Below are 230,686 nucleotides of genomic sequence, written 5' to 3' on the forward strand. Positions count from 1 at the left end.
GCGCCACACAATCCGCCGCCGCCGCCCCCACACACCCAATCTCCACCTGCCGCCGCGGCCCCTCGCTCAATTCCACCGCCGCCGACGCCAGGGCAAACACCGTGTCCCCATCAAACGGCAAGTGCGCCGGCCGTACCGCCCGCGCAATGCCGTCCTGGGCCATGATCGCCACCCGCTTGCACTCCGCCACACTTAAGCGCGCGGTACAGGCCACCACCACCAACGTAGTATTCGCCCCCGCCTGCAAACGCCCCATGGAATCCAGCCGCGACAACTCCGGCATCGGGTCGCTGCAATCCATCGGCGCCCCAGGCCGATGCCCGCCAAACTCCCCCGCCACCTCCCAGGGCCACGCCCAGAAGGTCTTGCCATCGGGCATATACACCGAGCCAATCGGGTTGGCCACCACCAGCGCCGCCACGATCAACCCATCCCCCAGGTCCAGCGAGGCCGTGCCCAGCCCGCCCTTCAACACCCCGGCCATGGCGCCACGCCCGGCGCCCACCGATCCCAGCTCAAACTCCACACCGGCATTGGCCAACGCCTCAAAGCCCAAACGCCGATACGGCGGGTCCAACCCCCAGGCCTTGTCGCCACCGTTGCCCAGGTCATGCAACACCGCCGCCGGCACGATCGGAATCGCCGGCGCGCCCGGCTTCAAGTGCAAGCCCACCTGGTCCTGAGACAGCTGCGCCGCCACCGCATCCGCCGCCCCTAGGCCAAACACCGAGCCGCCGGCAAACACCAGCGCGTGCAGTTGGCCGACCATGTTTTCCGGCTCCAGCGCCGCGCTTTCACGGCCGCCGGGGCCGCCGCCACGGATGTCGATGCTGGCGGTCCAGAAGCCATCGGGGCGGATCACCGTGACGCCGGTGTCGACGTGCAGGTCCGTGGCGTGGCCCACCGTAAGGCCTGGGATATCAGTGAGGGCGTTGCGCGGGCCGGGTCTGGGCATACAGAAAAAACTTCCTTGGGTTGAGGTATGGCCTGGGGTGAGCAAGCCGTGTGCCAAACACCGAGACCCCAGCCTTGCGGCGCGCACTCCGATGGTCGCCAAACCGCGCTGCACAAAAACCAACAGCCTGCCCTCACGCCTGTTAGAAAAACACCAACCGCCCCCGCAACCATCGAGCAAGCCGCTGTTTTACAACATTTTTTCCAGATGGCACAGGCCTTGCTCTCTTGCCTCCCACCAGAGCTTGAACCCAACAAGCCGACCTCGATCAAGGCCAACGCCTTAACCAACTGGAGTGTTTCCCATCATGAATGCAATCCGCGCCGCAGGCCGCCGCCAACCCGGCAAGGCTTTCGCCCACACCCTGTTATTCCTCGCCCTGTGCGAGGCGGCCAGCTACAGCAGCCTGACCCTCGCCGCCGACGCCCCGGCCAGCGACAACCCCCTCGACACCGTGGTGGTGATCGGCAACCGTGGCCAGGCGCGCACCCTGGCCGAAAGCCCGGCGCCGGTGGATGTGATCTCGTCCAAGCAATTGCTCGCCACCGGCCAGGGCGACCTCACCCGCGCCCTGAGCAAGGTGCTGCCGTCACTCAACCAGCCGGCGTCATCGGGTTTTGGCTCCACCTCGGTGGTGCGCCCGATCAGCCTGCGCGGCCTCAATGGCGACCAGGTACTCGTGCTGGTCAACGGCAAGCGTCGCCACAACAGCGCGCTGCTCAACAACGGCACCTACCTCAACTCCGGCTCGCAACCGGTCGACCTCGACATGATCCCCACTGCCCTGGTGGACCACGTGGAAGTGCTGCGTGACGGCGCCTCGGCCCAGTACGGCTCGGACGCCATAGGCGGCGTGGTCAACATCGTGCTCAAGCAGACCGACCACGGCGGCAGCCTGTCCACCAGCTACGGCCAGAACTATGAAAACGGCGATGGCGAAACCGCCCGGCAAACCGGCAATATCGGCCTGGCCCTGCCCAACGACGGTTTTATCAACCTCGCCCTGGACGTGAAGAAACAGAAGATCTCCGACCGCTCCGACAACGCGCCGTACACCGACAGCGCGGGCAACACCAGCCTGCAGCACACCTATTACGGCACTGGCCTGCCCGAGGCGCGCAACTTCAGCCTGGGCTACAACGCCGAGCTGCCGGTGGATGACGCCCTCACCCTGTACTCGTTCTCCACCTACACCCGGCGCAACTCGGAAAAACCCCTGGCCTTCCACCAGCCCGGCAGTTTCAACGGCATCGCCACGCCGTTCCCCGAAGGCGTCGAAGACACCCTGCGCTTTATCGAAAACGACTTCCAGGTCGCGTTCGGCGGCAAGGGCGAGCTGGCCGGCTGGAACTACGACCTCTCCAGCACCTACGGCCAGGACCACGCCGAAGCCACCCTGCGCCACACCTACAACCTGAGCTATGGCCTGGACTCGCCGACCTCGGTGGACACCGGCGTGAAGACCTTCAGCCAGTGGACCAACAACCTCGACCTGACCCGAGCCTTTGACCTCGGCCTGCACAAGCCCACGCAAATTTCCTGGGGCCTGGAGCAACGCTACGAGAACTACAAGATCGGCAAGGGCGACTACGCCTCCTATGCCAGCGGCCCGTTCACCACGGGTGCCAACGGTGGCTTGATCGCGCCGGGCACCATCTCCGGTGCCGGCACCACGCCCGAAGATGCCGCGCAAAAAGGCCGCACCAGCCTGGCCGGCTATGGCGAGATCGGCCAGGACTTCACCGATAAATGGCACGTCGACCTGGCCGGTCGCTACGAGCATTACAACGACGGTTCGGGCACCACCACCAACGGCAAATTCGCCACGCGCTACCAACTGACCCCGATCCTCGCCGTGCGCGGCAGCTTCAGCACCGGCTTCCGTGCGCCGTCCCTGGCCCAGCAGATCTACAGCTCCACCTCGCAAACCAGCGTCAACGGCCAGCTGTTCGACTACCGCAACGTGGCGGTCAATTCCGACGTAGCCAAGGCCCTCGGCGCCAGCACCTTGAAGCCGGAGAAATCCACCAACTTCGGGCTCGGCCTCACCCTGCAACCTACCGATGCCACCAGCATCACCCTCGATGCCTACCAGATCAAAATCAAGGACCGTATCGCCCAGACCGGCTACCTCGGCGGCACCCCTGAGATCAGCGCAATCCTCACCGCCGCCGGGCTCAACCCGAACCAGGCCGTCACCTACTTCACCAACGCACTCGACACCACCACCCGTGGCATCGACCTGGTGGGCGACTACCGCCAGAGCATCGGCGCCTACGGCAACCTGCGCTACACCCTGGGCTTCAACTGGAACACCACCGAAATCGACGATATCCACGCCTCCAGCGTCGCGCGCCAGGCCCTCGGCCCAACCGGTGGCTATGACCGCCAGCGCCAGGGCAACCTCAAGTACGGCCTGCCGCAATCCAAACTGCTGCTGGGCACCACCTGGACCGTCGACAAGTTCGAGATCGGCCTCAACCTGACCCGCTACGGCGAATACACCCAGTACGGCACCGCCGAGGCGTTCGACCGCACCTTTTCGCCGGCGTGGATCACCGACCTCAACATCGACTATCACCTGACCCCGGCGATCACCCTCAATGCCGGCGCCAACAACCTGTTCAACAAGTACCCGGAACGCACCGACCTGGCGAGCAGTTCGGGAGGCTTCCCCTACGGCAACTTCTCGCCCTACGGCACCACCGGCGGCTACTGGTACACCGGCGTGACCTACAACTTCTGACCCAGACGATCGGGCCGCTGCGCCGGCCCGATACCTGCCCCCCAATGCCTTGTCCAACGGAGGCCTGCTCATGACCCGCCGCACCGACCAACTCAAACTCGGCGCCTTCCTCGCCAACAGCGGCCACCACGTCGCGGCCTGGCGCCACCCGCTGGCCCAGGCCGACGCCAGCCTGGATTTCGAACACTTCAAGCACATCGCCCAGACCGCCGAGCGCGGCAAGTTCGACGCGCTGTTCATCGCCGATGTCGTCGCGCTGTGGGGCCATCACCACGACGCCCTGAGCCGCACCGCACGCGCCGAACACTTCGAACCGCTCACCCTGATGTCGGCCCTGGCCGCCGTCACACACAACATCGGCCTGATCGCCACCGCGACCACCACCTACAACGAGCCGTACCATATCGCGCGCAAGTTCGCGTCCCTCGACCACCTGTCCAAGGGCCGCGCGGCCTGGAACCTGGTGACTTCGGTGGTCTCGGATGAAGCCTGGAATTTCGGCCGCGAACACCACGTCGACCACGGCGACCGCTACCAGCGCGCCGAGGAATTCCACGATGTGGTCAAGGCCCTGTGGGACAGCTGGGACGACGACGCCTTCACCCGTGACAAAGCCAGCGGCGAGTACTTCGACCCGGCCAAACTGCACACCCTCAACCACCGTGGCCAACACTTTGCCGTGCGCGGCCCGCTCAACGTGGCGCGCCCGCCCCAGGGCCATCCGGTGCTGGTGCAGGCCGGTGCCTCGGAGCCGGGCAAGCAGCTTGCCGCGCGCGTGGCCGAACTGATCTTCGCCCACTCCCACAGCCTTGACGGCGCCCAGGCGTTCTACCAGGACATCAAGCAACGCGCCGCCGCCCTCGGCCGCGACCCGGACCACATCAAAATCCTGCCCGGCGTCACGCCCTTTATCGCCGACAGCCGTGAACAGGCCCAGGCGCTGTTCGAGGAATTCCAGGCCTTGATCGACCCGGTGCTGGGCCTGCGCCTGTTGGCCGATACCTTGGGCGATGACATCGACCTGTCCGGCCATGACCTCGACGGCCCATTGCCGGACACCCCGGCAGGCCAGCGCGGCAGCCGGCGCGACAAGGTGCTGGAACTGGCGCGCGGCGAAAACCTGAGCATCCGCCAGCTGTACCTGCGCCTGGCCGGCGGCAACCCGGTGATCGGCACCGCCGCGGACGTGGCCGATTACTTCGAGGCGTGGTTCCAGGCCCGCGCCTGCGATGGTTTCAATGTGTTCTTCCCGTATTTCCCGGGGGCCATCGACCTGTTTGTCGAACAGGTGATTCCGCTGCTGCAGGCACGCGGGCTGTTCCGCCTTGAATACGAAGGCGCCACCTTGCGCGAAAACCTCGGCCTGCCGCGCCCGGCCAACCGCTTTACCGCCGGGGCCAACGCATGAAGCGCAGCGCCTGGATGCTCGCCCTGCTGGTGAAGGCCCTCGACCAGCATCGCCAACCCGACGGCGCGCTGTTGCCGCCGGGCCTGGGCCTGAATATCAACCTGCCCAAGGACGCGCAGATCAAGGGCGTGAAACTCACCCGCATCGGCAACTACGTGGGCTTCGAGGCGCTATACACCGACGACCTCAAGCAGTTCAACCTGCCGGGCAAGCCGGGTATCGGCTTCCAATACAGCCCCGCCGCCAACGCTGCGCAACAGCACGACGAGGCGGTGTGGCTGAACCAGGGTTACCTGACCATCAGCCCGTTCAGTGGCCTGCCGGAATCCATCAACGCCGGGCACGCGCTGCAACAGCAACTGGCCCATGAGGTGCACCCCTGAATAACCAACAGCGCAAAACGCTCGCGCCCCGGCAAGGCGTATCATCACGGCAAAACCCCAGGAGCTTACCCATGCCCCTTGAATTCAGCTGGCTGCTGCCCCTCTGTACTCCCGACTGGGCAGCGCGCCCGGGCCAGTGGATTCAGTTGGCCCAGGCCGTGGAATACGCCGGCCTCGATGGCCTGTGGATCCCCGGCGGAGCCTTGTGCGCCGATAGCCTGGGCGTGGCGGCGGCATTGTGTGCGCATACGCGGCGGGTGCAGTTGTCGGTCAGCGTGCCGCCCGAAGTCATGCTGCCGGCGGCGCTGGCCACCACCCTGCAAAGCCTGCAGTCCATCAGCAACCATCGGCTGCAGCTGCACCTGCCCAACAGCGAACGCAGCGCGTTTGGTGAATGGCTCAACCGTGACCAGCGCAGCGAACGCATTGGCGAATATCTGGAAATTCTTCAGCAATTGCTGGCGCCCAATGACAGCGGCCTCGACTACCAGGGCCGGTATTTCCAACTGGAAAACGCCGGCGTCGCCCGCCGCGAACTGCCCGCCCCCAGCCTGGTGCTGGACGACAGCCAGAGCCACACGCTGCTGGCCGCCCATGCCCACACCTGCCTGCTGACGCCGGGCCATCCACAGACACTGGCCAAGGAGATACACCGCTGGCGCGCGATTCAACCGTCGCTCGCCTTCGCCTGCACCTTCGGCCTGATCCTCGGCGACAGCGAAGACCGCGCCTGGGAACACGCCGCGACACTGTTGCCGATACCACCACTGCCCAGCGAGCCCCTCGCCACCCTGCCCCGCGCCCGCCACCCGCTGCGCCAATGGGAAGTGCACCCGAACCTGTTGCAACTGGCGCCCGGACAGCCGCTGATCCTGGTGGGCAGCGCGCCACAGATCGCCACGCGCCTGCAAGAACTGCACGGGCTGGGCCTGAACCAGGTGATTCTGGAGGGCGGCCCGGCGGTGCGCGAGGTGCTGCGTTTTGGCGAACAGGTCCTCCCCCTCTTGCGCAAGGAGCGCTTGCACCATGAAAGCTGATGCACGCCCACCGATCCAGCTCGACTGGTTTTTGCCCACCAACGGCGACGGCCGCCACCTCACCAGCAGCGGGCTGCCCAAGGTCGGGCTGTTCCAGCAAGGCGAGCGCGCGCCGACCCTGGACTACCTGCGCCAGATCGTGCGCGCCACCGAACAGGCCGGTTTCGACGGCATCATGGTGCCCACCGCCAGCGGCTTTGAAGACCCCTGGCTGATCACCGCCGTACTCGCCCAGGAAGTGCGCCGCCTGAAATTCCTGCTCACCCTGCGCCCTGGCACCGAGCTGCCCGCCTACACCGCCCACCGTGCCGCCACCTTGCAACTGCTGAGCGAAAACCGCCTGGCGCTGCATGTGGTGACCGGTTCCAGCCGTTTCGAACAGCGCTCCCTGGGCGACTTCCTCGAACACGACGAACGCTACGCGCGCACCGCCGAATTCCTGCAAGTGTTCCAGGCCGTCTGGGCCGGGCAACCACCGACGCACCCGGGGCGTTACTACCGCAGCGGCCTCCACACGCCGATTGCGCCCGGCGCGCAGGTGCCTTCGATCTACTTCGGCGGCGCCTCCGAAGCCGCCGAACGCGTCGGCGCAGCCCATGGGCAAACCTACCTGATGTGGTGCGAGCCGCCCGCGATGATCGCCGAACGCATCCAACGCATGCGCGACCTCGCCGCCGCCCAGGGCCGCACCCTGCGCTTCGGCCTGCGCTTGCACGTCTTCGCCGCCACCACCGACGACGCGGCCTGGGCCCACGTGGAACGCCTGCTGGAAGAAATCCCCAAGGACGCCATCGACCAGGCACAACGCCAGATGGCCACCTACGAATCCGTCGGCCAGAGTCGCCAGACCCAACTGATGCAAGGCCGCGGCCGCGGCGCGCGGGAACTGGAAGTGTCCGCCAACCTCTGGGCCGGTGTAGGCCTGGTACGCGGCGGCGCAGGCACCGCATTGGTCGGCAGCTATGCCCGCGTGGCGGAACGGATCGAGGAGTACCACCAACTGGGCGTGGACAGTTTTATCCTGTCGGGTTTTCCACATCTGGAAGAAGCGATTCACATCGGCGCGCAAGTGTTGCCGTTGCTGCGGGCGATCAATTGAACCCCCCAGCGTCTTGCGCTTGCCTGAACCTGTGGGAGGGGGCTTGCTCCCGATGAGGGTGTGTCAGTGAATGCATCTGTAACTGACCCACCGCTATCGGGGGCAAGCCCCCTCCCACATTGACTGCATTACCAACCCTAGATCCTGCGGCGGCGATTAAGTTGGGGAATCGCGGCCAACGGCACATCAACCCGCTCAACCTGGGCCCTGCAACCGGCCGCCAGCTGCACCAACGTCGGCTGACTGAACACCCTCCGCGCATCCACCTCCAACCCCACCTTGCGCAACCGCGCCACCAAATTCACCGCCAACAACGAATGCCCCCCCAACTCAAAAAAGTGGTCATGACGCCCCACCCGGTCCACCTTCAACACCTGCGCCCAAACCTCGGCCATCACACACTCCACCTCACCCACCGGCGCCTCATACGCACGGCTCACCAGCGCGTCCACCCCAGGCTCCGGCAACGCCTTGCGATCCAGCTTGCCCGCCGGGTTCAGCGGCAACATCTCCAACCGCACAAACGCCGCCGGCACCATGTACTCGGGCAACTGCGCCAGCACATGCGCCCGCAACGCTTCCAGGCTCGGCGCCTCGGACCGCACAGTGAAATACGCGACCAGACGCTCATCGCGTATCACCACCGCCACCTCACGCAACGCCGGGTGTGCCAACAGCCGCGACTCGATTTCCCCGAGCTCCAGGCGCACTCCGCGCAGCTTGACCTGAAAATCATTGCGCCCAAGAAACTCGAGGTTGCCATCCGGCAAGTAACGCACCAGGTCGCCGGTGCGATACAGACGATCACCGGCCACAAACGGGCTGTCGATAAACCGCTCGGCGCTCAATTGCTCCAGGCCCAGGTAACCACGCGCCACGCCAACCCCGCCGATATGCAACTGGCCGCTGACACCCAGCGGCACCGGTGCGTCGTGTTCATCCAGCACATACAGCCGCGTGTTGCTGATCGCGCGGCCGATCGGCAATTGCCGCGCGGGCACCGGCGCACCGGGTTCCAGGGTCCAGGCGCTGCTGTCCACCGTGGCTTCGGTAGGCCCGTAGACGTTATGCAAACGCACCTTCGGCAGGCGCGCTTGTACGCCACGGGCCAGGGCTTCGGTGAGTTCGCCGCCGCCACACAGCAGGTCGGTGAGGCTGGTGCACAGCGCAGACTCTTCCAGCTCCAGGAACTGCTGCAACATCGCCGGCACGAACTTGATCACGGTGATCTGCTGCTCGCGAATCACCTGCGCCAGGTACGCCGGTTCACGATGCCCGTCGGGCCGTGCGAGCACCAGGCGCATGCCATTGGTGAGCGGCCAGAACAGCTCCCACACCGAGCCGTCGAAACTGAACGGCGCGCGCTGCAGCAACGCGCCGCCTTCGGCATTCGGGCACAGTTGGGAGCCCCAGTGCATCAGGTTGCCCAGGCCGCGATGCTCGATCATCACGCCCTTGGGCGTGCCGGTGGAGCCCGAGGTGTACATCACGTAGGCCAGGTTGGACACGCTCAGGCCCGGCACCAAGGGGTTGCCCTCCGGGGCCTGGCTCCAGGCACAGTGGTCGAAGTCGATCACCGGGATCGACACGTTCCCCGGCAAATCGCGGGTGGCGGCGTGCACCAGCAGCGCCACCGGCTGGCTGTCGTGCAGCATGTAGGCCAGGCGCTCGCGCGGGTAGTCCGGGTCCAGCGGCACGTAGGCGCCGCCGGCCTTGAGAATCGCCAGCAAGCCCACCACCAGCTCCAGCCCGCGCTCCACGCACAGCGCCACCCGCGCATCCGGCTGCACGCCGCGCTCGCGCAGGTGGTAGGCGAGCTGGTTGGCCCGTTCGTTGAGCTGGCGGTAGGTCAGCTGCTGCTCGCCGGCCTGCACCGCGATAGCGTGGGGACTGAGCCGCGCATGGGCTTCGAACAACGCGTGCAGGGTCAGGGCATCGGGGTAGTCGGTGGCGGTGGCGTTGAAGTCGACCAGCAGGCTGTGCAGCTCGCTGGCCGGCAGTACCTGCACGTCGCGCAATGGCATTGTCGGCGTGTTTTCCAACGCGTTCACCAGGCCATCGAGCACCGTATCGAGGTAGCCGAGCAAGCGTGCGGCGCCCACCTCTCGCGGGGCCTTGGCCTTGAGCTGAAAGCCGCTGCCGGTGTCGTCCACGGTGAGCATCAGCGGGTAGCTGAGGATGTCTTCACTGCTGAGCAAGGCGATGCCGGGGACCAGCTTCGGCTTGGGGTCGGCCGAGGTGTGACGGTAATTGAGCAGGCTGTTGAACAGCGGCGCCGCGCTGCTGCAGCGCTGGGCCAGGGCGAGCGAGGCTTGCTCATGGGCGAGCAAGGCACTGAGCTGGCGATGGGTGTCGTGCAGCGCCTCCACCACGCTTTGCCCGGCCAGGCGCAGGCGCAATGGCAGGGTGTTGATGAACATGCCCAGGGCCCGGTCGGCGCCCTCGCCCGCTTGCAGGCGGCCGAGCAGCACGGTGCCGAACACCACGTCATCGCGGCCGGCCACGCGACTGAGCACTTGGGCCCAGGCCAGGTGGAACAGGCTGGCGGCGCTGACGCCCAGGCCACGCGCCTGAGTGCGCAGGCGTTGGTTGAGGGCAGCCGCGACAGGCTGTTCGAAGGCCTCAATGCTCGCGCGATCGGCCTGGCGCTCCTGTAAGCCAAAGGCCAGGGTCGGCTCCTCGACATCGGCCAGGCGCTCGCGAAAGAACGCCTCGTGAGCGGCCAACTGCGCCGGCAAGCGGGCTTGCGCGACTACGTTGCGGTACGGCACCGGCGCCGGCAGTTGCGCGTCCTCACCGAGCAGATGGGCGCGGATTTCGTCCACCAACGCAGTGGTCGAAGTGGCGTCGTTGACCAGGTGATGGAAACGCAGGCGCGCCACCCAGCGCTCGGGCTCTTCGGCGTAATCCAGGGCCATCAGCGGCGCCTGGCGCAGGTCCAGCGCGGCGCAGTCCTGACCCATGGGTTCGACGCGCAAGCGCGCGCGGCGCCACACCACTTGCATCGGTTGGTCCAGGGCGTCCCACGCCAGGCTGGTGCGCAGGATGTCGTGACGGTCGATCACCTGTTGCAGGGCCTCGGCGAAAGCGTCCAGCTGTTCGCGGCGCGAGAAGCTGAACAGCGCGTGTTGCTGGTACGGATCACGCGCGTCGGTGAGGTGGTGGTAGAGCAAGCCTTCCTGCAACGGCGCCAGCGGGTAGATCTCCTGCACATTGGCGGCTCCACCGGGAATGCCGGCGACGATGCGGTCCAGGCTCGGTTGGTCGAGGTCGGCCAGTGCCAATAAATCCGCGGTGATGTAAGTGCAATCCGCCGGGACCCGATTGGCCGGTATCGCCACCTCGGCGCCCTCACTCACCGCCGCCAGCGCGGCCAGGGTCGGTTGGCCGAACAGCACCTGCACATCGGCGCGCAGGCCCGCCTGGCGCATGCGTTGCACCAGTTGCACGGCCAGTAACGAATGCCCGCCCAGCTCAAAAAAGTGGTCATGTCGGCCAACCTGCTGCACTTGCAGCAGCTCACTCCAGATCTGCGCCAGCAGCGTTTCCACGCCGTCGCGCGGCGCCTCGAACCGGCGCGTTACAAAGGCCTCCTGGGTGGGCGCTGGCAACGCCTTGCGGTCGAGTTTGCCGTTGGCGGTCAAGGGCAGCGCATCGAGCTGCACATACGCCACGGGCAGCATGTAGTCCGCCAATGCGCCTTGCAGATGGCTGCGCAGGGCTTCGACAGCCACCGCATGGCGCGGGATATAACAGGCCTGCAATTGCCCGTCGCGGTACTGAACCACGGCTTCCTTGACCGCCGGGTGGGTGGCCAGTGCCACTTCGATTTCCCCCAGTTCGATGCGCATGCCACGGATTTTCACCTGCTCGTCATTACGGCCCAGGTATTCCAGCTGGCCATCCGGCAGCCAGCGTGCGAGGTCGCCGCTGCGGTACATTCGACCGGGGTTGAGCGGGTCATCGAGGAACCGTTCGGCGCTAAGTTCCGGGCGGTTCAGGTAACCACGCGCCACGCCTTTGCCGCCGATATACAGCTCCCCCGGCATGCCAATCGGCACCGGGCGCTGCTGGGCATCCAGCAGGTACACCGTGGCATTGGCGATGGGCGCGCCGATGTGCAGCGGCTCGCCCACCTCGACGCGGCCGGAGGTGGCGACGACCGTGGCTTCGGTGGGGCCGTAGTTGTTGATCACGTCAAATGTCTGCGCCCGCGTGAACCCACGCAAGCGGTCGCCGCCGATCAGCAAGGTGCGCAGGGTCGGGTGTTCCAGGCGCTGGCTGAAGGCGTATTCGGCCACCGGCGTCGGCAAAAAGCACACGTCCAACGGCTGCGCGCGCCACCAGTCGAGCAGCGCGTCGATATCTTCCGCGCCGTCGTGGGCCGGCGGCAGGTGCAGGGTCGCGCCCACGCACAGCGCCGGCCAGATTTCCCAGGCCATTGCATCAAAGCCGAACCCGGCGACGCTGGCGGTGTGGCTGCCGGCGTGCAGGTCGAAGGCCCGGCAGTGCCAGTCCACAAGATTGGCCACCGTGTGATGCTCGACCATCACCCCCTTGGGCAGGCCGGTGGAGCCGGAGGTGTAGATCACGTAGGCGAGGTTCGAGGGTTTGGCGGCTGCGCGGGGGTTGCTGCCGAGGTGGAAGGTCGGGCGGTCCAGCGCGATCACCGGCACGCCCAGCGCGGGCAGGCGCGCCAGCAGCGCCTGTTGGGTCAGCACCGCCACCGGCGCGCTGTCCTCCAGCAGGTAAGCCAGGCGCTCGGCGGGGTGGGCCGGGTCGACGGGCACATAACAGGCACCGGACTTGAGCACCGCCAACAGCCCCACCAGCGTGTCCAGCCCGCGCCGCGCCAGCACCGCCACGCGATCATCCGGCTGTACGCCGCGTTCGAGCAGGTGATGGGCCAGGGCGTTGGCCTGTTGGTTGAGCTGCGCATAGGTCAATTGCCGGCCCTGCTGCACGGCGGCCACGGCGCCCGGCGTGCGGGCGGCCTGGGCTTCGATGCGCGCGTGCAGGGTGTGCGGCGCGGGGCTGAGCTGGGCGGTAGCATTCCAATGCTGCAACCGGGCCTGCTCGGCGGGGGGAACCAGGGAAAACTCGCCGATCTTAAGGTCGGTGTCAGCCAGGCCCTGTTCCAACAACCACGTGAAACGCCGCGCCAGCGCCTGCACTTCGTCGTGCTGGAAGTACGCCTGGTTGTAGACGCAATGCAGGCACGCGGTCGCCTGGTAGCGGTTGCTGCGCAGGTGGATGGCCAGGGGCAACGGCTCATGGTGGTTGGACACCTTGACCGCCTGCGCCTGCACGGCGCCGAAGCGCAGGTCATGGTCGTCCTGCTCGAACGACACCGACAGGTCAAACAGCTGGCCACGATCACTGCGGCGCAGGCCCAGCTCGCGGTTCATCTCGCTCAACGGGAAACGCTGGTGGCGAAAGTCCTGCTTGAGCTGATCACGCACGCCGCGCACCAATGCGCCGAAAGGCAACTGCTCGCTGAACTGAAAACGCACCGCACTGACCTGGGCAAACAAGCCGACGGTGCCACGAAAAACGGCGTTGGAACGGTTGAGAATCGGCAGGCCAACCACCCACTCATCGCGCTGGTGAGCACGGGTGAAATACACATACAGCGCCGCCAGCCACACATGAAACGCCGACGCCTGGTAACGGTTGGCCACCTGTTCCATGCGTTCGAGCAGCGCGACCGTAAAGGGTTCGACCAAGGTGTTGCTCGGCGCCTGCGCGGTGTGCCGGGGTACCAGCAACGGCTCGGGCAGCGCCTGGTATTTACCGAGCCAATAAGCCCGGTCGCGAGGGTAGCGCGCGGATTGCTGGTAGTGCTGGTCGGCGTGGATAAAGTCGATATAGGACGCTGCCGCCGCGTCCACTTGCCGGCCTTGCTCCAGGGCGCTGTACAGCTGCGCCAGGGCTTGCAGCATCTGGCCAAACCCCCAGCCGTCGAGGATCAGGTGGTGGGCCTGGGTGCCGAGGCGGTAGTGATTGGCGTCGAGCTTGACCAGGAAAAACCGGAACAGCGGCGCGCCTTCCAGCGCATACGGCCGGGCCATGTGTGCCTGCATCAAGGCCTGGGTTGCGGCCTGTGGGTCGGGCAGCGCCGAGAAGTCATGCACCGGCACCTCCACCGTCATGGCCGGGGCAAAGGTCTGGCGGGGCAAGCCGTCGGCATCGCTGTGCAGTTGCGTGCGCAACGCATCGTGGCGGGCCACCAGTTGCTCGACGGCGTGCTGGATCAGCTCGGGCATCACGGCGCCGGCGAAGTCCACGTAGCCGCCGATGTTGTACAGCGGTGAATCGCCCGCGCGCAGTTGGTCGAGCCACACATCCTGCTGGGCGGCGGTAAGGGGGAAGCTTGGGGAATGCTTCATAAGATCCTTCTCATGGTCAGGCACTGGCCGCACGGGGACGGCGAAATAGCCGGATTTGAGCATGGGGGTCGCAGGCGCTCTGACACCCGAAACCCGGACATCCAAAGGGAGGGTAACGGGCTTGTCTGATGGTGCACTGCTGAAACGATTAAAGAGCTGTAGGACATTGGCTATAAGTTGCCGATGTCGGATTTTTAAGAGTGTTTTTAAATAAAAATATTTCCATTATTTATCAACACGTTAAGTAAATATAAAGCGCCTTTGTAGATTTTCACCGCCGGAATTGCACGTCAGAAACGTCGAATTAATGACGATGTTTTTATGGCACGTTGTGTCCCTCGTTTCTGCTACATACGTAGGACAAATCCACGGGCTCAATACACTCTCGGATGCCGACTCTGCTTCATGAGGAACGGATCGCCCCGCAGAGGCCCAGGGATTTTGTGACGGTTTTCGACATCAAGGATGAAAGGGCTATGAGTTTGACGAGCAGTATTGCCAACACGCAAAGCGCGCATTTTTATGCCGAGATGGGTGAATTGATTTCCAGCAGCGGCCAGGGCGATTTTGCCGCTTACATGCTGAACCTGGTGGACAAATGGGTGCCGATCCACTTGGTGGATCTCAGTGAATGGACCCTCGACGAGGTGCGCGACAGCGTGCTCGATATCAAGTTGCTTGGCAGCGCCGGCCAGCAGCAGGACCTGCCGCCGCCCCTGCCCCTGCACTCGATCAATGACCACCCGCTGCTGCGCGACATGCTCGGCATGCAGGACCCGTTGCTGATCCAGCTCAAGGCCAAGGTCGACAGTGCCCACCCCCGGGGCACCTCGCACCAGTGCAACCTGGTGTCGCGCCAGGGCAACCGGCGCTGTGTGATTTCGTTTTACCGGCCACCGGCCCAGCGCGGTTTTTCCCTGGCCGAACTGTCGTTTCTCAAGTGCCTGTCGGACACCCTGCTGCCGCTGATCGAGTGCCACGCCCAGAGCCTGCGCCAGGTGCCACAGGCCCAGGTCGAACCGGCCCACACCCTGCTGGAGCAGTCACAGTTGCAGCGCGAGTTCTACAAGCGCTTGTCCCTGGGTGACATCACCCTCTCGGCGCGCGAGCAGGAGGTGTGCCTGGGTCTGTTGACCGGCGGCACCGTGCCGCAGATGGCGGAAAAACTCAGCGTGAAAAACAGCTCCATCGAGACCTACCTCAAGCGTGCCGCCGCCAAGCTCGGCGTCAGTGGCCGGCACGGCCTGGCCAAATGGATGGTGGGCGCCTGATGAACACGCGCATGTTCACCAGCGTCGGCGTGGCCTGCATGCTCGGCGGTTGCTCGCTGATCCCCGAGTACCAGCGGCCCGAAGCGCCTGTGCCGGCGCAGTATCCCCAAGGCGGGGTGTACCGGACGGCGCCCACCTCGGACTGGCAAGGCGTGTTCCACGACCCGGCGCTGCACCAGCTGATCGATGCGGCGCTCCTCAATAACCGTGACCTGCGGGTGGCGGCGCTGAATGTCGAGGCGTTCCAGGCGCAGTACCGCATCCAGCGTGCCGACCTGTTCCCGGCGGTGTCTGCCACGGGTGCCGGCAAACGCCAGCGGCTGCCAGGGGATGTGACCGGTACCGGCAAGCCGGCGATCACGTCCAGCTATTCCGCCACCCTGGGGCTCAGTGCCTATGAACTGGATTTGTTCGGCCGCGTGCGCAGCCTCAGCGAGCAGGCGATGCTCACCTACCTGGGCACCGAACAGGCACGGCGCAGTGCGCAATTGAGCCTGGTTGCCAACGTCGCCAACGCCTACCTGACGTGGCGCGCCGACCAGGAACTGCTGGCCCTGGCCCAACAGACCCTGGCCGCCGACGAACACAGCTGGCAGTTGACCGCGCGCAGCAAAACCGCCGGCAAGGCCTCGGCGCTGGAGGTGGTGCAGGCGCGCACCAGCGTCGAAAGCACCCGCGCCAGCGTGGCCCGCTATGCGCGCCAGGTGGCCCAGGACCTCAACAACCTCACCCTGTTGGTGGGCGGCGCGGTGGATGAACACCTGCCGGCGCGCGCCCTGGCCGATGAGCTGGTGGCGCGGGTGCCCGCGGGCGTGCCGTCCGATCTGCTGCAACGGCGCCCGGATATCCTCCAGGCCGAATACCAACTACAAGCCGCCAACGCCAATATCGGCGCGGCCCGCGCAGCGTTTTTTCCGTCGGTGACCCTCACCGCCAACGCCGGCAGCGCCAGCACCGAGCTGTCGGGGTTGTTCAAGGGCGGCTCGGGCACCTGGACCTTCCAGCCGCAGATCAACCTGCCGATCTTCAACGCCGGCAGCCTGCGCGCCAGCCTCGACTACGCCAAGCTGCAAAAGGACATCAGCGTGGCGCAGTACGAAAAGTCCATCCAGACCGCCTTCCAGGAAGTCGCCGACGGCCTCGCCGCGCGGCAGACCTTCACCGACCAACTCGACGCACAACGGGATTTCGTCGCCGCCAACCAGGCCTATTACGACCTGGCCCAGCACCGCTACCGCAGCGGCGTGGACAGCAACCTCACGTTCCTCGACGCCCAGCGCGCACTGTTCAGTTCGCAGCAGGCACTGATTGTCGACCGCCTGGCGCAGCTGGTGGCCGAGGTGAATGTGTACACCGCACTGGGCGGCGCCTGGGAGCAAGCGCCGGCGCTGTCGGCCAAGGCTTACTGATAGGGAATCAGGCGGTCGTGGTCGAGGTCGCGCATCAGCTCGCCAAGCATTTCACTCTCGCTGCGCGGCTCGGTCATGGGGATGTACCAGGTGGTGGCGGTCCAGCCGCCGCGCTTGTAGGCATAGGCTTTGAGCAATTCGCCGTCCTTGTACAGGGTGCCGTGCAGCTGACGCTCGTAGGTGTAGGGAATCGGCACGGTCAGCAACGTCAGCGCGCCGAGCACCGCCGGCAACACCCCGGCGCCTTTGCCGCCGCTCTGGTCGAGGCGCAGGCTGTAGCCGGTCTTGCTGAATCCGCCGTCGAGGAAACTGAAGGCGCCGGTGCCACGCAGCACCTGGATGACTTCGCGCTGCTTTTGCTCATCGAAGCGTGACGCGGGCGGCGGCAGGCTCACGCTCATCGGCACATAGGCGCGCTCGGCCTTGTAGTCCAGGGGTTTGAGGGCGGTGCTGCAACCGCTGAGCAACAGCACGCCGGCCAACAGGCTGATTCTGATCATTGCGCGCTCTCCACCGGCAGCACGCCGTCGCGTTGTACATCCTGGGCAAACGCACGGGCAATGCGCGTCGTATTTTCCTGCTGCATGCCGCCGATGCCATCGAGCAACCAGCTGTATTTGTGGGTAACGTTGCGGTAGCTGTATTGCTTCAACGACTTGCCATCCTGCTGCAGGGAAAATTCGGTGGTGGTGTCGATGCTAACCGACAACGGCAACAGAAACAGAGTCGCCGCGCTCAGCAGCACCACGGGGAACGGCGGCATGTCGCGCTGCACGTTGGAGCGGATCAGCACCGAGTAATCGCCAGGCTTGCCCATGCCGCTTTCGACGCTGCGAAACACCCCGGTTTCGCGCAATTGGTTGCGAATCTGCGCGGCGTTTTCCGGGTCATCGACCATCACATGGATGGGCTTGAGGTAGTCCTTGCCATCGGGCAGCGTGCGCTCGGGCAAGGTGTTGGTGCTCGCGCAACCGGCCAGCAGCGCCACGGCGCCAAGGGTCATACAGCGGTTCATGGGCGACTCTCTAGAAGGGTGTTCTGGCTCGCACCGGCGGGCAGCGGCGCGATGATGTAAGGGGCGGCGCTGCGATAATCCAGCGGCAGCAGCTGCAGGGCCGGCATGCCCGGTGCGGACTGGCGCGCGATGGGCTCGTCGCGACCCAGTTGGTCACGCCAACGGAAGGCACACAGGGAAGCGCCGAGGCACAGCGAGCGGAATTCGCCGAGGTAGTAGGCCTTGCCGGCTTGCAGGCGCAGCGGCAGGTTGAATTTCTCCCGCGCCTGCACCGAGGTGAAGGTGGTGCCGAGGGTTGGCGAGTAGTTGCTGGAGAAGAACTGGAAATCGTAGAACTCATAATCCCCAGGCTTGAGCGCCAGCACGAACACACTGGCGGCGCCGTCCTTGTCTTTCACATCCTGCGGGGTTTCGCGCCCGACGCCGACCCACACACCGGCCGCGCCATAGGCGGAACCGCGTTTGCGAAACAGCAGGCGCTGGTTGGGTGCGGGTGAGGCAATGAGGCTCTGCGGGCCGATGGAGCCCACCAGGTAAGCCACCGGTTCGGTGGGGCCGGGTTGCAGCGGCTGGCTGACCAGCGAGGCGGGCTGTGTGCCGCAACCGGTCAAGGCGACGGCCATAAAAAACACGGCCAAAGGCCTGGAAAAACGCAACATGTCGAATCCTGAACGCGGGCAGAAAAGGAGCTGCAAGCGCTACAGGACACACATGCGATGCCATCCTGGCGCTGCGCTTCACGTCACTGTGAGGCGCGCGCATGGTACGGCAGGGTGAAGGCTTTTGCCAGGCGACCTAAGGTTTGCGCTGCGCCACCCGCCAGACGGTGTTGCCGACATCATCGGCCACCAGCAAGGCGCCCTGCCCGTCCAGGGTCACCCCCACCGGCCGGCCCTGGGCTTCGCCTGCGGCGTTGAGGAAGCCGGTGAGAAAGTCCACCGGGGCACCTGCGGGCTGGCCGTCCTTGAAGGCGATAAACACCACCTTGTAGCCAGCCTGCGGGTTGCGGTTCCACGAGCCGTGCTCGCCGATGAACACGCCATTGGCAAAGGCCGCCGGCATGCCGCGCGCAGCGGAAAACGTCAGGCCCAAGGGCGCAACGTGAGTGCCCAATGCGTAATCAGGCGCGATGGCCTCGGCGACTTTATCCGGGCGCGGCGGTTGCACACGCACGTCGACATGGCCGCCGTAGTAGCTCCACGGCCAGCCATAAAAGGCGCCGTCCTGCACCGAGGTGAGGTAGTCGGGCACCAGGTCGCTGCCGATTTCATCGCGCTCGTTGACCACCGTCCACAGCTGCGTGGAGCCGGGCTTCCAGGCCAGGCCATTGGGGTTGCGCAGGCCGCTGGCGAACAGGCGTTTTGCGCCGCTGGCGAGGTTCAGTTCCCAGATGGCGGCGCGGCCTTCTTCGGCGTCGAGGCCGTTTTCGCCGACATTGCTGTTGGAGCCCACGGTGATGTACAGCCGCGTGCCTTCCGGGTTGGCCAGCAGGTTTTTGGTCCAGTGGTGGTTGATGCCGGCGGGCAGGTCGGTGACTTTCACCGGGGTGGCGTCGATGTGGGTCTGGCCCTGGGTGTAGGGCACTTTGACCACCGCGTCGGCGTTGCCGATGTACAGCTCATTGCCCACCAGCGCCATGCCGAACGGCGACGTCAGGCCACTGAGAAATTCGCTGCGCACTTCGGCGTGCCCATCGTGGTCGGCATCGCGCAGCAAGGTGATGCGGTTGGGACTCGGGGCGTCGGCGCCGATGCGGCTCATCACAATGCCCATCGCCGTGCTGCGCGCCCAGGCAAGCACACCGCTGCCGCCGTCGGTGGCGCCTGCGGGCATCGGCGGGTGGTTGCTTTCGGCGACCAGCACATCGCCATTGGGCAAGGTGTAGACCCAACGCGGGTGGTCAAGGTTGTCGGCCAGGGCCGTGACGGTGAAGCCGTCCGGCGCAGTCGGTTGCACCTGCGCGGGCCAGCCGACCGCCTTGGACACCTTGAGCGTGGGGATCAGCGAGGTGCTGGGTTCCGGCAGTTGGGGCGTTGGCCCAACACCGGCCTGAAACGGCAGATTGGCGGATTCACCGCAGGCGGTGAGAACAGCAGAAGCGGTGATCAAGAGCGCAAGGCGGCTCGGGAACGTCATGGTTGAAACCTCGAAAAAAAATCCCGGAGGAGTATTGCGCGATGGGGGTTGGGTAAACACAGGGGGAGACGCAATTGAGTGTTGACCGGGGGGCACGAATGGTAAGCGTAGTGGGTTTTCGCCAGAGCGCTCTTGCGGATAAGGCTGACGCTTAATCCCTGGTCCCAAGACTGACGCTTAACCCCTGTGGGAGCTGGCTTGCCTGCGATGCGGGTAACTCGGTTGATCAGATAAACCGAGGTGATGCCATCGCGGGCAAGCCCACTCCCACATTTGATCGCCTGCACCTTGGAGATCGTGCCCGGCGTGAGGGCGCGCCTGCTATCATCACGCCACTACTCACGACATGGAGGTCGCTATGCGCCCACTGCTAGTTCCAGCTTTTATGCTGACCGCCCTCGCCCTCGCCGGCTGCAGCATCAAGCAAACCGTCACTCCCGTTGCCTTGTCCCCCGCCCAATCCCCCGAAATTTGCATGATCCCCGCCGAAGGCCTGCGGGCCGGTTTCAATACCACTTATACCGCGCAGCTGCGCAGCAAGGGCTTCCAGACCCGCCAGTTGCCGCCGGGCAGCCCGCCGGCGAGTTGTGCATTGTCGACCACCTACATCGGCCAATGGAGCTGGGACCTGGCGCTGTACATGAGCTATGCCGATATCCAGGTGTTTGAAAATGGTCGCCAAGTCGGCCAGGCGCACTATGACTCGACCTCGGGGGGCGCGCGGATGGGCAAGTTCATTAATGCCGAGAACAAGATCATCGAGATGACTAACCAGTTGTTCCCCGCTGCGTCCTATGGTTCTACCCAAGCTTCCCAATAAGACCGGCAGCCCTGCCCCCCAAAAAGCAGTGAGCAGGCTTTGGTCACCAGCTTCCCATCGCCAAGCTGTACGGCGAAAACTCTGCGAACTGCCATCTCAACGCCAGGGCTGCCGGGCGGCGTACCACCTGTTCGACGGTGACCGTCCATAACCGCTGTGCGCCCTCGAACTGCGCCACCTCAGGCCCGTCGAGAATCAGCGAAGTGCGCCCGGCAATCTGCAACACATCCCCCGAGGCAAAGTCGATAAACAGCAGGCCTGCCACCGGGTTCAGTTGCAGGTTACCCAGGGTGTTGAAGAACAGGTTGCCGGCAAAGTCGGGGATGGTCAGCACATTGCCTTCGACGCGTACGAAGCCGGTATTGCCGCCACGATGGGAAACGTCCACCGAGCGTTCGCCGTCGACGTCCACGTAGCTGGCGACGAAGAAGGTGTCGGCGTTGCGGATCAGCGCTTGCGCGGCGGCGTCGAGGCCGGTGCTGCGTTCAGCCAGGGTGCCGGGTTTGCGTGCGATGGCATCCACCGGCCGCAGCTGGATGTACTTGGGGCAATTGCCGTAGGTGTGCACCACGGCCACGGCAAAACCGTCGTGGCCAAGGCTTGCGATGCGGCCGTTCATGCGGTTGCGGCGGCGGGTGTTGAGGTCGATGCCGAGCACGCCCACGCTGGCGCCGCGACGCAGGCCGGAACGTGCCGGGTCGCTGTTGGACGGCAGGCTGTCGACCTGCAAGGCCAGCGGGTCGGGCGAATGGGCAAAGCCCGGCGCGCCTTCGAGCATGGTCGCCCAGGGAATCCCGTGCTCATCCACCACGCCGAGCATCAGGTAGGGCAACAAAGGATAGAAATCGCGGTGCTGCTCGGGCAGGTGATCACGAATCACCTTGGGCCCGATCACGGCCATGCGCTCGGCGGCGCCGGCGCTTGCCTGCAGTTGGCGTTCGCCGCGGTGCCACGGGGAGTGTTCGATGGGATTCATGCTGCTCACCTCCGATTGGATGAACCGATGCTGCGCCCGACCCGCCAACGACGGAATAGCCACGCCAGGCAATCCACTGTTACGCCAACTGAAATGCCGGGTGCTCGCGCAACGCCGCGACGCAGTGGTCGACAAAGCTGCGCACGCGCATCGGCGCGTTACGGCCCTCGCGGTACACCACGTGCAGGGGCAAGGGCGGCGGTTCAAAATCCGCCAGCACGCGGCGCAACTGGCCGCTGAGCAGGTATTCATGCAGCGGGTAGTTGAGGCAGCGAATCAACCCGGCGCCCTGCACCGCCGCATTGATTGCGCCTTGCACCGTGGCGCAACCCAGGCGCGCACGGGCCTTGAGCGGGCCGCCGTGAAAATCCCAGTGCACCTGGCCGGCACTGGCGATCAGGTGATGGTGCTGGAGGTCGCTGGGGTGCTGCGGTTCGCCATGGGCCGCGAGGTACTCGGGGCTGGCACACAGGATCGGCCGCACCTGCGCTACTCGACGCGCGATCAGCGCCGAGCTGGGCAGCTCGCCCACCAGGACCGCCACATCCAGCCCCTCTTCGTGCAGGTTGGGGTAGTAGTCGTGGTAGCGCGCCTCCATGTGCACCTCGGGATAACGGTCCATATAGCCGGCCAATACCGGCGCCATCACGTAGCGGCTGAACAGCAACGGCAAGAATACCCGCAGGTTGCCCTGGGCCTCATGGTGCAGGCCCTTGGCCGAGGCTTCGGCGGCGGCCACGGCGGCGAGCAGCCGCAGGCAGTCGGCCAGGTAGGCGTGGCCGGCGTCGGTGAGGCTGACACCCTGGGTGCTGCGCGCCAGCAATGGCGCGCGCAGGCGGGCTTCGAGGCGCGCCACCGCGCGCATCAGGGTCGGGCCCGACACCTGCGCACTGCGCGCCGCCGAGGCCAGGCTGGGGTGCCCGGCCAGCGCGGCGAACAGCTGCATATCGCGATAACGTTCCATCAACCGCGCCGCTTCATCGCCGGGTTGAGGGCGGCGTCCTGGCCCAGGCGATGGCTGAGAAAATCCACAAAGGTGTTGATCTTGGCCGGCACCCGCGGGCTCTTCTGGAACACCACCTGGATCGGCAGCGGCGGCGGCTCGAATTCCTCCAGCACAATCTCCAGCTCACCGGCCGCCACCGCCGCCGCCACTTGGTAGGACAGCACGCGCGTCATGCCCCAGCCCAACCGTGCCAGGTTGATCGCGGCGTTGTTAGCCGTGACCACCAGGCGCGGCTCGATGGCTACCGTCAACGGCTGGCCCTCCTCGACAAAGCTCCATTCACTCACCAACTGGCTGGAGGATGAGGTGGCGATCCTGGCGTCACGCAATTGCGCCGGGTGCCGGGGCCGGCCGTGCTGGTCGAGATACGCCGGCGCGGCACACACCACCCGGCGCACCTCGCCGACCTTGATCGCCTGCTGCCCCGGCTCATGCAAATGGCCAATGCGCACGGCCACGTCGACGCCCTCATCGGTCATGTTGACCACGCGGTCGACCAGCAGCGCATTGATATTCACCAGCGGGAAGCGGTCGAGATAATCGCCCAACGCGGGCGCCACATACAGCTCGCCAAACAGCACCGGCGCGGTCACTGTCAGGTGGCCGCAGGGGATGGAGTAACTGCCCGCCGCCGCTTCCTCGGCTTCATCGAGGTCGGCGAGGATGCGCCGGCAGTCCTCCAGGTAACGCTGGCCGGCTTCGGTCAGGTGCAGGCTGCGGGTGGTGCGCGCCAGCAGTTGGGTGCCGATGCGGTGTTCCATGGCGGCGATGGCGCGGGTCACGCTGGGCGGCGAGGTTTTCAGACGGCGCGCGGCGGCGGCAAAGCCCTCTTCCTCGGCCACGGCCAGGAACACCTGCATTTCATGGAATCGGTCCATCGGCAGCCCTCTTGATGATTAGTTGGTTTGTAAGCCCACCGCCGTGCGCGGCATGCCCACAAACCCCGGCAGGGCTTCGATGCTGGCCAGCCAGGCACGCACGTGAGGGTAGTCGGCCAGCGACACGTTGCCTTCCGGCGCGTGGGCCACGTAGGTGTAGAACGCAACGTCGGCGATGCTCGGCTGCTCGCTCGCCAGAAAGCGGCTGTGGCTCAGTTGCTGCTCCACGATCGCCAATAGCGCATGGGAACGGCTGATGGCAGAGTCGGTGTCGACCTGGGCACCAAACACCAAAGCCAGGCGTGCGGTAGCGGGGCCGGCGTGCAATTGCCCGGCGGCGGCCGACAGCCAGCGTTGTACGCGGGCCTGCCCCACGGGGTCAGTCGGCAGCCATTGGCCCTTGCCGTACTGGCTGGCCAGGTACACCAGGATCGCGTTGGAATCCGCCAGCACAACACCGTTGTCATCAATCGCCGGCACCTGGCCGAAGCTGTTGACGGTGGCGATAAAGTCCGGCGCTTTCTGCGCGCCTTGCTTGAGGTCCACCAGGATAAATTCGCGGGGCAACTCCAACAGCGAGAGCATCAGCTCAACCCGATGGGAGTGACCGGACAGTGGGAAACCATAGTGTTTGATCGCAGGCTGAGACATGAGAGGCTCCAATGGGTGGGGGTTCGACGCTTCACATGTTCCGCCGCTGCGCTGAGCGAAGGAATCACCAGGATTTACAATCCAGCATTTCAACCACTGAAACAATCACTCGCCAAACAATTCCACGATCAGGTTGAACAGCGTGGTCTTCACCGCGCTGTCCAGCTCGGTCCAGGCCAAGCCTGTGCTGGCTTCGAACCCACCCAAGTCCAGGTGCCGCGACACGCAATTGGCCGGCAACGCCCGCGCTGCCTGCAACGGCAGAACCCCCACGCCCAGCCCGGCGGACACCAGCGCGAGCATGGTGGTGAATTCGCCCAGCTCCGAGGCAATCTCCAGGGTGATGCCCAGCGCCTGGATAAAGTCATCATGGAAGCCCGGCGCATAACGCCGCGCCAGGATGTACACCGGCACTTCAAGCAGGTCGGCGGGTTGAATGGTTTGCAGGGCCGCCAGCGGATGGTCCATCGGCAACGCCACGCAGAAACTCTCGCGCAGCACCGCCCGGGTCTGCACGCCGGGGTGGGCGGCGGGCAGGCGCATCAGGCCGAAATCCAGCAGGCCGTTCTTCAACGCCGCGGCTTGGTCAGGGCCGGGCATGTCCTTGAGTTCCAGTTCGATACGCGGGTAACGCTGGTGCACCGCGCGGATCAATTGCGGCAACAAGTGCGGCAGTACCGAGGACACAAACCCCAGGCGTACCCGGCCAATTTCGCCACGGCTGGAGGCCCGCGCCGCATCCGCCGCCCGCGCCGCCTGATGCAAGGTGGCCTGGGCTTCGGGCAGAAATACGCGGCCGGCTTCGGTGAGTGTGACCGAGTGGCGATTGCGGTCCAGCAGGCGCACGCCCAGGCCGCTTTCGAGCAACTTGATCTGCATGCTCAACGCCGGTTGCACAATCGACAGCTGCGCCGCCGCCCGGCCGAAATGCAGCTCCTGGGCCAATACTACAAAGGCGCGCAAGTGCTTGAGTTCCATCAAGCCTCCCTGGTTATCACAGATATTGATCACTGGATCATAAATGAACATTGGACCCATACCCTACACTGCGCTGAAGTACAGCCCATGCAACAGAACCTGAAAGTGTATTTCTGATCACCGGTGCGCCAGGAGACTCATCCCCATGCACAGCGTTTTAGACACCTTCCGCCTCGATGGCCGGCTCGCGCTGGTCACCGGTTCCAGCGCCGGGATCGGCCTGGCCATTGCGCGCGGCCTGGCCCAGGCCGGGGCGCGGGTGGTGCTCAACGGGCGCAACCGCAGCACCTTGCGCGATGCCGCTGCGCTGCTGACTTTGGAAGGCCTGGAGGTGCACACCCAGGCGTTCGATGTCACCGACAGCGCGGCGATCCAGGCCGCCGTGGCCAACATCGAAGAGCGCTTCGGCGCGCTGGAGATCCTGGTCAACAACGCCGGCATGCAGCGGCGCGGGCCGCTGGAAGACTACAGCGAGCAACACTGGCGCGAACTGATCAGCACCAACCTCGACAGCGCGTTCCTGGTGGGCCAGGCCGTGGCGCGGGCGATGATCCCGCGCAAGCGTGGGCGCATCATCAATATCTGCTCGGTGCAGAGTGAACTGGGCCGCCCGGGCATCGCCCCGTATGCGGCGAGCAAGGGCGCGCTGAAAATGCTCACCAAGGGCATGGCGATTGATTGGGGCCCCCATGGGCTGACCGTCAACGGCATCGGCCCGGGCTATTTCAAGACCGAGCTGAACGCCAACCTGGTGGCCAACCCCGAGTTCAGCGACTGGCTGGTGCAACGCACGCCGAGCCGGCGCTGGGGCGATGTGGCCGAGCTGGCCGGCGCCGCCGTGTTCCTTGCCAGCGACGCCGCGAGCTTCGTCAACGGCCATATCCTCTACGTCGACGGTGGCATCACCGCGTCGCTGTAACTCCGGAGAACCTTATGCAAGCGATTGTCTGCCATGCCTCGAAAGACCTGCGGGTCAGCCCCCAGGACGAACCGCAAACCCTCGCCCCCGGGCAGTTGCGCGTGCGCATCGCCCGAGGTGGTATTTGCGGATCGGACCTGCATTACTACCAGCACGGCGGCTTCGGCAGCGTGCGCCTGCGCGAGCCAATGGTGCTGGGCCATGAAGTGTCGGCGGTGATCGATGCGGTGGGTTCCGACGCCGGGCGGTTCAAGGTCGGCCAGCGCATTGCGGTGTCGCCGTCACGCCCCTGTGGCGGCTGCCGGTATTGCCATCAAGGCCTGCCGAACCATTGCCTGAACATGCGCTTCTACGGCAGCGCGATGCCCTTTCCGCATATCCAGGGCGCGTTTCGCCAGAGCCTGGTGATCGACACGCACCAGGCCCATGTGCTGGCCGATCATGTCAGCCTCGCCGAAGGCGCATTGGCCGAGCCGTTGTCGGTGGGTTTGCATGCTATCCAGCGTGCCGGGGCGGTATTCGGCAAGCGTGTGCTGGTGACCGGCTGCGGCCCCATCGGCAACCTGCTGATCGGCAGTTTGCGCGCAGCCGGCGCCGCCGAAATCGTCGCCGTGGACCTCTGCGCCAGTGCCCTCGCCTGCGCCGAAAAAATGGGTGCCACGCGCACCCACAACATCGCCGACGGGCCTGACGCACTCAAGCGCTACACCGCAGAAAAGGGCTATTTCGAGGTGATGTTCGAAGTCTCCGGCAGCGCCCAGGCCTTGCGTAACGGCCTGGAATGCATGGCGCCGCGCGGCGTGCTGGTCACCGTCGGGTTGGGCGGGGATGTGTCGCTGCCACTGAACCTGCTGGTCAGCCGCGAGATCGATTTGCGCGGCACCTTCCGCTTCCACAGCGAATTTGCCCAGGCGGTGGACCTGCTCAATCGCCAGATCGTCGACGTGCGCCCGGTGATCTCGCACACCGTGCCATTTGAACAGGCGGTGCAGGCCTTTGAACTGGCAGCGGACAAGACCCAGGCGATGAAGGTGGTGCTGGATTTCGGGGTGCCGGACTTGGGCTGAGGATCAGCGCTCTTCGAGCCGATCACGCAAAAACCGATGGCTCGCGGAAAACAACCGCCGGTAGGTGAGCAACACCGCGCCTACCGTGCCCAGCGCCGACGACGCAGCGATCAGAAACATGATCACGATCTGATAACGCACCGCGTCCACCGGGCTCTCTCCCGCCAGCACCTGCCCGGTCATCATGCCGGGCAGGCTGACGATGCCGACCACGGTCATCTGGTTCAGCGTCGGGATCATCCCCGCGCGCACGGCCTGGCGGATCGCTTCCTGCGCCGCTTCCCAGCGTGAGCCGCCGAGGGCCAGGATCATCTCGATGGTATTGCGGCCCGAGGTCAGTTCCTGGGTCATGCGCTCAATCCCCAGGGACACCCCCGTGAGGGTATTGCCGAGGATCATCCCCAGGATCGGAATCGCATATTGCGGCTCATACCACGGGTGGATGCGAATCACCGCAAACAGCCCCACCGCCGTCACCAGCCACGAACTGCCCCACACCGACAGAATGCTGTCGACCCGCTGCCCCCGGTACGTGCGCCGCCCGCGCCCCGCTGCGGACAGGCCGGCGATCAGGGTCATTGCACACATCAAGGGAAGCACCACATACCAGTAGGCAAACTCGAACACCCAGCCCAGCAGGTAACCGATGGCCAACAGTTGCACCACGGTGCGCACCGCCGCCCACAGCAACTGGCGACCAAGCCCCAGGCGCAACAGCAACGACAGCGCGCCGTTGATCAGGATCAGCGAGGCAGCGATGCCCATGTCCAAGGCCGTGAGATTCTGATAGTTCATGGCTGGGATGCCTCGCCCAACACGCCGGCGCTCATCTGCAGGTGGATGGCGCTCATGCGGCGGGCCTGGTCGAGGTCATGGGATACCCAGATATAGGCGCGGCTGTTATCACCGGCGAACCAAGCGTCGATCAGCGCTTCGACATCGCGAGAGGACGCCGGGTCGAGGGCCGCCGTGGGTTCGTCCAGCAACAGCACTTCCGGGTTGAGCTGCAGGGTGCGGATCAGCGACACCACCTGGGACTCCCCGCCCGACAGGTCACTGGCATTCTTGGCCAGAAAGTCCGGCGCCTTGCCCGCATGCTCCAGCAGTGCGGTGACCGCCGCCAGATCAAAACGGCGCTGGCGCAGGGTCTTGAGGCTGAAGGGGAAACGCAGGTTGTCTTCCACCGTGCCCTCAAGCAGCGCCGGGCGCTGGGACAGGTAGCTGATATGGCTGCGGTAATGCGGGATTTGTGCGTTGGCGATGGGCTGGTTATTCCACAGGATCTGCCCTGAGGAAGGCACGTCCAACAGAGCCAATGCCCGCAGGAACACGCTCTTACCTGAGCCCGAAGAACCGGTGATGGACACCCGGTCGGCGCGGTTCAAGGTGAAATTCGTGGGTTGCAGCAAGGGCAACTGGCGGCGTTCATCCATGCGCGTAAGGGCGCGGGTTTCGATCAGTGCGCTCATGGACGCGGCCTTCCTGTTCATACGATTGGGCGCAATGGTGCCGCATGGGGAGGACCGGGTCAAAAAGTGGAAGGGGGCTTAGGGGCAAGCTCAAAAACTTGTCAGACGTTTCTGTTTCTACCCGTTCCTAGCCGAATGGTCAGTTGTTTGGGTATGCATCATTCATCAGCATCTTCCTGGCGCTATCGCGGCGCGATTCCCTCGCATGACTCCACACCAGAACGGTGCTTGAGTCTCTCTGCACGCTTAAAAAGGAAGTGATATGGAAGCCACCCACCTATGAGGCGCTACAACATCACCCACGACGCAAAGACAACGGCCTGACAGCGGTGCGGATCGCGTGCCCGTTACTCGGGCCCGATGGAATGCAGACAAGAGCGCGATGGTGGCGGTGCTGGACGGCATCAGCATTACCTGGACGCCGAACAATGGGCCGGTGGTCAGCGCGCCAAGCCCTTATCCAGGCACGCCGGAGCGGTTGGATAACCTGCTGGTGCACCCGATTGCGCCGGGGCAGGATACGGGGATTACGCACTACCCGGGGCGGAATGCCGAGGATATTACCTGGCAGGATACGATCATTACGTTTCCTGCTGACTAGGGTGTGGCGCCGTTGTATTTGGTGTTTGCCAAGCCGATGGTTTATCCGTTGGAGGTGGGGCAGGCATTAGATTTGATGAGCCGTAGTCGTAAAGACGGCTTGGACATCGATCATATTCCAGCGCAGAAAGCGCTGGAGTTGGCATTGAAGCGTCGTATCGCGGATTTAGGAGACGAAGAAATTCAGCATTTTTTACGCCGAGCGGCCAGCATTGCAATTCCTACGAGGGCAGAGACCTCCTGCGTACTAACGATCAACCGGTCGACGGTTGATTTAAACACCTGCGCCGAACTCGCTAGACTCGCGCGCTCACTTAAAAAGGATGCCTCATGGACGACCAGAAACCTACCGATGTGCCCGCTGCACGCTTTAGCGTCGCAGGGTTATGGAATGTGATAAAGCGTCAAAGCCTGCCGATCGTGCTGCTGCTATTTGCGCTGTTTTATTCAAATGGGTACGCGTATCTGGAGACTTACAACAATAAGCTCGGAGTGCCCGTTAACCGGTTGGGCTACGACACGTATCAGTACGTGGTGTATGGCGGTAACGACATTCTGGTCAAGCTGGCTGCGTTGTTGATTGCCAGCGCCGCAGTGCTGATTTTTGCCTGCCTGATGTACTTCACAGAGAACCCTGAGCGTGTTGTTCCCAGCAGAGCATTGGCGCCCCACACACGTCGCTACAAGCTTTTGCGAAGACTGGAGAAGAGTTACAGCAAAGCAACGACGCAGATCCTCGGCGCCTTGCTGGTCAGCGTGTTGGCGTTTTTCGCCTGGCTCGTGTGGACGCTGGCCTATGCTCAATCAATAGCGCATGGAAAGTTGAGAGCGTATGAAACAATCCGTGATTGCGAGCCCTCCGCCGTCCAACTCAAAAACCTCGACGTGATCACCGCCTGCATCGTCAGTGAGAGCGACGACATGCTGTACCTCATCGACAAATACGCTCAAGGCAACGAAATCCTGTTTCAGGAGCTCAGCATACCCAAAGAAAGCATTCGCTCGACCACAGGCACCAAGACCCCACTGAAAAAGCCCGATTGAACCTGCAGCCGGATAATGTGGGAGGGGGCTTGCTCCCGATGAGGGCGTATCAGTTGATGAATCTGTCACTGATATTCCGCTATCGGGAGCAAGCCCCCTCCCACAGTTTGACCCAGTACGTCAGCTAAACCGGCGGGCTATGTGCAGTTACGGCAACGGCTCGAACTTCAACGCGCTCAAGCTCTGCACCTTGTCTTCACGCACCATTTTGTACTCGGTGTTCGGGCCGATCCAACGCTCCCAGATCGCGTCGATTTCCCCGGCCTTTTCCATTGCCATCAGCGACTCGTTGACCTTGGCCAGAAACGCCGGCTCATCGCGGCGCATGCCTGCGCCGATGGGTTCCAGGGCCATCGGTTCCTTGGCAATCGCCAACTCGACACCGCCGGCCTTGGCCTGGTTGACCAGCTTGAGGGCGGTCATGGTGTTGGTCACCAGGCCCACCACTTTGTTCTGCTGCAGGGCCATATACGCCGAGCCGGTGTCCTGGAAGGTCACCGGGGTGGCGCCGGCGAGGCGGATCGATTGCTCGGAGGTGGAGCCCTTGGTGGAGCTGATGCGCTTGTCCTTGAAGAAGCTTTTCGGCTGGTCGGCATTCGCCGCGCGCACCACCAGGGTTTCCTTGGCGACGTAGTAAGGGTCGCTGAACTGGATCTGTTCGGCGCGGGTCTTGGTGTAGGCCAGGTTGGCGAAGATCACGTCGACACGGCCCATCTTCACTTCCGGAATACGTGCTTCAACCGACAGCGGCTTGAGTTCCAGGGCCACGCCGAGGGTCTTGGCCAGGGCCTTGCACAGGTCGACGTCCATGCCCACCAGCTCGCGGGTTTTCGGGTCGGGCGCGGAGAATGGCGGCACGTCGGCGTACACGCCGCAGCTCAGGGATTGCTTGGCCATGATGTCGCTCAATTGGTCGGCGTGTGCCACGGCCATGGCCAACGGCCCCAATGCCAGCGCAGTAAACAGATGCTTCATACCCATGGGAAATCTCCGGAAAGTTGGACAAGCAAAATGGCAGAGGGAGCAAAGCCGTCGCGGCTCAATGAGCCCGCAGGTCGGCGATAAAGCGTTGCGCTCGCGGGTGCGAAGGCTGGGTGAAGAAGGCGTCGGGGCTGCTCTTTTCCAGAATCTGCCCCGCGTCCATAAACCAGATGGTGTCGGCCACTTCACGGGCGAAATTCATCTCGTGGGTCACGCACATCATGGTCATGCCGTCCTTGGCCAAGCCCTTCATCACGCTCAGCACTTCACCGACCATTTCCGGGTCGAGGGCGCTGGTGGGCTCATCGAACAGCATCACCGGCGGCTCCATCGCCAACGCGCGGGCAATCGCCACGCGTTGCTGCTGACCACCGGAGAGCTGTGCCGGGTAGGCGCCGGCCTTGTGGGCCAGGCCGACGCGGTCGAGCAGTTCCATGGCTTTTTGCTTGGCCGCCGCGCCCTTGAGGTTGCGCAGTTTGTTCGGCGCCAGGGTGATGTTTTCCAGCACCGACAAGTGCGGGAACAGGTTGAAGCTCTGGAACACAAACCCCACGCGGCTACGCAGGCGGTTGATCTGCGCGTCAGTGCCGTGCACGTCCTGGCCGTCAAACAGGATCTGGCCGTTCTGGATGTCTTCCAGGCGGTTGACCGTGCGAATCAAGGTCGATTTACCCGAGCCCGACGGGCCGCACAGCACCACTACTTCACCAGGTTGTACCTCGGCGGTGATGTCGGTGAGCGCCTGGTATTCGCCGTACCATTTATTGATTTTCGAAAACATGATCATTGGATGCATGAGCGCAGCCCTCTTCAATTATCGGTGGCCAGCAACGGTGCGCCAGGCAGGGTTTGCCCGCCGTCGCCCAGGCGCTTGCGCGCAATGCGTTGCTCTACCCAGCCGGCCAGGCACGTCAGGCCGAAGCACAGCAGGTAGTAGATGATCGCCAGGATGAAAAACACCTGGAACGGCTTGGTCAGCAACTGGTTGTTGACCTGATTGGCGGCAAAGGTCACTTCCTGCACGTTGATCACGTAGCCCAGGGAGGTTTCCTTGATGATCGAAATAAACTGGCTGATCAGGCTCGGCAGCGCGTTGTAGAGCGCCTGGGGCAAAATCACCCAGAGCGTGGTGCGCACGTAGCCCAGGCCCAGGGCGCGGGACGCTTCGTACTGGCCGCTGGGCAACGCCTGGATACCGCCGCGGATGATTTCGCACAGGTAGGCACTCTGGTAGATCACCAGGGTGCAGAGCATGGTCATGAAGCCGGTGATGTTATGGCCGATCAGCAACGGCACCAGGAAGTAGGTCCAGAAGATCACCATCAGCAACGGAATGCCGCGCAGCACGTAGACCCACACCGTGGCGACCCAGTACAGGCCCTTCCACGGCGACACCCGCGCCATTGCCAGCAACAAGCCGAACGGGAACGCCAGCAGCAACGCCAGCGCGGCCAGGATCAAGGTGCTCGCCAGGCCACCCAAGGGGCCGTGGGGGTATTGGCCGATGAGGAACAGCGTCCAGTTGTTCTGCAGGATTTGCACGATATCGAACATCGCCATCTACCTCGCCAGGGCTTTGCTGTAGTGCCGCGCGAGCAACGCGCCGGCGCCCATCAGCAGCAGGGAAAACGCCAGGTAGAACACCGTGGCCACCAGGTACGACTCAAAGGTGCGGAACGTATAGTTCTCCACTTCACGGCTGGCGTAAGTCAGTTCCATCACGCCAATCGCCATCGCCAGGCTTGTGTTCTTGAACAGCAGCACGGTGTGGTTGATCAGCGACGGCAGGCAGTTGCGCACGCCCTGGGGCAGGATCACGTAGCGCATCGAACGCACATACCCCAGGCCCAGGGCCCGCGACGCTTCAGTCTGCCCGGCGGGAATGGCGCGCAGGCCGCTGCGCATGTCTTCACAGAAATACGCGGCCTGGCACAACCCCAGGGCGATCACCGAGAACAGGTATTCGGTGTTGTGGCTGGCCAGCCACAGCTGCGCATGTTCGCTGAGCAGCGTCGGCACGCCGAAGTACCACAGCATCAGTTGCACCAGCGTCGGCACATTGCGGTGGTAGGACACGTACCCCGCCACCAGGCGGTCGGCCAGCGTGTTGCCGGTCAGGCGCACCGTGACCAGCGTCAGCGCCAGCACCATCGCCAGCAGCCAGGCGAACAACGCCAGCTGCAAGGTCATTTCGATGCCCTTGACGATCAGCTCGGCGTACTCGCCTTGCAGAATCGCGGCCAAATCGAAGTCTTGCTTCATGGTCAATCCCTATCGGCATTGGGCTAGGGCAGAAATCAAAATCACCCGGCGTGGCCGTGGCGGGATACAGCGATGACGGATCGATCCGTTCTGTTTTAAGGGGCTGTTTTCAGCCCTGGTAGTCCTGCGGCCGTGCGGTGGAGAGCCCGCCCGGCACCTGCAAGGTCGGGGTGATTTCCATGTGCCCGATGTTCACCGCAATCGGCGCGGCAATCGCAAAGGCGATGGCGTTGGCGATGTCTTCGGCCTGGGGCAACTCAAAGCCTTCGACGAAGCGCTTGTAGGTTTCTTCGGAATCACCGTGCACGTGGGCGAAGATATCCGTGGCCACGCGCCCCGGGCAGATCTCGGTAACACGCACGCGCTTGCCGAACGCATCGATGCGCAGCTGGCGCGAGAGCATGCTCACGGCCGCCTTGGTCGCGTGGTACGTGGAGTTACCGCCAAAGTTGTAGGCCGCGGCAATCGAGCTGATATTGATGATGTGCCCGCAATCGCGTTCGACCATGCCCGGCAGCGCCAGGCGCGCCAGGTGCAGCACGGCGCGCAGATTGACGTCGATCAGCAGGTCGATGCCGTCGGCGTCGGCCTTGAGCAAGGATCCGGGTTTGTCGACGCCGGCGTTGTTGACCAGGATGTCGAAGGTGTTTGCGGCGAACAACCGGGTCAGCCCGGCGAGGTCGGTGACGTCGATGGCGTGGGCGATGCAACCGGTCCTGGCCGCCAGTTCCTGCAACTTGTCGGCACTGCGGGCCAGGGCATGCACCTGCACGCCTTCCTGGCACAGGCGCTCGACAACGGCGGCGCCGATGCCGGAGGAAGCCCCGGTGACCAGCGCGGTTTTGTAGTCGGAAAATGGCATGGGGAAATCCTTGTGCTCCGGGTTATGGTTCGACTCTATCCAGCCTTCAGGCGCTGGACCAAGACGCAATGGTTGTGTGGCGATAAGGCCTGCTTATGACGCGGCCAGCAGTTGGGAAATCGGGATTATGCAGCCGCCCATGCGCTCTATTTCCTGGCGAATGGTGCGCGCCAGTTCCACCGCACCAGGGGTGTCGCCGTGCAGCAGGATCGAATGGGCCGGCACCCGCAGCACCTTGCCGCTCATCGCCGTTACGGTGCCCTCCTCCAGCAACTGCCGCACCCTGTGCAGCACGGCCGCCGGCTGCTTGATCACCGAGCCTTCGACCTTGCGCGGAACCAGCAGGCAGTCGTCGTCATAGGCGCGGTCGGCGAGGAAGGTGGTGGCCACGCGCAGGCCACATTTTTCCGCCGCACCTTCAATGGCGCGGCTGCTGGACGAGCTGATGATCAGCGTGGGGTCGAAGGCCGCCACCGCCCGCACCAACGGCTCGGCCAGCGCGGCGTCGGCGGCGGCCATGTTGCCCATGGCGCCGTGAAAGCTCATGTGGGTCAGGCGGTGACCATTGACCGCCGCAATCCCGGCCAGGGCGCCGAGCTGGTAGATCACATAGGTGGCCAGTTCCTTGATCTCGATATTCATCTGGCGCCGACCAAAACCCATCAGGTCAGGAAAGCCCACATGCGCCCCCAAGTCGATGCCACCGGCCTTGGCCCGGCGCACGGTGGTGTCCATGATCAGCGGATCACCGGCGTGGTAACCGCAAGCGACATTCGCCGAGGAAATCAGGCTCATCAGCGCTTCATCCTCGCCCATCCGCCACGGGCCAAAGCCTTCGCCGAGATCAGCGTTCAAATCGATCTTCATGCCTGATGCTCCAAGCCAAGGAAAGCTTCGCCATAACCGACGGTGGTACCGCACGGCACGCGTATATCGATGACACGTGCGGCCGTCGGGCTGCGCTGGGGCAACAGCAGTTCACCCACTTGCAGCACCGCCACCAGTTGCCCGGCGCAGAGCTGATCACCCACGGCCACGAACGGCTCGCGCAGTTCGGGATGGGTCAGCAGCAAGCGCCCCAGGCCGGTGGTACGTAGCACCGGGCCGTCCACCGCAACGGCGGCAGGCGCAGCAACGCTGACGGGCTCGCCACCGCGCCTGAGGGTCAGCTGTACACCCGGCCGACTGAATTCGGCGCCGGCCAGGTGGTGTTCCTTGAGCCACTGTGCCAATTGGCGAATTTCCGAAAGGGTCATGCTTTTACTCCTTCACGGTGCAGATCCACCAGGCGGCCGACCTCGCGCAAGTAACGTCGATTGCTTTCCAGCGCCTCGACGGCCTGGTCATAACTGCACTCGATAAAGCGCACCTTGCTGCCAATCGGCGCCTGGCCGAGGCGCCACAAATCCGCCTCGATGACGCTGCCGAACTTGGGATAGCCGCCGCTGGGTTGGGCGTCGCGCATTTGGATAATCGGCTGGCCGCCATGGGGCACCTGGATCACGCCGGGCACGATGCCGTGGGAGCGGATTTCCATCGGTGCGACAGGCAGCAGTGGTTCGCCTTCCATGCGGTAGCCGTAGCGGTTGCTCTGGGTGGTGATCTTCCACTCGCCAGCCCAGAACGCCGCACGGGAGGCTTGCTGAAAACGTTCATACTCGGCGGCGGGCAGCACACGCATGGCGGGCACGCCGTCGACGTGCAACGCCAGCGCCAAGCTGGGGGCCAACACACCAAAGTCCAACGGCAACGGGCTGATGCCAGGGCGCAGCGCCCCCAGCCGATCACCCTGTTGCAGTGCGCGGCCGTCGAGGCCGCCGAACTCGCCGCGCAATTGAGTGCTGCGCGAACCCAGCACCGCCGGCACATCCACACCACCGGCCAAACACAGGTAGGCGCGGCTGCCGGACGTTGGGTAACCCAGGTTCAACACCTGGCCCTCGCGGCCTTGGCACACCCAGTTCGGCGGCAGCGGCTGGCCGTCGAGGGTGGCATCGCAGGCGGCACCGGTCACGGCAAAGGCGCAGTCCTGCAGCAGGCGCACTTCGAACGGAAACAGCGGTATTTCAATCGCAGCGGCGTCTTCAGGATTGCCCAGCAGCAGGTTGCCCAGGGCCAGGGCCAGGTGGTCCATGGCGCCCGAGGTGCCCACGCCGTAACCGAGGCTGCCGAAGCGGCCGAAGTCCTGCACGGTGGCCAGGGCGGTGGCCGATAGAATCTCGATCATCGAATGATCCTCTCGATGCGCAAGCGCAGGAAATCACCCGGCCGCAGGATCGCCGGCGGGGTTTGGGCAGGGTCGAAAAACGCCATTTCAGTGCGGCCGATGGTGTTCCAGCCGCTCGGGCCGGCCGAGGCCGAGACGCCAGTTTGTACGCCGCCGATGGACACCGAGCCCGCACCGATATTCAGCACCGGCACCTGGCGCCGTGGCGTGGCCAGGCGCGGGTCCATGCCACCGAGGTAGCAGTAACCGGGGTGGCTGCCCAGGGCGTACACCGGGTACAACGGTTCGCAATGCAGGTTGGCGATGGTTTCGATGTCCAGCCCGGTGTGGGCAATCACATCGCCCATATGCGGGCCAAACTCACCGCCGTACACCACCGGCAACTCGACGATGCGCCCTTCCAGGGGCAACGGTTCGCTGTGCGCCCAGGCGTGCAGCAGGCGCTCGCACAGTGCCTTCAATTCGCGCGGCGGCTTGAGGAACGTGAGCATCAGGTTGTTCATGCCTGGCACGGCTTCGTGGATTTCCGGCCACTCACCGGCTTGCAGGGCCAGGCTCCAGATACGCTGCTGCGGGGCCAGGTCCAGCTCGCCCGGCGCTTCGAAGAGCAAGGCACTGGAACCCAACAGGCTAATGGAAGGTGCGGTGCTCATGCGGGGCTCCTTTGCTGCAACCAGCGCTCCAGGTGATGAATATCGACACCGCCGACACAGAAAGCCGGGTCGTCAAGAATGTCGCGGTGCAAGGGGATATTGGTGCTGATGCCGTCCACGATCATTTCGCTCAGCGCCAAACGCATACGTGCCAGGGCTTCTTCGCGAGTGGCGCCGTGGGTGATGACCTTGGCCACCATCGAGTCGTAATACGGCGGCACGCGATAGCCGGTGGTGACATGGGAATCGACCCGCACGCCAAAGCCGCCGGGCACTTCCCAGCGCTGGATCAACCCCGGCGTGGGCATGAAGGTCAGCGGGTCTTCGGCATTGATGCGGCACTCCAGGGAGTGGCCGTTGAGCTGCACATCCTCTTGGCGCAGGCTCAGCACTTCGCCGCGCGCCATGCGCAGTTGCTGCTGGACGATGTCGATGCCGGTGGTCATCTCGGTGACCGGGTGTTCGACCTGCAGGCGCGTGTTCATCTCGATGAAAAAGAACTCGCCGTCCTCATACAGGAACTCGAAGGTACCGACGCCGCGATAGCCGATCTGCCGACAGGCCTCGGCGCAGCGTTCACCGACTAGGGCGATCAGTGCCGAATCAATCCCCGGTGCAGGGGCTTCTTCCAGTACTTTCTGGTGGCGGCGTTGCAGGGAGCAGTCGCGGCAACCGAGCCAGATCGCGTGGCCATGGGCATCGCACAGCACCTGGATTTCCACGTGTCGGGGGTGGCCGAGGAATTTCTCGATATACAGCTCCGGGTTGCCGAAGGCCAGCCGCGCTTCTTCACGGGTGAGGCCAATGGCGGCGAGCAGCTCGGCCTCGGCCTGTACCACGCGCATCCCACGCCCGCCCCCGCCACCGGCGGCCTTGACGATCACCGGGTAGCCGATCTCGGCAGCGATGGCGAGGATGCTCGCGTCGTCGCTGGGCATCGTCGAATCCGGTCCCGGCACGCAGGGCACACCAGCTTCGCGCATGGCGTGCTTGGCCGCCACCTTGTCACCCATGGTGCGGATGCATGCCGCGCTCGGGCCGATAAAGGTCAGGCCGGCGGCTTCGATGCGCTCGGCAAACCCGGCGTTTTCCGAAAGGAAGCCATAGCCGGGGTGAATCGCCTGGGCCCCGGTGACCTTGGCGGCAAACAGCAATGCCGTCTGGTTGAGGTAGCTCAAGCCGGGCGTGGCCGGGCCGATGCACAGCGACTCGTCGGCGTGGTGTACGTATTGCGCGTGGCGGTCCGCCTCGGAGTGCACCGCCACGGTCTTGATGCCCAGGCCATGGCAGGCACGCTGAATGCGCAGGGCGATTTCGCCACGGTTGGCGATCAGCACTTTGTCGAACATTGAATTCACCTGAATAACAACTATGCGTGGGGGTCAACCGAGCCGGAACAAGGCCTGGCCGGCTTCGACTTCAACCCCGGCCTGGGCCAGGATCTCGACGAGCTGGCCGGCGACCTTGGCCTTGACCGGATGGAACATCTTCATCGCCTCGATCACCGCCACGGTCTGGCCGGGTTCGATGGCCTGGCCCACGGTCACGAACGGCGCTTCACCGACGGCGGGCGTCAGGTGCAGCACGCCGTAGAGGCTGGCCTTGATTTCAACGGCGGTGGCAACCGGTGCGCTTGCTTTGGCCGCTGCGACCACGCTGGGCGCGACGCTGATAACCGTCTGCCCCGGCTGTTTGAACAGCCGCAATGTGCTGTCGCCTTCGGTGAGGCTCAGCTCCAGCAGATCGGATTCGGCCAGCAAATCCATCAACCCCTTGATACGTGCTGAATCCATGTATGGCCCCTGCCTGTCGAGCGTGTCTTGAGTGGATGGGTCCAATCTACCGAGCCCCTCGAACAGCGGCCAAGACGCTTTGGCTTTGGGGTGATAAGCCGCCCTTATGACCCTTCAAGCCGCGCTGCCACGCATCTGCGCCACCAGCTCCAGCAGGATCGCCTTGACTGCCTGGGCCGGTACCGACAACGGCAGATGCCCGGACAGGCACAACGCCAACGGCGCCTCGACTTCGGGCTCGACGATGCGGCACAGATGCACCGCAGGGTCCGCCGCCATCACCCGCGCGGACGATTCCGGCAGGATGGTCGAGCCGAAGTGATCGGCCACGGCGGCGGTGAGGGTGGTGGAAGATTCAATCTCGGCCACCACCCGCGCGCCGAGGCCGATACGCAGGAACGCTTCGTCCACCAAACGGCGCATGACGTTGTAGGGGCGTGGCAGCAGCATGTCCATGTCGGCCAGTTCGGCCAGGGGAATGTCCTCACGGTTGGCGATGGCCGGGTCGGCACTCACCAGGTACAGCGGCTCGCGCAGCAACGAGACAAAACTCAGGCCGTGCACCTCGCGCCCGCCGTAGAGCACGGCCATGTCCATGCGGCCGTTCATGATCAGCTCGCTCAAGGTGGTGCCGAAGTTTTCATTCAGGTACAGCAGGATGCCGGGGTGGCGCTCACGCACCGTGCGCAACAGCGGCAGCGACAAGGTCGACGCCGCCGTCCCAGGCGCCAGGCCTACCGACACCTGCCCGGACAAGGCATGGCCGGTGGCATTGATATCACTCTGCGCCTGCTCGCACTGGCGCAGGATGATCTGCGCATGGCCATACAGCACCTTACCCGCTTCGGTGGGCGTGACGCCGCGCTTGGTGCGGATCAATAACTGTTGCTGCAACTCCGCTTCCAGGGTTGCCAGTTGTTGGCTCAACGCCGGCTGCGCTACATGCAGGACGTCGGCGGCCTGGGTCATGCTGCCGATGTCGACCAGTTTCACGAAATACTTCAATCGGCGCAGGTTCAAATGGGCGGTGCTCGTGTGAGGGGGGATTGCGGCCTTAACACTTTAAATGTGGGAGGGGGCTTGCCCCCGATAGCGGTGTGTCAGTCAGCACATCTGTCACTGGCGCACCGCCATCGGGAGCAAGCCCCCTCCCACAGGGATCGATGGTGATCTGCAAAAGGTAGGCCAGCCCGGCATCAGCCATAAGGCTTTGCTATGGCTGCCCTCAATCCCCCATCCAAAGCACCCGCCCGGAGCAACCAGGGCTGGGCGCACCATTTCAGCGCAACCCCAGCCATAAGCACTGCCTATCAAACCAGAACAAACTCGTCTTATGGCCGCCTCCCCCGCCCCTCGTACTGTGACTCCCGTCAACGCCATCAACGAGGAACGCCCGTGACTGCCTCCCGCATCGCCGCCCGTGTGCAACGCATCAAACCATCGCCCAGCAGCGCCGCGTCCGACCGCGCCAACGAGCTGCGTCGCCAGGGCCAGTCCATCATCAACCTGGTGGTGGGCGAGCCGGATTTCGATACGCCGCCCAACATCCGCCTAGCGGCCAGCGCCGCCATCGAACGCGGTGAGACCCGCTACACCCAGAACGCCGGCACTCCCGAACTGCGCCAGGCCATCGTCGACAAGCTGGCGCGGGAAAACCACCTGACCTACACCGCCGCGCAAGTGCTGGTGACCAGCGGCGCCAAGAGCGCGATCTTCAACGCCTTCGCCGCCACCCTCGGCGCGGGTGATGAAGTGCTGATCCCGGCGCCCTACTGGGTGTCGTACCCGGACATGGTGCTGGCCTGCGAAGGCGAGCCGGTGACCCTGGCCTGCCCCGAGCACAACGGCTTCAAGCTCACCCCGGAACAACTGCGCGCGGCGATCACCCCGCGCACCCGCTGGCTGCTGCTCAATTCACCGAGCAACCCCACCGGCGCCAGCTACAGCCACGCAGAGTTGCGCGCCCTGGCCGATGTGCTGCTGGACGCTCCCCACGTGCTGCTGATGACCGATGACATCTACGAGCACATCCGCTTCGACGGCCTGGACAACCCGCATATCCTGGCGATCGAACCGGCCTTGAAGGACCGCACCCTGGTAGTCAACGGCGTGTCCAAGACCTACGCCATGACCGGCTGGCGCATCGGTTACGCCGCCGGCCCCGCCGACCTGATCGGCGCCATGGCCACCCTGCAATCGCAGTCCACCAGCAACGCCTGCTCGGTCAGCCAGGCGGCTGCCGTCGAAGCACTCAACGGTGATCAGACCTTCGTCAAACACAGCGTGTTGGTCTACCAGCAACGCCGCGACCGCTGCCTGGAACTGCTCAACGCGATCCCCGGCCTGAACTGCCGCAAGCCCGATGGCGCGTTCTACCTGTATGTGAATTGCGCCGGCCTGCTGGGTAAAACCACGCCCGACGGCAGAATGCTGCACACCGACAGCGAGGTGGTGATGTACCTGCTGGAAAGCCAGGGCGTGGCCGTGGTGGCCGGCACGGCTTATGGCCTGGCGCCGTTTTTCCGCATGTCGATTGCCACCGATATCAGCACCCTCGACCAGGGCTGCGCGCGCATTGCCGCCGCCGTCGCCACCTTGCGCTGAGGACCGACGATGACCGTGGCGGCCCACCCTCCCCTGAGTTTCAAGCAGGCCTTGCTGGCCATGCTCGGCATCTCCCTGGTGCTGATGCTCTCGGCCCTGGACCAGACCGTGATCGGCAATGCCTTGCCGAGCATCGTCGCCGAGCTGAACGGCTTTGAACTCTATGCGTGGGTCGCCACCGGTTACCTGCTGGCGTCCATTGTCACCATCCCGATTTTCGGACGGCTGGGGGACTACTACGGGCGCAAGCCATTCGTGCTGGCCGCCACGTTGATTTTCACCCTGGCGTCCCTGGCCTGTGCCCTGGCCAATGACATGCTGGTGCTGGTGATCGGCCGCGCGTTGCAGGGCGTCGGCGGTGGCATGTTGATCGGCACCGCATTCGCCTGCATTCCCGAACTGTTCCCCGATACCCGCCAACGCCTGCGCTGGCAGATGCTGCTGAGCGCGCTGTTCAGCGTGGTCAATGCCATCGGCCCGGGCTTGGGCGGGTACCTGACCGGCGCGTTCGGCTGGCGTTCGGTGTTCTATATCAACCTGCCATTGGGTTGCTTGGCGCTGTTGATCGCCTGGCGTTTCCTGCCCTGGTATCGCCCGCAGCAACGCGCCGGCATTCGCCTGGATTGGCCTGGCGCGCTGTTGATCGCCCTGGCGCTGGGCAGCCTGCAACTGTTTGTGGAGTGGCTGGGGCATTCGAGCCTGGCCCTGAGTGCGGCGCTGGGACTGGGTTGCATCAGCGCGGTCATCGCGTTGTGGCACTGGGAACGCCGTTGCCCCCATGCGCTGTTGCCTAAGGCGTTGCTCGGTCTGCCGAGCCTGCGACTGTTGTTCATCCTGTCGGTGGCCGCCGGCGCGATCATGTTTTCGCTGTTGTTCTACTTGCCGTTGCTGTTGCAAGGCGCCTACGGCTACTCGCCCCAGGACGCCGGTTTGTTGATCACGCCGCTGGCGCTGAGCATCACCTTGGGGGCCATCGTCAACAGTCGCATCGTTACCCGGCTGCGCAACCCCAATGTGTTGCCGTTGGCCGGGTTTGTCGCGCTGCTGCTGGCCTGCGTGGGCCTGGCGGTGGTTGGGCGTGGAGGCTCGTTCAATGGGCTGCTCGGCTTGATTCTGCTGGCGGGGTTGGGGCTGGGATTCATCCTGCTCAACCTCACGGTGTTTACCCAGACCCTGGCCGAACGGCAGTTTCTCGGTATCGCCACCGCGCTCACCCAATCGTTGCGCCTGGTCGGTGGGTTGCTGGGCACGGCGGGCATGGGTGTGCTGGTCAACCTGCTTTACGGTGCCCAGTTGCAGCGGGTGTTTCTCGCCGCCAACCACGCCGAGGGAATTGCCCTGTATGCCGACCCGCAGGCGCTGCTGCATACCCCTCTTGAAGCCTCGCCCTGGCTGGACCTGGCCCGTGACGCACTGGCCCAGTCCGTGGGCGTGGGCCTGTTGTTGTGCGCCGGCATCGGCGTGCTCGCCCTGTTGATTCTGTACCGCTTGCCGCCGGTGCGACTGCACGTCGTGTCGGCCACCGTTGCTCCTGAAAAATAAAAACTTCACTGCCGCCTTTGACTGCCCTCAAAAAAACCAACCACACATGGGGATGACACCGATGGAGCTTTTCAATCGCGCACCAACCGTACTCGCCGGCCTCTGCGGCCTGATGATCGCCCAGCAGGGCTACGCCGCAGGCCTGGTGGAAGACAGCAAGCTCAACATACTGGCGCGTAACTTCTTCAGTAACGCCGACAATCGCAGCGGCGCGGCCGACCCCAATTACACCCAGGAATGGGGCCAGGGTTTCATCGCCAACTTCGAGTCGGGTTTCACCCAGGGCACCGTGGGCTTCGGCGTGGATGCCATCGGCATGTTCGGCGTGCGCCTGGACTCCGGCAAGGGTCGCCACTACAACCCCGAAAGCAGCGCATTCAACGGCAACGTGTTCCCCACAGACCATGACGGCCGCGCGGTGGACGAGTTCGGCAGCCTGGGCCTGACGGCCAAGGCGCGCTTTGCCAAGACCGAGCTGAAATACGGCACCCTGGTGCCGATGCTGCCGGTGGTGATGTCCACCGACCGCATGCTGCAACAAACCTTTAACGGCGGCCAGGTGCAGTCCAAGGACCTGGAGAACTTCACCTTCACCCTCGGCCAGTTGGAGCATGTAAAAGGCCGTGGCTCGAGCGACCAGATGGGCATGTCGATCCCCGGCGCCAACAATGCGCGCACCGGCACCTTCGTCAACAAGTTCTATTACGGCGGCGTGGACTACAAACCCACCAAAGACCTGACCCTGCAGTACTACTACGGCAACCTGCAGGACTTCTACAAACAGAACTTCCTGGGCCTCAAATACGACTGGCAGATCGGCCCCGGCACCCTGCGCACCGACCTGCGCCACTTCGACAACCACTCCGACGGCGCCAACGGCAACGATCCGGCCTACTACACCTTCGGTTATTACGGCGACGGCGTTACCAAGGGCAAGGTCGACAGCCGCTTGAACAGCGCCCTGTTCACTTACCTGGTCGACGGCCACACGATTGCCGCCGGCCTGCAACAGGTGAGCGGCGACAGCGATGCGGTGTGGTTGAACCAGGGTGATGGTTCCACAGCGTATTTCATGACCGAGTCGATGATCGGCAAATTCCAGCGCGCCGGGGAAACCACCTGGCAGGTGCGTTACGGTTACGACTTTGCCAGTGTCGGCGTGCCGGGCCTGAGCTTTATGGGCATGTACGAAAGCGGCTCGAATATCCGCACGCCAACGGGTGACAAAAGCGAGTGGGAACGCAACTTGACGGTGAGCTATGTGATCCAGCAAGGGCCGCTGAAGAATTTGAGCATCGCGTTGCGCCATGCTTCGCTGCGCACCGAGGTGACCACCCAGCGTGACAGTGATGAGCATCGGGTGATTGTCAGCTACCCGTTGAACATCCTCTAACCAGAAACCATGGAGATTAAATGTGGGAGGGGGCTTGCCCCTCCCACATTTGGATAGAGGCAATCAGCTAAATGCCGGTAGGCTATAACACCGTCACGCCAACAAGCGCCCTTCTTCGAGACCTCGCCATGCGTAACCTGATGTTCGCCAGCCTCTGCCTGGCCCTGGCAGGCTGCCAGCATACCCCACCCGCCAATGACCAACTCGACGCCGTGCTCTGGACCCAAACCTCCATCGAACACGAAATGATCTACCGCCAGCTCTTCGCCAACGCCACGCGCCAACTTGACGTGGCCCTCGCCGACCCGAGCTGGGACGCCCTGCCCTTTCCCCCGCGCAACCTGCAAGGCCTGCCGCCCGCGGTGGTGGTGGACATCGACGAAACCCTGCTGGACAACGTGCCGCTCAACGCCCGCGACATCATCAACAACCAGGTCTACTCCTACGAGCGCTGGAACACCTGGGTCGACCAGGCCAAGGCCGAGGCACTCCCTGGGTCGGTGGCGTTCCTGCAAGCCGCCGAGCAAAAAGGCATCAAGGTTTATTACCTGACCAACCGCGAACACAGCCAGGTCGCCGCCACGGTCAAGAACCTGCGCCTGCGCGGTTTTCCGGTTGAGAGCGGCGAACAGGTCCTGGCCGCCAGCACCCCCACCGGCCATTGCGAAAGCGCGGGCTATGGCAAGAATTGCCGTCGCCAATGGGTGGCCAGCCACGCCCGGGTACTGCTGATGGCCGGCGACTCCATGGGGGATTTCGTCCAGGCCGAACACAACACCCTGCAGGCCCAGCGCCAAGCCGTGGCGCCGTATGCGGGCTGGCTGGGGCAACGCTGGTTCTTGCTACCCAACCCGACCTACGGCAACTGGTACAGCGCGCCGTATGGGGATGATGAAAAGTTGCCGTTTGCACGCAAACGCCAGCTCAAGCAGCAGGCTTTGCAGTTGCAGGAATAAGGGGTCTCAGTGCCGCAGCAGCTTGCGCAGCGGCACGCCGTCCTTGAGCACCGGCGACTTGATGACGATGTAGCTGAAGTACTTGGAGATACCTATGTTCTTGTCCAGCAGGCTCTCGACCACTTCCTGGTAGTGCTGGATGCTGCGGGTCATGAAGCGCACCAGGTAGTCGTAGCCGCCGCTGATCAGATGGCATTCGAGCACTTCGTCGACCAGGCGGATGTTCGATTCGAACTTGGCAAAGTCTTCGCGCTTGTGGTCGCTGAGGGTGATCTCGGTGAATACCGTGACCGAGTCGGTGATCTTGGCCAGGTTCAAGTGCGCCTTGTAGCTGGAAATATACCCCGCCGACTCGAGCCGCTTGACCCGCTGCAAACACGGGCTGGCAGACAAGCCCACGGCGTCGGCGAGGCTGACGTTGGTCATCCGGCCGTCCTTCTGCAGTTCAACCAGAATACTGATGTCGATCCGGTCCAGCTTGACTTGCCCTTCCATTGCCTACCTCTTGACTGCCGTTTGTAAGACAATCTTCTAGCAAAATCAGCGCCGTAAAGACAGCTGATGCTGCGCGACCAGATCCGCCATGCTGTTGATGCAGTAATCCGCGGCGCACGGCAAAGGCTGCCGGGCCCGGTGGCGGCCGATCAAACAGCGGTCCAGTACGCCCTCAGCGCCGACGCTTGGGCCGGTCACATGCAGCACCGGTTGTGCCTCCTCGGCTTGCGCGCTGAGCCATTGCGGGTCATCGGCCAGGGAAATGAAATCTTCCGGTGCAATGCCCAGCCGCTCGCACAACAGGCTGCGATCCTCGGCGTCGCGATCGCCGCGCACCCGCAAGCGATAAAACTTGCGCAAGTAGAGCATAGCCCCCGGCGCGTCCTCGAACAGTGACCAATTGCCCGCCGAACGCGCAAAACTCATGCCCTCCTCCCAACTGGCGTGCAGCCCCCAGCTTTCTGCCAGTTGGCGATGGGCGAAACACAACACGCCACTGAAACCCAGCTCCGCGAAACGCGGGTACAGCGCCGCGACCACCTGGTTGTACTCGGCCAGCACCTGTTCCCTGTTCGGCTGCCCGCCACGGCTCTCGAGCAACGGTTGCAACGCGGCCCAGACCCCCGAGTCACGGTCCACCAGCACTTCATCGCAGTCGATCAACAGCGTTCGATAATCTGTCAGCCCCATGGTGGGTCAAGCCTCCTTGATGCGTTTCGCCCCTGGCGGGCACAGGCTCAGTTCAAGACCCGTGCCAAGGCCGCGTCGAGAATCTGCACGGCTTCGTCGACCTGGGCCTCGGTGGCCACCAGCGGTGCGAGGAAGCGCAGCACGTTGCGGTGCACGCCACATTTGATCACCAGCAAACCACCGGCGCGGGCGGCGTCGATCACCTGTTGGTTGAGGTCGGCATCCGGGCTGCGGGCCGAGTCGTCCTTGATCAGCTCGATCGCCAGCATAAAGCCGGTGCCGCGTACGTCGCCGATACGTGGGTAGCGAGCCTGCAAACCGAGCAGGCCCTGACGCAGGCGTTCGCCCAGCAGTTGGCTGCGCGCCAGCAACTCTTCCTGTTCAAAGGCGTCGATCACCGCCAGCGCTGCCGCACACGCCAGGGCATTGCCGCCATAGGTGCCGCCGAGGCCACCGGGCAGCGGTGCATCCATGATGTGCGCCTTGCCGACCACACCCGACAACGGCAGGCCGCCGGCCAGGCTCTTGGCTACGGTGACCAGGTCGGGCTGGATGCCGGCGTGCTGGAAACCGAACCAGGTGCCGGTGCGGCCGAAACCGGTCTGGATCTCGTCGAGAATCAACACAATGCCATGCTTGTCGGCCAACGCGCGCAGCGCCTGGAGAAACTCCGGCGGCGCAGTGAGAAAACCGCCGTCGCCCTGCACCGGCTCGATGATGATTGCCGCCACGCGTTCCGGCGCGACCTGGGTCGCAAACAGTTCATCCAGCGCCTTGAGCGCCAGCTCGCTGGTCACACCGCGATAGGCATTTGGGTACGGCGTGTGGAACACCTCCGGCGCGAACGGCCCGAAGTTCTGTTTGTAGGGCTGGCTCATGCCGGTAAGCGTGGTGCCGAGCAAGGTGCGACCATGGAAGCCGCCGCGAAAGGCGATGACTGCCGAGCGATTGGTGTGGGCGCGGGCGATCTTCACCGCATTTTCCACCGCTTCGGCGCCGGAGGTGAAAAACGCCGCTTTGTAAGCCTCTTGCCCGCCGATCATTTCACACAGGCGCTGCGCCAGGTCGAGGTAAGGCTGGTAGGCCACCACCTGGAAACACGCATGGGAGACCTTCTGCAACTGGGCCTGCACCGCTGCCACCACCTTGGGGTGGTTGTGGCCGATATTGAGCACGCCGATGCCGCCGACAAAATCCAGGTAACGCTTGCCATCCACGTCCCACAACTCGGCGCCCTGGGCGCGGTCGATCACCAGTGGGTGCGCGGTCACCAGGCCACGGGGCACGAATTGCTCGCGCTGACGGAGCAAATGAGGGGTTTCGTCGACTTTGCTATTCATGGCTGTTCCCATCGTGAATGCGGCAACCGGAAGGTGGTTGCGATGCTGTTCAGAGTACGGCGTGCCGGCAACCAAACACGCCGAACTTGGCCCGTGAGAAATTCGGATCAACTGTTTTGCCCCCGCCTTTCAACAGATCCTGCGCCGGCCTTGGGGGATGATGAGCGCTACCTAAACCCTGCAGGAAAAGCCCATGGCCTTGCTCTATAAAGCTGACCCGGTGCGCGGCCAACATTGGCAGGCGCTGTTCGCCGAACACGCGCCGGATATCGAGTGGCGCGCCTGGCCGGATATCGGCAACCCCGAGGACATCGAGTACCTGGCCGCCTGGCAGGCACCGGAGGATCTTGAGCAGGTACTGCCCAACCTGAAAGTGTTGTTTGCCTTGTCGGCAGGTGTGGATCAGCTCGACCTGTCGCGCTTGCCGCCCGAACTGCCGGTGGTACGCCTGCTCGACCCGGGCATCACCCGTGGCATGTGCGAATACGCCAGCTGGGCGGTGCTCAGCCTGCACCGCGACATGCTGCGCTACCGTCAGCAGCAGAGTGCGCGCTGCTGGCAGGCGCACCTGTTGCAGCCTGCGGGAAACCGGCGCGTGGGGCTGATGGGGTTGGGCACGCAGGCGCAGCAGATCCTGGCGACCTTGGCCCCGCTGGGCTTTGCCTTATCCGGTTGGGCCCGCAGTACCCATCAGATAGCGGGTGTGGATTGCTACGCCGGGCAATCACAACTGCCGGCGTTTCTCAGCCAGTGCGACATTCTGTTGTGTGTGCTGCCACTGACCGAGCAGACCCAGGGCATTCTCGACCGCCAGCTGTTTGCGCAACTGCCAAGGGGCGCAGCGCTGATCAACATGGGACGTGGCGCGCACCTGGTGGAGGAGGACTTGCTGGAAGCACTCGACAGCGGGCAACTGAGTGGCGCAGTGCTGGACGTGCTGCACGAGGAACCGGCACCGGCGGACCATCCGTTCTGGGATCACCCGCAGGTTGTGCTGACGCCGCATATTGCCGCCATGACCCAGCCGGCGAGTGCGTTTGGGGTGTTGTTGGAGAATATTCGGCGGCATCAAGGCGGTGAACCCATGCTGGGTGAGATCGATCGGCAGTTGGGTTACTGACACACCGCAATCCAAATGTGGGAGGGGGCTTGCCCCCGATGGCGGAGGGTCAGTTAAAAACTTATCAACTGACACACCCTCATCGGGGGCAAGCCCCCTCCCACATTTTTAACTGTGCTCACTTTAGAGATGGAGCCTTTCGGTAATGGCCAAGCCGACATCCTGGGTTGAACCTTGCCCGCCCAAATCCGGGGTAATCGGCCCCTCGGCAATCACCGCCTCAATCGCCCGCAAAATCCCATCATGGGCCGCGCGGTAGCGTGCATCGCCATTGCCGAGGAACTCCAGCATCAACGCCCCCGACCAGATCATCGCAATCGGGTTGGCAATATTCTGCCCATAAATATCCGGCGCAGAGCCATGCACCGGCTCAAACAACGACGGAAAGCGCCGCTCCGGATCCAGGTTCGCCGACGGCGCAATGCCAATCGTCCCGGCGCACGCCGGGCCCAGGTCGGAGAGGATATCGCCGAACAGATTCGACGCCACCACCACATCAAACCGATCCGGTTGCAGCACAAACCGCGCGCACAGAATATCGATGTGCTGCTTGTCCCAGCTCACCTCTGGATAATTCGCCGCCATCAACGCCGTGCGTTCATCCCAATACGGCATGCTGATGGAAATCCCGTTGGACTTGGTCGCCGCCGTGAGCTTTTTACGCGGCCGGGTCTGGGCCAGGTCAAAGGCAAACTTGAGGATGCGGTCAACCCCGCGCCGGGTGAACACCGACTCCTGAAGCACGAACTCATGCGCGGTGCCTTCGAACATCTTGCCGCCCACCGATGAATATTCACCCTCGGTGTTTTCGCGGATCACCACAAAGTCGATATCCCCCGGTTCACGCCCGGCCAGCGGGCACGGCACGCCGGGGAACAGGCGCACCGGGCGGATGTTCACATACTGGTCAAAGTCACGACGGAACTTGAGCAACGAGCCCCACAGGGAAATGTGGTCCGGCACTTTGTCGGGCCAGCCCACCGCGCCGAAGTAGATCGCGTCGAAGCCCTTGAGCTGCTCGAACCAGTCATCGGGCATCATCTGCCCGTGTTCCAGGTAGTAATCGCAGTGGGCCCAGTCGAGCACCTCGATGCTCAGGTTCAAGTCCCACACCTTGGCGGCCTGTTCCAATACCCGCAGCCCTTCGGGAAGGACTTCCTTGCCAATGCCATCGCCGGCAATCGCGGCGATTCTGAATGCCTTGCTCATCGATCCTGCCTCGCTAGTTCAACCCGCCAATGTGGAAAGCCTTGACCTCAAGGTACTCATCCAACCCGTACTTGCTGCCTTCACGCCCCAGGCCCGACTGTTTGATGCCGCCAAACGGCGCGACCTCCATGGAGATAATCCCGGTGTTGAGCCCCACCATGCCGAACTCCAGGGCCTCGCCAAAGCGCCACGAACGCTGCAAGTCCTGGGTGAAATAGTAGGCGCCCAGGCCATAAGGCGTGGCATTCGCCAAGGCCAATGCCTCGGCCTCGTCGGTAAAGCGCATCAGCGGTGCCACCGGGCCGAAGGTTTCTTCGTTGGCCAGCAGCATGCCGGCGTGGCAGTCGCCAAGCACCGTGGGTTGCACAAACTGGCTGTCGCCCGTGGGGATCGCGCCGCACAACAACCTTGCACCCTGACCCAGGGCATCGTCGATATGCCGCGCCACCTTGCTGACCGCCGCCGGGTTGATCAGCGGGCCGATGCTCACGCCCTCCTCCAGGCCATTGCCGACTTTGAGCTTGCCCACCTCTTCCACCAGGCGCGCAGCGAAACGCGCGTAGATACCGGCCTGCACCAGTATGCGGTTGGCGCAGACGCAGGTTTGCCCGGCATTGCGAAACTTGCTCAGCATCACCCCAGCCACCGCCTGTTCGAGGTCGGCATCGTCAAACACGATAAACGGCGCATTGCCGCCCAGTTCCAGGCTCAGGCGCTTGATGTGTTCGGCGCTCTGGCGCATCAACAGGCGGCCGACAGCGGTGGAGCCGGTGAAGGAAATCTTGCGCACCAGCGGGCTACCGGTCAGTGCTTCGCCAATGCCGGCGGGCAAGCCGGTGATCACGTTGAACACCCCGGCCGGAATGCCGACGCGCTCGGCGAGCACCGCCAGGGCCAAGGCCGACAGCGGCGTGAGGTCCGACGGTTTGACGATGATCGGGCACCCGGCGGCCAGCGCCGGCGCGCATTTGCGCGTGATCATGGCGTTGGGGAAATTCCATGGGGTAATGGCGGCGCACACGCCCACGGGTTGCTTGAGGGTCAACAGGCGACGGTCGCCGCTGGGCGCCGGCATGGTTTCGCCATAGACCCGGCGTGCCTCCTCAGCGAACCATTTGACGAAACCGGCACCGTAGCGCACTTCGCCCTTGGCTTCATTGAGCGGTTTACCCTGTTCCCAGGTCATGATCAGCGCCAAGTCGTCGAGGTTGTCGAGCATGGCCTGGAACCAGCGCTCCAGCAGCGCCGCACGCTCCGCCGCCGGGCGTGCACGCCAGGCCGGCCAGGCGCGCTCCGCTGCGGCGATGGCGCGGTGGGTGTCCGCCGCGTCCATGGCCGGCACACGTGCCAGCAACTGCCCGGTGGCGGGGTCGTGGATGGCCAGCGTGGCGCCGCTGTCGGCAGCGATCCACTGGCCGTCGACGTAGGCGAGTTCAGCCAGGAGGCTGGGGTCTTGCAAGCGAGTAGTGAGCATGGTCGAGTCCTGATCCGAGACACGCTCCAGTCTAGGGAGACGCCACGGACGAGGATGCCGAAAGCACGGTTGCAGCAGCGTGCCGTGCTGAAATTCAGCCCAGGACGGCAGGCTCTGCTAGGCCGTCAGCGAACCGAGCAAACCCTGCAGAAAGCGCTCACCCGCTTCCATCTGGCTGATCTCGATAAACTCGTCGGGCTTGTGCGCCTGCTCAATGGAGCCCGGCCCGCAGACCACCACCGGTACGTCCAGACGCTGTTTGAACAAGCCGCCTTCGGTGCCGAACGAGACCTTGGACGTGCCGGTATCCGGCGCGGCAAATTGCTGGATAAAACGCACTGCCTCGACGCTGGGGTGAGTGTCCAGTCCGGGGTAGACATTGAGGGTTTCGATCTCGATGGCGGCCACGCTGGACAGCTTCTTCGCCTCATGCACGATCACTTCGGCGCGTTCGCGCATTTGCTCGAGGAACTGGTCCAGGTCGTCGGCGGGCAGGTTGCGAACTTCAAAATCCAGGGTGCACAGGTTCGGCACGATATTCAGTGCCTTGCCACCGGCAATCTGGCCCACATGCACGGTGCTGTAAGGCACGTCGTAGTCGTGGTCCTGGGCGCCGTGTTGCTGCAACTGCTGCTGGCTGTCGCGCAGGGCGGCGATAAAGTCGCAGGCCACGTGGATGGCGTTGACCGACCGTGGCGACAGCGACGAATGCGCTTCCTGGCCACGACAATAGGTGCGATAGGAGCCCTTGCCCTTGTGGCCGAGCACAAACTGCATGTTGGTCGGTTCGCCGATCACACACAGAAACGGCCGCATCGGCGCCAGGTGCAGTACGTCCAGCAGGCGGCGCACGCCGACGCAGCCGATCTCCTCGTCATGGGACAGGGCCAGTTGCAACGGCCGCGCCAACGGCAGGTCGGCAGCAACAAGCATGGCGTCGATAGCCAGGGCGATAAAACCTTTCATGTCACAACTGCCGCGCCCGTAGATGCGCCCGTCCTGCACAGTGGCGGCAAATGCCGGAAAGGTCCACGCCTGCCCCGCCGCCGGCACCACGTCGGTGTGCCCGGACAGCAACACGCCGGGCTGATCCTTGGGGCCGGTGCTGGCGAACAGGTTGGCTTTCTTGCCACTCTCGTCCTTGACGATCAGCGACTCGATGCCCTTGGTCAGCAGCAGGTCGCGCACATAATCGATCAAGGCCATGTTCGACTCGGAGGACACCGTATCGAAAGCCATCAGCTGTTTGAGAATATCCAGTACGCGCGGTTTCATGAAACGTAACTCCATTGCACGGCGCAAGGCGTGAACCCGGTCAGCCTCAACCCGGTTCAGCGCCTTTTGCCTTGAAGAATGTCTTGAGACTATAGACCGACCAGCCCAGGCAACCCACCGATATCCGGAATCTGGTGATAGCCAAAGGAGGCATGTGCCGGCTGCTCATGACCCCGGGCAACAAAAGCCTTGTGCTTGATCTTCATGTCGTGGGCCGACATCAAGTCATAACGGAAGCTTGAAGACACATGCAGCACATCCTCCGGCCCGCAGTTGAGACTGTCGAGCATGAACTCGAACGCAGCCAGGCGCGGCTTGTAGGCTTGGGCCTGCTGGGCGGTGAAGACTTTGTGAAACGGTGCGCCGAGCTTGTCGACATTCGACATGATTTGCTCGTCCATGGCGTTGGAGAAAATCACCAGTGGAATCTTGTCGGCGATTTTTGCCAGCCCCGCCGGCACATCCGGATGCGGGCCCCACGTCGGCACGGCGTCATAATACAGCTGGCCTTCTTCGCGGTATTCGATCCCCCAGCGCTGGCAAGTACGCGCCAGGGCGGTCTTGAGGATCTCGTCATACGGCCGCCAATCGCCCATCACCTGATCCAGGCGATAAGCGGCGTAGTCCTTGACGAACTGATCCATGCGCTCAACCGGAACGCGGTCGGCGAATAGCTCGCGTGTCATGGCGGCTGTCTTGAAATTGGTCAAGGTGCCGTAGCAGTCGAAAGTAATGTATTTGGGGCGAAGAAAGCTCATGAATGCGGTCCTTAATGAGGGTTGAGGTCATAGCGGGGCAGGCAGTTTTTCGACGCCTGGGGCATCGGGCTTCATGGAGTTATGATGCCACCATGAGGCCATGCATAAACGGTTAAAAGCATGCGCTGCCTGGTACAAACTACCGTTTACCCGGCCTGCCCCGGCAGACTTTGCCAACGCGGCAGGCCGGGGGTTCACAACGCGGCAAATGCGTTTTCCAGGGCGTCCAGCAGCCGGCCGGCTTCCCTTTCTGTCCATATCAGTGGCGGGCGAATTTTCAGGATGCTCGCGTCAGGTCCGGTGGCGGAAATGAGCACCCGTTGTTCACGCAGATGGTTGACCAGGCGCAAAGCGGTTTTCATGTCGGGTGTTTTCGAGCCCCGGTCTTTGACCAGTTCGACGCCGAAGTACAAACCCGTGCCACGGACATCGCCGATCTGCTCATACCGCAGGGCGAGGTCGTTGAGACCCGCCATGATCAGGCCTCCTACGCGGTTGGCGTTGGCCATGAGTTGCTCGTCTCGAATGATGTCGAGCGTTGCCTGGGCAGCAGCAATGGCGACGCTGTTGCCGCCGAAGGTGTTGAAGTAGCGCATGTCGCGGCCAAAACTTGCAACGATTTCGGGGCGCACCATCAGGCCCGCCACGGGGTAGCCGTTGCCCATGGGTTTGCCCATGGTGATGATGTCCGCAACGATACCGTGACGCTGATGCCCCCAGAAATGCGTGCCGCTGCGACCAAAACCGGACTGAACCTCATCGGCAATGAACAAACCACCGGCTTTGCGCACTACCTCGGCAATCGGCGCAAACACATCGACCGGGTCACAGAACACGCCATCGGAGGAAAACAGGCAATCGGCAATGAATGCTGCAACGCCACCGCCATGGCGCTGAATGTCCTGAATTTGTGCGCTGACCTGGTCTGCCATATAACGCCCCAGCGCTTCACGCGGGATACGGTAGGAGTCCGGCGCGGGCACCCGCCGAACGAATGGGTCAAGTTTGGCGTTCGCCCCCAGCGAGGGTGAAAACGCCGCCACGGTTGCAGAGTTTCCGTGATAGGCCTCGGCAGTAACGATGACACCCGTGTTGCCGGTGTGGTGGCGTGCAATACGGATAGCCAGGTCGTTAGCCTCCGAACCACTGCAAGTGAACATCATTTGCCCGTCAGCGCCCATCTCGCCGTCGGCGGTCGCGCGCAGTTGCTCGGCATAATCGAGAATGCCGTCCTGCATGTACCGGGTGTGGCTGCACAGGGTGCTCAACTGCTCAGTGATCGCCGCGACGACACGAGGGTGGCAGTGCCCCACTGACACGACATTGTTGTAGGCATCCAGATACTCGTTGCCGTCCTTGTCGTACAGGTAGGCACCTTTCGCGCGGGCCACGCCCACGGGCTCGTTATAGAACAAACGGTAGGCAGGGCCCAACAGGTTGACACGGCGCTGAATGTGCTCACGCGTCGTCGCGTCCAGACGCTCGGTGTTGGCCGGATTGAACCCGTTGGGCATATCACCCCGGGTCGCCTCGATTTTTGAGTTGTTCATTTGAATCCCCATTAACAAGCAAGCATTAATCGGCGAAGGACATCAGCAGTGCTGACATTTGCGAGGGTGATCGGTTAAGCATCCAGTCAAGCTGGCTCCAGCCGGGCGCGGCATTCCTCAAGATGTACGCGCTGTTTTGCGGGAACATTTGCGATCGCCAAGTGGTTATCAAGGCCCGGGCGGCCAAGCGCGCCATGACGAGGTGCGGGATAAGGGAGAGTTCTTCAGGTGTGAGGTCGGCAACGCGCAGATACCCCCTTAGGAGATCCTTTGCCGAGGCAAAAATATCCACGTCGCCAATGGCTTCAGCCCTGCCCAACTGATTCATCATTGCCGTGGCTACATCAATGGCAATAGCCGTCTTGACCGTATCGCCGAAATCGATGATGCCGCTGACAAACTGCGGGCTGTGCGCATCAACGACAATATTCGAAGTGTTGAAGTCATTATGCAGCACCTGCTTGCGGCAACCGGCGATCAAGCCCTCGACCGGAGAAAATCGTTCGAGGGCCGCTTCCAACTGCTGGCGGCGCTGCGGCTCGGCGACAAACCCCAACAATGGCTCAAGTGTCCCCAGGTTTTGAACATCCCAGCACACCTTGCGTGACTCTGCCGGATGGGAAAAGTCGGCGGTGGCCAGCCTGAGGCGGGCAAGCAATTGGCCGATATGCTCGCGCCCTTGTGCTTTTACCGTGGTTTTATCCAGCGGCGTGCCGGGCAGGAAGCTCATGAGGCGTACTTGCCTTGAATCGCCATCGCGGGTTGCGATTCGCGTCAGGTACTCACCGTCCAGGGATGGATACACCCTGGGGATCGGAAGCTGCGGCGCCTTGCGTTCAATATGGCGCATCACCTCAACCTGCAGCGAAAGCTCCAGTGGGACTTCCTGAGGGTTGGCGATTTTAAGCACGTAGGACTTGCCGCCTGGACAGTCGCACCGAAACGTATCGTCCTTTTCGGTCGCGAACCGGGTCAAATCCGCATTCACCCCAAACTGCTCGCGCAGGACCTGCGCACCCTCCTCCTGGGAAACCGGGGTGAACGGTGCCGCCAAATCTCCTTGCAGTGCAGCAAGGTCCTCACTCAACGGATCTTTCCGAATCACTCGCATCGTAGCACTCCCAGCCTCTGACAAGCCGTGCGCCGCACGTCTTTGATGCGCAGATATTGTGCTACAATTTTTTATATTAAAAGGCCAACTCGTAAAAATCTTTATGAAAAAACCCTTAAAATCTCTTAAAATATATATAATTAATTGATTTTAAAGCACAAAAATATCTATGAATTTTTTCACTCAATAATTTATTGTTGAACAACTTATTGAGGTGTTGGGTTCATTGCTGGTACACCGCCGTCGAAGCGTATTAGAATCAGCCCTCTGCCGAGCCCCTACCCTGGTCCTGTATAAAATGATTTTTCCCAGCGCGAACATTGACACGCACTCAACCAAGCTTTCGGCGGTCGAGGTGCTGGCCGCCAAGCTCAAAAGCCGAATCCTGAACGGCGACTTTGAGCCCGGTGAGTTCCTGCGGGACGTGAAAATGGCGGATGAGTACGAGGTGGCACGCAATACGTTCCGCAGTGCGGCGCAGTTGCTGGTTGCATTCGGCTTATTGCTGAAGGTGCCCAATCGCGGGTTTTGCATACCCGAATTCGGGCCGAACGACATCGTGGATATCGCCAGATTAAGAGGGGTTCTGGAAACCGAGGCGGTGCGCATGATCATTCTCAATGGCGTCATCCCACCTGACGCACTGAGCGCCGTGGAAACACTGCGTCAAGCACCCGCCGATGCTCCACGCTCAGAAATCGTCACGGCCGATGGCGACTTTCACCGAGCAATCATCCGCGCCAGTGGCAGCCCGCGACTGCAGCGAAGCTATGCCATGCTCGAAAGCGAGATTGAACTGCTGCTGGTGCTGCAACAGCCCTGCTATGAAGACCCCAAGGAGATCGTCTCCGATCACGAGCGCTTGATAGAGTGCCTGCGCAGCAGGGATTTCGAGACGGCGCGCGACGCGTTTGTCGAGCATTGGGAAGACCTGAGTACAAAGCTGTTGCGAGCGCAGTTCGAGCACCGCCAAGCCTGAAGCGCAACGCGCTGCGCTTCAGGCGGTTTCCTGGTCATGAGGCCTGGCTGCGTTGCTCCGCTGGAGCGGCGAACCGGGTAATCGAAAACGCGTCGATCGGCGTGCTGGTAGCGCCGGTGCTGAGCAGTTCAGCCATCACATCGCCAACACCCGGGCCGAGCTGAAAGCCATGGCCGCAGAAACCGAAGGCGTAGAACAGGCCATCGACCGTGCCGCTGCGCCCCATCACCGGCAGCGAGTCCGGCAGGTAGCCTTCGATGCCACTCCACACCCGGATGATATTCAGGTTACCCACGCCGGGCAGCAGGCGGCGCATCTGGTTGATTTGGTTGATGATGCTGCGCGGTTCCACATAGGCGCGACGGTTGAGCATGTCCGGCTTGCTGCGGTAACCACCACCGATCACGATATTGCCCCGGGGGATCTGGCGGAAGTAAATCACTTCCTCGGGAATCCTGGTGTACACGCCGATCACCGTAGGCAACGCATAGGGCACCGGCTCGGTCACTGCCATTTGTGGGCCGTGGGTGTCCAGGGGCACCGGCTCGCCGAACTGCGCCGAGAGCTTCTGGCCCCAGGCGCCGGCAGTGATCAGCAGCTGCGCCGCCTGGAACTGACGGCCATCGGTGGTGGTGATGTGAAAATCAGCGCCGACCTTCTGCACCTCGGCCACTTCCGTACGCTCTTCGATCTGCGCGCCAAGCCGCCTGGCCGCGCGGGAAAAAGCCGGTGCCGCCAGGCGTGGGTTGGCGTGGCCGTCATGGGGCGCGTAGGAGCCGCCTTTGACGTCCGGGCCAAGGAAGCTGAAGCGTTGACGCAACTCCGCGCCGCGATAGATTTTCAGGTCCAACTGTTCAGCTTCCGGCGCGGCGGCATAAGCCTCCAGCTCGGCGATTTGATCTTCGCGATAACACACCCGCATATGCCCGCTGGGGATGAATTCCAGATCGTCATCGATCAGTTCCGGCAGGCGTTTCCACAACGCCCAGGAGCGATTGGCCAACGCCAGTTGCCCAAGGAACCGTCCCTGCCGACGCACGTTACCGAAGTTCACGCCGCTGGCGTACTGGCCGATCTGGTCGCGCTCCAGCAGGATGACCGACTGGCCGCGCCGACGCAGGAAAAACGCAGTGGCCGACCCCATCAGGCCGCCGCCGACAATCACCACATCTGCTTTTTGCACGCTCATGACGAAACCTCCTCGGTCAGCATCGACAACGGTTTGACTGGGGCCTGGCCGCGCTGGCGACCAACCTCCTGCACCTGCACGCCCGCCTCTGCAGCAATCACTTCTGCCCCGGCCTGGGAGCAATAACGCCCTTGGCAACGCCCCATGCCGACCCGGCTGAAGGCCTTGGCACGGTTAACTTCGCAAGCGCCCTTCTCATTCACTGTGCGGCGCAATTCACCGGCGCTGATCATCTCGCAGCGGCACACAATGGCACTGTCCGGCAGCGCCTTGGCCTGTTCGCTGGGCCAGGGAAATGCCTGGGCCAGGCCGAGGCGAAATTGGTCCATCACCGCCAAGGCTTGCCGTTGTTCGTCACGCAGCCCGGCGTCCACCGGTTGCTGCAGGTCTTCAAGGAGCGCCAACGCCGCCAGGCGCCCGGCGTGCTCGGCGGCATCGGCGCCGCGAATTTTCGCGCCGTCACCCGCCGCATACACCCCCTTGACCGACGTGCGCCCGGCATCATCCGTGGCCAGCCACCATTGGCTGGAGGCGTGATCGAACGCCATCGCGCAACCGGCCAGGTCACCCAATTGGGTTTCCGGCCGCAGGTGGTAGCCGAGCGCGACGGCGTCAGCCTGCACGGTCACTGTTCGTCCATTACCGGTAGTAAAACGTACGCCCCCCACGCCATTGGCGGCATCGCCCATCACTTGCAGCGGCTTGATACCCAAGTGCACCGCCACCTTGGCCCGGTACAATTGCGCCAACAGCTTGATCCCGGTAAACAGCAAGCCGGGGCGCGCCAACAGCTTGGGCAAGGCCTTGATCCGCAGGCTCAGGGGCGAGGTATCCAGCACCGCCGCCACCTCGGCCCCGGCCTTGATGTATTGACTGGCCACCAGGTACAACAACGGCCCGCTGCCCATGAACACCACGCGATGGCCGATGGACACTGCCTGGTTTTTCAAGGCGATTTGCGCCCCGCCCAGGCTGTAGGTGCCTGCCAGTTGCCAGCCCTCGATGGGCATCAGGCGGTCGGTGGCGCCGGTGCAGAGGATCAGCGCGTCGTAATCCACCATGCTGTGGCGGCCTTGGCTGACGCAACACAGTTGCCCCGGCGTGAGGTTCCACACCAGGGTGTCGGGGCGATAGTCGATGGCGTTGCGCAGGCGGTCGAAACTCTGGTGCAGGTCCTGGGCCTTGGCGGCCTCGCTGCCATACAGGGTGGTGTAGTCACGGGTAAAACCCTGGGGCTGGCGACGGTAGATCTGCCCGCCGTCGCGGCGGTTTTCGTCAATCAGGATCGGCTTGATGCCGGCCGCCAGCAAGGTTTCGGCGCAACGAACGCCGGCCGGCCCGGCCCCCACGATGACTACCCGTGCAATGGCCATGTCGCCTCCGGTTGTGTGGTGACAATATCCAGCCCGTCACGGACTTCATTGGAGCAGGCGCGCAGGCGTTCGCCGCTGCGGGTCCATACCCAGCAGTCCTGGCACGCGCCCATCAGGCAGAAACCGGCGCGGCGCCCGCTGTCGAATTCGGATTGGCGCAACGCGTTGCCCTGGGTCAGCAACGCAACCATCAGGGTATCGCCCTGCAGGGCTTCGATGGCCGCGCCATCCACGGTCAAGCTGACCCTCGGCCGACCCTGTTCGGCCAGCCTCACAAAACGCCCGTTCATGCATACGCTCCCAAGGTGAGGGTGGTAGCGCCCTGCTGGATGTTCAGCAACTGGGCGCCGTCGTGGTGGCAGAGGATTTCACTGCCATTGTCCAGGCTGCGGCGCGACGGCGCGGTGCGGTTGCACAGGCCGTCGACGCGCACCGGGCAGCGGTTGAGGAAGGTGCACAGTTCCGGCACGTTGGCCCGCTCGCCAACCGGTGGCAGTTCGCTGCAGACGGTGCCGCAGCTTTCCAGCCAGCCTTGGCGCAGTTCGGGCACCGAGTGAATCAACAGGTCGGTGTAGGGATGAAACGGTGCCTCGGCAAACGACTGGCGACTGCCGGCCTGCACCTTGTGGCCGCTGTACATCACCACAATGTCATCGCACAGCGCGCGCACGGTGGAGATATCGTGGCTGATAAACAGATACGACACGCCCAGTTGCTGACGCAGGTCGCGCAGCAGTTCGAGGATCGCCGCACCCACCACGGTGTCGAGGGCCGAGGTGACTTCATCGCAGAGGATCAGGTCGGGCTTGGCCGCCAACGCACGGGCCAGGTTAACCCGTTGCTTCTGCCCACCGGACAGTTCGTTCGGGCGCCGTTCGGCCAGGTCACGCGGCAGGCGCACCAGGTCCAGCAGTTCGCCGATACGCACCTGCAAAGCGGCGCCCCTTAGGCCGAAATACATCTTCAGCGGACGGCTGAGGATGGTCGCCACGCTGTGCATCGGGTTAAGCGCAGTGTCGGCGTTCTGAAACACCATCTGGATGCGCCGAAACTGCTCGGGGGTGCGTTCGGACAGGCTGCCGCCCAACGGTTGCCCATCAAAGGTCAAGCCGCCCAGGGCCGGAGTCAGCAACCCTGCCACCACCCGCGCCAGGGTGGACTTGCCCGAGCCGGACTCGCCGATCACGCCAATCGCCTGGCCACGGCGCACCGTGAGGTCGATGTCTTCGAGTACGCGGATCGACGGCATGCCTTGCACGTTCTTGTTGCCGTAGCCGGCGGTGAGGCCGCTGATGGTCAACAGCGGCGCGTCCTCGGCGATGCCGCAGGGCGGGCGAATCGTGGTGTCGGGCCGCGCGGCGGCCAACAGGCTGCGTGTGTATTCATGGGCCGGGGCCTTGAGCAGCGGCGCGGTGGCACTCTGTTCAAGGATCTGCCCGCCATTGAGCACCACGATCTGGTCGGCCATCTGCGCCACTACCGCCAAGTCGTGGGACACGTACACCGCCGTGGCACCGCGCTCGCGCACCACGCGCTTGAAGGCGCGCAGCACATCGATCTGGGTGGTCACGTCCAGCGCCGTGGTGGGTTCGTCGAGTACCACCAATAACGGGTCGCTGATCAGCGCCATGGCCGCCATCACCCGTTGCAGTTGGCCCCCGGACACCTGGTGCGGGTAGCGTTGGCCGATACGTTCCGGGCCCGGCAACGCCAAGTCACGGAACAGGCCAATGGCTTTGGCCTGCAGTTCAGCCCGGGTGCCCAGGCCATGGATCAACGCGCCCTCCACCACTTGGTCGATGAGTCTTTTGGCCGGGTTGAACGCTGCCGCCGCGCTTTGCGCGATGTAGGACACCCGGTTGCCGCGCAAGCCTTGCAGTTGGTTTTCGCTCAAGGCGAGCATGTCGTGCTCGCCAATCTGCACCACCCCACCGGACAAACGACAGCCGCGCCGGGCGTAACCCAGCAATGCCAGGGCAATGGTAGTCTTGCCCGAGCCGGACTCGCCGATCAATGCCAGCACTTCGCCTTTTTCCAGGGAAAAGCTCACCCCTTTGACGATTTCTACCTCGCCGCGCTCGCCACAGGCGACCACGCGCAGGTCTTCGACACGAATCAATTCGGTCATGTTAATGGCCTCCCGTGCGTCGACTACGTCGGGACGATAAATAGTCGATCAGCAGATTCACACCGATGGTCAGCGTACCAATGGCCAACGCCGGAATGATGATCGCCAGCGCGCCCTGATTGAGGCCGCCGATGTTTTCCCGTACCAGCGAACCCAGGTCGGCGTCTGGCGGTTGCACGCCAAGGCCGAGAAAACTCATGCCGCTGAGCAACAGCACGATGTAGCCGAAACGCAGGCCCAGGTCGGTCAATACCGGGTTGAGCATATTCGGCAGGATTTCCATACACGCCACGTACAACCGCCGCTCTCCGCGCGTGCGGGCGACCTGCACGTATTCCAGCGCTTCGATGTTGACCGCCATGCTGCGTGCAACGCGGAACGAGCCCGGGATATAACTGATCACGGCGGTGCAAATCAGCAGGGTCACCGATGAGCCAAAGGCCGAAACCATGATCAGCGCGAGCATTTTGCTCGGGATCGAGATGAAGGCGTCCATGATGCGGCTGATGATTTCGTCCAACCACTTGGGCGAAACCACCGACAACAACGCACAACCGGTGCCGAAGGCACTCGCCAGTAACGCCGCCACCAGCGCCAGCCCGACGGTGAACCGTGCGCCGACCAGCACCCGGCTGAGCATGTCGCGGCCCAGGTAATCGGTGCCGAACGGATGCGCGAGGCTGAAGCCTTCGAAGATGTTATCGGACACCACCTCACCCACCGGGTGGGGGGCCAGCCACGGGCCTAACAACGCCACCAGCAACCAGGCGACGCATACCACGCCACCCACCAGCCCCAGCCATGACGGGCCACTGGACGCCTTGGCGAGTGCCAGGGCTGAGGAGACAGGCTTGGATTTCGCAATGAGGTTGTTCATTGGTTTCTCAGCCTCGGGTTGGACAGGATCGCGCACAGGTCGGCGAGCAGCACCAGACCCAGGTAGGCCGCGCAAAACAACATGGTGCAGGCCTGCACCAACGCCATGTCGCGGTTGGTCACGGCATCCACCATCAAACTGGCAATCCCGGGATAGTTGAAGATGGTTTCGACGATCACCACCCCGCCCAACAGGTACGACAGGCTCAGGGCGATTGCGTTGGCGATCGGCCCGATGGCGTTGGGCAAAGCATGGCGCAGCACGATGCGTATCGGGCTGACACCTTTAAGGCGCGCCATTTCCACGTAGGGGCTGTCGAGCTGATCGATCACCGCGGCGCGGGTCATGCGCGCCATTTGTGCGACGATCACGCAGCACAGCGTCATCACCGGCAAGGCATAGGTACGCATGAATTGCAGCGGTGAGCTGATGTCGCTGGCGTAAGAGAGTGCCGACAACCAACCGAGGTTGACCGCAAAAATCAGCACCGCCAGGGTCGCCACCAAAAACTCCGGCACCGCGACCATCGCCAGGGTGAGGAAGCTCAGGCAGCTGTCGATACGCCCACCCCGCCCCATCGCCGAGCCGATACCCAGTATCAGCGCCACCGGCACCGAGACCAGTGCCGTGGCGCCCGCCAACATCAGAGTGTTGGGCACCCGGCCCGCCATCAATTCACCCACCGGCATGGCGTTGGACACCGAAACGCCCATGTCGCCACTGAGCAAGCTCATCAACCAGTGCAGATAACGCAACACACCGGGCTGGTCCAACCCCAGTTTCAGGCGCAGCGCCGCCACCTGTTCCGGGGTGGCGAACTGGCCAAGGGATTGTTGCGCCGCGTCCCCCGGCAGTACCGCCGTGATCGCAAACACGACCATGGACACGATCAACAAGGTCACGACCCCGGCGCCGAAGCGCCGGCCGATCAACCACAGTGTCTTGCTATTCATCGCGCGGTCCTCCTCAAGCGTCCAGCCACACCTGCTCGGCAAACATGTAGCCCATGAAGCCGCCCAGCGGGTTGCTGTCGTAGCCCTTGATGCGCTGGTCGACGCCATCGATGTTGCTGATGAACACCGGTACGCCGATACCGCAGTGGTCATGCACCAGGGTCTGCATGTCGGCATACATTTTGGCGCGCTTGGCGTCATCGGTTTCGCCACGTGCGAGCATCAGCAACTGATCAAACTGGTCGTTCTGCCAGCCGGACTCGTTCCACGGCGCCTTGGACTGGAAGAACTGCGAGAACATCACGTCGGCATTCGGCCGTGGGTTGATGTTGCCGAAGCTCAACGGGTGCTTCATCCAGTGGTTGGACCAGTAGCCATCGCTCGGCAGGCGGTTCACGTCGAGCTTGAGGCCGGCCTGTTTGGCCGATTGCTGCAACAGCACGGCGATGTCCACCGAACCGGTCGCGGCCGGCGAGGCCATGACGGGCATGGTGATGCTTTCCATGCCGGCTTTTTTCAGCAGGAACTTGGCCTTTTCCGGGTCGTAGACCGTCTGTGGTAAGTCGGTATTGAAGTAGCGCGAACCCGGCGCAATCGGGTGGTCGTTGCCGACCACGGCAAAGCCACGGAACACCGCGGACTTGACCTGCTCACGGTCCAGCAGCAACTTCATGGCCTGGGTGAATTCCGGGCTTTTGCCGGGCAACTGGTCCTGGCGAATGATCAAGTCAGTGTAGTTGCCGGAAGGCGCATCCACGACCCGATGTTTGGCACTCGCGGCAATGCGGGTGGTGGAACGCGGGTTGACCTCGTTGATCATGTGCACGTCGCCCGACAGCAACGCGTTGACCCGCGATGGCTCGTCGGCGATGGCGATGAATTCGATTTCGTCGAGGTACGGCAGGCCGGGTTTCCAGTAGCTCTTGTTGCGCACCGCGATCGAACGCACGCCGGGCTTGAACTCGCCGACGGTAAACGGGCCGGTGCCGATGCCTTTACTGAAGTCGCTGGTGCCCTCGGGGACGATCAACAGGTGCGATACCGCCAGGATCGACGGCAGCTCGGCGTTGGGCGCGCTGAGGCGGATCTGCACTTCGTTGGGCCCGCTGGCCTTGATCTCGCTGAACTGCTCCATCAGCGGCATGACCTTGGAGCCGGTCAGCGGATCTTTGTGGCGGCTCAGGGAGAACACCACGTCGGCGGCGGTGAGGCTCTTGCCGTTGTGGAAGGCTACGTCCTTGCGCAGGGTGATGGTCCACAGGGTAGCGTCGGTGTTGTCGATGCGCTCGGCCAGTTCCAGTTGCGGCACCAGGTGCTTATCGAAGCGGGTCAGGCCGTTGTAGAACATGAAGTGGCGCACGTAGTCGGTGGACAGCGCGCCCTTGGCCGGGTCGAGGGTGTCGGCGGTGGAGCTGGACATGCCGGCCACGCGGATCTTGCCGCCCGGCTTGCCTTTGCCTGCCACCGCAGCCTCATCGGCGAACAGCTTGCCGGCGGCGCCGAACAGGCTGCCTGCCCCGGCCGCCGCAACACCGGCCACACCGAGCATCTGCAAGGCGTTGCGGCGCGACATGCCACGGTTGAGGCCTTCGAAAATCCGCAGGCTGTCTTGGCCGGAGATAAGGTCCGGGGTGTTCTTGTTGTCAGTCATAGCAAGGCTACCTGTCGATAATCGGAAGAATCGAGTGCTCACGGATGTCCGGAGCGTCCTGGAAACGCAAACGACGGTGACGCAACAACGGCAACTCAGTGCAAATAATCCTGGAAGCGGTAATAGGCGCCCACGAACGGCAGGAACCAGGGTTTGCCGAAATGCCCGGGGATCGCCGGCCATTCCAGTTCACGCCACGGGTTGGCCGCTGCATTGCCGGCCATGACCTCGGCCATCACCTGGCCCATGTGCACCGACATCTGCACGCCATGGCCGCTGTAGCCCATGGAGTGGAATACGCCGCCATGCTGGCCGGCGCGGGGCAGGCGGTCGGACGTCATGTCCACCAGGCCACCCCAGCAGTAGTCGATCTTCACGTGCGCCAACTGCGGGAACATGTTGAGCATCGCGGCTTGCAGCACCTTGCCGCTCTTGGCGTCGGAGACGCTGTCGGACATCGCGAACCGCGCACGCCCGCCAAACAGCAGGCGGTTGTCCGGGGTCAGGCGAAAATAGTTGCCGATCATGCGGCTGGTCACATAGGCGCGGTGCTTGGGCAGCAACTGGTCGATCAGGGTTTGCGGCAAGACTTCGGTGGCGATCACAAAACTGCCCACCGGCACGATGCGCCGGCGGTACCAGCCCAGGTCGCCATGCTGGCAGGCGCCGGTGGCCAGCAACACTTGCCCGGCGTGCAGCGAACCCTTGGCGGTGTTGACCTGGTAACCGCCGGCCTGGGCCTGCCAGTCCTTGACCTCGGTGTGCTCGTAGATCATCGCGCCCTGCCGCGCCGCCGCTTCGGCCAGTCCCACACCGAAGCGGCCGACGTGCATCTGCACGCCGTTGCGTTGCAGCAAGCCGCCATGGAACTGCGCCGAATTGACTTCAGCACGGGTCTGCACGGCGCTGAGCAGTTCGACATCGGCATCCACTTCCTTGCGGATCAGCTCACAGGTGCGGGCCAGGCCTTCATAGTGCAGCGGCTTGGCCGCCAACTTGAGCTTGCCGTTGCGCACCAGGTCGCAGGCGATCCCTTCTTGCTCCACCAGCGAAACCACCGTCTGCACCGCGCTTTCATAGGCCTGGTAATAAGCCCGCGCCTTGGCTGCACCGAGGCTGGCGTGCAGCCCGGCATAGTCCTGGGCCACCCCGGTGTTGCACTGCCCACCGTTGCGCCCCGAGGCTTCGCCGATCACGCGCCCGGCGTCCAGCACCACCACGCTGGCGCCCTTGAGCGCCAATGCGCGCGCCGCCGCCAGGCCGGTGAAGCCGCCACCGACCACAGCCACGTCAACCTGCCGGGGCAAGCCGCCCAGCTGGGCGCCGGTAAACGCCGGTGCGGTGTCGAGCCAATAGGATTCGCTGCCCATGTCTTGCCCCTTGTGTGCGTTACAGACCGACCAGTGCCGGCAACCCGCCGATATCGGTGATCTGCTGGTAGCCGTAGAACGCGTTGCCTGGCACTTCATGGCCCCGGGCAACAAACGCCTTGTGCTTGATCTTCATGTCATGGGCCGGCATCAGGTCATAACGGAAGCTGGAAGAAACATGCAAGATGTCTTCCGGGCCGCAGCCGAGGTTGTCGAGCATGAACTCGAAAGCGGCCAGGCGCGGCTTGTAGGCCTGCGCCTGTTCGGCGGTGAAGACCTTGTGGAACGGCGCGCCGAGCTTGTCGACGTTGGACATGATCTGACTGTCGCTGGCATTCGAGAAGATCACCAGGGGAATCTTGTCGGCAATCTTCGACAGGCCGGCCGGCACGTCGGCGTGAGGGCCCCAGGTTGGCACGGCGTCGTAATACAGCTGGCCTTCCTCGCGGTAGGCGATGCCCCAGCGCTTGCAGGTACGGGCCAGGGCGGTCTTGAGGATTTCGTCGTAAGGCATCCAGTCGCCCATGACCTGGTCGAGGCGGTAGGCGGAGAAGTCCTTGACGAACTGGTCCATCTCTTCGGGCTTGATGCGATCGGCGAAGAGCTCGCGGGTCATGGTGCCCATATGAAAGTTGGTCAGCGTACCGTAGCAGTCGAACGTAATGAATTTGGGACGAAGAAAGCTCATTGGGTGCGGTCCTGAAGTTCGTTGAGTGTGACAAGCGTTCACTGCCCTGGCGGCGCGTCGGCCTCGTTGCAGCACAGGTTCATTACACCACTGTGAAATCAGCATATGCCGTCTAAAACGACCTGTGCTCAATACAAACCACCGTTTTGGTGGCTGGGCGCAGCAGAGTTTGCGGTGTGTGCCAGGCTTGGGCAGGGCTAGTGTTTGTGCGCTTTTAAGGGGCTTTTGGGGGTGAAGACGCTTAAGGACGGGGGTGGAGGCGGCAGAAAGTGTGGCTGGGTGTGCTTAAGATCAAAAGCCAAGGCAGCAGCGTTATAGCCAACCAATTTCTGCGGCCACACTCGGTTAAAAATGTGCGAGGTGGCTTGCCCCCGATAAGGGAGTGTTAGCCATATATAGGCTGACTGATACTCTGCAATCGGGGGCAAGTCGAATCGTCGCACCGCCCCTCCCACATTTTCAATTGAGTTCAAACTTGAAATACCAGTCGGCATTTACTGCCGCCGCCCCACAACAATTAAGTACGACCTGTGGCCCCACAACCCACCGCCCGAGGAATCTACCGAATATCCCCGGCCCCCTTGCCAGCCCTTTAAGCAGGTGGGATACAGGCAGCCTCACCGCGCAAAAAAACCTGCTCTATGGAGGCTCGCCATGTCCGCCCTGCCACACCCTGCTTATATCTACCGGCCCATGACCGTGGCCGACCTCCCGGCTGCCCACGCCTTGTCCGTGCAACTCAAATGGCCTCACCGCCTGGACGACTGGGCCATGTTGCAACGGGTCAGCGACGGCTTTGTGGTAATGGACGGCGAGCGGCTGATCGGCAGCGCCTTCACCTGCCCCCAGGGCGACTACGCCACCATCGGCCTGGTGATCGTCAGCAATGATTACCAGGGCCAGGGCATCGGCCGCCGCTTGATGGAAAAGGCCCTCGCTGCCTGCGGTACACGCACGCCACTGCTGAATGCCACCCTCGCCGGTGCACCGCTGTATACCAGCCAGGGGTTTGTCGAGTTCGGCCGGGTACAACAACATCAGGGCCAGGTGCAGGTGCCTGCCCTGCCGGAGCTTGCCAGCGGTGAAACCTGCCGTGCGCTCACGGCCGATGATCACACCACCCTGCTCGCCCTCGCCAAAGCCGCCAGCGGCCTGGACCGCCGCGATGTACTGCGCGACTTGCAGGTGGAACATGCCGTCGGCATCGAGCGAGATGGCAAGTTACGCGGCTTCGCCCTGCTGCGGCCGTTCGGGCGCGGGCGCTGCATCGGCCCGGTGGTGGCGCAAAACAGCGAGCAGGCCAAGCACCTGATCACCAACTTGCTCGCCCAGGTGCCGGATGCCTTTGTACGCATCGACATCCCCGTCGCCTGCGGCCTCAGCGACTGGCTCGAACAGGCCGGCCTGAAGAACATCGACACCGTCGCGCAGATGGCCTTGGGCACCCCTCCCCAAGCCAGCCAAGGTGTCCACCCGTTTGCGTTGATCACCCAGGCGATCAGCTGACTTTCCTCCCGGAGCGCTTCCCATGTCATCTCCCAAAACACTGCTGTTGGCGCGTGCCGACGGCAGCCGCGTGGCCACGTCCTTCAACAATGCCGCCCTCAGCCCACTGGACCCGTTCGGCGCCAACCGCCACCTTGCCTGGCTGGGCGACGACGGCGTATCGGCAGGTGTGGTGCGCTTCACCGGCAACGCCGTGATCGAAGACTTCCCCCACAGTGAAACCCTGGTGGTACACGGCGGCCACGTGATGCTCAGCAGCGCAGGCCAAACACTCGAACTCGGTGTCGGTGCCAGCGCCGTGATCGGCCGTGGCACACGCCTCACCGTGCAGGCCAGTGCCGACAGCGAGTGGGCGTTCTGCGCCCTCGACCTGCCCGACGCCCCCGCCCGCCCGGGCCTGACCTTCCTCGCCCCCTACACCCTGCTGAACCCCTCGGCAGCGCCGGAGCCGGCGATCCTGATCGGCCCACCGCCGCAGTGCCGTGCACTCAACCTGTTCGATGACCCGAGCACCGAGTTGCGTATCGGCATCTGGGACTCGACCCCCTACGCTCGCCACGGCCGCCCGCACAAACTGCATGAATTGATGCACCTGCTGGAGGGCAGCGTCACCTTACAAGACGACGCCGGGCACGCCATCACGGTCAACCCTGGCGACAGCGTTTTTGTACCCAAAGGCGCCCCTTGCGCCTGGACCAGCACGGTGTATGTGCGCAAGGTCTACGCGGTGAAATAACGCGCCGATCAGGCTTTCAGCGCCTCCTCCAGAAACGCCACCAACGCCTGTACGCGCGGGCTACGCAGCTTGCGCGACGGCACCAGCAGGTTGACAGGGGCGCTGTCGAAGCTCCAGTCGGCCAACACCCGTACCAGGTTGCCGCTGGCGATGGCGTCACTCACATCCCACTGTGAACGCAATACCAACCCCAGCCCCTGCTCGGCCCAGCGCCGGGCGACGCTGCCGTCGTTGCTCAACAGCGCCGGCTCGATGCGCAGCGTCTTGCGGCCCTGCCCCTTGCGCAGGTGCCAGAGCGTCACATCCTCATCGTTTTCACGGATGCAAATGCAGCGATGCGCCGTCAGTTCATCCGGCGACGCGGGTATGCCGTGCGCGTGCAGATAGGCCGGGCTGGCACATAACCAGCGCTCGTTTGGCGTGAGTTGCCGCGCGATCCACAGGCTGTCATTGAGATGCCCGATGTGAATCACCGCGTCGCTGTCATGCCGATCCGGCCACGGCGTTTCGCGCAGATCCAAGTGCAGGCAAAGCTGTGGATGCAGGCGGATAAACCGCGCCAGCAGCGGCGCCAGGCGCTGGCGTCCGTAGCCAAACGGCGCCGCCAGCCGCAAGGTGCCCACCAGCCGCTCGTCCTTTTGCCTGAAAGATTCCGGCAGCGCCTCCAGTTGCTCCAGCAGCACTGCGCTTTCCCGCGAGAACCGCTCACCATCGGCGGTCAGGCTCAGGCGCCGGGCATCGCGATTGGCCAGGGTCAGCCCCAGCAGCGCCTCCAGCTTACGCAAACGCATGGAAAGCGCCGGCGGCGACACGTTCAGCGCCCGGGCGGCCGCGCTCAGGGACTCCGAGCGTGCAAGGGTGACGGCCAGGCGCAGGTCTTCGATGGAGATCATTCAATTTTACTTAATGATTGATGAGCATTGATTGAACCACACCTTAATGACGGCTGAGTAGAGTGGCGCCTGTACCCAGCCACTCGAGTCCCGTCATGCCCACCCCGACTGCCTCCCTCGACACGCCCGTTGCGCTCATCGATATCCCGCGCATGCAGCACAATATCCTGCGCATGCAGCAGCGCATGAACAGCCTCGGTGTGCGTTTGCGCCCGCACATCAAGACCAGCAAGTGCTTGCCCGTGGTGAACGCGCAGATCGCCGCCGGGGCCAGCGGCGTGACGGTGTCCACCCTCAAGGAAGCCGAGCATTGCTTCACCCACGGCATCAGCGACGTGTTCTACGCCGTCGCCATCGCCCCGGGCAAACTGCCCCAGGCCCTGGCCTTGCGCCGCAAGGGCTGCAACCTCAGCCTGCTCATCGACAGCGTGCAAGGTGCCCAAGCCATCGTCGCGTTTGCACAGCAACACGATGAACGCTTCGACGTATGGATTGAAATCGACTGCGATGGCCATCGCTCGGGCCTGGCCCCCGAAGACGCGGCGCTGATCGACGTCGCGCGCGTGCTCAGCGAGGGCGGGATGCGCCTGCGCGGGGTGATGACCCACGCCGGCTCCAGTTATGAACTGGACACCCCCCAAGCCTTGCAAGTGCTGGCCGAACAGGAGCGCGCGCTGTGCGTACGCGCAGCAGAACGCATCCGTGCCACCGGCCTGGCGTGCCCCGAGGTCAGCATCGGCTCAACCCCCACGGCGCTCTCGGCACTCAACCTGGAGGGCGTCACCGAAGTACGCGCAGGGGTCTATGTGTTCTTCGACCTGGTCATGCACAACATCGGCGTGTGCCAGGCGCACGAGCTGGCGCTGAGCGTGCTGACCAGCGTGATCGGCCATCAGCAGGATAAGGGCTGGATCATCACGGATGCCGGCTGGATGGCCATGAGCCGCGACCGTGGCACCCAGCGTCAGCAGCAGGACTTTGGTTATGGCCAAGTGTGCACAGAAGCCGGCGACTGGATCGACGGTGCGCAGGTCACGGGCGCCAATCAGGAGCACGGCATCATCACCTTGGGCAGCGCCAACCGTGACGACCTTGCCACGCGCTTCCCCATCGGCAGCCGCCTGCGCATCCTGCCCAACCATGCCTGCGCCACTGGCGCGCAGTTCCCGGACTATCACGCCCTCGACGCCGACGGCGCGGTGCACACATGGAGTCGCCTGCATGGCTGGTAAGCTCGAGGTTATTCATACCGCCCAGGCGGCAGCGCCTGGCGGGCATTACTCCCAGGCGATCGCCCACGCTGGCGTGGTGTATGTGTCCGGGCAACTGCCGGTACGCGCCAATGGCGAACACAGCGCCGATCAACCGTTTGAGGTGCAGGCGGCGATTGCCCTCGACAACCTGGTGGCGATCCTCAAGCAAGCAGGCCTGAGCCCCCATGACCTGCTCAGCGTGACGGTCTACGTGGTGGGCATAGACCATTGGCCGGCGTTTGACCGGCTGTATGCAACCTGCCTGGGCGACCACCGACCGGCCCGCGCCGTGGTATCGGTGCCGGTCTTGCACCATGGTTACCTGATCGAAATCGCAGCCGTGGCGCGCGGCGCACAGGAGCAACCGGCATGACCGCGCAAAAAAGCGCTGTGCTGATTATTGGCGGCGGCATCATGGGTGCGTCGTCGGCGTTTTTCCTGGCCCGGCGAGGCCATTCGGTGACGCTGCTGGAGCGCGACCAGATCGGTCAGTACGCCAGCGGCGTGAATTTCGGCAACGTCCGCCGCCAGGGCCGCTACCTGGGCCAGCTGGAGTTGGCCAACCGTTCGTGGGCGCTGTGGAAGCGCCTGCCGGAGCTGATCGACGACGACCTCGAATTCATTCCCAGCGGGCATATGCGCGTGTGTTACCGCGAGGATGAAATCGCCGAGCTGGAGGCCTACGCCGCCGCGCCGGAAGCGGCGCAACTGGACTTGAAAATCTATCGCGGCGCCGAACTGCACCGGCGTTTCGGCTTTCTCGGGCCCGACGTCAAGGGCGGCTCCTACGCGCCCCACGACGGCCACGCCAACCCACGCCTGGCGGCACCGGCGTTTGCCCGCGCGGCCAGGCGCCTGGGCGCACGCATTGAGGAGCGCACCGAAGTGGCCGACGTGCAAAAGGTCAATGGCCTGTTTCACGTCACCACCACCGACGGGCAGCTGTTCGCCGCCGAGCAACTGCTGATTACAGCCGGTGCGTGGGCGGCCAGGTTGTCCGAACGCTTTGGCGAGCCGGTGCCGCTGGAACCCAACGGCCCGCAGATGTCAGTCACCGAACCGGTGCCCTACGCCTTGCCCACCGTGATCGGCGTGTTCACCAAAATCAAGGAAGAGGTGATCTACTTCCGCCAGATTCCACGCGGCAACATCATCATCGGTGGCGGCAACCGCTGCACGCCGGACATGCTCAACCGACGCGCGTTTTTCAAGCCCGAAAGCCTGCTCAACCAGATGCGCCAGATGAAACGGCTGCTGCCCGGTGCCGAGAAGCTCAACATCATCCGCGTGTGGAGCGGCATCGAAAGCTACACCCCCGACTCCCTGCCGGTGATGGGCCCAAGCGTTGCCGTGGACGGGCTGTTTTATGCCTTCGGCTTCTGCGGCCATGGCTTCCAGCTCGGTCCTGGCGTGGGCGATGTGATGGCCGAATTGATCAGCACCGGCAGCACCAGCACCTTGATCAGCCCGTTCGATATCCGGCGTTTCACCCAACCGTCAATGGTGCCCGCAAACACTCTCACGACAGGAAAACTGATATGAGCCACGCCTACGCTTATCGCACCGCCATCGCTGCCGACATGCCCGCCGCCCATGCGCTTTCCGTGCACTTGAAGTGGCCGCACCGCGAGGAGGATTGGGCGATGGTGCAGCGCACGTCCCAGGGTTTCGTCGCCGAACAGGACGGTGCGCTGGTGGGCGTGGCGTTCGCCTGCCATCAGGGTGCCTATTCCTCGATCGGTCTGGTGATTGTGAGCGATGAACACCAGGGCAAAGGGATCGGCCGCCAACTGATGAACCTGTGCCTGGACGCGGTGGCCCCGCGCACGGCGATCCTCAATGCCACCGAGTCGGGCGCGCCGTTGTATGCCAGCATGGGCTTCGTCGACTTTGCCCGCATCCAGCAGCATCAAGGCGTACCGCAGACGCCAGCGCCGCTGCCTTTGGTCGAGCATTCGCAGTGTCGGGTGCTGAGCCTGGCCGAATACCCGCAGGTGATTGCGCTGGCCAACGCGGGCAGTGGCCTGGACCGCACGGTGGTGCTCAACGACCTGCTGCCGACGGCAGAGCATGTGGTGGGCATCGAGGTAGACGGGCAACTCACTGGGTGCGCCCTGCTCCGCCGCTTTGGTCGTGGCCACATCATTGGCCCGGTGGTTGCGCAACACCAGGAACAGGCCCGACAGCTGATCACCCACCTGCTGCGGTTGATCCCGGGGGCCTTCGTACGTTTCGACATTCCAACCGCGTGCGGGTTGGCTGACTGGCTGGAGAGCCTGGGGCTGCCCTGCGTGGATAAAGCCCCACGCATGGTACTGGGCGTACCCCCGCAATCAAGTGGCGGCATCACCCAGTTTACGCTGGTAACACAAGCCATCGGTTAGGTCGCGAAGCCTGGGTGCCGGATTCAGCAGATTATCCCTTGCAGCGTTGAATAACGGCATCTTCGCGCGCGAGGCTTTTGCTAGCTTATCAAGACACAGGGCCGTGCTCTTCGCGGCGCCGATTACCGCTCCAGGGAGCCCGTTGGATGACCACACACGCCTCGAACAGCTACAGCATCGACCCGCATACGGCTCGGCAGTTTTACCTCGACGGAGGCTGGGTTTCGCCGACGGTTGCGGGGAGCTTGCCGGTGGTCAACCCGGCCACTGAACAGGTGGTCGCCGAGGTGGCACGCGGCTCTGCGGCGGACGTTGATCGCGCCGTCGCGGCAGCACGTGCAGCGTTTGCGGGTTGGTCTGCGACATCGCCCGAATCGCGCGCACGGCTGCTGGGCAACCTCTACGAGCTGATCCTTGAGCGCAAAGAGCAGCTGGCGCAGGCGATCTCACTGGAAATGGGCGCTGCCATCAGTTTTGCGCGAGCGATGCAGGTGCCGCTGGCGGCCGAACATGTGCGGGTCGCATGTGACCTGCTGTCCAGCTATCGCTTCCAGACGGTGGAAGGCGGCACCGCGATTGAACGCGAGCCCATCGGTGTGTGCGGGCTGATCACGCCGTGGAACTGGCCGCTGTATCAAATCACCGCGAAGGTCGCCCCGGCCATCGCCGCCGGCTGCACCGTGGTGTTGAAGCCCAGCGAACTGTCGCCGCTCAGCGCCCTGCTGTTTGCACAACTGGTGCATGACGCCGGCCTGCCACCCGGCGTATTCAACCTGGTGAACGGCAGCGGTGCCGAGGTCGGCGCAGCCATGGCGGCGCATGCGGATATCGATATGATCTCCATCACCGGCTCCAACCGCGCCGGCGCCCTGGTGGCACAGGCGGCAGCGCCTACGGTGAAACGAGTCACTCAGGAACTGGGCGGCAAGTCGCCGAACGTGCTGCTGCCCGACGCCGACTTCGCCAAAGCGGTGCCGCTGGGAGTGATGTCGGCGTTTCGCAACGTCGGCCAATCGTGCAGCGCGCCGACCCGCATGATCGTGCCGAGAAACCGCCTGGCCGAAGTCGAAGCGCTGGCAGCAGAAACCGCCAATGCCCTGGTCGTCGGTGACCCACAATCGGAAGCGACGCAACTGGGCCCGATTGCCAACGAAGCGCAGTTCCACCGCGTGCAAAGCATGATCCAGGCAGGCCTCGACGAAGGCGCCAGACTGGTGTGCGGTGGGCCGGGACGGGTGGCGGGTTTCGACCAGGGTTTTTATACCCGCCCCACGGTTTTCTCCGACGTGAACAGCAACATGCGCATTGCCCAGGAGGAAATATTCGGCCCGGTGCTGTGCCTCATTGCGTATGACTCAATCGATGAAGCCGTTGCCATTGCCAACGACACGGTCTACGGGCTGGGCGCCCATGTTCAGGCCCAGGACCTGACACTGGCCCGTGCCGTGGCATCGCGCATCCGCGCCGGGCAGGTGCACCTGAACTACCCCGCCTGGAACCCGATGGCGCCCTTTGGCGGCTATAAACGCTCCGGCAATGGCCGCGAGTACGGGGTGATGGGCTTTGAGGAGTACCTGGAAACCAAGGCGATTGTCGGGTTTGGTGAGTGATTCAAGGGGCTGACAAACACCTATGTGGCGAGCGAAATAATCAGATAAATGCATCCCTAAACATCCACGCAATCCAAATGTGGGAGCGCCTGTGCGACGATTCGACTTGCTCCCGATACCGGACTGTCAGTCAGCACATGCATAACTGACCCACCGCTATCGGGGGCAAGTCCCCTCCCACATTTTTTTCAACCGCGCTCAGGCGGCGCGTGCAGCGGTGTGGCGGTTTACTGGCACCGGTAAACCGAGATGCCCGCGCAAGGTGCTATGGCTGTACTCACTACGAAACAACCCCCGCTCCCTCAACAACGGCAACACCTGATCAGTAAACCGCGCAAAGTCCTCCGGCGCGCCCACATGGATATTGAACCCATCCACCGCTCCCTCGACAAACCAGCGTTCAATCTCGTCCGCCACGGTCTTGGGCGAGCCGACAAAACTGGAGAACGGCTTGGCAAACCGCAACGCCGCCTGGCGCAGGGTCAGGCCCTGGTCACGCGCCACCTGCTTGATGTTTTCGGCATGCCCGCGATAGCCATTGCTGCCCAGGTCGCCCAGCTCCGGGAAGGGTTCGTCCAGCGGATACTGGCTGAAGTCGTGGTAGTTGAACGGGCGCCCGAGTTGCACCAGGGCTTTGTCCAGGTCCAGCTCGCCATTGCGCTCGCGGTCGAGGGCCTGGGCCTGTTCGTCGGTGTCAGCAATGATCGGCGAAATGCCCGGCAGGATGGTCACGTGGTCGGGGTTGCGCCCGGCGGCGGCGGTGCGTTGCTTGATGTCGCTGTAGTAGGCCTGGGCGTCCTCGAAATTGCCCACGCCGGCAAAAATTCCCTCGGCGTAATTGGCCGCCAGGCTGCGCCCGGATTCGGAAATGCCGGCCTGGAAAATCACCGGCTGGCCCTGGGCCGAACGCGCGATGTTCAAGGGCCCGGTCACCGAGAAAAACTCGCCGTGGTGGTCGAGACGATGCTGGCGTTGCGGGTCGAGGAACACCTTGCTCGCCTTGTCGCGCACAAAGGCGTCGTCCTCGTAGGAATCCCACAGCCCTTGCACCACGTCGAGGTGCTCGGCGGCGCGGCGGTAGCGCTCGGTATGGTCGATGTGTTGCTCAAGGCCGAAGTTGCCCGCCGCGCCTTCCAGGCCGGTGGTCACCACGTTCCAGCCGGCGCGACCGCCGCTGATATGGTCGAGGGAGGCGAACTGGCGTGCGACGTTGAAGGGCTCGGTATAGGAGGTGGTCAGCGTCGCCACCAGGCCGATTTTCGAGGTAGCCCCGGCGAGGGCCGACAGCAGGGTCAGAGGCTCCAGGCGATTGAGAAAGTGCGGCGCTGAGTCCGGAGTTATGTAGGGGCTGTCGACGATGAACACCAGGTCGAACTTGGCCGCCTCGGCCTGCTGGGCCTGGGCGCGGTACCAGTCGATATCCACGCTGGCGTCGCCCGGGATTTGCGGGTGCAGCCATTCGTTTTGCGCAGTGCCGACGCCGGTGAGGATGGCGCCGAATTTGAGTTGGCGGGGAGCTGTGGACATGAGGATCTCTCCTTAATGAACATGAAGATCAAACTGTGGGAGGGGCGGTTCGGGCGGCGATGGCTTCGACTTCTACCAAGGCACCTGGCAAAGGCAGGGCGACCACTTGCAGTGCGGTGCGCGCCGGTTTGTTCGGCTGCTCGGGCGTGCCAAAAAACTGCGTATAACCGCGCTGCAACCCGGCGAAATCCAGCTTGCCCTCCGTCTCTTCGGCGCCGACCAGAAACACGCGCAACTGCACGATATCGCCGAGGTCGAGGTCTTGCTGGCGCAGGATCTGGCGGAGTTTGTTGAACACCGAAACCGTCTGCACTTCGGTATCACCGAAAACCCCTGGCACGCTCGGGTCTGCCAGGTCCGGCAAGGTCCCGCTGACGAAAATCAGACTGGCCGACGCCGGCACTGTCACGGTTTGCGAAATCGGAAAATCGCCGACGCTGGTGCGTTGAATGCTGTCGCTCATGATCAATCTCCTTAAGACGCGGCCACGGCCGCAAGATAGCTTTGCTGGGTAACGCGCTCAGCCAATTGCGCCACCACATGCCGCGCCGAGTTGGCTGCCGATTCCTGCCAGATGCCCACACCGCTTTGCACCAGGCCATCGCCGGCGAAGTACACGCGACCGTGGCCGGCTTCGAGCAGGCTGCTGGCGTCGGCCGGGAAATGTTCGCGTTGCAACCACGGGCCCTCGCTGTAGGGGATCTGTTCCCAGGCCACGGCCAGCGGGTTGCGCAGGTGTTTGGAGTAACCCGGATGCAACAGCTCCACAGCCTCTTTGGACGTGGCGTATTGCTCGGCAAAAGGTTTGGCGCCAAACCGGTCGGCGCCCTCCCCGGTCACGTAGCCCGCCACCAGCAGGCCCTCGCGGGTGTTGAGGTCGTTGCTCGGGTACCAGAGCAGGCGCGCCGGGTGCTCTATCCAGGACAGGCCGCCATAGGTGCGGTAATCGGTTTCCCAGAAGCGCGGAGACTGCCACGCCACCTTGGTTGCCTGGTCGCTGCGGGTGCTGCGCAAGGCCGCTTTGATTGGGTCGCTGAAATCGGTGTCGAGCTTGGCCAGCAAGGGCAGCGGCAAGGTCGAAACCAGGTAGTCGGCGCGCACCACCTGCTCGCGGCCGCTGCGTTGGTCGTGATAGGTCACCGCCACGCCGTCTTCCAATTGGCGAATCTGCCGCACTTGGGCACCCAGTTGCACGTGGTCACGCACGCGCTGGTAGAAGGCGTCGGTGATGCGGTCCATGCCGCCGACCGGCTGGAACATGGTCGCCGAGAATTCCGGGAATTCGGTGTGCAGCAACGCGCCCCACAGCTCCGGATGCAGCAATTGGTCCAGCGCCATCGGACTGCGCGCGGCAGGCAAGGCGCCCGGGTGCGCGGCGGATTCCAGGTGCCCGGAGCGAATCGTGCCTTCAAAGGCCAGCTCCTGGGACAGGTCGCCGTACACCTGCAAAAACGCCAGCAAGCGCGTGCGCTCCTCAGCACTCAACACATCGTCGAGGGCATCGCGTTGCACGGCTTTGGCCAGCAACCCGGACAAATGCCCGCGCGCATCGTTGATCGCCTGGCCGACGCTGAACGCCGGCAGGTTCACATCCGGGCGCACCTGGGCGCCATGGCTGCTGTTGACCAGCACTTCCAGGGGCACCCCAAGCTCACTGCAATAGTCGAGAATCGTGCGGTGCTGGCTGGGAATCCGCGCTGGGCCGGCGTTGAAATACAGGCCCGGGTCGAAGGCCACGGTTTGCGAGCGGCCGTCCTTGTAGTCCACGCGGTCGCCGTTGCGCAGGGTCCAGGTGCGGCCGCCCACGCGCTCGCGGGCTTCCAGTACTTGCACGCTGAAGCCGGCGCGGGTCAGTTCCAGGGCGGTGACCAGCCCGGCGATCCCGGCGCCGAGCACCAGCACGCGGGTGCCCTGCCCCAGGCCATCCTTGAGTTTGAGCGGTTGCGGGCGTCGGTGTGACGACGGCCCCAACCCCAATACCGCCAGCGCGTCCTTCACCGCTTTTTCGCCGCCCACCGCAGCGATGCTGGACAGCGCTTCACGTCGTGTCAGTGCCATGTGAAGTACTCCTTAATCCGGCAGGCCCGGTGGGTTGATCAGCGACTTGTCGACGCGCTCCACGTCCAGGCCCCAGCGTTGCAGCACCTGCTCGTATTGACCGCCGGCAATCGCGCCTTCCAGAGCGGTGTGGATCGGCTTGACCAGGCCGTTGTCCTTGCGCGTGGTCACGGCGATATCCGCCTGCAACGGCCAGCCGCCGTTGACGGTGCCGACACGCTTGATGCCGCCGGTGATCGCGGCGGAATAGGCGTACACCGAGTTGGGCCCGAACAGCGCATCGCTGCGCCCCGACTGCACCGCCAGTTGCGCGGCGGCCTGGTCGTCGAAGTACTGCAACAGTGCCGGTTTGAGGCCGGCCTTTTCATTCGCCTCGTTCCAGGCCAGCAGGACTTTTTCCTGGTTGGTGCCGGAGCCGACAATGATCTTCAGCCCGGCGATGTCGGGTGCCTGTTTGAGCTCGGTAATCTTGCTGGTGCTCTTGACGTAAAAGCCGAGCACATCCTGGCGATAAGTGGCGAAGTCAAAGCGCTTCTTGCGCGCCTCGGTCACGGTGACGTTGCTGATCACCGCGTCGTACTTGCCCGAGCTGACGCCCAGGGGCCAATCCTCCCAGCTGGTCTGCACCACGTTGAGCTGCAGGCCGAGGCTGTCGGCCACCAGCTGCGCGGTGTCGGCTTCGCTGCCGATGGTGGTCTTGTCGTCATTGGCCAGCAGCGCCAGCGGCGGCCCGGCCACGCCGGACACGGCCACGGTGAACTTGCCCGGCTGGGCGAACTTGAAGCCCGGCGGGATCTGCGCGATGGCCGCCTCGTTGCGCGGCACATGGATGCGCACGCGGTCGGGGCTGAGGTCGACCTGTTGCACGGCGAACGCCTGTTGCGCGGTGCTGACGGCAAGTGCCAGCAGGGCGATGCGAGCGGTAGAGATAAACATGGGCAGTCACTCCGTTAACTAAAGCACCTTGCCGAGAAAGGCCACGGTGCGGGGATGTCGGGGTTGGCGGAAAATCTGTTCGGGCGGGCCCTCTTCGATCAGTTGGCCGTCGCAGAGGAACACCACGTGGTCGGCGACCTCGCGGGCAAAACCGATCTCGTGGGTGACGATCACCAAGGTCACACCCAGCTGGGTCAGGCCCTTGATCACGTCGAGGACTTCGCCCACCAGCTCCGGGTCGAGGGCCGAGGTAGGCTCATCGAACAGCAACACTTTCGGGTCCAGCGCCAGGGCGCGGGCGATGGCGACGCGTTGCTGCTGGCCGCCGGAGAGCTGGCGCGGGTAGGCGTCGACTTTGTCTGCCAGGCCGACCTTGGCCAGCAGCTCGCCGGCCTTGGCTTGGGCCTCGGCCTTGCTCCAGCGCTTGTGCGCCAGCGGCGCTTCGGCGACGTTTTCCCAGGCGGTGAGATGCGGGAACAGGTTGAAGTTCTGGAACACGAAACCCACGTCGATACGGCGCTTGAGAATCTCGCGTTCCTTGAGTTCGTACAGCAGGTCACCCTTGCGTCGATAGCCGACGTATTCACCGTCGATGGTGATGTGGCCGCTGTCGATTTTTTCCAGGTGATTGATGGTGCGCAGCAAGGTGGATTTGCCCGAGCCGGACGGCCCGAGAATCACCGTAACCTTGCCCGGGTCGATGGTCAGGTCGATGTCTTTGAGCACCTGCTGGTTGCCAAAGCGCTTGCCCACGCCCTGGATTTGAATGCGCCCGGCGCGTGCTTCACCCATGGGTTTTCTCCTTGAGCCAGCCGCGCAGACGTTGCAACGGTGTGGGTGGCAGCACCCGCGCCGTGCCCCGCGCAAAATAGCGCTCGACGTAGTACTGCGCGCTGGTCAGCACCGTGGTGATGATCAGGTACCACACGGTGGCCACGATCAGCAGCGGGATCACCGCCTGGGTGCGGTTGTAGATGACCTGCACGGTGTAGAACAGCTCCGGCAGCGCCAGCACGTAGACGATTGAGGTGCCCTTGACCAGGCCGATGATCTCGTTGAACCCCGACGGCAGGATCGAGCGCAGCGCCTGGGGCAGGATGATCCGGAAGATGCGGCGCGAGGCCGGCAAACCGAGGGCCGCCGCCGCTTCGTGCTGGCCGGCGTCCACGCCGATCAGGCCGCCGCGAATGATCTCTGCCGCGTAGGCTGCCTGCATGAGGCTCAAGCCCAGCACGGCCACGGTGAATTGGCTGAGCACATCCACCGTCGACCACTCGGCGAACACCAGGCTGGTGAACGGCACACCGACCACGATGTGGTCGTACAGGTAGGCGAAGTTGTAGAGGATGATCAGCACCAGCAGCGCCGGCATCGAGCGGAAAAACCAGATATAACCCCAGGCCAGGGCCGCCAGCAGCGGCGAGCCCGACAGCCGCGCTAACGCCAGCGCGGTGCCGAGGATGATGCTGAACACCGTACTCAGCAGGGTCAGCAACAACGTCTGGCCAAGGCCGCACAGCACCGACGGCGAGAAGAACCACTGGCCGAACACGCCCCATTCCCAACGCGGGTTGGTGGCCAGGGAGTGCACGATGGTCAGCAGCACCAGCGCGGCGAAGATCGACCCGGCCCAGCGCCAGGGGTGCCGGGCGGGCACCACTTGCAGGGCCGTGATCGGTGTGGAGACACGGGCCTGGCGAACCGCGCTGGGCGGGTCGATCAGGTCATAGGATTTGGCGACGATGGGCATGTTTTAGTCCTCTTAAAAGGCGTAAGTCAGCCGGGTGTAGTAGTACCCGCCGGTAAAACCGTAGGGCGAATAGGTGCCGTAGCTGCTGACCATGGTGCTGCTGGGCACGCCTTGTTTTTTCGGGTAGACGTCGAACAGGTTCTTGGCGCCGATGGCCACGTTGAGGTCTTTGGTGAGGTTGTAGCCAAGGTCGAGGTCGGTGATCCATTTGGCGCTGTAGACCCGGTCGAGGCTGCGGTCGTCGGAGACGTTGACCTCTTTGTAGGAGCCGTAGCGGGTCAGGGCCAGGTTGAGATTGAAGCGATCAATGCTCCAGTCGCCACCGAGGATCAGCTTGGTGCTGGGCTGCACGCCGGTGATCAGGTTGCGCGCCTGGCGGTCCATCAGGTCGTAGGCGGTGCCAAGGATCGTGGTGGATTCCTTGTAGTTGAGGATTTTGGTCTGGTTCCAGTTGAACGCCGCCGTCCACTTCAGCGCGCCATATTGGCCCAGGTCCTGGTTGTAGTTGCCGACCAAGTCGAGGCCCTTGGTGCGGGTGTCGGCACCGTTGATGAAGTACTGCCCGCCGGAGGTGGAAGTGATGCCATTGCCTTGCAGCACCTGGGTGATTTCCGGGCCGAGCAAGGTGCCGGTCAGGGTGATGCGGTCACGCAGGTTGATCACGTAGGCGTCGGCGGTGAAGTTCAGGCGATCAGTAGGCGTGAGGGTGAAACCGAGGCTGAAGTTGGTCGAGCGCTCGGGCTTGAGTTCCTGGGCGCCGAGGGCTTGGGCGGCGCCCGACCCCACCGGCAGCACGCCGTAGTTGATCGACTGATACACCCCATTCACCACGCCATAAGTGGTCGAGCGCGCACTGAACAGGCTGTTGGCCAGGGACGGCGCACGGAAGCCATTGCTGACGGTGGCGCGCACGGCGAATTGCGGGTTGAAGTCGTAGCGAGTGGTCAGCTTGCCGCTGCGGGTAGCGCCCACGCCCTCGTTGTAATGCTCGTAGCGAAACGCGGTGCCCACGTACCAGTCGGGCACCGGGTTGAACCCGACGTCCACGTAACTGGCCAGGCTGTTGCGCGAGGCGCTGCTTTCTTCATCCGGCGAAATGCCGTTGGTGACCTGCGCGCCGCTGGATGCGCAGTTGCCCGGCGCCACGCAGTAGCCGCCGTTGGCATAGGACTCATAGTCACCGGCCTGCACCTCATAGGTGTCGCGCCGATGCTCGAAGCCGTAGCTGAGGTCTAACGGCTTTTGCAGGCCGATGTCGAAGCCGCGCTTGAAGTCGAGGTTGGTGGTCAGCTCGGTGGAAATCCACGTGCCGGAAGTGAAGTGATTCGGCGTGGCCTCGCCCAGCGACGGGTTCTGGTTATGGGTGGTGCCTTGCTCCGCGTCGTTGCGCCCGTAGGTGGTGGACAAGTCCCAGTCCCACTCGCCGAGCGTGCCTTTGCCGCCGAACGCGGCCTGGAAATCGTCCTCGTCGATAAACCAGGTCGGCGTATAGCCACCGGGGTAACCGTTGGGCCCGGTGGTGATGGTGTTGGTGATGGTCGGCAGGCGGAAATTCTGGCCCTGCTCGGCCTTGCGCCGCGAATAGGTGGTGAAGGAATACAGGCTGAAACTGTCGTCGATCGGCAGCTCGGCGTTGTAGCCCAGGGTCAGCAGGTTGGTCTTGGGCGTGCCGTAGCCGCCGTAGGTGGAGCGCCCGGCCTGCTCGTAGGCCTGGGCGTAGGTGTAGCCGTTGGCGCTGGCCTTGTTGTCATCGTTCTGGCTACGCGCATCCAGCGCCAACTGCACGATGCCGCCGTTGCCGATTTCGAAGCCCTTGTTGAGGCTTTGCTGCACAGTCTGTTTCTTGCCGTCATAGCCGATGCCGGCGTTGGTTACCGAGGTGCCGCTGGTGTCGGCCTTGAGGATCACGTTGATCACCCCGGCGATGGCATCCGAGCCGTACTGGGCCGCGGCGCCATCGCGCAGGACTTCCACATGGTCGATGGCGCTGATGGGGATCAAATCGAGGTCGGCCGGCGCGGCGCCGGTGTTGATGCCGTTGATGTTCAAGGTCGCGGCGGTGTGACGGCGCTTGCCATTGACCAGCACCAGCACTTCGGCGGCGCTCATGCCGCGCAGGTTGGGGGCGCGGGCGATGCCGCTGGCGTCCCAACCGGTTTTTTCCGGCAGGGTCAGCGACGGGATCACCGCGCTCAGGGCTTCCATCAAACCGGGCTTGCCGGTGCTTTGCAGTTGCTTGGCGCTGACCACATCGATCGGCACCGGGCTGCTGGTGACGGTGCGCTGCTCGGCGCCACGGTTGCCGGTGACCACCACGGTGGACAGGGTGCTGTCGTCCTGGGCCTGGGCGGCGTTGGCCAGCAGGGCCAGGGTTAGTGCGGCGATGGGTTTCAAGACGTGTTTCATAGGCGTTCCCAGCTTTTCCAAATCGCGAAGTCGGGCAGGCACGCGGTCGTGCGCGGTGCTCCGGGGGGGTTAGTGGGTGTTGCGGCGATTTGGAGCTAGGTGTGGCGCGGGGTTTGAATTGGCAACATACGTTGAACTCCCTTCCAACGATTCTGCTGCGGGGTTGGCAGCGCAGAATCCGAATCTAGATTGGTACCATCCGAGGTCAGGGGTAGGCTGTTGCGATCAAACATAACGGAATGGGTTTGGGAAATATAATGCTATTTGGGCATAAGCTAATATTCCTGAATTTCATTATTTATTTGAGTTGTTATTCATATGTTTGATTTTTTATGGGTGCATATCCGTTACCTAAACAACGGATATGTACACCAAAAGACCACTATCGGGAGCAAGCCCCCTCCCACATTTTTAACCACGCTCCTTCAGTTAGCCGGCTTCAACAGCTGCATCTGCTGGCGATAATCATCCGTCACCTGCCGCGCCTGGCTGCTACTGGTAATCACCCTCGGCGTAATAAGCACAATCAACTCGGTCCGGTCCTTGGACTTACTGGTATTCCCAAACAGCCACCGCAACCCCGGAATCTTCCCCAGATACGGCACCGCACTCACCGACTCCGCGTTGTCCTGCTTGATCAACCCCCCCAGCAACACCGTCTGCCCACTCTGCACCGCCACCTGCGTCGACACCGAGCGCGTAGAAATACGCGGATTATTCTGTGTGTCATTACTCGACGACGCCTGATCCTGCGCATCACTGACCTGTTGCTGAATATCCATATACACCAACCCACCCGGATTGATCCGCGGCACCACATCCAGAATCACCCCGGTCTGCACATACTCAACACTGCTCAACGTGGTGTCGGAGGTGCCGGTATTCACCGTGGTCTGGCTGATGGGAATGTTGTCCCCCACCTGAATCTGCGCCGGTTGGTTGTTCATCACCACCAGCGACGGCGCCGACAGCACCTGGGTGCGGCCGTTGGTTTCCAGCGCGTGCAAGGCCACTTGCAGGTTGGAGCTGACAAACGAATAGAACAACGAATCCGCGCCCAGCCCTGCCCCGCCGCCGCCCAACGCGCCTTGGCTGCCGGAGGCGTTGGCCACGGTGGTGCTGGTGGAATTACCCGCCAGGCGGCCCAGGTACCATTGCACGCCAAGGTCCAGTTCACCGGTGAGTTTGACTTCGAGGATGCGTGTTTCGATCTGCACTTGCAGAGGCGGATTATCGAGGCGTTTGATCGCCGATTCGATTTCCTTCCACTGCACCGGGCGCGTGCGCACCAGCAGTTGGTTACTGCTTTTTTGCGCGGTGATGCGGGTGCCGGCGTCGAGGCTTTTGGCCGGGGCGCCTTCGGTGGCGTCTTGCTCGGCGCTGTCCTCGGCTTGCGGTTCCTGCTCCTCATCCTCGGCGGCAGGCTGGTTGTTATTGAGGTTATTGCTCAAGCCGCCCGGCGTGCTGCCGGAGGTGCTGTTGGTGCCGGGCGACGACAGGGTGGCGGTGCGCAAACCGGGGGCGACCTTGGCCGGGGTGTCGTCCTTGATCGCGCCGGTGCCGTAGATCTGCCGCAGGTACTTGGCGAGGTCAGTGGCCTTCATGTTGCGCACGTCGTACACATACATCTGCGGCTCGTTGCCGCCGCCTTCGTCGATGGTGTGGATCCAGTCACCGACTTCACTCAGGTACTGCGGCTGCGACGAGATCGCCACCACCGAGTTGGTCCGCTCGATCGGCAGAAAACGCACCATGCCCGCCAGGGGCATGCCGCTGTCGGGGCCGAACATCTTTTGCAGCTCGGGCATCAGCTCGGCGACCGAGGCGCGTTGCAGGCCGAACACCCCGACAGACATGCCTTTGAGCCAGTCCACATCGAAGGTGTCGATGGTGTCCTGATAGTTGGCCAGCTCCTCCGGCGTACCGGCCAGGCTCAGCACATTGCGCGCCGGGTCCACCAGCAAAAACGCGTTTTCGCGGGCGAACGGTTTGAGCAGTTTCTGCATCTCGGTGGCCGAGATATAGCGCAGCGGAAAAAGCCGCGCCGACAAGCCGCTGGACGGCTGCGACACACGCATCTCCGGCACCAGCTTGCCCGCCACCGCCTGGCCGGCCGGCAGGATCACATAGCGGTTGCCCTGCTTGATCATGGCGTTGTCGGTCCAGGACAGCAGGGTCTCCAGAATCGACAGGGCCTGCTGCTTGTTCACCGGTTTGGAGGTGGAGAAGCTGACGTTGCCTTTCACGCCCTGGGCGATGCTGTAGTTCTCGTGCAGCAGGTCGCCCATCACACTGTTGATCACCGCTTCGATCGGCTGGTCGGCGAAGTTGAACACGATGTCGCCACCGCCCTCCTCCCTGGCGGCAGGCGCCGCTGCCGGTGGGCGCACGAACTGCTGGTTGCCGCGAATCAATTGGCGTTGCGGCGGTGTCTTCGCCTGGGGTTGGGCAGTGTCGAGCGGCGCCTGCTCGCTGGCCGGGTCCACCGGCGGGCGTTGTGAGCCGGTGCCTTGCATCGCCTCGTGCAACAGGGCTTCGTCCGGGTCGAGGTGGTCGGGGAATGTCCCGCAGCCGCCGAGGGAAACAGCGGTAGCCAGGCACAGCACGGTGGTGCGCAAAGCGCCGGGGAATGTATCGATCAAGGGACGGACTCGTGAGGAAGGGTAATCGGGGGTGCAGTGGACGGCGCCGGTAAACGCAGGCCGCGCAGGCTGAGGGTTTGCGTGCGGCCGTCGAGGACAAAGCGGGCATCGCGGGGTGTGAGGTGTTCCAGGCGCCAGCCATTGGGCAGGGTCTGGTCCTGGTGGACTTTCAGCGGTGGGCCATCCGCGCGTTTGAGCAGTGCGACGCGCAGGTCACCGTCGAGGACGATGCCGGTCAGCGTCAGGCTCGACAGTGCCGAGACGGCCGCTTGGCCGACCGCACGATCAGGGCTGCGGTCGGGGCTGAACAGCGGCGCCTGCCAGGTGCCGGCCAAACTTTCCAGGGTCGCGGTTGGTGCCGACAACACCTTGGCGGTCGTGTTGGCGCGCGCATCGGGAGCCGGCGCGGGCAGCCACTGCGGCGCATCGCCGATGCTGCTCAAAATGCCCAGCATCAATACCCCCAACGCGGCGGATAAGCCGAGCAATCCCCATTCCAGGGGGCGCAATGCATTGATCATCGGGCCACCTGCTTCGCGCCGGCCGGTTGCAAGTAACCGCGCACCAGCAGGTGCACCACAAGTTTGCCGGCACCGCCACTGGCGGGGGCGTCTGGCGGGCGACGAATGCTCATCTCATCCACAAACAAAAACGGCCGCTGGTACTCCAGTTCATGCAGGATCGCGGTCAAGGGTTCGATGGCGCAGTTGAGCGTGAGGCTGACCTTGACCTGGCGATACGGCTCGGCGTCGTCCTGCTCCGGGGTGATGGGCATGCGCTGGGTCAGGCTGCAACCGCCACCGAGGCCGGCGCGGCTGTTGATCAGGTCGGCGATGCGTTGCATCAGGTCGGCCGCCACCGCGCTGGGATCATCGCCGGGCAACAGGCTGGTGCTGCTGGCCGGGTCCTGGCGGGCTTGCTCGAGTTGTTCGCGCAGGCTGTCGCCCTGGCGCAACACGCCGGCGTAGCGTTGCTGTTGTTCGCGCAACTGCTCGGCCTGCTCGCCCATGGCGCGCAGGGGGCCGGCGAACCAGCTGTCGATCAACAGCCAGTAACCGGCGCCAAGCACCAGCGCCAGGATGATCAAGGCGGCGCCACGGCGTTCACGGGGTGTCAGTGGTCGGCGCATCGGCGGCCTCCTGGTGCAGGTGGGCGCGCAAGGAAAACTGATCCTTGCCGGTTTGCGCGTCGGGTTGAATCACCCCTTCGAACTGGGCGTTTTCCAGGCTGTGGCAGCCTTTGATGCGGGTAATCAGCGCACTGGCCTTGGCGCTTTGCCCGGAGAAGGACACGTCGGCGCCGTCGTTGACTTCCAACTGGTCGATCCAGGTGTCGGGCGGCAGGCAGGCGGTCAGTTCGTTGAGCAGCGCCGCCAACGGCGGTTGAGCGGCTTTGCGGCGGATCAAGTACTGCGCGGCGCCACGGGTGTTGAGCAGTTGCTGGCGCAAGGCCTGGACCTCGGCGACCTGCGCCCGTTGCGCCTGAACGCTGTGCTGCATGGCGTCGAGCACGCGCTGGCGGTCGTTGAGCCACAGCAGCATGGCGGCGATCAGCAAGGCGCCGCAGAGCCACGGCAGGCTGCGTTGCAAGCCCTTGCCCGGCGGGCGCTGGCGTGGCCGCAGCGGTGCGGGCAGCAAGTCGATGCCCATGGGCTGGCCCCCACCGCCGTCCACATCCACAGCATGGGGCTGCAGGCCGAGGGCGGCGCAGTCGGTGAGGATCTGGTCGAGGCGTTCGCGCAGGATCGCCACCAGTGTCACCTGCAAGTGCGCAGGCGTGCGGCGCTCCTGGCGCGCGACGAAGTACAGTTGGGCGGCGTCGAAAGGGGTGAAACGATCGAGTTCGTAACCCACCACTGCCGACAGGTTGCGCGCGGCGGCCGGGGGCAGTTGCAGGGTTTGTACCAGCACCGCATCGGGCGCGAGCAGCAACACCTGGCGCACTTCGCCGGCGAGTTTTTCCACCGGCGCAGTCAACGGCCAGGCATAGACATGCTCGGGGATATCAGCGAACGACAACCATGCCGGCAAGCAGCCGCGCAACTCCTTGAGCCACAGCCGCCAGCCCTGTTGCAGCAGGCTGCCGTGCCAGCGCTGCAACGCGGGCTGCAGGTATTTATTCATTCTTGCCAACGTAAGACTCGATAAGGTTGTGCGCTGCCTTGCGCGGGGCTCAATAAAACCGTGGTTTGCAGCTCGGCGTGGTAACCACCGGGGCGTTGCGCGCGGCTGTTGACCACCAGCACTTCGCCGGGGTCTGCGCCGACCGCGCTTTGGTGCGGCAGGTTGAGTGCACGGCGCATCAACGGGCTGGCGAAGGCCGGATCGGGGCGGTCCAGGCCGCTCCACAGGCTGATTTCCGCTACCAACGCGCTGTACAGCGCCTGGGTCATGCCCGGCAGTTGCCGCACTTCTTCCACCACCCGAAACGGTGCCAGGCCCTGGTTGCGACGTACTTCCAGGTCCCTGGCGAGTTGGTTGGCCTGGGCCTGGCTGGCGCCACAGGCCAGGGCCAGGCGCGCGAAGTCGGCGACCTCGGCGCTGTTCAAATACAACTTGCCGCGCTCGCTGCGCAGGCTGACGTGCAACTGCGCGTCGTCGAACTGCAGCGCGATTTCACGCCCGTCCGCAACCCACTGTTTACGCTGCAACGGGTCCGCCAGCGCCTGCATGGCCAGCGCCACGCCTGCCTCGGCCGCCAGCACGGCCTGGGTGTGCTGACGATGCCAGGCGGCCTGGCGGGTTTCCAGTTGCACCCAGCCGGCCAGGCCACCGAGCAGCAGGCTGAGCAAGGCCAGCACCCACAGCACCAGCAACAGCGCCACACCGCGTTGATGCTTGATCATTCGGGCGCCCCGCCGGACAGGTTCAGGCGCAGGGCAACCACTTGCGTGACCCAGGGCACCGGCCCATTCACACGGGCGGCGATCCGCACCGCGTAGGGCAAGCGCTTGGTCCACGGCCACACGCTGATCCAGCCGGTGGCCTGGCCCTTGGGCGACACGCCGCGATAGCTCAATTGCAGGTCTTCGACGCCCTTGAGCAACACCTGCGGCTCACTGCGTGACGCCGGCACGCTGACCTGCGCCGAAGACTCAAACCGCGCGAACGCCACCTGCAAGTCGCGCGACGCCTCAGGCCCGGTCAGTTGCAAGGTGAAGCGCTGAATCCCGCCGCCGAGTACACCGGGCAAGGTCGCAACGAATTGCATGCGCTGCGGGCCACCGGCGAAAAAGCCATCGACCTGGCTGTCGTCCTCGGTCACATCCAGGGGCAACGCCTCACTGATCGAGGTGCGCAAAAACTGCTGCGCGGCGCGCATTTCATCCAGGCTGACCGTGTAACGCTGGGCCTTGAGCACCGCACGATTGGCCCCCAGCAGCGCGCCGCCGACCAGCACCAGCAACACGCCCAGCAGGCTCAGCACGATCATGATTTCGAGCAAGGTAAACCCCTGCTGACGCCGCTTCACAAACCGGCCCCGGCGGCACGCAGTTTCAAGGTGCTGAACTGCGCCTGGCGCGGGCCGTCGCGCACGGTGAGGTCGAGGCGAAACAGGTGCGCCTGGCCGACCCGGCTGGGTTGTTGAGCAATGCGCAATTGCCAGGCAATGCCGTCGATCTCGCCCTGGCGCGTGCTGCTCTGCAACGGCCCCGCGCCCTCCTGATCCATTACGCTCAACGCGGCATGGGTGAGCCGGTCGCTGTGGGCCACCTGCAGGAGCGAGCGCGCGCTCTGGCCGAAGGCGACCAGCAACACGGTGCTGCAAATCGCCATCAGCACCAGCGCGGCGAGCATTTCCAACAGGGTGAAACCGCCTTGTGGATGTTTCATGGCAAGGCCTTGGACTGCACGCTGCCGGTCAGCCAGCCAATATCGATGCGCCAGCGCCGGCTGCCGTTGGCCAACAACAGGTTGCCGCCGGTGGAGCTGCCGTCGGGATAGAACGCCACGCTGGAGCCCGCCTGTTCGGCGGTGTGCAAGGTCACCTGCAAGCCGGCCGGCCAGTGTCTTTTCGGCCGCCCGGGGGCCTGGACGCTCAAGTTGCGCAGGTCAAATACCGTGCTTTCGGTGGTGCCACTGACAATCGCCCGCGCCCGCGTGCTGCGCAGCGCCTCGACGATCTGCCCGACCGCCTGGCGCTCTTTGGCGGCGCGCAGGCCTTGTTGCAGGCCAAAGCCGACCAACCCGGCCGCGATGCTGATCAATACGATCACCACCAGCATCTCCAGCAGGGTAAAGCCGTGTTGAGCCTTGGCCATGGTCGCGGGTTATTCCCAGTTGCCCAGGTCGGCGCTGTAGCCTTCGCCGCCCGGCTGGCCGTCCTGGCCGTAAAAGATCAAATCGAAGGCGCCATGTTCACCCGGGAAGCGATAGCCGAAGGCATGCCCGAACGGGTCCTTGAGGTCCGACGGTTTGGCATACGGCCCGGCCCAGCCCGCGCTGTTGGCCGGTTTGTCGACCAGTTGCTGGAGAGACTTGGGCGGCGAGCCGACATCCAGGCCGTAGCTTTCGATTTTCATGCTCAGGCTGGCCAGTTGCGCCTTGCCCGCGCCGTATTTGCCCTTGTCGACATTGCCGCCGACCTGGCGCACCACGATGGTCGCGACGATGCCCAGCAGCACGATCACGGCGAGCATTTCCAGCAGGGTAAACCCGCCCTGGCGGCGGGCGGGCTTGAATCGGGTATGGCGCATCGGTGGGTTTCCTTAAGGGTTCATATATTGCTGGTGAGGCTCATCAGCGGCAGCATGATCGCCAGCATGATCACCGCCACCAGCACCGCCATGACCACGGTCAGGGACGGCACCAATGCGGCGAGCAGGCGGTCGATGCCGCGCTTGGCTTCGACGTCGAACACTTCGGCGACCTTGAGCAGCATGCTGTCGAGTTCACCGGCCTGTTCGCCGACTTCAATCATTTGCAGGGCCAGGTCCGGCAGCAGCGGCTCGCTGCCAAAGGCGCTGGCCAGGGTGCCGCCGCCCTTGACCGATTCGGCGGCCTGGGCGACTTGCGCTTGCAGCGCACGGTTGGTGCAGACCTGCCGGGCGATGACCAGCGCTTGCAGGAGCGCCACGCCGTTGCTCAGCAAGGTGCCGAGGGTGCGGGCCAGGCGCGCGGCTTCGACCCGTTGCAGCAGCGGGCCGATCACGCGGATGCGCAACACGCGGCGGTCATAACGTTCGCGGCGCTGGGGGTCGCGCAAGCGTGCGGCCAGGGTCCACACCGTCACGATCAACCCGGCCAGCACCGCCAGGCCATAGGCTCCGAGGAACTGACCGAGGCCCAGGATCACTTCGGTAATCAACGGGATCGGCACGCCCAGGTCCTTGAAGATCGGCACGAACTGCGGCACCACGTACGCCAGCAACAGCGCCAGCGAACCGAGCACGCCGACCACCAGAAACGCCGGATAGATCAGCGCGTTGATCACTTCCCCCCTCAATAGCTGGCTGCGTTCGAGGTAGTCACTGAGCTGGCGCAGGGTGTTTTCCAGGGCACCGCCCGCCTCGCCGGCACGCACCATGCTCAAGTACAGCGGCGAGAACTGGCTGCCCTCTTCTTCCAGCGCCTTGGACAGGGGCTGCCCGGCCTTGACGTGTTCACGAATGCGCTCGATCAGCGCGCGGGTCTGCGGTTGGCCGGGTTGCTTGAGCAGGATGCCCAGCGAGCGTTCCAGTGGCTGGCCGGCGCCCAACAGGGTGGCCAGTTGCTGGGTGAAGCTGACCAGCGCGGCGCCGTTCAACTGACCGCGCCCAAACGCCTTGCGCAGCCCTTGGGCACCGGCCACCTCAATGTGCAATAACAACAAACCGCGCTTGTGCAGCGCGGCGACGGCGGCGTCCTGGTCCTTGGCTTCCAGGGTGCCGTTGTGTGGCTGGCCCTGGCTGTCGAGGGCGCGGTATTTGAACAGGCTCACGCGCCGTCTCCACGGGTGACGCGCAGCACTTCTTCCAGCGATGTGACCCCGGCCACCGCCTGGCGCAGGCCCTCTTCATGCAGGGTGCGCAGGCCGCCACGGCGGGCCGCCTGCTCCAGTGTCGCGGCGTCGGCCTGGCGCATCAGCAGGCTGCGCAGTTCGTCGTTCATCACCAGCAGTTCAGTGATTGCGCTGCGGCCGTGGTAACCGCCGCCCGGCGCATCGGCGCGGGGGCGGTAAAGCATGATCGGGCGCTCGTCGGTAAAACGGTCCAGGCCGTGTTCGGCGATCAATTCGGCGGGGGCTTCGAAGGCTTCGCGGGTAGCCGGGTCCAGGCGTCGCACCAGGCGCTGGGCGAGGATGCCGTTGACCGTCGAGGCGATCAGGTAGCTTTCCACGCCCATGTCCAGCAAGCGCGTGATACTCGCCGCCGCGCTGTTGGTGTGCAGTGTGGAGAGCACCAGGTGGCCGGTGAGGGAGGACTGGATGGCGATGCGGCAGGTTTCCAGGTCGCGGATTTCACCGATCATGATCACGTCCGGGTCCTGGCGCACGATCGAGCGCAACGCACCGGCAAAGTCCAGGCCGATGGCGGGCTTGACCTGGATCTGGTTGATGCCCTCCAGCTGGTATTCCACCGGGTCTTCGACGGTGATGATCTTGCGCTCGGCGGTATTGAGCCGCGACAGCGCGGTGTACAAGGTGGTGGTCTTGCCCGAGCCGGTCGGCCCGGTGACCAGCAGGATGCCGTGGGGCCGTTCGAGCACTTCCAGGAAAGTTTCCAGGCGCTGGCCATCAAAGCCCAGGCTCTGGAAATCGAACTGCACGGTCTGCCGGTCGAGCAGGCGCATCACCACCGACTCGCCGAAACTGGTGGGCACCGTGGACACCCGCAAGTCCAACTCCTTGCCCTGGATGCGCAGCATGATGCGCCCGTCCTGGGGCAACCGGCGTTCAGCGATGTCCAGGCGCGCCATGATCTTCACCCGCGAAATCACCGCCGCCGACGAGCTGGACGGCGGCGCTTCGGCCTCGTGCAGCACGCCGTCGATGCGGTAGCGCACCTTGAGCTGGTTTTCGAACGGTTCGATATGGATGTCCGAGGCGCGATGTTCCACCGCGCGCTGCAGGATCAGGTTGACCAGGCGAATCACCGGCGCTTCGGAGGCCATGTCCTTCAGGTGTTCGATGTCTTCCAGGGCGCCGCCCTGCTCGTCGAGGTTTTCGATCAGGGTGCCCATGGCCGAGCGGCCCTGGCCGTAGTAGCGCTCGATCAGGGTGTCGACCTCATTGCGCGGGCCCACGGCCAACCACACCGGCACGCCGCAGGCATAGGCCATGGCCTGGAACGGGTACACCAGCGCCGGGTTGGCCGCCAGCACCCGCAGACCGCCCTGGCTCCAGCCCACCGGCACTACCTGGTAGTGACGCATGAAGCGCTCGGTCAAGGCCGGTAACGGGTCCAGCAAGGGCGGTGCGGCATCCGCCAGCAACAGCGGTGCGCCCAGCAAGTCGGCCCAGGCGCGGGCCAGTTCGACTTCGGAAACCAACCCCAGGCGCGTGAGCAGCCCGAGTAATTCGCTGTCGCCGCCCTCCTGGGACAGGCGCCGGGCGCGCTCCAGGTCAACGGTTTTCAAGCCGGCGTGCTGCATCAGCCACGCGCAGACCTGTTCGGTGTGCGGGATATGCAGTTGGCAGGCGTCGATGGGGGTTGAGGGGCTTGGCATGAGCAGCTGTCTGAGGGGCAATGTTCTACAGGACTGTGGGAGGGGGCAAACCCCCTCCCACAGGGGACCGCGTTTCCAGGTTAGTTCGAGGTCTTCGGCGCGCTCTGGCTGCCATTCAACGGCCGGCCGCCCTTGGTGGTTTCCGCCTTCTGCTTTTTCGCGGCCTTGGGGTCGTGAGTCTGGGTCAGCACGGTGGAATCGGCGGCGCCGGACTTGGCATCGGCGTCGGTGGACTCGGCGGCCATGGCGGCACCACTCAATGCAACGCCCAGCGCAATGCCAGCACCCAACAGGGAAATCTTCATCAACTTTCTCCAGATAAAAAACAGCAGATAGCCCAAGTGGCGCCCTGAACTCGCTCAAGACCCTACACCAAAGCATTGTGTATTACAGCTTATGAAAACATGGCACTTTAGAACTACCGAGCAATGCCACTAGTTCGCCACGCCTGGTTGAAATTTCTTAAACCAATCGACTGGTAGGTTTAGCCTTAGTTCCAAAGCGTAAGAAAATATTTCTTATTTCACGCAAAAATTAGCTTTCGTTTGACTTATAACCGCAAGAATTGCCTTAATTATGCGGTTTTTGCGGTTCAAAATGCCATCTAGTGATATCACTTAGACACTACGCACAACAATAACTCATACAATTATTACACTTATAAAACTGCGAAATTCGCCAAATAGTTGCAATTAGCCATCGGTTAAAAATTGCGCTCAAGGGCAACTATTGCCCAGAAAAAAGTGACGAGCGTGCACTGCAAGACGCACTACTCGGCGCGCCATGTTTACTGAACAGTTGTCGGAGAGACCCATGAACAAACGCAAAATCATCGGTGCGCAGTCGGCTTTCGCCCTGCTGGCCCTGGCCGTATCCCAAGTGCATGCGGCCACCAGCCCAGCGCTGGACGAAGGCAGGGTGAGCCGCGCGGAAAAGGCCGCGGATAAAACCCTGGCGAAGATGACCATGGAAGAAAAACTCGCCTACATCGGCGGCACCGGTGGCTGGGACGTCAAGCCGCTGACCCAGTACGGCATCCCGCAGATCCACGGTGCCGACGGCGGTGTGGGCGTGCGCTACACCAGCGAAGGCAATGCCCAGGGCGTGGTCTACCCGTCCGGGCCGAACCTGGCCGCCAGCTGGAACCCGCGCCGCGCCATCGACCTGGGTCGCGCCCTGGGCTACGACACCGCCAGCGGCGGTTATCAGTTCGTCACCGGCCCTGGCGTGAACCTGTACCGCATGCCGTACAGCGGCCGCGCGTTCGAGTACCTGTCGGGTGAAGACCCGTTCCTCGGCGCCAGCCTCGGGCCCGCGGTGATCAACGGCATTCAGTCGCGCGGTGTATGGGCCAACGCCAAGCATTTCGCCGCCAACGACCAGGAAAGCAACCGCTTCCACCTCAATGAAATCATCAGCGAACGCGTGCTGCGCGAGATGACCTTGCCGCCGTTCGAGTCCGCCTCGAAAAACAGCAAGGTCGCGATGATGATGTGCGCATTCCAGAAGGTGAACGGCGAGTTCGCGTGCCAGAACAAGCACATCATGCGCGACATTCTGAAAACCGAATGGGGCTACCCGGGCTTCGTCCAGAGCGACTACAACGCCGTGGTCGACGGCTTGCCTGCGGCACAGGCCGGCACCGACCTGGACATGATGGGCTACCAGATGAACAGCACGGTGCTCAAGCCGTACCTGGACAGCGGCGAGTTGAGCAGCGCGACCATCGATGACAAGGTGCGGCGCATTCTCAAGCAGATCTACCTGTACAAGTTCGACAGCAAGGCGCCGTTGACCAGCCACAACATGAACAGCGCCACCAGCAACCGTGTGGCCCTGAATGCTGCGCGCGAAGGCATCGTGCTGCTGAAAAACCAGAACAACCTGCTGCCGCTGGACGCCAAGAAGGTCAAGCGCATCGCGGTGGTCGGCACCCTGGCCAAGTACGCGCCGCCTACCGGTTTCGGCAGCGCCAACGTCATGGCCGCCAACTACATCAGCGAGCTGAGCGGCCTGCAGCAACTGGCACCGGGCGCCAAGGTCGAGTTTATCGACGGGCTGTCCCTGGACCCTGCCACGTCGACCTGGACCCACGCCGACAGCAACGGCAACAGTGTCAAAGGCCTCAAGACCGAGTTCTTCAGCAACACCAACTGGTCCGGCGACCCGGCCGCCAGCCGCACCGATACCCACGTCGACCTCGACTGGTCCACCGACAGCCTGCCGGTGAATGGCGACACCGCCGCCACCTCGATCCGCTACAGCGGCCAGATCACCCCGACGGTCAGCGGCGAGCAGGTGTTCAAGGTTCGCGCCGATGGTGCCGTGCGCCTCTACGTCAACGGCAAGAAAGTCCTCGACAACGGCGACGGCAAACCGCTGCCGAACAACAGCATTCCGCCGACCATTCCGGTGTTTGCCAAGGTCAACCTTGAGGCCGGCAAGCCGGTCGACATCAAGCTCGAATACTCGCGCCGCAACGGCTACCTCTCGACCATGGGCGGCCTGGTGGGCGTGCAGATGAGCTGGGCGTCGCTGGTTGCCCCGCAAGACCTGGCCCAGTACGACGCAGTGCTGGTGGCCGCCGGTAACAGCAACGAATACGAAGGCGAAGGCTTCGACCACAGCTTCGACCTGCCCGAGTACCAGAACCTGCTGATCCAGAGCATTGCCAAGGTCAACCCGAATACCGTGGTAACCCTGCACGGCGGCACCGGCCTGAAGATGAGCGACTGGATCGACCAGGTACCGGCTGCGCTGCATGCGTTCTACCCTGGGCAGAACGGCGGCCAGGCGTTGGCGGAGATCCTGCTGGGCAAGGTCAACCCGTCGGCCAAGCTGCCGATCAGCATCGAGCGCAACATCGAAGACAACCCGATCTACGCGACTTTCCCCAAGTTCGACAATCAGGAAACCCTGAGCGAGATGAGCTACAAGGACGACCTGTTCCTGGGCTATCGCGGCTACGAGAAAAAAGGCATCAAGCCGCTCTACCCGTTCGGCTATGGCTTGTCGTACACCACCTTCGGCTACAGCAACATCAGCGTGACCCCTGGGGTCGCGGTGGCGGGCGCGCCGATCAAGGTGTCGTTCGACCTGGCCAACACCGGCAAGGTCGCGGGCGCCGAAGTCGCCGAGCTGTACGTGGGCCAGAACGCGCCGAAAGTCGAACGTGCGCTCAAGGAGCTCAAGGGCTACAAGAAAGTGTTCCTCAAGCCCGGCGAAACCAAGCGCGTAACCATCGAACTCAACGATCGCTCGCTGGCCTACTACGACGTGGCGAGCAAGCAATGGGTGGTGGATGCTGACAGCTTCAACCTGTCGGTGGGCGCCTCGTCCCAGGACATCCGCCTGAACGCCAAGCTGGTCAACCCGTTCCGCCAGGAACTGTCGACCACCACCAGCAACCCACTGCCGCGCTCGGCGCTGAACTCGACGCTGCGTGAACTGCCACAGGTGAAGACCGGTGGTGTTTTGCACCAGAATGAAGGCGACAGCGGCACCAGTGACGGGGATGGCTATGACATGAGCGATGACACCGTTCAAGGCAGCGCAACCGGGAATTGATCCCTGTGGGAGGGGCTTGCGCCCGATGGCGGTGGGTCAGCCGGGGCATTCTTGGCTGACACTCCCTCATCGGGAGCAAGCCCCCTCCCACATTTGGACTGTGCCCGGCACTGAACTCAACGCGGTCCAGTGTGGGAGGGGGCTTGCTCCCGATGGCGGTGGGTCAGCTGGAGCATTCTGGCTGACACACCCTCATCCGGGGCAAGCGCCCTCCCACATTTTACTGTGTTCGACTCAGGTTCTGATGGCCGCATCGACCCGTGCGATGTAGGTATCGAACCGCGCCACCAAATCCACCTGCTCCGGAAAGCGCAGCCACTGGATCTGCAGGCCATCCATCATGGCCAGGATTTCTTCCACCAGCCCGGCGATATCCACATCGCTGCGCACCTCCCCCGCCGCCACCAGGTCGGCAAACTGCCCCTGCATGCGCTGATGAATCACCGCATAGCGCGCCTGGAACCAGGCCCACGCCGGCTGGTTATCCAGCAGGCTTTCCGCATTCAGAATGGTAAACGCGCGCACCACACCGGGCGCGGTGGCATTCGAACGGTTGATTGCCCGCAGGCTGCCGAGCAACCCGGACAGCGATTTCTCGGCGCGCACTTCATCGGCAATCCGCTGGTTGACCTCGTCGCGCCGTTGCAGCACGGCCATCAATAATGAAATCTTGCTGGGAAAGTGATGCAGCACGCCCGCCACGGAAATACCGACGATGGCCGCCACCTTGGCCACCGAGGCGCCGCTGTAGCCCTCCAGGGAAAATACCTGCAAGGCCGCGTCCAGCAGCTCTTCGCGGCGCTTCTCACCTTTGGGTGCGCGGCGGGTCTTGGGGGCAGGTTCGGTCATGGGCAGGTCCTGGTAGGCAAAGAAGAAAGCTCAGGCGCTTTCCCGTTCGATCAAGCGGCAGTCCAACAGGTTCAAACGCTGTACGGCATCCGGCAACACGCCCAGGCTCTGCAGCACACGGGTCGCCGCCAGTATGCCGATCTCCAGCGCGGGCGGCTTGATCGTGCTCAGGCTCGGCAACAGCATTTCGGCGAAAGGGTAATCACCGAAGCCCAGCACCGCACAGGTTAACCCGCCACGCTGCGCGGCCAGCAGGCCACCGGCGGCCAGGTTGTCGTTGGCGAAGAAGATCGCGTCGGGCGGCGTGGCGTGGCCCATCAGCGCTTGCATGGCCTGCTTGCCGGCTTCGAACGGCGCGCTGCCAACCTGCGGGACAAACACCTGGGGCTGCACACCCAATTCGACCAGCGTGGCGGCAAACCCGTCACCGCGCTCCACGGCGCTGAAGTCGCCGGGGGCGCTGTTATGCACGAAGGCGATACGCCGATAGCCCTTGCCATGCAGGTAGCGTGCAGCCGTCACGCCAACTTCGTAGTGGGAAAAGCCGATCTGCAGGGGCGCACGTTCCGGCACGTAGTCCCAGGTTTCCACCACCGGGATATCGGCCTCGGCGATCATCTTTTCGGTGCCCGCGCTGTGGAAGCGGCTGGTCAGCACCAGCGCCGCCGGCGACCAGCCGAGAAACGCGCGCACCGCGCTTTCTTCCTGTTCGGCGCTGAAGTAACTCGACGCCAGCAACAGCTGATACCCGTGGCGGCTGAGGGTGTCGCTGAAGCCCTGGATGGTGTTGGCAAAAATCGGCCCGGAGATGTTCGGGATCACCATCGCCACGATCCGGCCGCGCGCCGAGGCAAGCCCGCCGGCCACCAGGTTGGGCACGTAACCCAGCTCGGCGACCACCTCGGCAATCCGCTCGCGACGCTCGGGCGAGACCTGCTCCGGCTGGTTGAAATAGCGCGACACGGTAATCGCCGAGACCCCGGCCTGGCGCGCCACGGTGTTCAAGGTGACACGCCCGGCGCCACGGCGTTTGCGCGGTTTGTCTTCGCTCACGGGAGGTTCCTGTTAAAAACCAAAAAGAATATAGGGCTAATTTTTTAGTATTTGACGCTCTAAACCAGACCTACCAATAATGCCGATGTTAGCGCTAACAAGGCGCGTTGTCTGCTACTCGCTCGAGCGAATGCCCAAGACAGTTTCACAGGCGCTGACGGTCGCAAGAACCGCAGCGGTTCAGGGCATTCTTTTCGAGCGGACACAGCATGCACAAACACACGCACTTATTCTTCCTCGCCGGTTTGACCGCGCTGCCGGTGGCCGGCACCTTCGCCGCCGACGAACCAGAGGCGACCACCCTCAAAGCGGTCACCGTGACCGCCACCCGCCGCGAAGAGTCGCTGCAAAAAGTGCCGGTGGCCGTCTCGGTACTCGATGGCGAACAACTGGAACGCGACAACCGCAACGGCGTGGCGAGCATCGCCCAACAGGTGCCGTCGCTGAACTTCCGCACCGGCGCGTCGAACAAGGACACCTCGCTGTTCGTGCGCGGCGTGGGCACCATTTCCACCTCCCCCGGCGTTGAGCCCACGGTGGCCACGGTGATCGACGGCGTGGTCTACGCCCGCCCCGGCCAGGCCACCCTCGACCTGCTGGACCTGGAGCGCATCGAAGTGCTGCGCGGCCCCCAAGGCACGCTGTTCGGCAAGAACGCCTCGGCCGGCGTGCTGAACATCACCAGCAAGGCGCCCACCGCCGAGACCCACGGTTATATCGACCAGTCCTACTACAGCGGCAACGAAAGCCGCACCCGCTTCGGCATCGGCGGCAGCCTGGTGCCGGATGTGCTCAAGGGCTCGGTGAGTACGCTGTTCGGCAGCTACGACGGCAATGTCGATAACCAGCACAATGGCCAGGAAGTGAACGGCTACAACCACAAGGGCATTCGCGGCAAGCTGGAATTCACCCCCAATGACGAGGTGAAACTGACCCTGATCGCCGACTACATGCAGTCCCACGACGACGCGCCGAACGGCGTGGTCAGCAAGTCCCTGACCCCGGCCTTTACCAACGCGCTGAGCCCGGTGCGCGCCTCCAACGACAACCGCGACATCAACACCGACACCCGCAGCCACGTCGAAGACACCAACAAGGGCCTGTCCGCCCAGCTGGACTGGAACCTCGGCGACTACACCCTGACCTCGATCACCGCCTGGCGCGGCTGGGACAACACCCAGTACCAGGACGGCGACCGCCTCGGCACCGTTACCGCCGCCTTCCCCGGCACCGCCGACAAGGGCGAACTGGCCTTCGACCAATACTCCCAGGAGCTGCGCCTGGCCTCGCCCAAGGGTGAATTCCTGGAGTACGTCGGCGGGCTGTTCTACATGCACGGCAAAGACACAGAGACCTACCAGCGCACGCTCACCACCCCCACGCGCACCGACCGTGGCATCGCCGACTACAGCACCACCAGCGACAGCTACGCGGTGTTCGGTGAAACCACGTTGAACTTCACCGCGCGCTTTCGCGGCATCGCCGGCCTGCGCTACACCCACGATGACCTTGAGTACGATCACCGCCGCGTGTCCACTTCGGCCACCACCGTCAGCGGCATTCAACCGGCCACCTCCAGTTCCGGCTCGATGGATGAGGACGGCTGGTCCGGTCGGCTCGGCGTGCAGTACGACCTGACCGACAGCATCACCAGCTACCTCACCTATTCCCGTGGCTACAAAGGCCCGGCCTACAACGTGTTCTTCAATATGCAGCCGCGCGACACCGACGCGCTCAAGCCGGAAACCTCCAACACCTGGGAAGCCGGGATCAAGGCCACGGCCTGGAACAACCGCCTGACCACCAACCTGGCGGTGTTCCACAGCGACTACGACAACTACCAGGCGAACTTTTTCGACAGCGTCGCCGGCCAAGTGGTGACCCGCCTGATCAACGCCGGCAGCGTCAGCACCGAAGGCGTCGAGCTGGATTACGCCTTGCAGGCCACCCAGCAACTCAAGCTCTCCGGCGCCCTGGCCTACACCCGTGCACGCATCGATGAGTTCGCCTGCCCCGCCGGCGCCGCCGCCACCTGCAACGTGAATGGCAAGCCCCTGCCCTACAGCCCGGACTGGAAAAGCTACGTGCGCGCCGACTACAGTATCCCGCTGGACAACGGCCTGGATATCGAACTGGGCACCGATTACAGCTGGCAGAGCGAGGTGCAGTACGACATCAGCCAGAACCTCGACACCAAGCAAGGCGCCTACGGCATCTGGAACGCCAGCGTGGCCCTGGCCGACTACAGCAACGGCTGGCGTGTGGCGTTGCTGGCCAAGAACCTCGCCGACAAGTCCTACTCGCCGCTGCTGGCCAGCGGTGGCAACTACATCTACCGCGCCGTGCCCCGTGACGATGAGCGTTACTTCGGCGTGCAACTGCGCAAGGATTTCTAGCATGAGCCGTCAACTCACACTCGGCGCCTTCCTGATGGCCACCGGGCACCACGTGGCCGCCTGGCGCCACCCGGACGTGCCAGCGAATGCCGGGCTGGATTTCGCCCAGTACAAACACCTGGCGCGGGTAGCCGAAGGCGCCAGGTTCGACGCGCTGTTCGTGGCCGACAGCATCGCCGCCGCCACGGGCGAGATCGCCAGCCATATGGCGCGCTCGGATTATTTCGAGCCACTCACCCTGCTCTCGGCGCTGAGTGCGGTTACGGACCATATCGGCCTGATCGCCACGGCCACCACCAGCTACAACGAGCCCTATCATGTGGCGCGTAAATTCGCCTCGCTGGATCACCTGTCCGGTGGCCGCGCGGGCTGGAACCTGGTGACTTCGGACGCGGCGGCCGAAGCACAGAACTTCGGCCGCGACGAACACCTGGGGCATGCCGAACGCTACAGCCGCGCCCGTGAATTTCATCAGGTGGTGACCGGCCTGTGGGACAGCTGGGACGATGACGCCTTCGTGCGCGACAAGGCCAGCGGCAGCTACTACGACCCGGCCAGGCTGCATGTGCTGGACCATGTGGGCGAACACTTCCAGGTCAAAGGCCCACTGAATGTGGCGCGCTCGCCCCAGGGCCAACCCGTGATCGTGCAGGCCGGTTCCTCCGAAGCCGGCCGCGAGCTGGCCGCGCAAACCGCCGAAGTGGTGTTTACCGCGCAGACTTCGTTGGCCACTGCCCAGGCGTTTTATGCCGACCTCAAGGGCCGTCTGGGTCGCTTTGGACGTGAGCCGGAGTCGCTGAAAATCATGCCCGGCGTGTTTGTGGTGGTCGGAGCCACCGAGGCCGAGGCGCAGGCCAAATTCGAAGCATTCCAGGACCTGGTCGAACCCGAGGTGGGTGTGGCCTTGCTGGGACGCATGCTGGGTAACTTCGACCTGTCCGGCTACCCGCTGGACGGGCCGCTGCCGCCGTTGCCCTTGACCGACAGCGGGCAGCGCAGCCGCCAGCAATTGCTCAGTGAACTGGCCGAACGCGAGCACCTGACTCTGGCACAATTGGGCCGCCGAATTGCCGGCGGGCGCGGGCATTACAGCCTGATTGGCACGCCCGCGCAGATCGCCGATGAGCTGCAACGCTGGTTCGAAAATGGCGCGGCCGACGGCTTCAATATCCTGGTGCCGCACCTGCCCGGCGGGCTGGAAGATTTCGCCGAATGGGTCGTGCCCGAACTGCAACGACGTGGCCTGTTCCGCACCGAATACAGCGGCAGCACCTTGCGTGAAAACCTCGGTTTGGCACGCCCCGCCAACCGCTTTAAAAAGGACGATGCATGAAGATTCGAGCCCTGCTGCTGGCACTGCTGGCCGTCACGCAAACCACCCTCGCCGCCGACCCCGCCACCCTGCGCATCGGCTACCAGAAAGGCTCCATCGCCCTGGTGCTGGCCAAGGAGCACGGCCTGCTGGAGCAACGTTTTGCAAAGACCGAGGTAAAGTGGATCGAATTCCCCGCCGGCCCACAGATGCTCGAAGCCCTTAACGTCGGCGCGCTGGACGTGGGTTCCACCGGCGATATCCCACCGCTGTTCGCCCAAGCGGCGGGCGCGGATCTGGTCTACATCGGCGCCGAACCGCCCAAGCCCAGCGCGGAAACCATCCTGGTGCGCAACGACAGCCCGCTGCATTCGGTGGCGGATCTGAAGGGCAAAAAAGTCGCCTTCCAGAAAGGCTCCAGCTCCCACAACCTGCTCCTGCGCGCCCTGAACAAAGCCGGCTTGAGCTACAAGGACATCCAGCCGGTGTACCTGCCACCCGCCGACGCACGCGCCGCGTTCGAGCAAGGCAGCGTGGATGCCTGGGCCATCTGGGAACCCTACTCTTCCCTGGCGCTGAGCCAGAGCCCCAGCCATGTGCTGGCCAATGGCGAAGGGTTGGGTTTGTCCGGGCCGGTGTACACCGCGCGGCGCGAGTATGCGCAGGCCAACGGGGCATTTATCCATGACCTGCTGGATGAACTGACCAAGGCCGAAGCACTGACCCGCAGCCAGCGTGAAGACAGCCTGCGCGTGCTGACCCGGTTCATGGGCCTGCCCAGCGAGGTGATTGCACGCTATATGGATAACCGCCCGCCTTCGCCGATCTTGCCGATTGATGAGCGCATCATTCAGGCGCAGCAGGCGACGGCGGATTTGTTTTATCAGAACCGGTTATTGCCCAAGCCCATCGAAGTAAAGAAGGCCGTGTGGAAATCCCAAGCCAACTGAGATCCAAATTTGGGAGGGGGCAAGCCCCCTCCCACATTTTGAATTGCGTCAGACGTGCCTGCGTGTGCTTTTTTCGACCACGCACATTGGCGTGCCCGACACCGGCTCACTGATGATCTGCACCTGCACCTCAAACACCTCACGCATCAACGCCACACCCATCACCGCCCCCGGCGCACCATCCGCCACCAGCCTGCCGCCGTGCATCACCGCCAGGTGGTCGGCATAACGGCAGGCCTGGTTGATATCGTGGAGCACAGTGATCACGGTCTTGCCTTCGGCGGCCAGTTCGCGCATCAGGTCGAGCAGTTCGACCTGGTGGCTGATGTCGAGGTAGGTGGTGGGTTCGTCCAACAGCACCACCGGTGCGTTCTGCGCCAACACCATGGCCAGCCAGGCGCGTTGGCGCTGGCCGCCGGATAAGTCCGCCAACGCGCGGTCGGCCAGGCTGTCCAGTTCCAGGCGCTGCATGGCCTGGGTGACGTGGGACTGGTCGTTGCCGCTCAAGCGCCCCCACAGCGAGTTATGCGGGCTGCGGCCGTAGGCGACCAGTTGGCGCACGCTGACGCCTTCCGGCACCGGCAGCACCTGGGGCAGAAACGCGATCTGCCTTGCCAGCTGACGCGCGGACAAGGCGCTGTACGCCTGGCCGTCGAGGGTCAGTTCGCCGCTCAAGGGCTTGAGGATGCGTGCAAACGCCTTGAGCAAGGTGGACTTGCCACAGCCGTTGGGCCCGATCAACGCAGTAACCTTGCCCGGCGGCGGCGCAAATGAAAGGCCCTGCACGATGCGTGTGCTGCCGTAGCCGATATCGACCTGGCTGGCCTTGAGAATAGTCATGTGATCAACCCTTGAACCGTGCCAGCAACCAAAGAAAATACGGCGCACCAATCACCGCCGTCAGCACCCCTGCGGGGATTTCACTGGGCGCGATCAGCGTGCGCCCGAGGGTGTCGGCCAGCACCAGCAGCAGCGCGCCAATCAGCATCGCCGCCGGCAGCAGGAACTGGTGATGCCCGCCCACCAGGCGCCGTGCCATGTGCGGCGCGACCAGGCCGATAAAGCCGATCGGCCCGATCACGCCCACGCCCAGGCTGGTGAGCAGCACCGCGCAGGCCATCGCCAGCCAGCGTGTGCGGTTGAGCGCCGTGCCAAGGCTGTGGGCCGCGTCATCGCCCAGGGCAATCAGGTTAAGCGGCTTGGCCAGGCACAACCCCAGCGGGATCAGCAGCAGAAACGGCAGCACCAGCACCACATGGTGCCAGTTGCGGCTCCACAAACTGCCGGTGAGCGCGAGTAAGGCGGTGTTGATATCCAATGGGTGCGACAGGATCAGAAACTCGGTGACGCTGGCCAGGGTCACCGCAATCGCCACCCCGGACAGCGCAAAGCGCACCCCGGAAAAACTCACGCCGGTGTTGTACAGCGCCAGCAGCAACGCGCCGCCGGCCCCGCCCAGGCACGCCACCAGCGGCAGCCAGGCCACTGGCAAGTGCGGCCAGCTGATGATCGCCACGGTCAGCGCCAGCCCGGCGCCCTGGGTCACGCCGAGAATCTCCGGCGAGGCCAGCGGGTTGCGGATCACGCCCTGCACAATCGCCCCGGCCAGGCCGAAGGCACACCCGGCAAGGATCGCGATCAGGCTGCGAGGCAGGCGGTGGTTCCACACTTCGAAATCAAGCGCGTCATGGGCCAGCAGGCGCTCGAGGACGGTGGCGGGCTTGAGCCACAAGGTACCGGCGCTGAGGCTGATAAACGTCGCCAGCAGCAACAGGCCGAGCAGCAGCCCCAGGCGAAAACGTGGGCGAATCATAGGGCGCGCCTGGCAAGAAAGAGGAAGAACGGTGCGCCGATCAAGGCGGTCACCACCCCCGCCGGGGTTTCCACCGGGAAGGCTACGGCGCGGCTGAGCAGGTCGGCGCCCAGCACGATCACCGCGCCGAGGGCCGCACTCAGCGGGATCAGCCAGCGGTAGTCGTTGCCGAGAAACTGACGCAGGATATTCGGCGCGATCAGCCCGACAAACCCGATTGGCCCCACCGCGCAAACGCTCGCGCCCACCAGCAACAGGCTGGCGACAAACACCTGCAGGCGCAGACTGGCGATGCCCACGCCCAGCGAGCGCGCGGCGTCTTCGCCGAGGTTGATCAGGTTCAAGCGCGGCGCACACCACAGCGCCCACAGGCCGCCGATCAGGGTGCACGGCCAGAGCAATTGCACCTGCGCCGCACCGACGTTGGCCAGGGAACCGGCCAGCCAGTTCAACACGCTTTGCGCCTGGGCCTCGACCAGGATCACCGTGAGCCGGGTCAGCGCGGCGCACAGCGCGGCCACGGCGACACCGGCCAGTACCAGGCGACCTTGGGCAGTGGTCGGCGACCACGCGCCGCCGAGGCTGAACACCGTGATCCAGGCCAGCGCGCCGCCCAGGCAGGTCATCAACAAAGCACCGCCGGCAAACGGTGGCGCCACCAACCCGGTGGAAAACAACGCGAGCCCCAGCGCCGCCCCCGCCGTGACGCCAAACAACGACGGCGAGGCCAGGCGGTTGCGCGTAATGCCCTGCATCAGCGCACCGGCCAGGCCGAGGCACGCGCCCACCAACGCGGCACACACGGCGCGAGGCACACGCAACTGGGCGACGATGTAGGCCATATTGCCGCCCACACTGCCCTGGTGCACCAGGCCATTCCACGCATCCGTGGCGGTGATGGTGAACGGCGACCAACTGTACAGCGACAGCCAGAACAGCCCGGCCCCCAGCAGCACAATGCCCGCCGCCGCGAGACTGCGCGCCACGCTTATTGGCTCAGTACGGCTTTGCCGCCCTTGAGAATCGCCAGGGCGTCCTCGGCGATCTGCTCCGAGGCCAGCACACCGCGGTTGCGCGCCCAGCTGTCGCCATCCACTTCAGCTACCTGTTTGTTGCGTACGGCGCCGAGCACTTGCCACAGCGGTTGCTTGCTCCAGGCGTCGACGATGCTCGGGCGGCGGTAATGGCCAACCAGCAACCAACCCGGGTCGAGGGCCAGCAGTTGCTCCAGGCTGACGAATTCGGTGGGCGCCGCATTGGCGCGCACCGCCGGGACTTTCAGGCCGATGGCTTGCAGCACGCTGCCGGCATAGGAATCCGGGCCGTGCACGGAGAAGCTGTCTTCACGGGCGACACCAAACAACACGCTGGCACCGGCGGGGATCTGCTGGGCAATGGCTTTGAGGTTTTCACGGTTCTTCTGAATGCGCGCGGCCATCTGCGGGCTTTTGCCCAGGGCCTTGCCGATCAGCTCGGCGGACTTGAGGCTGCCCTCGTAATCCTCACCGCGCGAAGGCAGCAACAGGGTTGGCGCAATGCTTGCCAGGTCGCTGTACAGCGCCTGGTGGCGGTTGAGGTCGGCGACGATCAGGTCCGGTTTGAGCCGGGCGATTTCCTCGATGCTCGGCTGCGAGCGCAGGCCCACCGACTTCCACTGGCCGATGGCTTGGCGCACGCGGGGCAACACGCGGTTGGCATCGCCATCATCGGCGGCGCCCACGGGAGTTACGTCGACGGCGGCGAGGCTGTCGAGGAACGAGAATTCCAGCACCACCACGCGCTTGGGTGCATCCGGCAGATGCACGGCGTGCTGGCCGTCATTCAGGTCGATGGGGGCAGCGCTTAGCACGCTTGAAGACAACGCCAGGAGGCAGGCGGCAAGGGTCGGGATGGAGCGCAGGATTTGCATGAAGGTACCTCGGCGTTAAAGCACCCCGGCTAGACGGGCTGGGGAAAACGGCGGGTACTATTCCATATCGGGGCGGTGTGATCAAAAAACATTCTCATTAAGATGGCCCAGACACCACAAATCAAATGTGGAAGGGGGCTTGCCCCCGATGGCGGTCTAGACTGACACACCGCCATCGGGGGCAAGCCCCCTCCCACATTTTTGATCGGCGTCTACTAGAAATCGACGGTGGCCGACAGCAAGTAGGTACGCGGCGTCGACAAGGTCAGCCCCGGCTCGCTGTCATCCGACGCACCGGCCGAACTCCAGTAGCGCTTGTCGGCGACGTTCTCCACGTTGGCGCGCAGGGTGATGTGCTTGTCATCGACCTTGAAGGCGTAGCGCGCGCCGACGTCGATGCGGTTCCAGGCATCGATTTCCTTGACGTTGGAGGTGTCCAGGTACTGCGAGCTGGAGTAGATGCCACGGCTGGTCAGGGTCAGGCCTTCCAGGGCCGGCACGTCCCACTCGGCGCCGAGGTTGACGTTGTACTTGGGCGTGGCCGGGGCGCGGTTGCCGTCGACGGTGCCGTTGGTGGTTTTCTGCAGTTCGCTGTCGATATACATCACCCCGCCGAGCAGGCGCACGCCCTTGAGCGGTTCGCCGAACACACTCAGCTCCGCACCGGTGTTCTGGCGCTTGCCGTTGGGGCCGAACAGGTTCGTGGTGCCATTGGTTTCATAGGCCGGTTGCTTGATGCGGAACACCGCAGCGGTGACGGCCAAGGCGCCGGCGTCGTATTTGGCGCCGACTTCCACCTGGCGGCTGATAAATGGCGGGAAGATTTCATCATCGTTGGCCGACGTGGACGGCGCGATCTTGCCCTGGCTCAGGCCTTCCATGTAGTTGGCATACAGCGACAGCTTGTCGGTGGCCTTGAACAGCAGGCCGCCGGACGGCGAAATCTTTTCTTCGTCGTAGCCAGTCTTGCCTTTGACCCCGTTATTCCAGTCATCCACCTTGACCCGCTGCCAGCGCGCGCCGAGGGTCAGCAACAGGCGGTCGTCGAAGAAGCCCAGGGTGTCGGACAGCGCCACGCCGCTGAATTTATTCTCGGTGTAGACCTTGGGATCGGGCCGCGTCTGCACCGTCGGCGTTATTGTCGGCACCGGGTTGTAGAGGTTGCTGAGCCCGTTTGCATAACGCGCGCCGCCGTTCTCAAAGTCCATGTAGAAATAGCTGGCGGCCAGGTTGACCTCATGGCTCACCGAGCCGGTATGGAACCAGTTGCGCACGCCGGCGTTGTAGGTGCGCACGTTTTCATCGCGGGTGAAATCCCGCGGCGACACGGTGAAGTCGCCGGCGGCGTTGCTGACCGACACCGCGTGACGCAGGAAGTCGTGGTTACTTTTACGTGCGCCGAAGCCACCGTAGAGCATCACCGAATCGCTGAGGTCATATTCGGCATTCAGGGTGCCAAAGGTGTCATTGGTGCTGGCCTTGCTCCAGGACTGCGCGTAGTTGTGGCGCACATCATTGGCGCTCGGTACCGGTGCGGCGGCGGCGACCTGCACGCGCTCCTGGGGCGCGTCGGTGTCGCGTTCGGTGTGGCCGATATCGCTGGAAAGGCGCAGACGCTCGCCGCGAAAATCCAGGCCCAGCACGGCCATTTCACGGTCGACGCTCTGGTGGTCCCACTCGGTGTCGCCGGACTGCTTCACGCCGTTGAAGCGGATGCCGAACTTGTTGTCCTCGCCAAAACGCCGGCCGATATCCACCGCGCCGCCGGCCTGGCTGTCGGAGGCCCAGTTGCCGGTGAACGAGTTGATGTCCTTGTCGGTGGCGCGCTTGGGCACCACGTTGATCCCGCCGCCCACGCTGCCGCGCGGCGAGATGCCGTTGATCAACTGGGTGGGACCTTTGAAGATGTCGACGCGGTCGGCCATTTCCATGTCGATGGTGTAGGTCGGCAGCACGCCATACAGGCCGTTGTAGGCCACATCACTGTTGAACAGGCTGAACCCGCGAATGGTGAACTGCTCATAACGCCCACCGGCGGGGTTGGTGGCGCGTACCGACGGGTCGCTGGCGATCAGGTCGCCGAGGGTGCGGGCCTGCTGGTTTTTCACCGCGTCCTGGGTGTAGGTGGTCATGCTGAACGGGGTTTCCATGAAGTCCCGCGTGCCCAGCAGGCCTTGCGAGCCACGGCGCGCCACCTGGCCACCGGCGTAGGTGTCGCCGTCGTACAGGCCGGTGGTGCCCAGGATCGAGGTCGGCGCCAGTTCCAGGCTGCTGCCATCCGGCACCGGCACCAGCATGTAGGCCTGCTCGCCCATCGGCTGCAGTTGCAGGCCGGAGCCTTGCAACAGACGCGCAAAGCCCTCCTCCACCCCGTACTCGCCGGACAAGCCACTGCTGCTGCGCCCGCTGACCAACGCCGGATCCACCGACAGGTTCACACCCGACAACCCGGCAAAACGGGTCAGCGCTGCACTCAAGCTGCCGGCCGGCACCTGGTAGCTGCGGCGCGCGGATGCGTCTTCGGCGTAGCTGACAGCGGCGAATAACGGGCTGGCGCTGAGACTCAGCATCAGGCTCAGTTTCAGCAACGGGCGCAAGCGCAAGGGTAGAACTGCGGACATGGGAGGAAGCTCTCGATTTTGTTCACTTGCCTGAAATGACAGGCGAGGTGAAAAAAAGGGACAGCGTTAATCAACTATTTCTTCAGGCCCGATGATCATCGCGCTCTGTTGCCCCGCTGGTGTTCAAGGTTCACCGCTGAGCGCACGCCTCAGCCGAATAGATAATGGTTTGCGCGCAGTCTTCAGCGACGGCCCGGCGAGTGAAGTAGGTATCGCCTTCGTCGGTCAGAATCTCGTAATCGACTTTACGGGTGGCGCTGGCGTGCTTGATGATCTTCAGCACGCGCTGGAATTTCACGCTTTGCGTGCCGTTCTGATTGGGCCCGGTGAGCACACTGACGCTTTGGAACCAACCGGCGTGTTGCTTGTTGCCGACCAAGGCGCTGGTCATCGCCTCGAAGCGCTCCAACCGGGTGAAGCCCCAGAGTGTCTGCTCCTCCACCGTTGCGCCGGGTGTTGCTGCGCCGGTGAATACAAACAGATTGATCGCCGGGCTGTCTTCGCAAAAGAAGTCATACGGGACCAGGCCGTCGACCATTTTCCTGCCGGGCACGAAGCCCTTTTTATGCACCTGAAACATCGCCACCTCCACTCAATCAATGGCGATAAGTCTAATGAGGGGCGACGTACAGGGCGGTCAAGCCAATGTAATGTCGTGTAAAGATCGCGCGCTGTGCAGGTTGACCTCCACGGTCAGCCCGGCGTCCGGCGTATTGCGCGCCATGATGCTGCCGCCGTGGATTTTCACGGCTCGCGCGGCGATGGCCAGGCCCAGTCCAAAGCCTACGCCGGCATCGCCCACGCCGCGTTCGAACGGTTGGAAGATGCTCTGCAGGCGGTCTGTGGCAACGCCCGGCCCCTGGTCGGTGATCTGTACGCGCAGGCGATTGGCGTCGGCGTTGATCCACGCCGTCACCTGCACGGTGCTACCCGCCGGGGTGTAGCGCACGGCGTTGCGGATCACGTTTTCGAAGCAACGGTAGAGCAACTCACCGCTGACACACGCGATAAACGGCGGGCACGCCAGCAATTGGACACGGCAGCCTTTGATCCCCGCTTCGAACTGCGCATCCTCGACAATCATCGCCAGCAACTCGATGATATCCACCGGCTCGCGTTCGATGCTGTCGGGCCGGCCTTGCAGGCGCGCCAGGGTCAGCAGCGCTTCGATAAGGGTGTCCATGCGCACGGATTCACGCTCGATGCGTTCGAGCATTTCCAGGCGCGTGGCATCCTGGCGCAACAGGCCGATGGCCGCCTGCAGGCGGGTCAGCGGTGAGCGCAGTTCGTGGGAGATGTCGTGCAGCAGCTGTTGCTGGGCTTGCACCAGCACCTTGAGCTGGTTGGCCATGCGGTCACAGTCTTCGGCCAGGTCGACGATTTCATCGCGGCGCTTGCCCATGGCGGGTTTGACCCGGGTTTCGAAGCGCCCCTGCGCCGCGTCGCTCATGGCCCGGCGCAGGTACGCCAAGGGCCACGCCAGGTAGTAGGCCATGTAGCCGCTGAACAGCGCGCTCATCAGCGTGCCGATGATCAGCGGGGTCTGCGGCCACGGGCGCCCCTGGTCATCCGGCGCATGGGTGGAGCGGATCGACAGCTCAAGGCCCTCCTTGCTGATGACCTTGCGCTCATAGGCTGGCTGCGCCACGGGCAAACCCGCGCGTAATTGGCCCGCGCTGTCGTAGATGCCGATGGCCTCATCCGCCGGGCGCTCCCAAACCGTAAGAAGCTGGCCGGCCGCCTCGATGCCGAATTGCTGCAGCAGCTGCTCCTCAGCCGCCAGGATGGTTTGCACATGCGGGTCGTTCGGACGGAAACGGCCCAGTTCAAGCACGCCCACCCCCACCAGAAACGTCAGGGTGGTGGCCAGCCAGAAGGCCAGGAACAGTTTCCAGAACAGCAGGCTGGGCTTGGTCATTCGGCAATCAACAGGTAGCCGAGGCCGCGCACGCTCTGGATCCAGGCCTTGGCATCCGGGCGCGGCCCGAGCTTTTGCCGGATGCTGCTGATGTGCACGTCGATACGTCGGTCGTAGCGGGTCAGCGGGCAGCCCAGCGCGTTGAGCGACAACTCCTTTTTACTCACCACCTGGCCGGCGCTGCGGGCCAGCTCTTCGAGCAGGCTGAATTCGGTGCTGGTCACGCCCAGCTCGACGCCTTTCCACAAGGCCTGACGCTTGCAGGGCCACAACACCAGCGAGCCGGTCTTGATCACTTCCGAGGTTGGCTGGCCCACCGGTTGCACCCGCCGCATGATCGCGCGCAAGCGGGCGACCAATTCGCCCGGGGAGCTGGGCTTGGGCACATAGTCATCGGCGCCGAGTTCCAGGCCGGTGATGCGGTCAATGTTGTCGCCGCGGGCGGTCAGCAGCACCACCGGCACCTGGCTGACCGCGCGAATGCGCCGCAGCACCTCGATACCCGAACGCTGAGGCAGCATCACGTCGAGCACCACGATGCTGTAGCGCCCCGACAGCGCCTGCACCTCGCCCTCCTCGCCGGTGTGCACGGCCGTGGCGTCAAAGCCTTCACTCGCCAAGTATTGGCTCAGCATTCCAGTCAATTCCTGGTCGTCGTCGACTAACAGTACGCGGATCATTTCGGGCTCGTCGGTGGGGGGTTGCGCATTATCGGCCTTGCAGTGGCATTGCAGGCCAACCTTTACCTAACTTGACATTCGGTTAACCGCACCAAACGCCGCGCGCTCTTATGCTGGACGTTCACCAGTCCGGCCGCGCCGGCGCTGCTTGTCGATGTGTTCTGGAAAAGATCTTGATGAATTTTTCGCGCCTGCTCTGCTCGGTTGCGCTGCTGCTCAATGCCTCGATGGCACTCGCCCAAGGCTTCAAAATCTCGGATATTCGAATCAACGGCTTGCAGCGGGTCTCCGCCGGCAGCGTGTTCGGCGCGTTGCCGTTGAACGTGGGCGACGAAGCGGACGACCGGCGCCTGGTGGAGTCGACCCGCACGCTGTTCAAGACCGGCTTCTTCCAGGACATCCACCTGAGCCGCGAAGGCGACGTGCTGATTATCAATGTAGTCGAGCGCCCTTCGGTTGCCAGTATCGAATTCGAAGGCAACAAAGCAATCGCCACCGATGATCTGATGAAGGGCATGAAGCAGTCCGGGCTGGCCGAGGGCGAGATTTTCCAGCGCGCGACCCTGGAAGGTATACGCAACGAATTGCAGCGCCAGTACGTGGCCCAGGGCCGTTACTCGGCATCGGTGGATGCCCAGGTGGTGCCCCAGCCGCGCAACCGGGTGGGGGTGAAGGTCAAGATCGATGAGGGCGAAGTGGCGTCGATCCAGCACATCAATGTTGTGGGCAATACGGTGTTCGCCGATGAGGCGCTGATCGACCAGTTCACCCTCAAGACCAGCAATTGGCTGTCGTTTTTCAAGAACGACGATAAGTATGCACGGGAAAAACTGTCCGGCGACCTGGAGCGGTTGCGCTCCTATTACCTGGACCGCGGCTATATCAATATGGATATAGCCTCGACCCAAGTGTCCATGACCCCGGACAAGAAACACGTGTACATCACCGTGAATATCCAGGAGGGCCAGAAATACACGGTGCGCGCGGTGAAACTCAGTGGCGAGCTCAAAGTCCCGCAGGACGAGGTGCAGGCATTACTGCTGGTGCAAAAGGGCCAGGTGTTTTCGCGCAAGCTGATGACCACCACCTCGGAACTGATCACCCGCAGGCTGGGCAACGAAGGTTATACCTTCGCCAACGTCAACGGCGTACCCCAGGCCCACGACGACGACCACACGGTGGATGTCACCTTCAACGTCGACCCGGGCAAGCGTGCCTACGTCAATCGCATCAATTTCCGTGGCAACACCAAGACTGATGACAAGGTACTGCGCCGCGAGATGCGTCAGATGGAAGGCGGCTGGGCGTCGACCTACCTGATCGACCAATCCAAGGTACGCCTTGATCGCTTGGGCTATTTCAAGGAGGTCAACGTCGAGACGCCCGCAGTGGCCGGGGTGGATGACCAGTTGGATGTGAACTACGCCGTGGAAGAGCAAGCCTCCGGGTCGATTACCGCCAGCGTCGGGTTTGCCCAGAGCGCGGGGCTGATCCTCGGGGGTTCGATTACCCAGAACAACTTTCTCGGCACCGGCAACTACGCCAGCCTGGGGCTGACCCGATCTTCCTACCAGAGCAAGTACAACATCGGTTTCACCGATCCCTATTTCACCCCGGACGGCGTGAGCCTGGGCTACAACGCCTTCTACAGCAAGACCGACTACAACAAGTACTACGATGACGGGGTGTCGTACTACGCCATCAACAGCTTTGGCCTTGGTGCCACGCTCGGCTACCCGATCAATGAAACCTCACGCCTGAGTTTCGGCCTGACGGCGCAACACGACAGCATCGAACCCGGCACCTACAGCGCCGACGAGATCTACGATTTTGTCGAGCGCGAAGGCAAGGAATTCACCAACTACAAGGCTAACCTCGGCTGGTCGGAATCGACCTTGAACAAAGGCGTATTGGCGACTCGCGGGCATTCGCAGAACCTTAACCTGATGGTAACGGTGCCCGGCAGCGACCTGAGTTTCTACAAAATCGATTACACCGGGCAAACCTACCTTCCCGTCACCAACAACACGACGCTGCGCTTTCATACCAAGCTCGGCTACGGCAGCGGTTATGGCTCGACCGACGGGTTGCCGTTCTACGAAACCTACACGGCAGGCGGCGAAGGCACGGTGCGCGGCTTTGAAAGCGGCACCCTTGGCCCACGCAACACCCCGGCCACCGGCACCTACTCGAGTGCCGGCCAGGCGTATTACTCGGATCGGGACACGGAGGCCCTGGGCGGCAATATCCTGATCACCGGTGGCGCGGAGTACCTGTTCCCCGTGCCGTTCATCAAGGACAACAAGTCAGTGCGCACCTCGGTGTTCTGGGACGTGGGGACGGTCTACTCGGACAAATGCTACCTCAGCACCACCCAAGGTTGCGGCAGCGTGGACTTGAGCCAAATGGCCAGTTCCGTGGGTGTGGGCGTGACGTGGTACAGCCCGCTGGGACCGCTTAGCGTGAATTTGGCTTACCCGATTCGCACACCTGAGAACGCGGATAAGCAGGTGTTTCAGTTCTCCTTTGGGCAGACGTTCTAGTTACGTAGCTATGTATCATTTTTTTCACATAGCAACTTTGCAACAAAAATCAGGTCGGCTGAAGTACGTCATTCACTTTAACTGCACGGTTGAATCTGATGAAACCTATGCTTCGACCCCCTGTTGAGCCGGTGCACGACCTGCACACGCAGCGTTTTGAATCCTGCCGGAATATCGAAACGGGCGCCGTATTCATCATTGCGTCCGGTGCATCAGCCAAGTCGTTTCCCCTTGCACAATTTGCCCACGTGCCGATGATTACGATGAACGGCGCGATCTCGATGTTTTTGAACAGCGACGTCAAACCGTATTTCTACGCCTGTACAGACAAGAGCTTTTCGCAGCAGCAACCGGATTTATTCAAACACGCGATGGCACTCAGCCAGAGCGTCGCCCTGTGGGAAGACCACGCGCGGTCAACGGCCATCGCCCCCGCCGGAGCGCTATACACCTTGACCAAGGCGAAAAAGCCGTCCTGGATCGACACTGCACTGGGAAGGCACAGCGCGCTGGTTACCAACCACTCTTTGCTGAGCTTTGGGGACAGGCCGATTGGCTTCAGTAAAGATATGAGCGAAGGTTTTTTTGATGCGCGGACGGTAGCGTATCTGGCGGTGCAACTGGCGTTCCACGTTGGCTTCAACCAGGTTTTTCTGGTGGGGGTTGATCTGGACGAGAATGCTGGAAGGTTTTATGAAACGCCTGGCTCCAACCACTCCCCCTGCGGGCTCGACCAGCACTTTCAGACGCGCATATTGCCTTCGTTCAGGCTGATGGCCGAGAAAGTCGTGGGGGATGATTTCAAGGTTTACAACTTGTCCGATGCTTCGCGGCTGCCGGAGGATGTAGTGCCGCATATAACGCTTGCGCAGGTTGAGGCGATGCTGGGGTAGGCCTGGGCCCACCGCAAAAGTCACAGGCATGAAAAAGCCCAATCTTTGCAGATTGGGCTTGGACATTGAAAAATATGGTCGGGACGGAGTGATTCGAACACTCGACCCCTAGCACCCCATCTCCTTTTTCATACTTCTGGAAAGACTCCGAAATTTCACTCTGGATTTTTATAAGCTAGTATTTACTTGAGCTCCAGCGGTGTTCTGCTCTACGAGAGTCCAGTAACGTCCATCAAGAGCCGACGTTTTTGTGGGGGTAAAAGTGGGGGAGTCCATTTTCATGGCCAAAATCACGATCAAAGAACTCGAGTCGCTGACCGCCAATGATGCCGGCCGGATCCTCCGGGAGGATGGCAATCTCGCGGGTCGAATTTCCCTGCGTAAGGACGGTGTGTCGGTCAGCTTTTTCTATCGCTATCGGTGGGGCGACCAGAACAAAGAATACGCCTGCGGAACCTGGCCGCGCAAATCCCTGACGGACATCCGTAAAGCACGCAACCAGGCACGTGCGCTCATCGATGAGCAGATCAGTCCCAACGAGCACAAGAAAACCGCCAAGGTGCAGGCATACGCCGCCGCTAATGTAGAGGCCGAACATGCAATAACGACAAAGGTGCAAACGCTGACCGTCCAGGATCTGGCCAGCGCCTGGCTGTTGGATGGCGTCGCGCGCAAAGACGGCAATGCCGAGTTGCAGCGCCGTTTTAACAAAGACCTATTCCCGGCACTTGGCAGGACCGCGGTTAACAATGTTTCCGAACACGATGTTCGGGCACTGATCCGAACTGTGGTCCACCGCGGCGCTCACCGTCAAGCCATCAGCTTCTTCGCCGACCTCACCCAGATGTTCAGCTGGGCTAGAAAGCGCCAACCTTGGCGGGCGTTACTGGTTGAGGGTGATCCGACTGAACTGGTCGACATCTCCCCCCTGATCCCTGCCGACTACGAAGCGGAACGAAGCCGGATCCTTTCTCCGGCTGAGCTGTTGGAACTGCACACCCGCTTCCAGCAAATGACTGCCGATTACGACGCCCTCCCCGCGGGCCAAAAATACGACGGCATTCGACCGCTAAAGAAGGAAACACAGCTTGCGCTCTGGATCAGCCTGGGCACGCTGTGCCGGATTGGCGAGTTGCTGCAGGCCGAATGGAAAAATGTCGATCTAGACCAGCAGACCTGGTTCCTCCCCAGCGAAAATGTCAAAGGCACCCGTGGCAAAAAACAAGACCACCATGTCTTCCTCTCCCCCTTCGCCCTGCATTTCTTTCAGGAACTCAAAATCCTGACGGGAGACTCGCAATGGTGCTTTCCGAACAAGCTGGATGATGGGCATGTGGACGTGAAAGTGGTGAGCAAACAGGTCGGCGATCGCCAGGCCCGATTCAAAAACCGCAAAGCCCTCTCCAGACGGTGCCATGACGATACCCTGGTCCTTGCCGACGGCCAAAACGGCGACTGGACGCCGCATGACCTGCGCCGTACAGGGGCGACTATGATGCAAGCCTTAGGCGTTAGCCTGGACGTCATTGATCGCTGCCAAAATCATGTACTGGCCGGCTCTCGGGTGAGACGCCACTACTTGCATCACGACTATGCCGACGAGAAGAAAAACGCCTGGAACCTGCTGGGCGATCGACTCAGTGCGGTGCTGTCCTCGACCTACGAGCACACGCCAAAGGAGTCGAAGTTGTCTTTTCCAGCGTACGCAGCGAAAGAGACACGAACATCCTCATAGGGCCGTTTTACCCTGCGTCACCGGAATTCAACGTCCCCGTGCTGTGATCCATAATTCGCGATGAGCAAAGGTGGCAGATTTCATGTACACATTCGTGAGCTTCACCGCCGCGGAACCGTTCAAAAAAATGTGGCAAACACCCATGGTCAAACTAGCGCACGACATTGGCGTTTCCGACGTCGCCGTCGCCAAAGCTTGTCGCAAAGCCGGCATCCCTCTGCCTGGGCGTGGCCACTGGGCCAAACCGGAGAAGCAGCGACAACGCAAACCCAAACCTCCCCAGGTCGATGGCAAGGTCCTATTCCAGGTGCTCGACCGTGACAACTAGCTCGCCACGACTGGCACTGATTTGAACTCACCTAAAGTCCGGCGGAAGATTGGAACCCCCGATCAATTAACCGAGCCTCACGTGCTAGTGAGTCAATGGCTAAAGAGCGCAAAAACGTCGAGGGTCAAGGACGGCTACCTCGATTACGCAGGCAAGAGTGTGTTGAATGTGATGGTTTCCTAGACGTTTGCTTCAATCACTCGGAGCCAGCCATTAACCTGCTGTAGATAGGCTTTTTGCTCGTCTGTGTCGAAGTCGGCTAGGATTCTTTTTTTTACAGGTTCAAACTCAGCGGGGATGATTTCGCATGCATCTTTCATCGCGTGCTGAAGCTGCAACATTTGCAGAACATATTCGCGCAGACGTTGGATTGAATCTGGTTTGAGCGTCGTTTTCCCTTGCCGAAAGCTGGTAACGTTTTCTCGCAAAACCCGCATAACAGGTTGTAGCTGCGACCTGATTTCACGAAGACCTGCAAACCGGGAGTCGGCATGAAATTCTTCAAAAAGAGTGCGGTTTGTTACTTCTTCAATTGCCATTAAATTTTTCCTAAGTTGAGGTCCGCTCCCAGCGTAGCGAACTTATTGCTTTGAATTGGCTGATACCAACTGACCCACGCTCGTTCCTAGCTTTTGATCCAGGCCTTGTCAGTAACGCCTCTACCGAAGGCCGGGCTGCTTCATAAATCTGAAAGGCATTGTAATCGGCATCGAGCAGCACCAGGAGAACCGTATCAAAAGACTGCTTTAGATCAATTGATCCCACTCGGCCGCCTCGCATTCGAGAATCGGAAAAATACCTACCCTTGATTTGGATCTTGAGAGTCAACCCGTTCCTCTTTTCCGTCGCGTCATAGCCCGCTTGCCTAGCTACCTCCAATTTAAGATTGAGGATTCGAGCGGCCTCATACTCCGCAACCTCACCCGTGACGCCAAGCGGCTTGCCTGTGAGGTGATAGAACCGCCGAGCAAGGACTTTCGCGTCGCTCAGGATCTGGTAAACCTCATCGGTTGCTTGCATGCTAAACCTTTCCTATTCAGCGATACGGTTAAGCTGCTTGAACTCAGCCCAATCAATACCAAGCGCGTCAGCGACTTTACGATGCTGATCCAAGCGCCATTCATTAGCTTGCTCAGGCGACTCGGCGACAAGGAGAATCACGAACTCATCGACTTCGAGTCCGCGGCTGCGAGCAGCTTCTGCGAATACCAAAATGCGCTGTTGTTCGCAGTATTCATCAACCGTTATCCCGCACGCCTCAATAACGGCTGGATTGACCGACTCGATGTGATTGAGCGCGTGAGGGTTTTCAGCGAAAAACCTATCACGGGCAGCCTGATACCGGTTTTCGATACGCATCGATCTTTTTCCTACCTATTCGGGTTTGATACCGACTCCTCACACCTCGAACAGCGCTGATTTCCTAAAACAGAATGCCGCAAGTTATAAAGGGGAGACTCATTATCAGAGCTGTTCAGGAGCTATGGTTGCAGACCGGATCATAACTGCGCCAGGCACTGCTCCTGTTAGTTTCACCTGCGCGGTGTTTGAAGCTGCGGGGTTGTCTCCAGAAATCATTTTACAGTTCAGATCAATGTTGGCAGCTGAACATGAATGAACGTTTCACCCCGAAGCCGAAATTCATAGGCGCGCCGCTGAATGACTGGCCCATCGATTTCCCTCTCTTTACGGTCTGAGGAATGCGCCCTAAGCATCCGGGTAGGTGACTTCGCCAGACGCTTACGTTAATACCGCCCCACCGGGAGTTAGAAGCATCTATTACTCGACAGCCTGGCCCGGTTTCACTCTGACGCCACTCCAGTGCAACGCATTGTTTGAGAGATGGATCATTGCCCGTCCCCCAGCCTCCTATGCTTACGGCCATATCAGCGCCGAACTCGGGATGAGACGCTGTGTAGGTGCATAGGTAAACTGCGTATGCACCTTCTTGGTCATTAACGAACCCGCGAAAGGTTCTAGTTTCGTGACCACATCCGTCGCAATGTCCGATGACTTTCTCATCGCCCAGTTCTATCTCTAAAGCATTATCCATATCCATAAGTATCCTTTCTTCTGAATCATCTTGAACGTACACGGCCCGCCGAAACTGAACGGGAATTTACCTTGCGCACATCAGGCACGCATCCACTGATGCGGCAGCAGTTGGTCAATCTCACTTGCACGCTGCGCCGGCAATGATGGAAGCTGATCTCTAGATGACGAAACTGAATTCTATTGCTCAATACATATTGAGCCGATTTTCGTTTATGTCTTCTATGGCTTTGGACAGAAGCTCCTCGGCCATCATTGCTTCTTCGTGACTACCGGGCAGGCAGTTGAAGTCGTGAGCCGGATCGTATATTGAGCCTTGGATTTCCGCCGAGTCCTTGAAAATCCAAACTCGCATCTGACCTTCATCAACGGTGAATTTGCACACATGCAGCTGAAAACTTAATCCTCTTGCATAGTGAGTTTTCGCACAAATGTGTCTCACCTCAAAGCCATCCTCGAACGCTTGTATCTCTAGTGTTACCGAATTCACGTGACCACCATAAAGATTTTAACATTGCCGTCTTTGATCGTTTCGATCAGTGTAAGCGCCTGCCAAAGTCACCTTGCGTGACTCAGGCAGATAAGGCCGGGGTTCGGAAGGTGTGTTTGCCGGCCCCTTACTATCGGCCTTCCAAGTTTTAGCGCTTGAAGTATCGCCTGCATGGCAAGGAAAACCGCTTCTCCATCGGAGCTTATCCCGACATTGGTCTGAGGGAAGCGCGCAACATTGCGCACGGTGCACGCCGCTCCGTGGCTAAGCCCAAAGCCCCGAGCTGCGCTGGGCTTTGCTGAGGGCAGCAGGTGGGTTTAACGCAACGTAGCGCTCAGCAAGATTGAAGGGTTGAAGATCGGATATGTCGTCACCAACAACCCAATGATCGAAAGGCCAGCCGATGTAGGCAGGTTTCTTCTACGTATTGAGGAGAGGCGAGAACGGGTCCATTGTCCAGCTTCTCACCAGGCATTGGAGCAGTTCAGCTGTTAACGGACACACCGAGAGATGTGTCCGTTGTTGATTACATCATTTTGAGAGTCTGGATGGGCCTACTTCAGTCGCTCGAACATCAAGCCCATATGCCTTAAAGGAGGCTTCGATGACCCCTTCCTCTTTCAACTTGGCAATATTTTCATTCAGAGCGGCGCCAAACTCAGTTTGGTTGATAGGGTAAAGGAAGACAATTTGCGGAGGCTCCATTGAAGAGTGAACGCGTGGATCTGGCTCGGCAGGATTTATCTTAACATTGACATAACCGCCTTTGCGCTGGGTGTACAACCCTGCGTTCAAATCACTGATCCCGGCGTCCAAACGGCCCGAGGCGAGGTCTTGCGCCATGGCCACAGGCGTGGGGTAAAGTTTTAAAGAGTCACCGTATAAGGTGTGGAGGTCGCTGACCGCACTGTACCCTTGGATGATGCCGACAGTTTTGCCAACCAACTGCGAAAACTGGGTATAGCCTGCCTTTGAGAGAATCGCCATCTGATCAAGGTACATCGGATCAGAGACACCCAGGAATTTGGCACGTGCAGCTGTCCCGTACCAGTTTCCTGCGGACAAATCGGCCTTGCCCGAAAGTACATATTGAATCTCTGCAGCCGCATCAACCTCCTTCGCATCGATTTTAAGGCATTCCATCGCAGCAATTCGATTTAAAATATCACCTTCCACGCCTGCAAAAGATCCATTCTCCCCTGGAATGTCATAAGGTGGAAACATATAGGTGGAAACGGTAAGGACGCCGGGTACTATTGTCTTGATTTGGTGTACAGGCTTGCACTCTCCGTGTGCAGAACCTACAAGACCAATCACACCGACCCACGCCGCCGCCTGTTTCCAAAATGATTTCTTTAATCGCAGTTTTTCAAACTTTATCATGATAAGTGCATATCCCAGTTATAATTACCATTAAGGTTTGGTTCTTGGCCCTGAGGGACAAGACACACTCATCCCAGCAGGAGTTTAATACCGCTCCCACTTCACTATCCATTTTAACTCTATTCACTGTGCTGAGTTCACGCAGAGCGTCGCGGCACGCCTTGATGCCGAGAGCCTTTCCTACACTTCATGGCGACTGAGCCTTTTTTCAAGTTTCGACACCACAAGTGTCGCCGGTATACAAATACTCGCATACAGTGCAGCCGCCAGTAAAAAAACCGACATGTATTGAAAAGTCAAAGAGCCCACTTGATTAGCTCGTGTCACCAGTTCGGGCAGCGCAACGGTGAAGCACAACGAAGTTGACAACAGCGTCAACAGCACGAATCCAAGCAGAGGGGGTATTGACACTCGCAAGCCTTGAGGCAATATGATTAACCGCAACGTATCGACGTGCGACAAACCTATTGCCTGCGCGGCATCCTGCTGTCCAGAAGAAACAGACAATAAACCCGATCGGATAATCTCGCTGGTGTAGGCAGCTGTACACCACGACATTGCTAACACAGAGGACACAAAAGAAGACAGTGTGAGGTTCACTGAGGGAAGGCCAAAATAGAAGAACTGTAATAAAAGCAGTAATGGCGCCCCCCTCCCCAGTTCAACCAACACAATCGTCAACCATCGGATTGATCTTAGATTCGCCCCAACACCCAGGGCAAAGGTTAACCCCAGCGGAATGCCAACGAGCGTGCACGCGACCGTTACTTCTACGCTGATCACTAATCCTGATAGCAAGGGTCGAACCCATTCGAGCCAGAAAACAAGGATATTCATCTGGCAATGCTCCTACGCAAATGCCTGTCCAGGCTGCGAGTCGTATAGGCTATGCCTATGCTGATCAAGAAGTACATGAGGCCAAATGCAGCGTAGACCTCAATCCCCTTGAAAGTGGCTTGGGTAATACGATGAGCGGACAATGCCATTTCATGAACACCGATGGTCGATGCCACGGCGGTGTCTTTTAGTAATCCAATCGCATAGGTTGCAAGTGAAGGAATTGATATGCGAAAAATTTGAGGAATCAAAACGTCAACGTACATCTGTAGCGCCGGCATGCCTAAAGCTCTCGCCGCCTCATACTGCCCGGAAGGAATAGCGCCGATAGCACCGCGATAAATTTCTGCGAGGTTCGCCGCCGCAATCAATCCGAGACCTATGCTCGCGGACGCAAAGGGGCTGATAGGTATCAGGTCACTCCCAACCCCAAAGAAAATGAAGAATAACCACACGATTGGGGGAACAGATCGAACGATAAGAATGATCGTAAGTGCAGTATGGCTAACGAAAGTATGGCCTGAACAGCGCGCCCAACAAAGAGGGACAGCAAAGACTGCTCCTATGGCGAACGATGTGACCGTCAAGGCGAGTGTCAAAGGCAATGCGCCGAGTATCTCGTACAGGAGCATGGTCAAAAGATCTACCATCATCGATCCCTCACTGCAGATAAGAATTGCTGAACCCGTTCAGTCTTGGGGTTTCTCATTATCTCTTTACTTTCCCCTTCTTCAAGTATGACGCCTTCCGCCATGACAATGACGCGATCTGACACACTTTCGGCGAATCTCATTTCGTGAGTAACAACGATCATCGTCATGCCCTCATTCGCCAGCTCACGCATCACCGCAAGAACTTCGAGCCCTACTTCCGGGTCGAGCGCAGACGTGGGCTCATCAAAGAGCATGATCTTCGGATCGAGTGCAAGTGCCCGTGAAATCGCGATTCTCTGTTGTTGACCGCCGGAACACCGTGCTGGGTATTGGTCAGCTTTGGCGGCGAGTCCGACCCGGGTCAACAAAGCGAGCGATCGTTCATTGGCCTCTTCCACCGTCCGACCCAACACTCGCCTTTGCGCTAAGCTTATATTTTCCATTACGGTGAGGTGGGGAAAAAGGTTGAAGGACTGGAAAACCATTCCTAGATGGCTTCGGAAAAATTTCAAATCCGCTTTTCTAACCCGCTCACCTGCGGTGATCTTTACACCACCGACAGTAACGGCCCCCGTGGTCGGCGGCTCCAATTGGTTGATGCAACGAAGTAGTGTGCTCTTACCGGAACCACTCGGCCCAATGATCGCAACGACCTCACCCAGTTGCACTTCTAGATTGACCTCATGCAATACTCTATGTACCCCGAACTCCTTACCCACACGTTCAAGTGTTAGCAACGGGCTAGCGTCTATGGGCATATCGTGCTCAGCTGCCATTACGGGCACCGACAAGTCCGTCATTGCCATTTCCTCCTCGCTTTTACGTTCTCTGCGGAGTTCCGCAACTCTTTAAAAGGCGTTGGCAGCGAACGAATTTTTGTTATTAGGTGCCGCTTCTTGAGGAGCAGCTATTCCACCTAAGGACGCATCGGATTTGTCTAACTCTCCGGCCTGCCTATTGTGTCAATCCGATGAAGACTGCCGGTGCTAAAGAAGAACGTCGAGTCATTTTTTTTTGCATCGCCATGAATATATTTGAACCCGCAAATCGGGTAATACCTCCTACGAGCGATGGCCACTTCCAGTCGATACTGTCCCGACCTGTACTCAAGCCTCTAGCGTGAAGAAGGGACCATCAGTTTATGAGCTATGGAGCGCGGCTTCCAATTGCGGAAGTGCTTCGAACAGATCAGCTACCAGGCCGTAATCGGCCACCTGAAAGATTGGCGCCTCCTCATCTTTGTTGATCGCGATGATCACTTTAGAGTCTTTCATCCCTGCCAAGTGCTGGATCGCACCGGAGATACCGACGGCGATGTACAGTTGAGGCGCGACGATTTTTCCGGTCTGCCCAACCTGCATATCATTGGGAACAAAACCTGCGTCTACTGCGGCGCGAGAAGCCCCCACTGCCGCACCCAGCTTATCAGCCAAAGAGTAGAGGTATTTAAAGTTTTCACCATTCTGCATGCCTCGGCCACCGGCAACCACGACACGGGCAGCGGTCAATTCCGGGCGATCGTGTTTCACCAGGTCTTCGCCCACGAACCTGGAAGTGCCGGCGTAGTGAGCGGCAGGAATCTGTTCAACGGGGGCTGCGCCCCCAACAGCGCCCACCGGGTCGAACCCTGTAGCACGCACGGTGATCACTTTCACTGAAGCACTCGACTGCACGGTAGCAATAGCGTTCCCGGCGTATACTGGGCGCTTGAAGGTATCAGCGCTTTCAACCGAGATAACTTCAGAGACTTGATCAACATTTAGGTGCGCCGCCACCCTCGGCAGAATATTTTTGCCACTGGAGCTGGCGGGAGCCAAAACATGAGTGTAAATCGTGCATCGCTCGAGCACTAGACTGACGATGAGAGGTGCAATATTTTCAGGTAATTGATGGGTGTAAGCGGCATTATCGGCCAGTAATACTTTGTCCACGCCGTGGATCTGTGCGGCAGATTCAGCCACCGAGTCGACACACGCACCAGCCACCAATACGTGAATCTCACCACCGATTTTGACGCCGGCTGCGACGGTATTTAGCATGGCCGGGGCCAGTACCTTGTTGCCATACGGGTCGGTTAAATAGTCAGCAATCACCAGAATGGTCATTCAGATCACCTTCGCTTCGTTCTTTAGTTTCTCGACCAACTCGGCCACCGTCCGGACCTTGATACCGGCAATACGGGACGCAGGCGCTTCCACTTTCAAGGTCTTGTAGGCAGGCGTGAGAGCTACACCTAAAGCGTGCGCAGTCACGACTTCAAGCGGCTTCTTCTTCGCTTTCATGATATTTGGTAGAGACGCGTATCGCGGCTCGTTTAATCGCAGGTCGGTGGTAATAATGGACGGCAGTTTTAAAGAAACAGTCTGCGCGCCGCCCTACTTCGCGCGTCAAGGCAACGTTGTCGCCACTGACTTCGACCTTCGAGGCGAAGGTGCCCTGACCGTAGCCGCTCAATGCAGCAAGCATCTGGCCAGTCTGGTTGTTGTCACTGTCAATGGCTTGTTTGCCGAGGAACACCAACGATGGCTGCTCCCTGTCGACCACCGACTTGAGCAACTTGGCAACCGCCAGGGAAGTGAGGTCTTCGGCAGCTTCGACAAGGATTGCACGGTCGGCACCCAAAGCCAGAGCGGTGCGCAGCTGTTCTTGAGCGGTGGCCGGGCCGGCGGAGACGACGACTATCTCAGTCGCAACACCTTTCTCTTTCAGGCGTACGGCTTCTTCCAATGCGATTTCGCAAAAAGGGTTAATCGACATCTTGACGTTAGCAAGGTCTACGCCGGAGTTGTCCGCTTTGACGCGAACCTTGACGTTATAGTCGACCACTCGTTTGACAGCTACCAAAACTTTCATCGTTGGCCTCGTGGGGCGGAAGGTAGGAGATCAGGACTAAAACGCCTGAACTATCGCGGATGTCGATATGTGTTCTAGAACGATGTTTAAGTGACGCTCCAGCGCCGGCTAAAAGCTACCGCTCACAACGTTGAATACGTGTTTGAGTCGTTGCCCTGAAGTTGTTCCTCCACAAGGAGGTATACCTCCGAAAACCGTGCAATTCCTGGCTCATCTGATTCAACAACAACACAATGCAGTGCGCTTACATTCGTGGGGCGCTTAAGCGGGAAAGTAAAATGAGCAACTATATTATTCATTTGCCAACAGGGTCCGAAAGCCCAACACACTCATTCACTTCCTCGATACTCGGTACTCGGTACTCGGTACTCGGTACTCGGTAAATTATTCTTTGATCAACTGAACGCAAATATCAGCTAACGTGTCTCCCACAGACTGCGGGCTCAGAGGGGAACCCGCCACGTAAAACCACGATAAAGCGGGCTCTGTCCTTCCAATGTTTCCCACTGCTACGAGAGCTTGCCTGTTTACCTGAAAGACGGAGAAACTATCAGCGGTTCCATAGCGTTTATTTTTTCGGAAAGAGCAAGGGGAGCTACCACTATTCCGTCGTCAATAATCAGCTGATCATCGACCCACAAGGTTTGCTGACTGAGCACCACATCCGGGTGATTTTCACCGCCCCCCGGCTCCCACCAAGGAATTCCCAAGCCCAAAGCATTTTGCCCGTGGGCTCGCATACTTTCGATAAAAGATCGGTCATTCGTTCTTGCGGCTGGGTGAATGCCATGGGTGTAGTGAATAATCATCCCCAGCTCGCCCTTGCTAGCGCGACGCATGGACCTCTTCAGTGCGCTCAACGAAGATCCACCCCCTGAAACGGAGATAATGTGGCCCTTATCAACGGTTAACTTGACAGGCTGCGGCAGGCTTTCAAAGTAATCATGAAAACCAGACCTTACAATTACGGTTCCGCTCGCAGTATCGATCTTCACCGGAATGGTACACGCCCCTGGTACAAGATAAAATCCTGGCTTGTCTGCGTAACGGGGTTTGACGAACGTCGATTTCGGACCTAACGTGAACGTGAAATCGGAACCGTCTGGCGTGGTAATGCGACATGATTTACCCTCCGATTGACCAAAGAACTCATCAAATAGATCCTGCGCTTCAAAATACGCATCGAAATCTACCAGTCCGAACATGCGTGAAAATGACTCTAACCTAAGGTCGCCCATCAAGAAATACCGAACCTTGTCGGCACTCATTGCTTCATCCCATGCCGTTGAACCTGCAAGATACGGAAAGGTCATATCAATCCAGAGGTCCGCCGCTTTCATAGCGCTTGCAACTAAAATCGATATATAGTTATCGGCAAGCTGGCCCTGGAAGGGCAGGCGCGGGATAATCAGGGTTGTCGCACGCGCGCCACGCCGGTTGATGACGCCTGCCAGCAGCTCGACCAATCTCATGTCCGTTCCACTGTCAGCCGTCAGAAGCACCTCCTCCCCCTTTTGTAGACAGAGGTGGTCCAGTGCGACATCAGAAGCTTGAAACATCAAACTAAGGTTATCCATGTAAGCATCTCATACGGTATTGATTAAAAGTATATAATAAGACTAAATAGGTAAAAACGACAGGGCAACGCATCATATTTTGTGTTGTTATTAATTATAATAATCCCTTATGACTTGAACAGTTTTTACACGCGAATTATCAGACGCTGGGTGATCAGCATGTTCCGCCACCCTCCATTTCAAGCCATTTATCAACCTATCTTCGGAGATAGCGACCTATTTACCAAAGTGTCGAGCAGTCGTAGGTCGACATCGACCACTTGATAGCCTGGACCGCTGACGATCGGGGTCTCAGAGTAAATATGCGCTATTGCAAGACGTCGTCCGAAGCACGTCAAGAATACCGGAAAGCGAAAATGATGAACTCAATTTGATGCGCTGGACCATACCGAAAATACGATGGAGCTCAGACCAACCCGGTGTTTTGTCAGGTCGTGATTGTCGGGAGATCTTCCTACTCCCGCCGCTAAAACATTATTTAGCAGATTCACTTACCCGTGGAGTGCTGCTGAAACAAAGGTCATTCCCGCAGCTTCTTGGTAGCTGTATCGTGGCCGAATTTTAAGTTAGGCAAGACGTGATGTGAAATTAAAATGCTGGGCATCACACCACACGGCGACGCCCAGAACATGTCAACTTAAAAAGTATTTAACTCATGGTGAGGCCACCGCTAACACTGAGAATTTGACCGGTTATATAACTGGCATCGTCCGATACTAGAAAAGAAACTGCAGCGGCCTGTTCTTCAGGTTCAGCCCAACGCCGGAACGGAATCATTTTTACACGCCGCGCAACAACTTCGGGATCAGCATCTTGTTCTAGAGGCGTATTGGTAGGTCCCGGGGCCGTGCAGTTCACATTGATGTTGTAACGGGCGAGTTCACGAGCAATACTTTTACTCCACGCGGCCAATGCTCCTTTTGTTCCCGCGTACACGGCTTCATAACCTGAACCAACACGTGCCGCGTCAGAAGTTACGCAAACGATTTTTCCGGATTTTCGTACGATCATGCCAGGAACAACCGAATGTGTTACATAAAGTGCAGACATGAAATTGACGTCTACCAATTGTTTCCAATAGGTACTATCCTCCTCCACCCAGCGACCCTCTTTTGTCCAGCCAACCATGTTGACTAGCGCATCAACTGGAGCGACCTCCCTCTCGGCCTGCGCAATCGTAGCTCGAGTTTCGCGTTCATTAGTTAGATCGACTTTGAACGCTTTGCCGTCGATGCTATTGTTTTCGATTAACGCACTCACAGGGCCGATATCACGGTCTAACGCGATCACACGAAAACCATCAGCGGCGAGACGTAACACGGTGGCTAGCCCCATCCCACCACTGGCACCCGTAATTAAAACCGTTTTTTTGTCACGCATAGTTAAACCTCGTCGATTACTGAATATGTTAATTAACACTAACAACTAAGCGACCACGCACATTGCCAGACAAAAGTTTGTCAGCGAGCGCAGGAAGCTCAGCCATCTTGACGACTTGTGTTACTTCCGCCATCTTGTCTTGCGGTAGTATTTTAGCAATGCGCTTCCACGCTTCAACTCGGGCTTCTGCGGGTTGCATTACACTGTCAATGCCAAGAACATTAACACCACGGAGCAGAAATGGGATAATCGATAGTTGTACATTAGGGCTCGCTGCAAGCCCACAACAGGCCACCGAACCGCCATATTTAATTTGTGCCAGCACTCTAGAAAGTTGATCCCCTGCCACGCTATCAACTGCACCGGCCCACGTCTCGCGTTCGAGTGGCTTATTGTTGAATTCCAATTCTGACCGATTCAATACCTGGCGAGCACCTAAATCTCGGAGGTAACCTGTCAAGTGTTCCCTTCCCGTAACCGCTGTAACGTCGTACCCCAGTGCAGACAGTAAAAGCACCGCGACCGATCCAACACCGCCGCCTGAGCCGGTGACAAGCACAGGACCTTGTTTAGGTGTCAACCCCTGACGCTCGAGTGCGTTTATGCACAACATTGCAGTGAGTCCTGCGGTACCCACTGCCATAGCGGTACGGAGATCCAAGCCGCTCGGCAGCGGTGTTAGCCATTCGCCAGGGACTCTCGCCTGTCGCGCGTAACCCCCGAAACGGTTTTCACCAACCCGCCAGCCCGTCAGAAGAACTTCTTCTCCGACCTTTCGATTGGGGTTTGTCGTTTCTATAACACGGCCAGCGAGATCAATTCCCGGCACATGGGGGTAGTGCTTAACCAATCCCCCAATCCCCTTCAAGACCATCGCGTCTTTGTAGTTCATACTGGACCAGTCGACCTCAACGATCGTATCGCCCTCAGGGAGGCTGTCCCTGGTTATAGATCCTATTTCTGCAGAGGCCACCTGCTCGTGTTTATTGACTAGCAATGCATTGATACGTGAATCAGGCATGTAAAATCCTCATAAACAGTTTTGTCATTATCAGAAAATCGGCTATTGAGAGAAGCTTCTCAGGGGATAACGTTACATAACTCAACTGAATTATAAATTGATATAATTTTCTCAACTATTACTTCAGCTAATCTACCGCGTTAGACGCCCAATTCAGACCCATTACTCACGAACCTATCAGACAAGCATGCATGACCTCAAACTTCTTGATTGCTACAGTCGGCGGGCAGCGAACGAATAGTGTCGATTCCAACTGTCGTGATTAGAAATACTTATCCATTCTGAATATCGCGCATACATTGGTCAGCGTAGCAAATGCTTTTGATTTTGGTGAAGAATGCCCCCACGCCAGCGCCCTCTCTCACCGCTCACCTATTTGCGATGTTATCCTGTCAACATTCAGGGGAACAGTTGACACTCCGGCATACCGACCTCTGCACAATTGAAGATGTAATACGCGCGGCGTACCTAGGGTGGCCTTGTCCCGCAAGTTCAATCGAAGCCCAAGCCCCCCCCCAAATACGGGTAATATAAGCGACTCCTATAGAGTGGCAAAGCGCGCTTCTCCCCAGCCCAACCATGCGCCAGGTTACGTATCGAGTTTACCAACAAAAGATTTAGAGATAATGTCCGCGACGTCTGAGTCACTGTAACCAAGACTCCTCAACACCTCAGCCGTATGCTGACTAAGGCGCGGTGGCTCTTTATAGCTGGATGCAGGAGATTTAGAGTAGTGCGTCGTATGTGCCATCGTGACCGTACTCCCCTCGGAGGGGTGCTGTTTTTTGATAAAAAAACCGCCGTCTCGAAGATAAGGGTCGTCAACTACATCCTCAAGTTTATTCATGGGGCCAGCAGGGATCTGCGCGGCTTCTAAGTCAACCAGCCACTCAGCAGTGGTTCGCTCCACTAATTTCGCAGCGACCCATGAATATAACTCTTCAAGCCGAGGTACCCTGTCATAGGCTTTAGCATACCTGGGGTCGCCCACTAATTCGGGACACCCTAGCAGCGTAAACATACGGGACCAATGCTGGTCAGTGCTTGCCATTACAGCAATGTGACCATCTTTTGTTTCATAAGGTCTGCGCAGGGGCGTCAGTGCCCTTGGATAACCTAATCCTTTTTCTGGCTCATCCAACACCCCATGCCAGAGGTGGTCTATCAAATTAAATGACACCATAGTGTCATACATGGGGACATGAATTTCTTGGGCTTGACCGGTTCGCTCACGATGGAAAAGAGCTGTAGATACAGCAATGGCAAGCGCATACCCGCAGACCTTGTCGGCGATCATTGTAGGGATGTACTCGAACTTTCCATTTCGACGCCGAAACAAATCTGCGATCCCACTCATGCCTTGGATCACGTCGTCATAGGCCGGCACCTCTCGACGATCGCTATCTTTACGAAACCCACTGGCCCACGCATACACAAGCCGCGGGTAACGATGCTTTATCGAGTTGTAATCAAGCCCTAGGCGCTCCATGGCGCCGGGACGCATATTGTGAATAAAAACGTCCGCATTGTCTAAAAGCTTGAACAGCGCCTCCTTGGACTTTCCGTCTTTTAGATCCAGAACAATACTTCTTTTATTCCGGTTCATATTCATAAAAAAAGCGCCCATACCTTCATGACGCCTTGGGCCTACGGAACGCATGAAATCCCCATCTGGAGACTCGACTTTGATAATATCCGCGCCCATATCGCCCATCATCTGGGTTGCAATAGGACCCAGAATGTTTACGCTCAAATCGACGACACGAATACCCTCCATGGGACCTGGCATACTTTCATCCTGTTTATTCAGATGTGCAGATTCAGCCGCAGGTGTCGACATCACAACTCTCCTGTCGTCCTGGCACTGATCATTCGCGTTGCCTGGTATGCCATGACAACCTCCCCGTTCTGATTAACCACGCTATTGATAGACTTAACAATGCCCACATGAGGCTTGCTCTTGCTTCTGCGCGATTCAATGATCTCTGTTTCAACGTGTATAGTGTCACCAATGTAGGTTGGCGCCTTAACGGAAAGCTCTAACCCCAGGAAAGCCTGACCCGTCATTTGGCTTGAATAGACCGCCAGCATTCCTTCTGCGAAGCTAAAGGTAAGAGCGCCCGGCGCAAAACGCTTACTGATTTCTGACTCGGTTTTGAGAAACTCGGTATTAACGAACAATAGCTCCGTCATTCCCGTCGTATTGACAAAATTCACCAAGTCAGCCTCTGTGACCGTACGGCCGAACGTTTTAAACTTTTCGCCCTTCGGCAAGTCCTCTAAGTAAAGCCCGACGCCTAATATTTTCATAAACTTACCCATCATTTAGATTCATCGCTGACCGTCATTCGATCACGGCCATGTCAATCAACATAGACACCCTGAGCGTAATGTCTATTTAGTTACTGTCCTTTTTATTCCCGAACCCACCCACAGCGTTTTTAAATGAATCCCGTTGTAAAAGGACGCTGTCCGCCATGTAGGCCATGGCTCTCCCGGTACTCCCGGGTGCTCCATATCCGCCGATCAGGATTTGCTTAAGCAGTGCCACAGACGAGGGATCGACGCGACTTGCATAATGTCTTGCTTTATCAAGTGCTGAGGTAAATGCGTTGCCAGACTCGACCACTGTGGTGACAAGCCCCCATTCTTGTGCGGTCTGCGCATCAATTTTTTCACCAAACACCAACATCTCTCGGGCTCTGGCAAAACCAATTGCTCTTGGAGCACTGACGGTTCCACCACCCGTAGGTAGGGCACCGACTGTGATCTCAGGGAAACCGAAAACCGCATCACCGCTGCAAATACGCGCGTCACACGCGAGCGCCAGCTCCAAGCCGCCACCCAAGCAGAATCCTTCGATGGCGGCTATGGTGGCGCAAGGCATTTCTTCCAGCATTTCAGTACATTGAAGAAATAGTTTGGTATGAATTTTCGCGGCTTCGTAAGTATAGTCAGCCAGGGCTTTCAAATCTGAGCCAGCACAAAATGCTTTCGTACCTTCACCCGTTAAGACTAACGCAGTGATTTTCTCAGCCTGCAAGACCGTGAGCGCGTCAAGCAACAACTGGAGTGCTTCATTGTCCACCGAGTTCCTTCGATGCTCTCGAGCAATGGTGATCGTAGCCACTGAGTTTTCAATTTCATAACAGACCGACTGACGCATAGCTTCTCCTACCATCGAAGTACTGGAATGATGAATCACTTATACCGATCGTAAGGGAATACTTTCAAAGCGTTTTCGTACAACAGTTTTTTCTTCGCACTTTCGCGCAAGTCCAACTCATCTATCTGTGCCAGCGACTCAGGGTGTTTAAGAACCGGAAAGTCCGACCCCCACAGGACCTTGTCCTGGCCCCAACTATTGATAAAATGTTTCATTTCCGGTTTCCAGTACTTCGGTGAATATGCCGAGGTACCGAGGTACATGTTCGGGTGTTTGGAAACCAGGGCGATTGCCTCTTCAATCCAAGGCCACCCGGTGTGTGTACACACAATTGTCAATTCCGGGAAATACAATGCGACGCGATCAAGGCGCGCCGGACGGCCAGGTTCAATAGGCATGTAATCCAGTGTGTGGCCCATCGAAACCACTGCCGGGATCCCCAACTCTACACATTTTGCATAGAAGGGGTAGTAATACGCATGGTCGGGACCCAGGTCAAAACCGTGAGGATGTATGTGAATACCAACAAACCCGTACTCTTTTACCGCTACCTCCAGCTGTTTACAACCTTCGAGTCCGGAATAAGGATTGACACCAAACAGGCCATAGGCTTGCCCAGGCAGTTGGCGTGTAACTTCATAAACTTCTTCCGGTGTTACTTGAAGATAAGGTTTTTGCTTACGGAAGCTCCATCCGAAAAAGGCTGCGATATGAACTTTTCCAATACCGGTTTCCGCCGCGTACTCTTTGAACTCAGGAACGGTATAGCCTCTAAGGGTATGCGCCCTTCCAATATTCTGGAAGACTTCATTTTCCTCCTCGTCCTCGACGAAATGCTTTTGGATCGACTCAGGGGTAAACAGGTGCCCTAAAATATCAATTGGCTTGCTCATTCTCTATCTCCGACTGCGAATTAAATATCAGGCTAAGACATTGCGCGTGTAAGCCTCACTACGAAGACTGCACTTTTCCGAGTATATTTCGCGAAATTATATTTCGCTGAATCTGACTGGTACCCTCAACAATTTGTAGGACTTTCGCATCGCGAAAATATCGATTTATCGGATACTCGTTTGAGATCCCATAGGCGCCAAATAGTTGGACTGCTTCGGTCGCTACCTTCATCGCGGTTTCGGTGGCGTGCAATTTAGCAATGGACGCCATGTGACGTAGCTCATAGCCCTTTATCCCCTTATCTACCGCGCGAGCCGCCTGGTAGACTAAGTTTCGGGAGGCGGATATCTGAGTCTCCATATCAGCGATCATCCAGCGGATTCCTTGGAAGTCAGAGACTTTTTGCCCGAAAGCCTGTCGCTCTTTGATAAAGTCAATTGCATGGTCCATCGCCCCTTGAGCCAGGCCTAACGCTCTGGCTGCAGCTACAGGTCGCGCGCGATTTAACTCATCCATTGCTATCGCGAACCCTGTTCCTTCGTCGCCTATACGATTCGATTCCGGGACGTAAACATTATCGAAGTAGAGAGGAGAAGATGGCACCCCTCTGCCGCCCATTTTGTTCTCCTTGGGACCGATGCTGAATCCTTCCATGTTCGGTTCGACAATGAATAGATTGAGAACACCTCGCTCGTCTTTGTCACCCACCCTTGCCGCCACGAGTACGAAATCCGCAACAGAGGCATTGGTGCACCATATTTTTGAACCGGTGATCCGATACCCATCCCCATCACGGACAGCGCGCGTCTTGATTCCGGCAACGTCCGAACCGCTTTGAGGCTCAGTCAACGAAAATGCTCCCCGGATCTCCCCTGAAGCCAAGCGAGGCAGGTACTTTTCCTGTTGCTCCTTAGTGCCGCCCAGTAGCATCGCAAACTGATCCCATTGGACCACCAGGAGATAGGCAGTGTTGTAGCAAACGCGTGCAAACTCTTCGATTGCAAGACATGACGCCATCATACTGTTCATGCCCCCGTATTGTTCTGGGTAAGGAAGCGTGAACAATCCGAGCTCTTTCAGCAAATCGAACATGTCTTGCGGGTATTCGCCCGTCTCGTCTATTTTCGCGGCTCTCATCGACACCCGCTCTTGAGCCACGCGACGCACCAGATCACGTACCTGCAACTCATCTTCCGATAGATCAAACATAGCTGCCGAATCTCTTATATAAATAAGGAAGGTTTACTCACAATCAACACATTCGCTGGCAACTAGGCTGCGGATCCAGAACGTTAAACTTTGCTTTTCCAACACCCGAATCGCTACGTCCTTGCCTCATCAGAACACGTTTAACTTATCAAGTTATCCCTTGTGTTATTTTTGCTTACTCAACTGAATGATATGACCAAAAATTTAGTATTGCACACGTTGATTTTTTCTATTGCTATTAATTAAATTAATATAACCGCCATTCGGCTGAAGGAATTTCAGATGGATCACTGACCCTCCACGTCCAATGAGGCCGTCTGCCAAAGCTTAAACACAAAGCTCTGCGCATCGTGGATTGAGGTGTGGGCTGGCCACAACGTGACGTTCTTTCAAAATGTTGGAGTAGAATACGGGTTGTCGTCACCTCGCTTGGCTCATTTACCGATGCCTCGAATGCCATTAATAACGTGCAGTCGCCTACTCCCATTCTTGCTGGTTGATGACCAGCAGGACGACCAGTTATATCGGTGCACGCCGCTTCATTGGCTGAGCAGTTCAGGGTAAAAGTCGTCATAGAACTAAGTATTTTATCAGCTGGGCTAATTTTTATTATTAAAAAAATGCGTTGCGCCAACTATTTCCCAAAGTCATAGACACTACGCCGCATCAGGCTCCCATTCGGACATGAACCTATACGCCCGAGCGAAGAAACCGATAATGGATACGGTTGTAGGACGTCACACCGCGACCTTGAAACGTGACAGCAAATCCACTAGTTCGCCGAAAAATACCAATAGTCGTCACGTAGACGATTTTTGAAAAGCAACGAACGACGTATGGGTTATCCACGGGTTGCACGATCGCAGCCCGACCAATCAACACAGTTGCCCCACATTCACTAATCCTGCTTCACAAAACCCACCTAAGGTGTGGGTAGACTAACCCCCGTGATGCCGAGCGCCTCCAACCGTGCGGCAACGTTAAACAAATCGTCTTCACAGCCACGCGCAGCGATCAACTGCAAACCCAAGGGTAACTTTCCTGGGCGATAAATAGGCGCAGCAAGTACCGGGCACCCGAGCAATCCGAACGACTGCGTAAAGACGCCCAAGTGGCTTCTCGCTGAGACGGACGCCCCGTTTAGCACTATCTCCTTCTGCGAGATAAGCGGTGCTACACATGGCGCAGACGGAGCAATGAGTACGTCTGCTTCTTGCCAGATCGAACCAAAAATAGCATTAAACTTTATCTTAAACTTTTCAATTTCAAGTAAATAATGCGCGGGCAACTGGCGTCCTGCAATAAGCCGATCCCTCACTGCTGGATCGAAGTCCAACGGTCTATTTTCAAGATCCTTCTTATGTAGGTAACTGCCTTTTACAGCGGTCAGAATGAAAGCCGCGGCCCGCGCTTCCTCTATCCAGGGAATTTCCGCGGTCAAACAATTATCAACACGGCTTTTTAGGTCGGCAAGACTGTAAATAAAGTCCGCTTCAGTTGTGTTAGCAAATAATGTGTCCAGTGTAGCAATCCGCAGACGACCGGAATTGCGGTAGGGACGCCTTTGACCTGCAATACAATTGTAAACAGTTTGTAGGATATCCAACGATGCCGCTAAGGGGCCGACTACATCCAATTCATCCACAAAAGGGAATGCGCCGTTAACTGGAACACTGCCGTGTGACGCTCGAAGCCCGTAGATACCGCACAAGGCCGCAGGAATTCGGATGGATCCGTTGGTGTCGGACCCCAACGCGAACGGTACGATCCCAGCAGCCACTGCAGCCGCCGAGCCACCCGAGGAGCCACCGGCAATCCGCTCCAAATCATGCGGGTTTCTCGTCACACCAAAGTGATGATTGTCCGTCGCGAACCCATAGGCGTACTCATCCATATTGGTTGTGCCCACCAGCACCGCTCCCGCGTTGCGCAGACTATGAATAACCGTCGCATCGTCCACTGCAACCGGAAAATCCAAGCGCATCTTTGCACCCGCAGTGGTGGTATATCCCTCCACATCAAAAAGGTCCTTTACGACGTAAGGGACGCCGCACAGTGTGTTGTTGGCGCTTGCAGAGGCGTGGATGGCTTCAGCAGCCGTAATATCTATCCGGGCACGCTCTGGAAGAAACCGGGTAACCGCATTGATATGACTGTTCTTTAGCTGAGCATTGAGCATAAACCCTTCCAGGTTTTCAATTACGCTCGGCGCGCACATGCGAGAATGCTGGTGGACCGCCACGACGCCGTCAGAATGTGCCGGCTCGCCAGGCCCAGAATCAGCGCGACTCAGGCAACTGGAAACCTGAGTCATCAACCCTTCGAGTAAACGGTAATTGGCGTCAACCGCTGACCCTTGCTCGGCTTCGGTAGAGTCACCCAGCATATGTGTCTCCCGCATAATTATGATTGTTAACCCCACCCATCCCGATTAGGAAGCAACCGACAGCAGCGATGCATGTTTAAGTGGCATTTCGGAATTGACCGCAATGATGGGATCTATCAACGCCTCAGAGGCGATCAACTCTTTCGCTTGCACGTAGTCTTTAACGCAGTTAACAGCATCAATTGCTATCAACTTTCCTTGCCGAATATATAAAATTGAAAAGCTTTCCGCTTCCAAGCTTCCTCTTATCAAAACCGTATCATGATTACGTGACAACCCCATTGTCTGGAGCTTTAGATGATATTGATTGGACCAGAACCAAGGTATCGACTCGCAGGGGGAGTCCAGCCCCATGATATTCGAAGCCACTGTCTTGGCTTGATCATTTGCATTTTGAACCGACTCGATACGAATCATCTCTCCCTGACAAAATTTGCTGTGATGTGCCGCGCAATCACCAACAGCATAGATATTATCAAGCGACGTACGACAATTAGCATCAACCACCACCCCGTTTGCTACAGCAGCGCCAGCCAAGCGCAGCGGTTCAACCGATGGCTCAATTCCAATACCTACGATCACAATATCGGTCGGTATGACCTCGCCTTCTGAGAGTACGACGCCCCGCACCAATCCAGCCTGCAAGGCAAAGCCTTCGAGACTCACATTAAGCCGTATGTCGACTCCTTGCTCACGGTGGGTCTTCTCATAGAAACGTGACAAGGGCTCCCCCGCAACTCGCGCCAAGACACGGGGCCCCGCTTCAAGGAGTGTGACCTCTTTCTGAAACTTTCGCAGAGCGGCAGCAGCTTCGAGTCCAATGTACCCTCCACCAATGACGGTAACTCGCTCCACTTGGGGAAGCACCTCCATGATAGCTTCAACATCCGCACGGGTTCTAACAACATGAACATTATCAGCTTCACCGCCCGGTAACCCGAGACGCCGAGCTGCTCCCCCTGCGGCCCACACCAGTTTAGTGTAGGAAAATGTTTTGCCACATTGCGCGCGAACAGATTGGGAAGACGGGTCGATCTGAACGACCTTAGTAGAGCCAACCCATGCAATCTCCTTGCTTTCCCAAAAGCTCGCAGGCCGTATCATCAGCCTTTCCGCAGTCTTCTCCCCCGAGAGGTACTCTTTTGATAAAGGCGGCCGCTCATAGGGAAGGTATGGCTCTTCACCAATCATCCCGATGGACCCTACATGGCCCAGTTGGCGAAGCGTCATGGCTAATTGAGCGCCCGCGTGACCAGTCCCTACGATGAGAACGTCATAGTGTTTTTGCATAGTATTAACCTTCTGGCGCTATGGTAACGCGCAGACCATCCAGAGATGAATTGATCGCTATCTGGCAAGAGAGACGGCTGTTAACTTGCCGGTGATCACTGCCGTCTAGGAGGTCACTTTCTTCGTCACTGATGCTCGGTAAGTCAGCGGCATCAGGGACAGATGAAATGTACACGTGACAAGTGGCACAAGACGTACAACCTCCGCACAGAGCCATCATGTCGTCGACACCATTGTCGCGAGCCGTTTCCATCAGTGATAGGCCGTTCATCGCCGCGATAAGGTGGGTATTACCAGCACGATCTGTGATGTAAATATCAGGCATGGCGCCCTCTCTCGATCAAAGTTTTGGAAATCTTAGCAACTAGCTGGTCAAACCAGGTTCGTTGAGAACTTGAACTTGAGTAAACTCAAAAAGTCCTTCTTCGCCCATTTCCACACCAAGGCCAGAGGACTTGGCACCACAAAATACAATATGAGGGGCCGTGTCCGCATGTTTGTTTATCCATGCGTTACCCACCTCCAAGCGTGAAGCAAGTTCCTTGGCGCGGTCAATATCACTTGACCATACGGAACCGCCCAGGCCATAGGATGACGTGTTCACTCGCTGGAGCACTTCGCACTCATCACTAAACCTAAGAATCGGCAGTATGGGACCAAACTGCTCTTCTTGAACAAGGGCAGACGTTTCATCGATGTCACGAACAATCGTTGGAGGAATAAAGTAGCCTTTCCTTTCAAGTGGTTGGCCGCCAGCAATGATGACACCGTCACGTCGGGCAATGTCCAAATAACCCAATACGCGATTATACTGAGCTATATTCTGCAGCGGCCCGAATACCGTATCATCACTATCGCTATCCCCTACAGAAGCCCCGATGGCAAGTTCTGCCAGTTTCTGCGCCACGGCATCATATAACGTGTCATGCACGTACAAACGCTTGATACCGCAGCAGATCTGTCCGCTGTGATAAAAAGCGCTCATGAAAACGGCCTCTGCAATCTGTTCAGGGTCGGCATCTTCCAACACGATCGCAGCGTCGTTACCGCCCAGCTCCAAGGTGACGCGCTTGAGATCGTCTGCAGCACCAGCCATGATGCGCTTGCCGACCAAGGTTGACCCCGTAAAGGAAACCTTCCTAACTTTGGGATGGCCAGTAAGGATACCGCCGCGGTCATTATTATCGGAAATAATATTTACCACACCAGCGGGTAGTGCACTTGCAATAAGTTCACCCAAGCGCAAGGTGGCCAGCGGCGTGGTACCCGCTGGTTTGATAACCAGAGTATTTCCTGCCAACATCGCAGGCGCTACTTTTGCACCGAGTTGACCATAAGGAAAATTCCAAGGCAGTATAGCCGCCACCACGCCAAGGGGTCTGCGCACCAAGCGGGCGACTCTCGTTGTGCTTTCCTCGATTGTTTTTGAGTCAATTGATAGACTAGAAAAATACCGGAATATAGTTGCGAGACCGCTGACTTCATAGCCAGCAAAAGTGATGGGCATGCCCGTTTCTTGGCAGAGAAGGCGACTGAGATCCTCGCTATTTTCTTCAATTATCGCAGCTATGTTCTGCAGCACTTGAGCGCGCTCAGCTAGCGACGTCCTACCCCACGTTACAAAAGCTGTGGCGGCCGCTTCAACAGCATTCTGCACTTGCTCAACAGATGCCGCGGGCGCTAATGCAATGATGGCTTCCGTAGACGGATTAACCACCTCTACGGTACTTCCACCCGATACCAGATTGCCATTGATCAACATTTTGTATTCATTCACGAGTTTTTTCCTTCGCAACATTTTATATTTGGCTATTTCGAAGTTGGCCAAACAAGATGCAAGTCCTGAAACGCACCAACCACACCTGCTTTCATGCGGATGGGGTAATCGGGGTCGAGACTAAACTCAGGAATTCCAGCGAGCCATTCCTGTACGAACATCATCAACTCAATACGGGCAAGCGAGTTTCCTGGGCATCGGTGTATACCGGCGCCGAACGCCAGATGCTCCCCGCCACGCCGGTCGAGTACAGCTTCCATGGGATTTTCAAAAAGACGATCGTCGAGGTTATAAAGTGGTAAAGGTAAACAAACGACGTCGCCTTTTTTTACGTCTACACCCGCAATCGAAACGTCCTCAACTGCCTCACGACCGATCGCTACCGCATTATATCGGCGCATGAGATCATCTACTGCCAGAGGCAGCAGCTTTGGATTATCAATTAGGAGTTTCCGATGCTGGGGGTTACGCGCCAAGTGATATCCAATAAATCCAATGTGCGAAGAGACCGTGTCCAATCCTGCAAGCAGCACGTCTCGAGCAATCCCCATCGCAATATCAAATGTCATGGGTGCATCAAACACCTGCTCAGAGAAAACGCGACTTAATGCGTCATCCTCAGGTGTCTCCATCCTTTTGCGGACGATAGGGGCCAGATATCCGTCCACTAACTGCATGAAGGATTCTTCGCTCATATCCTGGTCTTTGCGAACCAGATAGGAACCTAGAGGCTTAAGCATCTCAAAGTCTTCAAGCGGCAGCCCAGCAAATGCTAAAAAAAGCTTGATCGGCAGCGTTTCAGCTATTTCCGATATAAACTCACACCGTCCGCGAGGCAAAACTTCACGAACGAGTTGGGCAGCAAGATCCTTAGCTGGTTGTTGCATAGCCAGCATGTATTTTGAAGAAACAGCTCGGTTAACTGCCCTGCGATACTCCGTGTGCTGAGGCTGATCCGCCTGTAACGGCAAGATATTATAGTGTTGCGAGTCCGCCTTGGGGATGAACACGGCTGCATTGGAAAAGCGGACGTGATCCGTGAGAATGTCCTTGATATGCCCGCCTCGTGTTGCGATCCAATGCCCGCCATTCTGAGGCGTCCAGAGCATCTCTGGCCCATTCTCCGTTTGCAGGGTTTTCCACGCTGCGTGAAAATCGGACTCACTGCCGGGCAAAGAGTAAATATTGACATCAATAACGTTGTTCGACGGGACGTGTTCAGGCTTTGGAACAGGAGCCATATTCATGGACTTAGACCCTCGTAACATAGGCTAATAACGTAACGCCCTATGTATGTAAGCGTTACCGTGACTAGCATCATAGACAAGGTGTGTAAGCACATGGAAGCGAAGAAAATTGCGATTACTCGAAAATATATTCATAAAGACAAAGAAACACAGCAATAAAATCCACAGAAAAATCAATGAGTCATATTGTTACAATCGACGAGGTACGCTAAAAACGTTTTTACTTGAAAGCGCGAATGGAAAACCTACGGAAACACGAATATGCCCAGGGGCCTGGGCACATTATTCGACAAGACTGCGACATCAACTTTAACTGCTCGACATAAAGCCCTAGGCTGCAGCGGTCGCGCTTATCTCATCTAACAACCAGGCTCGAAACGCTTTAGCAGGATCGCTGGAAAGTAGCTCATTACCGCAAACGAGATAGTACGCCCTGGCGACGCACAGATCAGCATCATAAGGCGCAACAAGTTGACCGCTGGAAATATACTCTTTCAAAAGCGTAGCGGACCCCATGAGCGCACCAGCACCCGACGCTGCCACACGGACCATCGCGACAGGGTCATCAAAATGAAGCCGCCTGTCGGACAGGGAAGATTGGTTTCCCGGCAAGGCGTACCAATCAGGCCACCAATCATGACTCGTCTCGCAAAGAAGCGTATTTCTGGAGAGGGTGTCATCCGGACCATATGCATCTAATAGTTGGGGGCTACACAAGGGGACCAGATTGGAAGAGAACAGCCTATCAGTGAAGTGCGCACCGTCCAACTGTGCTCCTGCGGACACAATTTGAAGAGCACTTTCGTCAATATTCGGGACCGAGCTAGGAGGCGCCGCACTTACGTAAACCTCAATGTCAGGGTTCTCAGCCGAAAACTGAGTGATACGCGGCGCAAACCAATAATGACAAAATTGCGGGGTCACATGAATCTTCAAACGCTTACGATTTACTGATACATCATCACGAATTTCTTGGATCACCCCACCCAGATCTTCAAACGCACTCCTCAATACAGCTAAAAGTTTCACACCGTTGCCGGTCAGCTCTATCCCGGCACGCCCACGAACCATCAGCGGCGTTTGGAGCTCCTCCTCTAAAAGCTTTACTTGATGGCTCACCGCCCCTTGGGTCACGCATAGCTCATGCCCAGCCTTGGTGAAGCTGAGATGCCGCGCTACTGCCTCAAAATTTTTGAGACTTGTCAATGAAGGTAAACGCAACCTTTTCATAGAACGCCTTCCCCTAAGCCAAATGACACTTACCCGATCTCCTTGGCAGGGTATACAAGGTCATCACCCACCAAGCCCACACATCCTGTGTAACGCAACAGCAATTACAATGCCAACAGCGGAGTCAGTTTAGTCCGTGCGTCTAGCAGGCACTTTCTCACTCGACGCTGCACTGTATAAGTGCAGCACGCACTGTCAGGGAGCGTTACCAAATCACACGCTTAGTAGCGAATTCCCACGCATCAAATAAATTCATAGGCGTCGCAAAATACTTCTATTGCCATGCAATAGATAGGATGCGTAGCATCACCCCTACAGTGTTTACAAAGATAGAAAATCAATAATAGGATAAATGTCGCAATGAACAATAACGCCCCATCAACCGTTAAAACGCTACCGTCCACTGCCTCTGTAGATCATATACTCGACGCTGTCGCAGAAGATGGTGCAGTTATTGTAGAAAACTTCATCAGCCCGTCGCTTCTTGCACGATTAAACGGTGATCTTGACAAATGGTTTGGTGAAATGAAAGCTGGTGAAAAATATAAAAACGATGACGCAGCACTTTTAGCACTTGGCACAAGAACCAAGCGCATCCAGAGTCTTCCCGCCCGCAGCGATGCTGCAGTAGAGCTTGCGCTAAGTGAGCGATTCCTGGAGTACGGTGAGAAACTGCTCGGTTTCTCCGACAGTGGCGAAATCCAATACCATGTCGGTACGGCTATCGAAATCTGGCCAGGTGAAAAAGCGCAGTACATCCATGCGGATGAGTGTGACTACCCGAGCATCATCACAGGGCCAGTGGGCTCCGGCAAACAACACCTCATTGCGAGCTGCATGTTTGCGCTGACAGACTTTACAGCTGAAAACGGCGCAACGCGTGTCATTCCAGGGTCGCATAAAGTCGCTGAAAATTGGGGCGATTGGGAGAAACACCCCGATAAATACCCTACCACTCCAGCGGTAATGAAAGCGGGTAGCGCGATGTTCTACGACGGTAAAGTCGCCCATGGAGGAGGTGCTAATAATTCCGACAAACCCCGCCGCGGCATGGTCATGATTTTGAGCCAAGGTTGGCTCAAACCCATGGAGGCGAGCAGTTTGGTCACACCGCTTAGCCGTGCTCGCACCTTGCCAAAACGTATGCAACAACTGCTCGGGTTCACTTCGTTTCACCGCCCGCTCGTCGCCAACCAAGATCCAAATGATTATACCAACCTGCCTAAACCCAGGAGTTTGTTGTGGCATGTTGATGTGGGCGATGCCTCTCAAGTGCTCGACACAACCCCTTAGACGCTGAGGGTATCAAAGGCGGCCGCCATGCGGCCCCTGAATTGAACGCCAACATGAGGTAGTTATTTTGGGCCGCAACAGTCTCGCCATATTGATGATTTGCCTCGCTATGGCGCTGACAACTCTGTCAGAAGCGTTTGTTAAGTTACTTTCATCGGGCATGCCAACCAGCCAAACTCTTGCACTTCGTGCCAGCTTGATTTGCATTTTTCTTCTACCTATAGTTGCGATGAATTTAGGTACGTTCACCAGCGTCGCGAAGCATCCGATCGTGATCGGGCGTGCGGTCATAGATGGACTGGCCAGCTATCTGTACTTTGTTGCGCTGGCTCACATCCCGCTGCCGACAGCGACTTCGTTATTTTTGACAACGCCACTGATGACCACCGTAGTGGCGGCCTGCTTGGGAAGGGGAACAGTACATTGGCAAATTTGGATCGCGCTGAGCTCGGGCTTTCTAGGTGTATTACTTATTTTAAATCCTTCTGTGGAAGGATTTAATGAGTATGGCGTACTTGTTTTGCTGAGCGCCGCTATCACTGTAATACGCGACATTTTTACAAGCCGTCTCCCTGCTGGCGTCCCGTCGAGCCATGTTTTACTACTTTCCGTGTTTTGCATGGGTCTGTTTGGTTATGCGTCATCGTTGGGTGATCAGTGGGTGGAACCCAGCGAGCATCAGTGGCTATTACTGATCACTGCCGCACTCAGCTTCAGCATCGCTGGATTTACTACCATCCAAGGTTTTCGGTTGGGTGACATAATGGTTATAACTCCTTTTAGGTATACCGTGATCGTATGGTCCACTTTTTTTGGCTTCGTCATCTGGGGTTATGTGGTCAGTCCGTTGGCCATGCTGGGGATCCTGGTCATTGTAGTGTCTGCCCTCTCCGTGCTGCGTCTGAATCAAGCAAAGAAGGCAGACACCGTGCCGTCGGTTATACCGTGAGGTCTTCGTTCACGCACCGTACTTAACCCCTTGGGCGAGATATTCAATGTCATACCACACAGGTGGAGGTGAGAACCATCCTGATGCAGTGCTCACTCAGCAAAGCGTGTCGGTCAACGGGGAAACAATACTTTCAGAGGGTCATGTTATTGCCTCAGCGTTCCTGCGTTAGCGCACCGAACGCCTGATTCCATTGAATCGTGAACCTCAATAGATTTTTAGGAGTCATCATGGAATACATACTTCAGCACGGCCACGGATTGCGTCACGACCCTTTCAAAGCGTTGGTTGCTCCGCGACCCATTGGATGGATAAGCACTGTCTCAAGGGACGGTCACTTGAATCTGGCGCCCTACTCTTTTTTCAATATTGTGTCCGAGTCGCCACACATGGTCATGTTTTCGTCAGCGCGAAAAAAAGATTCGCTTTTGAACGCTGAGGCCACAGGTGAGTTCGTGTGTTCTCTAGCAAGCTACGAACAGCGTCATCAAGTCGTCGCTACCTCGGCTGCCCTGCTACCTCATGAAAGCGAATGGGAGCTTGCTGGCTTGACACCTGCACCGTCGCACAGTGTTAGACCTCCGCGTGTACTCGGGGCACCTGCGGCATTAGAGTGCAGGTACGTCAAAACGATTGATCTTGCGCCAACAGAGTCTGGCGGTGGTAGCCACCACATGGTTATCGGTGAAGTCGTGGCTATCTACATCGCTGATGAGTTGATCTCTGACGGTATTGTCAACACATTAGCGCTGGGCGCTATAGGACGCGGCGGGTACATGGACTACTTCTTAGCCGACCACCGATTTAATCTCACCCGACCGAATGGGAAGTAATTGAGTTATGGCCCCCCATCTTTGGCATCAGAGAGCAGCAACAAACTTTCAGTGTGAAAAGCAACCCGCAAGCGGAACGAAAGGGGTAGCGGTTACCAACCATCCATTGGCGACACATGCGGCATCGGAAATGCTGTTATCTGGTGGCAATGCATTTGATGCCGCGAGCGCTGCGATGTTTGCGCTTACCGTCGTTGAGCCCATGATGGTGGGTTTACTGGGTGGTGGAATGGCTTTAATACGCCACGCTGATGGCTCTACCAACGTCGTCGACGGAAACTGTTGCGTGCCAGCCGGGTTGCCTTCCGACCAATTTACTCCCGCGCCATCGCTATCAGGTGACACCTACACGGTTACGGATCGTTTGAATGTTCTGGGCGCCCAGTCAGTCGCGGTGCCTGGCGCGCTCTCAGCGTGGTGTCAAATGCAGGAAAGGTTTGGTTTGCTTAGCTTGCAAGATGTGATGGAGCCGGCAATTCGACTGGCTCGTCGCGGTTTTCTCGTAACACCTTACCTGGAAACTTGTATTAGCGATGTTGCCGCTGATTTGCTACGCGATCCGGCCATTTCGCGATGGCTCATGCCCGGGGGCAGAGGCAAAAAAGCCGGTGAACGACTACAGAATCCAGCCTATGCCGATTCTCTTGAACTGATCGCTCAGAATGGAGTGAGTGCGCTTAATAATGGACCTCTGGGAAAAGCTTTGGTGGCTAGACTAAGCGCAGAAGGCGGCCATTTATCGCTAACTGATTTATTAAACTATCGTGTAAAAGAACTTGAACCGGCGGTAGGAACCTATCGAGAATGGACCGTGTCATCAGCCCCCCCGCCCTCCGCGGCGGGTGTGCACATCCTTCAAATGTTAAATATACTGGAAGGGTATGACCTTAAGTCAATGGGTTTTGGTACACCGCAAACGCTTCATTTACTTTTAGAAAGTATGAAAATTGCGTTTGCCGACAGGGCTGAAGTGACCGCCGATCCAGATTTCCACTCTGTTCCCGTTAAACAGTTAATTTCAAAGGCGTATGGAGCGCTAAGACGCCAGCAAATCGATTCACATCAAGCACACACGTGGACAAGTCAAGTAATGGCCTCCGGCGGGCCTAACACCACCCATATTACGATCTCGGATGAATTTGGCAATGTAATTAGCAGCACACAGACGATAAGTTCGCTATTTGGTGCTCGTTTGATGATTCCAGAAACAGGGATGATTCCTAACAATTACATAGCGACTTTTGATCCGGTACCAGGACGCACCCAGTCTCTTCAGGCAGGGAAACGTGTGACCACATCAATGAGTCCAACTTTCCTGGAGCATAGTGGGGCAGTACGCTTCGCTTTAGGCCTGCCCGGAGGGAAAAGGATTTTTCCGAGTGTACTCCAAACTGCTGTTAATTTGATCGATCATGGAATGAGCCTTCAAGAGGCTATTGAAGCCCCCCGAGTTTTCACTGAGGGGCGCCAAGTGGAAATCGAAGATACCGTCCCCCAGCGAGTTATACGTTCCCTGCAGTTAAAAGGTCATGACATCAAACTTGTACCGCATGTGGCGGGTGGAATGAATGGTATTGCCTTTAATGAAGACGGAACAACCACGGGTGCTGCGTGCTGGCGCGCTGACGGCACAGTGATTGCTATTGGTGGTGGTTTGGCGAGACCCGACGTACGTTTTTGGCCAGATCATACAGTTCCTACGAACCCTGCTGGAGTCTAGCGCATGTCTAATGATAACGTTGCAATCAAGCAATCAGAAACGGCACCTAATCACTTACCAATTTGGAAAGTTGCTGTGATCGGGTTCTCTTTCATGTCAGTCGCATTAACGATTGGGCTCAGTCCTGCCTACGCAGTCCAAACCGCAGGCCAAGGAGCGACCTATGCTCAGCTTCTTGGCCTTGTGGGGATGCTTCTGATTGCTGTTGCCGTGAGTGCGTTTGCCAAACGACACGTCGTCAGTGGATCCTTGATGTCTTACGTATACTTTGCTTTCGGCGACTGGGGAAAATCTTTAGTCGCCGGCTTTCAGCTGTGTGGTTATCTGGCTATGGCTGCCTCCATCACTGCAGCCACTCAGATATTTATGATTGGTGCCATGAATGATGTGGGTATCGATATCAGTTCCTCACTACTATTGAAAATCCTCTCTGCACTCTTAATTATCGCCGGAAGTTGTTTTTTTACGTGCAAAGGCATTGAGGCGTCCGTCAAAATCTCTATCGGGCTCGCCGTCCTGTCTATTCCCCCCATCGCCTGCATTATCGCAATGGCCGCGATGAAAAACAGTCCCAATTTTGCGATGCAGTTAGGCTTGCAAGGTATAACTCTCGAAGGCGTGGTGCAAGGTGCTGTTGCTACCCTAGCCTTCCTTATCGCTTTCGAAGGCCTCTCTACTTTGGCCTCAGAGACAGATAATCCGAAGCGGAACATTCCTCGACTGCTGTATATCTTACTGTTTGTAGTCGGGGGTGCAGGTGTCATCGCAACATTTTTGGAGGCACCGCTACTGCTACAAAGCCAAGCGGCACTCGCTCAAGGCGCTTCGCCCGTAGCGTTACTTGCCGATCTAGCAGGTGTGCCTTGGATGAAGTTGCCAGCCGATGTGCTTTTGGTTCTAACTGGCTTCTCAGCCACCATTGCTGTGATGACATTTGCCTCCCGGATTTACTCGACCGCCGGCAAGGAAGGTTTTTTGCCACGCTGGCTGGGTGTTACTCATGGATCTTCCACTACGCCACGTCGAGCCGCGATAACTGTCAGCGCCGGCGTATCGGTTGCTCTCGTTGTTCCAATGGTGGCTACCACGGTCTCCCCCGTTGATCTGGGCGCCATTTATGGCTCAGCAGTTGTAACATTCTGGCTTGTCCCCTACGCAATGATTTGCTTGGCCGCTATACAACAAGAACTCACAACCCGTAGTGAACCAGACGCTTCAGTGATGATATGCAGCGCCTTAGGCTTTCTAGTTATGCTATTCATGTTAGTGAATACCTTCTCAGCTCCCTTTGACGGGTCTGCTGTTGCCTGGGTGCCTTGGGGGGCCTTTGGTGTCGCTATACCCTCCACTCTCTGGGTGCTTCGAAAAATTCAATATCAGCACATGCAGGACTTTTAGACACACTGCATTCTTTGCTCCGAGCCGCATAAGATTTTATGATATGGCTAAACCAACTGACCTTGTTTTGAACCGTTGAGTATTCAGATCGAATCGAGAAGCGTATACGCCCGGCAAAGGCATCTAGCCCGCTCTGCTAAGCCAAGACATGGTGCACACTTCAATTTAAGTGGACACCTCGTCTAGCCTTTTTAAGCAGATATTCCATGCAGCCAACGCGCCGTTCCTATTCCAAATCCTTCAAAGCCCAAGTCATACACAAGTGCTCACAGCCCGGGGCCTCGATTGCCAATGTCGCGCTGAGCCACAGCCTCAACGCGAACCTCGTCCATAAGTGGCTTCGGAGCATGCGTCCGGCCAAGTCATCTACCCAGCCCCGCAAAGCCAAGACAAGGTGTGCACTTAAATTTAAGTGGGCACCAGTTTTAGCCTTTTAAGCGGGTATTTCATGCAACCAACACGCCGTTCCTATTCAAAATCCTTCAAGGCCCAGGTCATTCACGAGTGTGCCCACCCCGGCGCTTCTATTGCCAACATCGCACTCGGCCATGGCCTCAACGCAAACCTCGTCCACAAATGGATTCGGGTGCACGCGCAGAAAAGCATGGCGCTGCAACCTGCATTTATTCCGTTACCCATGCAGTTGGGCGGAGTAAGTTCGCAAGCTACATCGTCGAATATCTACGTCGAGATCCAGCACCCGCGCGGCACCGTCAAAGTGAACTGGCCAACTGAAAATGCTGCTGCTTGCGCGACCTTTCTTCGAGACCTGCTGCGATGATCCGCATCGACTTCATCTGGCTCGCTACTGAGCCGATGGACATGCGAGCGGGCACCGAAACCGCGCTGGCCAGGGTGATTGCGGTGTTCGGTGCGGCGAAGCCGCACTGTGCTTATCGATTTGCCAACCGCCGCGCGACTCGCATGAAAGTTCTGGTACATGACGGCTTCGGTGTCTGGCTGGCTGCTCGTCGGTTGAACCAGGGCAAATTCCACTGGCCAAGCATTCGTCATGGAGCTGAAATGCAGTTGGACACCGAGCAACTCCAAGCTCTGGTAGTGGCCTGCCATGGCAACGTGCGGGGTTGCGGCGGAGCGATCACACTGCTTTAACGGCTGCCATTCGCTTATCGGTCTATCGCCGCGAACTGCCTGCTCTGGCAAAATCCGCAGCATGACTTCTTCGCCCAATCTCGACCAAATGTCCTCCGACCAACTGCGTGCCTTGGCATCCCAGTTGCTATCGCAAGTCGACACCATGGGCAAGCAGATCAACCGCGACCAAACGGTGATCGAGAAACTGACTCACGAGATCGCGCAGCTCAAGCGATTGAAGTTTGCCAAGCGCAGCGAGGAGATGAATTCCGGGCAGGCCAGCCTGCTTGATGACCTGATCAATACCGATATCGCGGCGATTGAAGCAGAGCTGTTCACGCCTACGCTGAATTGACCCACGTGTCGAGGCAAGACTGCCCCGTCTTCAAATCTTCGAAAATCCAGCACAGACAAGGATTCGCGAGGAGTCAGACTGGGTCAGTGAAATCTCAGCAACTGGGGCAATTCGGCGTAGGCGCCAACAAGCTGCGCATCCAATGCTGCACCAGAATCAAAGATCAAGTCGCCAATAGCTACACCGCCCCGTGCAGTACCTTCACCGACACTGAAGATCCCATCGGTAGATTCTGCAAAGGGAAGTCAGGGTGATCGTTGGCCGAGGCGACCCAGCTGCGGCGATTATCAAAGAGGGTCATTGCTCTAACTCCCGATCTTGAGGTGAAAACATCTTGGCCATACCAGCCCAGCAGTCATCGTAGTCCGCCTGCAGTTGTGCTGACTCAAGCGCGTAGCGAGATGGTCGTAGTACGCTGCTGGTCTCGAACATGAAAGCCATGGCGTGGTCGATCTTGTGCGGAGCAAGATCCGCAGCAATCGCTTTCTGAGCCGTGACATTATCAGGCCCATGAGCGCTCATGCAGTTGTGCAATGAAACACCTCCAGGCATGAAACCCTCGGCTTTGGCATCGTATTCACCCTCGATGAGCCCCATGAACTCGTTCATCAGGTTGCGATGGAACCAAGGTGGTCTGAACGTGTTTTCGGCCACCATCCAGCGTGGCGGGAAGATCACGAAATCGACGGTCGCCTGCCCGACCGTTGCCCCCGGCGCGGTCAGCACGGTGAATATGGATGGATCCGGGTGATCAAAGCTAACGGTGCCGATGGTATTGAAACGTCGTAGATCATACTTATATGGCACGTTGTTGCCGTGCCAGGCAACAACATCGAAAGGCGAATGGTCGAGTTGCGTACCCCAAAGCTCCCCCAGGAACTTCTGCACAAGGGGCATGGGTAAGTCAGAGTCTTCGAAATGGGCAACGGGGGCCTGGAAGTCCCGAGGGTTTGCCAAACCGTTACTGCCAATTGGCCCAAGATCAGGAAGGCGCAACGAGTTGGCGTGGTTTTCACAGACGTATCCGCGTGCACTGGCATCAAGTAAGTGAACGCTGAACTTGAGACCACGAGGTAACACGGCGATCTCTTGTGGCTCAATCTCCAGCAGACCAAGTTCTGTGACGATGCGCAGTCGTCCCTGTTGAGGAACGATCAACCATTCGCCGTCAGCGTTGAAAAACGCGCGCTCCATCGAAGCATTGATTGCATACAAATAGACCGACACACCCGATACCTGATCCACCGGCGCCGTGGAAGCGAACGCGACGAGTCCATCAAGGAAATCGGTCGACGCTTTCGGAATCGACAAGGGGTTCCAGCGTAGCCGGTTGGGTGTCAGTTCGCCTTGCTGCTGGCCGACAATCTGACGCCAAAGGCGTTTGTATTGCGGGTGGTTGGCGGACGGCTTTATCCGGTACATCCAGGTACGCCGGGATTCGCTACGTGGCACCGTGAAAGCCGTGCCTGAAAAAAGCTCGGCATACAATCCAAGCGGCGGTTTCTGCGGTGAGTTTTGCCCCACGGGAAGCGCGCCCGCTAGAGCTTCACTGCAGAACTCGTTGCCAAAGCCGTGTTGGTATTTGAGGTTTTTTTCTGTGGTAGATGCGAGCATATTGACCTCTGCGCATTGAAACCCGGTACGAAGTCGGGTTCTCTGGAGTCTGGGAAGGGAAAAGAGATCAAGTTACAGGGCGTTATTCCGTCACCAACACGCCACGCTTGATCTGGTCGCGCTCGATCGACTCAAACAGCGCCTTGAAATTGCCCTCCCCAAAGCCATCGTCCCCCTTACGCTGGATAAACTCGAAGAACACTGGCCCCATTAAAGTTTCGGAGAAAATCTGCAGCAACAGTCGCCGACTGCCGTCCTCGGATGTTCCATCCAGAAGAATGCCCCGACGCTGCAACTCTTGCTCTGGTTCGCCATGATTGGGAAGCCTACCTTGGAGCATCTCGTAATAGGTTTCGGGTGGCGCAGTCATGAAACGCATGCCGAAAGCCTTCAGAGCATCCCATGTTTTGATCAGATCATCGGTGAAAAACGCAACATGCTGGATACCCTCACCGTTGAATTGCATCAGGAACTCTTCGATCTGCCCGGCACCTTTGGATGACTCCTCGTTCAGAGGGATACGGATCTTGCCGTCCGGGGCCGTCATGGCTTTAGACGTCAGGCCTGTGTATTCACCCTTGATATCGAAGTAACGGATCTCGCGGAAATTGAACAGCTTCTCGTAAAAGTTTGCCCAATACTCCATCCGCCCTCGATACACGTTATGCGTCAGGTGATCGATGAACTGCAGACCAGCACCCACCGGGTTACGATCCACGCCCTCGATGAACACGAAATCAATGTCATAAATCGAAGTACCCTCGCCAAAACGGTCAATCAGGTACAGCGGTGCCCCGCCAATGCCCTTGATTGCCGGCAGACGCAACTCCATAGGGCCAGTGGTGATCTCGACCGGTTGTGCGCCCAACTCAAGTGCTTGTCGATAGGCCTTTTGTGAGTCCCTCACACGAAAGGCCATACCACAAACCGACGGACCGTGCTCAGCAGCAAAGAACGCCGCCTCACTGTTGGGCTCGTTATTGAGGACGACGTTGATGCCGCCCTGGCGGTACAGCGAAACATTCTTAGAACGGTGACAGGCGACTTTGGTGAAGCCCATGGTTTCGAATACCGGCTCCAGCACATTCGGCGTTGGTGATGCGAACTCAATGAACTCAAAGCCCATCAGGCCCATAGGGTTTTCGTAAAGATCAGTCATAGTCTGGCTCCTGCAAATTCAAAAGTGAGGTGGTGCGTCAAACTCACTTTCTTGCAGGAGGCGAGCATGGAATACCCCGCACGCTGCGTGCGAGGAAGTCTCCGTGGATCAACTGCAAGCCAAGAATTCTCATGGTAATGACCACCTTTGTTATGCGTAATTAAACTACGCATAATGTAATTTTACGTATATGTTCGTGATCGCCAATCCGCTGCCTAGCGCACAGAGTGGAACGGTTCAGAATGCGAACGTGTACCCTAGGATTATCCGGTTTTCGTCCGCAGCATCAGCGAAATTAGAGCGCATGGTCGCGTTTCTCCAACGCAACGAAACGTTCTTGAACGTGCCGGACTGCACCACATAGCTTAGGTCTGTGGTGCGCTCCCACTCCTCCCCTTCTCCGCTTGCAGTTCGTAACGCTCGGCCCTTGACGCTACTGATATTTTGCGGATCGACTTGGTCACCTTTTACGTAGCGCAAATTGAATGTCAGGCCAGGCAAGCCGAGAGCGGCAAAGTCATAGTCATAACGCATCATCCAGGCGCGCTCGTTGGCCAAGGCAAATGTGCTGACCTGCTGTTCACTAAAAAGATATGTGTCACTACCGCCCACATAGGCATAAGCGGTATCACCTTTGACTTTTTGATACCCGCCACTGAACGTATGTCCCTGAATGGAATAGCCAAAGTTGGTGCTCAACGTCCTGTTGTCGACTTTGCCGAGTAATTCGCGACCGTCTTCACGCGCGGAGAAATATCGCCACTCGGTAAACGCCTGTCCAGGGCCCATCCCAACCTTGTATTTGAACCCGGCGAAATCGCGACGGAACAGATCCTCGAGCTGGCTGGTATGCAGGCTCAGCATTATGTTCTTGATAGGCTCGTAATCCACGCCTGCGTAGTTTAAATGGTCACTGGTGACTGTCCCTGAGTAAGCACCTTGCTGTGGCATCGCAGTCAGGTCTTCGAAATCAGTCGAATCTCGCAATTTGGTAGAGTCGACCTGCAGCAATGTAAAGGTGAACTTGTCCAGCTCCCTGCTCACCAACTGCGCACCATTGAACCACTGAGGAAACAGACGGCTGTAGTTGGATGCCAACAAAGGTAACTGCGGGCTGAGTCCACCCACCCGAAGCTCCGTTTCCGACAGTTTTGCCTTGAACGTACCAACGGCTTTTGAATAGTCGTCAACCGCACGTTTGTCAGATCCCCGAGGCAGCAAACCAGTACCTGAACGATCAGGGCTGGAGTCGAGCTTGAAGCCCAACATGCCCACTGCATCCAGCCCAAAGCCTACGACACCAGGCGTATAGCCGGACTGCAACTTAAGCATGAAGCCCTGAGCCCACTCATCCCGCCTGGATTGCGTGGCGGCATCGCCATGAAAGTCACGGATGAAGTAGAAGTTTCTAACTTCCAGACTGCCCTTCCCATCATTGAAAAAGTCCGCCTCAGCGGCTGAATTGAAGGCGTAGCAAAGCGCGGCGAGCATCAGCGATGCTCGCTGTGGTGTGATGCTGGTCATTTACAGAACCTTTTTTATTGTTGTCTGAGCTGAAATTGAGTTTCGAGTCATCAGGACTTAGGGTTCTTGACGTAACGCATTACGACGAAACAGGCGATGAGAATTAGTGGAGCAATCGCGAGCATCCCCATGTAGTTGATGCCGGTAACATCGTTGATTTTCCCCACCATCACCGGCGCGACCATGCCACTCAGTTGCCCGATTGAATTGATCGCCGCAGTGCCTGTCGCGATTGCCAGGCCGGAGAATGTCGACTGCGGAATCGTCCAGAAAATCGGAATCGCGATGAAGGTTCCTGCGGTCGCGAGCACCAGCGCCGACATCATCGCCCACGAGGAATCGGAGAACAGGCAGGCCAGCAGATAACCGATAGCTGCGGCCAGCAGGCACCAGACCAAGTAAGTCTTGCGCTCGCCAGTCCGATCCGAACGACGCGTGAGGTAGATCATGCCGATGCATGCCACGATATAGGGAATCGCTGAGAGCATGCCCACCCACAGCAGATCTTGCACTCCGGAGGATTTGATCAGCTGCGGCATCCAGAAATTGAGCCCGTAGGCTGCGGTTTTTATCACAAAATAGATAAACGCCATGATCGCAACTTCACGTGTAAGCAGTACCCGCCACAACGATCCCAGAACTGGCTTCTGCTTGGCTTTGTCGCTTTCCAGATTCGCTTTAAGCAGCTCTTTTTCAGCGCCAGTCAGCCACTTCGCCGAATCTATATCTCGGTCAAGCCTCCACAGCACTAACGCACCGAGAATCACGCACGGTAAACCTGACATTAAAAACAACCAATGCCAGCCAGCAAGCCCCAGTACACCGTCCATGGTGCCCAACAAGATACCAGCAGCCGGGCCACCCACCGCTCCAGCCAATGGCACTGCCAGGAACCATAACCCATTCATTTTCGCCAAATGCTTCTTCGGAAACCAACAGGCCAGATAGAAAAGGATTGCGGGGCCGAAACCGGCCTCCATGACGCCGATCAGGAAGCGCAGAAAATAGAGCGTGTACTGGGTGTAGGCAAAGACCAGCGCTGCAGTGGCCAGCCCCCACGACACCATGATCCGACAGATCCAGGCAGGCGCACCATAACGCTTGAGTCCTATGCTGCTAGGCACCTCAAACAAAACATAACCGATGAAAAACATGCTCGCCGCTAGACCATAAGCAGCGTCAGTCAGGCCAAGCTCGTGCTGCATTTGGGTCTTGGCAAAACTGATGTTGATTCGATCGAAATAGGAGAAAAGAAAGCAGATTATAGCCAACGGCATGATTCGCCAGGCCACACGCCGATATAGCAGCAGCTCGTTAATGTTTGCTTCGTTGTGCGCACGCGACAACTCGCCAGTCAAGGCAACCATAGTGTTTCTCCGTTGTTGTAATTATTGGAGATAAGCAACGTCCGTGATGGCGCTGCTCAACGGGCTTAGCTAAGACGGATCAGTTTTCCCTTGTAGGCTTGGCCCTTTGCAACGTAATCCCGGGCATTACCGTGCATGCTCGCGATCGCCTCAGGAGTAAGCTCACGCACAACCTTTGCGGGCGCGCCAAGTATCAGGGAGTTGTCGGGGAAGACCTTACCTTCGGTGACGATTGCACCGGCACCCACCAGACAGTTTTTGCCGATCACAGCGCCATTGAGCACAACGGCTTGAATGCCAATCAGAGCACCATCACCCACAGTGCAGCCGTGCAACATGGCTTGATGTCCGATGGTGACGCCCGTGCCGACAGTCAGCGCAAAACCAGGATCGGCATGCAGCACAGCGCCTTCCTGGACATTGCTGTTTTGGCCTATCTGAATCGCTTCGTTGTCTCCGCGTATGACAGCCTGCGGCCAAACACTTACGCCTTGATCTAGGGTGACGTTGCCAATAATGGTCGCGTCTTCTGCTACGAAGGTTTCGATATGGATGGAAGGAACGAACGTGTCGTACTGATAAATCGCCATTGCAGCGTCCCCTTAGACCTGAGCATCGGTTTTAAGCACACCAGCGGCACACAGTGCCGCAATATGCTCATCGCTATAGCCCAGATCACGCATGACCTTGTGCGTATGCTCCCCAATACGTGGAATCGACTGCCGTGGTTGCAGACGCTCACCATCCAACGACAATGGCAGAAGCGGCATCGCCGTGAACGAACCGTCCTCCAACTCAAGATTCGCAAGTCCGCCGCTTTGCAGCAGATGAGGATCCTCAAACAACTCTTCAGGTCGACGAATCGGCGCGAAAGGGATGCTGTGCGCTTCAAGCTGCAACGCCAAGGCCTGAGCGTCCATGGTGACAAAGACTTCAGCCAAGTGAGCCAGCAAGCGGGGACGCTGCAGTACACGGTCATTGTTGGTAGCTAGAGTCTGATCATCCAGTAATGCGGTCTGACCTAGCAAATGACACAGCGCCGTCCATTGGCCCTCACCTGTTGCCGCCACAAACATCTGCTCACCACCGGCAAACTCAAAGACGTCGTATACCGCCCAGGCGCTAATGCGGTTAGGCATCGGCGCAGCCGCTTGGCCGGTCACGACGTACTGCTGCATGTGCTGCGCAGCCAGTAATACACAGTTTTCATAGAGTGCGCTTTGTACCTCGCGACCGACACCTGTGACGTTACGATCGTTGAGTGCCGCTAGCACACCAATTGCGCCAAACATGCCGCCCATGATGTCGTTGACCGAGCTACCTGCGCGCAACGGCCTCCCCACAGGGCCAGTCATATAAGCCAACCCTGCCATCATCTGAACGACCTCATCCAATGCCAGTCGGTTGTCATAGGGGCCATTCAGAAACCCCTTGTGGGAGGCATAGACGATTCGCGGGTTGCGCTGTTTCACGGCGGCGTAGTCGAAGCCCAAAGACTGCATCCGGCCCGGTTTGAAGTTCTCGATGAATACGTCAGCAGTGTCGATCAGTTCCAGAACCGCATTGCGTCCCTGCTCTGTATCAACATCTACCGCGATGCACTGCTTGTTGCGGTTGAAGGTGCGAAAGAACCCCGCACCCGCACCCAAGAGGCGTCGAGTTCCGTCGCCTCGGGTCGGTTCGATCTTGATAACTTCGGCGCCAAGGTCACCGAGGATCATTCCGCAGGTAGGCCCCATGACCATATGAGAGATTTCGACGACACGAATGCCGTCCAATGGAAGTTTGGACATTATTGTTTTCCTCGATCAAACGGGTCAGGCATGGCTGGCGACAGGCTGGTAGTTGAGGGGTAGACCTGCACGGGCGATGCAGCCGTAAAGCGTTTCATCAGGCATTGCGCTGCGCAGCACGTCTCGAGTAGCAATTAGCGCCACGAGGTCGATTCCGGTGTCGTACCCCATGCTTTGCAGCATGAAGACCAGATCCTCGGTCACCGTATTGCCTGACGCTCCAGGCGCAAACGGACAGCCGCCCAATCCGGCCAGCGATGCATCCAGCTCAGTGATACCCTCCTGAACTGCCACCAGGCTGTTAGCGAGAGCCAGTCCACGGGTGTCATGGAAATGCGCGGCTCTAAGCTTGTCACCCGCGATAGCTCGCACAGCCTTTATCGCAGCAGCGACCTGGCCTGGGTTGGCATAACCGGTGGTATCGCCTAACGACACCAGATCGCAGCCAGCCTCAAGTGCGTGTCCCGACAATTCGCACAGGTCTCCCAGAGGCACATCCCCTTGGCGAGTACAGCCGAACGCAACTGACATGCCCGCGATGATTTGCACATCGTGAAGCCCCATGTCGGTACGCAGCTGGCACATGCGCCCCAACTCCTCGACCATTTCCAAGGGCGTACGACGTACGTTCGCCTGGCTGTGAGCAGCACTGACGGAAACCGGGGCGATGATACGGTGGGCGCCTGACTCGAGAGCGTCTTTGGCCCCCCGAAGGTTCGGCGCCAACACTGTTACGACGAGGTCGGGGTAGCTGAGTGCATGCGCTACGACTTCTTTGGCATCGGCCATCTGGGGTAGAAGTTTGGCAGGTACAAAAGACGCGACCTCCATATGGCGAACACCCGCGGCGTAAGCAGAGTCGATCCAATGGCGTTTGGCAGCGGTTGGCATGATCGCCTGTAGGCTCTGGAGCCCATCACGCATGCCGACTTCGTTGATAATTATTATTGTCATGAAGGTCTCTCGAAGAGTGAAGCGTGAGCTCAGACTAAGAGGACAATGACACACAGAAAAGACGTGATTTACGGGCTAATCCATCGTGAAGCGAGATGGATAACCAAGCGACCTCAGGAGAGCTGAGTCGCTGGGGCCCTATTCAATAAGTGATCAAGCAGACGACGCGCCGAAAGCGACAGCGAACCACGATCACGCAAGCAGATGACAAACTCTCCCAAGGCCCAGTCGTCGGTCAACGGGATGATGCGCAGATCGAACAATGCGGCATAACGATCCACCGCCTCACGTGGAAAAATGGCTAACCCCAGGCCGAACTGAACCAAACGGTAGGCAGCATCAAATGAGGAGACATATGAGCGGAAACGTAGCTCACGACCACGTTCCTCAGCGTGTTTGCGCATGAACGTATTAAGTGTCGCGAAAGCGGAAAGCCCTAAATGCTCATAAGTCAGGGTATCTTCAAATGCGACGCTATTGCGGTCTGCTAACGGATGATTTGCGCCTACAACCACGGCCAGATGGTCTTGGCGGTAAGGCAAAAACTCAAGATCCCCCACCGCCATTGATCTGCGGCAGATTCCAATATCGGCGCTTCCCTCAGATACGCCTCGAACGACATCTGGACTGAAGCACTCCTCGATGTCCGTCTGAATCAGGGGATTGCTCAACATAAAGTCCGAGAGTTCCTCTGGCAGGAACTCCATGATAGAGGAGATGTTTGCCAGAACCCGAACATGCCCCCGCGCGCCCTCCGTATACTCGCTTAACTCACTGTCGAGCCGCTCCATCGCTCGGGTGAGAGATCGGGCATGACGTAACAAAGCTTGACCTGCCGGCGTAGGCTCTACGCCTCGCTTGCTGCGTTTGAGGAGTGGAGTGCCAAAGCGTGTTTCGATATCAGAAATGCGTTTGCTGACGGCGGACGCTGCAATAAACGCACGCTCGCTGGCGCGAGCGATTGTGCCTTCCTCGCAAACCAGAATAAACAGATGAAGGGAGTAATGATCCAAGGGCTGCATTTAATAAACCTATAGGCCGTCAGCAATAACGTAACGCCCCCACTCTTGAGCGCCGAGTGGAAGCCTGTCAGGGGTAACATAGGCATGCTTAGTTACCGCTTTTTTTCCAGAGGACGTGATTCCCTCAAGTTGTAGTATTTGTAAATGCGAGCCTCGGTGTCGTCTTGATTTCGTGCTTATTGTTTTCTCACTCGACATTGCCGTCCTCTTACATCGCTTACGGATGACCAACTGCTCGATGAAAGACCTAAATGTGCTCAAGCACCTCTGGTCAAACAACCCTGACCTGGTCTTGCAGGATAACCCGCAGACCAGGTTCCGCGTCGTCAAGAGAAAGGCTATAGCCATGCAATCGCGCTACAGCACTTACGATTGCCAGCCCCAGCCCTGCACCAGGGATAGCCGCATCTCTGGGGCTACGGCTGAAGCGATACAAGACCTTCTCTTTGTCCTGCTCAAGAATGCCCGGCCCGTCATCCTCGACTTCCATGACGACTCGCCCGTGAGGCCTGCGCAGCCTCAATACCACTGACCCCCCTGACGGTGTAAACTTCAGCGCGTTGTCCAGCAGATTGATCAGTGCTTCAGCCAACAGAACACGATCTGCATGCACCCACTCACCCTGCTCGACGTCCAGCCTGAGCCTAATTCCAACTTCGTCCGCTACGGCGCCATAAGACTCGGCCATCTCTGCAAACAGTGCAGCGAGATCAAAACTCTGCATGCCGGCGCGACGGGCAAGGTTGTCTATTTCGGCAATTCGCTGCAGCGCTCGAAAACGCCCTAAAAGAGTATTTGTGGCTTGCAGTGCAAGTTCAACACGCTCCTGCAGCCGGCTCGGCGAGTCGACATTCCATCGTTCCAATGCGCGATGCAGATGCGAGCGCAGCTGATTCAACGGTGTGCGCAAATCGTGTGCAACGTTGTCCCCTAGGCTTTTTACCTCGGCCAGCAAGCGCTCAACCTCACTAATCATTGTGTTGACCAGGCTTGAGAGAATATCGAGTTCGTCCCCTCTACTTGACACCGGGAGCCGCAGTGACAAATCCCCAGCCGAGATGAGCGTGCTGGTGTCTTGCACTGTTCGTACACGCCGCATCGGGCCCAACCCGAGAAATGCGCCGATAGCCAATCCCGCGATGACTATGAGCAATGCGCTCCAAAGCAACGCCTGAACAAGAATATGGCTTAGCCCTGTAAGTGTCTTGGCGTCATAGCCTACTACTAACACTTCCCCATCTGACAAACGCATGGCCAGGGCGCGAGCTCCGTATTGGAAACCTTCTTCCTTGAGCTCTCGCGGGATACCGTCCAACGGCAGGTCAACAGGGGGCATGCGAACGTTACCAGCCAGCCAGCGCCCATTGCCGGAAAATAATCCGTAGTAGCTGACATTGCGCAGGTCGCCCAGCTGCGCTTGCCGGATCTGCTCAAGCAACGCCGGTATCGGCAGTGATCCCAGTACCCTTGCCTGTCCCAAGACGATCTCATCACCCTGTTTTCCCAGATAATCGACGGCACTGAAATACATCAGCGTATTCAACGACAACAGCCCGACGATCCAAGTAAAGGAAAAATAGAGAGAAATTCGAACAGGTGTGGTGCGCCAGATGCTCGCAGACGGTTCACGTGGCGCTAAAAACAAAACCAGTCCCTCGGATAGTGGCTATGGACGTTGAACAACCAAGTTCTTCCAGCTTTCGCCGAACTCGCGTGAGATGTACATCGATCAGCTTTGTACCCGGATCAAAATAGTATCCCCACACCTCTTCGAAGATCAGCGCTCGCGTCACAACCTGCCCGGTATTTCGCATCAGAAACTCCAGCAGTTTGAACTCCAGTTGCTGCAATTCGACCCGCTGTTCTCCACAGGATATTTCACGCAGAATCAGATCGAGCTTCGTATCAGCCACGCGAAGAAACGTGGGGCGATCTTCCACATCGCTGCGTCGATGCAATAGCACCAAAACCCGAGCTGCCATTTCCTCTGAGGCAAACGGTTTAACCAGGTAATCATCGCCTCCTGCCCGGAGCCCGTGGACTCGATCATCTACGTCGCTCAACGCGCTGATCATGATTACGGGGGTGCGAACTCCAGCCTTGCGCAGTTCGCTGACAACGGCCAAACCGTCCATCCCGGGCAGCATTCTATCAAGGGTAATGACGTCAAAATTATCCGTGAGCGCGAGTTCCAGTCCAGAACATCCATCGCGGGCACATTTGACCTCGAATCCGGCCGTTGATAGCTCTGAAGCAATCTCCTGAGAGGCAACAGGGTCATCCTCAATGCATAGTGCTCGTTTCATTCCACTGCCTCGATGTACTGAACGCAAAGGATAATCAGGAAACCGCGTTAACTGCGAGCCCGCAATCGTTGCGGTTAAATTTTTTTAACTTAAAGACATCGCGGTACCGCCCTATCCTACGCGGCATCGTCTTAACACTGGAAAAGGCAGGGAATATCGTCTGTCCTGCCAGCCTCCCCCAAATGCTCAGGTGAAACTCGTGCCCCCAATTCAAGCCATATGTTTCGTCGGTTTATTAATTATTAGCGAAACCTGCGCTGCGCAGACTGCGTTCAGTACGGCTTCACAACTTAATGACTATCAAGCATCGGTGGATGCATTTGCTAAGAAATTGGGGCAGGCTAGCCCAGAAGTGAAAGATTACGATTACGGGATTAAGCTTGATATTGCCAGCGTAGTGAGCCGCAGCCCCATGGCGTCATCCTGCGATGCGGTACCGATGCGGATGACCTACCAAGACTCAACTGGAAAACTCAACACTGTTCAGTATCTGGTGCAAGGCAAGTGCAGGCCCCAACAGGAGTGAGCCACACCGAACGTCCACCTCAAATCAACGATGGTGGTCAGGATGATACTGGGAACGGCGGTACCGGTCTCGTCGATAAACTCGGCAAAGAGATCGTGTTAGTGGGGGCAGTCACGACGATTTGAGTACCACGGTGTTCAAGCCCGATGCGAACAATCTGCGCCAAGTCACGAGCACCAACCCATAGCCTCAAACGACGTGCATCACTGACCAGAGGATCGGCATTACCGATGCGGACAACAAGTACACCGATATCGCTACATTGCGCGAAAGTGGCGCAAGCCGCTTCACTGAAGACCTTACTCATTGCGTAGTAGCTATCTGGCGCTACAGGCACGGCATCAAATTCCTCGAAAGCCGTCCCTCAGCGAGTTTAATGAACAAGGCGATCTGGCCGCGATTTACAACACGGGTAGCGGCTCTGCCGGCATTCGGCAATCGCTTATGGCGTCTGGTGAGCGACCGGTCTGGCTCGGTCACGAAGCGAGCGAGCAACACGCTAACTATTTGCGTGAAGGACTTCTTTCACTCGTATTGGATCAAGATCCCAAAGCTCAGGCAGAGGCGGCGATCAAACATATTCTATACGCCAACGGTGACTTGGACACCCCTGCCCAAGTAAGCCCGCAACTGCGTATCGTTATTGATGAGACGCTAGCCACCTGACGAAATTTGACAGAATTCGGTTAAATCTTTAATGGCGCGGTGATATACCGCAACTGTTTGAGCAGATTCTCGCCAACGTGCGTGATGGCTTTTTGTCCGATCCGATTTATGGCGGCAACAAGGGTATGGCCAGTTGGAAAATGATTGGCTTCCCAGGTGCGCGTTACGACTTTCGCGACGTTATCGCCAAGAAAGGCCAAAAACTTCAAATCATTCCTCCAAGCATGATCGACAACACCCTCTAGCCCAGAAGACGCCATCACTGGCGCTTCTGCACCTAAAGAAAATGCGAGCACTGCGGCGTCCCTTACGACGCCTTTACCGGGTCGATGCTCCAAACAAAAAGAATTGTTCCAAATGCGACGCCATCCCCGAGCGACCTAGCCGTCCGCGTCGCTCAGCATCAACCAAACCTATTATCGCTGATGTGAAGAGTTCGGTAATCACCGGCGCGCTCAGGTCAATCCTAAATATGCCTGCTTGCTGTCCCCGAAGGAAAAATGCGTCCATGCCGTCGTGATAGGGATGCCAGGGAACGATTGCCTCTTCAGAATCCATTGAATCGTTGTGCCACTGATACGTTAAAAAGGCGACGAACTCACAATGGCCAAAATGACGATCTATCAAGGGTCGGAATACATCATTCACAGGTGCATTTCTTAAATCCAGATCCTTCAGTATTTGGGTAATCACACCTGTAGCGTGATCAACCAGCGTATTCACCAGATTATCTCGAGTACCAAAACGACGCCCCAACGTCGCCTTGCTTACACCGGCAGCCTGCGCAATGTCTTGGAGAGTTCCACGTGGGTGATCGACAAGCGCAATAGCCAGCGCTTTCAACAACCCCTCCTCCGTCGTAAGGGATTTCATATAGGCAACACCGCGACCTGAGCATAGGAAAAAGTCATTGTGGCATAAAAAGCAGGATTAAACCAATAAAGCCTCAAAAGATACACAAAATAATATTATGAGACGATATTGACTCAGTCGACATCTCTGTAGAGACTAAGTCGCCTGTTCAAAGTGATCTATCGAGGTAACAAATGCCCTCCACAGCTAACCGGCTGCACGTCACCGTAGGCGTATTGATCGTAGCGATGAGTATCGCTGGGTGCGATAAGCATGCTGCTAGCGTAGGCGACAGCGCTCCCCGCGAAGTCAGAACCCTCCTGATCAAGACAGAGCCTCTCACGGTAGTCGCAGAGCTTCCTGGACGGGTTGAACCCGTACGGATAGCCGAAGTGCGCGCGCGTGTATCTGGCATCGTGCTTCGCCGTAACTACGAGGAAGGCGCCGATATCAAAGCTGGCGATGTGCTATTTCAGCTTGATCCGTCACCCTATAAAGTTGCCGTATCACGAGCCCAGGGCGGCCTGGCCAAAGCAGAGGCAGAGGTGTATCAGACTCAAGCAACGGCCAGACGTTACGAGGAATTGGTCAAAATCCAAGCAGTTAGCCAGCAGGAATACGACGTCGCCAAGGCTAATTTGCAAACAGCCCGAGCCGCCAAGCTAACGGCTCAGGCAGACTTAGAGTCTGCTAACCTGGACCTGGGATACGCTACGGTCAGGGCGCCTATTGCCGGTCGGATAGGACGAGCACTCATCACTGAGGGGGCGCTTGTTGGTCAGGATGAAGCCACCCTTCTCGCGCGGATTCAGCAACTAGACCCCGTATATATTGACTTCACCCAGACAGCAGCAGATGCGTTGCAGTTACGTGCGTCCATTGCCAAAGGGCATGTCACGGGCGCCGGTGAACAGCCTCTTTCAGTAAGTATTGAGGACTCGGATCAGATCAGCAAAGGCACCTTGCTCTTTGCCGATATCTCAGTTGATCGCAATACAGGTCAAATCACCCTGCGTGGAAGGTTTGATAATCCAGACAAGGCATTGTTGCCTGGCATGTATGTCCGTGTACGAACGCCTCAAAGCATGAATAAGGACGCTATTCTCGTGCCCCAGCGTGCCGTTCAGCGAAGCGCTGATGGGCAAGCCAACGTCATGGTTATAGGCCCTGACAACACGGTTGAAGTGCGTTCAGTGAAGACAGGGATTATGCAAGATTCCCGCTGGCAGATTGACTCCGGCCTACAGGCGGGAGATCAGGTCATTGTCAGTTCACTTGCAAACATCCGCAACGGCGAAAAAGTTGCCCCTGCGCGCAACGTTGCACAAGCACAAGCCCAAACGACTACGAAACCCACGCCGCTGTAAACAGCACTTGAGGAAACATCATGTCTCTGTTTTTCATCAGGCGACCCAATTTCGCGTGGGTTGTAGCCCTGTTCATTGCGCTGGCCGGGTTATTAACGATCCCATCCCTGCCGGTGGCTCAATATCCGAATGTGGCCCCTCCACAAATCAGCGTAACAGCCACCTATCCGGGAGCTTCAGCGCAGGTGCTCGTCGATTCGGTGACGAGTGTGATCGAAGAGGAGCTCAATGGTGCGCAAGGCCTGCTCTATTTCGAGTCGACAAGTAACGGCAACGGTATCGCCGAAATTGTCGTGACATTTGAACCCGGCACCGATCCTGAGCTTGCGCAGGTGGACGTGCAGAATCGGCTCAAAAAAGCGGAAGCACGGATGCCCCAGGCTGTACTGAATCTGGGTATCCAGACGGATAAAACCAGCGCTGGGTTCTTGCTGATGTACTCGCTCAGCTACAAGGAGGGCAGTCAAAATACCGATACCACACAACTCGCCGATTATGCCGCCAGGAACGTCAACAACGAGCTTCGCCGAGTCCCGGGTGTTGGCAAGCTTCAGTATTACGCCGCTGAAGCAGCCATGCGTGTCTGGATTGATCCACAGAAACTCATTGGCTATGGATTGTCTATTGAGGACGTCAATGCGTCGATTCGTGCGCAAAACGTCCAGGTACCTGCTGGCTCCTTCGGCAGCACCCCTGGTTCCAGCGAGCAAGAACTAACCGCTACGCTAGTCGTTAAAGGTACGTTGGATGATCCCGATGAGTTTTCACGGATTGTATTGCGTGCAAATCAGGACGGTTCGACCGTTACCCTGGCAGATGTGGCCCGTGTTGAGGTGGGTAGCCAGGACTACAATTTTGCGACGAGATTAAACGGCAAGCCCGCGGTGTCAGGCGCGATACAGCTAACGCCAGGTGCTAACGCGCTGGAAACTGCTGAAGCCATAAAAGCGCGGTTAGCGGAGTTGTCGGTCAATTTTCCTGAGGGTGTCGAGTTCTCTATACCTTACGACACATCCCGCTTCGTGGATGTCGCCATTACAAAAGTGATACACACCTTGATTGAGGCCATGGTGTTAGTGTTTCTGGTGATGTACCTGTTTCTGCAAAACATCCGCTATACAATCATCCCAACCATTGTTGTACCTGTTTGTTTGCTCGGCACATTGACGTGCATGCATCTGCTGGGCTTCTCCGTCAACATGATGACCATGTTCGGCATGGTATTGTCGATTGGCATTTTGGTTGATGATGCAATCGTTGTCGTAGAGAACGTCGAGCGGATCATGGCCGAAGAAGGCCTCTCTCCCGTCGATGCCACGATCAAAGCAATGGGCCAGGTATCAGGGGCTATCATCGGTATCACACTGGTACTCTCAGCGGTGTTCATGCCGTTGGCGTTTATGACTGGCTCGGTGGGCGTCATCTACCAGCAGTTCTCCCTATCACTGGCCATTTCAATTCTATTCTCTGGATTCCTCGCGCTAACTTTCACTCCCGCGCTATGCGCAACACTGCTAAAGCCTGTTGCTCAGGGGCATCACGAGAAGCGTGGATTTTTTGGCGCGTTCAATCGTTTCTTCGAGCGAATGACAGGGCGTTACACATCCCTGAACAGCAAGTTATTAGCCCGCACAGGACGATTCATGTTGGCTTATACCGGCGTGATTATCGTGCTGGGTGTGTTCTACCTGCGTCTACCAGAGTCGTTCGTCCCAGTAGAAGATCAGGGCTACATGATGGTTGATGTTCAACTCGCACCAGGTGCCACCCGCGCCCGGACATCTGCTGCAGGCGAGGAAATAGATCGCTTTCTGCTGGCTCGCGATAGCGTGGCCTCATCCTTCCTCATTCTCGGCTTTAGCTTTTCCGGGATGGGGGAAAATGCTGCAATCACCTTTCCAATGTTCAAAGATTGGTCTGAACGTGGCGAGGGACAATCAGCCGCTGACGAAATCAAGGCATTCAACGAGCATTTCGCCAATCCCGATGACGGGATCATTATGGCAGTGGCGCCACCGCCAATCGATGGCCTGGGCAATTCAGGCGGCTTCGCTCTGCGCCTGCAGGATCGAGCGGGCTTGGGGCGAGATGCCTTGCTCGCCGCACGAGACGACGTTTTAGCCAAAGCAAAAGATAGTCCTAAAATACTTTACGCCATGATGGAAGGGTTGGGGGAAGCTCCCCAGTTACGATTGGTTATTGATCGAGAAAAAGCCAGGGCGTTGGGTGTAGGTTTTGATTCAATCAGTGCAGCACTCTCCAGCGCATTTGGCTCAGAAGTCATAAATGACTTCACCAATGCCGGACGTCAGCAACGTGTCGTAGTTCAGGCGCAGCAAGGTGAACGGATGACGCCTGAAGCAGTACTCAAGTTGTATGTTCCTAATGCAAATGGTGATCAAGTGCCCCTCCGGTCTTTTGTCACGAGTACATGGGAGGAAGGCCCCGTCCAGATCGTACGCTATAACGGGTACCCATCAATCAAGCTCGCAGGAGACGCAGCACCGGGTGTCAGCAGTGGAGAAGTCATGGCTGAAATGGAGCGAATAGCGAGCGACCTTCCGCAAGGCATCGGTTATGAATGGACTGGCCTTTCGTTTCAGGAGCGTATAGCAAGTGGCCAGGCACTGAAGCTGTTTGCATTGGCTTTTGTAGTCGTTTTCCTGCTACTGGTTGCGCTCTACGAGAGCTGGGCCATTCCGATAGCTGTGATGCTGATCGTACCGGTCGGAGCAGTTGGAGCAGTGCTTGCCATAACAGCAGTGGGGCTGCCTAACGATGTTTACTTCAAGGTAGGGCTTATCACCATCATCGGTTTGGCCGCAAAAAATGCAATTCTCATTATCGAGTTTGCTAAAGAACTCTGGGAAGACGGCCATTCCCTTGTCGATGCGGCAATCGAAGCTGCACGTATGCGTTTTAGGCCCATCATCATGACATCGCTCGCATTCATTCTCGGGGTCGTACCACTCGTAATCGCCTCGGGTGCCGGGGCGGCCAGTCAACGAGCCATTGGCACAGGCGTGATCGGAGGTATGCTCACTGCAACGCTGCTGGGAGTCTTCTTCATTCCTGTTTTGTTTGTCTGGGTACTTTCAGTTTTGCGAACAAAAAGACCATCGAAGGTTGAAAATTCCGAAGATTCCGCGCCACTGCGAACCTAACCACTATGGCGGTGCTACCCCTGCTAATTTCTTTGACGAAATACCTGGCCGCTGGGAATGGATCGCCTGACGGGAGGGCTGGCTGAGTTCCAGTCAGCCCTCCGAGATACCACTTTCAGACCGCGACCTATTCGATGAGCATCGGAACAACGCGAGTCGTTCACGACGATCAGCAGGTTGCGTCAACTTGCCAGTCATTGCTTAGTGAGACTGCTGCCCAGCGTCAACTCGCAAGGCAGCAGGATCGCAGAGCAGCCGTATGTTCTCTGGTTATGTGCTCGCTGGTTATGGTAGATCTGACTCCGAGCATATCAGGCAGCACTCACTCCTTTAAGATGGCTACCGCGACAATAGTTTCATAGACACCTACAAGCCTTAAAATGAGGCCAATCAGGAGGTGCCGTGGCTCAACTCGCAATAACGTCATCTTAGTAGTCTCGACCGAAGCGCTATCGGGTTGGACAGTTGGTAAAATCAGCCGAGCGTCACATTACATCACATCGAGAGATTCACCATGAACACAGAATTGACTGAAGAAGAGATGCGTCAAGCGCTCTTCGGCAGCCCCTTGCCAGTAGAACGAGTTAATGCTCCTCCGGTACGAGCGCCTGTTCCGGATATCGGGCCAATTCATCCGGTAAAGGCGCCGCAGAACAGGAAAATCGTAAAAGCATTTGCTTCTAGGCTGAAGGTGACGCTGCGGGTGGGCAACGAGTTTGAAGGCAAAACCTACGAGATAATCCACGAAGTCGACACGCTGAGCACCCTCCTGGCAGAGCAGGAAGCTGTTAAAGCCGCCAAGAAAAAATACAGGTACGTTGAAGTGGTTTCGGTAAATTCGATCTAGAACAGCAGGTCGCCCAATACATTTGAAGCTTGCAGCGCTCAGAGGAATGCCAAATCCCATCCTAATGGCCTCCCCAGGCACTTAGGCTAATGCTCCTATATATCCAAAACTCCTGCCCCTATGAAATTTAAGTCGTTTTCTACCCTATCCCAAAGACGTAATATTCCTTGACTCTAAATTCAAGCTTATAAAAGCGCCCGGGGCGTAACTAAAGTGACTGCAAGCAGTGTTAACGCCGTGAATATATTTGTTGACATTCACCCCTTACTTCAGAAAATAGTTTTATCTCGAACCGGATCGCTGCAAGCCGCTCAAGACATTAGTCAGGATATGTATTTTCGTGTGCTTGGGCTGGCTAATGACTTCCCCTCCTACGATGACGCGCGCAATTACCTTATACGCATCGCTTCCAATGCCGCGATAGATTACATGCGTATGGAGAGCCGGCGCATGAGGCTACTGGAAGGCGCCTATAGCCTGTTTGAGGGGTATTCACCTACCCCTGAAGACTGCCATCACCTGGATGAACAGCTGCATGCCATTGATACGGCTCTGGCACAACTTCCGAAAAAGTGCCGGGATGTGCTGTATCTCAGCCGGGTGGAGGGCATGACTCACACAGAGATTGCGGCCCGGTTGGGGGTGTCCCGTAGTCTTGTGGAAAAATATGCAGTTCGGGCATTACTGCAATGTCGCGACTTCTTGAAGAGCAACAACTTTTAAGACGATACGACCCATCGCTTAGTTATCTCGCTCACCACGCACGGTGTTTAATCGCTGTTCGAATAATGTCGGTATATCCCCAGAATCCTAACTGAAGCGAATGGTTTGACATTCGCTTCAGTGATTCTTTCTCACGCCATAAAGCTCGCCCCTTTAACCCTTGCGGCCAATAAAAAACTCAATCGGCACTTCCATTTCAACTCGACTGTCGGCCATGGCCGTGACGGGGGGTTTTGGCAGTGGTGATACCCGTACGATCAGTGCCAGTGACTCTTTATCCAACGCGCTATAACCTTGGCTATTAATTACCGAACTGCTCAACACACGCCCTTCTTGGTCAATCGTGAATCTCACGATCACGCGGTCTTCTTGCTTGGCCCTTAACGAGTGCACCGGGTATCGTTTGGCCTGCTGTAAGCGGGCTAAAACTTCGGACTCCCAACTTTGTCTTGCCTGGACCGGCGAGACACTGGCCGCACCGACCTTCGGCGCTTTGTTCTGGTTCGTTTTGTTCTCGCTGCTGTTGTCCACTTCCAACGATTCAGTGATGGCAACCTCTGGCTTGGCGACCTCAGGCACACGCTGAGGTGTGGGCTGTTTGTCCAGCGGTTTTGCTCGGGACAGCTTTTGGCGGGGCGTTTGAACGGCGATCCTAATGCTGACCTTGCTGATTTCCTTTATCGGGACATCCAGCAACGGCGTCTGGACAGCCTCAGCCTCGGTTTTTGGCACGGAGGCCTTCTGTACGCTGCTGGCGGCACGTGCAGATGCAGGCAGCGGCGCCAAGTCCATGAGGATGGGAGCCGCCGCAGGTGTTGGTGTAGGTGACATCGGCCGGGTTTCGGATGTATTCACCATCGCCAGGATGATGCCCGCGTGCAAGAGCAATGCGGCGAAAGGCACGACAGCTTTATTCAAGTAGTCACCGCCCAGAGGACGACGAGACATGACGCCAATGATCATTCGCTCCGTGCCTCGGCTTTAGCCACCAGCCCAACCAAAGCGATTTTCGTATACCCATTGTCGCGCAGTAAATCCATGACCTTCACCAATGCCTCGTAATTCACAGTTTTGTCAGCCCGTAGCATGACGCGGCTTTCCTGGTCGTTATGACTGGCCTTGAGCAGTTCTTGCGGGAACTGCTCACGCGTTACCGGCACGTCGCGGATATGCAGGCTTCCATCACTTTTCAGGCTGACCAGCAGCGGGTCTTGCTCTTCGGGCTGGGCGACCTGGGTCGTAGACGGTAAATCCAATGGCACGTTGGACGTTGATAACGGCGCAGCTACCATAAAGATGATCAACAGCACAAGCATCACATCGATAAACGGCGTTACGTTGATTTCGCGCAGCGCGTTCAGGTCATCATCTGGCTCGGTCGAAGAGGACGAAAATCCCATATCACGCCACCCTGTCCAATTCTTTCCTAGAGCTTACCGAGGCGCGCGCATCCAGTTCCTGGCTGAGCAGGCACTGGATGAGCGTGGAGGCGTCCGCCAATAGCTGGCGGTAACCGCCGATGTAACGCGCGATGATGTTGTAGAAGAGCACGGCCGGAATGGCGACGAGCAAACCCAGTGCGGTCGCGAAAAGCGCCTCGGCAATGCCCGGAGCCACCACGCTGAGGTTGGTCGACTGGGCGTTGGCGATGGAAATGAAGCTGTGCATGATGCCCCATACCGTACCAAACAAGCCTACAAACGGCGCGACGGCACTGGTGGTCGCCAGCACCCCGGCACCACGTGTCAGCACACGAGCCTCAGCCGCTTCAACGCGCTGGATGCGTGCATGCACTCGGTCTTGTACGTGCGTTACCGTTTGCGGGCTGTGCAACAGGCCTTTCTTCAGCTCGGCCTGCGCCAGCTTCAGCATTTCTACACACGCGGGCGAAGCCAGGCTGTGTGAGTCGATGCCAATCGTGACGTCACCGCAGAGCACGGTGATGGACTGAGTCAATCGACGCCGATAGCGCGAGACCTCCCAGGCCTTGCCCAGCCAGAGTGTCCAGCTGAGGAACGAGCTGAAGATCAGTAGGAGAATGACGCTCTTGCCCACGACGTCCGCCTGATGATAAAGCGCGATCGGCGAGAACCCGTGAGGCGCGGCACCCACCGCCTTCGGCGCCTCAATCGGCGGCAAGACCGGATGCCCGCCTACGGCATTTGGCGAGTCATGCGCAACGGAGGCGTCCTGCCCTTGAATCGGCTCGGCGCTGACCATCGTGGCAACGCTCAAAGAAAACAACACTGCGGTGAGCGTGAGTAGGAGTAGGAAGGCTTTGTAGCCCTTTCGCGAGATAAGCAAGCTGACCATCGTTTTCACATGACTGTCCTGTACACGGTTTAGGCCCTGAGTGAGCGCGCAAGACGTTGCTGCTCATCTTGAAAACGCACAACACGAGGATTTTCATCAGTCGAATTCAAAAAATTTACCGATCACGTTGCCGCGACAGGATGCGCCGGTTGCCTGCCCTCCTCGCTGGCCAACTGCGCCACCGGTATCAGTTCCCATTCGCCAGCGGTGTGCAGGCGCAAGGCCGTCTGGTGGAAGCGTTCAATGGACGTGCGATGTCCCACGCTGACAAAGGTCGCGCCCGTCTCCTCCAGCAGCGTATACAGCTGGCGCTCGGTCGCGAGGTCCACGGCACTGGTGGACTCGTCGAGAAACACGTAGCGCGGCCTGGACAGCAGTACACGGGCAAACCCGATGCGCTGCTGCTCGCCCAAGGACAGCACGCGGCCCCAATCACGCACGGCGTTCAACCCCGAATAATGCGTCGCCAGGTGAGCAAGATTGACCCGCTCCAGACAGCGCAGCAGCGTTTCGTCAGTGATGTCTTTACGTCCGCCCGGGTAGAGCAATTGGGCACGCAGATCGGCCAGGATCATGTAGGGCTTTTGCGGAAGGAACATGCACTCGTGCGCCGGCGGCATGCGGATTTCGCCGGTGCCACTTGTCCACAAGCCAGCCATGGCCCTCAGCAAAGAACTCTTGCCCACGCCGGTCTGGCCGCAAATCAGCAAATGCTGGCCGGGCTCGATGGTCAGTGAAAGGCCCTTCGCCAGATGCTGTTCGCCGCCCGGTGTTTCGAGGCTGATGTTGGACAATGCAATGTGGTCGCCAGAACGGAAAGTGATGCTCTGCGCCTGTTGCTCATGGCGTTGCTCGTCCAGCGAGTCGAACCGCTCAAGGATCTGCGCCAGGCGCACGGCACTCGGTGCCATGCTGGCAAGACTCGGGATGTACTGGGACAGCGCGGTGAGCGACGTCAACATCTGGGACGCCGCCGTGGTTGCCATCGCGATGGCACCGTATTCGATTTCACCGGCCAGGAATAACGGCGTGATCAGGAAGAACGGCGCCAACGTCCACAGTTGGCCCAGCCCGAAGTTCATCGCAATCATCTTCATCTCGTACAGCAAGATGGCGAGCTTGGCCTGGATCGCGGTGTGCAGCCGGCTGCGAATCTGCCGGTTTTCGGTGTCCTCGCCGCGATAAAAAGCCACGGTCTCGGCGTTATCGCGTACGTGCAGGATGCCGTAGCGCAGGTCTGCCTCAGCCACTGTGCTGTTGAAGTTGAGACGAATCATTGGTGCGTACAAGGCCAGCGTAATCAGTGTCGATATCACCGCATAGGCCACGACATACCAGGTCATGGTGGCGCTGATGGTCGCGATGATGACGCCGCCGGTTAACAAGGCCATGAGCTGGCTCAGGATCTGTTGGGGGATGCGCGACATCGTGCTGATGACCGGCTCGATATCTTCTTGCATGCGCTGGTCGGGGTTATCCAGGTCTTCGCGCAGCGCGATGTCGTAGTAGGTGCGGTTGCTCAGGTATCGACTGATCATCCAGTCCGTCAGCCACTCCCGCCACCGTACATTCAGCAGGCTGCCCAGATAGAACATCAAGGCATTGGCCGCCCAGGTGCCCACACCGATGAGCGCGATCAACCAGAACAGCCGGGTGTATTGCATTTGCTGCTTGGCGATGATTGCGTTGGTCATGTCTGCCGTGAGATTGGCAACCCAGTAACCGGCAACCGCCAACAACGGCGTCATACCCAACAGTACCGACATCAACAGCCACCAGCGCGAATGGGATTTCTGTTTCCAGAAGGGGCGGGTCAAACGCCAAATGCGCGAAAACAGCAGGCGGGATATACGGTAGTCGGCTTTCTCGGCTCGAAGTGTTCGCGCATCACGCATGACGAGTCGCCTCGGCGTCCCACGCGGCCATTTGGATGCAGTGTCTGGCGATGTTCATCAATGCTCCTTCTTGGCCTGCCCAACACTGGAGGCCTCGACAGGAGAACGAGCAACTGGAAAGAAAACAGCAATGCAGGCGTTGAAAAAGCTTTCAATGGCCTGCTGAGTGCCGCCCTAGCGCAGCCAAACCACGGGCCCGAGGCGCATCACTTGAATGTGCATCGTCTGCTCCAGGGTGTCGTACCAGTCATCCAGACGCCGCAGTTCGATCATCGTGCTGATGCGCACCTTGTCGGCGCCCGCAAGATTGCTGAACACCAACCGCCGATCGTAACGCTTAAGCGCCTGGATAATCTCGGCAACCGTCGCGTTCTGGAACATAAGACGACCGTCATGCCAGGCCAATTTCTGCTCGGCGTTGACCTTCTCCACCTGCACCGCCACTTGGCCGTTGTGCACACGCACGCTTTGGTTGGGGACGACTTCTACTTGACCAACACGAACGCCACTGACGCGAACGCGTCCTCGCTGCACGGTGACGACCGTATCATCGCCGTCACGCTGCACTGCGAAAGCCGTCCCCAGCACCCGGACGCGGCTGCCGCCCGTGTCGACAACAAATGGGCGAGCCTCATCGTGCGTCACGTCGAAAAATGCCTCACCGCGAGCGAGTCGAACGAGCCGCTGACCGTCACGCATATCGACGTTCAGCGCAGTGTCCGTGTTGAGCCAAGCACGACTGCCATCGCTCAATTGGACGTTTTTTTGTTCGCCCCCCTGGGTTGTATACTGATAGCGCCAGTCCGACTGCCATTGAAAGACCGCACTCACCGCGAGCACCACAACAGCGGCCGCAGCCATAGGTCGCATGGCCCGGCGCAACCGGCTTCGGCGCGGCTCAGCCGGTGCCGGGACAACGCTGGCAAGAGTGAAATCATGCGCATCAAAGCCGTTGCCGACACTCAGCCAAAGCTGACGAGCTTGCGTCAACGCCGCTTCATGCAGAGGGCTGGCCTGACGCCAGCGCTCAAACTCGCGAAGTTCTTCCTGCGTAATTTCACCAGACGTCAGCCTGACACACCAAGTGATAGCTTGGGTTTCGGCAGAATCATCGTCTTCAGGGTTGGCCACTTTCATTAGTCGAAGAGTGTCTTTGAGAACATGAGTGAGAAGAACCGGCCAGCAGCGTTAGCTCAATGTCGTTGAGCGGTTTGCGAGGTGTGCGCAAGTATAAGACGTCACCTTGCTACATGCAGCTGTGAGAAACGTATTTCCTCGCGCAACGCGCAGAAATCTGGGCAATATCCGTAGATCAAATAAGTAGTAGTCAAGTTTACCCGCGCCGCGGTGATGTTTTTTTCGTGCTCGCTCGTTCCTCTCAAAACATTCGTGTGATGGGGAGCAGCATGAGTTCAAAAACACTATCAACGGCGCTCGCAGCCACTCTCTTGTTATGGGGAAGCCTGGCGTCTTACGTGCAAGCCGACTCCACTGCAAATGCAGTCAGCCAGGTCAGTTACAGGATCGCACCGGGCGCTCTTAGCCAAGCGATACTTCAATTAAGCAGCCTAAGCGGCATACAGATCATAGCGCCCAGCCATTTGACCAACGGCCTTAATTCACGCGGGCTTGATGGCACCTATGACATCGATTCCGCATTGTCCCGACTGCTCGATGGCAGCGGGCTCGGTTATCGTCTCAATACCCAGCGCAACATCGTCACCCTGTATTCGCTGAGCGTCAGCAGCGGCAGGTTGCAGCTCGATGCCGTGAACGTGGAAGGTTGGGCTGGCCAAGCCAGCGGTGGCGCGAACGGCAGTAAGGATGTCACGGCAACCGAGGGCAGCGACAGCTACACCACGACCGCCATCAGTATCGGCTCAAAAACCCCGCAATCGCTGAAAGAAACGCCCCAGACCGTCAGCGTCATCACCCAGCAACAGATCAAGTCGCAAAACATCACTGACCTTAGTACGGCCATGAACAAGGCAACCGGAATCACCGTTCAACAAAGCGGCGTCAGTCAGAAGTATTACTCTCGTGGCTGGGAAGTCGACACGGTACAGATCGACGGCGGAACGCCTTTCAAACTGGACGACTCGCGTTTCAGCCGGTCCGCCTCAAGCCTGCCCCTGATTGACATGTCGATGTATGACCACGTGGAGCTGTTACGCGGTGGCGACAGCCTGAACAATGTCGGCACCAGCAACCCCGGCGGCAGCATCAACCTGGTTCGCAAGCGTCCGCTGGATCACCTGCAAACGACCTTCGAGGCTCAAGCAGGTTCATGGGACAACTACCGCAGCTCCGTCGACGTTACGGGCCCCATTGCATTTGACGGTCACTTGCGTGGCCGGGCGGTGGCCACTTGGCAAGACCGGGATTACTTCTACGACACCGCCAACGATGACAACAAGTTGGTGTACGCCATCCTCGAAGCCGACCTCACGGACGATACGTTGCTGTCATTCGGGGGAAGCCATTCGCGCAAGCGCTCAGTGCCGTGGTCCTCTGGCCTGCCCCGCTACCTGACCGGCCGCGATGCAAAGTTGTCGCGCAGCACTGGGCTGGGTTTGCCATGGAGCCGCATGAATGCCGACTCCAACGAAGTCTTCGTACAGTTCAAGCAAAATCTCGGTGACTATTGGGATTTGTCGGCCCAAGTGACCCAAATGACGCAAACCTATGATCTCACCGAAGGTGCGCTGATTGGCGGCGTGCCAGATACCGGTGCCGACGACTCCGCCCGATTTACCCAGATGCAGGGTTATGGCAACCGAGGCAGACAACTGCTGGCCGACGCCAATCTATCGGGCAACTTTGACGTTTTCGGGCTGCCGCAAAAAATCTCGCTGAGCTCCAGCCGACAAAAAAATACCTACAATTCCCATGATTTGAACGGCATGACTGGCGAAGCCGATATGAACGCTCCAGAGCCGGTGTGGAGCGTCGCGAGCAATGGCAACAACACCTACACACAATCAAATATCGTTGCGAATATCGATACGGTATTTTTGCCGTTCCTGCCTGACTTGCATTTCCAGACCGCTGCGCGCTGGGACAAATACCAGATTGACGCCACCACCCAATACGAAGTTGCAAGTACTCAAATAAAGGGCAACGAGTCTCGCTACTCAACGCCCTACTACGCGCTGCGTTATGACTTCACGCCGGACTGGTCAGCCTATGCGAGCTACACGCAGCTTTACGAATACCAGGCCTATCTGAAAACCGTCAATGACACCCCGTTGCCGCCCATGACCGGAAACACTAAAGAAGTCGGGATAAAATACAGCAGCGGTTCACTCAACGCGTCCCTGTCGGCCTACCGCTCAGAACGAAAAAACCTGGCGACTTCGGAGTTCAATTTCGCCTGCGCGCCGCTCTTCTACTGCTTCGATGTAGGCAGCGCTAAGGAAGAGAGCAAAGGCATCGACTTCGAGATTGCCGGAGAGCCCCTGCCTTGGTGGTCGACAACCTTCGGTTATAGCTACAACGATAACGAACAGCAGTTTGACCCTCGGGAAGTCACCAGCGGCAAAACCAATGTCTCGCTGTCCAGTTTCACGCCGAAACATCAAACCAAGCTCTGGAACGAATTTCGCTTGAGCGGCAACCCCTACCTGAACAAAACCCGCCTGGGCCTGGGCTTGATCACGCAGAGCAAGAGCTTCTCTTCCGGTGAAGCCTGCGCCAGTTTCAAAGGCCGCACCTGTGCCGAATATAAAGACTACGAATTCACTCAAGGCTTCTACACCGTCGTATCCACGCGCGCCTCTTATGAACTGGATGAACGCTGGGGCTTGGCACTCAATATCGAAAACCTGTTTGACCGTCGTTATTACTCGACCCTGGGCGGCAGTGACTCTGGCAACTGGTATGGCACACCGCGCAACTACATGTTGACGGTAAATGGCAAGTTCTAACGGCTGCTCCTCCTGACGGAGCAAGGATAAAATATGACCGCAATTATCAACGGTGAACGCGAGCGCTCACTGCCAGACCGTGTTGGCTTCGATATTCCACATACCACGTTTACGCTCGATAACGGCCTGACTGTCATCGTCCACACAAACCACCAGGCACCGATTGTGGCGGTGAACATTTGGTATCGCGTGGGCGCCAAGGATGAGCCGCAAGGCAAGAGCGGACTGGCACACTTATTCGAGCACCTGATGTTCGGTGGCAGCAAAAACCTACCGGGTTCCTACGTTGAGGGCATGCTCAAGGCAGGCGCGTTGGACGTCAATGGCTCGACCAACCACGACTGCACAAACTACTACCAAACGGTACCCACAGAAGCGCTCGACTTCGCGCTGTTCGCTGAGTCAGATCGGATGGGCTACTTTCTGGAAACCCTCGACCAGGACCTGCTCGATCGGCAACGACGCGTGGTCATCAATGAAAAGGACGAGCGTGAGGGCGCACCGTACGGCCGCATGTTCGGCCGCCAGCTCCGCGCCTGCTACCCCGCCGAACATCCCTATGCGCAAACCGTGCTGGGAGAAATCGAACACCTACACAGCATTACCCTTGACGATGCGCGCGCCTGGTTCAGCACCTACTATACCCCCTCAAACGCGGTGCTGACTCTCGCGGGCGATATCGATGAGGTGACTGCAAGGGCAAAGGTCGCGCAGTTCTTCGGCCATATCCCCGCCGGCGTGCCACTAGCTCGGCCGCCCGTCTGGACCTGCCCAATCGCCGGGCAAAAACGTGAGGTGCTACACGATAATGTGCCACAGCCCTGCGTGAGCATTACCTGGAACATTGCGCAGTACGGCGATGCAGACACCACACGCCTGATCCTGGTGTCACGCTATTTGGGCGCAGGTTTTTCATCCGCCTTGAATCAAAGCCTGGTGAGGCACGAGCAAAGTGTCAGCCGCGTCAGCGTGTCAATGAATGCGGCACAACTGAACGGGCAATTCACCATCACGGCTTGGGCGCGGCCGGGCCATACGCTGGAGTCGATTGAGCACAGCATCCTGCAAGAGCTGAATAAAATCAGGGCGCATGGCATACCGGAAAAAGAGCTGCAACGCGTCAAAGCCATTTATCGCTCAGGCTTCGTCAAAGGCTACGATACTGCCACCGCAGTGGCTGACCTGCTGTCCCTGAACTACGGCCTGACAGGCGACCCGGCCGCGTTCCGAACAACCCTGAAGACCATCAACGAAGCGACCGTCACAGCGATCGCACAGGTGGTAACCACCTGGCTGGCGGATGACCGCTACACCCTGCACGTACTGCCATTCACCGCGAAGTCGTTGCCAGTCGACAACGTGGCGCGCGTGGTTCCGACGGTTCCCTCCCCGCGCGGCTTTAATCTGCCAAGTCTGAGCAACGTACGCCTGGACAATGGCTTGCAAGTCGTTTTTGCCCAGAGCAATCGCCAGCCATTGGTCTTGCTGTCGCTGCTGCAACCTCAAGGCTCTGCGGCTGACCCTACAGACAGCAGCGGGCTGACCCCGCTGCTCTATCAGATCCTCGAGGAAAGCGGTGGCCGCGAAGAAAGTGCACAAGACTACGCCAATGCGCTCCAAGCGTTAGGGGTCGAGATCCAATTCGGAACCCAACTGGACAGCACACGTATCAGCCTGTTCGCACTTAGCGAAAACCTGCCACATGCGCTGGAAAAGTTCGCCGAAAAACTCCTGGCGCCCCACTTCAGCGAAGACGACTTTGAGCGCTGCCGCGCCCTTCAATTAAACGCGGTAGACAACCGCCTCGCATCGCCCGAGGGCATCATTCATCATATGTTGGGGCTGGTTTTGTATCCCAAGGGCCACCCCTACGCCAAGCCGGTCTATGGCGGCGGCAGTCGGGAAACCCTGTCGCGCCTGACATTTGCGCAGTTGCTACACACGCCGCTGTACACGCCCGCCCACGCCACCTTGCTCGTCGTCGGCGACATTGACCCGTCAACGCTTGAGCCTGAACTCAACCGTATGCTGGGGCAGTTCCAGGGCGATCAAAACGACCAACCGGTGTTGATGCTCAACGCCCCGTGGCGCCCCCGTGGCAGTGTGTTCCTCGTCGACCGACCCGGCGCGGCACAAACCACCCTGGCTGCGGCGACCTTGGTACCGCGCTTACACGGCCGCAGTGAGGCCGCATTCAGCCTGCTGCAAGACATGCTTTCGAGCGGCTTCTCTTCGCGTCTCAATCTTCGACTGCGCGAAGAAAAAAACTGGACCTACGGCGTGTCGGCGCTCACCAGCAACACCCAGCACACCCGAATTCACGGCATCACGACCACGGTTCAAGCGGATCGCAGCCTGGATACCATTCGGGAAGTGCTGAATGTGTACCGCGAACTGCTGGCCAGCAACCCCGTCTCGCCCGCCGAACTGGAAACCTTCAAGCGCAGTGAATTGTTGAGGCTCAGCGGCGGTACGGACGGTGTTCGACAACTGGCGGCGCAAATCCGCTACGTGCTTGAGCAGGCGTTACCCGCGGACTATTGGCGAACCTACGCCGAACACATCGCCGATCTAAATGCCGATGAAATCAACGCGTTGGTGGCTGAACTCATCCAGCCAGAGGACCTGACCTGGATTGTCGTTGGTGATGCCACTGTCATCGGTGACGAGCTGCGCAATGCTGGCCTCGGCGAAGTCCATTTAATCGACGTCCAGACCCTGTAAACGCGGCCTCAGTCCTGACGACTGGGGCCTCCCCTTTTTCTTTACCTACGATGGAACGCTCATGAGTGAACATGCTCAGGTTTTGACTGAAGACAACTTTGATCAAGCCTTGCAACAAGACCTGCTTCTCGTCGATTTTTGGGCCGATTGGTGCCAACCCTGCCAGATGTTGGCCCCCTTGATCGAAGAAGCCAGCCGTGACTATCAAGGCCGCGTGCTGGTCGGCAAGGTGGATGTGGAGGCCTGTGCCGCCATTGCCGAGCGCTTCGCTGTGCGCAACCTGCCCACGCTGCTGCTGTTTAGCGGCGGCCAGGAGGTTGCCCGCCAGACCGGAGTGCTGAACAAGGCACGACTGACTCACTGGATCAACAAACACACGGGAGCCGCCGAATGAGCCGCCTGCCTGCTTTCAACAATAACCCGCAGACCAAGCAGCAATTGATCCAGCGGCTTGAGGACGTACTCGCACAGCAGTCGATCCGCCCGGATAACGTGGTGTGGAACGGCGAAAGTGGCAGTTTGTGTGGCTCTATCGCCAGAGCAGAACTGGATGAATTCGAGCGCCTCACCGGGATACCAGTCGCCATCGCGATGCTGGCTGACAAGCTATACTGGGAAAACGAAGAGGTGGGCTCAGACTGGGCACGGCACTGGTTGTCCGCGGTTCAACCGGGTGCCGATCTGAGCCAGAGCGAAGCCCACTTTACCCATTGGCTGCTGACCGGACCGAACAGCCCGCTGGCCCAGGCGCAGAAGTTTTCCGGTGGGATTGGGGAGAACACCGCACCGTTGCTCAATCGGCTCAATGAGCTGCACACGCTTGGGCGACAAGGCCAACCGGTTGAGGCGCAACACTGGAGCGCACTCCAGGAGCAGGCGATCACCCTTTCAGACTCGCTGCCCGACGCACATTTCACCCGCCAACTGTGCAGCTTCGTCGAAGCCCTCAGTTGGCCGGTGGGCAGCTCCGTGACCGCGCTGAATGATGCCGTTGAGGCACTGCGGGGCGCGACCTATTTCTTCTCCATGATGCACTGCGGCTGGGAAAGCGCCTGGGAGCAGAAAACCGACGATCTTTATCGGCGCTACGATGAAGAAATCGCTGCACGCGGCCTCGCAGACTCACCGCCAAGCGCGGAGCTGGCGGTGCAAGTGCAGGCGGTGTTTGACGAACTGGCTGCGCAAGTTCCGGGCTACAACCAGATACTGGAGGATATGCGCACCTATCGTCACAACGCAGACCTTCGGGTCAGGGATGCCTTGGTCGCGGCGGTAGGCTAAGCGCCAGGGTTACGGCGCGAGGTCGGCCCTGTTCTTGGCAAGACCTGGTTGGCCATCGACAGTAGTCACGCCGGCGAGCCAGGTCTCGAGCACATGAGGGTTGCGCTTGAGCTAGGCCTTGGCGGCGACCTTGGGCTCTGTCTTGTCATCCAGAATCGAGCCCATGATGTGGTTTTCCATGTCCAGGGTGAAACTCAGGTTTTTCAGGAACTGCCCAACGTTCGGGCACTCCGCCACATAGCCTTTACGGGTGCTGGTGCAGACCGTGAAGTCGCCGAAGCCGCCGAAGTCCGGGCCGAAGTACGCGTCGCCTCCGGTGACATAATGGATCTCGAAACGCGTGTTCATCGGATGGGGTTCCTAGGCGAGAAACAGGATGCCCTGCTTGAGATGGATCGCCCGCTTGCCCTGGGACAACATGCCCGATTCGCGTGAGGCCACCACCGTAAAACCGGCGTCCTTGAGACCGAAAGTGTTTTCACTGATGGTCTTGAGCACGGCATTGTTGCCGCCGTCGCCGGGCTCCAGGCCATAGACTTTGCTGCCCAGTTCATCCTTGAATCGGGCGATATCCCAAAAGGCCTTCAAGCCCTAGTCCCTAAGCGTCTGCGGCACGGCGAGCGTGTATCTGGCTTGCTGTAAGTTGACACGCACAATGTCGATAGTTCCGGCCTCACAATAAGGTTTGGGTCAGGCTCCATCGTGGGTATCCAGGTACCAAGGAATACGTCCACACTCTTGCCTTCGGCCAGTGCCTTGTTGGTCAACGGCAGTCCAAACAATCTGACTTTGGTCGGATAACCCGGTTTTTTTCAAAATGTCAGTGGCGACCGCCGTAGTACTTTGGATATCCATCCAACCAGGGTCCGGTAGCCTGATCTGCCGGCACTGCTCAACTTCGCCGGCGAAGCTTTGCAACGGTAAAAACAAGGGCACAACACAACAGCCCGCGATAGATGATCCTCATAACGCAAGCTCCACTCGATAGGGCAGCAGCGAAGGCGGCAGCTTTTGTTTTCAGAGACTCAACGGTAAGGCTTTTTAGGGTGGGTTTAACGGCGTATCGTCATTACCCAAGCGCAATAGCCCGAGCGTGGCAATTTACTGTGTAGGGCAAACAGATCATCAACCAAGGCTTCGACAGTGCCAGCAAAGCGTGCGACACGGATGGTCACAGTGCTGATGTACATCAGCATTTTTGGAGAAAATGAGCTTGACCGTATTTATGGGCATACGGCTTACCCCCCCTTTGCGGTTCGACCCAGCATCAACCGCAACCGCTCTGCAAATTCGCATCTTGCATGACCGGATGCACGCGCCTCACAAGCTATGAATGTCAATCGGCCTGTGCACGGGAGCACGAAGGGCGGTTAACCTTGCTCAGAAGCCTGGATGCTTGAGCCCGATACACGTTTAGAAGGGTTGACTCGACTCAAGCTAGGACTGTTGCAACAAAAAAACCTCTAGTTTGTATTACGCGCATCGACCTGACTGACGTAGCGCCTCAACGTCACTCACCCCAGCCAGGATAACCGCAAGCATCACTGATGCTTGTTCGTCGCGCACAAATTATATAAATATATTGATTATTAATAAGTTAAAAACCATTCCAGTCTCAAAATCTGACGTAAACCCCTCAAAAGTTTTAATAGCGCGGTCATTTGTCGCACCCTAGACTCGCCCCTCGAAACATCCTGAATCATTCCGCTCGTCATCCCCGCGCCGCCCGTCTTCGTGTGTTTGCCGCTGGCTTACTGCCCCGCGGGCGCTGCCGTGTGCGCACGGGAAACGCGCCCGTCAAGCAAAGGAACCTCCATGCAGCGCAGAGACTTTCTATCGTCGGCCATCGCGCTGGCGGCGGCCTCCACATTGCCCGTCGCCCGTGCCGAAGAAATCAAAGGCGGCCAACCTTGGGAACCGGGAACGGCCAGCCTGCCGGCCTTACCCACCGTGCGTCAGGGTGGCCTGGCGTTTTTCAATCAACATGAGTTCCAGACGGCTGAAGCGATCGCCGAGCGGTTGATCCCCAGTGACGAACTGTCCATCGGCGGCAAGGAGGCTGGTTGCGCCACTTTCATCGACCGTCAATTGGCCGGCGACTACGGCAAGGGTGCCACCCTGTATCGGTTGGGGCGCTTCGTCAAAGGCACGTTCGAGCAAGGTACTCAATCGCCACTCACCCCCGCCGAGCGGTGGCGCAAGGGCCTGGTGGCCATCGATGCGTACAGCCAAGCGCAGTTCGCCAAGCCGTTCCTGCAACTGGACGGTGAACAACAGGACGAGGTGCTGCGCCGATTCGAGAAAAACGCTGTGAACGTTGGGGCTGAGTTTGATGACGGCGCCAAGGAGATCTTTGAACAAGTGCTGGCCAACGTGCGCGAGGGCTTTTTGTCTGACCCGATCTACGGCGGCAACAAGGACATGGCCAGCTGGAAAATGCTCGGTTTCCCCGGCGCGCGCTACGACTTCCGTGACGTCATCGGCAGAAAGGGCGAGAAGCTCAACATCATCCCCACCAGCCTGATCGACAACACGCTCTGACTCGCCAGAACACTTGAGCGACGAGGCCTTGCCATCGTCGCCGACCCACCGTGATTCGTTGTATTGAAGAGGAATTTCCGAATGGCCAATGTACGCCCCAAAGCCGACGCAGTGATCGTCGGCCTCGGCTGGTGCGGCTCGCTGATTGCCGAAGAACTGACCCGCGCCGGGTTGAATGTGGTCGCCATCGAGCGCGGCCCGTGGTTCGAAACCGCCACCGACTTCCCGCCCTCGGTCGACACCGACGAATTGCGCTGGGACACCCGTCGCAGCATGCTGCTGCCGCCGGCCATCGAGACCACCACGTTTCGCAACAATCGCTCGCAGACCGCCCTGCCGACCCGCGACTGGAGCATGAACGAGCTGGGCTACAACGTCGGTGGTTCGGGCACTCACTGGGCCGGCATGGCCTGGCGCTTTCTGCCGTTCGACTTCGAGCCCTACAGCTTTACGCTCAAGCGCTACGGCCAGCAGCAGATTGAAAAAGGCTTGATCGTGCAGGACTGGGGCGTGACCTATGACGACCTGGAACCCTTCTACGAGCGCTTTGAAAAAATCGCCGGGGTCTCCGGCAAGGCTGGCGTGCTCAACGGCGAAAAGATCGACGGCGCGAACATCTTCGAAGGCAACCGCAAGAGCGAATTCCCGTTGCCGCCGCTGGCGACCACCCGCCTGACCGACCTCTTCACCGAAGGCACCCAAAAGCTCGGCCTGCACCCATTCATGGTGCCCGCCGGCCAGACCTCCAAGGCCTACACCAACCCTTTGGGTGTGCGCATGGGGCCGTGCACTTACTGCGGTTATTGCCTGTACTACGGCTGCGGCAACTTCTCCAAGTCGAGCCCCAATGCCTGTGTGATCCCAGCGTTGATGCAGCGCAGCAACTTCAGCGTGCTCACCGAGTCCGCCGTGCTGCGCGCCAACCTGGCAGAAGACGGCAAGACCGCCACCGGCGTTACGTACCTGGACCGTAACAAGATGGAATGGGAACAGCCCGCGGACATCGTGATTTTCTCCGCATTCCAGATGCAAAACGTGCGTTTGTTGCTGCTGTCGAAAATCGGCAAGCCTTACAACCCTGAGACCCGCACAGGGGTGGTGGGCCGCGCCTACAGCTTCCAGACCGTGTCCGGCGCCAACCTGTTTTTCGAGGATGAGCAACTCAACCAGTACATCGGCGCGGGCGCCCTCTCCGCCCAGGTCGATGACTATAACGGCGACAATTTTGACCACACCGGCAAGGGCTTCATCGGCGGTGCCGGGATCCTCGTGGTCGCTCGTGGCGCGCGTCCGATCGGCAATGCCGACGCGGTACCGTCGGGCACGCCACGCTGGGGCAGTGCGTGGAAAAAAGCCTATAACCATGCGTTCCAGAACGGCACGTTTATCTTCAACCAGGGCACCAGTTTCTCCCACGACGAGTGCTACCTGGACCTGGACCCGGAATACAACGACGCCAACGGCGACCCGCTGATCCGCGTGACCTTCGACTACAACGAAAACGACCGGCGCATGGCCAAGTTCACCGAAGACAAAGCGGTGGAAATCGGCAAGGCGATGGGGGCGAAGATCGTCAATGGCTTTGATGCGGCGGCGGTGAACTATGGTCCGTACTTGCCCTCCAGCGACCACACCATCGGCGGCGCGGTCATGGGCCTGGACCCGAAGACCAGCGTGCTCAACCGTTATCAACAGAGCTGGGATGTACACAACGTGTTCGTGCTGGGCGCCTCGTCGTTCCCGAATAACGCCGGCTACAACCCCACCTCTACCATCGGCGCCCTGAGCCTGTGGACCGCCAAGGCGATCATCGATCAATACCTGGCCAAACCCGGCCCACTGGTGGAGGTGCCGGCATGAGCCCGCGTTTTCGCATGGCCTTGACGGCCACCGCCGTGTTGTCCCTGGGCTCGGCCATTGGCCTGTATGGCGCGTTCGGTTTGGCCGATGCTGCGAACAGCATCGCACAGCCCGGCCAGCAGACCGACAGCAACCAAGGGGTCAAGGCCCCAGTGACTGAGGAAGACCCAGCTGTAACCCGTGGTCGCTACGTGGCAATTGCCGGTGACTGCGCGGCGTGCCACACCGACCCGCATCACGGCAAGCCCTTTGCCGGTGGCTATGCGCTGGAGACACCGTTCGGCAAGCTGCTCGCCAGCAATATCACCTCCGACAAGAAAACCGGGATCGGCGCCTGGTCGGAACAAGAGTTCACCCGAGCGGTGCGTGAAGGCAAGGGCCGTCACGGCGAAAACCTTTATCCGGCGATGCCGTACAACGCCTACGTCAAAGTCAGCGACCAAGACATGCACGACCTGTGGGCCTATATGCAGACGGTGCCAGCGGTGGACAACGCGGTGGTGTCCAACCAATTGCCGTTCCCATTCAATATCCGCCTGATGATGATGGGCTGGAACCTGCTGTTCTTCGACAACACACCGTTCAAGCCCGTGGTCGGTGCGTCGGCGCAGATCAACCGCGGCGCTTACCTGGTCGAAGGGTTGGGGCACTGTGCCGCGTGCCACACCGGCAAGAACTTCCTCGGCGGTGACAAGGGTGGCGCGTATTTGCAGGGCGGCGAACTGGCCGGCTGGCACGCGCCGGAAATCACCGGCAACCACTACGTGGGCATCGGCGGCTGGAGCGATGAGCAGGTGGTGCAGTACTTGAAGACCGGCAGCAACCACGTCGCCGTGGCATCCGGCCCGATGGCCGAAGCGGTCACCAACTCGACCCAGCACATGCGTGACGAGGACCTTTACGCCATTGCGGCTTACCTCAAATCCCTGCCCGGCTCGGATACCCGCAACCCGCGTCCACTCAAGGCCAGTGACAAGGTCATGCAACAAGGGGCCAATGTGTATTCGGCCAACTGCTCGGCGTGCCACAACAGCGACGGAAGAGGCATCAACCAATTGGCGTCGAGCCTGGCTGGCAACCCAGGCATCCAGGCTGAAAATGCGCAAAGCCTGATTACCACAGTGCTGGAAGGCGGACGCGGCGCGGTTACGGTCGACAACCCCACCAGCGGCGCCATGCCCAGTTTTGCGTGGAAACTGTCGGACCAACAAATTGCCGCCACCCTCACCTACATCCGCAACAGCTGGGACAACGCCGCACCCGAAGTGACCGCTCAACAGGTCGCCGACGTGCGCAAGGACCGCCAACTGCCCGCTCAATTGAGCGCGGACGGCACTTCACGTTGAACCCCATGATGCGGCCCACCTAAGGGCCGCATCCCTGCCCTGCAAGGACTATTCGAATGCCACGCTTTCCATTGAGCGGCCTCGCGGCCTGCGTTGCCCTGGCCGTGCCTTTGGCACACGCCGAGGATTCCCCCTGGATGACCGGCGACTGGGGTGGCTTGCGCAGCGCCTGGCTGGCCGAAGGTATCGACATCAAGCTGGGTTACACCGGGGAAACCTCAACCCTGTTGCGCGGCGGTTATCACAGCAACGACCATTCGACCCGCTACGCCGACCAATTCAACGCGGGTGTAGAGATCGACCTGCAAAAGCTGATGGGTTGGCAAGACGCGGCGTTCGGGTTCTCGCTGACCAACCGCAACGGCGCCAATAACCTCAACGAAAAGATCAGCGCCCCCGGCGCCGCTGGCATGGGTTCGACCCAGGAAATTCAGGGGCGTGGCAGCGTCACGCGCCTTAGCGAGCTGTGGTTGAGCAAAGGCTGGCTCGACGATGGGCTGAACCTCAAGCTGGGGCGTTTTGCGGTCAGCGATGACTTCGCGGTCGAGGACTGCCTGTTCCAGGGCCTGGCGTTTTGTGGCTCACAACCGGGTAACTACGTGGATAGCATCTACAACGGGCCCATCAGCCAGTGGGCGGCGCGGCTGCGCTATCGCTTGAGCCCACAGGTGTACATGCAAGTGGGCGCGTTCAACGTCAACCCCTCGAACCTGGACAACGACAACGGCCTCAAGCTGCACACCCACGGCACCACCGGCACATTCGCCCCAGTGGAACTGGTGTGGAGTCCGACGCTTAACCAACTGCCTGGCGAATACCGCATCGGCTATTACCACAGCACGGCCCAGGCCACCGATGTGTACAAGGACGCGTTCGGGCAAGCGGCAGCTATCAGCGGCAACGCTTATCGCACCGACGCCACGCGCCATGGTCAGTGGATCTTCGCCAAGCAGCAACTCACCTCGGTCAATGGCGATACCTCTCGTGGCCTGACCCTCACCGCCAGCGCCACGTTCCAGGACCGCAACACCACGACCATCGACAGCTATCAGAAACTCAGCCTGGTCTACAAAGGCCTGTTTGATACACGGCCAACCGACACCCTCGGCGCTGGCATCGCGCGTGTTCAAGCCAGTTCGGTGTACCTGCGCAATGCCCGCGCCGTGAATGCAGCCGGCGGCGACTTGCCCGAGCAACACAGCGAGTACGTCGCCGAACTGAACTACGGCATCCAGGCCACGCGCTGGCTGAACATCATGCCCAACCTGCAATACATCAAAGACCCGGATGGCGTTCGTCAGGTGAAAAATGCGTTGGTGCTGGGCCTGCAAGTACAATCTCAGTTTTAACCCCACAGGAAACTTGCGCAGCATGAGCCCCCCGTCCAAGCGTCATGGCCTGTTAAAGGTCGCAGAATTGGCTGGCGTGAGCATGAGCACCGTGGACCGGGTGCTCAATGACCGCGGAGGGGTGTCCGACCTCAAGCGTCGCAAGGTGCTGGCGATGGCCCGCGCATTGGGCATCCGTCCGGGGCTGCCCGCGCCTTTTACCGGCCCCATGATCGTCGACGTATTGCTGGCCGACAGCGCCACCGACCATTTCAAGCGCCTGGATGCCGCCTTCGAGCGCCAGGCCCAACGCCTCAGCGCCCACCTCACCCTACGCCGCCAACGCTGGTCCGAGAGCGCCCCACAGCAACTGCTCGACGCCTTGCGCAAACCACGCTCCCGGCGTCACGGCATGATTGTGATCGCTCCCGACACCCCCGAGGTACACCAGGCACTGAATGCCATCGTCGCGGCCGGCACGCCCACCGTGCTGCTGACCAGCAACCTCACCGACGTGCCAGGCGCGGTGTATGTCGGCATCGATAACTATGCCGCCGGGCGCAGCGCCGGGCGCTTGATGAGCCAGTGGGTCGGCCAGCGCCCGGGGGCGGTGCTGCTGGTGGTCAACTCCCTGGCTTACTTTGCCCACCAGGAACGCGCCAAGGGGTTTATCGATGTGATGACCCAGCACGCCCCTCACGTTGCCATCGTCGGGCCGGTCGAGTGTTTTGACGATGAAGCGCTGACCCAGGCTGCTGTTACCAGCGTCCTGAAACACCAGGCAATCGCCGGGCTGTACGACACCGGCAGCGGCACGACAGGTATTCACGCGGCCCTTTCACAGGCCGGCGCCCGACCGGTATGGCTCGGTCACGAGGCTAGCGCGCTGCATGCCACATTGTTGCGGACCGGGGTGATGTCGCTGGTGCTCGACCAGGACCCGGAGGGCCAGGTGCAGGCGAGCATTGATTACTTGCTGCACCGCCAGGGCGTGATCGACACCCCGCCGCAGTTACCGCTGACAATGAAGCTCGTTATCGACGAAAACCTTTGATCGCACAGGGCCCATGCTCATTGCTCACCGGTGCCACAACTGCCCTCCAGCTCCGTCAGCAACTACCCCTTGAAACGCATGCGCCACGCAGCGGGCAAACCCGTTTTCCGGTGGCCAGTTCACGTTCGACGAACAGGGTGGATTCGAGCACCACGCCTAGGCCGTGCTGGGTTGGCGTGGTCATGTTGTTGGCGGCGAACCAGTCACGCCACTGCACAGACTGGCCGTCGCTCTGGATTAGCGTGTGGGCATGGCGGCACCGGCATGCAGTGCCATGGCGGTGCCGGCCAGGGCCTTCAATTTGAGCAAGGTGCGTCGGTTTAGCGTGGTCCGGATCGGCATTTGAATCTCCCGATTGAATGCAAAAGCGTGGGGACACCTTAGCTAAAGCCTCTACGCCCGCCTTCCCGACGACACACAACGAAACATCTAAACCGCTGAGGCTTAGACATTCACTCACTGCCTTGACCTGTTTTCATACTGTGAAGTGTCAGAGTTTCACGCCCTGCGTACGGGTCAATGTATTGGCGCTAATCGGCGCAGCGCGCTGACGTACAAACAGCCATACCGTCAATGCCCCCGTTAGGCCAAGCACGCCAGCGACGACAAATGCCGCACTGTAAGTACCCGTGGCTTCGATGATAAAACCGGTCAAAGTCGGCGCAAACAAGCCGGCACAATTACCCATGCCGTGCATCAACCCGCCGGCAGTGCCGACAAACCGGCTCGGTACGGTGTCCTGAATCAATGCCCAGTAAGCCGATGCGGTCAACATCAGGAAACCGATGGCCACCGACATAAAGATCACCACCGCGCTGACGCTCTCGGCACGCCCCGACAGGCCGATACACGCGGCAGCTACCACCAGGCAGCTGACCAGCACCACCTTGCGCGAGAACAGTTGGCGCCCGGTTTTCTGGTAGATGCGGTCGATCAAAAAGCCGCCCGCCGCCATGCCGCAGGCACCAACCAGCCAGGGGAACGCAGTGAACCAGCTCATCTGCGCCAGCGACACGCCCTTGGCATCCACCAGGTAGCTGGGAAACCAGGTCATGAAGAAGTACAGGATGTAGTTGTAGCAAAACAGCGAAAAGCCAGTGCACAGCACGGCGGGACGCAGCAACACGGCGCCGAGGGTCAGGCCATCGTCAGCCGCCTTGACTGCGCCGGTTTCGGTACGCCCGGCCTGGATTTCGGCCAGTTCTTCAGGGCTCACACGCGGGTGATCGGCGGGATGATCGGTGGCGATCAAGCGCCAGGCAATCGCCCACAGCAGGCCGATGGCGCCGACGATCACAAACGACCATTGCCAGCCCAGCGACAGCGCCAGAAAGCCGATCACCGGTCCGGCCAACGCGCCGCCCAGTGGCCCGCCGGCCTGGTTGATGCCCACCGCCCTTGCCCGCTCGCGGATCGGGAACCAGTTGTTGACCACCTTGTTGGCCGTGGTGGGCACCGGGCCTTCACCCACGCCAAACAAGGCGCGCACGATCAGCAGCGACCAGAAGTTGAAGGCCGTCGCCGTCAGCGCGCAGAGCGCCGACCAGATGCACATGGCCCACAAAAATACGCGCTTGGGACCATACCGATCAGCCAGGTAACCGCCGATAAAGTTGAACGCGGCATAACCGATAAAAAATCCGCTGAACACCATGCCCTTTTCACCGGGCGTGAGCGCAAAGCTCTGGGTCACGAACGGCATGGCCACCGACAGCGCGGCGCGGTCCATGTAATTGATGACCAATGCCAGGAACAGCATCCCCACCATGTACCAGCGAAATTGGCTTTTTTTATTCTTCATTGAGGTGTGCCCGTATGCCCCCGGGCCAATCGACGCAGCCCGGGGGTGAAAGGAAGGGTTCAGGAACGTTGGGCAGCGACCGCTTCGTCGACCATGTCGAACAGCGTGTAGCGCGGCACCCAACCAAGCAGGGCACGGGCCTTGGCCGCCGTGCTATGGGGCTGGCCCAGCGCCACCGGCAACTGGGCCTCTACGTAGCGCCGCCCCGTGGCCTTGGCCAGGTACGGAATAAAGGTGTCCAGGCCCACCAGGCTTGGTGGTGCCAGGTTGAAGGTTTCGCCGATGGCCGCCGGCTTGTCGAGCATCAACAGCAACGCATCAACGATGTCGCGCACGTCTGTCAGTTCCTGGGTGTGGGCATTGCCGTGGCGGTCGTAGCTGAGCAACAAGGGATCGTCATCGCCGGCCAGCGGCTCGAGAATCTCAAGCAGGTGACGGACCTCATCGCTGGGGGTGCTGGCATTGTGGCTGCTGGCGGCCTTGAGCGTATCGATGCGTCCCTGCAGGGAAAACGCCGGGCGTGAGTACTCACCCTGGGGGTCGATCACTTCGGCAGCCGACTCGATATGCGAGAACACCGCCGTGCTGACCTTGAGGTTGGGCTGTGTGCGCGCAAAAAACGCCAGCAGGTCCTGGCCAAGCAGCTTGGTCATGCCATAAAAGCTGTAGGGCTCGCGCGGGTGATGCTCGTCCACCGGGCGGTAGCGGGCAAAACGCGTCGGGTAGACCTGGTCACTGGAAGCGAACACCACGCGCACCGACCGGTTGGCAGCAAGCTCAGTGGCGCACTCGAACACGTTGAAGGTGCCGGTGACATTGGCCTGCCACAGACGGTCCCGGTCCTGACTGCGAAAGGAGATCAATGCCGCCAGGTGGAACACCGCCTCGGCGCCTTCCATCGCGTAGCGCACGGCCTGACGGTCCGCAAGGTCACCGACGGCACAGTCGATGCCCGCCGCCTGGGCCTTGGCAAGGTTGGGGTCGCCGGGCAGGACCAGGGTGGAAATCCGATGCCCACGCTCCATCAGTGCCTGGGCGAGTTGACTGCCGACGCGCCCCGTGGCGCCCGAAATAAAGATCTGCATGCTGCGGTCCCTCGAATTGTTTTTGGTAGGGGTGTCGCAGCCCAGAGTCGGCGATGGTTACGGCAGCGGCAAACACCGGCGTGGTTTTCCAGGGGCGCGCGTCTCACTCAGTGAGACTGCCCGGCCAACCCCTCTCACAACAGGGCTGCACGCAGGGCCACCGCGAGGGCGTCATAGAAACGCTCCACGCCCGCCACGCCAGCGGCGCGCAGGCTGGCATGCACCAGGCCTTCACCGACATGCAGTTGGGCGGGTACGCCGGCCTGGTGCAACATCGCCGCGTATGCACGGCCCTGATCACACAGCGGGTCCCACTGCGCCACACCGATAAAGGCCGGGGCAAGCCCCGCTGCCGACTGCTGCTCCAAGGCCAGTGCCTGAGGATCGTGCTGACGCATGTCATCCGGCACATAGCCCGCCAGCGAGGCCATCAGCCCCGCCGTGGTGAGCATCGGCGCACAGGCATGGGCCTGCATCGAGGCAAAGTGCGGGCGCGCACTCAGCACCGGGTACACCAGCGCCTGCAAACACGCCTGCGCCAGGCCGCGCTCGCGCAAGGCCACACACAGCCCAGCAGCCAGGGTGCCACCGGCGCTGTCGCCGGCCACCGCCAGCCTGTCACGGGAAAGGTCGGGCCAATGGCCGTCACGCAGGTGCTGCCACACCGTCAGCGCATCCTCCAGCGGCGCGGGAAACGGATGCTCCGGTGCCAGTCGGTAGTCCACGGCGACCAGCGCGATGGGCAGGCGCTTGGCCAGCGCGAAGGCGAACCAGTCATGGGTGTCATGGGCGCCCATGTTCCAGCCGCCGCCGTGCAGGTACAGCACGGTAGGCCAATCACCTTGAGGGGCTGCACCCGACGGGCGATACAAACGCACCCGCAGCGCACCCACCTGCCGGTCATCGACCAGCAGGTGCGGCGGTGCCGGCGGCGTGAAATGCCGGCACGCCTCGGCAAAGGCTGCGCGCCCTGCGGCCAGCGAGTCATCACGGGGGACGAAGCGCGCGCTGGTGTCGACATAGGCCTGCAACGTGGGATCGAGCGGGTACACGGACATAGGAGAGTTCCTTGGGAAAAACACCGACCCAGACTACCCCGCAGCGGTGTTTCTCAGCCCTGATGCAGCGCGCTTGCGGCAAACCGAGTCCCGCGATGTGAGACAACAAGGCCCGTCCCAGCCCCGCGGCGTTTTGCCACGGCCGGGCTTGGGCCTAGCATCGACCCATCGCTCGCCGCCCCCGGCGATTGTCATCACGAGCAGCACTTACCCCGTCGTCACGGGATGTCAGGAGAACTTAATGGCTATTCACCAATACGCTGAAGCAAACGACAACACGGCCAAGCGCGACGTTACCGTCAGCGACCAGACCCTCGAAAAACTGGCCCGTTGCTCCAGCGGTTCGCTGACCACCCAACTGTTCAAGCGTGGCTATCGCCAGCCAGCGTTCGTTGGTTTGAAGGCCATGAGCCGTACCGCCAAACCGTTCGCCGGCCGTGCATTCACCATGCGTTTTATCCCAGCGCGTGAAGACATCGACACCTACGGCACCATGACCACCAAGCCCAACGGCGACAACCTGCAATGGCAAGGCGTGGAGCAGATCCAACCAGGCGACGTGCTGGTGATCGACAGCCGCAACGAAGCCGCCGCCGCGTCTGCCGGCAATATCCTGGTGACCCGCCTGCTCGCTCGCGGCGCCCGTGGCATCGTGACCGACGGCGCACTGCGCGACGGCAGCGAGATCGCTGAACTGCCACTGCCCGCCTATGCCCGTGAAATCGTCGCGACCACGCGCATTTCCTATCACCACGTGGCTGACCTGCAAGTACCGATCGGCTGCGCCGGTATCGCCGTCTACCCAGGTGACGTGATTGTCGGCGATGCCGATGGCCTGACCCTGGTGCCGGCGCACCTGGCCGAAGAATTGGCCGACGTGTGCCTGGAACAGGACGACATCGAGAACTACCTGGCCATGCGCATCGCTGCCGGTGAAGCCTTGTGGGGCGTTTACCCACCAAGCCCTGAAGCCGTTGGGGCTTATCAGGACTGGGTGGCTTCAGGTCGTCCAAACATCCCATCGATCATCGGCAAAGGGGTTTAACCATGGCCGAGCATAAACACGCCCAGACCATTCGCCGCTACTTTGCAGCCTGCAACGCTGCGGATTACGACGCGCTGGTCAGCTGCTTCACCCCTGACGCCGTGCACTACTTCCCGGACGGTCTGCCAGAGATCCCGTGGCGCACCGCCGACACCATCGCCCGCAAGTGGCAGTGGTGCGTGGAAAACCTGGGCTCGCAGTGGACCATCGAAAAAATCCTGGTAAGCCACGACAGCGACGAAGCCGTGATCGAGTGGACCCACTGGAAAGCCAAGCAAGGCACGGCCTTGCGCGGTGACGAGTGGTACATCTTCGATAAAGAGACCGGCCTGATCAGTGAGATCCGCGCCTACTACGCCTCCCCTGCCAAGCAGGACGTGACCATCAACGAACTGGTGGCCTTCGACTACGAAGGTCGTGGCTACCATTTGAAACCCCTGGAGGCTTGAGATGAGCGAACATTCCGTAGTTGACACGGCCGTCGCACAAGCGCGCGCCGCCGCCCCATTCTGGGCGAACGCCACTGCCGCCGTGCGCGCCACCCTGCTGCGCGGCCTGGCCGATGCGCTCGAAGCACAAAAGGACAGCCTGATTCCACTGGCCGACGAAGAATCCAACCTGGGCGCTGGCCGCCTGGGCGGTGAAATCGCCCGTACCGCCTATCAACTGCGCGGTTTTGCCGAGGGCCTTGCCAATAGCCCGGCGTACGCTCGTATTGTTGATGACGCCGTCGCCGGCGCTCCGCCTGTGGGTCGCCCACAATTGACGCGGGTGCTACGCCCGCTGGGCCCGGTGGCGATGTTCTCGGCGAGCAACTTCCCGTTCGCGTTTTCCGTACTCGGTGGCGACACCGCATCGGCTCTGGCGGCCGGTTGCCCGGTGGTCGTCAAGGCGCACTCCGGCCACCCTCGCCTGTCCCAGGCCGTGTTCGATCTGGCCCGTGAAGTGGTGCGTGCCCAAGGCCTGCCCGATGGCCTGCTGACCCTGGTGGACAACGCCACCCGCGGCGCCGGCGGCTACCTGGTGCAACACCCGGACATCGCCGCCGTGGCCTTTACCGGTTCTTTCCAGGGCGGCACTGCCTTGTGGAAACTGGCCAACGAGCGCGCACGCCCAGTGCCATTCTTTGGTGAATTGGGCTCGATCAACCCGCTGGTGGCCTTGCCGGCCGCACTGGAGCAAAACGGCGCCGAACTGGCCAAGACCCTGGCCGCCTCGATCACCATGAGTTGCGGTCAGTTCTGCACCAGCCCGGGCGTAATCGTGGTACTCGATGGCGCGCTCAGTGAAGGTTTCATCGGTCAACTGTGTGAAGCACTGGCTCCGATCCAGCCCCACGCCATGCTCACTCCAGGTATGCGCCAGGGTTTCGAAGCGGCCAGCGCCCATGTCGCCAGCCATGCCACTACCCTGCTCGCCCCCGGCCCAGATGCACAGGGCCCAGCGCCACGGGTGTACGCGACCGACGCCGCCACCTTTATCCAGAACCCGGCGCTACGCGAAGAAATGTTCGGCCCCGGTGCACTGGTAGTCAAAGCCCGTGACCTGGAGCACGTGCATCAAGTGCTGCAGGCCATCGGCGGCACCTTGACCACCACCCTCTGGGGCGCCAACGCCGATACCCCGGCCAACCGTGCCCTGGTCAGCGCTGCCGAAGCGGTCTCCGGTCGCGTGCTGTTCAGCGGCGTCCCTACCGGTGTCGCCGTGTGTGCGGCGCAGCAACATGGTGGCCCATGGCCGAGTTCCACGGCGCCACAGACCACGTCGGTCGGCTACGCTGCCATCGAGCGCTTCCTGCGCCCTGTTGCCCTGCAAGACGCACCGGCCTGGGCCCAGGCGTAAGGAGGCTATCAGCATGATGCGACACCTCGTCATATTCCGCCGGCTGCCCACCGTGGCCGTTGACCTGGAACTGGAACAGCACCTGGTGGCGCGCATGCAGCGCCTGCCGGAGCAGATCGATTTCATCCGCGGCTGGATCGTCGCGGCCAATGAGCTGGACCGTCCCATTTGCTGGGACTACCTGCTTGATTCAAGCTTCGACGATGCCGCCGCCGTGGAAAGCTACCTGCCCCACCCGGCCCACCAGGCGCTCGTCAAGGACCTGAAGCAGTACTTCGAATGGGTCGCAGTGGATTACACCTGCTGACACCCGCTCGACCACAACAAGAGGCGCGCCCCAACGAGGGCGCGTGGAGACAGCAATGAATAACAATAAACCCTATCGTTGGGTGATCCTGACGATGCTGTTCCTGGCGATGGTCATCAACTACGTTGACCGCGCCGCACTGTCCATTGCCATGCCATTCATCACCCAGGACTACCACCTGACCCCGTCGGAGAAGGGCCTGATCTTCTCCAGCTTCTTCTTTGGTTACGCGCTGTTCTGTTTCGTCGGTGGCTACCTGGCCGACCGTTTCGGGCCAAAACGCGTACTGACCTGGTCGATGGGGTTCTGGTCGGTGCTCTGCGGGTGTACGGCGCTGGCCTTCAACTTCTGGTCGCTGCTGATGGTGCGCGCGTTGTTTGGCGTGGGTGAAGGCCCGGTCAGCACCACCGCCAACAAAGCCATCAACAGTTGGTTCCCGATCAATGAACGCGCGCGAGCCATTGGTTTTGCCCAAGCCGGCGGCCCACTGGGCGGCGCCCTCGCGGGGCCGATCGTCGGCTTCCTGGCCCTATGGCTGGGCTGGCGCGTAGCGTTCGTGGTGATTGCCAGCATCGGCATCCTATGGGCCATCGCCTGGTTCCGCATCGCGGCTTCCACCCCCAAGGAACACCCGAAGGTGGGCCCAGAGGAACTGGCGCTGATCAACGCCGACCGGGAAGTACCGGTGCAGGCGACCGCTGATGCACCGCGTACACCGGTGATGCAGATCATCATGCAACGCGCGGTGCTGGTCACCGGGGTTTCGCTGTTTTGCTACAACTACATCCTGTACTTCTTCATGACCTGGTTCCCCAGCTACCTGATCGACGCCAAGGGGATCGACCTCAAATCCATGAGCATCGTCACCGCCCTGCCGTGGTTTGTCGGCACCCTCGGCTTTATCGCCGGCGGCGTGTTGATCGACTGGGTGTTCAAGCGCTCCGGTCGCCGTCTGTTCTCACGCAAAGTGGTGTTGGTGAGCTGCCTGCTGATCGCCTCTTGCTGCATCGGCATCACCGGGCAACTGGAGAGCGTGACCTCCACGGTGGCTGTGATGACGGCCGCGATTGGCTTCCTGATGCTGTCGGCCCCGGCCTATTGGTCGCTGATCCAGGACGCTGTGCCGGATCACCAGGTGGGCACCGCCGGTGGGTTTATGCATGGTCTGGCTAACCTGTCCGGCATCGTCGCGCCGACCCTGACCGGGATTATCATCCAGAGCACTGGCACCTTTGCCAGCGGGTTTGGCTTGGCGGGTATCCTCGGCATCTTTGGTGCCTTGATCGTGGCGTTCTTCGTGACCGCGCCTAAAGCCCCGCAGGCTGTCGCAGCAACCGCCTGATTTTTTCGCCACCCGTGCGCGGGTGGCACTGACAAGCAATCGAGTATTGGCTATGCAAACACTTCTGATCACGGGTGCCGCTGGCATCGTCGGCACCGCTCTGCGTCCTTACTTGCGTCAGCACTATCGGCTGCGCTTGCTGGACCGCCAACCGATCCAGGGTCTGGAAGAAGGCGAAACCGCTCTGGTCGGCGACCTCACCGACCCGGCCTTTGTCGATCAGGCCGTCGCCGGCAGCCACGCCATCCTGCACCTAGCCTGTGCCCACGGTACGGGCATCGCGTTCGGCACCACCGTGGAGCCGAACTATCACGCCACGCTTTACCTGCTTGAAGCCGCCCAGCGGCACGGCGTGCAGCGGTTTATCTTTACCAGCAGCCACCACGTGCTCGGCCAATACCGCACTGACGCGGCCGCAACCTTCGACGACATGCCCGCCGCCGCCGACAGTTACTACGCCTTGAGCAAAGTGTTCGGTGAAGCCGCCTGCGCGGCTTGGACCCTGCGTTACAAGCTGGCGACCTTTGTGATTCGCATCGGCAACGCCGACGCCAAGGTCAGCGACGCGCGCCGTCTGCGCCTGTGGACCAGCGCTCGCGATCTGGCGCAATTGGTGCGTATCGGCCTGGAACATCCTGAAGTCCGCCACGAGATCGTCTACGGCGTGTCCGAATGCCCCAACGCGCTGTTCAGCAATGCCCGCGCCCGTGCCCTGGGTTATGCCCCGCAGGACAATGCAGCCGAGCATTTAGCGGAGGAGTTTTTGTCTTACGAAGCGATGGACCCCGCCCACTCCGGACGTGACCATGTCGGCGGCAGCTACGCCGGGGCTGCGCTGACCGCTTTACTGGGGAACCGCTGATGAAAATCACCCGACTGGACACCTTTATTGTCGAGATCCCTTTCACCGACGGCGGCAAGGGCCACAATGTCACGCCGACCACCTGGAACACCCTGGAAAACGTGCTGGTACGCGTCGAAGACGAGCTCGGCAACGTGGGCTGGGGCGAGGCGTTTGGTTACTTCGTCGCCGATGCGACCCGCGCGCTGATCCAGCGTCTGTTCACGCCGCTGCTGCTGGGCCGGGAGGTGCAGGACATCGCGCAATGGAACCTGGATACGCAGCTGGCCTTGCATCTGTTTGGCCGCTACGGCGTCACCACCTTTGCCCTCTCGGGGGTGGACATGGCGCTGTGGGACTTGAAGGCGCGCCGTGAAGGGGTGCCGCTGCACCGTCTGCTCGGCGACGCCAGCCGCACGGCGATCCCGGCCTACGCCAGCCTGGTGCGCTACGGCGAAAACAGCGTGGCGCCGCAGATCTGCCAACAGGCCCAAGCGCAAGGCTTCAAGACGATCAAGCTGCACGAAGTGAGCCTCGACGAAATCGCCCGTTGCCGTGACGCCCTGGGTGCCGGTACCGCGCTGGCGACTGATGTGAACTGCGCGTGGAACGTCGACGATGTGCACGCCTGGCTACCACGCCTGGCGGAACTGGACCTGGCGTGGCTGGAGGAACCGGTGTTCCCACCGGAAGACTTCGCCACCCTGGCCAGCCTGTGCGGCGCTGGCGTGCCGATCTCGGCAGGCGAAAACTGGTGCACCGCGCATCAGTTCGAACAGGCCCTCAAGCTGGGCGCAGTGGATTCGATCCAGCCCAGTGTGACCAAGGTCGGCGGCATCAGCGAGTGCCTGCGCATTGCCAAGTTGGCCAGCCAGCACGGCACCGTGGTGTTGCCGCATACCCCGTATTTCGGGCCGGGCCTGATCGCCACGCTGCACCTGGCGGCGGTTCAACCTGCCGTGCCGATGTTGGAGTACTTGTACGTGCAGCCGCAAGGCTGGTTGTACGACGTATCTGGCCTGTTTCACGACGGCGAACTGAGCGTGCCGCAGGGCCCGGGACTGGGCCTTGAGATGGACATGAACGTGTTCAAGCGCTTCCAGCGCAGCTGACACCCCCTTGACGCAGTAGCCCTTTCCGGCGCCTTCTGGCCGCCGGCCGGGCCTCTGCATGCCCGAGAAACACGGAGCGACCATGCATACCCTGGCATTGCACAACGACGTCTGGTCCCTGACCCTGCTGCCGCATTGGGGCGGTCGCGTCGCCAGCCTCAAGGCTGGCACGCTGGATGTTTTCACCCCGCTCAAGGCCGAACAGTTTGACCCGCTTAACTGGCCACGCGGTGGCGCCTACCCACTGCTGCCCTACTCCAACCGCTTGCGCAATGCGCGCCTCACGCATGCGGGCCTGATCCACGCGTTGCCGGCTCACCCCGCGGCGCGCCCGCACACCCTGCATGGCGTCAGTCACACCCTGGCCTGGGACGTGATCGAACAGAGTGCCACCCATGCCCTGCTGGCGGTGGACTACAGCGGCGAACACTGGCCCTGGCCGGTGCGTTTTGAGCAACGCTTCGAACTCGATGGCGACTGTGTGCGCCTGCACCTGTCGGTCACCAACCTGGGCCACACCTCGATGCCTGCGGGCCTGGGCCTGCACCCGTACTTCCAACGCCACCCCGGCATGGCCGTGCGCTGTGCGCCCGGCCTGGCCTGGGACATCGACGCGGATTACCTGCCCACCGGCAGCGTGCGCGAACTGACTGAGCCGATGCTGCTGCTCGCAGACGTCGCCCATGAAGTGGCGCTGTACTGCTCACGCTGGGACGGTCGCCTGCAACTCGACTACCCCCAGGGCCAGGTGCTGCTGCGTGCAGACGCGGCGTTGAACCACCTGGTGGTGTTCGCACCGCCCGGTGCGCCGTACCTGTGCCTGGAGCCGGTGTCGCACCTGGCGGATGCCTTCAACACCCCTCCTGCGCAATGGCCTGAGCAAGGCACTCAGACACTAGGCGCAGGGCAAACGCTAAGCGCCGCACTTTCACTGACATGGACCGCTGCTTAACCCTTTCACACCCACACCGAAGGACAACAATAACAATGAACTTCTATCGCTCCCTGCCCCTGCTCAGCCTGGGGCTTGCGCCCGTCGTCGCCCACGCCGATTTCATGGATGATGGCAAAGCGTCGCTGACCCTGCGCAACTTCTATTACAACCACGACCTGCGCGACACCAAGGCGCCGGCGCAGTCGAAAATCGAGGAGTGGGCGCAAGGGTTTATCTTCAAGGCTCAATCTGGCTACACCGACACCCCCATCGGTGTCGGGGTGGACGTGTACGCCGGTCTCGGCCTCAAGTTGGATTCGTCGCCCAGCCGTAGCGGCAGTGAATTGCTGCCCGGCTTCACCAAGCGCATTGGCGCAGGGCGCGACAGTGACCCGCGCTCGGTCAATGAGTATTCGGAAGGCACCGCCGCCCTCAAGTTCAAGTACTCCAAGACCGAGCTGAAGGTCGGAGGGCTGTTCCCCAAGATTCCGCTGGTGTACGCCGGCGACTCACGGCTGCTGCCGCAGTTCTTTGAAGGGGTAATGATCGACAGCCAGGAGCTTGAACATTTCACCTTCAGCCTCGGGCAGATGCGCCAGACCAACTACCGTGGCTTCTCCCACTCCACCGACATGCAGACCGGAAATTATCTGAACGTCAGCAGTGATCGCTTCAACTACCTGGGCACCACCTGGGCGCCCGTGCAGTCGTTCAGCCTGGGGCTGTGGGCGGGCGAGCTGGAAAACGTCTACCAGCAGAAACTGGTGACCGCCACCAAGTTCGTGGACGTGGGCGCATGGCGCCTGTCGGGCACCTTGAGCCATACGGACACCGGCGAGTCCGGCTCTGCCCTGGCCGGCCCGCTGGACAGTCGCCTCACCTCGGCCCTGGCCAGCGCCGCCTATGGCATGCACAAAGTCACCGTGGGCTACCAGTACAACGCCGGCGACAGCGCGCTGCCGTTTTTGCAGGAGACCGACCTGCCCGGCGTCGGCAACGCGATCCAGGTGATGCGCTTTGACCGCGCCCAGGAACGCTCGTGGCAGGGCCGCTACGACATCAACTTTGCCGGCTGGGGCGTGCCGGGGCTGAACGCATTTGCGCGTTATGTGCACGGTGACAACTTCGAGATCAACGGCCAACCGGGCAAGGAATGGGAACGCAACATCGACTTGAGCTATGTTATCCAGTCGGGCACGTTCAAAGACCTGGCCCTGCGCTTGCGCAATGTCGAGATCCAGGGCGACGCCACCGGGCGACGCGATGAAAACCGTGTGATCGTTTCCTACACCTTCGCCCTCAAATAACCCTTAGGCCGGCCCCCGCGTCAGCGGGGCCGGCGCGCCCTGGCTGCCGGCCGGCGTGCTCATCACAGTCCCCGACCACGGGGCGTTCTTTAGCGCTTGCCGGCTGACCGCCTGACGCGATGAGGTGATAAACAGCGTACGCCCATCGGCCGCCCCAAAGCACAGGTCGGTGGGTGACGCGACCGGTACGCCGAGCATGCGTTCCAGGTTGCCTTCATGGTCGAACTTGACCACGCTCCACCCGCCGGACAATGCCGTCCAGATGCTGCCGTCCGCATCCACCGCCAAGCCACTGAGCTGACCCGAGCCCTTGGGCATGCTGGTAAACCGGCGGACTTCGCCGCCAGCGCGCAACCGATAGACACTGCCCGACTCCGGCGCCAGCGCAAACAGCTGCTGACGCGGTGAGTCCCAGCACAACGCACCGATGGCCTCGCTGATCTGCCAATGGCTGGCCAGCGTACCGTCACGAGACACTTCGCCGACCTTCCACTGCCCACTGCCCATTCGGATTGCCGCCCACACCCGCCCGTCGCGATCACAACACAGGCAGGTGGGCGTCCCGAACCCCCACGGCGTGCGATGGCGCACCTCGCCTTTGTCGTAGACAAAGTATTCGTCCTCCAGCGCTACAAACAACCCGTTTGGCGTGAGTTCCAAGCCCATGATCGGCTTTTCGGTGCGCAGTATCCGCTCGGTGCCCTCGGCGCTATGGCGATACACCGCCGGGCCGAGTTTATCCGCCCAATACAGGCATTTTTCGCTGGCACTCCAACGCGGATGCCCGCCCAGGAATGCCCATTGGCTGCAGACTGGCTGCAACTCATCCGGACGCGCCTCGGCCTGTTTTACCGCCAGTTGGCTGCCCACCCGTTGCGCCGACGCCGCCACTTCCGGGCCGAGCAGTGTCAGGCGTTCCAGGGTCAGGCGGTACGCAGGGCCGGCGATACTCAAGGCACCGCGTACCTGGCCCGCGCTGTCTACAATCGGCGCGGCGACGCAACGCACGCCGAGCACGATTTCTTCATCATCGATGGCATAACCGCGCACACGAGTGACCTCCAGCTCGGTCATTAGCCGATTGCGATCCGTGATGGTCAGCGGCGTCAACGCCATGAGGGTCATGTGCTTGATCAGTTCACGCCGTTCTTCGTCCACCAGTGAGCTGAGAATCGCCTTGCCCTGCCCTGTGCAGTACATGGCTTTGCGTTGGCCCATGGAGGCGGCGGAACGGCGGCTGTGGGCACCGTCGCAACGCTCCAGCGACAGCACCTGGTCGCCGTCGCGGATCGCCAGGTAGGTGGTTTCGCCGGTCAGGTCTCGCAAGGCGCGCAACTCGAAACTGGCGGCGGCAATCAAATCCGGTTCCATCCACGCCCCGCGCACCAGCTCAAGGTAACGAAAGCCCAGGCGGTAGCATTTGTTGTTGGCATCGCGACGGACCATGCCGCGTTCCACCAGCAACGCCAGCAGGCGATACAGCGTGGCGCGCGGCAGGTTCAATTGCGCGGCGAGTTGCTGGTTATCCAGGCCTTCGGTGGACAGGCCGATGGCTTCAAGGATGTCGAAGGTTTTATCGAGAACAGCGGTTCCCTTTGCACGATCCATGCTGACCTCTGCGCACGTTTTCTTATAGATGTATCACTAACTGAGAAAACGTTAGCGGCAAACCCGGAGTTCGCTGGCGAGGATTCCTACTATATGGGAGCAATCGCGCGATGCAACTCCAGGAGAACCTCCAGCGGGGGGCACAGTTGAGTACCGGCTAGGCGCTTGACCTGACTCCCTGAGGTTTCCTGATGACGTGATTCGTGACCATTGGTGCCGGACACGCCACAGCATCCCGTCGCTTCGACCACCAGCCGCTGGTTGACTCGCTGGAACACATCGCCCCCTTGCCTGCTGCTCGCCCAGGCAATACGATCACTTGGCCCAATACGAATAGGATAACCCCCTTTGATCCGACCCAGATGCACTTTGCGGTAGATCTTAGATTTAGAATTTGCCCCCCCTAAAAAATGTTCCTTTCAAAGGCCTTGTCAACGAACACCGCTTGAACCTGACATTACGAGATATCTTGGGGTCGGTCTGTTCAGTACGGAGGGTAGATGTGAGGCTGGTGCCCAAATCGCGCCGGACAACGGATTACCGACCACCAGACACTTGTCGGATTTGACCTTCGGCGCGGCGAAGGCACACAGCGCCGGGCCATGGGCCAGCAGACCGGCGGCAAAGTGATACGCCAGTTTCGACAGGCCATGCCGCTGGGGTCGCTGGCGTCATGGAACAGATTTTTGTTCTCGGCGCTGCTGATCGACAGGTAAAAGTGCATGCCGTTGCCCGCGTTTCGGATCAGGCTTGGGCATGAACGAGTAGATCATGCCCAGGTCGTTCGCGATCTCGCCGGCAGCGATGCGGAAGAACGTGAGGCGATCCGCCGAGGTCATGGCGTCGCTGTAGGTGTAATTGATCTCGAACTGGCCGCAGGCTCAGACTTCGGCGGCACGAATCAATGTGATAGTGATCAACTCCAGCATCGCGCAGCAGGCGAGTTTGCACCTACTTTGTGATCGGGCCTCGATGGCGTATTTCCGGGAGGCATTGCTGGACGCGATGGAGGAGTTTTCCGGGTAGCCTACGGATGGGACGACAGCCTGACGCCAGGTAGAAACAAGACTGTTGACGCCAACGTCGAATTGATCAACGTGCCGACGCAAGACTGCCCCACCTCCAAATTGGTATAAATCCAACGTAGGCGAAGGTTTGAGAGGAGTCAGAATGGAGAAGTGGCATTTCGGCAACTGGATCAAATCGGCGTCGGCACGAACACTTCAGGTCATCAGTTCGGAGAACCACCGACAGCAGAGAATGGTGCGATGAACGAACGTTGAGGAAACAACGCTTATCATTCACACTACAGAGCCGTGACTCATATTCATCTAAAATATGCAGGACAGCAACCGCACGGAAGCCTAGGTCATCACATTAGACATTTAGACAGCACCTAGCGGCCTGCCCTTGGACAGAAGGGTGCCACTATGTACGAGCCTAATAATTTTAATGCCGGCGAAAAAATTTTCTACAGGCCTATTGAGGCCGCATTACGCTGGTGCGGTCTTATTGTTCATGAGAGACAAATTCTTGAGTCAGCATGGGACAACTCGAATCGGCTCATCGATGTCTTTCCGCAATGGCCATGTTTGCATGCAAGTGTAGGTAAGATTCTGGATGCGATTCGTAATCGGGAGATTCCGTACGGAGCTTTAGGAGTGACAGTTACCCCTGGCACTCCAGTCGATCTCAGGTTACTGACCATCAGACACTCGGACCTAAAACGGTGGTTATCTCACTACCATCCAGATCAGCGGCCCTCGTTTCTTTTTAGTCAAAATCCTTCTGATCAAGAAGCGATTCACTACCGCTCCTTTTTGATTTTACAGGCAGATCGTGATGCTCTGCAGGTACAGCTAAGAGCGACGGAAGCGAAACTCCAATCTTTGATCGGACAGCTAAAGGCGGCCGGATTAGAATGCGAAAACCTTCGCCTGCTTGCCGAGAACAAACAACAGCTTAGCGACCACAGCAAAACTAGCTTCCTGACCGTAATCGGAGCGTTGGTCAATATCATGCTTGGCTCGTCAAAGTCGGGAAGAAAGCATTCGGTCTTCGATAGTCAAGCTTCTATTGTCGATTCTATAACCGCGCACTACAGCGGCGTCGCGGGATTGAGCAAACGCTCACTGGATGAAAAATTTGCAGCCGGCAGACGCTGTCTTGCAAAGGCTAACAGCTGAACATTGCAGTGCAATCACTTCTCTTGCATTGCAATGACAAACCTCGTTCTCTGGGATTGAATCCAAGCCACTTCCCACCAAATGCCATCGGGCACTAGAAGAGGCTACCATGTCAAATCAGCTCTCAGCCATCGCTGATACACCTCACCCACGGAGCGAACGTCACATCATGCGGCGTGATGAGGTGGAGCGAAAAACCGGCTTCAAGCGTGCGCACATCTACAACCTGATGAAGGAGGGCAAATTCCCTCAAGCTAAGCGCATTGGTATGCGTGCCGTGGGCTGGGATTCGCTGGAGATCGAGCGGTGGGTCGTTGAACGCTTAGGTCAGCAGGCCTGATGTCATGCGTGTGGTATCGGTGGTTTCCACCAAAGGCGGGGTGGGCAAAACCACAGTAGCCGCCAACCTTGGCGGTCTTTTGGCAGATGCTGGTCTGCGAGTCCTGCTGCTGGACCTGGATAGCCAGCCCACCCTCTCCAGCTACTACGCCTTGAGCCAGAAAGCTGTTGCTGGTGCGTACGAGTTCATCGCACTCAACCTGACAACTCCTGCACAGATTGTTTCCAGGACGGTGATTGCAGGGCTCGACCTGATCCTCTCCAACGATGATCAAGGCCGACTGAACACCTTGCTGCTGCATGCCCCCGATGGGCGATTACGACTGCGCAATTTGCTGGACAATTTCCGCCCCCGTTACGACCTGCTTTTGATCGATACCCAGGGCACACGTAGCGTGTTGCTGGAAATGGCCATCCTGGCCTCCGATCTCGCCCTCTCGCCCATCACCCCGGAAATGCTCGCCGCCCGCGAACTGCACCGCGGCACCTTAAAGCTGCTGCGTGAACTCGAACCGTTCCGCCACCTGGGCATTCTACCTCCACCCTTGCGATTGCTGCTGAACCAGGTGAACGCGATTCGGGTGGACACCCGAATGATCATCCGTGGCCTGCGCGAGACCTTCGCTGGGGCTGCCGACATCTCGGTCCTAGACACCGTCGTTCCAGACCGAGTGGCATATCTCAATGCCGCCTCCCTCGGCCTACCGGCCCATCGAATCGAGACGCGCCGGTCACATGGACGACGCTTGTCATCAGCGCTGGAAACCATGCAAGCGCTGGCGATCGAGTTGTTTCCGGAATGGCGCGAAGCGATCTCTACAGTGAGCAGATGCGCGGAGGTTCCATGAGACGAATCGAAAATCCCACATTTCTCACCCCGTCATTGTGTTTGATCGACCTTGAGGCCAACAGTGTTTGGCAAGGAGTCTTTTATGTTGGATCAGCTTCCCACCATCGTTCAGCCACCCCTTCGAGCCCACCGTCCACCTTGCGAGGAGTACTGCACCGTGGTCTTTCGCGTGCAGGGTGGACGCTCGGCTATGGGGTGGTTCCTCGCAAAACTTTTCCGCCACTTCGAAGGTTCGGGGGCTGCTGAGATCGTCAAGTTCGAGGTTGGTGACCATTTGCGCAACCCGCGTTACAGGAGGTTGTTCAGATGAAGAAGCTCAGTCAGGAACAGATCACCGATAAGCTGCACCAGGACCACTTCCCTCAAGGTCCAGAACTGGAGCGGCTGTCCGATCCTCTTACTGACACGCCTATGCTGGTCACTCTGGAGCAGTTGCGGCCCTACGAACACAACCCGCGCTTCATCCGCAATCCGCTGTATGAGGATATCAAGGCCTCGATCCGTGAACGCGGGCTGGATCAGCCACCACCGATTACCCGCCGCCCGGGAGACACCTATTTCATCATCCGCAACGGCGGTAATACACGCCTGGCGATTCTTGGGGAGCTGTGGCAAGAAACCCGCGACGAACGCTTCTTTCGCATCCACTGTCTGTTCCGACCATGGACCAATGAAGTCACTGCCCTGCTCGGCCACTTGGCCGAAAGCGATCTGCACGGCCAACTCACCTTCATCGAACGTGCTCTGGCGGTAGCCAAACTCAAAACCATGCTCGAACCGGATGGAGCTGTGCTCTCACAACGTGAAGTGGCACGACGTCTTGCCGCTGGAGGCTATCCAATCTCACAATCGCACATCAGCCGGATGCTGGACACCCTTGAACACTTACTGCCCGCCATTCCACAAACCCTATATGGCGGATTGGGTAAGCCCCAGATCGAACGCCTGATCGGCCTACGTAGCCAGGCTGAACGGACCTGGAACCGTTATCCAACCACCACCATTGAGTTCGCTGAATTTTGGCTCGATACCTTAGGCTACTTCGACGCCGAACCCGAGTCCTTCAATCTTGAGCAAATCCAGGATGAACTGCTCGAACGCATGAGCCGCTTACTCGGACAGTCCTACCGTATGCTGGCCCTAGAGCTGAGCGATAGCCAACAGATCATCTCGACGCCTGAGGTTGTCGTCACCACGCCCTTGGAGAACAGGCATCTGTCGAGCGTTGATGAAGCGGCGGCAGGACCTCCCTCCTCCGAGTCCCGTCCCCAATCAACTGAGACCAGAACCCAGACCGAAACAGCACGAGAGGAACTGCTCACACCAACCGAGACGAATGTCGTATCAGCGGTCAGCCCTCCGTCACGTGTTCAACAGATTCGTGAACAGATCGAGCGCGACACGGTCTCTGAAGCGGCACCGACCTTCGAATCCTGCACAATCGACAACATCTGGATCATCGCACCAACACTGGATACCCCCGAACAACTGCGTTTAGCCATTGCTGGACTGGCTCGGGAAATGGCGACTTATGCCGGACGTCCCGAGAGCATCATCGATCAGACGCATGGCTTGGGCTTCGCCCTGAACATCGAGCAACTTGATCTTGCAGCGCCTCACGCGACCGGCGTTCATCTACTGCTCCTGGCCCTGCTGCGCGCTCAAGAGGACGTAAGTTGGGAGGACCGCAAGCAACTGCCCTCAGCCCTGTTCGGCCAGCTGTTGCTGGGAGTCTATCAACTCCCGCTGCCCGATCGTCCCGCCGTGGACGTAGGACTGGAACGACTGCCCGACAGTCTGTTAATCAAACTGTATCGTCTGATCCGCCTGGCCCGGCGCCTAATCGACTTAACGCTTAGCCCTGAAAACGACCCACCGAAGGAGTTGCCATGAACCTGTCCTTCAATGTGCTCAACCAGGCCATGCTGACGCAGGTGCTGCACGAGCTACGCCTGGGTAATCTGCAGCGCTGCAAAGCACTCGGACTAGGCGAGGACGACATCTACTTGTTGCAATCCTTACCGCCCGCCACCCTGTCACGCCTGGCACATGCCACCGTGTCTTGGGTCGAGGTCAAGATCGATTCGTCAGTACTGCATCGGCTTATTGAGCAAGTCGATCGCGACGAGCAGAACGAGCGCTTAATCAATCGTGCCCTCAAGCTCGGTGCCAGCAGCACCATCATGTACCAATGCTTCGGCTTGGCGCATTCGGAAACTGCCCTGCGTCGACGTCTGCTCAAGATAGAAACCCGCAAAGGGCGACCACAGAATTTGAGCGAAGCACAGGAACATGCGCTCTGGCAGCGTTGGTGTCAGTTGCGCACGCATGACAGTACCGAGGATCAGCTCGACGCCATGATGATGCTGGCGGAGGAACAGCAGATCAGCTTGACCATCGTTTGGCAGCAGATCGACCACTACAGCAACGAAACATGAACACCTCCTCGCCCAACCGATGGCAGCGCGTTCTGCAGCAATGCACCCATCAGTTGAGTGAACGCTGGCCCCCCCGTCCCACTACCGAAAAACCCTCCAACCAGGCTTTGCAGGCTGGCTTTTTGTTCAGTGGCCAATCACTCGCAATCGTACCGCGTCGCTTGCTACTGGATAATCGTCTGACGCCGCTGGAGCGCAATGCCTGGCAGGTATTTCGACTCATGCTGCAAGGCCAGGGCGTGGTCACCCCACGGTATGAAGATCTGCAACCCTACCTGTCGAGCGTCCCCTACGGCGCATCAGCTTCGCGTGAAACCATCGCTCGGGTGTTGACGATGCTCAGGCTAACGCGCTGGCTCAGCTTGGTGAGTCGCGGGCGTGATCAGGTCAGTGGGCGTCTGCAAGGTTCTCTGTATGTCCTGCACGATGAGCCGCTAACCCCTGCCGAAGCCATGGAACTGGATCAGGACTATCTGGAGCTGATCGGGCATTGCCTCGGTCATGCCACCAACGCGGTGCGTATTGTTGCCCAACACATTCTGGACGAACTCCGTCAGGACGCCGATATCGATCTCGGCCGCCTCCCTACACACTTCGACTGCTGGGGAGATCGCTGGATACGCCAAGGATTAGACATGGAAGCCAACGACATGGTGCACGACTCCGAACGGGGTGGCGATCACCTAGTTCGGAATCGTGCAGCCCCTCGTTCGGATTCCGAACCGGGAATGAACGCCAGTATTTCCGGCACCGTTCGGAATCCGAACACTGCCTGTACTGTATTAAAAGAAAGTATTAGTACAGTACCGCGCGCGACCCCAGCAGTGGATAACCTGCACTGGCCCAATGCGCTGCAACTGAGTCCGAACGAACGTCACGCCGCCATCGTGGCGCTGAACAAGCTCAAACCGGCGGATAGACAGGCGGTGCTCAATGAGGCCGGGGCGCGCTGTGCGGCCGGTGGTATCCGCAAGCCAGCGGCCTATCTGATGGGCCTGATCCAACGCGCGCTGAAAGGCGACTTTCATCCTTGGGCGAGTCAAACAAAACTGCCCCACACCACCGAGACATCTCTGACAGCGCCAGCGCGTTCGACCAGAAAACCGGGCGAACCCGCCTCCGCTCTCGCACAAGCGTGCCTGAATGAGCTGCGTCAACTGCGCAGCAAACGCCCCGGACGTCAGTAGATTTGATGCCAGTGGCATCAAATCCATGGAGTTCCAATGCAAGAACACGACGGGTCAATCTCTGGGCGTCTTTCTCGAGAGCAGCCCCCCTCTCCAATGTGATCGTAGACGTCAGTGGACTTGATGCCACTGGCATCAAATCCAGGGAGCTCTATCGTGAGATCACAAGGGGCCGGATCGGTGTAAAGCGGACAACATGCCCATATTTATCCACGGAAATAACGCCTCTGACATCACACTAAAAATCCCCTCTAGCGGTTGCTCCGAACGAACCAAACCGAACAGACCGCATTCAGCTTTTTGGCTGCTCTCAAAACTCATCCGGCGCAAGGTTCTCGCCAAGCTTATGCGAGGACTATACCGTGGCCGATCATTACCAACTCAACCTGGGCTCATTGCGCAGCAGTATCACCCTGACCCTGCATACCCACCACGCCGCTCGTATCTGGCAAGGCCGGACAGCACGCGAAGGTGTCCACTCGATCATGGGCATGGCCGGCTACATCAGCGTCACCAACCTGATCAAACAAACCGCTGCCCAAGACGATCCCTATGCCGACTGGGCCATGGTGCAACTGGAAGAAAAACTGATGCAGGCCAAGGCTGGGATGATGGAACTGATCCAGCAACTGGATCGAGTCAAACAGGACCTGCCGACCCAGATCGACATGGGCGACAACCTCAACATCCACCCCGTCACCGTGCCGTTGTACATCGGCAGCCAGCTGGGTTTTCTGGCGGTCTACCTGCTGACTGACTACGACACCCTGGTGCGCCGGACCTTATTGGCCCATCACACCGCCTTGATCGGCCGCTTCGACATGGAAGCCTGGAACGACGACGGCGCCCATCTACTGCGCAGCCTGTTCGGTCTGGCGCAGCGTTATCGGCATGCCGGCGTCACCCGCGACGACATGGCAGCGAACAACGCCCGTGCCCTGGCAGCCATCGAAAAATTGGGGGTCCCCCCCATGGACATTCTTGAAGGGCATCGCCGCTCCCAATTCGCTCCACCGATAATTCGTCGTAGTGCTGCGGCAGTGGACGCCGCTGACGGGTTGGCAGAGGACCCGGGGGAACCATCTGCGTCAGTGGATGACATGGAGGACGAAGCATGAATCCCCTGACCTTCGCTCAATCAATGCCCTTCCAAGTGTTGACACCAGAAGCCTATCGACAACTCGAACACGCTGCCTCCCTAAAAGGCCTTTTAAAGCCCTTTAAGGGTAAGGGGGAGCTGGAACACTTGGCGCAGGTCGCGAGGGAAATCGAGGCGCAACTATGTCGCCTGATGAAAGCCGTGGTGCAGCAGGCAGGACGATCGCCTTACTCACTGCTGGACATTCGCCTGGTGCTGCAAAACACCGGTGCTGGCAGCACCTTCCTGCGCTGGCGCACACGTGATTTCTCTCGCATGGGCGTTGCCGTCTGGGAGCGGCAGGTAAGCAACAAAATCCTGCCCCTAGCCACACGCGAGGGGTTGCACCAATTCGAATGTGACCGCATTGCACTGAACCTGCAGATGAGCGTGGTGCATTCGCTATTGCGCCAGGCCACCACCTGCGCGATCAAAATGGCCAGTGCCGAACGGTTGCTGCGCCAATTCACCACAGCAGTGGAGGTATCACGATGAGTACTTTTTTCGTCGGCGAAGGCAACATCGGCAGTGCGCCAGAGTTCCAGGAGTTCGCCTCAGGCAATGACGAGCCACGGCGTTTGCTACGGCTGAATGTGTACTTCGACAACCCCGTGCCGCGTGATGGTAGCTATGAAGATCGAGGCGGCTATTGGGCACCGGTTGAACTCTGGCACCGCGAAGCCGAACACTGGAGCATGCTGTACCAGAAAGGCATGCGCGTACTGGTCGAGGGCCGCACAGTGCGCGATGAGTGGGAGGACAGCGAAGACAATACACGGGTGACTTTCAAGATCGAAGCTCGTCGAGTCGGCATCCTGCCTCACCGTGTGCAAAGCGTGATCATGCGGGAGCGATCCAGCGAACAGACGGCACCAGGGAAACACGTCGAGCAAAGTACAGAGCAGGCCAGTTCATCCGCATCGAGACCCAAAAAACGTCGAGGGTCCCAGGCTACGGATTAATGGGCATTGGGCATAAAAATTGCGCCTTTGCGAGAAGTTGCCGAGCTGGTCTTACTCTCTGCTCGTGACTAAGCACACAGCCGCCCGAGGTATGACGGGATAGCAACCTCATCCCATTCAATGCTGCCTTCACCGACTATTATGAGGAGCCTTCGATTCAGGTTTCTCATATACCGCAACGACTGTTTTCACCCACTCTGCTCCGGACCCAATCCGGAGCAGTTTTATGCGTTTATTTCTCTGCGAGAAACCTTCCCAGGGCCGAGACATTGCCAAAGTACTCGGAGCCACCCGGCGCAGCGATGGTTGCCTACTCGGCACCGAGACAACCATCACCTGGTGCATTGGCCACCTGCTCGAATCGGCCCCGCCCGAAGCTTATGGCGAGCAGCACAAGCGCTGGTCGCTGGATCATCTGCCGATCATTCCCACGCAGTGGCAAGTCGAGGTCAAACCCAAAACGGCAGCGCAATTCAAAGTGATCAAACGCCTGCTGAGTGAAGCCTCCAGCGTCGTCATCGCAACCGACGCCGACCGTGAAGGCGAGATGATTGCCCGCGAGTTATTGGAGCTCTGCAAGTATCGAGGCCCCATTCAGCGCCTCTGGTTATCCGCACTCAATGAGGCGTCCATTCGTAAGGCACTGTCCTCGCTGAAGTCCGGCCAGGAAACCTTCCCGCTCTACCACTCAGCCCTCGCCCGCAGCCGCGCTGATTGGCTGATCGGCATGAATCTCAGTCGGTTGTTTACCCTCCTCGGTCGGCGGGCGGGCTACGACGGTGTGCTGTCGGTTGGACGCGTCCAGACACCCACTTTACGTCTGGTGGTCGATCGGGACCGCGCGATTGCCAGTTTCGTCCCCGTGCCCTATTGGGACGTGGAGGTGCAACTGTCGTCAATGGGGGAGCCATTCATCGCGTCGTGGTTGCCGCCGAGATCGGGACGAGACGAGGCGGGTCGTTGCCTGCAGCAGGCACTTGCTGGTCAGGCGATCCAAGCGATTACCGGCGGCAAGGTTGCCACGGTAATTTCTCTGAAGACAGAACGTTTTCGTGAAGCTGCCCCCCTTCCCTTCGACCTGAGTACGCTGCAAGAAGTCTGCTCGCGCAAGCTCGGGCTCGGCGTTCAGGAAGTCCTGAATATTGCCCAGGCCCTATACGAAACCCACAAAGCGACCACCTATCCGCGTAGTGATTGCCGCTATTTGCCGGAGAGTATGTTCGAGGAGGTGCCCGCGGTACTGGAGGCGCTGATCAGAACGGATTCCGCACTGCGACCCGCACTCGGAACGCTCGATCGATCATTGCGGTCACGGGCGTGGAACGATTCGAAGGTTACGGCACATCACGGCATCATCCCCACCACCGAACCGGCGAACCTTTCGCGGATGTCCGAACAGGAGCGCAATGTCTACGAACTGATCCGTAGCCATTACCTTGCACAGTTTCTTGTGCATCATGAGTTTGATCGAACCCAGGTTGAATTGGAGTGCGGTGGGCAGCAGTTGGCGGCCGTTGGCAAGCAGATCCTGATTCCAGGCTGGAAAGGCTTGCTCTACGACGCCGCTGAGGACGATGAACCCACTCAAAAGTCCCAGGTATTACCCACGTTACAACAGGGCACACCGTGTGCAGTGAGCGACGCAGAACTCAAGGCCATGCGTACCAGCGCACCCAAGCCACTCACCGAGGGTGATCTGATCAAGGCCATGAAAAACGTGGCCAAGCTGATCAACGACCCACGCCTGAAACAAAAACTTCGCGACACCACCGGTATTGGTACCGAAGCCACGCGCGCCAACATCATCAAGGGCTTGATCGATCGTGGTTATTTGCTAAAGAAAAACCGCACCTTAATGGCCTCAGCCGCTGCCCATACCCTGATCGAGGCGGTACCTGCGGCGGTCGCGGATCCGGGTATGACGGCAATTTGGGAACAGGCCCTGGACGAAATCGAAGCAGGACGCCTGACCCTCGATGCGTTCATTGCCAAGCAAGCGGGTTGGATTGCGCAATTGGTTGAACGCTGCGGGACTCTCACATTGGCGGTGCCTGTCGAGACCGGCCCAACCTGCCCTGTTTGCAACACCTCAATGCGCAGACGTAAGGGGAAATCAGGGCCGTTCTGGTCATGCTCCCAGTACCCGGCCTGCAAGGGGACTTTACCCATCAAAAAAGAGACGCATTGCAAATGATGCGCCGCCTAATAAGTCAGGATTGCTTTTGGGGAATCAGTTGAACAACTGGCCGCTCATCTCTACAGCAAATAGGTGTTGGCCTCTGACTTGACGCTGTCACACACTCCCTGCTGTAGTACCTCCGGTTGATCGCCAATGGCGACCCAAGACCGATTAGCTCCGGGTAGCTCGGTCGGACTCGTAGAGTGCGGAGCCTTCTCCTCATGGAATAACGTTCCTACCTCATGCGTTGCTGATCGTGGCAGCGGATGACCACTGCTGCCGTTCAGAGACAGCAGTGGTCATCCGCTTCGGCGATCGTATTCAACTCCGGAGCCCGCCGGAGAAACACTGGGCACCCTTTGTGCGCGGATGCGTGCCAGCATGTTCCGATCCAGGCCACGACAAGGGTCGGTTGGCGAATCGTCACGCAGTGGAGCACGCTTTGCGAGGAGCTTTTCACTGCGTATGACCGTCAAAGGTGGCTGTTCTCTTCCGCGCCTGGCGCTCCGCCAGGCCCACTCTTCATTTATTTCATTCCAGTGATTGCCACTGTATTCCGGGTGTAAAAAATCGGGTTGCAGCGTCTTGACGCTCCCCTTTGACAGGCTTATAGAAAGGGTGTGGTTCGCTGTCGTTGACAGCCCAGCCCAGGTAGCCGGAACCTTCAAGGCTACGCCACGCTCGTGGTGGTTTACCCAAGTGCGATCAGCGTTCGGAAGCTCGCACGGTTACCGCTTCAGCGGTGATGAATGCCCACTACCCCCTGCCTGCGGACCACTACCGCGGACGCTCTTCTGCTGTGCCGCTTCTCCCCTAGACCCATCGTCCTGCTCGTCATCGGTTTGCCGATGGCGGGTAGTTCATTGCTGATCTTTGCCTTACCCACCCTGACGGGGACTCACTTCCCCGTCAGGGATTGTGCGTCGCCGTTTTTCCTTGAAACAGGAGAACCACCATGGCCCACGCCAACCAACCCCAAGAAGCGACCACTTACTTCAATTTGCACACTGTCGGTATCGGCTATCTCAACCGTGTGCGTGAAGTTCAAGTTCGCCGCGGACGGCCGTTCATGGCTTGCGATATTGCAGCCCTGCACGGTGCTACCGATGCGGTGGAATACACCCGCTTCGATTGCAAGGTCGCCGGAGGCGAAGCTGAACGCTTGATTCGTCTCTATATGGACGCCGTCAACGCCGAGAAAAAGGTGCTGCTGTCGTTTCGTATCAGCGATCTGTGGATCGATCCCTTTCTCTACGAGAAAGGCGATAAACAAGGCCAACCGGGCGCCAGCCTGAAAGGTCGTCTGTTGTTCATTGACTGGATCAAGGTCAACGGTACGCTCGAGTACAAAGCGCCCGCCAGGCAGGAAGTAACAGCACCTGCTGAGCAAGCGCCGAACAATCAGTCATCCCAAACGTCGGTTGATGCCGAAGCGGAGGAAAACGAGCCCAAAGCTCAACCCTCTCCACGCGCCGCTCAGTCCGCCTGAGCGGTTCATCAGATCCCTCACCAAGGCGCTCCCCCGAGCGCCTTTTCTTCAACCTGCACAGGAGAACCCTCATGGAATCCTTCTGGCTTTGCGACGACTGCCAGTTCGCCGCCGCATACGAAGACTACAGCACGCTCTCGCTCCACCACACGGCGGATGAAGTCGATAAACGCCACTATCCAACACGGACTGGTTCGGTTACTGCCCATCAGCGCCGACTTCAACCCCGAGTCCGGCTGGGGAATAAAAGCCTTTTCTCCGCTGCCCTGTGATGGCTGTGGTTCGCCCCTACACGGTCAACGCCACCAATTTACTCGGCTGTAAACAACGCCACATCCACTCACACCAGCGACTTTATACCCACCAGGGGATACCACTCCCCTTGGGTGTGCGCCTCCTGATAATCCTATTCGGAGGTACCACCATGAGCACCCAACTCACACTGATTGAAACCGCGGATTTCGAGGCTGATCGTATCGCCCAAGAAAACCGAGTGATCGAAGAAGCGCTGCATATCCTGGATCGTCGGTTGTTCACTCGCGGCCCCGATCTGAACTCTCCTGACAGCGTGGCTTCTTTCCTAAAATTGCAGCTTGCGCAGCAAGAGCATGAAGTTTTCGGTGTCATCTTTCTCGACGCCAAACACCGGGTGCTTACGTTCGAAGTCCTCTTTCACGGCGGCATTGATGGCGCCAGCGTTTACCCCCGCCAAGTGGTTAAGCGTTCCATGGCGAATAACGCCGCAGGTGCCATTTTTGTTCACAACCACCCCTCCGGTTGCACCGAACCCAGTCAGGCAGATCGCGTCTTGACCGTCCGACTGAAAGAGGCTTTGGCGTTGATAGAAGTGCGTGTACTGGACCACTTCATCGTGGGCAAAGGTCGTCCGCTGTCCATGGCCGAATACGGCTGGCTTTAACCCTCACAGGCGCCTTCGGGCGCCTCATTTATTGCCATTCTGGAGAACGCTCATGAAGCCCATTCACCAAACCTCAACCTTGCTGACGAGCTCAAATCCATTTGCTCGCGGCTACGATAACCTGCATGTCGATCGACTGTTACTGATCACTTACGAGGACGACTGCCCACCCTGCTTTCGCCCGTTGCACCAATCGCAAGCCCATCTGCCCGATGATGAACTGCAACTGTTCCCCTGCGTATTCAATGATGATTTCGCCTTGATCAGCGAAAGCCAATCCATTCCGGATGAATGGGATGAACGCTGCCAGTCCACCGGGTTGGTTCGCCAAGTGATCTACGCGGTGATTGGCGAAATACTCCACGAGCAGTATCACCTTGGCGACGTGTACTCCCTGGAAGAAGCCCACTCCGTGATCCATCGTTTGCGCTTCGAAACAGGGCATTACAGTCGAGCCTGGGAGATCAGCACCGCACATCTTCCCGAGGAAGCGATGTGTTATCTGAAGGCGTCGGTAGGCAACTCTACTCCCAAGCAAACCGGTCTGTTGTTCGAACTTTTCACGTTGCCAGATTGCGATGGCATCGGTTGCAAGCTGATCGGCACACCTTGGACAGACGAGAATCTGCTGAACATTGAGGACAAGCCTTATTCAAACCTGAAACAAGAACAACTCGATGCTGGCACGCCGGAAGCCTTGGTCAAGGTGCTGTACCTGGCGGCGTTGGCGGATGTGCGATTGTTGATCTTCGATCCCGATGCTGCCGTCTTGTCAGGGCTCGCCGCTTTTGATGAATAGCAACATGAAAAGTGCTGTTTTAAACGGCCTTCCCTGAATCGATTTTCTCACTGAATCCCCCCTTCCCTCATGTCAGGTTCTGCACTGAATCTGACATGAGGATCTTTCCATGGGCCGTTTTTTCACGCTGGTCTGCCTGCTAGGCGTACTGAGCGCCTGCACTGCGCAAGCCCCCAATACATCGCAGCTCAACCCAACGCTCAATACTGGTCCCAGTCGTGTCAAGTCCTCGATTGACGCTACCGAAGGCAGTCATCAGCCAGAGATCCGCTATGGTCGCTATACGCTGGTCAGCACCGCGCCGACCACGGAGCAACGGGACCTGCTCGCCCAAATCATCGACGTAAGTATTCCGTCCAACCTTAGTCCTTCGGTGCAGTATGCACTGCACTATGTGTTGCTGCGCTCGGGTTATTCGCTCTGCCCAGACGCTGCGCCAGTGACAGTACTCTTCAGCCGCCCCCTGCCGGCGGCCCATTACCGGCTGGGTCCAATCCCTTTGCGCAACGCCCTACAGGTACTGTCCGGCCCGGCCTGGCAACTCACGGTTAATGACGTCGACCGCTCGGTTTGCTTCGAACAGAGAAAAGCGGATACCAGCGCCACGCCGATCACGCCCGCCCCGTCCCCTCCGATGGAGGCGCACCCATGAAAGCCTCGACGTTTCAAACCCTCATCATTGGGCTCCTTTGCCTCGCGATGGTCGGGCTGAGCGGCGGTTTGTATAACCAGTCTCAGCGCATGGCCGAACTACAAAACACCAGTACCCAACACCTACAGACCCTGGACACCCTGCAACGTGACTCCAGTGCCCTCAAGGACGCGCAGGAAAAGCTGCAGTTCGCATTAAAAGACCTGAGACAGATGGTCGATACCGGCGAGCAACAAGCCAATACCCTCGACCCCATGCTGGATCGGTGGGCACAAGAGATACAGGAACTGCGCGACGGTCTGGTAGCCCGTGCCACCAAGGCAGACATGACGGCGCTACGCGCACGTCTTGAGCAGCTCGAGCAACAGCTCCTGGACCTCAAGTCCAAGCCTTCAGCGCCATCACTGACTCCTTCTACTGCCAAACCGAAAAAGACCGCTCGCCCCCAGCCCGCCCTACTCTCGCCACCATTCTCTGTGTTGGGTGTCGAGTCCCGCGGGGGTGAGCGCTTCTTGGTGATCGCCCCTCATGACAGTCACTCGCTCGTCGATGTTCGACTGCTGCATGACGGCGAGCAGACTGGCACCTGGCGCTTGAAAGCGCTGGAACCAACCTCAGCCATCTTCGCGGTGGTCGCGCATCCCGACCAGACCGTGCAGTTGCCTTGAGAAATCATCATGAACAGAACCCTACTGCTACCCGTGTTCTGCCTCTCGTCCGTGATTGCCATTGGTTCTGCGGTGGGAGATACCGATACGACCCGCTCGCAGACCCAAGACACGCAGTCCATTCCTCTGAAGCACTCCCACACGAAACAGGCTGCGAGTTGGGGATTGACCGAACAGGAATGGTCACGCTTCGAACAAATCCAAGCGGGTCCACGCGGCATCTGGAGTCCGAATCTCGATCCGTTGACGGCACTGGGGGTCGAGGCCCAGACCGATCAGGAGCGCCAGCGCTATGCCGAACTGCAGGTCACGCTGGAGGCCAAACGCGCCGAACGCGAACTGGCCTATCAACAGGCTTACACCGCCGCCTGGGCCAAGCTGTTTCCCGGACTGTTCCCAATCCAAGGCATGGCATCCCCATCCCCTGCCAGTTCATCTGTCGCGCCCCGCCCAGTCCTGTTCGTTGAGGACCAATGCCAACCGTGTATTGCCGAAGCACAGCGCCTGCAAAGTAGCGACGCCGCGTTCGATATCTACCTGGTGGGCAGCCAAGGCGAGGATGAGCGCGTCCGCTCCTGGGCTCGGCAAGCGGGTATCGACGCGGCCCGGGTTCAACGCCGGCAGATCACCCTGAACCATTACCGCGGCCACTGGTTCAGCCTCGGCGCGCCGGGGCCACTGCCCGCCACTTTCCAACAGGTGAATGGACAATGGCAGCGCTTAGATTGAGTGGTCTTATCCTCATGCTGGTGATGCTCGCGGCTCATGCTGACGAGCTGCCGCCACCGGCCTACCAATTGGCGGCGCATGGCGCCGACATACCCTCGGTGGTGCTGTTCGCCATCGCCTTGCAGGAGAGTGGTGTCCGCGTCCGTGGTCGGCTGCTGCCCTGGCCCTGGACGCTGAACATCGCCGGAACACCCTACCGCTTCGCTACCCGCCAAGCGGCGTGCCACGCCTTGCTTCAGGCGCTCGCCCAACATGACGCCAAGCGAGTCGATGCCGGGCTCGGGCAAACCAACCTGGGTTACCACGGACAACGTTTCTCCAGCCCCTGCGAATCCCTCGACCCCTACCGAAATCTCGCCGTTACCGCCGCGCTGCTGCGTGAGCATCACACCGCCACCGGCGATTGGGTGTTGGCTGCCGGGCGCTATCACCGTCCGGCGGGAGGTACGCCGGCCACGCGCTACCGCGCCGGCTTTTCCCAGCAACTCGAACGGCTGCTGGCTTCCTTCAAGCAGGTCACACCACCATGAAGCGAGTCTCCCTTACCTGTTATTCCATCTTGCTCTTGGCACCTTTCGTCCAGGCGGAGCTGGCCGCCATCGATGGTCTGCATGACGATTTCGCTCACCCCTACCTTCCAGTCTCGGGAGCTCGGTTGAATGACCGTGTCCCGTCCGATCGGCCCATTCATGCAGACCTGTCCGCATTTGCCGATGAGGCCTGGATACTGCCGGTCAGCAGTTCCCGGTTGAGTCCTGGCCAGATCACGCCTCGATCGCTGAACATGCCGGGCTTAAAGCCGTTCTTTCTGGTAGGTGACGACTCCCAGTCGCTGGCCTGGCTGCACCAACACGCTGCTAAATTGCGCGGAATGGGCGCGGCCGGCCTGGCCGTCGAAGTCGCCGATATCAAAGCTCTGTCCCGGATCCGAGCAGCGGCTCCGGGCATCACCATCCTGCCGGTCAACGGTAACGACATCGCCACCCGGTTACAGATCGAGCACTACCCCGTCTTGGTCACCGCCACCTCGCTGGAACAGTGAGTCCAGTCCATGACCGAGCACGTGATGGAGTCCAAACTCCGGCCAGCAGTGGAGCTCTACACCGTCGCGATCTGCATCGCAGCTGCGACACTCTGCCTGTATTCTCCCTGGGCCGTGGCCCTGTCACCCGAGATTGGCCGGATCGCGGCGCTGGCCTATGCATTGTTCGGCTTTATCCGGTTGCGCCAGGCCTGGGACGTGCTGCGTTATCGCCGCAATATCCGCCGATTGCCCCGCTACGAACTGACCAGTCGGCAGATTCCCGTCAGCCGCAAGCGTCTGTTCATGGGCCGCGGTTTTCGTTGGTCCCGCCTACACACTCAGCGCTTGGTCGAGGCCCAAGATCCAGCCGTCGCCCGCTATGTCGATCCATCGACTCACTACCGTCTGGCGCGTGGACTCGAGCACCACCTGGAGCATGCACCGTTTCCACTCTCAACCTTGGCGCGTATCACGGCCTGGGACAGTGTCTTCAACCCAGTACGTCCGTTGCCACCGGTAGGTGGCTCACCGCTGCTGCATGGGGTCGAGCCGGATGAGATGGAAGTCAGCCTGCCATTGGGTGAACGGGTTGGACATACGCTAGTACTGGGCACCACGCGTGTCGGCAAGACGCGATTGGCCGAGGTGTATATCACCCAGGATATCCACCGCATAGAACACGAGGTGGTGATCGCCTTCGATCCCAAGGGCGATGCCGACTTACTCAAGCGCATGTATGTCGAAGCGCGACGGGCCGGCCGGGAAAAAGAGTTCTACGTCTTCCATCTGGGTTGGCCGGAGATCTCTGCACGCTACAACGCTTTGGGACGTTTCGGGCGTATCTCGGAGGTAGCATCGCGCATCGCCGGACAGCTCAGCGGCGAAGGCAACTCCGCAGCCTTCCGGGAATTCGCCTGGCGCTTTGTCAACATCATCGCCCGCGCCCTGATCGAACTGGGCCGGCGGCCGGACTACCTGCAGATCCAACGGCACGTGGTCAACATCGATGCACTGTTCATCGAATACGCCCAGCAGTTTTTTGCCAAAACTGACGCAAAAGCATGGGAAGTTATCGTTCAGATCGAAGGCAAACTTAACGAGAAGAACACTCCGCGACATATGGTGGGACGCGAAAAGCGCGTGGTGGCCATCGAGCAATACCTGGCAGCAAAACGAGTATTTGATCCAGTGCTGGATGGACTGCGCTCGGCGGTGCGGTATGACCGGACCTATTTCGACAAGATCGTCGCTTCGCTGCTGCCGCTGCTGGAGAAACTCACCACCGGCAAGACCGCTCAATTACTGGCTCCCAACTACACCGACCTGGATGACCCGCGGCCGATCTTCGACTGGATGCAGATCATCCGCAAACGCGGCATCGTCTATGTCGGCCTGGACGCGCTGACCGATGCCGAGGTTGCCGCGGCGGTAGGCAATTCCATGTTTGCGGATCTGGTCTCGGTCGCCGGGCACATCTACAAGCACGGCATTGATCAGGGACTACCGACAGGGAGTAGCAGCACAGAAAAACTGCCCATCAACCTGCATGCCGATGAGTTCAACGAATTGATGGGCGATGAGTTCATTCCGCTGATCAACAAAGGCGGCGGCGCCGGCATTCAGGTGACGGCCTACACCCAGACCCTCAGCGATATCGAAGCGCGCATTGGTAACCGCGCCAAAGCCGGCCAAGTCATTGGCAACTTCAACACCCTGCAGATGCTCCGCGTACGCGAGACCGCCACTGCCGAGTTGCTCACCCAACAGTTGCCCAAGGTCAATGTACTGACTAAAACCCCGGTCTCCGGCGCCACCGACACTTCCGATCCTCAGGCCAATACCGACTTCACCTCGTCTTCGCAGGACCGCGTCAGCAGCACCAGCGTGCCGTTGATCGAGCCTGCGCACATTGTCAGTCTACCCAAGGGGCAAATGTTCTCCTTCCAGGCCGGAGGGCAACTCTGGAAGGTACGAATGCCGTTACCTAAACCCTCCAACGACGATGCCATGCCCAAGGACCTGCAGGAGCTGACTCAGCGGATGCGGGCGGCCTACAACGAGCAAGCGGGGCAATGGTGGAGTGCGAGCGGGGGTGGACCAACCATTGACTTCAATCTGGATCAGGTGGGGTAACCCTGCCCCGACCTCAGTTGCGGCTCAGAAAAAACACATTCAGAAGGCGTCGTGACGACATTCGCTTGTGGCGCGCGACGGAGTGAAAGATGGCGACGCCCACACAAAATACACCACCACAACCGATCCAGCGTCCAGGATTGATCGTCTCGGCGATCAGCCTGACCCTGCGCATTATCGGATTGCTGATCGCCTCGTTACTGTTCTCGATCCTGATCGAGTTTGCCGGCCTACTGCTGTTCTGGGGCGATCAGGGTTGGCGGCACAGTCAGGCTATGCTGACCAGCGAACTGGGCTGGCTGAGCGAGCATTTCAAATCGTCACTTATCATCCAGCAACCCAGGCAAGCAATCTTCCAGTGGCTGGATTTTCTCAATCAGTGGCTGCTGGTCAAGACGGGCTTTGCAGACTTTGCCCAGCAGGCACGGGCGTCAGGTCGGGGCACCGGCTTTTGGAGCTGGATCAACCAGTTCTACGTGAGCATCGAGGATTTTGTGTTGGCAGCGGTGTATGTCACCTTCACCTTCGTGGTGCGTCTGACCATTTTGGCCATGGCGACGCCCTTATTTTTACTGGCTATGTTCACCGGTTTGGTTGACGGTTTGATGCGGCGCGACCTGCGCAAATTTGGAGCAGGAAGAGAAAGCAGTTTTGTCTACCACCGTGCTAAACGAGCGGTGATACCACTGCTGATTGTGCCGTGGATTGTTTACCTATCACTGCCCTTTTCGCTCAACCCGCTGGTTATTTTTGTACCGTGCGCCGCAATGCTTGGGGTAACAACGGCAATCACCGCCGCGACATTCAAGAAGTACCTTTGACAACCGCATACCACTTGCAGATACGCGCCCCCAAAGAATGAATCGACCTGTCTTTCTAGGCGGCCTCTAGTTCATCCAGACACTCCCCAAAAAAAGTGATTCATTAAACCTCAGGTTTCTTACTGAATGATTCGACCTCTGACTTGATTCTGTCTCCAGATCCACATGGGCCAGCATCATGCCAATTAACTTCGTTCGCTGTTCACTCCTCTCGCTAGCTATCGTCGATGGCAGCAGTTATGCCGCCTCTGCTCATGAGCAGGATCAGCTCAGCCTAATCCAGCAGCAACTCGACACTATCGAACATCTAGCCTCTCGTGCCGAAGCCACCCGTGCATCAGAAGCCGACGAGCGCTATCGCTTCGATTATCCCCGCCTGACCCTGGATATCCAACGCATTCGCCAAGGTGTGCAGAACTATCTATCCCCCTCCCGCGCCCAGCCCCGAGATCCCGGTGAGCTGGCCGGCGACTACCGTCTCGACACTCAGTGCGCGAAGCCCTAGCCATGAGCATGACTGACGCTCAGACATCGGCCTTCCAAAACGCCTCCGGTTTCTCGCCGCAGAGCAGTTCGACGCTGTGGATTTCCCTGGTTTTGGTCTTGGCGTTGCTCTGGTGTACGTGGGTGATGTGGACCGCTTACCGGGGATGGGCGACAGGCAGTGTGCGCTTCGGCGCGGTTGGTGGCAGCGCTGCCCGCGTGCTGCTCACCTTGCTGGTGCTGATGTTTTTCACTCTGTCCTAATCCCGGAGATCGTCGTCATGTTCAAGTGCTTTGTCCCGCTGAAAAACAACCTGCGTGATCGCACCAACCAGCGCCTGATTGGCCTGCTGTTGTTGCTCGGCCCAAGCCTGGCCTTTGCCGAACTCCCGACCATGGAGGCTCCTTCCCGGGGCGAAGGCTCAGGTTTGATTGAGACGATCAAAAACTACGCCTACGACGGAGGCATCCTGCTCGGCCTGCTAATCGCCCTGCTCGCGTTTCTCGGCGTGGCCTGGCACTCACTGACCGTGTATGCCGACGTGCAAAATCAGCGCAAGACTTGGAAAGACCTCGGCGCTGTGGTCGGCATCGGTGCCCTGTTGGTGGTGATCATCATCTGGTTCCTGACCAAGGCCGCCGCAATTTTGTGAGGTCGACATGAACGACACTATCGAACGCCTTGCCGACGGCACGCTGGTCTTTCTGCCTGAGCGACTCAATCGTGATCCTGCCGTACTGCGCGGTTTGACCAATGATGAGATGTGGGTGGCGCTCGGTGCCGGCGCACTCATCGGCCTGCTGCTGGGCGTTCCTCTGGCGATCGCCACCGCCTCCATTGCTGTGGCACCGACCAGCATGATCGCGGGCATGGCACTGGTATTATTTGCCGGCGGCACGCTAGTGCGCCGAGCCAAACGAGCCCGCCCCGAGACTTGGTTGTACCGCAAGCTCGAATGGATACTCGCCAGCCGTTGGCACCTGGGTCGCAAAAGTTTGATTCTCCACTCCGGCGCCTGGACAGTTCGCCGTTCCCGTCGACTGCGCCCTGCCCTGTCCCGGTGGCAACCATGAGTCGTTTTCGGAACAAGGTGGACGCCCAACAGGCCCATATCTTCAGCCTGCGTCTGGCGGTAATGGTGCTTGCCCTGATCTGTGCCGGTCTCTGGTTTGGCTGGCGCTCGGCACCGACCGATCTGACCGTGCATGTACCGCCAGATCTGCGCTCGGGCAGCACGCGCAAGTGGTGGGATATCCCTTCAGAGAATGTGTATGCCTTTGCCCTGTACATCTTTGGTCAGCTCAATCGCTGGCCTACGGATGGCGAGCAAGATTATCGCCGCGCCATCTATGGCTTGCAGTCGTACCTGACACCCTCCTGCAAGGCCTTCCTCGATGGCGACTACGAGTACCGCAAGGCCGCCGGCGAACTGCGCCAGCGGGTACGTGGCGTCTACGAAATTCTGGGCCGAGGCTACAGCGAAGATCCCGAACTCAGGGTCAAGCAACTCGATAGCGACAGCTGGCTGGTCAAACTCGACCTCAACGCCGATGAGTATTACGCCGCCGAACCGGTGAAACGGGTGGTGGTGCGTTATCCATTACGGGTGGTGCGTTTTGATCTGGACCCCGAACGCAATAAATGGGGACTGGCACTGGATTGTTATCAGGGCACGCCGCAAAAGATCTCCCTGCCTGGAGGTGAGTCATGAAGCGGATTTCTACCCTGGGACTCACCGTCGTACTGATGCTATGGGGAGTTGCGGCGCAGGCCGTCGAGCTGATGCACTGGGAACGCCTTCCCCTGGCGGTCCCGCTGGTGATCAATCAGGAGCGGGTGGTCTTTGTCGATGAAGATGTCCGAGTCGGTATGCCCTCAACCCTGACCGGCAAGCTGCGCGTGCAATCAACCGGCGGCACGCTGTACCTGCGCGCGTCGGAAGCCATTGCACCGACCCGACTGCAACTGCAATCGGTCGCGACGGGCGAGATCATCCTGCTGGATATCGCGGCCACTCCCGGTGATCAACCGCTGGAGCCTGTGCGTATTCTCAAGAATGCTCAGGTGCAAGCTACCGAGGCTGAATCCAGCACCGTCCCGATTCCAGAACGCACGCCGATCCCGGTCGCTTTGACGCGCTACGCCGCGCAGAGCCTGTACGCGCCTCTGCGCACCGTGGAGTCCCTGCCCGGTGTACGACGCGTCCCGCTCAAGCTTCACACCGAACTGCCAACGCTGCTACCGACCGAAAACGTCTCCAGCAGACCGATCGCCACCTGGCGACTCGGTGATTATTGGGTGACGGCGGTGAAGTTGCGCAATCGTGGTTCAGCGACGGTGCAACTCGATCCGCGTCGGCTTCAGGCCAAACTGTTCGCCGCAGCCTTCCAGCATGCTTTCCTCGGGCCTGTCGGCAGCGCTGAAGACACCACGATTGCCTACCTCGTCACCCGCGGTGCTGGCCTCGAACAAGCCGTGCTGCTCCCGCCCGTTG

General features: G+C 59.8%; 207 protein-coding genes and 11 pseudogenes (1 of these 218 cut by a window edge). 97 read left to right on the plus strand and 121 right to left on the minus strand.

Annotation, left to right across the window (positions count from 1 at the left end):
• Positions 1-955: P1 family peptidase (locus AC0IYH_RS05695; RefSeq protein ID WP_471833239.1), on the minus strand; the 955-nt coding region annotated here is incomplete at its 3' end.
• A gap of 307 nt (positions 956-1,262) precedes the next feature.
• Here AC0IYH_RS05695 and AC0IYH_RS05700 point away from each other — a divergent pair.
• From AC0IYH_RS05700 to AC0IYH_RS05720, 5 genes are all read left to right on the plus strand, one after another.
• Positions 1,263-3,701 (plus strand): TonB-dependent receptor plug domain-containing protein, encoded by a 2,439-nt coding sequence (locus AC0IYH_RS05700; protein WP_471833241.1) that lies wholly within the window; start codon positions 1,263-1,265, stop codon positions 3,699-3,701.
• A gap of 70 nt (positions 3,702-3,771) precedes the next feature.
• Positions 3,772-5,109, plus strand: a complete 1,338-nt coding sequence (locus tag AC0IYH_RS05705) for an LLM class flavin-dependent oxidoreductase (RefSeq protein ID WP_471833242.1) — start codon at positions 3,772-3,774, stop codon at positions 5,107-5,109.
• Positions 5,106-5,492, plus strand: coding sequence for a hypothetical protein (locus tag AC0IYH_RS05710; RefSeq protein WP_471833243.1), 387 nt, complete (start codon positions 5,106-5,108; stop codon positions 5,490-5,492). The genes AC0IYH_RS05705 and AC0IYH_RS05710 overlap by 4 nt, the downstream gene beginning before the upstream one ends.
• A 71-nt stretch (positions 5,493-5,563) precedes the next feature.
• The gene (locus tag AC0IYH_RS05715) at positions 5,564-6,529 is read left to right on the plus strand and encodes an LLM class flavin-dependent oxidoreductase (protein ID WP_471833245.1); all 966 of its coding nucleotides are present in this window, start codon (positions 5,564-5,566) and stop codon (positions 6,527-6,529) included.
• A complete protein-coding gene (locus AC0IYH_RS05720; protein ID WP_116626546.1) occupies positions 6,519-7,628 on the plus strand; it encodes an LLM class flavin-dependent oxidoreductase in 1,110 nt (369 codons plus the stop codon). Before AC0IYH_RS05715 ends, AC0IYH_RS05720 begins: the two co-directional genes overlap by 11 nt.
• A gap of 137 nt (positions 7,629-7,765) precedes the next feature.
• On the opposite strand, the gene AC0IYH_RS05725 is transcribed toward AC0IYH_RS05720, so the two are convergent.
• Positions 7,766-14,017 carry an amino acid adenylation domain-containing protein gene (locus AC0IYH_RS05725; RefSeq protein WP_471833247.1) on the minus strand — a complete coding sequence of 2,084 codons (6,252 nt, stop codon included), beginning with the start codon at positions 14,015-14,017 and terminating at the stop codon, positions 7,766-7,768.
• 476 nt (positions 14,018-14,493) lie between these two features.
• On the opposite strand from AC0IYH_RS05725, the gene AC0IYH_RS05730 reads away from it, so the two are divergent.
• A complete protein-coding gene (locus tag AC0IYH_RS05730; protein ID WP_116626544.1) occupies positions 14,494-15,288 on the plus strand; it encodes a helix-turn-helix domain-containing protein in 795 nt (264 codons plus the stop codon).
• Positions 15,288-16,697, plus strand: coding sequence for an efflux transporter outer membrane subunit (locus AC0IYH_RS05735; protein WP_471833249.1), 1,410 nt, complete (start codon positions 15,288-15,290; stop codon positions 16,695-16,697). Before AC0IYH_RS05730 ends, AC0IYH_RS05735 begins: the two co-directional genes overlap by 1 nt.
• On the opposite strand, the gene AC0IYH_RS05740 is transcribed toward AC0IYH_RS05735, so the two are convergent.
• The 4 genes from AC0IYH_RS05740 to AC0IYH_RS05755 form a co-directional block, all read right to left on the minus strand.
• Positions 16,691-17,197, minus strand: a complete 507-nt coding sequence (locus tag AC0IYH_RS05740) for a hypothetical protein (protein WP_122773209.1) — start codon at positions 17,195-17,197, stop codon at positions 16,691-16,693. The two genes, AC0IYH_RS05735 and AC0IYH_RS05740, sit on opposite strands and share 7 nt — an antisense overlap.
• Positions 17,194-17,712: a hypothetical protein gene (locus tag AC0IYH_RS05745; protein ID WP_122773210.1), complete on the minus strand. Its 519-nt coding sequence runs from the start codon at positions 17,710-17,712 to the stop codon at positions 17,194-17,196. The genes AC0IYH_RS05740 and AC0IYH_RS05745 overlap by 4 nt, the downstream gene beginning before the upstream one ends.
• Positions 17,709-18,371, minus strand: coding sequence for a hypothetical protein (locus tag AC0IYH_RS05750; RefSeq protein ID WP_471833250.1), 663 nt, complete (start codon positions 18,369-18,371; stop codon positions 17,709-17,711). Before AC0IYH_RS05750 ends, AC0IYH_RS05745 begins: the two co-directional genes overlap by 4 nt.
• A 136-nt stretch (positions 18,372-18,507) precedes the next feature.
• On the minus strand, positions 18,508-19,848 hold the full coding sequence (locus tag AC0IYH_RS05755; protein ID WP_471833252.1) for a PQQ-dependent sugar dehydrogenase: 1,341 nt from the start codon (positions 19,846-19,848) through the stop codon (positions 18,508-18,510).
• Between the two features lie 358 nt (positions 19,849-20,206).
• Here AC0IYH_RS05755 and AC0IYH_RS05760 point away from each other — a divergent pair.
• Positions 20,207-20,647: pseudogene (locus tag AC0IYH_RS05760) on the plus strand (Sbal_3080 family lipoprotein); the annotation flags it as partial.
• A gap of 64 nt (positions 20,648-20,711) precedes the next feature.
• Here the strand turns inward: AC0IYH_RS05760 and AC0IYH_RS05765 are convergent.
• The 5 genes from AC0IYH_RS05765 to AC0IYH_RS05785 all read right to left on the minus strand — a co-directional run bounded on the left by AC0IYH_RS05765 (position 20,712) and on the right by AC0IYH_RS05785 (position 25,157).
• Positions 20,712-21,644 (minus strand): pyridoxamine 5'-phosphate oxidase family protein, encoded by a 933-nt coding sequence (locus tag AC0IYH_RS05765; RefSeq protein ID WP_122773214.1) that lies wholly within the window; start codon positions 21,642-21,644, stop codon positions 20,712-20,714.
• A gap of 79 nt (positions 21,645-21,723) precedes the next feature.
• Entirely contained in the window at positions 21,724-22,608 is an 885-nt protein-coding gene (locus AC0IYH_RS05770) for a LysR family transcriptional regulator (RefSeq protein ID WP_471833254.1), read from the minus strand.
• On the minus strand, positions 22,608-23,528 hold the full coding sequence (locus tag AC0IYH_RS05775; protein WP_471833255.1) for a LysR family transcriptional regulator: 921 nt from the start codon (positions 23,526-23,528) through the stop codon (positions 22,608-22,610). The genes AC0IYH_RS05770 and AC0IYH_RS05775 overlap by 1 nt, the downstream gene beginning before the upstream one ends.
• Before the next feature lie 18 nt (positions 23,529-23,546).
• Positions 23,547-24,179 (minus strand): glutathione S-transferase family protein, encoded by a 633-nt coding sequence (locus AC0IYH_RS05780; protein WP_471833257.1) that lies wholly within the window; start codon positions 24,177-24,179, stop codon positions 23,547-23,549.
• Between the two features lie 105 nt (positions 24,180-24,284).
• Complete coding sequence (locus tag AC0IYH_RS05785; RefSeq protein ID WP_471833258.1) at positions 24,285-25,157, minus strand: LysR family transcriptional regulator; 873 nt, start codon at positions 25,155-25,157, stop codon at positions 24,285-24,287.
• 145 nt (positions 25,158-25,302) lie between these two features.
• Between AC0IYH_RS05785 and AC0IYH_RS05790 the strand changes: the two genes are divergently transcribed.
• Together AC0IYH_RS05790 and AC0IYH_RS05795 are read left to right on the plus strand one after the other, a co-directional pair.
• Positions 25,303-26,076 (plus strand): glucose 1-dehydrogenase, encoded by a 774-nt coding sequence (locus AC0IYH_RS05790; protein WP_471833260.1) that lies wholly within the window; start codon positions 25,303-25,305, stop codon positions 26,074-26,076.
• A gap of 14 nt (positions 26,077-26,090) precedes the next feature.
• Positions 26,091-27,143: an L-idonate 5-dehydrogenase gene (locus AC0IYH_RS05795; protein WP_116626531.1), complete on the plus strand. Its 1,053-nt coding sequence runs from the start codon at positions 26,091-26,093 to the stop codon at positions 27,141-27,143.
• A gap of 3 nt (positions 27,144-27,146) precedes the next feature.
• Here the strand turns inward: AC0IYH_RS05795 and AC0IYH_RS05800 are convergent, their stop codons facing one another.
• Entirely contained in the window at positions 27,147-27,938 is a 792-nt protein-coding gene (locus AC0IYH_RS05800; RefSeq protein ID WP_122773221.1) for an ABC transporter permease, read from the minus strand.
• A complete protein-coding gene (locus tag AC0IYH_RS05805) occupies positions 27,935-28,612 on the minus strand; it encodes an ABC transporter ATP-binding protein (RefSeq protein ID WP_471833261.1) in 678 nt (225 codons plus the stop codon). Before AC0IYH_RS05805 ends, AC0IYH_RS05800 begins: the two co-directional genes overlap by 4 nt.
• 334 nt (positions 28,613-28,946) lie before the next feature.
• Here AC0IYH_RS05805 and AC0IYH_RS05810 point away from each other — a divergent pair.
• The 3 genes and pseudogenes from AC0IYH_RS05810 to AC0IYH_RS05820 all read left to right on the plus strand — a co-directional run.
• A pseudogene (locus AC0IYH_RS05810) lies at positions 28,947-29,213 on the plus strand (S-type pyocin domain-containing protein); the annotation flags it as partial.
• 12 nt (positions 29,214-29,225) lie between these two features.
• On the plus strand, positions 29,226-29,609 hold the full coding sequence (locus AC0IYH_RS05815; RefSeq protein WP_471833263.1) for a hypothetical protein: 384 nt from the start codon (positions 29,226-29,228) through the stop codon (positions 29,607-29,609).
• Positions 29,543-30,256, plus strand: coding sequence for a hypothetical protein (locus AC0IYH_RS05820; protein WP_471833265.1), 714 nt, complete (start codon positions 29,543-29,545; stop codon positions 30,254-30,256). Before AC0IYH_RS05815 ends, AC0IYH_RS05820 begins: the two co-directional genes overlap by 67 nt.
• A 147-nt stretch (positions 30,257-30,403) precedes the next feature.
• On the opposite strand, the gene AC0IYH_RS05825 is transcribed toward AC0IYH_RS05820, so the two are convergent.
• From AC0IYH_RS05825 to nac, 12 genes are all read right to left on the minus strand, one after another.
• On the minus strand, positions 30,404-31,237 hold the full coding sequence (locus AC0IYH_RS05825) for an ABC transporter substrate-binding protein (RefSeq protein WP_116626526.1): 834 nt from the start codon (positions 31,235-31,237) through the stop codon (positions 30,404-30,406).
• Between the two features lie 58 nt (positions 31,238-31,295).
• Complete coding sequence (locus AC0IYH_RS05830; protein WP_177411944.1) at positions 31,296-32,024, minus strand: amino acid ABC transporter ATP-binding protein; 729 nt, start codon at positions 32,022-32,024, stop codon at positions 31,296-31,298.
• Positions 32,025-32,047: 23 nt separating this feature from the next.
• Positions 32,048-32,791, minus strand: coding sequence for an amino acid ABC transporter permease (locus AC0IYH_RS05835; RefSeq protein ID WP_471833617.1), 744 nt, complete (start codon positions 32,789-32,791; stop codon positions 32,048-32,050).
• 6 nt (positions 32,792-32,797) lie between these two features.
• Positions 32,798-33,499 (minus strand): amino acid ABC transporter permease, encoded by a 702-nt coding sequence (locus AC0IYH_RS05840; RefSeq protein WP_116626524.1) that lies wholly within the window; start codon positions 33,497-33,499, stop codon positions 32,798-32,800.
• 109 nt (positions 33,500-33,608) lie between these two features.
• On the minus strand, positions 33,609-34,361 hold the full coding sequence (locus AC0IYH_RS05845; RefSeq protein WP_116626523.1) for an SDR family oxidoreductase: 753 nt from the start codon (positions 34,359-34,361) through the stop codon (positions 33,609-33,611).
• A gap of 93 nt (positions 34,362-34,454) precedes the next feature.
• Positions 34,455-35,228, minus strand: a complete 774-nt coding sequence (locus AC0IYH_RS05850) for a LamB/YcsF family protein (protein WP_471833267.1) — start codon at positions 35,226-35,228, stop codon at positions 34,455-34,457.
• On the minus strand, positions 35,225-35,617 hold the full coding sequence (locus AC0IYH_RS05855) for a biotin/lipoyl attachment domain-containing protein (RefSeq protein WP_116626521.1): 393 nt from the start codon (positions 35,615-35,617) through the stop codon (positions 35,225-35,227). The genes AC0IYH_RS05850 and AC0IYH_RS05855 overlap by 4 nt, the downstream gene beginning before the upstream one ends.
• Positions 35,614-36,588: a 5-oxoprolinase subunit C family protein gene (locus AC0IYH_RS05860; RefSeq protein ID WP_116626520.1), complete on the minus strand. Its 975-nt coding sequence runs from the start codon at positions 36,586-36,588 to the stop codon at positions 35,614-35,616. The genes AC0IYH_RS05855 and AC0IYH_RS05860 overlap by 4 nt, the downstream gene beginning before the upstream one ends.
• Positions 36,585-37,241, minus strand: a complete 657-nt coding sequence (pxpB, locus tag AC0IYH_RS05865; protein WP_116626519.1) for a 5-oxoprolinase subunit PxpB — start codon at positions 37,239-37,241, stop codon at positions 36,585-36,587. The genes AC0IYH_RS05860 and pxpB overlap by 4 nt, the downstream gene beginning before the upstream one ends.
• Complete coding sequence (gene accC, locus AC0IYH_RS05870) at positions 37,238-38,590, minus strand: acetyl-CoA carboxylase biotin carboxylase subunit (protein ID WP_471833269.1); 1,353 nt, start codon at positions 38,588-38,590, stop codon at positions 37,238-37,240. Before accC ends, pxpB begins: the two co-directional genes overlap by 4 nt.
• A gap of 33 nt (positions 38,591-38,623) precedes the next feature.
• Positions 38,624-39,034: a biotin/lipoyl-containing protein gene (locus tag AC0IYH_RS05875; RefSeq protein ID WP_116626517.1), complete on the minus strand. Its 411-nt coding sequence runs from the start codon at positions 39,032-39,034 to the stop codon at positions 38,624-38,626.
• A gap of 114 nt (positions 39,035-39,148) precedes the next feature.
• Positions 39,149-40,054 (minus strand): nitrogen assimilation transcriptional regulator NAC, encoded by a 906-nt coding sequence (nac, locus tag AC0IYH_RS05880; protein WP_122773229.1) that lies wholly within the window; start codon positions 40,052-40,054, stop codon positions 39,149-39,151.
• A 375-nt stretch (positions 40,055-40,429) separates the two neighbouring features.
• Here nac and AC0IYH_RS05885 point away from each other — a divergent pair, with 375 nt between their 5' ends.
• The 4 genes from AC0IYH_RS05885 to AC0IYH_RS05900 all read left to right on the plus strand — a co-directional run bounded on the left by AC0IYH_RS05885 (position 40,430) and on the right by AC0IYH_RS05900 (position 45,529).
• A complete protein-coding gene (locus AC0IYH_RS05885) occupies positions 40,430-41,638 on the plus strand; it encodes an aspartate transaminase (protein WP_471833271.1) in 1,209 nt (402 codons plus the stop codon).
• Between the two features lie 9 nt (positions 41,639-41,647).
• Complete coding sequence (locus AC0IYH_RS05890; RefSeq protein WP_471833273.1) at positions 41,648-43,180, plus strand: MFS transporter; 1,533 nt, start codon at positions 41,648-41,650, stop codon at positions 43,178-43,180.
• A gap of 61 nt (positions 43,181-43,241) precedes the next feature.
• Entirely contained in the window at positions 43,242-44,573 is a 1,332-nt protein-coding gene (locus AC0IYH_RS05895) for an OprD family porin (protein ID WP_471833275.1), read from the plus strand.
• Between the two features lie 128 nt (positions 44,574-44,701).
• Complete coding sequence (locus tag AC0IYH_RS05900) at positions 44,702-45,529, plus strand: 5'-nucleotidase, lipoprotein e(P4) family (RefSeq protein ID WP_471833277.1); 828 nt, start codon at positions 44,702-44,704, stop codon at positions 45,527-45,529.
• Between the two features lie 6 nt (positions 45,530-45,535).
• Here AC0IYH_RS05900 and AC0IYH_RS05905 read toward each other — a convergent pair whose 3' ends face one another.
• Genes AC0IYH_RS05905 through gabT form a run of 3 tightly spaced genes read right to left on the minus strand, consistent with a single transcriptional unit; the run spans position 45,536 to position 48,054 of the window.
• Complete coding sequence (locus tag AC0IYH_RS05905; RefSeq protein WP_010449292.1) at positions 45,536-46,024, minus strand: Lrp/AsnC family transcriptional regulator; 489 nt, start codon at positions 46,022-46,024, stop codon at positions 45,536-45,538.
• Positions 46,025-46,069: 45 nt separating this feature from the next.
• A complete protein-coding gene (locus AC0IYH_RS05910; protein WP_471833280.1) occupies positions 46,070-46,714 on the minus strand; it encodes an HAD family hydrolase in 645 nt (214 codons plus the stop codon).
• A gap of 47 nt (positions 46,715-46,761) precedes the next feature.
• Positions 46,762-48,054 carry a 4-aminobutyrate--2-oxoglutarate transaminase gene (gene gabT / locus AC0IYH_RS05915; protein WP_471833282.1) on the minus strand — a complete coding sequence of 431 codons (1,293 nt, stop codon included), beginning with the start codon at positions 48,052-48,054 and terminating at the stop codon, positions 46,762-46,764.
• A 193-nt stretch (positions 48,055-48,247) separates the two neighbouring features.
• Between gabT and AC0IYH_RS05920 the strand changes: the two genes are divergently transcribed.
• Positions 48,248-49,174: a 2-hydroxyacid dehydrogenase gene (locus AC0IYH_RS05920; protein ID WP_471833284.1), complete on the plus strand. Its 927-nt coding sequence runs from the start codon at positions 48,248-48,250 to the stop codon at positions 49,172-49,174.
• Between the two features lie 123 nt (positions 49,175-49,297).
• Here the strand turns inward: AC0IYH_RS05920 and AC0IYH_RS05925 are convergent, their stop codons facing one another.
• The 6 genes from AC0IYH_RS05925 to AC0IYH_RS05950 all read right to left on the minus strand — a co-directional run bounded on the left by AC0IYH_RS05925 (position 49,298) and on the right by AC0IYH_RS05950 (position 56,527).
• Positions 49,298-50,383: a tartrate dehydrogenase gene (locus AC0IYH_RS05925; RefSeq protein ID WP_471833286.1), complete on the minus strand. Its 1,086-nt coding sequence runs from the start codon at positions 50,381-50,383 to the stop codon at positions 49,298-49,300.
• A gap of 13 nt (positions 50,384-50,396) precedes the next feature.
• Positions 50,397-51,857 (minus strand): NAD-dependent succinate-semialdehyde dehydrogenase, encoded by a 1,461-nt coding sequence (locus tag AC0IYH_RS05930; protein ID WP_122773237.1) that lies wholly within the window; start codon positions 51,855-51,857, stop codon positions 50,397-50,399.
• 117 nt (positions 51,858-51,974) lie between these two features.
• On the minus strand, positions 51,975-53,132 hold the full coding sequence (gene argE, locus AC0IYH_RS05935; protein ID WP_122773238.1) for an acetylornithine deacetylase: 1,158 nt from the start codon (positions 53,130-53,132) through the stop codon (positions 51,975-51,977).
• Positions 53,133-53,221: 89 nt separating this feature from the next.
• Positions 53,222-53,890, minus strand: a complete 669-nt coding sequence (locus tag AC0IYH_RS05940; RefSeq protein ID WP_122718539.1) for a haloacid dehalogenase type II — start codon at positions 53,888-53,890, stop codon at positions 53,222-53,224.
• A gap of 194 nt (positions 53,891-54,084) precedes the next feature.
• Positions 54,085-55,440: an aspartate aminotransferase family protein gene (locus tag AC0IYH_RS05945; protein ID WP_122773239.1), complete on the minus strand. Its 1,356-nt coding sequence runs from the start codon at positions 55,438-55,440 to the stop codon at positions 54,085-54,087.
• A 25-nt stretch (positions 55,441-55,465) separates the two neighbouring features.
• Positions 55,466-56,527 carry a phosphotransferase gene (locus tag AC0IYH_RS05950; protein WP_241092298.1) on the minus strand — a complete coding sequence of 354 codons (1,062 nt, stop codon included), beginning with the start codon at positions 56,525-56,527 and terminating at the stop codon, positions 55,466-55,468.
• A 322-nt stretch (positions 56,528-56,849) separates the two neighbouring features.
• Between AC0IYH_RS05950 and AC0IYH_RS05955 the strand changes: the two genes are divergently transcribed.
• Complete coding sequence (locus tag AC0IYH_RS05955; RefSeq protein ID WP_122773241.1) at positions 56,850-57,530, plus strand: GntR family transcriptional regulator; 681 nt, start codon at positions 56,850-56,852, stop codon at positions 57,528-57,530.
• A 34-nt stretch (positions 57,531-57,564) separates the two neighbouring features.
• Here AC0IYH_RS05955 and AC0IYH_RS05960 read toward each other — a convergent pair whose 3' ends face one another.
• From AC0IYH_RS05960 to AC0IYH_RS06000, 9 genes are all read right to left on the minus strand, one after another.
• Positions 57,565-58,719, minus strand: a complete 1,155-nt coding sequence (locus tag AC0IYH_RS05960) for an NAD(P)/FAD-dependent oxidoreductase (protein WP_122773242.1) — start codon at positions 58,717-58,719, stop codon at positions 57,565-57,567.
• Positions 58,716-60,092: an FAD-dependent oxidoreductase gene (locus tag AC0IYH_RS05965; protein ID WP_122773243.1), complete on the minus strand. Its 1,377-nt coding sequence runs from the start codon at positions 60,090-60,092 to the stop codon at positions 58,716-58,718. The genes AC0IYH_RS05960 and AC0IYH_RS05965 overlap by 4 nt, the downstream gene beginning before the upstream one ends.
• Positions 60,074-60,382, minus strand: coding sequence for a (2Fe-2S)-binding protein (locus tag AC0IYH_RS05970; protein WP_122773244.1), 309 nt, complete (start codon positions 60,380-60,382; stop codon positions 60,074-60,076). Before AC0IYH_RS05970 ends, AC0IYH_RS05965 begins: the two co-directional genes overlap by 19 nt.
• Positions 60,379-62,220 (minus strand): ABC transporter ATP-binding protein, encoded by a 1,842-nt coding sequence (locus AC0IYH_RS05975; protein WP_122773245.1) that lies wholly within the window; start codon positions 62,218-62,220, stop codon positions 60,379-60,381. The genes AC0IYH_RS05970 and AC0IYH_RS05975 overlap by 4 nt, the downstream gene beginning before the upstream one ends.
• A gap of 1 nt (position 62,221) precedes the next feature.
• The gene (locus AC0IYH_RS05980) at positions 62,222-63,097 is read right to left on the minus strand and encodes an ABC transporter permease (protein ID WP_122773246.1); all 876 of its coding nucleotides are present in this window, start codon (positions 63,095-63,097) and stop codon (positions 62,222-62,224) included.
• Positions 63,094-64,050: an ABC transporter permease gene (locus tag AC0IYH_RS05985; protein WP_122773247.1), complete on the minus strand. Its 957-nt coding sequence runs from the start codon at positions 64,048-64,050 to the stop codon at positions 63,094-63,096. The genes AC0IYH_RS05980 and AC0IYH_RS05985 overlap by 4 nt, the downstream gene beginning before the upstream one ends.
• A 13-nt stretch (positions 64,051-64,063) precedes the next feature.
• Complete coding sequence (locus tag AC0IYH_RS05990) at positions 64,064-65,701, minus strand: ABC transporter substrate-binding protein (RefSeq protein WP_471833289.1); 1,638 nt, start codon at positions 65,699-65,701, stop codon at positions 64,064-64,066.
• Positions 65,702-65,796: 95 nt separating this feature from the next.
• On the minus strand, positions 65,797-67,071 hold the full coding sequence (locus tag AC0IYH_RS05995) for an NAD(P)/FAD-dependent oxidoreductase (RefSeq protein WP_471833291.1): 1,275 nt from the start codon (positions 67,069-67,071) through the stop codon (positions 65,797-65,799).
• Positions 67,072-67,090: 19 nt separating this feature from the next.
• Complete coding sequence (locus tag AC0IYH_RS06000) at positions 67,091-67,759, minus strand: haloacid dehalogenase type II (RefSeq protein ID WP_471833292.1); 669 nt, start codon at positions 67,757-67,759, stop codon at positions 67,091-67,093.
• Between the two features lie 654 nt (positions 67,760-68,413).
• Between AC0IYH_RS06000 and AC0IYH_RS06005 the strand changes: the two genes are divergently transcribed.
• Entirely contained in the window at positions 68,414-69,265 is an 852-nt protein-coding gene (locus tag AC0IYH_RS06005) for a GNAT family N-acetyltransferase (protein ID WP_471833293.1), read from the plus strand.
• Positions 69,266-69,287: 22 nt separating this feature from the next.
• The gene (locus AC0IYH_RS06010) at positions 69,288-70,001 is read left to right on the plus strand and encodes a cupin domain-containing protein (RefSeq protein ID WP_471833295.1); all 714 of its coding nucleotides are present in this window, start codon (positions 69,288-69,290) and stop codon (positions 69,999-70,001) included.
• A gap of 8 nt (positions 70,002-70,009) precedes the next feature.
• Here AC0IYH_RS06010 and AC0IYH_RS06015 read toward each other — a convergent pair whose 3' ends face one another.
• Complete coding sequence (locus AC0IYH_RS06015) at positions 70,010-70,894, minus strand: LysR family transcriptional regulator (protein ID WP_471833297.1); 885 nt, start codon at positions 70,892-70,894, stop codon at positions 70,010-70,012.
• A gap of 95 nt (positions 70,895-70,989) precedes the next feature.
• Between AC0IYH_RS06015 and AC0IYH_RS06020 the strand changes: the two genes are divergently transcribed.
• The 5 genes from AC0IYH_RS06020 (at position 70,990) to AC0IYH_RS06040 (ending at position 76,141) form a co-directional block, all read left to right on the plus strand.
• Positions 70,990-72,126, plus strand: a complete 1,137-nt coding sequence (locus AC0IYH_RS06020) for a DSD1 family PLP-dependent enzyme (protein ID WP_471833299.1) — start codon at positions 70,990-70,992, stop codon at positions 72,124-72,126.
• On the plus strand, positions 72,116-72,520 hold the full coding sequence (locus AC0IYH_RS06025) for a RidA family protein (protein ID WP_471833300.1): 405 nt from the start codon (positions 72,116-72,118) through the stop codon (positions 72,518-72,520). The genes AC0IYH_RS06020 and AC0IYH_RS06025 overlap by 11 nt, the downstream gene beginning before the upstream one ends.
• A complete protein-coding gene (locus AC0IYH_RS06030) occupies positions 72,517-73,689 on the plus strand; it encodes an NAD(P)/FAD-dependent oxidoreductase (protein WP_471833302.1) in 1,173 nt (390 codons plus the stop codon). Before AC0IYH_RS06025 ends, AC0IYH_RS06030 begins: the two co-directional genes overlap by 4 nt.
• Positions 73,686-74,531: a GNAT family N-acetyltransferase gene (locus AC0IYH_RS06035; RefSeq protein WP_471833303.1), complete on the plus strand. Its 846-nt coding sequence runs from the start codon at positions 73,686-73,688 to the stop codon at positions 74,529-74,531. The genes AC0IYH_RS06030 and AC0IYH_RS06035 overlap by 4 nt, the downstream gene beginning before the upstream one ends.
• Before the next feature lie 146 nt (positions 74,532-74,677).
• A complete protein-coding gene (locus AC0IYH_RS06040; protein WP_471833305.1) occupies positions 74,678-76,141 on the plus strand; it encodes an aldehyde dehydrogenase family protein in 1,464 nt (487 codons plus the stop codon).
• 198 nt (positions 76,142-76,339) lie between these two features.
• Here the strand turns inward: AC0IYH_RS06040 and AC0IYH_RS06045 are convergent, their stop codons facing one another.
• The 19 genes from AC0IYH_RS06045 to AC0IYH_RS06135 all read right to left on the minus strand — a co-directional run bounded on the left by AC0IYH_RS06045 (position 76,340) and on the right by AC0IYH_RS06135 (position 95,411).
• Positions 76,340-77,668: an LLM class flavin-dependent oxidoreductase gene (locus AC0IYH_RS06045; RefSeq protein ID WP_116626488.1), complete on the minus strand. Its 1,329-nt coding sequence runs from the start codon at positions 77,666-77,668 to the stop codon at positions 76,340-76,342.
• 28 nt (positions 77,669-77,696) lie between these two features.
• Entirely contained in the window at positions 77,697-78,131 is a 435-nt protein-coding gene (locus AC0IYH_RS06050; protein ID WP_122773259.1) for a RidA family protein, read from the minus strand.
• An 11-nt stretch (positions 78,132-78,142) separates the two neighbouring features.
• Complete coding sequence (locus AC0IYH_RS06055; protein WP_471833307.1) at positions 78,143-79,726, minus strand: flavin monoamine oxidase family protein; 1,584 nt, start codon at positions 79,724-79,726, stop codon at positions 78,143-78,145.
• Positions 79,727-79,738: 12 nt separating this feature from the next.
• Positions 79,739-80,662 carry an ABC transporter substrate-binding protein gene (locus AC0IYH_RS06060; protein WP_471833309.1) on the minus strand — a complete coding sequence of 308 codons (924 nt, stop codon included), beginning with the start codon at positions 80,660-80,662 and terminating at the stop codon, positions 79,739-79,741.
• Between the two features lie 18 nt (positions 80,663-80,680).
• Positions 80,681-81,454, minus strand: a complete 774-nt coding sequence (locus AC0IYH_RS06065) for an amino acid ABC transporter ATP-binding protein (protein WP_455825932.1) — start codon at positions 81,452-81,454, stop codon at positions 80,681-80,683.
• Positions 81,447-82,412, minus strand: a complete 966-nt coding sequence (locus tag AC0IYH_RS06070) for an amino acid ABC transporter permease (protein WP_471833311.1) — start codon at positions 82,410-82,412, stop codon at positions 81,447-81,449. The genes AC0IYH_RS06065 and AC0IYH_RS06070 overlap by 8 nt, the downstream gene beginning before the upstream one ends.
• 12 nt (positions 82,413-82,424) lie before the next feature.
• A complete protein-coding gene (locus AC0IYH_RS06075) occupies positions 82,425-84,818 on the minus strand; it encodes a TonB-dependent receptor plug domain-containing protein (RefSeq protein WP_471833313.1) in 2,394 nt (797 codons plus the stop codon).
• 425 nt (positions 84,819-85,243) lie between these two features.
• Positions 85,244-87,460, minus strand: a complete 2,217-nt coding sequence (gene gspD, locus AC0IYH_RS06080) for a type II secretion system secretin GspD (protein ID WP_471833315.1) — start codon at positions 87,458-87,460, stop codon at positions 85,244-85,246.
• Positions 87,457-87,981, minus strand: a complete 525-nt coding sequence (locus AC0IYH_RS06085) for a general secretion pathway protein GspN (RefSeq protein WP_116626479.1) — start codon at positions 87,979-87,981, stop codon at positions 87,457-87,459. Before AC0IYH_RS06085 ends, gspD begins: the two co-directional genes overlap by 4 nt.
• On the minus strand, positions 87,978-88,589 hold the full coding sequence (gspM, locus tag AC0IYH_RS06090; protein ID WP_116626478.1) for a type II secretion system protein GspM: 612 nt from the start codon (positions 88,587-88,589) through the stop codon (positions 87,978-87,980). Before gspM ends, AC0IYH_RS06085 begins: the two co-directional genes overlap by 4 nt.
• On the minus strand, positions 88,564-89,583 hold the full coding sequence (locus tag AC0IYH_RS06095; RefSeq protein ID WP_471833316.1) for a PilN domain-containing protein: 1,020 nt from the start codon (positions 89,581-89,583) through the stop codon (positions 88,564-88,566). The genes gspM and AC0IYH_RS06095 overlap by 26 nt, the downstream gene beginning before the upstream one ends.
• Entirely contained in the window at positions 89,580-90,305 is a 726-nt protein-coding gene (locus AC0IYH_RS06100) for a general secretion pathway protein GspK (protein WP_116626476.1), read from the minus strand. Before AC0IYH_RS06100 ends, AC0IYH_RS06095 begins: the two co-directional genes overlap by 4 nt.
• Positions 90,302-90,931, minus strand: coding sequence for a prepilin-type N-terminal cleavage/methylation domain-containing protein (locus tag AC0IYH_RS06105; RefSeq protein ID WP_471833317.1), 630 nt, complete (start codon positions 90,929-90,931; stop codon positions 90,302-90,304). Before AC0IYH_RS06105 ends, AC0IYH_RS06100 begins: the two co-directional genes overlap by 4 nt.
• On the minus strand, positions 90,928-91,293 hold the full coding sequence (locus AC0IYH_RS06110; protein ID WP_471833319.1) for a prepilin-type N-terminal cleavage/methylation domain-containing protein: 366 nt from the start codon (positions 91,291-91,293) through the stop codon (positions 90,928-90,930). The genes AC0IYH_RS06105 and AC0IYH_RS06110 overlap by 4 nt, the downstream gene beginning before the upstream one ends.
• Positions 91,290-91,721: a type II secretion system protein gene (locus tag AC0IYH_RS06115; protein ID WP_116626473.1), complete on the minus strand. Its 432-nt coding sequence runs from the start codon at positions 91,719-91,721 to the stop codon at positions 91,290-91,292. The genes AC0IYH_RS06110 and AC0IYH_RS06115 overlap by 4 nt, the downstream gene beginning before the upstream one ends.
• Positions 91,722-91,730: 9 nt before the next feature.
• Entirely contained in the window at positions 91,731-92,156 is a 426-nt protein-coding gene (gene gspG, locus AC0IYH_RS06120; protein WP_122773270.1) for a type II secretion system major pseudopilin GspG, read from the minus strand.
• 20 nt (positions 92,157-92,176) lie between these two features.
• On the minus strand, positions 92,177-93,379 hold the full coding sequence (gspF, locus tag AC0IYH_RS06125) for a type II secretion system inner membrane protein GspF (protein WP_471833321.1): 1,203 nt from the start codon (positions 93,377-93,379) through the stop codon (positions 92,177-92,179).
• A complete protein-coding gene (gene gspE, locus AC0IYH_RS06130; RefSeq protein WP_471833323.1) occupies positions 93,376-95,106 on the minus strand; it encodes a type II secretion system ATPase GspE in 1,731 nt (576 codons plus the stop codon). The genes gspF and gspE overlap by 4 nt, the downstream gene beginning before the upstream one ends.
• A gap of 80 nt (positions 95,107-95,186) precedes the next feature.
• Entirely contained in the window at positions 95,187-95,411 is a 225-nt protein-coding gene (locus AC0IYH_RS06135) for a hypothetical protein (RefSeq protein ID WP_116626469.1), read from the minus strand.
• A 508-nt stretch (positions 95,412-95,919) separates the two neighbouring features.
• Here AC0IYH_RS06135 and AC0IYH_RS06140 point away from each other — a divergent pair.
• On the plus strand, positions 95,920-98,673 hold the full coding sequence (locus tag AC0IYH_RS06140) for a glycoside hydrolase family 3 C-terminal domain-containing protein (RefSeq protein ID WP_116626468.1): 2,754 nt from the start codon (positions 95,920-95,922) through the stop codon (positions 98,671-98,673).
• Between the two features lie 234 nt (positions 98,674-98,907).
• Here the strand turns inward: AC0IYH_RS06140 and AC0IYH_RS06145 are convergent, their stop codons facing one another.
• Positions 98,908-99,522, minus strand: a complete 615-nt coding sequence (locus AC0IYH_RS06145; RefSeq protein ID WP_116626467.1) for a TetR/AcrR family transcriptional regulator — start codon at positions 99,520-99,522, stop codon at positions 98,908-98,910.
• Positions 99,523-99,552: 30 nt separating this feature from the next.
• The gene (locus tag AC0IYH_RS06150; RefSeq protein ID WP_116626466.1) at positions 99,553-100,575 is read right to left on the minus strand and encodes a LacI family DNA-binding transcriptional regulator; all 1,023 of its coding nucleotides are present in this window, start codon (positions 100,573-100,575) and stop codon (positions 99,553-99,555) included.
• 209 nt (positions 100,576-100,784) lie between these two features.
• Between AC0IYH_RS06150 and AC0IYH_RS06155 the strand changes: the two genes are divergently transcribed.
• Genes AC0IYH_RS06155 through AC0IYH_RS06165 form a run of 3 tightly spaced genes read left to right on the plus strand, consistent with a single transcriptional unit; the run spans position 100,785 to position 105,233 of the window.
• Positions 100,785-102,971, plus strand: coding sequence for a TonB-dependent receptor (locus tag AC0IYH_RS06155; protein ID WP_471833326.1), 2,187 nt, complete (start codon positions 100,785-100,787; stop codon positions 102,969-102,971).
• A 1-nt stretch (position 102,972) separates the two neighbouring features.
• The gene (locus AC0IYH_RS06160; protein ID WP_471833328.1) at positions 102,973-104,304 is read left to right on the plus strand and encodes an LLM class flavin-dependent oxidoreductase; all 1,332 of its coding nucleotides are present in this window, start codon (positions 102,973-102,975) and stop codon (positions 104,302-104,304) included.
• On the plus strand, positions 104,301-105,233 hold the full coding sequence (locus AC0IYH_RS06165; protein WP_471833329.1) for an aliphatic sulfonate ABC transporter substrate-binding protein: 933 nt from the start codon (positions 104,301-104,303) through the stop codon (positions 105,231-105,233). The genes AC0IYH_RS06160 and AC0IYH_RS06165 overlap by 4 nt, the downstream gene beginning before the upstream one ends.
• 48 nt (positions 105,234-105,281) lie before the next feature.
• Here AC0IYH_RS06165 and fecE read toward each other — a convergent pair whose 3' ends face one another.
• The 8 genes from fecE to AC0IYH_RS06205 all read right to left on the minus strand — a co-directional run bounded on the left by fecE (position 105,282) and on the right by AC0IYH_RS06205 (position 114,174).
• On the minus strand, positions 105,282-106,073 hold the full coding sequence (fecE, locus tag AC0IYH_RS06170; protein ID WP_471833330.1) for a Fe(3+) dicitrate ABC transporter ATP-binding protein FecE: 792 nt from the start codon (positions 106,071-106,073) through the stop codon (positions 105,282-105,284).
• A 4-nt stretch (positions 106,074-106,077) separates the two neighbouring features.
• The gene (locus AC0IYH_RS06175; RefSeq protein WP_122773278.1) at positions 106,078-107,046 is read right to left on the minus strand and encodes an iron chelate uptake ABC transporter family permease subunit; all 969 of its coding nucleotides are present in this window, start codon (positions 107,044-107,046) and stop codon (positions 106,078-106,080) included.
• Complete coding sequence (fecC, locus tag AC0IYH_RS06180) at positions 107,043-108,032, minus strand: iron-dicitrate ABC transporter permease FecC (protein WP_122773279.1); 990 nt, start codon at positions 108,030-108,032, stop codon at positions 107,043-107,045. Before fecC ends, AC0IYH_RS06175 begins: the two co-directional genes overlap by 4 nt.
• A 2-nt stretch (positions 108,033-108,034) precedes the next feature.
• The gene (locus tag AC0IYH_RS06185; RefSeq protein ID WP_122773280.1) at positions 108,035-108,955 is read right to left on the minus strand and encodes a Fe(3+) dicitrate ABC transporter substrate-binding protein; all 921 of its coding nucleotides are present in this window, start codon (positions 108,953-108,955) and stop codon (positions 108,035-108,037) included.
• 215 nt (positions 108,956-109,170) lie between these two features.
• Positions 109,171-111,576, minus strand: a complete 2,406-nt coding sequence (locus tag AC0IYH_RS06190) for a TonB-dependent siderophore receptor (RefSeq protein ID WP_471833332.1) — start codon at positions 111,574-111,576, stop codon at positions 109,171-109,173.
• A 130-nt stretch (positions 111,577-111,706) separates the two neighbouring features.
• Complete coding sequence (locus AC0IYH_RS06195) at positions 111,707-112,156, minus strand: hypothetical protein (protein WP_122773282.1); 450 nt, start codon at positions 112,154-112,156, stop codon at positions 111,707-111,709.
• Positions 112,157-112,213: 57 nt separating this feature from the next.
• A complete protein-coding gene (locus AC0IYH_RS06200; RefSeq protein ID WP_122773283.1) occupies positions 112,214-113,494 on the minus strand; it encodes an ATP-binding protein in 1,281 nt (426 codons plus the stop codon).
• Positions 113,491-114,174, minus strand: coding sequence for a response regulator transcription factor (locus AC0IYH_RS06205; RefSeq protein WP_122773284.1), 684 nt, complete (start codon positions 114,172-114,174; stop codon positions 113,491-113,493). Before AC0IYH_RS06205 ends, AC0IYH_RS06200 begins: the two co-directional genes overlap by 4 nt.
• A 176-nt stretch (positions 114,175-114,350) precedes the next feature.
• Here AC0IYH_RS06205 and bamA point away from each other — a divergent pair, with 176 nt between their 5' ends.
• The 4 genes from bamA to AC0IYH_RS06225 all read left to right on the plus strand — a co-directional run bounded on the left by bamA (position 114,351) and on the right by AC0IYH_RS06225 (position 119,673).
• Positions 114,351-116,717 (plus strand): outer membrane protein assembly factor BamA, encoded by a 2,367-nt coding sequence (gene bamA, locus AC0IYH_RS06210; protein WP_122773285.1) that lies wholly within the window; start codon positions 114,351-114,353, stop codon positions 116,715-116,717.
• A 98-nt stretch (positions 116,718-116,815) separates the two neighbouring features.
• Positions 116,816-117,610, plus strand: a complete 795-nt coding sequence (locus AC0IYH_RS06215) for a lipopolysaccharide biosynthesis protein (protein ID WP_163821411.1) — start codon at positions 116,816-116,818, stop codon at positions 117,608-117,610.
• A 280-nt stretch (positions 117,611-117,890) separates the two neighbouring features.
• Positions 117,891-119,345 (plus strand): tyrosine-type recombinase/integrase, encoded by a 1,455-nt coding sequence (locus AC0IYH_RS06220; protein WP_471833335.1) that lies wholly within the window; start codon positions 117,891-117,893, stop codon positions 119,343-119,345.
• Positions 119,346-119,427: 82 nt separating this feature from the next.
• On the plus strand, positions 119,428-119,673 hold the full coding sequence (locus AC0IYH_RS06225; protein WP_471833336.1) for a hypothetical protein: 246 nt from the start codon (positions 119,428-119,430) through the stop codon (positions 119,671-119,673).
• Positions 119,674-119,852: 179 nt separating this feature from the next.
• Here the strand turns inward: AC0IYH_RS06225 and AC0IYH_RS06230 are convergent, their stop codons facing one another.
• From AC0IYH_RS06230 to AC0IYH_RS06240, 3 genes are read right to left on the minus strand one after another with little or no spacing between them, the layout of a single operon-like run.
• Entirely contained in the window at positions 119,853-120,212 is a 360-nt protein-coding gene (locus tag AC0IYH_RS06230; RefSeq protein WP_471833337.1) for a hypothetical protein, read from the minus strand.
• A 10-nt stretch (positions 120,213-120,222) separates the two neighbouring features.
• Positions 120,223-120,693, minus strand: a complete 471-nt coding sequence (locus AC0IYH_RS06235; protein ID WP_124314862.1) for a hypothetical protein — start codon at positions 120,691-120,693, stop codon at positions 120,223-120,225.
• A 12-nt stretch (positions 120,694-120,705) separates the two neighbouring features.
• Positions 120,706-121,032, minus strand: coding sequence for a DUF6388 family protein (locus AC0IYH_RS06240; RefSeq protein WP_471833339.1), 327 nt, complete (start codon positions 121,030-121,032; stop codon positions 120,706-120,708).
• Positions 121,033-121,051: 19 nt separating this feature from the next.
• Between AC0IYH_RS06240 and AC0IYH_RS06245 the strand changes: the two are divergent.
• Positions 121,052-121,291, plus strand: a pseudogene (locus AC0IYH_RS06245) (glutamine amidotransferase); the annotation flags it as partial.
• A gap of 621 nt (positions 121,292-121,912) precedes the next feature.
• Here AC0IYH_RS06245 and AC0IYH_RS06250 read toward each other — a convergent pair.
• Positions 121,913-122,215 (minus strand): hypothetical protein, encoded by a 303-nt coding sequence (locus AC0IYH_RS06250; protein WP_323624599.1) that lies wholly within the window; start codon positions 122,213-122,215, stop codon positions 121,913-121,915.
• Between the two features lie 152 nt (positions 122,216-122,367).
• Here AC0IYH_RS06250 and AC0IYH_RS06255 point away from each other — a divergent pair.
• Positions 122,368-122,650, plus strand: a pseudogene (locus tag AC0IYH_RS06255) (Arm DNA-binding domain-containing protein); the annotation flags it as partial.
• A gap of 96 nt (positions 122,651-122,746) precedes the next feature.
• On the opposite strand, the gene AC0IYH_RS06260 reads toward AC0IYH_RS06255, so the two are convergent.
• The 20 genes and pseudogenes from AC0IYH_RS06260 to AC0IYH_RS06355 all read right to left on the minus strand — a co-directional run bounded on the left by AC0IYH_RS06260 (position 122,747) and on the right by AC0IYH_RS06355 (position 145,118).
• On the minus strand, positions 122,747-123,598 hold the full coding sequence (locus tag AC0IYH_RS06260; RefSeq protein WP_471833341.1) for a substrate-binding periplasmic protein: 852 nt from the start codon (positions 123,596-123,598) through the stop codon (positions 122,747-122,749).
• Positions 123,599-123,778: 180 nt separating this feature from the next.
• Positions 123,779-124,435 (minus strand): amino acid ABC transporter permease, encoded by a 657-nt coding sequence (locus AC0IYH_RS06265; RefSeq protein WP_471833343.1) that lies wholly within the window; start codon positions 124,433-124,435, stop codon positions 123,779-123,781.
• Positions 124,432-125,088 (minus strand): amino acid ABC transporter permease, encoded by a 657-nt coding sequence (locus AC0IYH_RS06270; RefSeq protein WP_471833344.1) that lies wholly within the window; start codon positions 125,086-125,088, stop codon positions 124,432-124,434. The genes AC0IYH_RS06265 and AC0IYH_RS06270 overlap by 4 nt, the downstream gene beginning before the upstream one ends.
• Positions 125,085-125,825 (minus strand): amino acid ABC transporter ATP-binding protein, encoded by a 741-nt coding sequence (locus AC0IYH_RS06275; protein WP_471833618.1) that lies wholly within the window; start codon positions 125,823-125,825, stop codon positions 125,085-125,087. The genes AC0IYH_RS06270 and AC0IYH_RS06275 overlap by 4 nt, the downstream gene beginning before the upstream one ends.
• A 402-nt stretch (positions 125,826-126,227) precedes the next feature.
• Complete coding sequence (locus tag AC0IYH_RS06280; RefSeq protein WP_471833346.1) at positions 126,228-127,193, minus strand: electron transfer flavoprotein subunit alpha/FixB family protein; 966 nt, start codon at positions 127,191-127,193, stop codon at positions 126,228-126,230.
• A pseudogene (locus AC0IYH_RS06285) lies at positions 127,194-127,941 on the minus strand (electron transfer flavoprotein subunit beta/FixA family protein).
• 527 nt (positions 127,942-128,468) lie between these two features.
• Positions 128,469-129,518 carry a 2,5-dihydroxypyridine 5,6-dioxygenase NicX family protein gene (locus AC0IYH_RS06290; protein ID WP_471833347.1) on the minus strand — a complete coding sequence of 350 codons (1,050 nt, stop codon included), beginning with the start codon at positions 129,516-129,518 and terminating at the stop codon, positions 128,469-128,471.
• A gap of 648 nt (positions 129,519-130,166) precedes the next feature.
• The gene (locus AC0IYH_RS06295) at positions 130,167-130,898 is read right to left on the minus strand and encodes an SDR family NAD(P)-dependent oxidoreductase (protein ID WP_471833348.1); all 732 of its coding nucleotides are present in this window, start codon (positions 130,896-130,898) and stop codon (positions 130,167-130,169) included.
• Between the two features lie 28 nt (positions 130,899-130,926).
• The gene (locus tag AC0IYH_RS06300; protein WP_471833349.1) at positions 130,927-131,919 is read right to left on the minus strand and encodes an MDR family oxidoreductase; all 993 of its coding nucleotides are present in this window, start codon (positions 131,917-131,919) and stop codon (positions 130,927-130,929) included.
• A 589-nt stretch (positions 131,920-132,508) separates the two neighbouring features.
• Entirely contained in the window at positions 132,509-133,759 is a 1,251-nt protein-coding gene (locus AC0IYH_RS06305; RefSeq protein WP_471833350.1) for a CaiB/BaiF CoA transferase family protein, read from the minus strand.
• Complete coding sequence (locus AC0IYH_RS06310; RefSeq protein WP_471833351.1) at positions 133,759-134,244, minus strand: MaoC family dehydratase; 486 nt, start codon at positions 134,242-134,244, stop codon at positions 133,759-133,761. The genes AC0IYH_RS06305 and AC0IYH_RS06310 overlap by 1 nt, the downstream gene beginning before the upstream one ends.
• A gap of 73 nt (positions 134,245-134,317) precedes the next feature.
• Positions 134,318-135,085, minus strand: coding sequence for an enoyl-CoA hydratase/isomerase family protein (locus AC0IYH_RS06315; RefSeq protein ID WP_471833353.1), 768 nt, complete (start codon positions 135,083-135,085; stop codon positions 134,318-134,320).
• A 35-nt stretch (positions 135,086-135,120) separates the two neighbouring features.
• Positions 135,121-135,978 (minus strand): amidohydrolase family protein, encoded by an 858-nt coding sequence (locus AC0IYH_RS06320; protein WP_471833355.1) that lies wholly within the window; start codon positions 135,976-135,978, stop codon positions 135,121-135,123.
• A 58-nt stretch (positions 135,979-136,036) separates the two neighbouring features.
• Positions 136,037-137,188, minus strand: coding sequence for an acyl-CoA dehydrogenase family protein (locus tag AC0IYH_RS06325; protein ID WP_471833357.1), 1,152 nt, complete (start codon positions 137,186-137,188; stop codon positions 136,037-136,039).
• 922 nt (positions 137,189-138,110) lie between these two features.
• Positions 138,111-139,574 carry an AtzE family amidohydrolase gene (locus tag AC0IYH_RS06330; RefSeq protein ID WP_471833359.1) on the minus strand — a complete coding sequence of 488 codons (1,464 nt, stop codon included), beginning with the start codon at positions 139,572-139,574 and terminating at the stop codon, positions 138,111-138,113.
• Between the two features lie 45 nt (positions 139,575-139,619).
• Positions 139,620-140,864 (minus strand): NAD(P)/FAD-dependent oxidoreductase, encoded by a 1,245-nt coding sequence (locus AC0IYH_RS06335; protein WP_471833361.1) that lies wholly within the window; start codon positions 140,862-140,864, stop codon positions 139,620-139,622.
• 4 nt (positions 140,865-140,868) lie between these two features.
• Positions 140,869-141,189 (minus strand): 2Fe-2S iron-sulfur cluster-binding protein, encoded by a 321-nt coding sequence (locus tag AC0IYH_RS06340; RefSeq protein WP_471833363.1) that lies wholly within the window; start codon positions 141,187-141,189, stop codon positions 140,869-140,871.
• 39 nt (positions 141,190-141,228) lie between these two features.
• Entirely contained in the window at positions 141,229-142,692 is a 1,464-nt protein-coding gene (locus AC0IYH_RS06345) for an aldehyde dehydrogenase family protein (protein WP_471833365.1), read from the minus strand.
• Positions 142,674-143,888, minus strand: a complete 1,215-nt coding sequence (locus tag AC0IYH_RS06350; RefSeq protein ID WP_471833367.1) for a cytochrome P450 — start codon at positions 143,886-143,888, stop codon at positions 142,674-142,676. The genes AC0IYH_RS06345 and AC0IYH_RS06350 overlap by 19 nt, the downstream gene beginning before the upstream one ends.
• A 330-nt stretch (positions 143,889-144,218) precedes the next feature.
• A complete protein-coding gene (locus AC0IYH_RS06355; protein ID WP_471833369.1) occupies positions 144,219-145,118 on the minus strand; it encodes a LysR substrate-binding domain-containing protein in 900 nt (299 codons plus the stop codon).
• A 360-nt stretch (positions 145,119-145,478) separates the two neighbouring features.
• Here AC0IYH_RS06355 and AC0IYH_RS06360 point away from each other — a divergent pair, with 360 nt between their 5' ends.
• The 9 genes and pseudogenes from AC0IYH_RS06360 to AC0IYH_RS06400 all read left to right on the plus strand — a co-directional run.
• The gene (locus AC0IYH_RS06360; protein ID WP_471833371.1) at positions 145,479-146,411 is read left to right on the plus strand and encodes a phytanoyl-CoA dioxygenase family protein; all 933 of its coding nucleotides are present in this window, start codon (positions 145,479-145,481) and stop codon (positions 146,409-146,411) included.
• 67 nt (positions 146,412-146,478) lie between these two features.
• On the plus strand, positions 146,479-147,360 hold the full coding sequence (locus AC0IYH_RS06365; protein ID WP_471833372.1) for a DMT family transporter: 882 nt from the start codon (positions 146,479-146,481) through the stop codon (positions 147,358-147,360).
• Positions 147,361-147,590: 230 nt separating this feature from the next.
• A complete protein-coding gene (locus AC0IYH_RS06370) occupies positions 147,591-148,193 on the plus strand; it encodes a flavin reductase family protein (RefSeq protein WP_471833373.1) in 603 nt (200 codons plus the stop codon).
• 7 nt (positions 148,194-148,200) lie between these two features.
• Positions 148,201-149,913 carry a gamma-glutamyltransferase gene (ggt, locus tag AC0IYH_RS06375; RefSeq protein WP_471833374.1) on the plus strand — a complete coding sequence of 571 codons (1,713 nt, stop codon included), beginning with the start codon at positions 148,201-148,203 and terminating at the stop codon, positions 149,911-149,913.
• 3 nt (positions 149,914-149,916) lie between these two features.
• Positions 149,917-151,311, plus strand: coding sequence for an APC family permease (locus AC0IYH_RS06380; protein WP_471833376.1), 1,395 nt, complete (start codon positions 149,917-149,919; stop codon positions 151,309-151,311).
• A 206-nt stretch (positions 151,312-151,517) separates the two neighbouring features.
• Complete coding sequence (locus tag AC0IYH_RS06385; RefSeq protein ID WP_471833378.1) at positions 151,518-151,748, plus strand: transposase; 231 nt, start codon at positions 151,518-151,520, stop codon at positions 151,746-151,748.
• Positions 151,749-151,759: 11 nt separating this feature from the next.
• A complete protein-coding gene (tnpA, locus tag AC0IYH_RS06390) occupies positions 151,760-152,092 on the plus strand; it encodes an IS66-like element accessory protein TnpA (RefSeq protein WP_471833379.1) in 333 nt (110 codons plus the stop codon).
• Entirely contained in the window at positions 152,089-152,424 is a 336-nt protein-coding gene (gene tnpB / locus AC0IYH_RS06395) for an IS66 family insertion sequence element accessory protein TnpB (protein WP_471833380.1), read from the plus strand. Before tnpA ends, tnpB begins: the two co-directional genes overlap by 4 nt.
• Before the next feature lie 61 nt (positions 152,425-152,485).
• Positions 152,486-152,740 (plus strand): annotated as a pseudogene (locus AC0IYH_RS06400) (transposase domain-containing protein); the annotation flags it as partial.
• A 155-nt stretch (positions 152,741-152,895) separates the two neighbouring features.
• Here the strand turns inward: AC0IYH_RS06400 and AC0IYH_RS06405 are convergent.
• The 11 genes and pseudogenes from AC0IYH_RS06405 to AC0IYH_RS06455 all read right to left on the minus strand — a co-directional run.
• Positions 152,896-153,062, minus strand: a pseudogene (locus AC0IYH_RS06405) (fumarylacetoacetase); the annotation flags it as partial.
• The gene (gene hmgA / locus AC0IYH_RS06410; protein ID WP_471833381.1) at positions 153,059-154,375 is read right to left on the minus strand and encodes a homogentisate 1,2-dioxygenase; all 1,317 of its coding nucleotides are present in this window, start codon (positions 154,373-154,375) and stop codon (positions 153,059-153,061) included. The pseudogene AC0IYH_RS06405 and the gene hmgA, both read right to left, overlap by 4 nt.
• Before the next feature lie 82 nt (positions 154,376-154,457).
• On the minus strand, positions 154,458-155,534 hold the full coding sequence (hppD, locus tag AC0IYH_RS06415) for a 4-hydroxyphenylpyruvate dioxygenase (RefSeq protein ID WP_471833383.1): 1,077 nt from the start codon (positions 155,532-155,534) through the stop codon (positions 154,458-154,460).
• Positions 155,535-155,771: 237 nt separating this feature from the next.
• The gene (locus tag AC0IYH_RS06420; protein WP_471833385.1) at positions 155,772-157,058 is read right to left on the minus strand and encodes an OprD family porin; all 1,287 of its coding nucleotides are present in this window, start codon (positions 157,056-157,058) and stop codon (positions 155,772-155,774) included.
• 50 nt (positions 157,059-157,108) lie between these two features.
• Positions 157,109-158,425, minus strand: coding sequence for an MFS transporter (locus tag AC0IYH_RS06425; protein WP_471833387.1), 1,317 nt, complete (start codon positions 158,423-158,425; stop codon positions 157,109-157,111).
• Positions 158,426-158,490: 65 nt separating this feature from the next.
• On the minus strand, positions 158,491-159,015 hold the full coding sequence (locus AC0IYH_RS06430) for a gamma carbonic anhydrase family protein (protein WP_471833389.1): 525 nt from the start codon (positions 159,013-159,015) through the stop codon (positions 158,491-158,493).
• Between the two features lie 12 nt (positions 159,016-159,027).
• Positions 159,028-160,218 (minus strand): CaiB/BaiF CoA transferase family protein, encoded by a 1,191-nt coding sequence (locus AC0IYH_RS06435; RefSeq protein WP_471833390.1) that lies wholly within the window; start codon positions 160,216-160,218, stop codon positions 159,028-159,030.
• A 24-nt stretch (positions 160,219-160,242) separates the two neighbouring features.
• A complete protein-coding gene (locus AC0IYH_RS06440; protein ID WP_471833392.1) occupies positions 160,243-161,172 on the minus strand; it encodes a hydroxymethylglutaryl-CoA lyase in 930 nt (309 codons plus the stop codon).
• Positions 161,173-161,285: 113 nt separating this feature from the next.
• A complete protein-coding gene (locus AC0IYH_RS06445; protein ID WP_471833394.1) occupies positions 161,286-162,194 on the minus strand; it encodes a LysR family transcriptional regulator in 909 nt (302 codons plus the stop codon).
• Positions 162,195-162,465: 271 nt separating this feature from the next.
• Positions 162,466-163,839 carry a sensor histidine kinase gene (locus AC0IYH_RS06450; RefSeq protein WP_471833395.1) on the minus strand — a complete coding sequence of 458 codons (1,374 nt, stop codon included), beginning with the start codon at positions 163,837-163,839 and terminating at the stop codon, positions 162,466-162,468.
• The gene (locus AC0IYH_RS06455; protein ID WP_471833397.1) at positions 163,820-164,500 is read right to left on the minus strand and encodes a response regulator transcription factor; all 681 of its coding nucleotides are present in this window, start codon (positions 164,498-164,500) and stop codon (positions 163,820-163,822) included. Before AC0IYH_RS06455 ends, AC0IYH_RS06450 begins: the two co-directional genes overlap by 20 nt.
• 199 nt (positions 164,501-164,699) lie before the next feature.
• Here AC0IYH_RS06455 and AC0IYH_RS06460 point away from each other — a divergent pair, with 199 nt between their 5' ends.
• Together AC0IYH_RS06460 and AC0IYH_RS06465 are read left to right on the plus strand one after the other, a co-directional pair.
• Positions 164,700-165,026, plus strand: coding sequence for a DUF2790 domain-containing protein (locus AC0IYH_RS06460; RefSeq protein WP_471833398.1), 327 nt, complete (start codon positions 164,700-164,702; stop codon positions 165,024-165,026).
• A gap of 306 nt (positions 165,027-165,332) precedes the next feature.
• On the plus strand, positions 165,333-165,692 hold the full coding sequence (locus AC0IYH_RS06465) for a hypothetical protein (RefSeq protein WP_471833399.1): 360 nt from the start codon (positions 165,333-165,335) through the stop codon (positions 165,690-165,692).
• Positions 165,693-165,712: 20 nt separating this feature from the next.
• On the opposite strand, the gene AC0IYH_RS06470 is transcribed toward AC0IYH_RS06465, so the two are convergent.
• On the minus strand, positions 165,713-165,988 hold the full coding sequence (locus tag AC0IYH_RS06470) for a hypothetical protein (RefSeq protein WP_471833401.1): 276 nt from the start codon (positions 165,986-165,988) through the stop codon (positions 165,713-165,715).
• 22 nt (positions 165,989-166,010) lie between these two features.
• Positions 166,011-166,565: a TetR/AcrR family transcriptional regulator gene (locus AC0IYH_RS06475; protein ID WP_471833403.1), complete on the minus strand. Its 555-nt coding sequence runs from the start codon at positions 166,563-166,565 to the stop codon at positions 166,011-166,013.
• A gap of 173 nt (positions 166,566-166,738) precedes the next feature.
• On the opposite strand from AC0IYH_RS06475, the gene AC0IYH_RS06480 reads away from it, so the two are divergent.
• From AC0IYH_RS06480 to AC0IYH_RS06495, 4 genes are all read left to right on the plus strand, one after another.
• Positions 166,739-167,911, plus strand: a complete 1,173-nt coding sequence (locus AC0IYH_RS06480; protein WP_471833405.1) for an efflux RND transporter periplasmic adaptor subunit — start codon at positions 166,739-166,741, stop codon at positions 167,909-167,911.
• Between the two features lie 20 nt (positions 167,912-167,931).
• Complete coding sequence (locus AC0IYH_RS06485; RefSeq protein WP_471833407.1) at positions 167,932-171,075, plus strand: multidrug efflux RND transporter permease subunit; 3,144 nt, start codon at positions 167,932-167,934, stop codon at positions 171,073-171,075.
• A 514-nt stretch (positions 171,076-171,589) separates the two neighbouring features.
• Entirely contained in the window at positions 171,590-171,922 is a 333-nt protein-coding gene (locus AC0IYH_RS06490; RefSeq protein WP_471833409.1) for a hypothetical protein, read from the plus strand.
• A gap of 213 nt (positions 171,923-172,135) precedes the next feature.
• A complete protein-coding gene (locus tag AC0IYH_RS06495; protein ID WP_471833411.1) occupies positions 172,136-172,645 on the plus strand; it encodes an RNA polymerase sigma factor in 510 nt (169 codons plus the stop codon).
• A gap of 153 nt (positions 172,646-172,798) precedes the next feature.
• Here AC0IYH_RS06495 and AC0IYH_RS06500 read toward each other — a convergent pair whose 3' ends face one another.
• The 5 genes from AC0IYH_RS06500 to AC0IYH_RS06520 all read right to left on the minus strand — a co-directional run bounded on the left by AC0IYH_RS06500 (position 172,799) and on the right by AC0IYH_RS06520 (position 177,990).
• The gene (locus AC0IYH_RS06500; protein ID WP_471833413.1) at positions 172,799-173,608 is read right to left on the minus strand and encodes a TonB family protein; all 810 of its coding nucleotides are present in this window, start codon (positions 173,606-173,608) and stop codon (positions 172,799-172,801) included.
• The gene (locus AC0IYH_RS06505; protein ID WP_471833414.1) at positions 173,605-174,045 is read right to left on the minus strand and encodes a biopolymer transporter ExbD; all 441 of its coding nucleotides are present in this window, start codon (positions 174,043-174,045) and stop codon (positions 173,605-173,607) included. The genes AC0IYH_RS06500 and AC0IYH_RS06505 overlap by 4 nt, the downstream gene beginning before the upstream one ends.
• Position 174,046: 1 nt before the next feature.
• Positions 174,047-174,958, minus strand: coding sequence for a tonB-system energizer ExbB (exbB, locus tag AC0IYH_RS06510; RefSeq protein WP_471833620.1), 912 nt, complete (start codon positions 174,956-174,958; stop codon positions 174,047-174,049).
• A gap of 122 nt (positions 174,959-175,080) precedes the next feature.
• On the minus strand, positions 175,081-176,853 hold the full coding sequence (locus AC0IYH_RS06515) for an ABC transporter ATP-binding protein/permease (RefSeq protein WP_471833416.1): 1,773 nt from the start codon (positions 176,851-176,853) through the stop codon (positions 175,081-175,083).
• Between the two features lie 174 nt (positions 176,854-177,027).
• Positions 177,028-177,990: a FecR family protein gene (locus tag AC0IYH_RS06520; RefSeq protein WP_471833418.1), complete on the minus strand. Its 963-nt coding sequence runs from the start codon at positions 177,988-177,990 to the stop codon at positions 177,028-177,030.
• A 269-nt stretch (positions 177,991-178,259) separates the two neighbouring features.
• Here AC0IYH_RS06520 and AC0IYH_RS06525 point away from each other — a divergent pair, with 269 nt between their 5' ends.
• The 4 genes from AC0IYH_RS06525 to AC0IYH_RS06540 all read left to right on the plus strand — a co-directional run bounded on the left by AC0IYH_RS06525 (position 178,260) and on the right by AC0IYH_RS06540 (position 184,784).
• On the plus strand, positions 178,260-180,779 hold the full coding sequence (locus tag AC0IYH_RS06525) for a TonB-dependent siderophore receptor (protein ID WP_471833420.1): 2,520 nt from the start codon (positions 178,260-178,262) through the stop codon (positions 180,777-180,779).
• Positions 180,780-180,812: 33 nt separating this feature from the next.
• Complete coding sequence (locus AC0IYH_RS06530) at positions 180,813-183,503, plus strand: M16 family metallopeptidase (protein WP_471833422.1); 2,691 nt, start codon at positions 180,813-180,815, stop codon at positions 183,501-183,503.
• A 61-nt stretch (positions 183,504-183,564) separates the two neighbouring features.
• Positions 183,565-183,897, plus strand: coding sequence for a thioredoxin (gene trxA, locus AC0IYH_RS06535; RefSeq protein ID WP_471833424.1), 333 nt, complete (start codon positions 183,565-183,567; stop codon positions 183,895-183,897).
• On the plus strand, positions 183,894-184,784 hold the full coding sequence (locus tag AC0IYH_RS06540; RefSeq protein WP_471833426.1) for a hypothetical protein: 891 nt from the start codon (positions 183,894-183,896) through the stop codon (positions 184,782-184,784). The genes trxA and AC0IYH_RS06540 overlap by 4 nt, the downstream gene beginning before the upstream one ends.
• Positions 184,785-184,793: 9 nt before the next feature.
• Here AC0IYH_RS06540 and AC0IYH_RS06545 read toward each other — a convergent pair.
• A pseudogene (locus AC0IYH_RS06545) lies at positions 184,794-185,738 on the minus strand (glycine betaine ABC transporter substrate-binding protein).
• A gap of 861 nt (positions 185,739-186,599) precedes the next feature.
• Between AC0IYH_RS06545 and AC0IYH_RS06550 the strand changes: the two are divergent.
• The 5 genes from AC0IYH_RS06550 (at position 186,600) to AC0IYH_RS06570 (ending at position 192,913) form a co-directional block, all read left to right on the plus strand.
• Complete coding sequence (locus AC0IYH_RS06550; RefSeq protein ID WP_471833428.1) at positions 186,600-187,325, plus strand: gluconate 2-dehydrogenase subunit 3 family protein; 726 nt, start codon at positions 186,600-186,602, stop codon at positions 187,323-187,325.
• A gap of 81 nt (positions 187,326-187,406) precedes the next feature.
• A complete protein-coding gene (locus tag AC0IYH_RS06555) occupies positions 187,407-189,185 on the plus strand; it encodes a GMC family oxidoreductase (RefSeq protein WP_471833430.1) in 1,779 nt (592 codons plus the stop codon).
• A complete protein-coding gene (locus tag AC0IYH_RS06560) occupies positions 189,182-190,531 on the plus strand; it encodes a c-type cytochrome (RefSeq protein ID WP_471833431.1) in 1,350 nt (449 codons plus the stop codon). The genes AC0IYH_RS06555 and AC0IYH_RS06560 overlap by 4 nt, the downstream gene beginning before the upstream one ends.
• A gap of 56 nt (positions 190,532-190,587) precedes the next feature.
• Positions 190,588-191,880: a carbohydrate porin gene (locus AC0IYH_RS06565; protein ID WP_471833433.1), complete on the plus strand. Its 1,293-nt coding sequence runs from the start codon at positions 190,588-190,590 to the stop codon at positions 191,878-191,880.
• Between the two features lie 22 nt (positions 191,881-191,902).
• Positions 191,903-192,913 (plus strand): LacI family DNA-binding transcriptional regulator, encoded by a 1,011-nt coding sequence (locus AC0IYH_RS06570; protein WP_471833435.1) that lies wholly within the window; start codon positions 191,903-191,905, stop codon positions 192,911-192,913.
• A gap of 490 nt (positions 192,914-193,403) precedes the next feature.
• Here AC0IYH_RS06570 and AC0IYH_RS06575 read toward each other — a convergent pair whose 3' ends face one another.
• The 3 genes from AC0IYH_RS06575 to AC0IYH_RS06585 form a co-directional block, all read right to left on the minus strand.
• The gene (locus tag AC0IYH_RS06575; RefSeq protein WP_471833437.1) at positions 193,404-194,714 is read right to left on the minus strand and encodes an MFS transporter; all 1,311 of its coding nucleotides are present in this window, start codon (positions 194,712-194,714) and stop codon (positions 193,404-193,406) included.
• Positions 194,715-194,773: 59 nt separating this feature from the next.
• Positions 194,774-195,799: an NAD-dependent epimerase/dehydratase family protein gene (locus AC0IYH_RS06580; protein ID WP_471833439.1), complete on the minus strand. Its 1,026-nt coding sequence runs from the start codon at positions 195,797-195,799 to the stop codon at positions 194,774-194,776.
• 134 nt (positions 195,800-195,933) lie between these two features.
• Positions 195,934-196,857 (minus strand): alpha/beta hydrolase, encoded by a 924-nt coding sequence (locus tag AC0IYH_RS06585; RefSeq protein WP_471833441.1) that lies wholly within the window; start codon positions 196,855-196,857, stop codon positions 195,934-195,936.
• Between the two features lie 241 nt (positions 196,858-197,098).
• Here AC0IYH_RS06585 and AC0IYH_RS06590 point away from each other — a divergent pair, with 241 nt between their 5' ends.
• The 9 genes from AC0IYH_RS06590 (at position 197,099) to AC0IYH_RS06630 (ending at position 205,587) form a co-directional block, all read left to right on the plus strand.
• The gene (locus AC0IYH_RS06590) at positions 197,099-197,902 is read left to right on the plus strand and encodes an RraA family protein (RefSeq protein WP_471833442.1); all 804 of its coding nucleotides are present in this window, start codon (positions 197,099-197,101) and stop codon (positions 197,900-197,902) included.
• 2 nt (positions 197,903-197,904) lie between these two features.
• Positions 197,905-198,351: a nuclear transport factor 2 family protein gene (locus AC0IYH_RS06595; protein WP_105697964.1), complete on the plus strand. Its 447-nt coding sequence runs from the start codon at positions 197,905-197,907 to the stop codon at positions 198,349-198,351.
• Position 198,352: 1 nt separating this feature from the next.
• Positions 198,353-199,744 (plus strand): aldehyde dehydrogenase (NADP(+)), encoded by a 1,392-nt coding sequence (locus tag AC0IYH_RS06600; protein WP_471833444.1) that lies wholly within the window; start codon positions 198,353-198,355, stop codon positions 199,742-199,744.
• A 13-nt stretch (positions 199,745-199,757) separates the two neighbouring features.
• Positions 199,758-200,051, plus strand: a complete 294-nt coding sequence (locus AC0IYH_RS06605) for a Dabb family protein (protein ID WP_471833446.1) — start codon at positions 199,758-199,760, stop codon at positions 200,049-200,051.
• 55 nt (positions 200,052-200,106) lie between these two features.
• Complete coding sequence (locus tag AC0IYH_RS06610; protein WP_471833448.1) at positions 200,107-201,393, plus strand: MFS transporter; 1,287 nt, start codon at positions 200,107-200,109, stop codon at positions 201,391-201,393.
• A gap of 52 nt (positions 201,394-201,445) precedes the next feature.
• Complete coding sequence (locus AC0IYH_RS06615) at positions 201,446-202,255, plus strand: NAD-dependent epimerase/dehydratase family protein (RefSeq protein ID WP_471833450.1); 810 nt, start codon at positions 201,446-201,448, stop codon at positions 202,253-202,255.
• Positions 202,255-203,346: a mandelate racemase/muconate lactonizing enzyme family protein gene (locus tag AC0IYH_RS06620; RefSeq protein ID WP_471833451.1), complete on the plus strand. Its 1,092-nt coding sequence runs from the start codon at positions 202,255-202,257 to the stop codon at positions 203,344-203,346. Before AC0IYH_RS06615 ends, AC0IYH_RS06620 begins: the two co-directional genes overlap by 1 nt.
• Positions 203,347-203,428: 82 nt before the next feature.
• Entirely contained in the window at positions 203,429-204,298 is an 870-nt protein-coding gene (locus AC0IYH_RS06625; RefSeq protein WP_471833452.1) for an aldose epimerase family protein, read from the plus strand.
• Between the two features lie 35 nt (positions 204,299-204,333).
• Entirely contained in the window at positions 204,334-205,587 is a 1,254-nt protein-coding gene (locus tag AC0IYH_RS06630; RefSeq protein ID WP_471833454.1) for an OprD family outer membrane porin, read from the plus strand.
• 3 nt (positions 205,588-205,590) lie between these two features.
• Here AC0IYH_RS06630 and AC0IYH_RS06635 read toward each other — a convergent pair whose 3' ends face one another.
• Together AC0IYH_RS06635 and AC0IYH_RS06640 are read right to left on the minus strand one after the other, a co-directional pair.
• Positions 205,591-207,195, minus strand: coding sequence for an IclR family transcriptional regulator domain-containing protein (locus tag AC0IYH_RS06635; RefSeq protein WP_471833456.1), 1,605 nt, complete (start codon positions 207,193-207,195; stop codon positions 205,591-205,593).
• A gap of 431 nt (positions 207,196-207,626) precedes the next feature.
• Positions 207,627-208,034 (minus strand): annotated as a pseudogene (locus tag AC0IYH_RS06640) (hypothetical protein).
• 40 nt (positions 208,035-208,074) lie between these two features.
• On the opposite strand from AC0IYH_RS06640, the pseudogene AC0IYH_RS06645 reads away from it, so the two are divergent.
• From AC0IYH_RS06645 to AC0IYH_RS06780, 28 genes and pseudogenes are all read left to right on the plus strand, one after another.
• Positions 208,075-208,221, plus strand: a pseudogene (locus tag AC0IYH_RS06645) (sarcosine oxidase); the annotation flags it as partial.
• A 404-nt stretch (positions 208,222-208,625) separates the two neighbouring features.
• Positions 208,626-209,381 (plus strand): hypothetical protein, encoded by a 756-nt coding sequence (locus AC0IYH_RS06650; RefSeq protein WP_471833458.1) that lies wholly within the window; start codon positions 208,626-208,628, stop codon positions 209,379-209,381.
• Between the two features lie 109 nt (positions 209,382-209,490).
• Complete coding sequence (locus AC0IYH_RS06655; RefSeq protein ID WP_471833459.1) at positions 209,491-209,721, plus strand: AlpA family transcriptional regulator; 231 nt, start codon at positions 209,491-209,493, stop codon at positions 209,719-209,721.
• Positions 209,722-209,725: 4 nt separating this feature from the next.
• On the plus strand, positions 209,726-210,568 hold the full coding sequence (locus AC0IYH_RS06660; RefSeq protein WP_471833461.1) for a ParA family protein: 843 nt from the start codon (positions 209,726-209,728) through the stop codon (positions 210,566-210,568).
• 308 nt (positions 210,569-210,876) lie between these two features.
• Positions 210,877-212,463, plus strand: a complete 1,587-nt coding sequence (locus AC0IYH_RS06665; RefSeq protein WP_471833463.1) for a ParB family protein — start codon at positions 210,877-210,879, stop codon at positions 212,461-212,463.
• Positions 212,460-213,008, plus strand: coding sequence for a DUF2857 domain-containing protein (locus tag AC0IYH_RS06670; RefSeq protein WP_471833465.1), 549 nt, complete (start codon positions 212,460-212,462; stop codon positions 213,006-213,008). Before AC0IYH_RS06665 ends, AC0IYH_RS06670 begins: the two co-directional genes overlap by 4 nt.
• Positions 213,005-214,195: an STY4528 family pathogenicity island replication protein gene (locus tag AC0IYH_RS06675; RefSeq protein WP_471833466.1), complete on the plus strand. Its 1,191-nt coding sequence runs from the start codon at positions 213,005-213,007 to the stop codon at positions 214,193-214,195. The genes AC0IYH_RS06670 and AC0IYH_RS06675 overlap by 4 nt, the downstream gene beginning before the upstream one ends.
• A 362-nt stretch (positions 214,196-214,557) precedes the next feature.
• Positions 214,558-215,313, plus strand: a complete 756-nt coding sequence (locus AC0IYH_RS06680) for a PFL_4669 family integrating conjugative element protein (RefSeq protein ID WP_471833467.1) — start codon at positions 214,558-214,560, stop codon at positions 215,311-215,313.
• Positions 215,310-215,828, plus strand: a complete 519-nt coding sequence (locus AC0IYH_RS06685; RefSeq protein ID WP_471833469.1) for a DUF3158 family protein — start codon at positions 215,310-215,312, stop codon at positions 215,826-215,828. The genes AC0IYH_RS06680 and AC0IYH_RS06685 overlap by 4 nt, the downstream gene beginning before the upstream one ends.
• Positions 215,825-216,295, plus strand: a complete 471-nt coding sequence (locus tag AC0IYH_RS06690; protein WP_471833470.1) for a single-stranded DNA-binding protein — start codon at positions 215,825-215,827, stop codon at positions 216,293-216,295. Before AC0IYH_RS06685 ends, AC0IYH_RS06690 begins: the two co-directional genes overlap by 4 nt.
• A 226-nt stretch (positions 216,296-216,521) precedes the next feature.
• Complete coding sequence (locus tag AC0IYH_RS06695; protein ID WP_471833472.1) at positions 216,522-218,489, plus strand: DNA topoisomerase III; 1,968 nt, start codon at positions 216,522-216,524, stop codon at positions 218,487-218,489.
• A 940-nt stretch (positions 218,490-219,429) separates the two neighbouring features.
• On the plus strand, positions 219,430-219,963 hold the full coding sequence (locus AC0IYH_RS06700) for an STY4534 family ICE replication protein (protein ID WP_471833474.1): 534 nt from the start codon (positions 219,430-219,432) through the stop codon (positions 219,961-219,963).
• A gap of 71 nt (positions 219,964-220,034) precedes the next feature.
• A pseudogene (locus tag AC0IYH_RS06705) lies at positions 220,035-220,287 on the plus strand (hypothetical protein).
• A 100-nt stretch (positions 220,288-220,387) separates the two neighbouring features.
• Positions 220,388-220,882 carry a RadC family protein gene (gene radC, locus AC0IYH_RS06710; protein WP_471833476.1) on the plus strand — a complete coding sequence of 165 codons (495 nt, stop codon included), beginning with the start codon at positions 220,388-220,390 and terminating at the stop codon, positions 220,880-220,882.
• A 52-nt stretch (positions 220,883-220,934) separates the two neighbouring features.
• Complete coding sequence (locus AC0IYH_RS06715) at positions 220,935-221,681, plus strand: DUF5983 family protein (RefSeq protein WP_471833478.1); 747 nt, start codon at positions 220,935-220,937, stop codon at positions 221,679-221,681.
• 109 nt (positions 221,682-221,790) lie between these two features.
• The gene (gene pilL2 / locus AC0IYH_RS06720; RefSeq protein WP_471833480.1) at positions 221,791-222,333 is read left to right on the plus strand and encodes a PFGI-1 class ICE element type IV pilus protein PilL2; all 543 of its coding nucleotides are present in this window, start codon (positions 221,791-221,793) and stop codon (positions 222,331-222,333) included.
• Positions 222,330-223,001, plus strand: coding sequence for a chemotaxis protein (locus AC0IYH_RS06725; RefSeq protein WP_471833481.1), 672 nt, complete (start codon positions 222,330-222,332; stop codon positions 222,999-223,001). Before pilL2 ends, AC0IYH_RS06725 begins: the two co-directional genes overlap by 4 nt.
• Before the next feature lie 9 nt (positions 223,002-223,010).
• Positions 223,011-223,730, plus strand: a complete 720-nt coding sequence (locus AC0IYH_RS06730) for a TIGR03759 family integrating conjugative element protein (RefSeq protein ID WP_471833483.1) — start codon at positions 223,011-223,013, stop codon at positions 223,728-223,730.
• Entirely contained in the window at positions 223,712-224,260 is a 549-nt protein-coding gene (locus tag AC0IYH_RS06735) for a lysozyme family protein (protein ID WP_471833485.1), read from the plus strand. Before AC0IYH_RS06730 ends, AC0IYH_RS06735 begins: the two co-directional genes overlap by 19 nt.
• Complete coding sequence (locus AC0IYH_RS06740; RefSeq protein WP_471833487.1) at positions 224,257-224,772, plus strand: integrating conjugative element protein; 516 nt, start codon at positions 224,257-224,259, stop codon at positions 224,770-224,772. The genes AC0IYH_RS06735 and AC0IYH_RS06740 overlap by 4 nt, the downstream gene beginning before the upstream one ends.
• 9 nt (positions 224,773-224,781) lie before the next feature.
• Complete coding sequence (gene traD, locus AC0IYH_RS06745; protein ID WP_471833488.1) at positions 224,782-226,887, plus strand: type IV conjugative transfer system coupling protein TraD; 2,106 nt, start codon at positions 224,782-224,784, stop codon at positions 226,885-226,887.
• A gap of 89 nt (positions 226,888-226,976) precedes the next feature.
• The gene (locus AC0IYH_RS06750) at positions 226,977-227,708 is read left to right on the plus strand and encodes a TIGR03747 family integrating conjugative element membrane protein (protein ID WP_471833490.1); all 732 of its coding nucleotides are present in this window, start codon (positions 226,977-226,979) and stop codon (positions 227,706-227,708) included.
• Between the two features lie 178 nt (positions 227,709-227,886).
• A complete protein-coding gene (locus AC0IYH_RS06755) occupies positions 227,887-228,213 on the plus strand; it encodes an integrative conjugative element protein, RAQPRD family (RefSeq protein WP_471833492.1) in 327 nt (108 codons plus the stop codon).
• 2 nt (positions 228,214-228,215) lie between these two features.
• Positions 228,216-228,455 (plus strand): TIGR03758 family integrating conjugative element protein, encoded by a 240-nt coding sequence (locus AC0IYH_RS06760; protein ID WP_471833494.1) that lies wholly within the window; start codon positions 228,216-228,218, stop codon positions 228,453-228,455.
• A 17-nt stretch (positions 228,456-228,472) separates the two neighbouring features.
• Positions 228,473-228,844: a TIGR03745 family integrating conjugative element membrane protein gene (locus tag AC0IYH_RS06765; RefSeq protein ID WP_471833496.1), complete on the plus strand. Its 372-nt coding sequence runs from the start codon at positions 228,473-228,475 to the stop codon at positions 228,842-228,844.
• Between the two features lie 7 nt (positions 228,845-228,851).
• Positions 228,852-229,265, plus strand: a complete 414-nt coding sequence (locus tag AC0IYH_RS06770; protein WP_463573255.1) for a TIGR03750 family conjugal transfer protein — start codon at positions 228,852-228,854, stop codon at positions 229,263-229,265.
• Positions 229,262-229,903, plus strand: coding sequence for a PFL_4703 family integrating conjugative element protein (locus AC0IYH_RS06775; protein ID WP_471833498.1), 642 nt, complete (start codon positions 229,262-229,264; stop codon positions 229,901-229,903). The genes AC0IYH_RS06770 and AC0IYH_RS06775 overlap by 4 nt, the downstream gene beginning before the upstream one ends.
• Positions 229,900-230,686 carry the 5' portion of a TIGR03749 family integrating conjugative element protein gene (locus tag AC0IYH_RS06780; RefSeq protein WP_471833500.1) on the plus strand. It continues 26 nt past the right edge of the window, so only the first 787 of its 813 coding nucleotides appear in the window; the start codon lies at positions 229,900-229,902; its stop codon lies beyond the right edge, outside the window. Before AC0IYH_RS06775 ends, AC0IYH_RS06780 begins: the two co-directional genes overlap by 4 nt.

It is taken from the genome of Pseudomonas sp. AC463 (genome assembly GCF_979253585.1).

Bases quoted from the DNA above. Each gene is read 5' to 3' on its own strand.
- AC0IYH_RS05700 (WP_471833241.1), top strand. From the start codon at position 1,263: ATGAATGCAATCCGCGCCGCAGGCCGCCGCCAACCCGGCAAGGCTTTC.
- AC0IYH_RS05705 (WP_471833242.1), top strand. From the start codon at position 3,772: ATGACCCGCCGCACCGACCAACTCAAACTCGGCGCCTTCCTCGCCAAC.
- AC0IYH_RS05710 (WP_471833243.1), top strand. From the start codon at position 5,106: ATGAAGCGCAGCGCCTGGATGCTCGCCCTGCTGGTGAAGGCCCTCGAC.
- AC0IYH_RS05715 (WP_471833245.1), top strand. From the start codon at position 5,564: ATGCCCCTTGAATTCAGCTGGCTGCTGCCCCTCTGTACTCCCGACTGG.
- AC0IYH_RS05720 (WP_116626546.1), top strand. From the start codon at position 6,519: ATGAAAGCTGATGCACGCCCACCGATCCAGCTCGACTGGTTTTTGCCC.
- AC0IYH_RS05725 (WP_471833247.1), bottom strand. From the start codon at position 14,017: ATGAAGCATTCCCCAAGCTTCCCCCTTACCGCCGCCCAGCAGGATGTG.
- AC0IYH_RS05730 (WP_116626544.1), top strand. From the start codon at position 14,494: ATGAGTTTGACGAGCAGTATTGCCAACACGCAAAGCGCGCATTTTTAT.
- AC0IYH_RS05735 (WP_471833249.1), top strand. From the start codon at position 15,288: ATGAACACGCGCATGTTCACCAGCGTCGGCGTGGCCTGCATGCTCGGC.
- AC0IYH_RS05740 (WP_122773209.1), bottom strand. From the start codon at position 17,197: ATGATCAGAATCAGCCTGTTGGCCGGCGTGCTGTTGCTCAGCGGTTGC.
- AC0IYH_RS05745 (WP_122773210.1), bottom strand. From the start codon at position 17,712: ATGAACCGCTGTATGACCCTTGGCGCCGTGGCGCTGCTGGCCGGTTGC.
- AC0IYH_RS05750 (WP_471833250.1), bottom strand. From the start codon at position 18,371: ATGTTGCGTTTTTCCAGGCCTTTGGCCGTGTTTTTTATGGCCGTCGCC.
- AC0IYH_RS05755 (WP_471833252.1), bottom strand. From the start codon at position 19,848: ATGACGTTCCCGAGCCGCCTTGCGCTCTTGATCACCGCTTCTGCTGTT.
- AC0IYH_RS05765 (WP_122773214.1), bottom strand. From the start codon at position 21,644: ATGAATCCCATCGAACACTCCCCGTGGCACCGCGGCGAACGCCAACTG.
- AC0IYH_RS05770 (WP_471833254.1), bottom strand. From the start codon at position 22,608: ATGGAACGTTATCGCGATATGCAGCTGTTCGCCGCGCTGGCCGGGCAC.
- AC0IYH_RS05775 (WP_471833255.1), bottom strand. From the start codon at position 23,528: ATGGACCGATTCCATGAAATGCAGGTGTTCCTGGCCGTGGCCGAGGAA.
- AC0IYH_RS05780 (WP_471833257.1), bottom strand. From the start codon at position 24,179: ATGTCTCAGCCTGCGATCAAACACTATGGTTTCCCACTGTCCGGTCAC.
- AC0IYH_RS05785 (WP_471833258.1), bottom strand. From the start codon at position 25,157: ATGGAACTCAAGCACTTGCGCGCCTTTGTAGTATTGGCCCAGGAGCTG.
- AC0IYH_RS05790 (WP_471833260.1), top strand. From the start codon at position 25,303: ATGCACAGCGTTTTAGACACCTTCCGCCTCGATGGCCGGCTCGCGCTG.
- AC0IYH_RS05795 (WP_116626531.1), top strand. From the start codon at position 26,091: ATGCAAGCGATTGTCTGCCATGCCTCGAAAGACCTGCGGGTCAGCCCC.
- AC0IYH_RS05800 (WP_122773221.1), bottom strand. From the start codon at position 27,938: ATGAACTATCAGAATCTCACGGCCTTGGACATGGGCATCGCTGCCTCG.
- AC0IYH_RS05805 (WP_471833261.1), bottom strand. From the start codon at position 28,612: ATGAGCGCACTGATCGAAACCCGCGCCCTTACGCGCATGGATGAACGC.
- AC0IYH_RS05820 (WP_471833265.1), top strand. From the start codon at position 29,543: ATGGACGACCAGAAACCTACCGATGTGCCCGCTGCACGCTTTAGCGTC.
- AC0IYH_RS05825 (WP_116626526.1), bottom strand. From the start codon at position 31,237: ATGGGTATGAAGCATCTGTTTACTGCGCTGGCATTGGGGCCGTTGGCC.
- AC0IYH_RS05830 (WP_177411944.1), bottom strand. From the start codon at position 32,024: ATGATCATGTTTTCGAAAATCAATAAATGGTACGGCGAATACCAGGCG.
- AC0IYH_RS05835 (WP_471833617.1), bottom strand. From the start codon at position 32,791: ATGTTCGATATCGTGCAAATCCTGCAGAACAACTGGACGCTGTTCCTC.
- AC0IYH_RS05840 (WP_116626524.1), bottom strand. From the start codon at position 33,499: ATGAAGCAAGACTTCGATTTGGCCGCGATTCTGCAAGGCGAGTACGCC.
- AC0IYH_RS05845 (WP_116626523.1), bottom strand. From the start codon at position 34,361: ATGCCATTTTCCGACTACAAAACCGCGCTGGTCACCGGGGCTTCCTCC.
- AC0IYH_RS05850 (WP_471833267.1), bottom strand. From the start codon at position 35,228: ATGAAGATCGATTTGAACGCTGATCTCGGCGAAGGCTTTGGCCCGTGG.
- AC0IYH_RS05855 (WP_116626521.1), bottom strand. From the start codon at position 35,617: ATGACCCTTTCGGAAATTCGCCAATTGGCACAGTGGCTCAAGGAACAC.
- AC0IYH_RS05860 (WP_116626520.1), bottom strand. From the start codon at position 36,588: ATGATCGAGATTCTATCGGCCACCGCCCTGGCCACCGTGCAGGACTTC.
- pxpB (WP_116626519.1), bottom strand. From the start codon at position 37,241: ATGAGCACCGCACCTTCCATTAGCCTGTTGGGTTCCAGTGCCTTGCTC.
- accC (WP_471833269.1), bottom strand. From the start codon at position 38,590: ATGTTCGACAAAGTGCTGATCGCCAACCGTGGCGAAATCGCCCTGCGC.
- AC0IYH_RS05875 (WP_116626517.1), bottom strand. From the start codon at position 39,034: ATGGATTCAGCACGTATCAAGGGGTTGATGGATTTGCTGGCCGAATCC.
- AC0IYH_RS05890 (WP_471833273.1), top strand. From the start codon at position 41,648: ATGACCGTGGCGGCCCACCCTCCCCTGAGTTTCAAGCAGGCCTTGCTG.
- AC0IYH_RS05895 (WP_471833275.1), top strand. From the start codon at position 43,242: ATGGAGCTTTTCAATCGCGCACCAACCGTACTCGCCGGCCTCTGCGGC.
- AC0IYH_RS05900 (WP_471833277.1), top strand. From the start codon at position 44,702: ATGCGTAACCTGATGTTCGCCAGCCTCTGCCTGGCCCTGGCAGGCTGC.
- AC0IYH_RS05905 (WP_010449292.1), bottom strand. From the start codon at position 46,024: ATGGAAGGGCAAGTCAAGCTGGACCGGATCGACATCAGTATTCTGGTT.
- AC0IYH_RS05910 (WP_471833280.1), bottom strand. From the start codon at position 46,714: ATGGGGCTGACAGATTATCGAACGCTGTTGATCGACTGCGATGAAGTG.
- gabT (WP_471833282.1), bottom strand. From the start codon at position 48,054: ATGAATAGCAAAGTCGACGAAACCCCTCATTTGCTCCGTCAGCGCGAG.
- AC0IYH_RS05920 (WP_471833284.1), top strand. From the start codon at position 48,248: ATGGCCTTGCTCTATAAAGCTGACCCGGTGCGCGGCCAACATTGGCAG.
- AC0IYH_RS05925 (WP_471833286.1), bottom strand. From the start codon at position 50,383: ATGAGCAAGGCATTCAGAATCGCCGCGATTGCCGGCGATGGCATTGGC.
- AC0IYH_RS05930 (WP_122773237.1), bottom strand. From the start codon at position 51,857: ATGCTCACTACTCGCTTGCAAGACCCCAGCCTCCTGGCTGAACTCGCC.
- argE (WP_122773238.1), bottom strand. From the start codon at position 53,132: ATGAAACCGCGCGTACTGGATATTCTCAAACAGCTGATGGCTTTCGAT.
- AC0IYH_RS05940 (WP_122718539.1), bottom strand. From the start codon at position 53,890: ATGAGCTTTCTTCGCCCCAAATACATTACTTTCGACTGCTACGGCACC.
- AC0IYH_RS05945 (WP_122773239.1), bottom strand. From the start codon at position 55,440: ATGAACAACTCAAAAATCGAGGCGACCCGGGGTGATATGCCCAACGGG.
- AC0IYH_RS05955 (WP_122773241.1), top strand. From the start codon at position 56,850: ATGATTTTTCCCAGCGCGAACATTGACACGCACTCAACCAAGCTTTCG.
- AC0IYH_RS05960 (WP_122773242.1), bottom strand. From the start codon at position 58,719: ATGAGCGTGCAAAAAGCAGATGTGGTGATTGTCGGCGGCGGCCTGATG.
- AC0IYH_RS05965 (WP_122773243.1), bottom strand. From the start codon at position 60,092: ATGGCCATTGCACGGGTAGTCATCGTGGGGGCCGGGCCGGCCGGCGTT.
- AC0IYH_RS05970 (WP_122773244.1), bottom strand. From the start codon at position 60,382: ATGAACGGGCGTTTTGTGAGGCTGGCCGAACAGGGTCGGCCGAGGGTC.
- AC0IYH_RS05975 (WP_122773245.1), bottom strand. From the start codon at position 62,220: ATGACCGAATTGATTCGTGTCGAAGACCTGCGCGTGGTCGCCTGTGGC.
- AC0IYH_RS05980 (WP_122773246.1), bottom strand. From the start codon at position 63,097: ATGAACAACCTCATTGCGAAATCCAAGCCTGTCTCCTCAGCCCTGGCA.
- AC0IYH_RS05985 (WP_122773247.1), bottom strand. From the start codon at position 64,050: ATGAATAGCAAGACACTGTGGTTGATCGGCCGGCGCTTCGGCGCCGGG.
- AC0IYH_RS05990 (WP_471833289.1), bottom strand. From the start codon at position 65,701: ATGACTGACAACAAGAACACCCCGGACCTTATCTCCGGCCAAGACAGC.
- AC0IYH_RS05995 (WP_471833291.1), bottom strand. From the start codon at position 67,071: ATGGGCAGCGAATCCTATTGGCTCGACACCGCACCGGCGTTTACCGGC.
- AC0IYH_RS06000 (WP_471833292.1), bottom strand. From the start codon at position 67,759: ATGAGCTTTCTTCGTCCCAAATTCATTACGTTCGACTGCTACGGTACG.
- AC0IYH_RS06005 (WP_471833293.1), top strand. From the start codon at position 68,414: ATGTCCGCCCTGCCACACCCTGCTTATATCTACCGGCCCATGACCGTG.
- AC0IYH_RS06010 (WP_471833295.1), top strand. From the start codon at position 69,288: ATGTCATCTCCCAAAACACTGCTGTTGGCGCGTGCCGACGGCAGCCGC.
- AC0IYH_RS06015 (WP_471833297.1), bottom strand. From the start codon at position 70,894: ATGATCTCCATCGAAGACCTGCGCCTGGCCGTCACCCTTGCACGCTCG.
- AC0IYH_RS06020 (WP_471833299.1), top strand. From the start codon at position 70,990: ATGCCCACCCCGACTGCCTCCCTCGACACGCCCGTTGCGCTCATCGAT.
- AC0IYH_RS06025 (WP_471833300.1), top strand. From the start codon at position 72,116: ATGGCTGGTAAGCTCGAGGTTATTCATACCGCCCAGGCGGCAGCGCCT.
- AC0IYH_RS06030 (WP_471833302.1), top strand. From the start codon at position 72,517: ATGACCGCGCAAAAAAGCGCTGTGCTGATTATTGGCGGCGGCATCATG.
- AC0IYH_RS06035 (WP_471833303.1), top strand. From the start codon at position 73,686: ATGAGCCACGCCTACGCTTATCGCACCGCCATCGCTGCCGACATGCCC.
- AC0IYH_RS06040 (WP_471833305.1), top strand. From the start codon at position 74,678: ATGACCACACACGCCTCGAACAGCTACAGCATCGACCCGCATACGGCT.
- AC0IYH_RS06045 (WP_116626488.1), bottom strand. From the start codon at position 77,668: ATGTCCACAGCTCCCCGCCAACTCAAATTCGGCGCCATCCTCACCGGC.
- AC0IYH_RS06050 (WP_122773259.1), bottom strand. From the start codon at position 78,131: ATGAGCGACAGCATTCAACGCACCAGCGTCGGCGATTTTCCGATTTCG.
- AC0IYH_RS06055 (WP_471833307.1), bottom strand. From the start codon at position 79,726: ATGGCACTGACACGACGTGAAGCGCTGTCCAGCATCGCTGCGGTGGGC.
- AC0IYH_RS06060 (WP_471833309.1), bottom strand. From the start codon at position 80,662: ATGTTTATCTCTACCGCTCGCATCGCCCTGCTGGCACTTGCCGTCAGC.
- AC0IYH_RS06065 (WP_455825932.1), bottom strand. From the start codon at position 81,454: ATGGGTGAAGCACGCGCCGGGCGCATTCAAATCCAGGGCGTGGGCAAG.
- AC0IYH_RS06070 (WP_471833311.1), bottom strand. From the start codon at position 82,412: ATGCCCATCGTCGCCAAATCCTATGACCTGATCGACCCGCCCAGCGCG.
- AC0IYH_RS06075 (WP_471833313.1), bottom strand. From the start codon at position 84,818: ATGAAACACGTCTTGAAACCCATCGCCGCACTAACCCTGGCCCTGCTG.
- AC0IYH_RS06085 (WP_116626479.1), bottom strand. From the start codon at position 87,981: ATGATCAATGCATTGCGCCCCCTGGAATGGGGATTGCTCGGCTTATCC.
- gspM (WP_116626478.1), bottom strand. From the start codon at position 88,589: ATGCGCCGACCACTGACACCCCGTGAACGCCGTGGCGCCGCCTTGATC.
- AC0IYH_RS06095 (WP_471833316.1), bottom strand. From the start codon at position 89,583: ATGAATAAATACCTGCAGCCCGCGTTGCAGCGCTGGCACGGCAGCCTG.
- AC0IYH_RS06100 (WP_116626476.1), bottom strand. From the start codon at position 90,305: ATGATCAAGCATCAACGCGGTGTGGCGCTGTTGCTGGTGCTGTGGGTG.
- AC0IYH_RS06110 (WP_471833319.1), bottom strand. From the start codon at position 91,293: ATGAAACATCCACAAGGCGGTTTCACCCTGTTGGAAATGCTCGCCGCG.
- AC0IYH_RS06115 (WP_116626473.1), bottom strand. From the start codon at position 91,721: ATGGCCAAGGCTCAACACGGCTTTACCCTGCTGGAGATGCTGGTGGTG.
- gspG (WP_122773270.1), bottom strand. From the start codon at position 92,156: ATGCGCCATACCCGATTCAAGCCCGCCCGCCGCCAGGGCGGGTTTACC.
- gspE (WP_471833323.1), bottom strand. From the start codon at position 95,106: ATGCCAAGCCCCTCAACCCCCATCGACGCCTGCCAACTGCATATCCCG.
- AC0IYH_RS06135 (WP_116626469.1), bottom strand. From the start codon at position 95,411: ATGAAGATTTCCCTGTTGGGTGCTGGCATTGCGCTGGGCGTTGCATTG.
- AC0IYH_RS06140 (WP_116626468.1), top strand. From the start codon at position 95,920: ATGAACAAACGCAAAATCATCGGTGCGCAGTCGGCTTTCGCCCTGCTG.
- AC0IYH_RS06145 (WP_116626467.1), bottom strand. From the start codon at position 99,522: ATGACCGAACCTGCCCCCAAGACCCGCCGCGCACCCAAAGGTGAGAAG.
- AC0IYH_RS06155 (WP_471833326.1), top strand. From the start codon at position 100,785: ATGCACAAACACACGCACTTATTCTTCCTCGCCGGTTTGACCGCGCTG.
- AC0IYH_RS06160 (WP_471833328.1), top strand. From the start codon at position 102,973: ATGAGCCGTCAACTCACACTCGGCGCCTTCCTGATGGCCACCGGGCAC.
- AC0IYH_RS06165 (WP_471833329.1), top strand. From the start codon at position 104,301: ATGAAGATTCGAGCCCTGCTGCTGGCACTGCTGGCCGTCACGCAAACC.
- fecE (WP_471833330.1), bottom strand. From the start codon at position 106,073: ATGACTATTCTCAAGGCCAGCCAGGTCGATATCGGCTACGGCAGCACA.
- AC0IYH_RS06175 (WP_122773278.1), bottom strand. From the start codon at position 107,046: ATGATTCGCCCACGTTTTCGCCTGGGGCTGCTGCTCGGCCTGTTGCTG.
- AC0IYH_RS06185 (WP_122773280.1), bottom strand. From the start codon at position 108,955: ATGCAAATCCTGCGCTCCATCCCGACCCTTGCCGCCTGCCTCCTGGCG.
- AC0IYH_RS06190 (WP_471833332.1), bottom strand. From the start codon at position 111,576: ATGTCCGCAGTTCTACCCTTGCGCTTGCGCCCGTTGCTGAAACTGAGC.
- AC0IYH_RS06195 (WP_122773282.1), bottom strand. From the start codon at position 112,156: ATGTTTCAGGTGCATAAAAAGGGCTTCGTGCCCGGCAGGAAAATGGTC.
- AC0IYH_RS06200 (WP_122773283.1), bottom strand. From the start codon at position 113,494: ATGACCAAGCCCAGCCTGCTGTTCTGGAAACTGTTCCTGGCCTTCTGG.
- AC0IYH_RS06205 (WP_122773284.1), bottom strand. From the start codon at position 114,174: ATGATCCGCGTACTGTTAGTCGACGACGACCAGGAATTGACTGGAATG.
- bamA (WP_122773285.1), top strand. From the start codon at position 114,351: ATGAATTTTTCGCGCCTGCTCTGCTCGGTTGCGCTGCTGCTCAATGCC.
- AC0IYH_RS06215 (WP_163821411.1), top strand. From the start codon at position 116,816: ATGAAACCTATGCTTCGACCCCCTGTTGAGCCGGTGCACGACCTGCAC.
- AC0IYH_RS06220 (WP_471833335.1), top strand. From the start codon at position 117,891: ATGGCCAAAATCACGATCAAAGAACTCGAGTCGCTGACCGCCAATGAT.
- AC0IYH_RS06225 (WP_471833336.1), top strand. From the start codon at position 119,428: ATGTACACATTCGTGAGCTTCACCGCCGCGGAACCGTTCAAAAAAATG.
- AC0IYH_RS06230 (WP_471833337.1), bottom strand. From the start codon at position 120,212: ATGGCAATTGAAGAAGTAACAAACCGCACTCTTTTTGAAGAATTTCAT.
- AC0IYH_RS06235 (WP_124314862.1), bottom strand. From the start codon at position 120,693: ATGCAAGCAACCGATGAGGTTTACCAGATCCTGAGCGACGCGAAAGTC.
- AC0IYH_RS06240 (WP_471833339.1), bottom strand. From the start codon at position 121,032: ATGCGTATCGAAAACCGGTATCAGGCTGCCCGTGATAGGTTTTTCGCT.
- AC0IYH_RS06260 (WP_471833341.1), bottom strand. From the start codon at position 123,598: ATGATAAAGTTTGAAAAACTGCGATTAAAGAAATCATTTTGGAAACAG.
- AC0IYH_RS06265 (WP_471833343.1), bottom strand. From the start codon at position 124,435: ATGAATATCCTTGTTTTCTGGCTCGAATGGGTTCGACCCTTGCTATCA.
- AC0IYH_RS06270 (WP_471833344.1), bottom strand. From the start codon at position 125,088: ATGATGGTAGATCTTTTGACCATGCTCCTGTACGAGATACTCGGCGCA.
- AC0IYH_RS06280 (WP_471833346.1), bottom strand. From the start codon at position 127,193: ATGACCATTCTGGTGATTGCTGACTATTTAACCGACCCGTATGGCAAC.
- AC0IYH_RS06290 (WP_471833347.1), bottom strand. From the start codon at position 129,518: ATGGATAACCTTAGTTTGATGTTTCAAGCTTCTGATGTCGCACTGGAC.
- AC0IYH_RS06295 (WP_471833348.1), bottom strand. From the start codon at position 130,898: ATGCGTGACAAAAAAACGGTTTTAATTACGGGTGCCAGTGGTGGGATG.
- AC0IYH_RS06300 (WP_471833349.1), bottom strand. From the start codon at position 131,919: ATGCCTGATTCACGTATCAATGCATTGCTAGTCAATAAACACGAGCAG.
- AC0IYH_RS06305 (WP_471833350.1), bottom strand. From the start codon at position 133,759: ATGTCGACACCTGCGGCTGAATCTGCACATCTGAATAAACAGGATGAA.
- AC0IYH_RS06310 (WP_471833351.1), bottom strand. From the start codon at position 134,244: ATGATGGGTAAGTTTATGAAAATATTAGGCGTCGGGCTTTACTTAGAG.
- AC0IYH_RS06315 (WP_471833353.1), bottom strand. From the start codon at position 135,085: ATGCGTCAGTCGGTCTGTTATGAAATTGAAAACTCAGTGGCTACGATC.
- AC0IYH_RS06320 (WP_471833355.1), bottom strand. From the start codon at position 135,978: ATGAGCAAGCCAATTGATATTTTAGGGCACCTGTTTACCCCTGAGTCG.
- AC0IYH_RS06325 (WP_471833357.1), bottom strand. From the start codon at position 137,188: ATGTTTGATCTATCGGAAGATGAGTTGCAGGTACGTGATCTGGTGCGT.
- AC0IYH_RS06330 (WP_471833359.1), bottom strand. From the start codon at position 139,574: ATGCTGGGTGACTCTACCGAAGCCGAGCAAGGGTCAGCGGTTGACGCC.
- AC0IYH_RS06335 (WP_471833361.1), bottom strand. From the start codon at position 140,864: ATGCAAAAACACTATGACGTTCTCATCGTAGGGACTGGTCACGCGGGC.
- AC0IYH_RS06340 (WP_471833363.1), bottom strand. From the start codon at position 141,189: ATGCCTGATATTTACATCACAGATCGTGCTGGTAATACCCACCTTATC.
- AC0IYH_RS06350 (WP_471833367.1), bottom strand. From the start codon at position 143,888: ATGAATATGGCTCCTGTTCCAAAGCCTGAACACGTCCCGTCGAACAAC.
- AC0IYH_RS06355 (WP_471833369.1), bottom strand. From the start codon at position 145,118: ATGAAAAGGTTGCGTTTACCTTCATTGACAAGTCTCAAAAATTTTGAG.
- AC0IYH_RS06360 (WP_471833371.1), top strand. From the start codon at position 145,479: ATGAACAATAACGCCCCATCAACCGTTAAAACGCTACCGTCCACTGCC.
- AC0IYH_RS06370 (WP_471833373.1), top strand. From the start codon at position 147,591: ATGGAATACATACTTCAGCACGGCCACGGATTGCGTCACGACCCTTTC.
- ggt (WP_471833374.1), top strand. From the start codon at position 148,201: ATGGCCCCCCATCTTTGGCATCAGAGAGCAGCAACAAACTTTCAGTGT.
- AC0IYH_RS06380 (WP_471833376.1), top strand. From the start codon at position 149,917: ATGTCTAATGATAACGTTGCAATCAAGCAATCAGAAACGGCACCTAAT.
- AC0IYH_RS06385 (WP_471833378.1), top strand. From the start codon at position 151,518: ATGCAGCCAACGCGCCGTTCCTATTCCAAATCCTTCAAAGCCCAAGTC.
- tnpA (WP_471833379.1), top strand. From the start codon at position 151,760: ATGCAACCAACACGCCGTTCCTATTCAAAATCCTTCAAGGCCCAGGTC.
- tnpB (WP_471833380.1), top strand. From the start codon at position 152,089: ATGATCCGCATCGACTTCATCTGGCTCGCTACTGAGCCGATGGACATG.
- hmgA (WP_471833381.1), bottom strand. From the start codon at position 154,375: ATGCTCGCATCTACCACAGAAAAAAACCTCAAATACCAACACGGCTTT.
- hppD (WP_471833383.1), bottom strand. From the start codon at position 155,534: ATGACTGATCTTTACGAAAACCCTATGGGCCTGATGGGCTTTGAGTTC.
- AC0IYH_RS06420 (WP_471833385.1), bottom strand. From the start codon at position 157,058: ATGACCAGCATCACACCACAGCGAGCATCGCTGATGCTCGCCGCGCTT.
- AC0IYH_RS06425 (WP_471833387.1), bottom strand. From the start codon at position 158,425: ATGGTTGCCTTGACTGGCGAGTTGTCGCGTGCGCACAACGAAGCAAAC.
- AC0IYH_RS06430 (WP_471833389.1), bottom strand. From the start codon at position 159,015: ATGGCGATTTATCAGTACGACACGTTCGTTCCTTCCATCCATATCGAA.
- AC0IYH_RS06435 (WP_471833390.1), bottom strand. From the start codon at position 160,218: ATGTCCAAACTTCCATTGGACGGCATTCGTGTCGTCGAAATCTCTCAT.
- AC0IYH_RS06440 (WP_471833392.1), bottom strand. From the start codon at position 161,172: ATGACAATAATAATTATCAACGAAGTCGGCATGCGTGATGGGCTCCAG.
- AC0IYH_RS06445 (WP_471833394.1), bottom strand. From the start codon at position 162,194: ATGCAGCCCTTGGATCATTACTCCCTTCATCTGTTTATTCTGGTTTGC.
- AC0IYH_RS06455 (WP_471833397.1), bottom strand. From the start codon at position 164,500: ATGAAACGAGCACTATGCATTGAGGATGACCCTGTTGCCTCTCAGGAG.
- AC0IYH_RS06475 (WP_471833403.1), bottom strand. From the start codon at position 166,565: ATGAAATCCCTTACGACGGAGGAGGGGTTGTTGAAAGCGCTGGCTATT.
- AC0IYH_RS06480 (WP_471833405.1), top strand. From the start codon at position 166,739: ATGCCCTCCACAGCTAACCGGCTGCACGTCACCGTAGGCGTATTGATC.
- AC0IYH_RS06485 (WP_471833407.1), top strand. From the start codon at position 167,932: ATGTCTCTGTTTTTCATCAGGCGACCCAATTTCGCGTGGGTTGTAGCC.
- AC0IYH_RS06490 (WP_471833409.1), top strand. From the start codon at position 171,590: ATGAACACAGAATTGACTGAAGAAGAGATGCGTCAAGCGCTCTTCGGC.
- AC0IYH_RS06500 (WP_471833413.1), bottom strand. From the start codon at position 173,608: ATGATCATTGGCGTCATGTCTCGTCGTCCTCTGGGCGGTGACTACTTG.
- AC0IYH_RS06505 (WP_471833414.1), bottom strand. From the start codon at position 174,045: ATGGGATTTTCGTCCTCTTCGACCGAGCCAGATGATGACCTGAACGCG.
- exbB (WP_471833620.1), bottom strand. From the start codon at position 174,958: ATGGTCAGCTTGCTTATCTCGCGAAAGGGCTACAAAGCCTTCCTACTC.
- AC0IYH_RS06515 (WP_471833416.1), bottom strand. From the start codon at position 176,853: ATGCGTGATGCGCGAACACTTCGAGCCGAGAAAGCCGACTACCGTATA.
- AC0IYH_RS06520 (WP_471833418.1), bottom strand. From the start codon at position 177,990: ATGAAAGTGGCCAACCCTGAAGACGATGATTCTGCCGAAACCCAAGCT.
- AC0IYH_RS06525 (WP_471833420.1), top strand. From the start codon at position 178,260: ATGAGTTCAAAAACACTATCAACGGCGCTCGCAGCCACTCTCTTGTTA.
- AC0IYH_RS06530 (WP_471833422.1), top strand. From the start codon at position 180,813: ATGACCGCAATTATCAACGGTGAACGCGAGCGCTCACTGCCAGACCGT.
- trxA (WP_471833424.1), top strand. From the start codon at position 183,565: ATGAGTGAACATGCTCAGGTTTTGACTGAAGACAACTTTGATCAAGCC.
- AC0IYH_RS06540 (WP_471833426.1), top strand. From the start codon at position 183,894: ATGAGCCGCCTGCCTGCTTTCAACAATAACCCGCAGACCAAGCAGCAA.
- AC0IYH_RS06550 (WP_471833428.1), top strand. From the start codon at position 186,600: ATGCAGCGCAGAGACTTTCTATCGTCGGCCATCGCGCTGGCGGCGGCC.
- AC0IYH_RS06555 (WP_471833430.1), top strand. From the start codon at position 187,407: ATGGCCAATGTACGCCCCAAAGCCGACGCAGTGATCGTCGGCCTCGGC.
- AC0IYH_RS06560 (WP_471833431.1), top strand. From the start codon at position 189,182: ATGAGCCCGCGTTTTCGCATGGCCTTGACGGCCACCGCCGTGTTGTCC.
- AC0IYH_RS06565 (WP_471833433.1), top strand. From the start codon at position 190,588: ATGCCACGCTTTCCATTGAGCGGCCTCGCGGCCTGCGTTGCCCTGGCC.
- AC0IYH_RS06570 (WP_471833435.1), top strand. From the start codon at position 191,903: ATGAGCCCCCCGTCCAAGCGTCATGGCCTGTTAAAGGTCGCAGAATTG.
- AC0IYH_RS06575 (WP_471833437.1), bottom strand. From the start codon at position 194,714: ATGAAGAATAAAAAAAGCCAATTTCGCTGGTACATGGTGGGGATGCTG.
- AC0IYH_RS06580 (WP_471833439.1), bottom strand. From the start codon at position 195,799: ATGCAGATCTTTATTTCGGGCGCCACGGGGCGCGTCGGCAGTCAACTC.
- AC0IYH_RS06585 (WP_471833441.1), bottom strand. From the start codon at position 196,857: ATGTCCGTGTACCCGCTCGATCCCACGTTGCAGGCCTATGTCGACACC.
- AC0IYH_RS06590 (WP_471833442.1), top strand. From the start codon at position 197,099: ATGGCTATTCACCAATACGCTGAAGCAAACGACAACACGGCCAAGCGC.
- AC0IYH_RS06595 (WP_105697964.1), top strand. From the start codon at position 197,905: ATGGCCGAGCATAAACACGCCCAGACCATTCGCCGCTACTTTGCAGCC.
- AC0IYH_RS06600 (WP_471833444.1), top strand. From the start codon at position 198,353: ATGAGCGAACATTCCGTAGTTGACACGGCCGTCGCACAAGCGCGCGCC.
- AC0IYH_RS06605 (WP_471833446.1), top strand. From the start codon at position 199,758: ATGATGCGACACCTCGTCATATTCCGCCGGCTGCCCACCGTGGCCGTT.
- AC0IYH_RS06610 (WP_471833448.1), top strand. From the start codon at position 200,107: ATGAATAACAATAAACCCTATCGTTGGGTGATCCTGACGATGCTGTTC.
- AC0IYH_RS06615 (WP_471833450.1), top strand. From the start codon at position 201,446: ATGCAAACACTTCTGATCACGGGTGCCGCTGGCATCGTCGGCACCGCT.
- AC0IYH_RS06620 (WP_471833451.1), top strand. From the start codon at position 202,255: ATGAAAATCACCCGACTGGACACCTTTATTGTCGAGATCCCTTTCACC.
- AC0IYH_RS06625 (WP_471833452.1), top strand. From the start codon at position 203,429: ATGCATACCCTGGCATTGCACAACGACGTCTGGTCCCTGACCCTGCTG.
- AC0IYH_RS06630 (WP_471833454.1), top strand. From the start codon at position 204,334: ATGAACTTCTATCGCTCCCTGCCCCTGCTCAGCCTGGGGCTTGCGCCC.
- AC0IYH_RS06635 (WP_471833456.1), bottom strand. From the start codon at position 207,195: ATGGATCGTGCAAAGGGAACCGCTGTTCTCGATAAAACCTTCGACATC.
- AC0IYH_RS06650 (WP_471833458.1), top strand. From the start codon at position 208,626: ATGTACGAGCCTAATAATTTTAATGCCGGCGAAAAAATTTTCTACAGG.
- AC0IYH_RS06655 (WP_471833459.1), top strand. From the start codon at position 209,491: ATGTCAAATCAGCTCTCAGCCATCGCTGATACACCTCACCCACGGAGC.
- AC0IYH_RS06660 (WP_471833461.1), top strand. From the start codon at position 209,726: ATGCGTGTGGTATCGGTGGTTTCCACCAAAGGCGGGGTGGGCAAAACC.
- AC0IYH_RS06665 (WP_471833463.1), top strand. From the start codon at position 210,877: ATGAAGAAGCTCAGTCAGGAACAGATCACCGATAAGCTGCACCAGGAC.
- AC0IYH_RS06670 (WP_471833465.1), top strand. From the start codon at position 212,460: ATGAACCTGTCCTTCAATGTGCTCAACCAGGCCATGCTGACGCAGGTG.
- AC0IYH_RS06675 (WP_471833466.1), top strand. From the start codon at position 213,005: ATGAACACCTCCTCGCCCAACCGATGGCAGCGCGTTCTGCAGCAATGC.
- AC0IYH_RS06685 (WP_471833469.1), top strand. From the start codon at position 215,310: ATGAATCCCCTGACCTTCGCTCAATCAATGCCCTTCCAAGTGTTGACA.
- AC0IYH_RS06690 (WP_471833470.1), top strand. From the start codon at position 215,825: ATGAGTACTTTTTTCGTCGGCGAAGGCAACATCGGCAGTGCGCCAGAG.
- AC0IYH_RS06695 (WP_471833472.1), top strand. From the start codon at position 216,522: ATGCGTTTATTTCTCTGCGAGAAACCTTCCCAGGGCCGAGACATTGCC.
- AC0IYH_RS06700 (WP_471833474.1), top strand. From the start codon at position 219,430: ATGGCCCACGCCAACCAACCCCAAGAAGCGACCACTTACTTCAATTTG.
- radC (WP_471833476.1), top strand. From the start codon at position 220,388: ATGAGCACCCAACTCACACTGATTGAAACCGCGGATTTCGAGGCTGAT.
- AC0IYH_RS06715 (WP_471833478.1), top strand. From the start codon at position 220,935: ATGAAGCCCATTCACCAAACCTCAACCTTGCTGACGAGCTCAAATCCA.
- pilL2 (WP_471833480.1), top strand. From the start codon at position 221,791: ATGGGCCGTTTTTTCACGCTGGTCTGCCTGCTAGGCGTACTGAGCGCC.
- AC0IYH_RS06725 (WP_471833481.1), top strand. From the start codon at position 222,330: ATGAAAGCCTCGACGTTTCAAACCCTCATCATTGGGCTCCTTTGCCTC.
- AC0IYH_RS06730 (WP_471833483.1), top strand. From the start codon at position 223,011: ATGAACAGAACCCTACTGCTACCCGTGTTCTGCCTCTCGTCCGTGATT.
- AC0IYH_RS06735 (WP_471833485.1), top strand. From the start codon at position 223,712: ATGGCAGCGCTTAGATTGAGTGGTCTTATCCTCATGCTGGTGATGCTC.
- AC0IYH_RS06740 (WP_471833487.1), top strand. From the start codon at position 224,257: ATGAAGCGAGTCTCCCTTACCTGTTATTCCATCTTGCTCTTGGCACCT.
- traD (WP_471833488.1), top strand. From the start codon at position 224,782: ATGACCGAGCACGTGATGGAGTCCAAACTCCGGCCAGCAGTGGAGCTC.
- AC0IYH_RS06750 (WP_471833490.1), top strand. From the start codon at position 226,977: ATGGCGACGCCCACACAAAATACACCACCACAACCGATCCAGCGTCCA.
- AC0IYH_RS06755 (WP_471833492.1), top strand. From the start codon at position 227,887: ATGCCAATTAACTTCGTTCGCTGTTCACTCCTCTCGCTAGCTATCGTC.
- AC0IYH_RS06760 (WP_471833494.1), top strand. From the start codon at position 228,216: ATGAGCATGACTGACGCTCAGACATCGGCCTTCCAAAACGCCTCCGGT.
- AC0IYH_RS06765 (WP_471833496.1), top strand. From the start codon at position 228,473: ATGTTCAAGTGCTTTGTCCCGCTGAAAAACAACCTGCGTGATCGCACC.
- AC0IYH_RS06770 (WP_463573255.1), top strand. From the start codon at position 228,852: ATGAACGACACTATCGAACGCCTTGCCGACGGCACGCTGGTCTTTCTG.
- AC0IYH_RS06775 (WP_471833498.1), top strand. From the start codon at position 229,262: ATGAGTCGTTTTCGGAACAAGGTGGACGCCCAACAGGCCCATATCTTC.